This is a genomic window from Shewanella sp. KCT, assembly GCF_007636505.1.
Lineage (GTDB): Bacteria > Pseudomonadota > Gammaproteobacteria > Enterobacterales > Shewanellaceae > Shewanella > Shewanella halotolerans.
Genome location: NZ_LVDJ01000005.1, coordinates 171,198 through 346,222 on the forward strand (window position 1 = coordinate 171,198; position 175,025 = coordinate 346,222).

155 protein-coding genes and 1 pseudogene (1 of these 156 only partly in view) are annotated in these 175,025 nt (G+C 54.8%); 77 read left to right on the plus strand and 79 right to left on the minus strand.

Annotated elements, in window-relative coordinates:
* On the minus strand, positions 1–48 hold the 5' end (the start) of the coding sequence (gene trmL, locus AYI87_RS09350) for a tRNA (uridine(34)/cytosine(34)/5-carboxymethylaminomethyluridine(34)-2'-O)-methyltransferase TrmL (RefSeq protein ID WP_144201498.1). It extends 417 nt beyond the left edge of the window; the window shows 48 of its 465 coding nt (coding positions 1–48); the start codon lies at positions 46–48; its stop codon lies off the left edge, out of view.
* 290 nt (positions 49–338) lie between these two features.
* Here trmL and AYI87_RS09355 point away from each other — a divergent pair, with 290 nt between their 5' ends.
* From AYI87_RS09355 to AYI87_RS09380, 6 genes and pseudogenes are all read left to right on the plus strand, one after another.
* On the plus strand, positions 339–890 hold the full coding sequence (locus tag AYI87_RS09355) for a GNAT family N-acetyltransferase (protein ID WP_144201500.1): 552 nt from the start codon (positions 339–341) through the stop codon (positions 888–890).
* A gap of 421 nt (positions 891–1,311) precedes the next feature.
* Entirely contained in the window at positions 1,312–1,905 is a 594-nt protein-coding gene (locus AYI87_RS09360) for a cysteine dioxygenase (protein WP_144201501.1), read from the plus strand.
* Positions 1,906–2,068: 163 nt separating this feature from the next.
* Positions 2,069–2,497, plus strand: a complete 429-nt coding sequence (locus tag AYI87_RS09365) for a hypothetical protein (protein ID WP_144201503.1) — start codon at positions 2,069–2,071, stop codon at positions 2,495–2,497.
* A 559-nt stretch (positions 2,498–3,056) separates the two neighbouring features.
* Positions 3,057–4,130, plus strand: a pseudogene (locus AYI87_RS21430) (PIN domain-containing protein).
* Between the two features lie 117 nt (positions 4,131–4,247).
* Complete coding sequence (locus AYI87_RS21325; protein ID WP_222116773.1) at positions 4,248–4,538, plus strand: hypothetical protein; 291 nt, start codon at positions 4,248–4,250, stop codon at positions 4,536–4,538.
* A 93-nt stretch (positions 4,539–4,631) separates the two neighbouring features.
* The gene (locus AYI87_RS09380; protein ID WP_144201509.1) at positions 4,632–4,826 is read left to right on the plus strand and encodes a hypothetical protein; all 195 of its coding nucleotides are present in this window, start codon (positions 4,632–4,634) and stop codon (positions 4,824–4,826) included.
* 954 nt (positions 4,827–5,780) lie between these two features.
* Here AYI87_RS09380 and AYI87_RS09390 read toward each other — a convergent pair.
* Complete coding sequence (locus AYI87_RS09390; protein ID WP_144201511.1) at positions 5,781–7,301, minus strand: aldehyde dehydrogenase family protein; 1,521 nt, start codon at positions 7,299–7,301, stop codon at positions 5,781–5,783.
* A 326-nt stretch (positions 7,302–7,627) separates the two neighbouring features.
* Here AYI87_RS09390 and AYI87_RS09395 point away from each other — a divergent pair, with 326 nt between their 5' ends.
* Complete coding sequence (locus AYI87_RS09395; RefSeq protein WP_144201513.1) at positions 7,628–9,403, plus strand: sigma-54-dependent Fis family transcriptional regulator; 1,776 nt, start codon at positions 7,628–7,630, stop codon at positions 9,401–9,403.
* A gap of 103 nt (positions 9,404–9,506) precedes the next feature.
* Positions 9,507–10,487 carry an MDR family oxidoreductase gene (locus AYI87_RS09400; RefSeq protein WP_144201515.1) on the plus strand — a complete coding sequence of 327 codons (981 nt, stop codon included), beginning with the start codon at positions 9,507–9,509 and terminating at the stop codon, positions 10,485–10,487.
* A gap of 97 nt (positions 10,488–10,584) precedes the next feature.
* On the opposite strand, the gene AYI87_RS09405 is transcribed toward AYI87_RS09400, so the two are convergent.
* Positions 10,585–11,514: a LysR family transcriptional regulator gene (locus AYI87_RS09405; protein ID WP_144201517.1), complete on the minus strand. Its 930-nt coding sequence runs from the start codon at positions 11,512–11,514 to the stop codon at positions 10,585–10,587.
* Positions 11,515–11,817: 303 nt separating this feature from the next.
* Here AYI87_RS09405 and AYI87_RS09410 point away from each other — a divergent pair, with 303 nt between their 5' ends.
* The 4 genes from AYI87_RS09410 to AYI87_RS09425 all read left to right on the plus strand — a co-directional run bounded on the left by AYI87_RS09410 (position 11,818) and on the right by AYI87_RS09425 (position 16,573).
* Positions 11,818–13,338, plus strand: coding sequence for a flavocytochrome c (locus AYI87_RS09410; RefSeq protein ID WP_144201519.1), 1,521 nt, complete (start codon positions 11,818–11,820; stop codon positions 13,336–13,338).
* A gap of 26 nt (positions 13,339–13,364) precedes the next feature.
* Positions 13,365–13,718 (plus strand): cytochrome c3 family protein, encoded by a 354-nt coding sequence (locus AYI87_RS09415; RefSeq protein ID WP_144201521.1) that lies wholly within the window; start codon positions 13,365–13,367, stop codon positions 13,716–13,718.
* Between the two features lie 396 nt (positions 13,719–14,114).
* Positions 14,115–15,359, plus strand: coding sequence for a hypothetical protein (locus AYI87_RS09420; RefSeq protein WP_144201522.1), 1,245 nt, complete (start codon positions 14,115–14,117; stop codon positions 15,357–15,359).
* A gap of 86 nt (positions 15,360–15,445) precedes the next feature.
* Entirely contained in the window at positions 15,446–16,573 is a 1,128-nt protein-coding gene (locus AYI87_RS09425) for a hypothetical protein (protein ID WP_186300598.1), read from the plus strand.
* Positions 16,574–16,646: 73 nt separating this feature from the next.
* Here the strand turns inward: AYI87_RS09425 and AYI87_RS09430 are convergent, their stop codons facing one another.
* Entirely contained in the window at positions 16,647–17,516 is an 870-nt protein-coding gene (locus tag AYI87_RS09430; RefSeq protein ID WP_144201524.1) for a LysR family transcriptional regulator, read from the minus strand.
* Positions 17,517–17,637: 121 nt separating this feature from the next.
* On the opposite strand from AYI87_RS09430, the gene AYI87_RS09435 reads away from it, so the two are divergent.
* A complete protein-coding gene (locus tag AYI87_RS09435) occupies positions 17,638–18,291 on the plus strand; it encodes a TetR/AcrR family transcriptional regulator (RefSeq protein ID WP_144201526.1) in 654 nt (217 codons plus the stop codon).
* Here the strand turns inward: AYI87_RS09435 and AYI87_RS09440 are convergent.
* A complete protein-coding gene (locus tag AYI87_RS09440) occupies positions 18,275–19,642 on the minus strand; it encodes an ATP-binding protein (protein ID WP_144201528.1) in 1,368 nt (455 codons plus the stop codon). The two genes, AYI87_RS09435 and AYI87_RS09440, sit on opposite strands and share 17 nt — an antisense overlap.
* Positions 19,642–20,325, minus strand: coding sequence for a response regulator (locus AYI87_RS09445; RefSeq protein ID WP_144201530.1), 684 nt, complete (start codon positions 20,323–20,325; stop codon positions 19,642–19,644). The genes AYI87_RS09440 and AYI87_RS09445 overlap by 1 nt, the downstream gene beginning before the upstream one ends.
* Positions 20,326–20,560: 235 nt before the next feature.
* Between AYI87_RS09445 and AYI87_RS09450 the strand changes: the two genes are divergently transcribed.
* The 5 genes from AYI87_RS09450 (at position 20,561) to AYI87_RS09470 (ending at position 27,172) form a co-directional block, all read left to right on the plus strand.
* A complete protein-coding gene (locus AYI87_RS09450) occupies positions 20,561–21,043 on the plus strand; it encodes a Spy/CpxP family protein refolding chaperone (protein WP_260865114.1) in 483 nt (160 codons plus the stop codon).
* A 65-nt stretch (positions 21,044–21,108) separates the two neighbouring features.
* Entirely contained in the window at positions 21,109–21,978 is an 870-nt protein-coding gene (locus AYI87_RS09455; protein ID WP_144201534.1) for a cation diffusion facilitator family transporter, read from the plus strand.
* A gap of 133 nt (positions 21,979–22,111) precedes the next feature.
* Positions 22,112–22,765 (plus strand): TetR/AcrR family transcriptional regulator, encoded by a 654-nt coding sequence (locus tag AYI87_RS09460; protein ID WP_144201536.1) that lies wholly within the window; start codon positions 22,112–22,114, stop codon positions 22,763–22,765.
* Positions 22,758–24,065, plus strand: a complete 1,308-nt coding sequence (locus AYI87_RS09465) for an efflux RND transporter periplasmic adaptor subunit (protein ID WP_144201538.1) — start codon at positions 22,758–22,760, stop codon at positions 24,063–24,065. The genes AYI87_RS09460 and AYI87_RS09465 overlap by 8 nt, the downstream gene beginning before the upstream one ends.
* The gene (locus AYI87_RS09470; RefSeq protein ID WP_144201540.1) at positions 24,062–27,172 is read left to right on the plus strand and encodes an efflux RND transporter permease subunit; all 3,111 of its coding nucleotides are present in this window, start codon (positions 24,062–24,064) and stop codon (positions 27,170–27,172) included. The genes AYI87_RS09465 and AYI87_RS09470 overlap by 4 nt, the downstream gene beginning before the upstream one ends.
* 70 nt (positions 27,173–27,242) lie before the next feature.
* On the opposite strand, the gene AYI87_RS09475 is transcribed toward AYI87_RS09470, so the two are convergent.
* The 7 genes from AYI87_RS09475 to AYI87_RS09505 form a co-directional block, all read right to left on the minus strand.
* Complete coding sequence (locus AYI87_RS09475; RefSeq protein WP_144201542.1) at positions 27,243–28,529, minus strand: DUF4785 domain-containing protein; 1,287 nt, start codon at positions 28,527–28,529, stop codon at positions 27,243–27,245.
* Between the two features lie 10 nt (positions 28,530–28,539).
* A complete protein-coding gene (locus AYI87_RS09480) occupies positions 28,540–29,397 on the minus strand; it encodes a hypothetical protein (protein WP_144201544.1) in 858 nt (285 codons plus the stop codon).
* A gap of 495 nt (positions 29,398–29,892) precedes the next feature.
* Entirely contained in the window at positions 29,893–30,783 is an 891-nt protein-coding gene (locus AYI87_RS09485; RefSeq protein WP_011867356.1) for a LysR family transcriptional regulator, read from the minus strand.
* A gap of 256 nt (positions 30,784–31,039) precedes the next feature.
* A complete protein-coding gene (gene glnG, locus AYI87_RS09490; RefSeq protein ID WP_011867355.1) occupies positions 31,040–32,449 on the minus strand; it encodes a nitrogen regulation protein NR(I) in 1,410 nt (469 codons plus the stop codon).
* A 41-nt stretch (positions 32,450–32,490) separates the two neighbouring features.
* Entirely contained in the window at positions 32,491–33,546 is a 1,056-nt protein-coding gene (glnL, locus tag AYI87_RS09495) for a nitrogen regulation protein NR(II) (RefSeq protein ID WP_144201546.1), read from the minus strand.
* Between the two features lie 126 nt (positions 33,547–33,672).
* Positions 33,673–34,215: a DUF4124 domain-containing protein gene (locus tag AYI87_RS09500; RefSeq protein WP_258406132.1), complete on the minus strand. Its 543-nt coding sequence runs from the start codon at positions 34,213–34,215 to the stop codon at positions 33,673–33,675.
* A 390-nt stretch (positions 34,216–34,605) separates the two neighbouring features.
* Entirely contained in the window at positions 34,606–35,067 is a 462-nt protein-coding gene (locus AYI87_RS09505) for an Lrp/AsnC family transcriptional regulator (RefSeq protein ID WP_144201550.1), read from the minus strand.
* Positions 35,068–35,254: 187 nt separating this feature from the next.
* On the opposite strand from AYI87_RS09505, the gene AYI87_RS09510 reads away from it, so the two are divergent.
* Both AYI87_RS09510 and AYI87_RS09515 read left to right on the plus strand, forming a co-directional pair.
* On the plus strand, positions 35,255–36,427 hold the full coding sequence (locus AYI87_RS09510) for a PrnB family protein (protein WP_144201552.1): 1,173 nt from the start codon (positions 35,255–35,257) through the stop codon (positions 36,425–36,427).
* A gap of 3 nt (positions 36,428–36,430) precedes the next feature.
* Complete coding sequence (locus AYI87_RS09515) at positions 36,431–37,543, plus strand: aminotransferase class V-fold PLP-dependent enzyme (RefSeq protein ID WP_144201554.1); 1,113 nt, start codon at positions 36,431–36,433, stop codon at positions 37,541–37,543.
* Positions 37,544–37,699: 156 nt separating this feature from the next.
* On the opposite strand, the gene AYI87_RS09520 is transcribed toward AYI87_RS09515, so the two are convergent.
* Both AYI87_RS09520 and glnA read right to left on the minus strand, forming a co-directional pair.
* On the minus strand, positions 37,700–38,524 hold the full coding sequence (locus tag AYI87_RS09520) for a M14 family metallocarboxypeptidase (protein ID WP_144201556.1): 825 nt from the start codon (positions 38,522–38,524) through the stop codon (positions 37,700–37,702).
* A gap of 183 nt (positions 38,525–38,707) precedes the next feature.
* Entirely contained in the window at positions 38,708–40,117 is a 1,410-nt protein-coding gene (glnA, locus tag AYI87_RS09525) for a glutamate--ammonia ligase (RefSeq protein WP_011867348.1), read from the minus strand.
* Positions 40,118–40,485: 368 nt separating this feature from the next.
* Between glnA and typA the strand changes: the two genes are divergently transcribed.
* From typA to AYI87_RS09540, 3 genes are all read left to right on the plus strand, one after another.
* Positions 40,486–42,309 (plus strand): translational GTPase TypA, encoded by a 1,824-nt coding sequence (gene typA, locus AYI87_RS09530; protein WP_144201558.1) that lies wholly within the window; start codon positions 40,486–40,488, stop codon positions 42,307–42,309.
* Between the two features lie 1,102 nt (positions 42,310–43,411).
* Positions 43,412–44,581, plus strand: coding sequence for a patatin-like phospholipase family protein (locus AYI87_RS09535; protein ID WP_144201560.1), 1,170 nt, complete (start codon positions 43,412–43,414; stop codon positions 44,579–44,581).
* A 34-nt stretch (positions 44,582–44,615) separates the two neighbouring features.
* Positions 44,616–45,044: a hypothetical protein gene (locus tag AYI87_RS09540; protein ID WP_144201562.1), complete on the plus strand. Its 429-nt coding sequence runs from the start codon at positions 44,616–44,618 to the stop codon at positions 45,042–45,044.
* 944 nt (positions 45,045–45,988) lie between these two features.
* On the opposite strand, the gene AYI87_RS09545 is transcribed toward AYI87_RS09540, so the two are convergent.
* The 5 genes from AYI87_RS09545 to AYI87_RS09565 form a co-directional block, all read right to left on the minus strand.
* On the minus strand, positions 45,989–47,464 hold the full coding sequence (locus tag AYI87_RS09545) for a phospholipase D-like domain-containing protein (RefSeq protein WP_144201564.1): 1,476 nt from the start codon (positions 47,462–47,464) through the stop codon (positions 45,989–45,991).
* 117 nt (positions 47,465–47,581) lie between these two features.
* Positions 47,582–49,273, minus strand: coding sequence for a hypothetical protein (locus tag AYI87_RS09550; protein WP_144201566.1), 1,692 nt, complete (start codon positions 49,271–49,273; stop codon positions 47,582–47,584).
* 519 nt (positions 49,274–49,792) lie between these two features.
* Positions 49,793–51,322 carry an FUSC family protein gene (locus tag AYI87_RS09555; protein ID WP_144201568.1) on the minus strand — a complete coding sequence of 510 codons (1,530 nt, stop codon included), beginning with the start codon at positions 51,320–51,322 and terminating at the stop codon, positions 49,793–49,795.
* A 16-nt stretch (positions 51,323–51,338) separates the two neighbouring features.
* Positions 51,339–52,202, minus strand: a complete 864-nt coding sequence (locus AYI87_RS09560) for an HlyD family secretion protein (protein WP_144201570.1) — start codon at positions 52,200–52,202, stop codon at positions 51,339–51,341.
* Positions 52,203–52,215: 13 nt separating this feature from the next.
* Entirely contained in the window at positions 52,216–52,428 is a 213-nt protein-coding gene (locus tag AYI87_RS09565; RefSeq protein ID WP_144201572.1) for a DUF1656 domain-containing protein, read from the minus strand.
* A gap of 237 nt (positions 52,429–52,665) precedes the next feature.
* Here AYI87_RS09565 and AYI87_RS09570 point away from each other — a divergent pair, with 237 nt between their 5' ends.
* From AYI87_RS09570 to AYI87_RS09580, 3 genes are all read left to right on the plus strand, one after another.
* On the plus strand, positions 52,666–53,574 hold the full coding sequence (locus tag AYI87_RS09570) for a LysR family transcriptional regulator (RefSeq protein ID WP_144201574.1): 909 nt from the start codon (positions 52,666–52,668) through the stop codon (positions 53,572–53,574).
* Between the two features lie 230 nt (positions 53,575–53,804).
* Complete coding sequence (locus AYI87_RS09575; protein WP_144201577.1) at positions 53,805–55,448, plus strand: TrkA C-terminal domain-containing protein; 1,644 nt, start codon at positions 53,805–53,807, stop codon at positions 55,446–55,448.
* Positions 55,449–55,600: 152 nt separating this feature from the next.
* Entirely contained in the window at positions 55,601–56,770 is a 1,170-nt protein-coding gene (locus tag AYI87_RS09580; RefSeq protein WP_144201579.1) for a BamA/TamA family outer membrane protein, read from the plus strand.
* Here AYI87_RS09580 and AYI87_RS09585 read toward each other — a convergent pair.
* Positions 56,748–57,890 carry a multidrug effflux MFS transporter gene (locus AYI87_RS09585; protein ID WP_144201581.1) on the minus strand — a complete coding sequence of 381 codons (1,143 nt, stop codon included), beginning with the start codon at positions 57,888–57,890 and terminating at the stop codon, positions 56,748–56,750. The genes AYI87_RS09580 and AYI87_RS09585 overlap by 23 nt on opposite strands.
* A 99-nt stretch (positions 57,891–57,989) precedes the next feature.
* Here AYI87_RS09585 and AYI87_RS09590 point away from each other — a divergent pair, with 99 nt between their 5' ends.
* Together AYI87_RS09590 and AYI87_RS09595 are read left to right on the plus strand one after the other, a co-directional pair.
* Positions 57,990–58,766 (plus strand): AraC family transcriptional regulator, encoded by a 777-nt coding sequence (locus AYI87_RS09590; protein ID WP_144201583.1) that lies wholly within the window; start codon positions 57,990–57,992, stop codon positions 58,764–58,766.
* 542 nt (positions 58,767–59,308) lie between these two features.
* Positions 59,309–60,913 (plus strand): RNA-directed DNA polymerase, encoded by a 1,605-nt coding sequence (locus AYI87_RS09595; RefSeq protein ID WP_144201585.1) that lies wholly within the window; start codon positions 59,309–59,311, stop codon positions 60,911–60,913.
* A gap of 492 nt (positions 60,914–61,405) precedes the next feature.
* On the opposite strand, the gene AYI87_RS09600 is transcribed toward AYI87_RS09595, so the two are convergent.
* From AYI87_RS09600 to AYI87_RS09615, 4 genes are all read right to left on the minus strand, one after another.
* The gene (locus tag AYI87_RS09600) at positions 61,406–62,620 is read right to left on the minus strand and encodes a 4Fe-4S binding protein (protein ID WP_144201587.1); all 1,215 of its coding nucleotides are present in this window, start codon (positions 62,618–62,620) and stop codon (positions 61,406–61,408) included.
* A 193-nt stretch (positions 62,621–62,813) separates the two neighbouring features.
* Positions 62,814–63,431: a DUF4136 domain-containing protein gene (locus AYI87_RS09605; RefSeq protein ID WP_144201589.1), complete on the minus strand. Its 618-nt coding sequence runs from the start codon at positions 63,429–63,431 to the stop codon at positions 62,814–62,816.
* A 306-nt stretch (positions 63,432–63,737) separates the two neighbouring features.
* Positions 63,738–64,388: a DUF2959 domain-containing protein gene (locus AYI87_RS09610; protein ID WP_144201590.1), complete on the minus strand. Its 651-nt coding sequence runs from the start codon at positions 64,386–64,388 to the stop codon at positions 63,738–63,740.
* A gap of 24 nt (positions 64,389–64,412) precedes the next feature.
* Entirely contained in the window at positions 64,413–64,634 is a 222-nt protein-coding gene (locus tag AYI87_RS09615) for a hypothetical protein (RefSeq protein WP_011867341.1), read from the minus strand.
* Positions 64,635–64,768: 134 nt separating this feature from the next.
* Here AYI87_RS09615 and AYI87_RS09620 point away from each other — a divergent pair, with 134 nt between their 5' ends.
* The 5 genes from AYI87_RS09620 to AYI87_RS09640 all read left to right on the plus strand — a co-directional run bounded on the left by AYI87_RS09620 (position 64,769) and on the right by AYI87_RS09640 (position 68,225).
* A complete protein-coding gene (locus tag AYI87_RS09620; protein WP_083764388.1) occupies positions 64,769–65,647 on the plus strand; it encodes a virulence factor BrkB family protein in 879 nt (292 codons plus the stop codon).
* Positions 65,644–66,594: an alpha/beta fold hydrolase gene (locus AYI87_RS09625; protein WP_144201592.1), complete on the plus strand. Its 951-nt coding sequence runs from the start codon at positions 65,644–65,646 to the stop codon at positions 66,592–66,594. Before AYI87_RS09620 ends, AYI87_RS09625 begins: the two co-directional genes overlap by 4 nt.
* Before the next feature lie 127 nt (positions 66,595–66,721).
* Positions 66,722–67,285 (plus strand): hypothetical protein, encoded by a 564-nt coding sequence (locus AYI87_RS09630; protein WP_144201594.1) that lies wholly within the window; start codon positions 66,722–66,724, stop codon positions 67,283–67,285.
* Between the two features lie 29 nt (positions 67,286–67,314).
* Positions 67,315–67,752, plus strand: coding sequence for a D-aminoacyl-tRNA deacylase (dtd, locus tag AYI87_RS09635; RefSeq protein ID WP_144201596.1), 438 nt, complete (start codon positions 67,315–67,317; stop codon positions 67,750–67,752).
* A gap of 2 nt (positions 67,753–67,754) precedes the next feature.
* On the plus strand, positions 67,755–68,225 hold the full coding sequence (locus AYI87_RS09640) for a thioesterase domain-containing protein (protein WP_144201598.1): 471 nt from the start codon (positions 67,755–67,757) through the stop codon (positions 68,223–68,225).
* Positions 68,226–68,435: 210 nt separating this feature from the next.
* Here AYI87_RS09640 and AYI87_RS09645 read toward each other — a convergent pair whose 3' ends face one another.
* Entirely contained in the window at positions 68,436–68,999 is a 564-nt protein-coding gene (locus AYI87_RS09645) for a NapC/NirT family cytochrome c (RefSeq protein ID WP_144201600.1), read from the minus strand.
* A 394-nt stretch (positions 69,000–69,393) separates the two neighbouring features.
* Here AYI87_RS09645 and AYI87_RS09650 point away from each other — a divergent pair, with 394 nt between their 5' ends.
* From AYI87_RS09650 to AYI87_RS09675, 6 genes are all read left to right on the plus strand, one after another.
* Entirely contained in the window at positions 69,394–69,885 is a 492-nt protein-coding gene (locus AYI87_RS09650; protein ID WP_144201602.1) for a hypothetical protein, read from the plus strand.
* Positions 69,886–70,004: 119 nt separating this feature from the next.
* Complete coding sequence (locus AYI87_RS09655) at positions 70,005–70,442, plus strand: DUF2057 family protein (protein ID WP_144201604.1); 438 nt, start codon at positions 70,005–70,007, stop codon at positions 70,440–70,442.
* Between the two features lie 105 nt (positions 70,443–70,547).
* A complete protein-coding gene (locus AYI87_RS09660; RefSeq protein WP_011867332.1) occupies positions 70,548–70,955 on the plus strand; it encodes a hypothetical protein in 408 nt (135 codons plus the stop codon).
* A 271-nt stretch (positions 70,956–71,226) separates the two neighbouring features.
* Complete coding sequence (locus tag AYI87_RS09665; protein ID WP_144201606.1) at positions 71,227–71,760, plus strand: heavy metal-binding domain-containing protein; 534 nt, start codon at positions 71,227–71,229, stop codon at positions 71,758–71,760.
* Positions 71,761–71,951: 191 nt separating this feature from the next.
* The gene (locus AYI87_RS09670) at positions 71,952–73,373 is read left to right on the plus strand and encodes an efflux RND transporter periplasmic adaptor subunit (RefSeq protein WP_409928970.1); all 1,422 of its coding nucleotides are present in this window, start codon (positions 71,952–71,954) and stop codon (positions 73,371–73,373) included.
* An 8-nt stretch (positions 73,374–73,381) separates the two neighbouring features.
* Positions 73,382–76,525 (plus strand): efflux RND transporter permease subunit, encoded by a 3,144-nt coding sequence (locus AYI87_RS09675; protein ID WP_144201610.1) that lies wholly within the window; start codon positions 73,382–73,384, stop codon positions 76,523–76,525.
* 68 nt (positions 76,526–76,593) lie between these two features.
* Here the strand turns inward: AYI87_RS09675 and AYI87_RS21210 are convergent, their stop codons facing one another.
* Both AYI87_RS21210 and AYI87_RS09680 read right to left on the minus strand, forming a co-directional pair.
* Positions 76,594–76,746, minus strand: a complete 153-nt coding sequence (locus AYI87_RS21210) for a hypothetical protein (protein WP_186300602.1) — start codon at positions 76,744–76,746, stop codon at positions 76,594–76,596.
* Positions 76,747–76,905: 159 nt separating this feature from the next.
* Positions 76,906–77,685 (minus strand): VOC family protein, encoded by a 780-nt coding sequence (locus tag AYI87_RS09680; RefSeq protein ID WP_144201612.1) that lies wholly within the window; start codon positions 77,683–77,685, stop codon positions 76,906–76,908.
* A gap of 126 nt (positions 77,686–77,811) precedes the next feature.
* On the opposite strand from AYI87_RS09680, the gene AYI87_RS09685 reads away from it, so the two are divergent.
* Positions 77,812–78,225 carry a globin family protein gene (locus AYI87_RS09685; protein ID WP_144201614.1) on the plus strand — a complete coding sequence of 138 codons (414 nt, stop codon included), beginning with the start codon at positions 77,812–77,814 and terminating at the stop codon, positions 78,223–78,225.
* 70 nt (positions 78,226–78,295) lie between these two features.
* On the opposite strand, the gene mtr is transcribed toward AYI87_RS09685, so the two are convergent.
* From mtr to AYI87_RS09700, 3 genes are all read right to left on the minus strand, one after another.
* Positions 78,296–79,552: a tryptophan permease gene (gene mtr / locus AYI87_RS09690; protein ID WP_144201616.1), complete on the minus strand. Its 1,257-nt coding sequence runs from the start codon at positions 79,550–79,552 to the stop codon at positions 78,296–78,298.
* The gene (plsB, locus tag AYI87_RS09695) at positions 79,552–81,975 is read right to left on the minus strand and encodes a glycerol-3-phosphate 1-O-acyltransferase PlsB (RefSeq protein ID WP_144201618.1); all 2,424 of its coding nucleotides are present in this window, start codon (positions 81,973–81,975) and stop codon (positions 79,552–79,554) included. Before plsB ends, mtr begins: the two co-directional genes overlap by 1 nt.
* A gap of 186 nt (positions 81,976–82,161) precedes the next feature.
* Complete coding sequence (locus AYI87_RS09700; protein ID WP_144201620.1) at positions 82,162–83,535, minus strand: DUF4397 domain-containing protein; 1,374 nt, start codon at positions 83,533–83,535, stop codon at positions 82,162–82,164.
* A 305-nt stretch (positions 83,536–83,840) separates the two neighbouring features.
* Between AYI87_RS09700 and AYI87_RS09705 the strand changes: the two genes are divergently transcribed.
* Positions 83,841–84,434 carry an FMN-dependent NADH-azoreductase gene (locus AYI87_RS09705; protein ID WP_144201622.1) on the plus strand — a complete coding sequence of 198 codons (594 nt, stop codon included), beginning with the start codon at positions 83,841–83,843 and terminating at the stop codon, positions 84,432–84,434.
* 96 nt (positions 84,435–84,530) lie between these two features.
* Here AYI87_RS09705 and AYI87_RS09710 read toward each other — a convergent pair whose 3' ends face one another.
* The 33 genes from AYI87_RS09710 to gmk all read right to left on the minus strand — a co-directional run bounded on the left by AYI87_RS09710 (position 84,531) and on the right by gmk (position 116,006).
* Complete coding sequence (locus AYI87_RS09710; protein ID WP_144201623.1) at positions 84,531–84,716, minus strand: hypothetical protein; 186 nt, start codon at positions 84,714–84,716, stop codon at positions 84,531–84,533.
* Positions 84,709–85,047, minus strand: coding sequence for a rhodanese-like domain-containing protein (locus tag AYI87_RS09715; protein WP_144201625.1), 339 nt, complete (start codon positions 85,045–85,047; stop codon positions 84,709–84,711). The genes AYI87_RS09710 and AYI87_RS09715 overlap by 8 nt, the downstream gene beginning before the upstream one ends.
* Before the next feature lie 132 nt (positions 85,048–85,179).
* A complete protein-coding gene (locus tag AYI87_RS09720; RefSeq protein ID WP_144201627.1) occupies positions 85,180–85,635 on the minus strand; it encodes a GNAT family N-acetyltransferase in 456 nt (151 codons plus the stop codon).
* 116 nt (positions 85,636–85,751) lie between these two features.
* Positions 85,752–86,993, minus strand: a complete 1,242-nt coding sequence (locus AYI87_RS09725) for a beta-ketoacyl-ACP synthase (RefSeq protein WP_144201629.1) — start codon at positions 86,991–86,993, stop codon at positions 85,752–85,754.
* A complete protein-coding gene (locus tag AYI87_RS09730; protein WP_144201631.1) occupies positions 86,993–87,718 on the minus strand; it encodes a 3-ketoacyl-ACP reductase FabG2 in 726 nt (241 codons plus the stop codon). The genes AYI87_RS09725 and AYI87_RS09730 overlap by 1 nt, the downstream gene beginning before the upstream one ends.
* A complete protein-coding gene (locus tag AYI87_RS09735) occupies positions 87,715–88,254 on the minus strand; it encodes a thioester dehydrase (protein WP_409928968.1) in 540 nt (179 codons plus the stop codon). Before AYI87_RS09735 ends, AYI87_RS09730 begins: the two co-directional genes overlap by 4 nt.
* Positions 88,254–89,459, minus strand: a complete 1,206-nt coding sequence (locus tag AYI87_RS09740; protein ID WP_144201633.1) for a beta-ketoacyl-[acyl-carrier-protein] synthase family protein — start codon at positions 89,457–89,459, stop codon at positions 88,254–88,256. Before AYI87_RS09740 ends, AYI87_RS09735 begins: the two co-directional genes overlap by 1 nt.
* A 21-nt stretch (positions 89,460–89,480) precedes the next feature.
* Positions 89,481–90,053, minus strand: coding sequence for a DUF3261 domain-containing protein (locus AYI87_RS09745; RefSeq protein WP_144201635.1), 573 nt, complete (start codon positions 90,051–90,053; stop codon positions 89,481–89,483).
* Positions 90,044–91,303 carry an NAD(P)/FAD-dependent oxidoreductase gene (locus AYI87_RS09750; RefSeq protein WP_144201637.1) on the minus strand — a complete coding sequence of 420 codons (1,260 nt, stop codon included), beginning with the start codon at positions 91,301–91,303 and terminating at the stop codon, positions 90,044–90,046. The genes AYI87_RS09745 and AYI87_RS09750 overlap by 10 nt, the downstream gene beginning before the upstream one ends.
* The gene (locus tag AYI87_RS09755; protein WP_144201639.1) at positions 91,300–93,798 is read right to left on the minus strand and encodes an MMPL family transporter; all 2,499 of its coding nucleotides are present in this window, start codon (positions 93,796–93,798) and stop codon (positions 91,300–91,302) included. The genes AYI87_RS09750 and AYI87_RS09755 overlap by 4 nt, the downstream gene beginning before the upstream one ends.
* A complete protein-coding gene (locus tag AYI87_RS09760; RefSeq protein ID WP_144201641.1) occupies positions 93,795–94,550 on the minus strand; it encodes an outer membrane lipoprotein carrier protein LolA in 756 nt (251 codons plus the stop codon). The genes AYI87_RS09755 and AYI87_RS09760 overlap by 4 nt, the downstream gene beginning before the upstream one ends.
* Positions 94,547–94,981: an acyl-CoA thioesterase gene (locus AYI87_RS09765; protein ID WP_144201644.1), complete on the minus strand. Its 435-nt coding sequence runs from the start codon at positions 94,979–94,981 to the stop codon at positions 94,547–94,549. Before AYI87_RS09765 ends, AYI87_RS09760 begins: the two co-directional genes overlap by 4 nt.
* Positions 94,982–94,991: 10 nt before the next feature.
* On the minus strand, positions 94,992–96,554 hold the full coding sequence (hutH, locus tag AYI87_RS09770) for a histidine ammonia-lyase (protein WP_144201646.1): 1,563 nt from the start codon (positions 96,552–96,554) through the stop codon (positions 94,992–94,994).
* Positions 96,555–98,273, minus strand: a complete 1,719-nt coding sequence (locus AYI87_RS09775) for a glycosyltransferase family 2 protein (protein WP_144201648.1) — start codon at positions 98,271–98,273, stop codon at positions 96,555–96,557.
* Complete coding sequence (locus AYI87_RS09780; protein ID WP_144201650.1) at positions 98,273–98,644, minus strand: thioester dehydrase; 372 nt, start codon at positions 98,642–98,644, stop codon at positions 98,273–98,275. Before AYI87_RS09780 ends, AYI87_RS09775 begins: the two co-directional genes overlap by 1 nt.
* Positions 98,637–99,998, minus strand: coding sequence for an AMP-binding protein (locus tag AYI87_RS09785; protein WP_144201652.1), 1,362 nt, complete (start codon positions 99,996–99,998; stop codon positions 98,637–98,639). The genes AYI87_RS09780 and AYI87_RS09785 overlap by 8 nt, the downstream gene beginning before the upstream one ends.
* Complete coding sequence (locus tag AYI87_RS09790) at positions 99,995–100,543, minus strand: hypothetical protein (RefSeq protein ID WP_011867308.1); 549 nt, start codon at positions 100,541–100,543, stop codon at positions 99,995–99,997. Before AYI87_RS09790 ends, AYI87_RS09785 begins: the two co-directional genes overlap by 4 nt.
* Complete coding sequence (locus tag AYI87_RS09795; RefSeq protein ID WP_011867307.1) at positions 100,543–100,791, minus strand: acyl carrier protein; 249 nt, start codon at positions 100,789–100,791, stop codon at positions 100,543–100,545. Before AYI87_RS09795 ends, AYI87_RS09790 begins: the two co-directional genes overlap by 1 nt.
* 8 nt (positions 100,792–100,799) lie before the next feature.
* Positions 100,800–101,054 carry a phosphopantetheine-binding protein gene (locus AYI87_RS09800; protein WP_144201654.1) on the minus strand — a complete coding sequence of 85 codons (255 nt, stop codon included), beginning with the start codon at positions 101,052–101,054 and terminating at the stop codon, positions 100,800–100,802.
* Positions 101,032–101,853 carry a lysophospholipid acyltransferase family protein gene (locus AYI87_RS09805; RefSeq protein WP_144201656.1) on the minus strand — a complete coding sequence of 274 codons (822 nt, stop codon included), beginning with the start codon at positions 101,851–101,853 and terminating at the stop codon, positions 101,032–101,034. Before AYI87_RS09805 ends, AYI87_RS09800 begins: the two co-directional genes overlap by 23 nt.
* On the minus strand, positions 101,846–102,580 hold the full coding sequence (locus AYI87_RS09810) for a beta-ketoacyl synthase chain length factor (protein WP_144201658.1): 735 nt from the start codon (positions 102,578–102,580) through the stop codon (positions 101,846–101,848). The genes AYI87_RS09805 and AYI87_RS09810 overlap by 8 nt, the downstream gene beginning before the upstream one ends.
* A gap of 192 nt (positions 102,581–102,772) precedes the next feature.
* Positions 102,773–103,645, minus strand: a complete 873-nt coding sequence (locus AYI87_RS09815; protein ID WP_144201660.1) for a DUF3014 domain-containing protein — start codon at positions 103,643–103,645, stop codon at positions 102,773–102,775.
* 126 nt (positions 103,646–103,771) lie between these two features.
* Positions 103,772–105,847 carry an ATP-dependent DNA helicase RecG gene (recG, locus tag AYI87_RS09820; protein ID WP_144201662.1) on the minus strand — a complete coding sequence of 692 codons (2,076 nt, stop codon included), beginning with the start codon at positions 105,845–105,847 and terminating at the stop codon, positions 103,772–103,774.
* A 157-nt stretch (positions 105,848–106,004) separates the two neighbouring features.
* The gene (locus AYI87_RS09825; protein WP_144201664.1) at positions 106,005–106,601 is read right to left on the minus strand and encodes a response regulator transcription factor; all 597 of its coding nucleotides are present in this window, start codon (positions 106,599–106,601) and stop codon (positions 106,005–106,007) included.
* Positions 106,602–106,608: 7 nt separating this feature from the next.
* Entirely contained in the window at positions 106,609–107,700 is a 1,092-nt protein-coding gene (locus AYI87_RS09830; RefSeq protein WP_144201666.1) for a sensor histidine kinase, read from the minus strand.
* A 100-nt stretch (positions 107,701–107,800) separates the two neighbouring features.
* On the minus strand, positions 107,801–108,466 hold the full coding sequence (locus AYI87_RS09835) for a hypothetical protein (RefSeq protein WP_144201668.1): 666 nt from the start codon (positions 108,464–108,466) through the stop codon (positions 107,801–107,803).
* A gap of 171 nt (positions 108,467–108,637) precedes the next feature.
* On the minus strand, positions 108,638–109,570 hold the full coding sequence (locus AYI87_RS09840; RefSeq protein WP_144201670.1) for a calcium/sodium antiporter: 933 nt from the start codon (positions 109,568–109,570) through the stop codon (positions 108,638–108,640).
* A gap of 176 nt (positions 109,571–109,746) precedes the next feature.
* Positions 109,747–111,402, minus strand: a complete 1,656-nt coding sequence (locus tag AYI87_RS09845; protein WP_144201672.1) for an AMP-binding protein — start codon at positions 111,400–111,402, stop codon at positions 109,747–109,749.
* 329 nt (positions 111,403–111,731) lie between these two features.
* The gene (trmH, locus tag AYI87_RS09850) at positions 111,732–112,436 is read right to left on the minus strand and encodes a tRNA (guanosine(18)-2'-O)-methyltransferase TrmH (protein WP_144201674.1); all 705 of its coding nucleotides are present in this window, start codon (positions 112,434–112,436) and stop codon (positions 111,732–111,734) included.
* A 68-nt stretch (positions 112,437–112,504) separates the two neighbouring features.
* Positions 112,505–112,888: a RidA family protein gene (locus tag AYI87_RS09855; RefSeq protein WP_011867295.1), complete on the minus strand. Its 384-nt coding sequence runs from the start codon at positions 112,886–112,888 to the stop codon at positions 112,505–112,507.
* 34 nt (positions 112,889–112,922) lie between these two features.
* On the minus strand, positions 112,923–115,028 hold the full coding sequence (gene spoT / locus AYI87_RS09860) for a bifunctional GTP diphosphokinase/guanosine-3',5'-bis pyrophosphate 3'-pyrophosphohydrolase (RefSeq protein WP_011867294.1): 2,106 nt from the start codon (positions 115,026–115,028) through the stop codon (positions 112,923–112,925).
* Positions 115,029–115,041: 13 nt separating this feature from the next.
* A complete protein-coding gene (gene rpoZ / locus AYI87_RS09865; protein WP_011867293.1) occupies positions 115,042–115,323 on the minus strand; it encodes a DNA-directed RNA polymerase subunit omega in 282 nt (93 codons plus the stop codon).
* 59 nt (positions 115,324–115,382) lie between these two features.
* Positions 115,383–116,006 (minus strand): guanylate kinase, encoded by a 624-nt coding sequence (gmk, locus tag AYI87_RS09870; RefSeq protein ID WP_144201676.1) that lies wholly within the window; start codon positions 116,004–116,006, stop codon positions 115,383–115,385.
* Positions 116,007–116,245: 239 nt separating this feature from the next.
* Here gmk and AYI87_RS09875 point away from each other — a divergent pair, with 239 nt between their 5' ends.
* From AYI87_RS09875 to AYI87_RS09890, 4 genes are all read left to right on the plus strand, one after another.
* The gene (locus AYI87_RS09875) at positions 116,246–117,445 is read left to right on the plus strand and encodes a MerC domain-containing protein (protein ID WP_144201678.1); all 1,200 of its coding nucleotides are present in this window, start codon (positions 116,246–116,248) and stop codon (positions 117,443–117,445) included.
* A gap of 87 nt (positions 117,446–117,532) precedes the next feature.
* Entirely contained in the window at positions 117,533–118,477 is a 945-nt protein-coding gene (locus AYI87_RS09880; protein WP_144201680.1) for an NTP transferase domain-containing protein, read from the plus strand.
* Complete coding sequence (locus AYI87_RS09885; RefSeq protein WP_144201682.1) at positions 118,470–119,534, plus strand: phosphotransferase enzyme family protein; 1,065 nt, start codon at positions 118,470–118,472, stop codon at positions 119,532–119,534. The genes AYI87_RS09880 and AYI87_RS09885 overlap by 8 nt, the downstream gene beginning before the upstream one ends.
* A 178-nt stretch (positions 119,535–119,712) precedes the next feature.
* Positions 119,713–120,999: an acetyl-CoA hydrolase/transferase family protein gene (locus tag AYI87_RS09890; RefSeq protein ID WP_144201684.1), complete on the plus strand. Its 1,287-nt coding sequence runs from the start codon at positions 119,713–119,715 to the stop codon at positions 120,997–120,999.
* 203 nt (positions 121,000–121,202) lie between these two features.
* Here AYI87_RS09890 and AYI87_RS09895 read toward each other — a convergent pair whose 3' ends face one another.
* From AYI87_RS09895 to AYI87_RS09905, 3 genes are all read right to left on the minus strand, one after another.
* Positions 121,203–122,954 carry an amidohydrolase gene (locus AYI87_RS09895; RefSeq protein ID WP_144201686.1) on the minus strand — a complete coding sequence of 584 codons (1,752 nt, stop codon included), beginning with the start codon at positions 122,952–122,954 and terminating at the stop codon, positions 121,203–121,205.
* A gap of 449 nt (positions 122,955–123,403) precedes the next feature.
* Complete coding sequence (locus tag AYI87_RS09900) at positions 123,404–124,015, minus strand: paraquat-inducible protein A (protein WP_144201688.1); 612 nt, start codon at positions 124,013–124,015, stop codon at positions 123,404–123,406.
* A 312-nt stretch (positions 124,016–124,327) separates the two neighbouring features.
* The gene (locus tag AYI87_RS09905) at positions 124,328–125,191 is read right to left on the minus strand and encodes a YicC/YloC family endoribonuclease (RefSeq protein WP_144201690.1); all 864 of its coding nucleotides are present in this window, start codon (positions 125,189–125,191) and stop codon (positions 124,328–124,330) included.
* Positions 125,192–125,372: 181 nt separating this feature from the next.
* On the opposite strand from AYI87_RS09905, the gene rph reads away from it, so the two are divergent.
* Complete coding sequence (gene rph, locus AYI87_RS09910; protein ID WP_011867283.1) at positions 125,373–126,086, plus strand: ribonuclease PH; 714 nt, start codon at positions 125,373–125,375, stop codon at positions 126,084–126,086.
* A gap of 84 nt (positions 126,087–126,170) precedes the next feature.
* Positions 126,171–126,812 (plus strand): orotate phosphoribosyltransferase, encoded by a 642-nt coding sequence (pyrE, locus tag AYI87_RS09915; protein ID WP_011867282.1) that lies wholly within the window; start codon positions 126,171–126,173, stop codon positions 126,810–126,812.
* Between the two features lie 81 nt (positions 126,813–126,893).
* Here pyrE and folE read toward each other — a convergent pair whose 3' ends face one another.
* From folE to coaBC, 5 genes are all read right to left on the minus strand, one after another.
* On the minus strand, positions 126,894–127,538 hold the full coding sequence (gene folE / locus AYI87_RS09920; protein ID WP_041508989.1) for a GTP cyclohydrolase I FolE: 645 nt from the start codon (positions 127,536–127,538) through the stop codon (positions 126,894–126,896).
* Positions 127,539–127,763: 225 nt separating this feature from the next.
* Positions 127,764–129,728, minus strand: a complete 1,965-nt coding sequence (locus AYI87_RS09925) for an alpha/beta hydrolase family protein (RefSeq protein WP_144201692.1) — start codon at positions 129,726–129,728, stop codon at positions 127,764–127,766.
* Between the two features lie 149 nt (positions 129,729–129,877).
* Positions 129,878–130,471, minus strand: coding sequence for a nucleoid occlusion factor SlmA (gene slmA, locus AYI87_RS09930; RefSeq protein ID WP_144201694.1), 594 nt, complete (start codon positions 130,469–130,471; stop codon positions 129,878–129,880).
* Between the two features lie 129 nt (positions 130,472–130,600).
* A complete protein-coding gene (gene dut, locus AYI87_RS09935) occupies positions 130,601–131,059 on the minus strand; it encodes a dUTP diphosphatase (protein ID WP_144201696.1) in 459 nt (152 codons plus the stop codon).
* Positions 131,056–132,252: a bifunctional phosphopantothenoylcysteine decarboxylase/phosphopantothenate--cysteine ligase CoaBC gene (gene coaBC / locus AYI87_RS09940; RefSeq protein ID WP_144201698.1), complete on the minus strand. Its 1,197-nt coding sequence runs from the start codon at positions 132,250–132,252 to the stop codon at positions 131,056–131,058. The genes dut and coaBC overlap by 4 nt, the downstream gene beginning before the upstream one ends.
* Before the next feature lie 135 nt (positions 132,253–132,387).
* On the opposite strand from coaBC, the gene radC reads away from it, so the two are divergent.
* From radC to AYI87_RS09965, 5 genes are all read left to right on the plus strand, one after another.
* Positions 132,388–133,065 carry a RadC family protein gene (gene radC / locus AYI87_RS09945; RefSeq protein WP_144201700.1) on the plus strand — a complete coding sequence of 226 codons (678 nt, stop codon included), beginning with the start codon at positions 132,388–132,390 and terminating at the stop codon, positions 133,063–133,065.
* Between the two features lie 123 nt (positions 133,066–133,188).
* Positions 133,189–133,425, plus strand: a complete 237-nt coding sequence (gene rpmB, locus AYI87_RS09950; RefSeq protein ID WP_011867275.1) for a 50S ribosomal protein L28 — start codon at positions 133,189–133,191, stop codon at positions 133,423–133,425.
* A 6-nt stretch (positions 133,426–133,431) separates the two neighbouring features.
* The gene (rpmG, locus tag AYI87_RS09955; RefSeq protein ID WP_007651290.1) at positions 133,432–133,605 is read left to right on the plus strand and encodes a 50S ribosomal protein L33; all 174 of its coding nucleotides are present in this window, start codon (positions 133,432–133,434) and stop codon (positions 133,603–133,605) included.
* 327 nt (positions 133,606–133,932) lie between these two features.
* Positions 133,933–135,255 (plus strand): amino-acid N-acetyltransferase, encoded by a 1,323-nt coding sequence (gene argA / locus AYI87_RS09960; RefSeq protein ID WP_144201702.1) that lies wholly within the window; start codon positions 133,933–133,935, stop codon positions 135,253–135,255.
* Positions 135,256–135,441: 186 nt separating this feature from the next.
* Positions 135,442–135,981, plus strand: coding sequence for a hypothetical protein (locus AYI87_RS09965; protein ID WP_144201704.1), 540 nt, complete (start codon positions 135,442–135,444; stop codon positions 135,979–135,981).
* Here AYI87_RS09965 and rarD read toward each other — a convergent pair.
* Positions 135,952–136,839 (minus strand): EamA family transporter RarD, encoded by an 888-nt coding sequence (gene rarD, locus AYI87_RS09970; RefSeq protein ID WP_144201706.1) that lies wholly within the window; start codon positions 136,837–136,839, stop codon positions 135,952–135,954. The two genes, AYI87_RS09965 and rarD, sit on opposite strands and share 30 nt — an antisense overlap.
* A 156-nt stretch (positions 136,840–136,995) precedes the next feature.
* The gene (locus tag AYI87_RS09975; RefSeq protein WP_144201708.1) at positions 136,996–137,460 is read right to left on the minus strand and encodes a thioesterase family protein; all 465 of its coding nucleotides are present in this window, start codon (positions 137,458–137,460) and stop codon (positions 136,996–136,998) included.
* A 238-nt stretch (positions 137,461–137,698) separates the two neighbouring features.
* Here AYI87_RS09975 and recQ point away from each other — a divergent pair, with 238 nt between their 5' ends.
* Entirely contained in the window at positions 137,699–139,531 is a 1,833-nt protein-coding gene (recQ, locus tag AYI87_RS09980) for a DNA helicase RecQ (RefSeq protein WP_144201710.1), read from the plus strand.
* Positions 139,532–139,642: 111 nt separating this feature from the next.
* On the opposite strand, the gene AYI87_RS09985 is transcribed toward recQ, so the two are convergent.
* Positions 139,643–141,328, minus strand: a complete 1,686-nt coding sequence (locus AYI87_RS09985) for a tetratricopeptide repeat protein (protein WP_144201712.1) — start codon at positions 141,326–141,328, stop codon at positions 139,643–139,645.
* A 581-nt stretch (positions 141,329–141,909) separates the two neighbouring features.
* On the opposite strand from AYI87_RS09985, the gene leuA reads away from it, so the two are divergent.
* The 7 genes from leuA to glpK all read left to right on the plus strand — a co-directional run bounded on the left by leuA (position 141,910) and on the right by glpK (position 150,772).
* Positions 141,910–143,481 carry a 2-isopropylmalate synthase gene (leuA, locus tag AYI87_RS09990; RefSeq protein WP_144201714.1) on the plus strand — a complete coding sequence of 524 codons (1,572 nt, stop codon included), beginning with the start codon at positions 141,910–141,912 and terminating at the stop codon, positions 143,479–143,481.
* Positions 143,482–143,536: 55 nt separating this feature from the next.
* Positions 143,537–144,631: a 3-isopropylmalate dehydrogenase gene (leuB, locus tag AYI87_RS09995; RefSeq protein WP_144201716.1), complete on the plus strand. Its 1,095-nt coding sequence runs from the start codon at positions 143,537–143,539 to the stop codon at positions 144,629–144,631.
* Entirely contained in the window at positions 144,631–146,031 is a 1,401-nt protein-coding gene (leuC, locus tag AYI87_RS10000; RefSeq protein WP_144201718.1) for a 3-isopropylmalate dehydratase large subunit, read from the plus strand. The genes leuB and leuC overlap by 1 nt, the downstream gene beginning before the upstream one ends.
* 9 nt (positions 146,032–146,040) lie before the next feature.
* Positions 146,041–146,646 (plus strand): 3-isopropylmalate dehydratase small subunit, encoded by a 606-nt coding sequence (leuD, locus tag AYI87_RS10005; protein ID WP_144201720.1) that lies wholly within the window; start codon positions 146,041–146,043, stop codon positions 146,644–146,646.
* Positions 146,647–147,212: 566 nt separating this feature from the next.
* A complete protein-coding gene (locus AYI87_RS10010) occupies positions 147,213–148,565 on the plus strand; it encodes an outer membrane protein transport protein (protein ID WP_144201766.1) in 1,353 nt (450 codons plus the stop codon).
* A gap of 201 nt (positions 148,566–148,766) precedes the next feature.
* On the plus strand, positions 148,767–149,264 hold the full coding sequence (locus AYI87_RS10015; RefSeq protein WP_144201722.1) for a nuclear transport factor 2 family protein: 498 nt from the start codon (positions 148,767–148,769) through the stop codon (positions 149,262–149,264).
* 11 nt (positions 149,265–149,275) lie between these two features.
* Positions 149,276–150,772, plus strand: coding sequence for a glycerol kinase GlpK (glpK, locus tag AYI87_RS10020; protein ID WP_144201724.1), 1,497 nt, complete (start codon positions 149,276–149,278; stop codon positions 150,770–150,772).
* Positions 150,773–150,814: 42 nt separating this feature from the next.
* On the opposite strand, the gene AYI87_RS10025 is transcribed toward glpK, so the two are convergent.
* The 3 genes from AYI87_RS10025 to AYI87_RS10035 form a co-directional block, all read right to left on the minus strand.
* Positions 150,815–151,123 (minus strand): hypothetical protein, encoded by a 309-nt coding sequence (locus AYI87_RS10025; RefSeq protein WP_144201726.1) that lies wholly within the window; start codon positions 151,121–151,123, stop codon positions 150,815–150,817.
* Between the two features lie 146 nt (positions 151,124–151,269).
* Positions 151,270–152,385 carry a PepSY domain-containing protein gene (locus AYI87_RS10030; protein ID WP_144201727.1) on the minus strand — a complete coding sequence of 372 codons (1,116 nt, stop codon included), beginning with the start codon at positions 152,383–152,385 and terminating at the stop codon, positions 151,270–151,272.
* The gene (locus AYI87_RS10035) at positions 152,382–153,092 is read right to left on the minus strand and encodes a peptidase (RefSeq protein ID WP_144201729.1); all 711 of its coding nucleotides are present in this window, start codon (positions 153,090–153,092) and stop codon (positions 152,382–152,384) included. The genes AYI87_RS10030 and AYI87_RS10035 overlap by 4 nt, the downstream gene beginning before the upstream one ends.
* A gap of 414 nt (positions 153,093–153,506) precedes the next feature.
* On the opposite strand from AYI87_RS10035, the gene mraZ reads away from it, so the two are divergent.
* The 15 genes from mraZ to lpxC all read left to right on the plus strand — a co-directional run bounded on the left by mraZ (position 153,507) and on the right by lpxC (position 170,483).
* Entirely contained in the window at positions 153,507–153,965 is a 459-nt protein-coding gene (gene mraZ, locus AYI87_RS10040) for a division/cell wall cluster transcriptional repressor MraZ (RefSeq protein ID WP_011867258.1), read from the plus strand.
* Positions 153,966–153,998: 33 nt separating this feature from the next.
* Positions 153,999–154,940: a 16S rRNA (cytosine(1402)-N(4))-methyltransferase RsmH gene (rsmH, locus tag AYI87_RS10045; RefSeq protein WP_144201731.1), complete on the plus strand. Its 942-nt coding sequence runs from the start codon at positions 153,999–154,001 to the stop codon at positions 154,938–154,940.
* A gap of 37 nt (positions 154,941–154,977) precedes the next feature.
* Entirely contained in the window at positions 154,978–155,292 is a 315-nt protein-coding gene (gene ftsL / locus AYI87_RS10050) for a cell division protein FtsL (RefSeq protein ID WP_011867256.1), read from the plus strand.
* Positions 155,289–157,025 carry a peptidoglycan D,D-transpeptidase FtsI family protein gene (locus AYI87_RS10055; RefSeq protein WP_144201733.1) on the plus strand — a complete coding sequence of 579 codons (1,737 nt, stop codon included), beginning with the start codon at positions 155,289–155,291 and terminating at the stop codon, positions 157,023–157,025. The genes ftsL and AYI87_RS10055 overlap by 4 nt, the downstream gene beginning before the upstream one ends.
* The gene (murE, locus tag AYI87_RS10060) at positions 157,022–158,491 is read left to right on the plus strand and encodes a UDP-N-acetylmuramoyl-L-alanyl-D-glutamate--2,6-diaminopimelate ligase (protein WP_144201735.1); all 1,470 of its coding nucleotides are present in this window, start codon (positions 157,022–157,024) and stop codon (positions 158,489–158,491) included. Before AYI87_RS10055 ends, murE begins: the two co-directional genes overlap by 4 nt.
* Positions 158,488–159,858 carry a UDP-N-acetylmuramoyl-tripeptide--D-alanyl-D-alanine ligase gene (gene murF / locus AYI87_RS10065; protein ID WP_144201737.1) on the plus strand — a complete coding sequence of 457 codons (1,371 nt, stop codon included), beginning with the start codon at positions 158,488–158,490 and terminating at the stop codon, positions 159,856–159,858. The genes murE and murF overlap by 4 nt, the downstream gene beginning before the upstream one ends.
* The gene (gene mraY, locus AYI87_RS10070) at positions 159,858–160,940 is read left to right on the plus strand and encodes a phospho-N-acetylmuramoyl-pentapeptide-transferase (protein WP_011867252.1); all 1,083 of its coding nucleotides are present in this window, start codon (positions 159,858–159,860) and stop codon (positions 160,938–160,940) included. The genes murF and mraY overlap by 1 nt, the downstream gene beginning before the upstream one ends.
* 6 nt (positions 160,941–160,946) lie before the next feature.
* On the plus strand, positions 160,947–162,278 hold the full coding sequence (murD, locus tag AYI87_RS10075) for a UDP-N-acetylmuramoyl-L-alanine--D-glutamate ligase (protein WP_144201739.1): 1,332 nt from the start codon (positions 160,947–160,949) through the stop codon (positions 162,276–162,278).
* Positions 162,271–163,485 (plus strand): cell division protein FtsW, encoded by a 1,215-nt coding sequence (gene ftsW, locus AYI87_RS10080; RefSeq protein WP_011867250.1) that lies wholly within the window; start codon positions 162,271–162,273, stop codon positions 163,483–163,485. Before murD ends, ftsW begins: the two co-directional genes overlap by 8 nt.
* Positions 163,486–164,580: an undecaprenyldiphospho-muramoylpentapeptide beta-N-acetylglucosaminyltransferase gene (gene murG / locus AYI87_RS10085; RefSeq protein ID WP_144201741.1), complete on the plus strand. Its 1,095-nt coding sequence runs from the start codon at positions 163,486–163,488 to the stop codon at positions 164,578–164,580.
* A complete protein-coding gene (gene murC / locus AYI87_RS10090; RefSeq protein WP_144201743.1) occupies positions 164,573–166,027 on the plus strand; it encodes a UDP-N-acetylmuramate--L-alanine ligase in 1,455 nt (484 codons plus the stop codon). The genes murG and murC overlap by 8 nt, the downstream gene beginning before the upstream one ends.
* A gap of 143 nt (positions 166,028–166,170) precedes the next feature.
* Positions 166,171–166,935: a cell division protein FtsQ/DivIB gene (locus tag AYI87_RS10095; protein WP_144201745.1), complete on the plus strand. Its 765-nt coding sequence runs from the start codon at positions 166,171–166,173 to the stop codon at positions 166,933–166,935.
* 3 nt (positions 166,936–166,938) lie between these two features.
* Positions 166,939–168,174: a cell division protein FtsA gene (gene ftsA, locus AYI87_RS10100; protein ID WP_011867246.1), complete on the plus strand. Its 1,236-nt coding sequence runs from the start codon at positions 166,939–166,941 to the stop codon at positions 168,172–168,174.
* 34 nt (positions 168,175–168,208) lie between these two features.
* Positions 168,209–169,384 (plus strand): cell division protein FtsZ, encoded by a 1,176-nt coding sequence (gene ftsZ, locus AYI87_RS10105; RefSeq protein WP_011867245.1) that lies wholly within the window; start codon positions 168,209–168,211, stop codon positions 169,382–169,384.
* 178 nt (positions 169,385–169,562) lie between these two features.
* On the plus strand, positions 169,563–170,483 hold the full coding sequence (lpxC, locus tag AYI87_RS10110) for a UDP-3-O-acyl-N-acetylglucosamine deacetylase (RefSeq protein ID WP_011867244.1): 921 nt from the start codon (positions 169,563–169,565) through the stop codon (positions 170,481–170,483).
* A 3-nt stretch (positions 170,484–170,486) separates the two neighbouring features.
* Here the strand turns inward: lpxC and AYI87_RS10115 are convergent, their stop codons facing one another.
* Positions 170,487–170,942, minus strand: a complete 456-nt coding sequence (locus tag AYI87_RS10115) for a DUF721 domain-containing protein (RefSeq protein WP_144201747.1) — start codon at positions 170,940–170,942, stop codon at positions 170,487–170,489.
* 27 nt (positions 170,943–170,969) lie between these two features.
* On the opposite strand from AYI87_RS10115, the gene AYI87_RS10120 reads away from it, so the two are divergent.
* Both AYI87_RS10120 and secA read left to right on the plus strand, forming a co-directional pair.
* On the plus strand, positions 170,970–171,869 hold the full coding sequence (locus AYI87_RS10120; RefSeq protein WP_011867242.1) for a M23 family metallopeptidase: 900 nt from the start codon (positions 170,970–170,972) through the stop codon (positions 171,867–171,869).
* Between the two features lie 58 nt (positions 171,870–171,927).
* Positions 171,928–174,651 (plus strand): preprotein translocase subunit SecA, encoded by a 2,724-nt coding sequence (gene secA / locus AYI87_RS10125; protein ID WP_144201749.1) that lies wholly within the window; start codon positions 171,928–171,930, stop codon positions 174,649–174,651.
* The last annotated feature ends 374 nt before the right edge of the window (positions 174,652–175,025 follow it).

Sequence of the window (175,025 nt, forward strand, 5' to 3'; positions counted from 1 at the left end):
GCCGGTATTGGGGGCAATCTCTGGCTCATAGAGGGCGATATGGAACATCTTGGCTTACCTTTGAACGGATGAGCGGCGATTATAAGGGAAATGACTATGGGGGGAAACCTCACGGTTTTAGTGGGATTTTTGCCTGGTATCCATGTCCGCAGATGCATCTGTACCAGCTTATTCTATCTCTTCGATTTAGCGACATCTGCTGCTGGCAGGTTTTTCCAGTTGGTTTGTTTTAGTGAATGCTGATAAGTTCTATGAATTACAGAGAGTTAAGACTTGGCGTTTTTCTCGGCTCGCAGAGAAAGGTACATGGGCACTATATAAGGTTAGGTGTACTAGATATGAGCATCAATTTCCGGCCGTTTAATAAGAGTGACGGTAATTACTCGAAAGTGATCGATCTTTATAAAGAGGCATTTCCCGGTGCGCAGCGCATACCGACATTTCTGCTTCGTTTTAAACTGAGAAAGGGTAAGAAGGGCTTTAGCGTACTTTATGATGGAGGAAAGTGGATTGGTCTTATCTATCTCACTCAATACAGGGATATTGTATTTGTACAATTCTTGGCAGTAACGGCATCAATCCGTTCTAAGGGCTATGGAAGTAAGGTCATGGATGCCTTAGGTGATCTGTACCCAGAAAAAAGGATGGTATTGAACATTGAAGAAGTTAATGAGCAGGCAAGAAATTATCAGCAACGAATAAAGCGCAAAGCCTTCTATGAAAAAAATGGTTTTATTTCTACCGGTTATCTCGTTAAAGAGCCAGACCAAATGCAAGAGATGCTCATACGTGGGGGAATCATAAGTAAGAAAGAAATAGAGCTAATGTACAAGGAGTTGCTTGGTAATATTATTGGTTCTCTCATTCGCCCGAGAGTAATCAAGGCCTGATCAATATTCTTGCCTATGGCGAGACTTCAACAATCGGCATGGCAGGCATTTTAGGGCGATACATGGAAGAGCCCAATCTCGTGATCAAAGGGTCGGTGACCTTCCCGGCATCAAGCGGACATTTTCCATAGCCCTATGGGTTAGATGTGAAGGAACGACGCATCTGTAAGCACTCTTTTGGCACGCCACAAGCACACCCATGTGGGCTCCGCGAAAGCCTCCTTGATTTCGAGGACCAAAAGTGTGCTTGCTCTGAGTTGTTCCCCTCCATTGATTTGGCGGCGTTTGGCGTCACACACTTACTCACTCCCTGTTACTCTTCCATAGGTTGGCTTTTATCTGCTATCGACCTATTGCCTATTTATTGCCTAAGGCGGATCGCCTAGCCTTGATTGATGACATTCAGGACAGAGAGAGTGTGATGGAAAACATTGGCAGATTGCGGGATTTTATGCAGTCCTTTACCCGGCTGGTTGAGCAGGTCGGCAGCGAAGAGGTGCGTATATTTACCGAGGGTAAGGCGCTGCTATCTGAGCTTATTGCTCATGATGACTGGCTACCTCATGCTTTTGCTCAGCCGAGTACTGAGAGCTATCGGCAGTATCTGCTCTACTGCGATCCAATGGAGCGTTTCTCTGTGGTGAGTTTCGTTTGGGCGCCCGGGCAGACCACGCCTGTTCATGACCATACCGTATGGGGCATGGTGGGCGTGCTGCGCGGCGCCGAGCGCTGCGAGGAATATGAGCTGGATGAGGCTGCCAGCTGTCTGCGGGCCTGCGGCAGTCATGAGTTGCCCGTCGGCGGTGTCGATCTGGTCTCGCCCGATATCGGCGATATCCATAGGGTTTCTAATGCTCTATCGGAGGGGGTATCTATCAGCATTCATGTCTATGGTGGCAACATAGGTGCGGTGCAGCGGCATGTTTATGACCCCGATACCGGGGGTAAGAAGCCATTTATATCTGGGTATTCGAATAGTGTAGTGCCGAATATATGGGATCGCTCCGGCGAGTAGGCCGATTGAGATAGTTGGGTTACTAGCGCCTAGATTGAATATCCTTTACTGTGGCCATGCATCAGGAGTTAGCCAATTGGTGCAATTAGCTTAGAATGATGCATTGGCTAAGTAATAGATTAAGTAATAGATTAAGTAACGGACTAAGTAATGGATTGAAGTCATGGAAGAAAATGTTGTAAAGCAAGAAGGCTGTTACCTTTCTACTCTAGAGCATATGCAAACCTTTGTCGGCCGATGGTTTTATATCTATAACGATAGGGGCGAGCTAACGCTGACAGCTGAATCGATAACATTTAAGAGTCAGAAAAACGCATTTGTTATCCCCTTGAATTCAATCTCTAATATTGAATCTGGGATTTACCCACGCACGGCTAAACCTTTTCCTCTCAAGTACATAAAGATCACCTACATTGATGAGGGAATAAGCCACGCTTTAATGTTAACGCCCTGTAAGTCAGGGTTCTCGTCTGTCTGGACAACGAATAAGTCGGTAGAAAATTGGTTGTCGGTATTGGATGGCGTTTTGAAGGTCGAACCTTCGCGGCAACCTAGCGCCTGCCCGGCGAGGGATGTGCAGATACGCCTGTGAGACGCCGTGAATAAGTCCCTTTAGGCTCTGCCGAAACATCCATGTTTCGGAAGCTCACCGGCGTATCTACACTCAGTATCAAACGTCTCTTCGATTTGGCGGTGTTGGGGAGAGAAGGGAGGTAAAGCGCTAACTTATTTATGCCCCAAATTGAGTTAGTATGTTGTCGGTGGATCATTCACGAGCAGACTTTCAGGCTTAGTAATGATCATCGGTACGCCCCTGTGCTGTAATTCACTACTCTCGATCAAAAACTGGATAAGGATACAGTTGTATTAAAATCATAAGGATTTTGAACGATTTTCATCCTGTATTCGTGCGCGTTTTCTCATTTCGCCTTAAATAAATTCATTTAAAATTAATGGCTTATGCCATTCGTTAAGTGGGTAATAGGTTTGGAAAACGCGCATGCGCGTTTTTCCAGATGGTGTATTTTAAGCAAAGGTGATAACTTCTTTGTAATACAATCAGTTAACAATGCGTGTTTTCACTGGTCTAATGAGGTAAACGCGCATGCGCACTAATAAAATGTTAAATTTTAAATTGACATAGGTGTAAAATGTTAGAAACAAGAATATTGTTTATTGATACGCAATACTTTGTGAAGAGTAACTTTAATTTTTCTTCACGCCCTTTCTTAACATTAAAAGAGCTATGCCAAGAAGGGGAGCTACGATACTTATTGACAAGTGTTGTAGAACAGGAGGTCGATGGAAAAATAGAAGACTCTATTCGAGAAGCTTTAAACTCTCTGCAATCATTCAAAAAGAAAGCTGGTGTCTTGTCGACGATTGAAGATGAACACCTCTCATCACTATTCTCTGACGTTAATGAGCCCGAGGTATATCAGAAAGCAAGTCAGGTTTTTCAGCAATACAATGCAGATTGCAATTACGAGTATGTCGAAGCTGACGCTATAGATCCGGAGCATTTGCTATAATTGTACTTTCAGCAAAAACCGCCTTTTGGGGTTGGTAAGAAGAAAGCAGAATTTCCAGATGCAATCTCTCTCCTCTCATTAGAGAGTTATCTTGAAGATAATGAAAAAATTTATATTATCTCGGATGACAAAGACTTGAAGACATACTGTGAAGGCAATGACCGTTTAATCACATTAGACAGTTTGGAAAAGCTTCTCGATGTTTATAACCAACATACAAACGCTCGAACTGAAAAAGTAAAAGAATACATCGTGGCAGAAAGTGAGCAGATCCAACGCATGTTCAGGGATTATGTCGAAGATTGTGATATCTACAATAGTTCAACTTGGGAAGATGCAGAAGTCGAAGAGTATGAGGTCAAAAATGTTAGTGATTTTGAAATTAACGTTATTGACATTGATGATGAAGAGAGTCAAGTAACCGTTGAAGCTAGTGTTGATCTTTTTGTTGAAGTGGTGGGCCCTGACTTTGCTAATGGCACTTACGACAAAGAGGAGGGCTTCATTTATACGTTTGGTTCAACGAAAAGAGAAGAAACATTCACGTTAACACTTACAGCTGAATTAGATTTGCAATATACGTTTGAAAATGGCGAACTTCATGAACCTCATATCTCAATGTTTACAATTCCTTCATTACGTGGAAGTGTTGAAGTTAGTGTAGAAGAGCACCCTGAACCAGACTGGTACTAATTGAAATTTAACAAAGCATTTAAGAGTGATTCGCAACGCTTGGCAGTTTCGCTTCGCTCAAGTATAGCCAAGCGCCGCTCACACCTTAATGCGGCGTTATGTGGCTAAGGACAGTCAATGAATGTGTCCGTAAAAGTTACTTTTCTAGTTATTGAACGACCTCCTCATAGGTTTAGGTATATAGGTAGTATTTGGCCAAGAGTCCACTATCTAGATGGTGTTGATACTAGCTGCAGACTGATGTTTCCTGAAGATGTGGAAGCGTGTGATGGAGATACAGTCGAACTCAAAATGAGTTTTCTAGATGATGAAATTCATCAATCTAAAATGTATGAGGGTATGCCGTTTGAGCTTTACATATGTAGTGTCAAAATCGCAGAGGGGCAGGTACTCAGACTTGAAATGTAGCTACATAACCAGTCGCTCAAGATTACTCCGTCAGCTACGGCTGGTTCCGTGAGACTGGCGCGTAGCAAGGCGTTAGTTGATTATGGAGTATAAATGGGTAATTGGAACAATAATGGTAGCTCTAATAATAATCCAATAGCATTTGGAATAGGTATAGGAATAGCTATTGGCTCTGGACTTGGAGTTGCTCTTGGGAATTTAGCTTTAGGTATTGGAGTTGGAATTGCAATTGGTGTAGCTATAGGCCTGGAACAAAAGAAAAAACAAGAAAAAAGTGACGATGAGTAGGCTAGTAATCAGCAACTAACAAGCGCATTCAACTGGCCAAATACTGGTTGGCTCCTACGCCGTGCTTCGGATATTAGCCAAGCAGCATTTGCCCGTTAACGCGGGTGTTATGTAGAAATTTCACAAAGGAAGTTTATGATGAATTTAAACGCAACTCTCTGGGGGCAAATCCTCTTCGTCTTAGCGCTAATAGTCATTTTTTTCACAGTAAGGTTTGCACAGGGTAAAGCGAGCAATGTTCCTTTGGTTGGCTTTTATGCATTTCTACTAAACTTCTTAATTCCGCCTGGTGGCTGGATTTATTGCGGCTATTGGTATTTTAAAAAGTCCTAACTGAGAGCGGTTAGTTTCAATGTAGGCTTTCGAGCGCCAACTCGTTTTTGTCCAATTGAATTTTATTGTCAGGCTATCCATTAACGTTTAATCGAAGAGACGATAGATACAAGTGTAAGCACGCTTTTGGCTCTCGGCGGCAAGGACGCCGCCGTGAAGCCTCCAGGGACGGAATATCGGCGTGCCAAAAGAGTGCTTGCACATAAGCCTGCCGCAGGCAATTTATACACCATGAAGCTATGGCTCAAACTAACGTTTCAAATATCAAAGTTGATTTGATATCCAGTAAATAAGGCCTTTGCTTAAAGGCCATTCAGGTATCCATGCGCTGCACCTGCCGCAGGCAATTAATACACAATGAAGTCATGGTTCAAGGAAACTCTTTAAACAGCAAGGTAGTGTGATGCTCACATACTAAGACCTTAGCTGAAAGGCCATTCAGATCCCCTCGCGCTGCACCTGCCGCAGGCAATCGATACACCATGAAGCCATGATCCAAAGCTCCCCTTCCAAGTCTCAAATAGATTTGATGTAGCTACTTAGATAGCTGTCCCTTCATGAGGGGATAGCGCCAGCTGAGACAGGGTCTCAGCTGACATTGGGTTGAGCTAGTTTGCTAGGTTAGAAGAAACCCAGCGGGTTGACGTCGTAGCTGACGAGCAGGTTCTTGGTGTTTTGGTAATGGCTGAGCATCATCTTGTGGGTCTCGCGACCTATGCCTGACTTCTTGTAGCCACCGAAGGCGGCGTGGGCAGGGTAGGCGTGGTAGCAGTTGATCCATACGCGTCCGGCCTGAATGCCGCGGCCCATGCGCTGGGCGCGGTTCATGTCGCGGGTCCATACGCCGGCACCCAGGCCATATTCGGTGTCGTTGGCGATGGCCAAAGCCTCGGCCTCATCTTTGAAGGTGGTGACCGAAATGACCGGGCCGAAGATCTCCTCCTGGAAGACGCGCATCTTGTTGTGGCCCTTGAGTATGGTAGGTTCGATATAGAAGCCGCTGCTCTGATCGCCAGATAGCTGACAGCTGGTACCACCAATTAGCACCTCGGCGCCCTCGTTGCGGCCTATCTCCAGGTAACTCAGGATCTTATCGAATTGCTCCTGGGAGGCCTGGGCACCTACCTGGGTGTCGGTATCCAGCGGGTTGCCCTGCTTGATTGTCTTGGCGCGGGCGATCACCTTGTCGATAAACTTGTCGTAGATGGACTCGGCGATCAGTACCCGTGACGGACAGGTACAGACCTCGCCCTGGTTGAAGAAGGCCAGCAGCATGCCTTCAACCGCCTTATCCAGATATTCATCTTCCTGATCCATCACGTCGGCAAAGTAGATGTTGGGTGACTTGCCGCCCAGCTCTACGGTTGAGGGGATCAGCGACTCGGCGGCGCACTTGAGGATATGGTGGCCAATCTGAGTCGAGCCGGTGAAGGCCAGCTTGGCGATGCGCTTGCTGACCGCCAGTGCCTGACCCGCCTCGGTGCCGAAACCGTTGACGATATTGAGCACGCCGGCTGGCAGCAGGTCTTGGATCAGTTCGACCATCACCAGGATGGAGACGGGTGTCTGCTCGGCGGGCTTGAGCACTATGCAGTTACCGGCGGCCAGCGCCGGGGCGATTTTCCAGGCGGCCATCAGCAGCGGGAAGTTCCAGGGGATGATCTGGCCGACGACGCCCAGCGGCTCGGGAAAGTGGTAGCTGACGGTGTTGTTGTCGATATCGGCGGCGCTGCCTTCCTGGGCGCGGATACAACTGGCGAAGTAGCGGAAGTGATCCACAAACAGCGGCAGATCGGCGTTCAGGGTTTCGCGTACTGCTTTACCGTTCTCCCAGGTCTCGGCCACGGCCAGAAATTCCAGATTTTGCTCGACGCGATCGGCTATCTTCAGCAGTAAGTTAGCGCGTTCGGTCACCGAGGTTTTGCCCCAGGCATCTTTGGCGGCGTGGGCGGCGTCCAGTGCCAGCTCGATATCGCGCTCGTCCGAGCGGGCCACCTGACAAAACACCTGGCCATCGACGGGTGAGCGGTTATCGAAATATTCCCCGCCCACAGGCGCGACCCACTGCCCCCCAATGAAGTTGTCGTAACGGCTGTTGAAGTTAACTATGGCATCTGTCGTACCTGGCTTGCTGTAGATCATCTTGAGCTTCCTTGTATGGTTTTGTCTTGTCGAAAGACGCCTCTGCCGGGCGCCCTATTTTTATGTTTAAAAAACAACAGGTTTAAATTTTTTATCTGTGCCCCATTTGAGTGTCACGCTTGTGTTCATTAGGGCGCAGACTCAGGTTAGCTAACGCAAAGCCTAGGCCAAACTGGCAGGAGTTGTGATGTGGCTGGAGTAACAGTATGATGAAAAACTAATTTTTGATGTCCGAATGTGCGTGGTCCAGGATGGTGTAGCACTGGCAGTTGGCATGCACTGTGACATAAGTGCGCATCTCGGGTGTGCCAAAATGGAACACTGTTATGACGATAGCTCCACAGACACAGGCTTGGTTGTCTGACTCATGGTCTCGTAGTCAGGGCGCAGGGTTAAGCGAAGCCAAGTTACCGCAAGAATTACGACTCAACGCCGACGCGCTCGCCGAGCGGCATCACGCCAACAAGCAACTCATCAATCTCACCAAACAGCATGCATTGCCCCTGTTTAATCAGATGATGGCCCACAGCCAGAGCCGGCTGATCCTCTCGGATCGCGACGGCTATGTGCTCTGCCATTGGGGCGTCAGCCGCTACTCGGACAAGCTGGCCAACGTCGCCCTGGATGTGGGGGTCAATTGGCGCGAGGAGCATAAGGGCACCAACGCCATAGGCACGGCCCTGACCGCCAGGCAGACGGTGTCTGTGATCGGCGAGCAGCACTTCATCCGTCACCACAGATTTATGAGCTGCACCGCCAGCCCTATCTTTTCCCCCGACGGAGAGTTGCTCGGCGCCATCGACATCACCAGCGAGCAGCAGCGTCATACCCAGCAGACCCTGGTGCTTATCGCCAGCCTGGTGCAACAGATAGAGACTGCGCTGCTGTGTCATCTACCCGGTAGTCACTACCGCATCGATCTCGCCGAGCAGCCGTCGCTGATCACCTCAGGCTGGCAGGGGATAGTGGTGGCCAATGTCGACGGCAAGATCTTAGGATGCAACGCCATGGCCAAGCGTCTGCTACACAGGCCGCGCATCGGCGACGATATCGACCGTCACCTGGGTGCAAGCTGGAACAGCGGTGAGCAGGTGTGTCAGGACCAACGCCTGCACCTCAAGACCCAGCAGCTGGTCGAAACCCGGCCCAGCCAGCTGGTGAGCCAGCAGATAGGCGTGCGTTTTCGCGATCCTAAGCTAGAGCGCGCTTGGCAGCAGGCTAACAAGGTGGTGGGGCGTAACATTCCTCTGCTGATCTGCGGCGAGACTGGGGTGGGCAAGGAGCAATTTGTGAAGAAGCTCCATGGCCAGAGTGCCCGCGCTCAGGCGGCCCTGGTGGCGGTTAACTGCGCCGCGCTGCCCGCCGATCTGGTGGAGTCAGAGCTGTTTGGCTATCAGGCTGGGGCTTTCACCGGCGCCTCCCGTCAGGGATTCGAGGGCAAGATACGTCAGGCGGACGGCGGCTTTCTGTTTCTCGACGAGATAGGCGAGATGCCGCTAGCGACCCAGAGCCGCCTACTTAGGGTGCTGCAGGAGCGCGAGGTGGTGCCTGTGGGCGGCAATCGCAGCTACAAGGTGGATATTCAGGTGGTGGCCGCGACCCACGCGGATCTGCGCCAGCTAGTGAATGAGGGGGCGTTTAGGGAGGATCTCTACTATCGTCTCAACGGCCTGCAGGTCTCACTGCCGCCCCTGCGTCAGCGCGCGGATATCGAACGCATCATTCACAAGCTGCATAGGCGCTATCGTCAAGCGCCGCAGCAGCTCTGCCCTCAGCTACTGAGGCGACTGCTGGCCCATGACTGGCCGGGCAACCTGAGGGAGTTGGATAACCTGATGCAGGTGGCCTGCCTGATGGCCGATGGCGATCCCGAACTTAACTGGCAGCATCTGCCCGACACCCTGCAGGCCCAGCTGCAGGGGCCTGAGCAGGCGGACAAGCAGATGGCGGCCTGCGAGAGTGAGCTTAGCCTGATGGTCAACGCCAATATCGTCTCCAGCTTCCACAGATTTGAGGGCAACGTCAGCCGCTGTGCCAAACACTTAGGGATCAGCCGCAATACCTTGTATCGAAAACTCAAGGCATTGGGGCTCAAACCCTGATCTAGCTATGCGCAAGCTGCATGCAGTTCATGCAAAATGTGCAGTGTATTCATGATGGAAGATGCACTAATCTGTCAGTCCATTTTGTTGTTAAGGAGGCCCCATGTTCAAGGCACTCGTATTGACCCAGCTAGATAGACAGACCCAAGCCGATGTGAAACTGCTGCCTGAGAGCGATCTGCCCGAGGGTGAGGTGCTGGTGGAAGTGAGTTACTCATCCCTCAACTATAAGGATGGCCTGGCGATCACCGGCCTTGGTAAGATCATTCGCGAGTTCCCCATGGTGCCGGGCATAGACTTCGCCGGTGTGGTGAGCGAGTCGGCCGACTCTAGGTTTCAGCCCGGTGATGAGGTGATCCTGACCGGCTGGGGCGTGGGTGAGAACCATTGGGGCGGCATGGCCGAGAAGGCGCGGGTGAAGGCCGACTGGCTGGTACCCATGCCTAAGGGCTGCGACGGCGCCAAGGCGATGATGATAGGCACGGCTGGCCTGACCGCCATGCTGTGTGTGCAGGCGCTGCAACAGGCGGGCGTCACCCCAGAGCAGGGCGATATCTTAGTGACAGGTGCCAGCGGCGGCGTAGGCTCGGTGGCCGTGACCTTGCTGGCTCAGCTTGGCTATCGCGTGGTGGCCAGTTCGGGCCGGGTCGAGGTCAACGGCGACTGGCTAAAAGCCCTGGGCGCCAGCGAGGTGATCGATCGCAGCGAGCTCGAACAAGACAGCCGTCCGCTGGAGAAACAGCGCTGGGCGGGTGTGGTCGATACCGTAGGCAACAAGGTGCTGGCTACGGCACTGGCGCAGATGCAATATGGTGGCAGCGCCGCCATCTGCGGCCTGGCGGGCGGTTTTGCCCTGCCAACGACTGTGATGCCCTTCATTTTGCGCGGCGTGAACCTCTTGGGTATCGACTCTGTGGCCTGCCCTATCGACAAGCGCGTTAAGGCATGGGAGAAGGTGCTTGAACTCCTACCCGAAAGCTACTATCAGCAGGCCTGCCAGACCATCAGCCTTGAGCAGCTGGGCGAGTACGCCGACAAGATAGTCAAAGGCAAGGTCACCGGCCGGGTATTGGTTAAGGTGTAGTTTTTAGTCTCAGATATAGAAGTGGCCACTTGGCCACTTTTTTTTGCCTGCTCATCGGCTAATAGTATCTCTAACGCTAAGGCGTGGCTCGCCGCGCCTAGGGCTTCCCTTGCTGGCCAAGTAGCGGCCGAATGAGTTCGGTGATTTTGCCCCGCAACCAAGCCTGGGCCTTATCCAGCTCGCAGCGCGAATGCCAAAACAGACTGTAGTTGAGCGCGGCGATCTCAAAGGGCAGGGGCTTGACCCTGAGTCGGTGGCGGGCGGCGGCCATCTCGGCCAGTCCCTCGGGCAGGGTGATAATGAGGGGATGAATCGACAGTAGGGCCAGGGCGCTGTCTAGATGTGCGGTACGTAAGCACTCGTGCCGGGGTGGATGCTGAGCGATGGCTGCATCGACTATCGCCTTCACGCCGTCGCTGATGGCGATGGTGGCGTGGGGATAGTGCAGGTAATCCGTGAGAGTTAATGGGCGATCCGCCACAGGGTGATAGCTGGAGACCAGGCAGCTAACACCAACACGACCCAGTGGCGTGCTGGCAAGTGGCGACACCTGACCCAAGGCGCGGCAGATTGCCATATCGACCCCTTGCAGGCTGAGCTGCGAGGCGAGCGTCTGGTGCTGTACCGGTAGGATATTCAGCCTGATGTTTGGCGCCTGTTGATAGATCTCCGGCAGGATGAAGGGCAAGAGACCCTGAATGGCAAAGTCGGTGGCCGCCAGGGTAAAGGTTTGCCTGCATTGGCTGGGCACGAAAGCATTGGGCGTCAAGAGTGTGAGCAGTTCGCTGGTCGGCCCCTGAAGCTGCCGGTAGCAGTCCAAGGCGTACTGGGTGGGTACCAGTTGCTGACCCACCCGAGAAAACAGCGGGTCATCCAGCATTTGCCTTAGCCGTGCCAAGATACGGCTGGTGGCTGATTGGCTCAGGTGTAACCGTTTAGCGGCGCGGGTGACGCTGCACTCCTCGACCAAGACTTGCAGGGCGATTAATAGGCTTAAGTCCTGTCGATAGATATCTTCGAGTTCCATAGGTCGGCTGAGGTAGGTCTACATAGGGCCTAACTTACCAGTGCGGGCCAGCTCTTGCCTGACTTTTTATCTTGCCGTCGAGCCATATCTCACTCCTCTCGGGGGTTATGGACTGAGGTGTCATGCTTTGGAATGGTTTCCAAAATACTCACAAGGTAGTGTTTCTGGGTGATTTTTGAGCTGGCTACAAGTTTGGTTATGTTAGCAAGTTGTTTTAAAAACAAGTGTTGATTCACTCCCGTTTTGGAACCCATTCCAGCCCTAAGATGGCGCTGTCGAATAAAACCAAAAGGGTGATAACAGATGAGCAATGTAGATCTGCTAGGACGCCGTAATTTCATCAAGGGTATGGGAGCCGCTGCGGGTGTCGCAATGGCCGCGCCTGCGATGGCAGTTTCCGAGAAAGCTGACGGTGTGAAATGGGACAAAGAAGTTGAAGTATTGATTATCGGCTCAGGTTTCGCCGGCTTGGCGGCCGCGATTGAAGCCACGCGCAAGGGCGCGAAAGATGTCCATATCTTCGAGAAAATGGCCTACTTCGGTGGTAACTCTGCCATTAATGGTGGCCTGTTTGCGGCGCCGGGTACGCCGATGCAGAAGAAAGAAGGGGTAGAAGACTCGGTCGATCGTATGGTGGCGGACCAGCTTAAGTCTGGCCGTGGTATTGCCGATGAAGCCCTGCTGCGCCATGTAGCTTCGCACGCCGTCGAGGCATTGCAGATGACGATAGATGCGGGCGCCGAGTTCCATCCTTACCTGCAACAGCTTGGTGGTCACTCTGTGGCTCGTACTTACCAGACGACCGTTAGTTGTGGCGCCGGTATTACTCAGCCCCTCTATAAAGAGTGTAAGAAGCTGGGGGTTCACACCCATAACCGTTCTAAGTTTGAAGGCTTCCTGGTGGGCGACAAGGGCGAAGTGCTCGGCGTGAAAATGCGTGAGAACTACCACTTCGGCGAAGACCAGCCCGGCAAAGTGCTGAAGATCCGTGCCAAGCGCGGGGTGATCATGGCAACCGGCGGTTTCGCGCAAAACGTGGATCTGCGTATGGCGCAGGACCCGACACTGACCTCTGAGGTGGGTTGTACCAATGCACCAGGTGCCACCGGTGAAGGCATGTATGAGATGTTCCGCCTGGGCGCGATTCCAGTGCATCTGGCACACATTCAGTCTGGCCCTTGGGCATCGCCTGATGAAGGGGGCTTTGGCTATGTGTCTAACTACTCTATCTACAACTTCCCGCACTCTATGGCGATCAACCGCCTGACGGGCAAGCGTTTCATGAATGAGATTGCCGACCGTAAGACCCGCGCCGATGCCGAGCTGGCGTGTCGCGACGAGCAGGGCAATCCGCTGCCGCCAATTTTGATCACCAGCTACAAGGATTCTAAGAAGCATCCGAACACCAAGAAGGTGATCAAGTACAACGTAGGCTGGAAGTTCGACACCATCGAAGAACTGGCGAAGCACTTCGAGGTACCTCTCAAGCCGCTGAAAGCGCAGATTGAAGAGTACAACGGCTACGTGAAGAGCGGTGAAGATAAGCAGTTCGGCAAGAACATGACCAAGGCGAAAGATAAGTATATCGAGGCGCCATTTACCGTGGTTCGCCTATGGCCAAAAGTGCACTACTGCCAGGGCGGTGTTCAGGTGAATACCAAGGCCGAGGTGAAAGACAGTTTCACAGGCAAGTCGATTCCTGGTCTGTACGCCGCGGGCGAGGTGTGTGGTGGTATCCACGGCGTCAGCCGCCTGGGTAGCTGCTCAATTCCCGAGTGTATGGTGATGGGCATGACGGCTGCGCGCAGCGTCATGAAAGCTTAACGACCGGTTATTAAGAGGAATCAATAATGAAAAAGGTAAATATTGTACTCGCGCTGGTCTTAGCTGGCTTAGTGAGTCTGTCGGCCCAGGCGGTAGAGCAACGTGCCTGGCACAAAGAGGTGATCGGCAAAGACTGTAAGGTGTGCCATGACAATGGCATCAAGCAGTTCCCATCGGATCAGGCGTGTCTGCAGTGCCACGATATCGATGACCTGGCTGCACAGACGGCCCGTAGCGAAGAGGATAAGTGGCAGAATCCACACAACAATCTTCACTATGGTAAAGATCTGCCTTGTCAGGAATGTCATGGCGAACATAAGTCGAAGAAACCTTTATGCAGTAACTGTCATACCTTCAAGTTTGACAAGCATAAAGAGTAACTTCCTCTAAGAGAGGCCCATGAGCTTCATGGGCTTCTCTTATCTTGCATCTCCCCCGCTGTAAAGCGGGCGTCACGAGCCCTGACAGCTTCCCCTCAGGCTTGTGCAACATCTTCGAGCGACAGAGACAGTTAATTATCCCTGCAAAGACAATTTACCGTTAGCCGTTTCGCTTTATATGCCCCTTTGTTAGACATGGCTTAGGGGCTTTTTTTATGTCTCGATAATCAAATAATTTCTTTATAAACATAAAGTTATTAAATTTGTGAGCTGGGTTGTTATTTCCCCATTCAGATTGTTGCAAATAGGTGCTGATTACATTTTTGGAACGGATTCCAAGCATATTATGCCGCTCAGTAAGTGGTGAAAAATAATATGTAAATAAGGATGAGATGAATGAAAAAGACCATTATTGCTTTGTCTTTGTTATCGGCCAATGGTGCGATGGCGGCGAGCCTCCCGGACTTTGTTGATCAGCGCGATATCGACAATGCCGAGTTCAAATGTCTGGGAGCGCCAGTCGAGTATAGCGCGGCGGATCAACAGTATGTCGACATGCTGTGGGATGAGACGCTGACTTACCTCAAGGCCTATGCCGTGGCCTTAACCAATGGTGAGAACAGTCACTGTCTGAACTCAGATGAAGCCTTGTTCGATACGACTCAAGGTGGCCAGAAGATCTGCATCATGGATCGCCGTGATATGAAGCTGATGGTGAAGAACATCTATCAGGTGATCAATAACCCTGACAAGGCCAAACAGTGTTTCGGTGTCCGTGAAGAGGTCAACTGGATCTACAATCCGGGTGGCGAGCTCACCAAGCATTCTCCCGTGGCACAACATTTTAAGCGCACCACCTTCGAAGAGTTCTTCAAGACCAAGGTGACCAACAAGGAGGTGCAGAAACTGGGGAAAACCTTTACCAAAAACTTCGCCAAGATGGTTACCGGTGATGAAGTGAAGATGCCGTCGGCCTTCCCCTATGACATCAGCGCCAATGCCCTGCCAAACCTCTGGGCGGCGGCGGGCTGGTTCCCTATGTACGCCGAAGAGAGCAAGCGTAACGACAAGAACTTTAACAATATTCGTGGTGGCTATGCCTACGCCGAGATCTTCGGTCATTGGGGCCTGCTGCGTATCGATGAGATCAATGGTGAGAAGGTGGGCGCCGAAGTAGGGATGACGGTGCAGTCGGTCGATACGCTTTACCCCTACCATAACCATGCCATCTCTGAGATCTACTACAACATGCGCGTCCCCGCGTGTGCCAATCAGTTTAAGAGCTTTGCCGTACGTGCAGACTCGCCTCTGCTTACCACAGTCAAAGAAGATGACAAGATGCGCAGGGTGCAATTCGATGCCGCCCAGCACAACGGCCATACCCAGTGGCTTGCAGGCAGCTCCCAACAAGATTCACTGCTCTACTTCCACCAAAACACCATACACGCCTTCGATGTGGACGGCAGCTGCGAGGCCAAGCCTGAGGAGCGGGCCATAGTCTCTGTCTGGGCCAGAAGTAATGCCCACGACAAGCGTAACGATTACGGCACCACGCTTCTGTGCGAATCGGCTAAGCATCCCGGTACACCGGCCAATAAGGATGAGGTTATTCAGTGCGACCTGACTCATCTGAAGTGGTAACGGCACAAACAATAAGGCCAAGCATATGGCCAATTTAAGGTTCGCCGTGCGCCTTTGTTGCACGGCAATTAACAATAAAGGGTGAAATGATGAAGAAGTTTAATGTGTCTTTCGTTGTGGCGCTGTTGCCCCTGGCTTTGGCGGGAGTGGCCCAGGCGCAAGAACAAGAAGATGGCATCGATGTGACGGGCACAGTGAGAGTGAACTACGCCTACAAGGATTACAGCGAGAGCTCAAAAGACAAAGGCGGTGACCTTGCCTTCGACATGGCGGCGGTCAAATTTAACGGCAAACTCGGCGACTGGGGGCTGGCGAGTGAGTATCGCTTCTATGATGGTTGGCAGGCGCTGCGTTATGGCTATGGATTTTACGACCTCAATCCCGAGTGGCAGCTGCAGTTCGGGGTGAATCAGGTGCCTTTCGGTAATCCAGGCTTTATCTCTAACAGCTTCTGGTTTGGCGTGCCTTATTACCTGGGCTTCGAAGATGACTATGACCTGGGTGTCAAAGGCGTTTACAAGCAAGGTGCCTGGGGCACGGAAATGGCCTTCTACAAGAATGCCGAATATGGTGCCAGCCGCGCCGATCGCTACTCTACCGATCTCTATAGCGGTGTCGTCAATGGCACCGAATATCACAACGAAGAGACTAACCAGTTAAACCTACGTCAAACCTATGAGGTGAGTTACGAGGAAGGCCGGATGTTACTCGGAGCCTCGGTCGAATATGGCCAGATCTACAACAATAAGACGGGCAACAATGGCGACCGTTATGCCGTTGCACTGCACATGGATAGCAGCTACAAAGGCTGGAACCTACAACTGCAGGCGATGCAGTATGAATATGATGCGGCAGACGCGCTAGATAGCAATAAGATCGCCGTAGCGGCTTACAACTGGCAGTACGAGATCGCCGCTAAGGCCCAGGCCTATAGCGTTAACCTTGCCAAGACGTTAGCCACCGACTGGGGCAGCCTGAAGTTCTATAATGACTTTGGCATGGTCACCCCGGATGTGGCCGATGACAGCTACGATACCAGCTATCAAAACGTCACCGGTTGCGCCATCGCGGCAGGTGCCACCTATACCATGGTCGACTTCATAGTAGGCAAGAATATGTACGCTTCTACCCGGGACAATGGCCATGTGGGCCTGCCCGAAATTGGCGACAGCTGGGATAAGCGGATTAACATCAACTTCGGCTACTACTTCTAGCCAGCAGCGAGTTGAAGCTGATTGAATCAAGCCAACCTTAGGGTTGGCTTTCTCTTGTCAATTTATGATGGCGTTAGTCTTCAGCAACTTCAGCCAGATTGTGCACATTCGCCTTGATCAGGGTGATCAGCTGCAGTGTGGCATCTGTTTGGGTATCTGGGTTGAGGTAGAGGGACTCGTTAAACACAGGCAGTACAGGTAGCTGGTGCTTCAGAGGATCCAGGATCTGCATCTTGTCGTTGACCCTGAACTCGGCGATGGGGGCTATGGTGAGATCGTTCTCGACCGCCATACACAGCGCCTGTGGCGAGGGGGTCGACAATAGCACGTTGATCGGCCTCATCGTCAGCTGGTGATTGGCAAATACCTGGGCCCGTATCGGGCAGTTTTCCGGATAGAGCGCCATGGGTATGGTCTCGCGTTTATGGGCGTTACCGCCCTTGGCCGCAACCCAGTGGAACTTGCGCTCGAATAGGAGCTCGCCATTGACCGGCGGCTGCCAGTGGGTGGCGACGATAAGGTCGAACTCCCCCTGTTGCAAACGCTTGTAGAGGTTGCCGCTGACATCTGTGTCGATCACCAGCTCGATACAGGTAAATTCGCGAATGAACTCCAGCAGGCAGCTGCCGAGGTAGCGCTTGATATAGTCGGTCGGCACGCCCAGGCGGATGATCTCGCGGTTCTGACACTCCTTGAGGTCATCCAACGCCTGGGAGTTGAGCTGCATCATCTTATAGGCGTAGTTCAGCAGTGTCTCACCCGATTCGGTGAGGGTGACCCCCTTGTTGTCTCTCAATAGCAGAGGCTGACCGACACTCTCTTCGAGCTTCTTGATTTGCAGGCTGAGGGTCGATTGCGTGCGACAGATCTTATCGGCGGCTCTCGACAGGTTGCCCGCCTCGGCTACCGCTATAAAACTCTCGAGTAATTCGATTTTTAACATGTGCTATTGAGATTGTTCATAGTGGTATCAGTATTACTCAATATCCGCTGGCGCAGAACACTGTTATCGTTTGATTGTGAAGTTGCAACTAAGATGTTTCGGAAAGTGTGATGGGGTCGATATGAGTAGCTGGGAGCAAAGAGAAGTCTATCTGGTTGAGGTGGCGCAGCGCTGTCTGAGAGGGCATCAGAGTTTTGAACTGTGCCGCTCTCATCTTGTTGCGGCCAGCCAGATCTCCAAGGGTACCATCTACAATCATTTCACCACAGAGGCCGATTTGGTGGTGGCCGTAGCCTGTGCGCAATACCAAGGTTGGCTCAGGGTTGCCGAGAGTGAACAGCAACGCTATACAGACCCCTTTGAATGTTATCTGTTTCATCACTGTCAGCGCCTCTATGATGTCTTAGCGCAAAAGCGCTTTGTGATAGAGCGTCTCATGCCTAATCAAGAGTTGTTGCAGCAAGCCTCTGAAGAGTATCGCGATAGATTTAATGAGTTACTTGCACAATATTGTAAGTGGAATCAAAACATCATCTCAGCTGTGGGCGAGCGTCCTGGGTTTGATCGCTACGAACTTCTTAAGAACTATATTCGCGGTACTATGATCAACAGCGATGATGGTCTCAAGCGGTGTGATGACGTGCAAACCTATTATCAATTTAGTTATGCGATGGCCCAGTTAATGGGCCATTCAGATAGACGTATTCCCAGTAAGCAAACTTTCACACTCTGGCTGCAGCAAATAGAACAGCAGCACACTAACGCGGCAGCCTGATGGTGATCTCTAGCCCGTGGGGCTTGGCGTTGCTGGCGACTATTTGGCCCTGATGGGCCTGTATCGCCGCCTTGGCGATGGCCAGCCCCAGGCCCCAGCCGCCGGATTTGCGCTCTCGCGCCGATTGTGGGCGATAGAAGGGCTCGAAGATCGCCTGCAGATCCGCCTCATCCTCTATGCCCGGGCCGTCGTCCTTGATGGTGAGGATCACCTGATTCGGCTCGGCAGTGGCGCTGATGCTGATTTCTTGCTCGGCGTAGCGGATGGCGTTACGCAGTAGATTCTCAATCGCCCTGGCCAGGGGGCGCGGGTTGAGCATCAGCATCAGGCTATCGTCTATGTCGATCACCAGGGATTTCTGTTGCTGCTCCGCCTCGAACTCGGCATCGTCTAGCACCTGGCCCAGGGTCTCGGACAGCGACAGCCGATGTTTGTTTTCATGGATATCCAGCTTCACCCGCGACAGCTCCAACAGTTCGGCGATCATCGCCTCCAGTTGCTCCGCCTCATAGCCGATGCGGTCTATCTCGGTCGAGGCCTGCCCCTTCTTGCGGGTGAGGGCGAGGGCCAGCTGCAGCCGAGTCAATGGCGTCCTGAGTTCGTGGGAGATATCGCTGATCAGTCGCTGCTGGCTGTTGACCATGGACTCGATGGCGTCGGCCATGGCGTTAAAGGACTGCGCCAGCTGGCCTATCTCGTCCTTGCGCGCCGTGGTGCTGGCATCGGCCCTGTGGCTGAGATCGCCGCTGGCCACCGCCTCGGCGCTCTGTTTAAGCGCGCGCAGGGGCTTACCCAAGTGCCAGGCCAGCAGGCCACACAAGAGGCCCGAGAGCAAGATCGCCAGGGTCAGTGTGAGGGCGATATTCTCGGCGAAGAAGAAGAACCAGGGTCTTGGATGCATCTCGGCGAGGCGCCCATAGAGGGTGTAGCGTTTGCCCTCTATCTCGAAGGGCATGGGGCCAAACAGCAACTCGCTCTTAAATTGGTGGCTGATGGGGTGGCCCGCCTCATCGGCCATTAGCATGAAGCGCCGGATGCCGCGGGAGACACGTTGGTTGTTGATCAGCTGGCCCTGCTCGTCGGCCACATAGAAGCGCACCGGCTTGTTACCCATCTCCTTGAGTCTGTGCCAATGTCTGTCGCGCTTCATGGTCAGCAGCTCGGGGCTTTCCTGAATGCGCTCGACCACGCGTTCCAGCAGTCCCTGCAGATGGGGTGGAATAGGGGCCTGATCGTGATTCTGCTGCAGCAGCGGCAGCAGGCCGACGATGGCGATGATCAGGCTGCTACAGAGCCAGAAGCTCAGCAGCAGCTTGATAAAGATGCGGTTGGGGAGACTACTAATTTTCATCAGGTTAGCCAGATGTAGCCCTTGCCTCTGAGGGTCTTGACTCTGGGGCGGCCGTCGGCGCGTTCGGGCAGTTTCTTACGCAGATTAGACAGGTGCATATCCAGGCTGCGATCGAAGGGCATCAGCTTCTTGCCCAGGACATTCTCGCTGAGGTTGTCTTTGCTCAGCACCTCGCCGCTGTGTTGGATCATATGATACAGCAGGCTAAATTCGGTGCCGGTGAGGATCAACAGCTGATCCTGACAGACCACCTCTTGACGGCTGGGGTCGAGCTTAATATCGGCAAATTCCAGTATGCTGGGCTGCTGTTCGTCCACCTGATGGCTGGTGCGGCGGATGATTGCCTTGATGCGCGCCACTAGCTCGCGATCGTTGAAGGGCTTGGGCAGGTAGTCGTCGGCGCCAATCTCTAGGCCAACGACCCTGTCTATCTCGTCGCCGCGGGCGGTGAGCATGAGTACCGGGGTCTGTTTCTTGGCCCGCAATGCCTTAAGCACCTCGAAGCCGTTGAGCTTGGGTAGCATGACATCGAGCAGGATGAGATCGAACTGCTGTTCCAGCGCCAGGGCAAGTCCTGCCTCGCCATCGTGGGCGAGCGTGAGGTTAAACCCTTCAAGTTCAAGCAGTTGTGCTAGCAGTTCCGCTAGCCCTAGATCGTCATCGATTAACAGAATTTGGCTCATTGTACGTCTCTCTACACCTATAACAGCTTGAGTATACCCTTTTAGATGTCAATTGCAGTCTAAGAATGTAAGTCTAGGTAAAGGCGTGACGGGCAGCAGATTGTCAGTCTTTGCGCAAACTTTACAGAGGTTTACCTAAGGAAAACCCTGCATTACATAGGGGGGCGTAAACTGTTAGTGTCGAAGCTCTTCCCAGAGCGAACTAACTATCCGCGATAAGCGTAAGAGGCAGATTATGAATAAGATGACCCTAAAATCAGGATTATTTGCGTTAATGACCAGCGCCGCCCTGTTGGCACCCGCTGTGTATGCGGCTGGCCCGGATGACGGCGGTTGTCGCCATGAGATGCGTGGTGATCACAGAGGCTACCACGGCGAGATGCACAAGATGTTTCGCGGCCTGGATCTCACCGATGCCCAGCGCACTCAGATGAGGGAACTGATGCAGTCGCACCGTGAGGCGATGCAGGCCAAGCGTCCATCGGACGAGGTGCGTGCGGCCCACAAACAGCAGATGCTGGATATGATCACCTCAGACAGTTTTAACGAGGCCGATCTTAAGGCAATGACGGCCCAGCGCAGCGAGCTCAGAGCGCAGGCCGCGGTGGAGCGCATGAAGATGCAACGCGAAATCTATCAACTGCTTACCCCTGAGCAGCAGGCTAAATTTAAAGAGAATTTTGCCAAGCGTGGCGGACGTAAAGGAGATCGCCCATAGGGGATAACTGAGTTACAATTGGGTCATATTCTTCCCCTGCTAATTGTTAGCTGTAATATGACCCTATGACCGACACTTCCCAATACGATTTTTGGGTGAAACTGGCTAGCCGCGCCGCCGTGGCGACCGCGCTCACCCTGATAGTCATCAAGCTGGCGGCCTGGCTCTATTCAGGTTCCGCCAGCATGCTGGCTTCGCTCACCGACTCCTTCGCCGATGCCCTGGCTTCCATAGTCAACTTCATCGCCATTCGCTATGCCATAGTGCCCGCAGACCAAGACCACAGGTATGGTCACGGTAAGGCCGAGCCCCTGGCGGCCCTGGCCCAGTCGGCTTTCATCCTGGGCTCGGCGCTGCTGCTCTTGCTACATGGCAGCGACAGGCTGATCAATCCAACACCTATCAGCCATGCCATGGTGGGGGTGGTGGTGTCGGTGATCGCCATAGTGCTGACCCTAGCCCTGGTGCTGCTGCAACGCCGCGCCCTGGCCAAGACCTCCAGCACCATAGTGGAGGCCGATGCCCTGCACTATAAGTCGGACCTGTTTCTCAACAGCGCCGTGCTACTGGCCCTGGTTTTGTCGCAGTTTGGCTGGTGGTGGGCCGATGGCCTGTTCGCCATACTGATCGCCCTGTTTATCGGTCAGCAGGCGGTGGATCTGGGTTACCGCTCGGCGCAGTCGCTGCTGGACCGGGAGCTGGATGCCGATACCAAGCTCAAGATAGTCCAGGCGATAGAGAAAGACCCGCGCATCAACGGCTTCCATGATCTGCGTACCCGCACTTCGGGCAAGACCACCTTCGTGCAGTGCCACCTGGAGCTCGACGGCAGGCTGCCACTGGTGGAGGCCCATGCCATCGCCGATGCCGCCGAGGCAAGGGTGAGAAGCCTGTTCGAGCATGTGGAAGTGCTGATCCACCAAGACCCCATCTAAGCTGCCCCAGGCGGCGAGGCCGAGCCAGGTTTCGTCGCCGAAAATTCTACACAACCCCGATTTTAGGGGAATTATTTCCCTGCCAATTCAAATCCAGTTCTTCTAGTATTAATTCCTCTACTGAGGAATTTTTATGGCAGAAGCTAAAAGTCGTGTCGGCCGTCCCAGCGGCGACACCCAAAATCGCGATAAGCTGATCCTGGCGGCGAGAAATCTGTTTATCGAACGTCCCTATGCTCAGGTGTCGATCCGCGAGATCGCCAGCCAGGCGGGCACAGACCCCGGCCTGATCCGCTACTACTTCGGCTCCAAGGAGAAGTTGTTCTCCACCATGATCCATGAGACGGCGATGCCCGTGCTGGCCCAGCTGCATAAGGCGAGAAGAGAGACGCGCCAGGAGAGCCCGGCGGCCTTGCTACAGACCTACTACAGCGTCATGAGCAAGCATCCGCACTTTCCCAGACTCATGCTGCGTATCGCCGGACTGGATCAGAGCCTGCCGGAAAACGCCGAGGTGACCAAGGCCTTCTATGAGGTGGTTAACTTCGAGAATATCGCCATATTTCAACGATTAAAGGATAAGAGTCTGCTGAAGGATGATGTGGACGCCCACTGCGCCCAGCTGAGTTTCTTCGCCATGATGGTGTTTCCCTTTATCGTGCCGGAAAACTTACTCGAAAAGGTCGGCATAGAGATCACGCCGAGCTTTCTACAACTACTTGCCGAGCAAAATACCCGTCTACTGCAGCGTGGGCTGATGGATGTGAAGGATGAGAGAGATGAATAACAAGAAACGCTATCTATTAGTCGGTGTGGGCGTCGGCGTACTGGCCATCTTGCTGGCGGCGCTGCTTAAACCTTCACCCTCACTGGTGGCCGGATACGATAAGGCCAGGGCGGTCGAGGTGGTGCCGCTAGCTCAGCAGCCCATCGCCCCCAGAGTCATCGGCTTCGGCCGGGTCGAGCCCAAGCATGTGTGGCAGGCGGTGGCCGAGGTAGGCGGCAAGGTGTTGTATCGCCATCCCCAGCTGGAAACCGGCCGCATGCTGCCAAAGGGCACACTGGTGCTCGAGATAGATCCGCTGGAATACCAGCTCAAGGTCGCCCAGGCACAGGCCAGTATGCATGCCACCCAGGCACAGCTGACCCGTCTGGATCAACAGGAGAAAAACCTCAATACCAGCCTGAAGATCGAGGAGCAGAAGCTGGTGCTGGCCGAACAGGAGTATCAACGCAAGCTGACCCTGAAGAAGCGCAACCTGGTATCGAGCTCTGAGCTGGAGAATCAGAAGCAGTCGTTGCTGGCACAGACCAAGATGGTGGAAGATCTACAGAGTTCCCTCAAGCTGCTCCCCGACGATCGCAAGGTGAGCGAGGCGCAGCTGAGCGTCGACAAGGCCTCCTTGCAGGACGCCGAGCGCCGCCTTAACCAAACCAAGGTGGTGTTGCCCTTCGATGCGCGGGTTTCGGACATCAATATCGAGCAAGATCAGGTGGTGGCTGCCGGCGCCGTGATGCTGGTGGCCCACAGGCTAGGCACAGCCGAGATCAAGGCGGAGTTATCCTTGCAGGATATGCGCGCCCTGGTCAGCAGCCTGGTGCAGGCATCACAGCCCAGAAGCATGCCCTCTATCGACGAGTTTGAGTTGCAGGCGGAGGTAAGTTTTCAGGCGGGCAATCATAGCTTTAGCTGGCCGGCGCGGGTAACCCGGGTCGCCGAGACGGTCAATCCCAACCAGGCCACCATAGGCGTCTATCTGGAGGTGGAGCAGGATTTTAGCCAGATGGATCTGCTGCTGCGTCCGCCGCTGACCAAGGGGATGTTTGTCAGTGCGGTGATCAGCGGCAAGCCGAGGGAACATTTCGTTATTCCCGAGCGGGCGCTGCGGGGCGATCAGATCTATCTGATGGATGCCCAGCAGAAGCTGGTGATCAAACCGGTCGAGGTGCTATTCCGCCACGAACAGCAGGTGGCCGTCGAGGGTGAGTTGAAGGCGGGTGATGCCCTGGTGCTCAACGACCTGATCCCGGCCATCCCCGGCATGTCGCTCAAGCCTGTTGCCAATGAGGGAGGGGCGCCGCTGTGATCGCCTACATCACAAGACATCCCACCCTGGCAAACCTCTTGATGTTGGCCTTCCTGCTGCTGGGTCTGCTCAACATGAGCAGTATCAAGCGCGAGACCTTTCCCGAGTTTGCCCCGCCCTATGTGATGGCGACCGTGGTTTACCCGGGCGCCTCGCCGGTCGAGGTGGAGGAGAGCATCTGCCTGCGGATGGAGGATGCGGTCGACGGCCTGGCCAACATCGAGGAGGTTAAGTGTGACGCCCAGGAGGGGATAGCCTCCATGCGCCTCAAGCTAGAGCCCAAGGCCGACCTGGGTCGCATGCTGGTGGATGTGCAGACTCAGATCAACGCGATTCAGAACTTCCCGGCGCAGATCGAACCGCCCATCGTCAAGGAGCTGGATTGGGCGGAGCCCGTGGTGGATATCGCCATCGTCGCCGACACCAGTTGGCCACACCTGAAGAGCTATGCCGAGGATGTGAAGCGTCGTCTCAAGATAGACGCCGGCGTGAGCCTGGTCTCCATCGCGGGCTTCTCGGATCATCAGCTGCGCATCGAGCTCAATCAGGCGGATATGCGCAGGCTGGGGCTGACCGCCGCCGAGATCGGCGACAAGGTCGGCAGGCAGAACGTGAAGATGCCGGCGGGGAATATCGAGCTCAAGGATAAGAATATCCTGCTGAGGTTCGACGAGCGTAAGGTCACCCCTGCCTCGCTGGCCAAGATCATCGTCGCCTCCAATCCCGATGGCAGCGTGGTGCGCCTTGGCAATATCGCCACCATCAGCGACAGATTCGAGCTGGATGAGGAGCATATTCAGTTTAACGGCAGCAACGCGGCGCTGATTAAGGTGCAGAAGAACAAGGCCGACGATGCGCTGCGGATCAAGGCCAAGGTGAGCGAGTTTATCGAGCAAGAACAGGCCCGCGCGCCGGACGGGGTGCGCCTGACCATGACCAACGATCTCTCTTCCGTGCTGCAAGACAGGCTGAAGATGATGATCACCAACGGCTGGCAGGGGATCATCCTGGTCTTCCTCAGCATGTGGCTGTTTTTCTCCCTGCGCTACTCCTTCTGGGTGTCGGCCGGCCTGCCGGTCGCCTTCCTCGGTGGACTCTACCTGATGAGCCTGTTCGGTGTGTCCATCAACCTCATGAGTCTGGTGGGGCTGCTGATGGCTATCGGTATCATGATGGATGACGCCATTGTGATCGCCGAGTCGATCGCTTCCCATATCGACAGAGGCATGGCGCCCCATGAGGCCGTGGTGAAGGGGGTACAGAAGGTCGCCCCGGGTGTGGTCTCCTCCTTCCTGACCACTGTGCTGATCTTCAGCGCACTGCTGGGGCTGGATGGCCAGATGGGGGCGGTACTGTCGGCCATTCCGACCGTGCTGATCATGGTACTGACCATCAGTCTGTTCGAGGCCTTCCTGATCTTGCCCAATCATTTGAATCACTCCTTGTCACACGCCAAGGCGGAGACCAAGCCTAACCGCATCGGCCAGCTCAAGGCAAAGTTTCTCACCCGCTTCGAGGCGTTTCGTAATACTAGATTGGTGACTCTGGTGAGCTTCATGGTGCGCTGGCGCTATGTCAGCGTCGGCGCCACCATAGGCCTGCTGCTTGTCTCTGTCTCTTTGGTGGTGGGCGGTGCGCTCAAGTTTGTGCCATTCCCCGATCTGGATGGCGATATTGCCGAGGCGCGTATCATACTGCCGCCGGGCAGCTCCCTGAGTCAGACCCAGAAGGTGGTCGAGACACTGATCGCCAGCGCTAAGCGTGTGGGCGATAGATACACCCATGAGGTGGAGGATGAGCATGAGCTGATCCGCGACATCACGGCACAATATAACTTTAACGCCGACGCCGGCGAGAGCGGCCCCCATGTGGCGACCGTCAGGCTGGATCTGTTGTCGGCAGAGACCCGCAACACCCTGATCGAGGCGTTTATCCGCGACTGGCGTATCGAGACGGGGGAGCTGGCGATGCCGCTATCTCTGGTGTTCAAGCAGCCGACCATGGGCCCGGCGGGGCGGGATATCGAGATCCGCCTGCAGGGCGACGATCTGGACATGCTGAAACAGGCGTCCGTGTCGCTGCAGAGCTATCTGGGGCAGTTTGATGGCATCAGCGGCATACTCGACGACATGCGTCCGGGCAAGGAGGAGATCAAGGTGAGCCTGCGCCCCGGCGCCGAGAGCTTCGGCATCGACGGCCAACTGGTGGCGGCCCAGCTGCGCAGCGCCTACTTCGGTCAGCTGGCCGACGAGGTGCAAGTAGGGCCGGAAAATATCGAGATCGAGGTGCGGCTCAACAAACTACAGGCTGGGGATCTACAGGCCCTGGCCAACTTCCCCATCATGCTGAGTGATGGCAGTCAGCTGCCGCTCTCCTCCATCGCCCTGCTGCAGGATCAGCGCTCCTATGTGCGTATCCAGCGCATCAATGGCCTGCGCAGCGTGACCGTGATGGCCGATGTGGACAATCAGCGCGCCAATGCCAACGAGACCATAGCCGCGATAAAGCGCGAGTGGCTGGCCCAGGTGCAGCAGAGCTATCCTCAGCTGAGGGTGGACTTCGAAGGCTCGGCCAAGGAGACGGCCAAGACCGGCAGCTCCATGGGTAAAGGCTTCCTCATCGGCCTGTTTGGCCTGTTCGCCATCCTGAGTTTTCAGTTCAGGAGCTATCTGGAACCCGCCGTGGTGATGCTGGCGATCCCGCTGGCGCTGATCGGCGTGCTCTGGGGTCATCTGCTGCTGGGCTATAACCTCTCCATGCCCTCTATCATGGGCTTCATCTCGCTGGCGGGAATCGTAGTGAACGACTCCATCCTGTTGGTGCAGTACATACGCCACCATGTGGATGAGGGAGATAGTGTGCATCAGGCGGTGGTGAGCGCCAGTCGCGAGCGTTTTAGGGCAGTGTTTCTCACCTCGCTGACCACGGCGGCGGGCCTCTTGCCCCTGCTGTTGGAAACCAGCCTGCAGGCCCAGGTGGTGCAGCCCCTGGTGGTGTCGATCGTCTTCGGTATCTTCGCCTCGACCCTGCTGGTGCTGTTTATCATCCCCTGTGCCTACGCCATCCTGGCTGATTTCGACAAGGTGAAGCCTCATATCGAGCTGTAAGGCGTTAAATAGAAAATAAAAAAGCGCCCGCCATGTGACCATAGCGGGCGCTTTGGCTTTTAGCATATAGCTAGAGTGAGGCGGCCTCGCCCAGATAACTCAGACGCGCCATCTGGCTCTGATCTTTTAGCTCCAGCGCCTTGATGGCGTAGGGAGCGCCCAGACCCGAGGACTTGAGCTGCTCGGCGTCGAAGCTCAGGCTCATCTGGCCATCGGCGTCCAGCCACTGGGCCGTTTCGGCGCGCAGGATATTGGCCTGCTTACCCTGAGCATCGGTACCCACCAACACGGCTGACACTTGATAGCGTCCCGGGCTGGCCACCTGCAGCTCGAACACCGCCTGGGTCGGCCTGGCGTTCTGCCAATGTATGCTGGCCTGATCCGCCAGCTTGGCCGCCGGCACATATTGTTTGAAGGCGGTCTTGACGGTGCGAATAAGCGGCAGGCCGTTGACCCGGGTCTCGACGTCGACCTGGATCTCGCTCAGGCCCAGGTTGCTGCTGGGCATCGCCAGCTCATCCGGTAGCTGAGCCTGCCAGTTATCGCCCTGCTTAACCACGGCCAGCCTGTGGTAGCGACCATCGCTCTGCTTGAGCGTCGCGGTTGGACTAAGAGCGATATCGCTGTTGCTCAGCTTAAGCTCGAACGCCAGCTTAGGGGCCTGACTGCTCAAACGGTTAGGCGCCGATAGGGCCAGATGATAGGGGCTGCCCTTCTCCTTGACGTTAACCAGATAGCTGTCGTTGGCCCCAAGGGGCTGGACCACCTGTAGCTGATACACACCGGGCGTCGCCTGCTTGGAGAGCCTCAGGGCGCTGGAATCATCGATTATGCCGGCAGTTGCCATTGCCTGTGGGTCGCTCATGGATTGGATCATAGATGCCGATTTATCCACGCTCTGTTTGTCGACCTTGTAGAGGCGCAGCTGATCCGGCGCGATAGCCGGGCTGTGTTGCAGCGCCCCCGAGCTGGCATCGCCGCGCGGCGCCACCCGGATCACGCTATCGTTCTGGCTGACCGCAAGCATGATCCCCTTGTTCAGCTCGGCGCCCGACACGGTACGCCAATACTGGTCGCTGCTGCTCTGCTCCAGCTGGCTTGGGGTCTGGATCTGGACCGTGGCACCCATGGGCGCGCTAAAACTCACGCCGCCACGATTACCGTTAACAGCTGGCAGCTCAGTGGTGGCCAGGGTATCTATGGTGAGATCCCCTGAGGTGGGTGCTAGCAGGGTCACCTGGGTGACTGTCATTGCGCTGGCTTCTGGGGCATTGTCTGCAAGGGTCTCATCGTTTTGACAGGCACTCAGCAGGGCGGAAAGGGCGAACACACTCGCCATTTTGATTGATGATTTCATCTTATGGCTCCTAGATATGGTCGCGGATCAGGGTATCGAGATTAAAGCAGGCGCGACGGCTCTGCTGATGGCTTAGAGGTTCCTTACCGGCGGTGCGCTGGATATCTTTAAACCAGACAGTGCCCGCCGCCGATTGCGACTGGCACTCCAGGAAGCCGTCCGAGCAGTCGTCGAGCCAGTTCTGAGTGGTCTCCAGTGCGACCTGATACTGATAGCCGGCGCAGTAGCTGTCGCTGTCCCAGAAGGCTGAGTCGACATCTGAACCTACCACGACCTCGAAGGGCGAGGGCAGCGCAGGGCGACCCGAGGTGCCATAGAGCCAGCTGTTGTTATAGCTGCTCATCCAGCTGACCTGCTGCTGTTTCACCGCATCGCTGCCGTAGCCCAGCAGCCAACCCAATGAGGTCTCAAATACATTGCCCTGGGTGACGGCATCGGCCAGTGGCGTGCCGCCGCTGGAAGGTGCCAGGGCGATCACCCTGGAGGTGGCGTTGATGATCTTGGGATAGCGACTGTCCCAGGTGGGGTTGGAGAGGAGCCAGCGCACCACGTTGCCGCCGTTGGAGTGGGTCAGCAGGGTGAGATCGTTAATATTCTTACTCTCGATAAACTGGGTGAGTTGCCCGGCCAGGCAGCCTGCGGCGGCGTCATCCCACATGTATTGGTCGAAATCACAGTTGATCACCAGGTAGTTATCGGGCGAGGCAGCCCCCTGGCGGACGGAGTCGACAAACTCCCGTGTCCAATAGTCCGACAGCGCATCTGTCTGATGCCCGGTACCATGGATAAACACGAGTCCGGAGGCGGCATAAGTCAATGGGCTGACAGCAAACAGACCCAGCATCATGAGCTTTTTATAGATCTTCATTGGCTTATTTCTCTTATTTGATGTTGTTTTAGGTTTTGTTACCTGGTTTCAATCACCAGTTTCAGTACCTAGGTGTTAGCTACTCAGGTGTTAGTTACTCAGGTTTTAGTAACTAGAACCTAGTTACTCAGGCTTTAGCTACTCAGGGTTTTAAATATTGAGATGCAGAGGTCAGACGTCGGACGTCAGACCTCTTAAGGGAAACTAACGGCAGGAAAGTGAGGCGGCAAGGCTTTTTAACGGTACTTTAGTACCAGTTAAACTAAGCTTAGGTGGTTGATTGTTTTAAACAAAAAGGCGCGCACCTAACTATGGTGCGTCAGCGGCCATGGCCCGCGTTTGAATAACGAGCGAAAAAAATTGCACCTTTGTTGTGCAAGCGGGCGCCGCCTGACTCATGGCCAGTGATTTTATCTGTCGGCGACCCGCTTCGCAGTTTTAGATAACTGCTTACCCAGTTTTGCTGGCTGAAAATCCGGTAGATTTTAACCCTTATCAAGGGTGCAGATGGGCCTGCTCACTGAGATCCAAAAGCGCCTGGGCCGCCGGTGTCAGGGGCAGGTCTTTGCGCCAGATCAGCGCCAGATCCCAGGTGAGATTGGGGCGAATAGGCTTGAACACCAGCTCGCTGCCCTGCAACTTGTGGCAGATAGGCTCGGGCAGAATGGCGACCCCCATCTGGGCCTCTACCATGGTCGCCAGAAAGTCCCACTGGCCGCTGCGAAAGGCGATGTTGAGCTGCACACCCGCCTTGTGACTCAGGCGGGTGATCAGCTTGGCCAAGGAGAAGTCCTCGTTGTAGAGGATGAAGGGGTAGGCCTCGAAGTCCTGCCAGGTCACCGCTTCCTGTTGGGCCAGGGCATGGTCCTTGGGCAGGCAGGCCAGCAGCGGATAGCGGGTGAGGGCGCGGTTGGCCAGCTCGATATCATGGGTGGTAGGCAGGGCGGTGAAGGCGATATCCAGGCTGTTATTGAGCAGTGCCTGCTCGCAGCCGAAGCCGCCATATTCGTACATCTGCAGCTCTATGCCCGGGTATTGCTGGCGAAAGGCGGTGAGTAGGTCGATGATCAGGCTGCTCATCATGGGGCAGACACCAAGGCGCAGGTGTCCAGACTTGAGGCCGCTCAGGTTAGTAAGATCTTCCTGCAGCCTGTGCCACTGGCCCAAGATCTCCCGGGCGCTGTTTTCCAGCAGTATGCCGGCCTGGGTCAGCTCTATCTTCTGATTATTCCTGTGCAGCAGCTGCTGGCCGAGATTTTCCTCCAGTCGCTGGATGATCTTGCTCAGGGTTGGCTGGGTGATGAAGGATTTTTCCGCCGCCCGGGTAAAATTTCCCGTTTCAACCAGGGTGAGAAAATAATGTAAAGTTTTGATTGGTATGTTCATTCTAATTTGGCATTCACGGGATACTATTTATTCATTTTACTAATAGTCGCCTTAAGATTACTTTGATCCAGTTGGCAAAATGAGGGCAAGGTTAATGAAAGCGAATCAAAGTTTATGGGTGGGGGCTTTATGGCAGGCGGCAATGCCACGTGAAGTCATCGAATCCGAGTGTCAGTCTGAGAGTGTTGTTGTTAGCGCAAACAATGCGCCTGCGGAAGAGGCGCCAAAGCACCCAGCTTAGGCTGGGTGCTTTCACTCAATCCATCTCGAGTTCTTTCAGCTTACGCGTCAGGGTATTACGACCCCAGCCCAGGCGCTTAGCTGCTTCCTGTTTGTGTCCCTTGGTGTGTTTCAGCGCCGTCTCTAGCAATATCTTTTCAAACGCAGGCTGTATCTGCGTCAGCAGATCGCTCTCGCCTTCGCTCAGGCGTTGATCTATCCACTGGGTCAGGGCCTCCTGCCAGCCACCGCTGCCCGCCTGGGGCGAGCTGTCGTGGCTGTTGCTGGGTGTCAGCAGTTCAGGCGGCAGATCCTGAGGCAAGATCTCCTGGCCCGAGGCCATCACCATCAGCCAGCGACAGGTGTTTTCCAGCTGACGCACGTTACCGGGCCAGGGCAGACTGGCCAGAGTGTCGGCGGTCGCCTTGGTGAGTATCTTGGGTTCGACGCTGATCTCCTTGGCGGCGGTGGCCAGGAAGTGGCGTGCCAGCTGAGGAATATCCTCCCGGCGCTGTGACAGCGGCGGCAGGTGCACCCGGATCACGTTGAGGCGGTGGAAGAGATCCTCACGAAAATCCCCCTTGGCTACCAGAGACTCCAGGTTCTGGTGGGTCGCGGCTATGATGCGTACATCCACCTGCACCGGCGAGTGACCACCGATACGATAGAACTGACCGTCTGCCAATACCCGCAGCAAACGGGTCTGCACATCCAGCGGCATGTCGCCAATCTCGTCGAGAAACAGTGTGCCGCCATCGGCCTGCTCGAAGCGGCCCTGACGCACGTTGGCGGCGCCGGTGAAGGCGCCCTTCTCGTGGCCGAACAGCTCAGATTCAATCAGCTCCTTGGGGATCGCCGCCATGTTGAGGGCGATGAAGGGCTTGTCCTTGCGCGGACTGTGTTTATGCAGGGCGCCGGCGACCAGCTCCTTACCCGTGCCCGACTGACCGTTGATCAACACGCTGATGGAGGAGCGTGACAGGCGGCCGATGGCGCGAAATACCTCCTGCATGGCCGGTGCCTCGCCGATGATCTCCGGCGCCTTGACCTCGGGCTGGCTAATGACCTTGGGTGACTGCTCCTTGGCATGGCTCAGGGCGCGCTCCACCAGGCCGATCGCCTCGTCGATATCGAATGGCTTGGGCAGATACTCGAAGGCTCCGGCCTGATAGGCGCTGACGGCGCTGTCGAGGTCGGAATGGGCCGTCATGATGATCACTGGAATGTGGGGATAGTGTAGCTGTAGGCGATCCAGCAGGGTCAGGCCATCGGTACCCGGCATGCGGATATCCGAGATGATCACCTGGGGTTGGGTCTGTTCCAATGCCTGCCACAGGGATTCAGCGGCGGCGAAGCTGGCGCAGCTTATCTTGGCGCCCTTGAGCGCCCGTTCGACTACCCAACGTATCGAACTATCATCATCGAGAACCCAAACTTTTTCTGTCATACACCTACTCTCTTAAGTTGAATGCTCTAAGGTCACCTACGCTAGCTCTTGAGCGGCAGCAGTATGGTAAATTCTGTCTTGCCCGGCACAGAGGTGCAGTCGATGCGTCCGCCGTGGAGTCTGGCAAAGTTATGGGCGATGGAGAGCCCAAGTCCGGATCCCTGCTCTCTGCCCGTGACCATAGGGTAGAAGAGGGTATCCATCAGCTCGGGTGGGATCCCCGGACCATCGTCTATGATGGAGAGCGCCAGCACCAGCTTGTGGCGTGTAGTGCCTATGGTGACCTGGTGCTGGGTGCGGGTCTTGATGCGGATCTCGCCACCGCCCTCCACCGTCTCCAGCGCCTGGATGGCGTTCTGCACTATATTGAGTACCGCCTGCTGCAGCTGCTCCTGATCCATCTCGATATCCGGGATCGAGGGGTCATAGTCTTGGATCAGGTGGATATTACCCGGCAGGGTGACGCTCACCAGCTTGAGCACCTTCTGGATCACCGCATGGATGTTGTGCAGGCTGTGCTCGGTGGGTTTCTGCGGGCCAAGCAGCCGGTCTACCAAGTTTCGCAGCCGATCGGCCTGCTCTATGATGAGGTCGGTAAACTCGCGCTGCTCGGCGTCTTCCAGCTCGCGGGACAGCAGCTGGGCCGCGCCTCTGAGGCCGCCCAGAGGGTTCTTGATCTCATGGGCCAGGTTACGTACCAGGTACTGGGCCGCCTGCTGCTGGGCATCCAGGGTCAGCTGCTGATGTATCCGTCTTTGCTGATCCACCTGGCGCAGCTCAAGCACCCCTTGCTCTGGCTGATCCGGCTGGACTTCCAGCGGGGTGAGTGTCATGTCGACCGTGTGACCCTGACCGTCCAGGGTCACCAGGTTGGCGGTGTTGACCGTCAGGCCTTGGTGTTCGCGAATGGCGGTGCGCAGCAGCTGATGATCTATGCTCAGCAGCTGGCAGCAGTCTAATAGGTTGTGTTCCGTGAGGCGGTGACTGCCTAACCCAAGCAGTTGCTCGGCCGCGCTATTGGCATAGCACAGCTTGAGATCATCTGAGATGACGAGTACGGCCGTCACCAGATGATTGAGCAGAGGGTCTGTGTTCATTTACGACTCCCGGGAAGTAGGTTGCACCATAATGGTGCACCAATTTGGTGCACGCTGCAAGCTATCTTCACCGGGATTGTTTTGAGATGTGATTTTCTAAGTTGTTAAAAATTAAGATATAATTTTTTAACCGCCCCCGAGAGGGGTCGCCCTAGGAATCGCATTTATGGTCGCCCGGTGAAGAAATACGGTTCTAGGGGGGGTCGATGCAAGTTGTTTGCCGTTTTGTGCCAAGGCCTTGATTTCAAACTTGTGCTCGCCGCGATCCACATTTTCCAGCGTAAATACCGGGCTCGCCTGAGGCGTGCTGACCACCTTGCCATCCATCAGGAGCACCAGTACATGACCGGCGGCGAGATCTGGGGTGATGGAGCCGATCACTGTGATATTGCCGTTATTGTCCCTTAGGGTTTCCTCTTCGCTGGGGCTGGAGATGGTCAGCTTGTAGAGCTCCTTGGGCTCCTCCTTGGCGGGAGTCAGTGGCTCGCGTACCACAGGGGGCGGCAGCTTGATCTGGTTTTCGGTATTTTCCTTAAACTCGACCTGGGTGGAGTTTTCTACCGGGGTATCCGAGTAGTGAACCTTGCCATCCTTGTCGACCCATTTATAGATGGCTGCCTGAGCCCCAAGGGTCATTAACAGAAGGGTAAACAGCAATATCGGGCGCATATGCATTCCTTTTATACCTTGTCTTTGCTACAGATTAGTCGCTTTCGCGGTAAAAAGCATCAGGGCTAGGGTCTGTTGACCTTTCCTGTTTGTTTTTGCTGCCGTTTGTAGGTGATTGATACAAGGCAGAGCCTGTGTCGTGTAGTTACGCTACACAAGCTGGCGATAACGCAGTAGAAATTGCCTACAAGCGCAGCCCAAGGGGTTCATCTCAACGCGTCTATCTCATTATGAAAGGCTTCCTGCCTTTCACCACAAGCTGTTAGAAATCATTCCAAGTGATTTCTTGGTTGTTTGCCATTCCCATAGTGCAACCATGCGTCATGGTACAGGCCTTGAGCACAACGCGTTGAGATTGAACAAAAATTAAACCTGAAAGATAAACAGGCCCTAAGTGATTGGCAGTTGATGACGGGAGAAGGTCTGTTTCAGCACCACGGTCGACTCTATGCTGGCGATACATTTGAGGCCGCCCAGTGAGTGTTTGACGAAGCCTTCATATTCCAGCAGATCGTGGGCGACTATCTTGAGTAGGTAGTCGTGAGCACCGGTGATCACCGAGCATTCCTGCACCTGAGGCAGACGGCTCATCTCCTGCTCGAACTGTTCGCCATAGGCGGCAGAGTTCTCGGTGAGGCGCACGAAGGCGTAGACAATCACATCGAGTGCCAGCGACTTAGGGTCGAGCCTGGCGCTGTAGCCCTGAATAAAACCCGCCTGCTCCAGCTTCTTGATGCGCCGCAGGCATGGGGTGTCGGAGAGGTTGAGCCGATTGGCCAACTCGGCCACGGGCAGGCGTCCCTCCTCCTGCAGTATGCTTAAGATCTGCTTGTCTTTGCTGTCCAGTTTCATCGCTTAGGTCTCTTGTCCCTCGATTGGGCTCTAGGGCTGGTTTGTTGGATAAGGTTATTAAAGTGGTTATTTTTATCGGAATCCACTAAAAAATCTCTGTTTACCGGATTGATATTGCAGGTTTGCGCTAATGGCTTAGTGGTAGCTTATTGAGTCATTATTAAAATAACCAAGAGATACCTACCCTATGAGTCAAGATGTCGCGGCCTTCGATCACTGGATCAGGCAGGAGTTTGTCGAGATTAACTCGGCGCTGGAGCGCCTCTACATGCAGCAGAGCGATCCCGCTAACGTGGTGGGCATAGGCGACGAGCTTAAGGCGCGGCTGGAGGCCGAGGGCCGGACGCTCATCAAGGCGCTGCTGGATGAGGGCAATACCGACGAGGGGTTCGATGCCGCCTTCGATCTGCTGGGTAACGTGGGCCTCTACATGGCGGCCTGCCGCCGCCACGAGATCACCGAGCCGAGCCGCGAAACCAGCTCGCCATTGTTGGAGGCCTCGGCGCTTGCCATGCATATAGGCGCCTCCATCGGGGTGACGCCGCGCTTTGCCACCGCCCATCTGACTACTCACAATCGCGCCGTCAACGGCCTCTATAAGCGCTTTACCGATCTCGACGACGAGAAGCTGTTCGTCGACTACAACACCAAGGGGATCCTCGCCTACAAGCGGGCGGCCGATGCCCTGTTGAAGATCCAACCCCTGGGGATCTCCCACCCCATGACCGCCGAGTTGCTAGAGGTCGCCCTGGTGGCGCTTCAGCAGGTGATCGCCTCCAATCAGACGCTATTCGACCGCCTCGATACCCAGGCGTTTTTCAACAGCGTGCGTCCCTATTACAAGCCCTATCGCGTCGGTCAGCAGGTGTATCGCGGCGCCAATGCCGGTGACTTTGCCGGCATCAATGTGATCGATCTGCAGCTGGGGCTCTGCTTCGCCAACGAGTCGGCCTATTCTCAACTGCTGGTGGATAAGTTCCTCTACATGATGCCGGAAGATCAACGTATCTTGCGTGACTGCATGCGCCGCACCAGCCTGATGGACGATTTCCTCGCCGCCATAGAGATGCGTGACCAGCCCTGGTACCAGGAGAATCTGGCGCAGTTCCTGCGGGTGTGTGAGGCACATGGCCAGGGGGCGATACAACACCATGATCAACTGGTGGAGAAGTATATCGCCCAGCCCGCCAAGCAGATGGAGAGCCAGCATATCGACAAGGTTACCGCCAGTGGCCCGCCGCTGCCTGTGCTGCTGGGGGCGCTGGAGAAACTCAGAGACAGACGCGCCGCCGCCAAGCGCGATGACATACGCACCCGTTTCGACGACATCGCCAGGCTGCGCGCCAGCCTAGAGGGGTAAGCCATGTACCAGAATGATTTTGTGATGCCCAAGTCGGTCTACCTGCTCAACCACTCGGTGGGCAGGCCGCTGCAGAGTCTGCGCCAGGCGTTCGACGAGCGTTTCTTCCTGCCCTGGCAGGGCTCGGGGCGAGAGCCCTGGGGAGACTGGCTGTCTGTGGTGGAGGATTTTCGCGTTCAGCTCGCTAGGCTGTTCAACAGCGAGACCCGGCTGTTTTGCCCTCAGGTTAACCTTTCCAGCGGTCTCACCAAATTGGTGCAGTCCCATTCAAGGCTGCGCCGCCCCGGCGCCGTGATCTTGATGAGCGAGAACGATTTTCCCAGCATGGGCTTTGCCTTACGTCAGGCGCTGCCTGAGGCTGAGATACGTTTCATCCCCGCTAACCTGGATGTGAGTCTGCCGGAGGTGTGGCAGGCACACCTGACCGACGATATCGATCTGGTGTTTATCAGCCACGCCTATTCCAACACGGGTCAGCAGGCGCCGTTGGATTCTCTCATACCTAAGGTGCGCGAGCTGGGGGCGCTCTCTCTGGTGGATGTGGCCCAGGCCGCCGGGGTATTGCCCCTGGATCTTAATGCCCTCAAGCCAGATTTCATGTTGGGCTCCAGCGTCAAGTGGCTCTGCGGTGGGCCGGGGGCGGCCTACCTCTGGGTGAGCGCCGATCAGCTGGTGCATTGCTCACCCCAGGATGTGGGTTGGTTCAGCCATGAGAACCCGTTCGAGTTCGACATTCACGATTTTCGCTACCATGACTCGGCGCTTAAGTTCTGGGGCGGCACTCCATCTGTGGCGCCTTTCGCTCTCGCGGCCCACAGCATTGGCTATTTTGCCGAGCTGGGTAGCGGCAAGGTGCGCCAGCACAACCTGATGCAGCTGGAACGCATCTGGCGTCAGGCGGGTGATGCCCTGGTCTCACCCTCGGATCCGGCCCGCTGTAGCGGCACTGCCATCTTAGACTTTGGCGAAGACCAGCAAGCTGTGGTCGAAGCGTTGACCCAGGCCGATATTAGCCTGGATGTGCGCAAGCAGGGGATGCGGATCTCGCCCCACATCTACAACGGTGAGCAGGATATGCAGCGACTGCTGGAGGCCCTGGCGCCTTTCTGTCGCTAGCCTAATTGCCGTTAGTCCCGCAGTAGTGAGTGATTTGCCATCATACAGATAGCAAAAAGCCAGGCCGAGAGCCTGGCTTTTTATCTAAGGGGGAGCTTATCGCTTAGCTTATGCCTTTAGCGCTTTGCTCATTCCTCTAACGCTTTGCTTATGCCCTTATCGCTTCGCTAATGTGAGCTCGACGAAACGCTTGATGATGGCGGCGTTAGCCAGGATACGCTGATCGAAGCTTTGCTGGCCCGGAGTCTCGCTACAGACGCCGACGCTGGCGCCTAGTCGCACCAGGAAGGCCTCGAAGGAGAGGTCGAAATGGTTGAAGATGATGCCATCATTCACTGGGCAGTCGTCGATCAGTCCGTCCTGGGCGATGGGGAAATAGTGCCCCAGGGCGTCGCGCAGCTCGCGGCTGAATTGGCCTGGGTGCTGGTTGGCCTCGAAGGAGTAGATGTAGGTGTCTGTGAGCAATACATCTTCATGGCAGGTGAGGATGCCATCTTTACTGGCGGCGGCCAGCAGCTGGGAGTGAGCCAGCAGGATCTCGCCCTCGCTAGAGGTGTCCTGATTGCTACGGCCACGGCCGTTTTCTAACACGAAGCCGCGATTCGGGTTTTGTCCCAATTTGTTGAATCTATGGCCGCGCTTGAAACCAGTGGGGTTCACCAGTGGCAGCAGGCTAAGGTTGATCTGGCCGAAGAGCTCGGGTTCCAGTTCGTTGAGGAAGTAGAGCAGCCCCCAGGGGCCGGCGGCCTCTTCTCCATGAAAGCCGGCGCTGATCAATATCGAGGGCTGATCTGCCTTCTGCGCCGGTGACTGATACAGTTCCAGCGGATGCGGACCGGCATCGCCCAGCTTGCGCGCCTGTAGCCCGAGGCGACTAGCCTGCTCTTCTAAGCGGGCATAGAAGCTGCTGATATCATTGCTCTGACAGCTAAAAATATCGCTGTGCCAGGTGAAAGACTGGAAGGGATCGCGGCTAGACATAATGGGATTCTAAAGTAAGTGATTCGGCGTGATCATGATAGCAGTTTGGCCATAAAGTTAAATCAATTTTATGCCCGCCATCAGGCGCTTAAGCCAAGTTTACCTGCCGGTAAAAGGGCATAAAAAAGCCGCCTTACGCGGCGGCTTCTTCGAGCAATGAACCTCCTAGCTTAGTAGCAAGGATTACAGACTGTAGTACAGTTCGAACTCGGCTGGGTGAGTGGTGCGAGCCACTTTCTCAGCTTCTGCTGTCTTCAGCGCGATGTAAGAATCGATGAAGTCATCAGAGAATACGCCGCCTTTGGTAAGGAACTCACGGTCTGCATCCAGGTTCTCAAGTGCGTTCTCAAGAGAGGTTGCAACCTGTGGGATCTCAGCCGCTTCTTCCGCTGGCAGATCGTATAGATCTTTGTCCATGGCTTCGCCTGGGTGGATCTTGTTCTGGATACCATCAAGACCAGCCATCAGCAGTGCAGCGAACGCCAGGTATGGGTTAGCCGTTGGATCTGGGAAGCGAGTCTCGATACGACGTGCCTTAGGGCTTGGCACTACTGGGATACGGATAGACGCAGAGCGGTTACGTGCCGAGTAGGCCAGCATGACTGGTGCTTCGAAGTGAGGCACAAGACGCTTGTACGAGTTGGTGCTTGGGTTAGTGAAGGCGTTCAGCGCGCGAGCGTGCTTGATGATACCGCCGATGTAGTACAGAGCAGTCTCACTCAGACCCGCATACTTGTCACCAGAGAAGAGGTTTACACCATCTTTAGCCAGTGATTGGTGAACGTGCATACCGCTGCCGTTGTCGCCAACGATTGGCTTAGGCATGAAGGTCGCCGTCTTGCCGTAAGCGTGGGCCATGTTGTGAACCACGTACTTAAGGATCTGGATTTCGTCAGCCTTTTCAGTCAGCTTGTTGAAGCGAGTCGCGATCTCGTTCTGACCGGCAGTCGCCACTTCGTGGTGGTGCGCTTCAACTACTTGACCCATCTCTTCCAGAACCAGACACATGGCGCTACGAAGATCTTGTGAAGAGTCAACCGGTGCTACTGGGAAGTAACCGCCTTTCACGAATGGACGGTGACCTGTGTTGCCGTCTTCGTAGTGAGTGCCTGAGTTCCAAGCCGCTTCTTTAGCGTCTAGCTTAACGAAACAGCCTGACATGTCGGTGCCGAACTTAACGTCGTCAAACAGGAAGAACTCTGGCTCAGGACCAATGAGTACGGTATCGGCGATGCCGGTAGAAACCATGTACTCTTCGGCTTTCTTAGCGATAGAGCGTGGGTCGCGGTCGTAACCAGTCATAGTGCCTGGCTCGAGAATGTCACAGCGGATCAGGGCAGTGGTTTCTTCGGTGAACGGGTCAAGAACGAAGGTAGTTGGGTCTGGCATCAGTACCATGTCTGACTCGTTAATGCCTTTCCAACCAGCAATAGATGAACCGTCGAACATTTTACCGTCTTCAAAGAAATCGGCATCAACCTGGTGAGCAGGAATAGATACGTGCTGCTCTTTACCTTTAGTATCGGTAAAACGCAAATCAACAAACTTAACTTCAAGTTCTTCTAGTTGTTGTAAAACTGATTCAACTGACATTCTAAAGTCTCCGAGTAGAGTAGAGGGGATGCCCTTCTTATATCATTCAGCGTTGCGACCAACGCGGTTCTGGCATGAGTAAAGCTAGACTCGTGCCAAAAGTTTAACGTATTGATTTTTATGGGAACAATAAAGAAGGTAGGTGGCGGGAATCTCGTTATTGCACCACAAAGGTGCAACTGATGCCTCTTGATGGTGCGTTCACCAATATGGTGCGCACCAATATAAACATGACTATTCATAGCTGACTAAAAAATAATCCTGTGCGAGAGCCCCTCGCTAGAGTAGAATGGCACGTTTTTTATTGCAACAGCTATTATTAGGGCTGTTATCAATACCCTATTTTTTCGATGGTAAGAGGTTTATCCGTGTTAGAGAATTTACGTAACATCGCCATTATTGCACACGTTGACCATGGTAAAACGACCCTGGTTGATAAGCTGCTGGCACAGTCTGGAACCCTTGAGACTCGAGGAGAGGCCGCTGAGCGGGTGATGGATTCCAACGATCTTGAAAAGGAACGTGGAATCACGATTCTGGCGAAGAATACTGCCATCAAGTGGAACGATTACCGTATCAACATCGTTGATACCCCTGGCCACGCCGACTTCGGTGGCGAGGTAGAACGTGTACTTTCTATGGTTGACTGTGTGCTACTGCTAGTTGATGCGGTCGATGGTCCAATGCCACAGACACGTTTCGTGACTAAGAAAGCCTTCGCTCAAGGCCTTAAGCCTATCGTAGTGATCAACAAGATCGACCGTCCGGGTGCGCGCCCTGATTGGGTTATCGATCAAGTATTCGACCTGTTCGACAACCTGGGTGCTACCGACGAGCAACTAGACTTCCCAATCGTTTATGCTTCTGCACTGAACGGTTTCGCGACTCTGGATCCTGAAGAGACTGGCACAGACATGACGCCACTGTTCGAGACCATCGTCGAGAAAGTGTCTTCACCTGACGCCGATGCCGAAGGTGCCTTCCAGATGCAGATCTCTCAGCTGGACTACAACTCATACGTGGGCGTTATCGGCGTTGGCCGTATCAAGCGCGGTAGCGTTAAGGTGAACCAGCAGGTTACCGTTGTGGGTGCCGATGGTACCACACGTAACGGTAAGATCGGCCAGGTACTCGGCTACATGGGTCTGGATCGTCACGAAGTGACTGAAGCCAATGCCGGCGACATCGTAGCGATCACAGGTCTTGGCGAGCTGAAGATCTCTGACACTGTATGTGCCGTGGGCAGCGCCGAAGCCTTGCCTCCTCTGTCTGTTGACGAGCCAACACTGACCATGACCTTCCAGGTAAACACCTCGCCATTCGCTGGTAAAGAAGGTAAGTACGTGACTTCACGTAACATCCTTGAGCGTCTGCAACAGGAACTGGTACACAACGTGGCACTGCGCGTCGAAGAGACTGACAGCCCAGACCGTTTCCGCGTATCGGGCCGTGGTGAGCTTCACCTGTCTATCCTTATCGAAAACATGCGTCGTGAAGGCTACGAGCTGGCCGTATCACGTCCTGAAGTTATCGTTAAAGAGATCGACGGCGAGAAGTGCGAGCCATACGAGACGCTGACCGTTGACGTTGAAGAAGAGCACCAAGGTGCGGTGATCGAGAAGCTAGGTACCCGTAAGGCCGACATGCGCGACATGCAGCCAGACGGTAAAGGCCGTGTGCGTATCGACTTCATCATTCCTAGCCGTGGCCTGATCGGTTTCCAAACCGAGTTCATGACAGCCACTTCAGGTACAGGTCTTATCTACCACTCATTCGACCATTATGGTCCAGTGAAGGGTGGCGATATCGGTCAACGTCAGAACGGTGTGTTGATCTCTAACGCTACCGGTAAAGCGCTGACCTTCGCCCTGTTCGGCCTGCAAGACCGTGGTCGTCTGATGATCGGTCACGCCGCCGAAGTTTACGAAGGCCAGGTAGTGGGTATCCACTCTCGCGCCAACGACCTGACAGTTAACTGTCTGAAGGGTAAGCAGTTGACCAACATGCGTGCCTCTGGTACCGACGAAGCTCAGGTACTGACCCCGCACATCCAGATGACCCTTGAGCAGGCGCTCGAGTTCATCGATGACGACGAATTGGTAGAAGTGACCCCGCTAAGCATCCGCGTGCGTAAGCGTCACCTGACCGAAAACGATCGTAAGCGTGCGAGCCGCGCCTCGAAAGACGCTTAATTTGACCCGCACCTTTTAGGTGCAGTCGATTAGCCCAAAGCCCCGACCATGCAGATGGCCGGGGTTTTTTGTATCTGGCGTTAGCTGGCCAGATATTTAGCCCTGGCTTCAAGGTGGATTCCTTAGAGCCTTAGATGATATGGGGGTTTAGCTGAGTTATTTGACACCATGGCCGCATGGTTAACCTATCGCCTGTCCGGCGAGGGATGTGCAAGCACTCTTTTGGCACGGTGAGTGAAGCGCAGCTTCAGGCTCACGAACGAGAGGCATGGATGCCGAACTGGCTGTTAAACAGGGATGTTGTTTGAGCAAATCCATGTGGGCTTCACGGCGGTACTGACCTACATGGATGTAGGGAATGCCAATAAATGTAGGGAACATTTTTGGCCATGCCGCCGAGAGCCAAAAGCGTGCTTACACCCTCATCTAAACGTCTCTTCGACTAAGCATTATTTGTTGTCGTTCGAGGTGATGAATTTAAGCAATTAAGCTTCTGGCTCATACGGTTGTCTAGCTGAGTTATTTGACATCATGGCTTGGTGGTTAATCTATTACCTGCGGCAGGTGTAACCGGGAACCATAGGCGTTTCGATTCTTAGCGTCGACCTGAACTGGTGTTTAGTGGGATTGTTTGCTTCCATGGCCGCTTGGTTAACCTAGCGCCTGTCCGGCGGGGGAATGTGCATGGAAGTACCAATGTCGTGATCACATGGTCGGTGATGTCCCCTATGTCACGTCGGCATTTCCCAAATCCTATGGCTGAGATGTGGAGGTTAGACCTCAAGCGCGCCTGATAAACTCGATTAAAAGCCAAAAGCCAAAAGCCAAAAGCCAAAACCCAAGCCTTTTCCTCAATATCATTTCCCCTGAAACAGGTAGAGACAGGCGGCAAAGATTCCGCCTCGCCTCCCATCTCGCTTTGTAGGGCGAAGTCCTTCAAATGCGATTAATAGCTTCCCCATTCACTGATTAAACTATGACCAATCGACAATGCCCTTGTCTGCAAAAGCATTGCGATGGGGCAATCAACTTACCTGGCGAATAGGAACTGCCTGTTCGTCGTTACTGAATAAACCACATAGTGTGTGGAGAGGAGAGCGTCATGGGCCGTCTACCCATTACCGTATTTTTGGCGATATTTCTCGCGGCGTGCAGTTCGACGCATACGCTGGAAACCCGTGTTACCAAAGAAAACTACAGAGCAGTGACCCTGGCGGCTGACATTCAGCAGCAGACGGACGAACCTTTTAGAGTCTGGGCCGATGAGACCTCAGATTTTCTCTACGATGCTAAGGACGGTTCGACCCCACTTAAGGTCAAGGGCGACAGATTGAATATTCTGGCCCTGTCGGGTGGGGGTGCCAATGGGGCATTTGGCGCCGGCATTATTAACGGTCTGTACGACAGTCAGCAGCTGCAAGAGTACACCATCATTACGGGGATCAGCGCAGGGTCACTCATTGCGCCCTTCGTGTTTGTCGGTGGAGACGAGATCCCGCGTCTTAAAGAGGTCATGCTGGGGATCAACGACAAGATGATCTTAGGCAAACATAACTTGCTGAATACCCTCATCAAAGATGCCTTTACCAATGGTGAGCAGATGTTTGAGTTTATCGAACAGGTCTATACCCCGGAGATGATAGAGCAGATAGCCCTGCAACATAAGGCTGGTCGTCGCCTGTTTATCGGGACCACCCATTTCGACTCGGAAGAGCTGGTGGTTTGGAACCTTGGCCGTATCGCCGAGAGTCATCTACCGAACAAGGTGCATCTGATCCATCAGATCCTAGCAGCCAGTTCGTCAATTCCCGGGGTCTTTCCACCTCAGTTTATCGCTGTGGATCATGACAATCAGCGCCTCGAGGAGCTGCATGTCGACGGTGGCCTCACAGTGCAGATGTTTTTCGAGGTGGTCAATATTGACTATCACAAGGTAAATCAGGCGCTCGGTCTGTCTAGCGCACCTCAGGTGCATGTTATCCGCAATGGCATGCTGAAGGTGCCTTACTCGGCCACCGAAGATAAAGGCGTGCAATTGCTACGCAGAAGCATTGCCAGCATGACGATTCAGCAGGCTAAAGGCGATCTCTACCGCATGCTTTATTTCAGCGAGATGACCGGCTTAGACCTCAGCTTCGCCTATGTTGACGATGAGTTTGATGCCCCTAAAGCCACTAAAGATATGTTCGATTTAGAGTACATGAAGGCCTTGTACCAATATGGCTACGACAAGGTGAACAGCGACGAACTCTGGTCGACAGAAGTCCCCTAGACGAGATTTGATTAACCATGAAGAAGGTAAATATATGAAGAAAACACTCCTATCGCTGGCCTTGGTTGTTCTGAGTACAGGTGCATTGGCTCAGGATATAGATGGTCTCGAGAACGAACAGCTTGCCGAGGAGATGGCGCAGCTAGTGACACTCACGAAGGAGACCGAACTCTTTATTACTATTGATGAGGAGACCAGCTTCGAATCGGTCGAATATCAGGGTTTCATCACAGAGAAGTTCAGTGAAATCTATGTCACGCGTCAGCAGGCGGAAGCGTATAAGCTTGAGAAAACGGGCAAGTTTTATGTGTATGGTGAGAAAGATATCGACAGCCTGGGCCATAAGATTGCCGAGCGGATCGAGCAAGATAGGCCGCTATTCTTCTCGGTAGATCTGTTTCGCGACTATCACGGTGATTCTGGTGACTTCAGTTATGTCGCCCGTGTCATCGCCTATCGATAATCGCCTCCCAATTTAAGCCCGTCTCTGTGCGGGCTTTCTTACTTTTTTGCTACCCAATACGTTCGCCTCTTCCTCACCGGATTTCATGTCTGGTTTCATTCCGGTGCTAGGTGCTAGGTGCTAGGTGCTAGGTGCTAGGTGCTAGGTGCTAGGTGTCTGGCGTAGGAACTTAGCTGCTCGTTTAGACCATTCATATACCTTCCACTCTGTATGCTTCCTATGCGTCTTTCCTATACCCTCAGCTTGAATAGTGAGGCGCACATCGCCAAGGTGTGGCTCTCTCTATCTCTATCTCTATCTCTATCTCTATCTCTATCTCTATCTCTATCTCTATCTCTATCTCTTTCCTTGTGAGCTAACGCTTGCGATGCTGAGCTTCTCGCATAAGTGACTAAGACTCGATATCCTTCGCGTCACGGCTTAGCTTGGCAACACCTTTCCCTTTAACCCTTGTCCGTTTGGATGACTCGAACACAGCCTTGTTCTCTGTGTCCTCTTCTCAATTCTACCCACTGTGCTAGTTCATAGCGCTAGCTCATAGTGCTGATTCACTATACAAAGTCATTCGGTCTTGTCATCTTGTTCCCTCATCTGGTTCTGCCGTTAGGTATTATCAGCCGAGCCTGTTGGGTTCGTTTGGTTAAGCCGGATAGTAGCCCGAGCCGTAAAGCCTGGTATCGAGCGATTAGACCTATGGAAACAATGAGGGCAAATGGACTGATGTAACCGAATGCAATGTAAGTTTCTCGTGCCTCTAACCGTGGGTGGTTAATCGCCAAGCTTAGATAGAGGTATCTGGCGGCGCGACTGGAGAGGTCAGGGGCGAAAGTCATGTATTAAGGATAGAGAGGGCTGAAAATGAGGGGCAAGATGTTTGCCGGGGGAAGACCTTTTTCGAGAGATAAAGGCCATTCCCCGGTGTCTGTCGCGGAGAAGTAAGTGGGCTAGAGCTCAAATTCGCTGTCGAGCTGTCTGATAAACCAGTCTGGCAGCTTGTGCCAGCCACCATAGTTGGGTGAGGCGTCATGGGTTTCCTCACCGGAATGCCAGCTTATGCTGCCGTCGGGTGCTAGGGTAACATGCCAATAGAGATCCGCTTTCCTCGCTAACAGATAGTGGGTCAATGCTTCGGCAAAGGCCGGGCTATCTATGACGACGCCAAATTCTATGTTGAGAAAGTTCGAGCGTGGGTCGAAGTTTGATGAACCTACATAAGCAAGCTTGTCATCAAAGATGAAGGTCTTGTTGTGATAATAGGTTGCCACATGGTAGAGGTGATCGGTGTTAATCGCGTCATCCCTAAATTCATACAGGTCGACCCCCATGGCGAGCAGCTCTGGACGATACTGCTCAAAGTAGGCTGGGATGAAGGCTGAATCATTGGATGCCGAGGAGTTGGTGATCAGTGTCACTTGCGTATTTTGCTTGGTCAGCGTCTCTATGATGTCATACCTATGTTGAGTCGGTATGAGGTAAGGCGTCGAGATAACGGCTTTCTTGGCATTGGCTATTGCATCGTTCATCAGGTGTTCTACCCGGCTTCTGAAGTAAGGTTTGTTGTCTTTCACCTTGTTTAGCGAGTCGAATACTGGGGTGACCTGGGCGCGGATAAAGTGCATGGTCGGCAAGTCCGCGAGCGAAGCGGATATCGCCGCTAGCACCTGGGGCTGCTCGTCTTGGTGGCGCTGCCATGCCCGGTCAAAGTGACGATAATGACTATTTCCCTTGGTGTGGATAAGCTGCTCGATGGGACTTAAGAGATCACTGTTCCAAAGCTGTCGATAGTTCATCATAAATGGCTGAAGAATATCGCCTTTAAACACAACATCGAGATCGAAGAAGTTCGCCTCTTGGCTGTAACCAAAATAGTTATCACCTATGTTGCGTCCACCTAAGATCATCACCTGGCCGTCGACGTTGAAGTATTTTTCATGTAGACGATTATCCAGTTGCGCTTTATGACGTTCGAAGTCCAGGCTGCGGCCTAACCAGCCCGTCTTACGAGAGTGAAACGGGTTGAAAATGCGTAGGGCAATATTTTGGTGTTGTGCCAGCTCGGCCAACCAAGTTTCGTTGAACACTAGCAGATCATCTAGGATGATGCGCACCTGCACGCCCCTGTCTGCTGCCAGTTTTAACTCGTTGAGCAGCATCAGACCGGAAAGATCCTGATTCCATGAAAAATAGGTGATGTCGATACTCTGCTGGGCGTGGCGAATCGCGTCTATGCGACGGGCTAGCGCCTCGCTCGCGCTGGGGATCAAATAGACCTGAGCCTCATGGGGTTGAGCCTGCCAATCCGACTCGAAACCAGGCTCGATTTCCGGATAGGAACTGGCACAGCCTGAAAGTATCAAGCTGCAAAGGGGTAACAAGATCGCCATAATCAGGCGAATGAGAAAGGGTTTACTCATCGACATAGTGTTTCTCATTGGCATAAGAAGCCGGCTGGCGTGAAGCCAACCGACATTGTGGAGAGGGTTTTGCTGTGGTGCTGCTTAGTCCAACTAGGGGATGAACTGAGTCACAGGTCTGATTTAGAAGCGGTAACCCAGGTTGAGGGTGATGGCGCTTCGGGTTTCACCCTTGTTATACAGGGCGGTAAAGTTGAGGTTTTTACCTATCTGCTTGTTAAAGCCCACCAGGTAGGCCCACTTGTTCAACTCGACCCCAACATTGTAGGTAAAGTCGTGTCCCAGGGCGTCGATGTAGCCTAAGTTGCCTTCCATCGTCGGCTTGAGGCCCTGATACTCAGCACCGATAAATACCTGTGCACGATAGTCGAGGAACTGATACCCCAGCATAGGTTGAATGGTGAGAATACCATCGCCCCAGTTGTCGTTACCCTCGAGGCGGGTCACGCTGTAACTCGCGGTTACCGATGCAAAGAACTCTTTGTAGCCGATTGACAGGGTAGTCCCCACTCCAACCAGGTCATAATCCAGGTGTAGCGGCACGTTAACATCGCCGGGTGAACAGAGGTCAACGCCCTGGCTCGCTACCGCACTACAGGCTAGCTTGCCGCCGATCACGCCTAGTTTTTCTTCGAACACATCTTTCATCTTACCCGTGTAGTGGGCGTCTACCACGGCATCCACATTGACCTTGCCTATGTAGCCGAACACGTTCCAGAAGGGCAGTATGTTGATGTCGGCGCGCAATGAGTAACTTTCGGCGTTAACGGTACCGATTGAACTCTCTGGGTCGAAGAACTCGTCTAAGTTCAGCCCCATGATGTCAAAACTATTAAAGCCGACATTCATATCCTGGTTGCGATAGGCCACCGAGAAGCCGAAGGGCAGTGGCACATCAATCCCGCGTTGGCGGACGAAGTCACCCAGGATTGGGAAGATTCTGTCGAGATCAACCTTCTCTTCACGAATGCGGGGATCTGACACTGTCGTCAGTAATTCTTGATCCATGACCATCACACCCAGCATGTCGTCGTAGAAGGCGACAGGTTGCAATTTGGCCTGGTAGTTCACGGGTTTCTTACCTTTCTGACCCTTGGCCTGGATGCTCTTCTCTTTAACAACCGTCTTGCCATTGACCAGGTTATCGAAGGTGATTTCCTGTACATATTCACTCACGCGATAGTCATCATATTCAAATGGCTTACCATTGTTGGTGATCTGCATGGTGCTCGCCTTGCCGTCGATCAGGGTCAATTTGACCTGCATGAAGCGGAAGTAGGCGATATCTTGTGGCAAACCATACTTAGAGTAGTTGAAGCTTATCTCGACATGATTTGGGTTGATTTCATTAATGACGACGGACGACTTGTCATAGCTGTCCATGTAATCTTTGAGACGGTATTCGATCTTAGTGATCGCCTCTATCTTGGCAATCACATCTTCCTCAGCATCCAGTTTCGCCTGATCATACTTGATACGCAGATCTATGTTGCCTCGGTTGTCTGTGCTCTGTACCAGAAAGACCTCTGACTCATGCTTTTCGCCATCGATCTCGATTGAACGTTGAACGTGCTCAACTTGCTGATCGCCATAGGTAAGCGAGCTGAGTCCCAGCTTGAGTAACTCATCTGTGACGCCATAACGCTCCAGCATAGATTCAGCCGCACTGGTTTCCATGGTTTGGATTGTTTGTGCAGGTTCGGCATCGGCATAGGCCAGGTTGCCAAAAGAGAGGGCGAGAGCCAAAGGAACAGCCTTCAGCATGGCCGCTTTGCCCGATGTCATCTTGATGGTGCGAAATTGAAGCTTTTGCATTCTGGTAACCCTTGTCGTTTGTCCAGTCTTTGTGTCACTGGCCGAATCCAGATAGAGGACTCATTGTTAGTTGTTGAAGAGGTTCGGCGCAGGGATTAACCGGGGAAGTAACGCTTAATCCAGAGCCTGCTTCTTCATTCGATGAGGGTATTTTATGAGCAGATGTGACATTAAAGTAATCACGTTTGAAGGATGAAATCCTTCAAACATCGAGAAAGGAATTAGCACGGGGTACTTATTTAATTGTATGTTTTTAATGGGGTTTCATGTGTGTTTTAACGAGTGTTTACCAAGCGTAGCTCCGGCTTGGCGATGATCTTTCTCCTAATGAGGGGAAAGATTTTTTAAAAAAGTGAAAATTTTTTTGTGGTCAATTAGCGGCCGACATTCATCGGGAAATGCCATTGGAAACTGTCATCGGCGGCGACCGTCCCCTGACAGTCACCACAGAGAACCGTTAACCGTGATTTAAGGCGGCGCCTATCTGCGAGTCACTTTTGAGGGGGGCGATTAACCATTTCATTTCTTAAACAGGCGAAGGTAGAACCTGACCACAGTTAAACAGATCAGCATGATCACCAGCATCAACAGCGGCGTGATAATTTCATACTGAGGCGTGCCATGCAGCGCGTTCATCGTCATGATCAGCAGCAGGTTACCACCCAACAGGCGAATGACGACCTGAGATGGCTTGTTGAAATAGCCGTAGACCAACAGTGTGTTAATGCCATAGAAGGCGACGAGTTGCCAAAGTTCGGTCAGCGTGGTCAAGATGAAACAATACTCGGCCAGAAACAGTGCGCCCCAGGCGAGGCAGGCCAGCTTAGCTTGCCGAATGATGCTGCCAAGCATATGTACTGCGACGTTGGCCAGCGCGGCGCCTATCAGTGGAAAGATGGGGCCACCCGGAATCGCGAAGTAGATCCACAGGCTGAAACAGGTGAGCGAGATGGCAATAGCGGTCAGGGCATTGGTGAGCCGTTGCTGCAACAACTTGCTCTGAGCAGCCTTGTTTGCCGCCTTGGCCTCAGCATTGGCTTCAACCTGGGCATTAAGCTCGGCATTGGATTGGCTTTGCCCCGCCCAGTATCGGGCCAGCTCTCGACTCTGGGGCTGCTCCTTGTCTATGCAGGCCGCAAGCAGATCCAGTTCCTGGCTTAACTTATCGAGCCCCTGCCTTATTAAGCCGGTTTCATCCAGATCTGTTTCAGCCAGATCTGGCTGTGCAAGGCTTGGCTGTTCAAGGGCTAGCATTTCAAGGTCTGGCTGTTGGTGATTAGCCTCGTGCGGTTGACGCTGCTGACTCGCTATCGCTTCGGCTAGCTGAGTGATATGTCCTTGTATGCCATCACAGGCCTGCACCACGCTTTGCCATTTGGCCTTTTCATGGCGCAGTTGATAGTGGCTAGCGGCCGACAGGGCCAATAGCTCGCGGAGTCTATCGATATTGCCCTGGTTAGCCAATAGCTCAGCGTCATCATCCAGAGTCTGCCCATCGCTGAAGGCCTGGGTTAAGCGCGTTCTTGCCAGCGCAAACTGCTGGGTTAGCGTCTCCAGAGTGTCGAAAAACAGCGACTCTGTTGTTGTCGGCCAGAGAAAACGAAAGACGCCGGAGTAGACCAGCACCCCCAGCAGGGTTTCCTGAATTCTTAAGATGGCGACATCAAATGAGGCGGTGCCATTGGTCCCGCCCATCATGGCTACTATGGCAAACACTGTGAATGCCATGGTAAAGGCGTAGCCATAGCGTTTGTTGTCGCTAAAGAAGACACAAAAGCCTAAGAAAAGGTGGAAAAAGGCAATGAACATCAGCCGTTCTTGGGAAAACAAGGCGATCATCACAAGCGCGTAGAGGACACCCATAAGGGTACCCAGTAAGCGCATTTTGCCCTGGCGTATGCCATGACCGAAAGATTCGTTGGCCGATATCGCAATTACGGTAACGGCAGCCCAATAGGGTTTATCCCATTGAAAAAACAGTGCCAATGCGATGGAAACAGCGACCGCGGTCGCGACCTTAATTGCCTCTTTGATGGATCTGCTGAGCATATGGTCTCACCCCATTTTAGTGCTTGTGGATCTTAACCGATGCCGTCATGCCGACCCTGAGTTGCAGGTCTTGGGGGAGGCGATCGAGTTTAATCTTGACCGGAATGCGCTGAGCCAGACGGATCCATTGAAAGCTCGGGTTGACGTTGGGCAGCAGGGCGTTGCCTGTACTGCCATCGGCCTTGGCAATGCCATAGCCTATGCTTTGTACTTCTCCCTGCAGCATGTCGCTGTCGTGCATTAGCAGGGTCACCTGCGCCTTATCATGGATGTCGACATCCTTGAGATCGGTTTCCTTGAAGAAACCCTCGATCCAGAAGCTGGAGGCATCGATCAGGGCCACCACTGGGTTGTTGGCGATCACCTGGGAGCCGACGCGATAGTTGAGATTGGTAATATAGCCGTCAGCGGGAGCTGTCACCTTGGTGTATTGCAGGTTCAATTTGGCCTCTTCAACCTGAGCCTTGGCCATCAGTAGATTGGCCTTGGCCGTCTCTATGGCATTTTGTAGATTGTTGAGGGTGAGTTCCGATTGCGCACCTGGGGTGAGTTTTTCCAGATTCACTGCGCGGTGGGCCTCGTTTTTCGCCTTATCTAAAAGTGTTGCCGCCTGTTTCTCGTTGGCGATAGCCTTGTTGAGGCTGGCCTGGTAAAGACTCGGGTCGATTTCAAATAGGAGATCGCCGCGTTTAACCTGGCTATTGTCCTGGGCCTGCATTGTGATGATCTGTCCCGTGACTCTCGGGGTGATCTGAATGACATGGGCGCGCACCTGACCATCTCTGGTCCAAGGGTTTTCCAGATAGGTCTGATACTGGCTGTATAGGGTCGCGCCGGCTGCAGTAGCGATCAGCAGTGTGAGCAAATATTTTTTAAACATAGTGATACCTACTTTAGAAAATTGAAATGAACTGACTGATCACACCCACCAAGATGATGGTGATGGAGAGTTCAGCAATGGCGGGCAACGCCAGGTACTTGTGCCAACCCAGTTTGGTCCCGAGTGTGGTCAATAGGCTGCCGAGTAGGTAAGCCAGAATGCCCACCAGTAATAAGGGGGGAAAATAGACATCACCGATCGCGATCTCATGGGGCATGATGTTCATGTGCGTGTAACCTTGTCTGGATGAAAGAGTCGCTCTGAGATGATTTGCAGCTACTCTTGTTTCGTTAGGCTGGTGATGTTAATTGAGCAGAGCTCCATTCAATAATCACATATGACGGATCAAACCCATCAAAATAGGTAAACAAACCCGATGGGATATGCTAGCTTTGACTCATAAAAAGACCTTGCCTGTGGCCCAGCGTTAGGCCGAGATAGAGACGTTTAAGGGAGTAGATTGATGAACTTCAGCTTAGAACAACTTCTTGCTTTTGTTACCGTTTATGAGCTTAAGTCTTTCAGTAAGGCGGCGGTGAAACTGGATAAACACCGTACCACCATTGGCCAGGTGATCACTAACTTAGAGGATCAGCTGGCCATCACGCTGTTCGAGCGAATCGGCCGTACGGTTGAGCCTACTCAAGATGCCACCTTGCTCTATCATTATGCCAAACAAGCCATAGAACAGACTCGCACCTTCGACCGCATGGCCTTAAGCCTATCTTATGGGGGGCTGGAGTCTGTGACCATCGCCTATGCGAGTTTCATTCCTCAGCAGGTGCTAACAGCCATTCGCAAGGCCTTGGCAGAAGATTTTCCTTCCATGGGGGTGAATCTTTGGGTGCGCTCTAAGGCAGATATCAAGAAAGGGATTCAAGATGGTTCGATTCATTTTGGCCTGGTGAATGTGTTTGAGGGGAAGGTTATCAACAGCATAGATTCTATGTTGATGCGTAGCATGACCTTCGTGCCTTTTACCAGCGCAGACAGTGAACTGGCAAAGTTACCGCCGAGTGAAACCATCACGGCAATGAAGTCGACCCGGCAATTCGTGCTTAAGTCTATGCTCGACGATGATATGGCCAGTAGGGTGATTTTCTCGTCACAATATGAGGTGGTCGATCAACAGACCTTGATTATCAGATTGGTACAAGAGGGACTCGGCTGGGCGTTACTGCCTCGAACCATAGTTCTGTCAGAGTATTATTCCGATGATATCGTCGAGATCAAAGCCGATCAGATTAAAGAGGCCATACATGTTCCCGTGTCACTCTGGAGTCAACACTCAAAGCAGGTGTTGATAGTGAAACAGACGATCTCCAAGTGCATCGAGGATTACCTGAAATCTATCGACAGTGGTCACAGATAGTTTGCTGCCTGGTTATTCGAAGGCCTGAATTTTACTTCCTTTATCTTCTCCATCGCCGACACTCGCCGCCGCTTCGAATCGGTGGCTTGGGTCGTCTTTCGTCATTTATGAAGGATTTCATCCTTCATCGGTGATTATCGGTCTTCATTCGCCGCGCATAAAATCAATCAGGAATCGGGATGTGACTCTTTAAGCATCTCACCCCTTATTGATTTAGAAGTGATCAGGCGATGGAAACACTACACGACATTTTGCATTTATCTCCCTACTTGCCCATTTTGATCGCTTTGGTCTCAGGGTTATTGGTTGGCAAGATTGGCTTTGGGCGATTTCGTCTGGGCAGCATAGTCGGCACCCTAGCGATGGGGATACTCATAGGGCAGATGGGCGCCGAGATCACGCCCTCCATTCGATGGCTATTTTTCGCCATCTTCATGTATCTGGTGGGGTACCAGGGAGGTTATCACCTCATCAAAACCCTCAAGCTGCGCGGAAAAGCGATTCTCCTGGCGAGTGTGGCGATCAGTATGATCGCCATAATCACCCTGGCTATCGCCAGCTGGCTGTTTGACTTGAATATCTTCCTCGTCATAGGCATGACGGCGGGTAGCTTTGTGCACCCGGAAATCATCTCCGAGGCCAGCGAGCTGATAGATCTGCTACCCGGCTTGGATGAGGCGGCCAAGCAGGTCGCCCAGAACCAAGTTAATTTAGGCTATATGCTCACTGTCATCTTAGGTGTCTTGGTGCCAGTGGTGTTGTTGACCTGGCTACTACCAGCGGCGATGCCACGAGCCATGGCCTATGCCGGAATACACAAAGCTATCGATACCCGAACTAGCATAGTCAGACGCGTCTTTAAGGTGAACGTGGACAGCACTGTGGTGGGCAAAACCTTGGCGCAACTCAATGCCCCCTCTGTGGACATCATCTTTGAGCTGTCGCGCGCCGCTACCAGCGGGCAGCCCCCTAAGGATGAGCCGATTGTGGCCGGCGATATCATCACAGTGACGGGTTGTCACAATGCCCTGTTTTACTTTGACGACAACCTGCTTGGCACAGAGCTTCCGAGCTCTGCCTCGGCAGAGCTCGGCGAAGAGAACTGCCTCATAGTGATCCATGCCCCGGCGTTAGTGGGCCGATCGCTGCAACAGGTGAAGATGGCGCTCAACGAGCGCACCCATAGAGAAGTGTGCATCACTGCGGTTTCTAGAGACGAGCTGACGCTGGAAGTGACTCCAGAGCTGGAGCTCAAGTCCGGCGACATCTTGCAGCTGACGGGTAGCAGCCGTGACATACAGACAGTCACACAGGGGTTGAAGTCGGGATTGCCTCGCCAAGGGGGAAACCAGGCCTTGTTTGGGCTTGGCCTGGTGGCGGCCTATCTCGTCAGCCTCTGGCATCTGGAGCTCGGCGGCCTGTATCTCTATTTCGGAACGGGGCTGACGAGCCTGCTCTCGGGGATTGCCGTGGGCTGGGCTTGCCACAAGAACAACCCACTGGAGCGCTTGCCTCAGCATACCAGCAAGTATCTGCGCAATCTGTCGCTGCTGGCGTTTACGGCGGTGACAGGCCTCTATTTTGGGCCGCATATGATTGAGGCCATGCAGGCGGGTGGCAGCAGAGTCGTCGTGATAGGCGGCGCCCTGGTGTTGTTCTCTCAGCTGCTCTCATTTGCGCTCGCCTATCGGATCTTCAACATCAAGCAACCGGCCGAATTCACGAGAGCTGATAGCCAGCATCCAGGCCTGGAGATCGCTGCGCTTTATCGACAGCAAGCCCGCGACGGCACCCTCTACGCGCTGCTGATTTCTTACGTTACCTCGAGTGCGCTGATGTTGATGCTGGTGTATGCGGTGCTGCACCTGCTGTGACCTAAGTGCGATTGGTCAAGTGCCATCAACTAAGTGCTAGCAACTAAGTGCTATCAGCTAAGTGCTATCAGCTAGGCGCCCTCTAATCGGCGCTAGACCCTGAAGGCCGATGCTTAACCAAATTCCTTTAAAAATTTTAATGAGTCGACACAATGAATAAGAAAATACTCCTCTGCGCCATGCTGCTGGCATCGACGCAAGCCGTTGCCGATGGCAGCTATTTTTTCGATGAGAAGGATGGCCAGCTGGATCTCGGCCATCATCTAGCCGAGAACGCCTATGGCTTTCTGCCTATTCCTATGGTGATCACCGAACCCGCCCTTGGCGTGGGTGGCGGATTGGTTGGCCTGTTTCTGCATGAAACAGAAGCGGAGAAGGCGCTGCGCATGCAAAAGGCCCGTGAATCTATCGACGGTGGTGCCCAGCTGATGCCCGCCGCCATGACATTGGTCGGCGCCGCAGGTACCGAAAATGGTACCTGGCTGGCGTTTGCCGGTCATCGCCACTCCTGGCTGAAGGACAGCATTCGCTATACCGTCGTTGGCGGGGTGGCCAATGCCAACTTAGATATCTATACCCGTCTGGGGGGCCTGCTGCCTCCAGAGCACGCCATTCAGTTCGACACCCAGACCAAGGCGGTATTCGCCTTGCAGAAGGCGCAATTTAGGGTTGCCGATACGCCCTTGATGTTGGGGGTTAAGCAGATCTGGAGCGAGTCTAGCGTCTCATCATCAGACCCTGTGGTGGATTGGATCTTTCAACATCGCCTGGGCGACAGTAGTACCACTTCAGGCTTGGGACTGGTCGCCGAATACGATACCCGGGATAATATGTTTTTCCCCAAGCAGGGGTATCAGCTCACGGCCGATTATATGGTGTTCGATGAACATCTTGGCTCCGACACTAATTATCAGACCCTCAATGTCAGTGGCGAGGTCTATGTGCCTATGTCCGAGCACTGGACCTTTGCGGCGGCGGCGAGCTTTGACGCCCTCTATGGCGATGACAGCGAACTGAGCCCGACCGCCAAGCCTTTTGTTAACCTGCGCGGCGTGTCGGCGTTTCGCTATCAGGGTGACAGGGTGGCTACCGTGCAGTCTCAGTTGATGTATCACTTCGACCACAGATGGACCGTTTCTGCCTTCTATGGCTATGGACAGACTGCTAACGACAGCAGCCATGAGAACCAAGATTCGGTCAATGCTTACGGTGTGGGCTTTCGCTATCAGATCGCTCGTCGCTACGGCATCCACATGGGGGTAGACTTGGCCAGAAGCGGAGACGACAACGCCATCTATTTCAAGGTTGGATCTGGGTTCTAAGGCCTCTCCTCCCTATCACCAGACTGAGTAGCAGGCTGGTGATGAGTAGCGGCCCGCCCAGCTGCTCGGCCAGGCTAACCATGGCCAGCCCCAGTGCGATAAGCAAGTAGTAGAGTAGGCCGAACAGGGCGCCGGCCGCCCCGGCCTGATCGCGATACTCCACTAAGGCTTGGCTGAGAATGTTGGGAATAGCGATGCCAAAGGCGGCGACGATCAATGCCATGGGTAACAGGAAGCCAAGATGGGTCTCGCTAAGATACACCCCAACAGCGCCGATTAAGGCCAGCAGGCTGGCTAGTCTTAACAATCGAGGCTGCGAAACACCCCGCTGCAGTAAAGTTTTGTTGATCGCGCTGCCGACCAGGGTGCCGATTGCCAGTGCGATGCCACTATAGCCAAAGGCCTGTGTGCTCAATCCCAGACGTTGAAATACAAATGGACCCTGTAGATAGTAGCTAAACAGCAACACATTGAAACCCGCGACCAGCAAGGCGTTGTGCCAAATATTGCCATCTGTCGCCAGGCGCCTCATGAGTGCCCAAAGAGGAAGAGGCTGACTGGTGGCCGGGCGTGTCTCGGGCAGGCGCAGCAGACAGACGGTGTAGAGTAGCGCTGCCATCAGAGACAGGGTGAGGAATACCGCCGGGTAGCCGCCCAGACTTGCCAGTAGTCCGCCAGAGAGCATACCGACGACGGGGCTGATGGCGATCCCCATGCCCATATAAGCGAACACCTTGGCCAGCGCAGTGCCGTCGAAGCTGTCCCTCAACATGGTTTGGGTGACCACAGAACCCACGGCGGCACCGAAGGCACTGAGGGCTCGCATTGTCAGTAGCCATTGGAAACTGGGCACCCAAAGGGCGGCAAAGGCCGCGATGCCATAGAGCCCCAGCCCCAACAGCATGGTACGGCGCCTGCCCAGTTGGTCGCATAGAATTCCCCAGCACACCACGCCTAGGGCGAAGGCCAGGAAATAGATGGATAGCGTTTGGCCCGCCAGGGCCAAAGGTACGTCAAAGCCTGCGGCAATGTGGGGCAGTGCCGGGCTGTAGAGGGTTTCCACTATCTGGGGAAACATCATCAGGATCACCATCAAGGGGATCGAGGGAGTAGTTTTCATGGTGCTAGACTCATGGTCATCGAAAGGATGTGCAGTCTAACGGCCTCTGCTATAGTCCCAATAATATGATTAAGACAATAAATGTTGGAATGAGGACAGATGGCGTTTATTGACGAGTCCTGTAAATTTGATCCCGACGCCTTAGAGGCCGAGGTGGTGGGGATCGCTGCCCGCCTGGGACAACACGATTCGGGCATGCATAGTCATGCCAAGGCGCAGCTGCTCTATGCCCCTCAGGGTTGCATGACCATCACACTGGACGGATTGCACTGTGTGTTGCCGCCCACCCGTGCCGCCTGGATCCCGCCGGCTTGCCGTCACAACGTGGTGATGAATCGGGTGGTGGATTACCGCTCCCTCTATTTTGCGCCGCAGTTGACGGGGAGTATTACCAATCGCATTCAGATCCTAGAAGTGAATCCCCTGTTGCAGTCGCTGGTGGAGCGTATGGCCTTCTGGCCCTGGGACAAACCGGCGACGGCTATGGTGAACACCTATCAGCTGTTCTTCGAGGAGCTTTCCCAGGCCAAGGAGAGTTACCAGGCGTTACCTTTGCCAAGCGATAGACGCCTGCAAACCTGGCTCGCCGAGCTTCAGCATGCCCCATGGCATGTTCCGACCCTCAAGCAGCTAGGGCAGCAACTGGGCGCCAGTAGTAAGACCATTAGCCGTATCTTTACCCGACAGACGGGAATGCCCTATCAAAACTGGCGTCAGCAGTGGCGGCTGCAACAGGCGATCGCCCTGCTCGCCACCGGCCATCAGGTGAACGACGTCGCCTACCGTTTGGCCTTCTCCAGCGATAGCGCCTTCATCGCTTTCTTTAAGCAACACACCGGCAGCACGCCGCTGCAGTATTTGCAGCCAAAATACTGAGGGGGTTGGCCACTATAAATTACCATATTTCAATATGTTATATTTTAGTTTCTGGTTGAGACGGTTGTTTAGCGGAACGAATTAATACCATGGCTGTATGGTTAACCTATCGCCTGCCCGGCGGTGACGTGCTGGATTTTAGCTATTGAGCTTCTGGCTCATACAGTTGTTTAGCTGAGTTATTTGACACCATGGCCGCATGGTTAACCTAGCGCCTGCCCGGCGGGGGATGTGCAAGCACTCTTTTGGCACGCCACAAGCACATCCATGTGGGCTTCACGGCGGCGTCCATGCCGCCGAGAGCCAAAAGCGCGCTTACACCCGTATCCAAACGTCTCTTCGATTGAACATTATTTTTGTAGTCAAAGAAGCTTGCTATTTCCGTATTTGAAATACGTGACATGTGTGTTGAAAAACTAGTCATGAATTGATGTAAAATTCAACTAATTACAGTGCTTTTAAAGCTGAATGTTGGTGCTTATGATATACACAGTCGGCTTATTGCTAATAAGCGTTAGGTGTCAATAACATTTAAGGTGTTTATGAAAACTCCAGAGGCTATCAACTTAGCTGTTGAAAATATCAAGAAGGAAGGAACAACTGATGTTGAGGTCTTTCTTCGGCCGTTTGAATTAGGAATGATAAAGGGCAAGGTTGAAGAGCAAGTAAAGCAAAACATTTCGGCATCCTTCAAAGAAAACAACCTTAAATCTCTAAGGGTTTCGCCTATTTCGTATGTGTTGGTACCTAAGAAGGAGCTGTTTGACTTCAGAAAATGTGCTCACATACAGCCTCTAGATGAAATGAAGTACCTTGCTTTAGTGCTACAGATGGCAAGCAAGATCGAGAAGGCAAGAGTTAGTAAAAGTAAGAATAGGGTTTTTTCTTACAGGTTTTCACCTCAAAAAGGATATCTCTTTGACCCTAGATACAATTACACATCCTTTCGTGAGCATGTATCAAAATGCTCTAAGAAAAAAAATATCAATGTTGTTGTTTCTTGTGATATTTCAAACTTCTATGATCGCCTAAACCTTCACAGGTTAGAATGTATTCTCGCTTCAATTAAAGGCTGTGAAAAGAAGGTCGTTCATCAAATTAACGAGCTCCTCCTGTTTTGGTCTAACAGAGATTCATATGGTTTACCTGTAGGATCAAATGCAAGTCGAATACTTGCTGAAGCTTCCTTAATCGAGGTAGACAATTATCTGTTGTCGCAGAACGTGGATTTTTGCCGGTTTGTTGATGATTACCGGATTTTCGCGAAAGATGCTGCTACGGCACACCATTGGTTGTCTTTATTGGTCAATCGGTTGAGCAAGGAAGGATTGTTTATAAATACAAGTAAAACCGAGATAAAGGATGTCGCTGGTTTCGGAGGGGAAGAATCGGAATCTTCAGACGTTGTTCCTGAGGAAGCGCCATCTCTTGACGAAACTACATTAAATACAAAATTTAATATCCCAAAGATCATACGTGGCTATTCCGGTCTAATTCCTACAAAATTCAGGAAGCTTACTGAAGGTGAAGGGTTAAAGCTTCGTGAGCTAAACACATTGCAGCTTATTGAAGATATTCAAAATTCTATAGTGATTGAGCCAAAAAAATTCGTACAGATGATAAAGTTTGGTGTGTCACAATCAGATCCGATAGTTTTGATTGAAAGTGTTAGGTTGCTAAGTAAGTTCCCACAGTTCATCCCATATACTTTAGATGCTATATCGAAGAGAGAAGACGTTTTTTCTAGAGAACAGATAGATGAAATTTCTTTGTTATTAAACGAGTGGCTCGATGCTGGCAAAGCTCCAGAGTTCATTTTGGTTTATATCGTCCGCTTTTTTGGTTCCGGCCGATTCGAAAATAAGGAGCTTCTTTTTGATTACTTCAGAAAGCTTCGTAGGAATGAAGGCAGCTATATTGGGCGGGCTGTCTTGGAACAGTTAGAGGGGCTTGTTAGTCGGGGAGAAGTTTTAGAGATAAGAGACTACTACTCAAGAGCCGATATGTGGGAAAAAAGGCAAATAGCCAGGATGGTTGATTTACATATAACAGAAGGTGAGAAAAGGCCCTTTTTCAAGAATATCTTGTCTGTTGAAGATGATGTATTTTTGAACAATATTCAAAATGCTTTTAGTAAAAGAGCCTGATAAGTCTAATGGCGAAAACTTGGTAAAGTTACACTTTATCGCTCGTGTTAAAAATCACTAAGTTTCACCAAGTCAGTGTTTCAGGTGTTAATTCATGTGAGTTTGAATTGTGTAGATAGGGACATGAGTTTCATATAACTCTCGTCCAGAAGTTCCTTTTGAACTCATATTAATACCGAAAGCTGCCAAATCGAAGAGACGTTAGATACCTAGTGTAAACACGATTTTGGCCCTCGGCGGCAGGGAAGCCGCCGTGGAGCGTATAGGGATATATCCACAGCGTGCCAAAATTGTGTTTGCACATAAGCCCACCGCAGGTGATAGGTTGCGTTGAAGGTGAGGGCTTCAAACTGACTCAATAAGCACCAATTACCTAAACTTTAACCCCACAGCAGGCGATAAGTAGCAATGAAGGTGCGACCTTCTACTTCCCTGTTAACCACCACCACGCCAGACGCTAAGTCAAAAATACCCCACCTTTATTCCAAGGCCCTAATGCCCAATTGCCCCCAAATGTTGTATCAAATACATCCTAATCTCGGTCGGCGTCTGGCTGACCCAGAATCCCCCGACATAGGCGATCAGCGGGATCATAAACAGCAGCAGTAACAGCATGATGGTGAGGCCACGGGCGGAGAGCTTGATGCCGTTGCGGGTGCTGAAGTGCAGCGCCTCCTGCTTAGGGCAGGCGGAGACGCAGCGCATGCAGGCCTGGCATTCGTCCGAGCGTACCGTGCCTTGTTGATGCACCTTGATGTTGGCCGGGCAGGCGCGGGTACACTTGTCGCAGTTCATCCCCTTGGTTTCGATGAGGCAGTGCTGGGTGCTACGGCGGATCTTAAACGGACTCAAGAAGCTGGTGAGGCCAAGCAGGGCGCCATAGGGACAGATGTAACGGCAGAAGCCCTGGCGGCGCCAGGCGGCCAGCAGCAGTATGACGGCGAAGCAGGCCAGGGTGATGAGGCCAGGGGTGACGAAGAAGAGCGCCATCTTAAGGTCGGCTATCTTATGGTAGTTGCCCTCGAGATAGTGAGGAATACTCGCCGAAGGCATGCCGAGCACTATGTAGAGCAGACCGGCCAGTAGCAGGTATTTGAGCATGCGCAGTGGCCAGTCGAGCCAGGTGGGCGGCAGCAGTTCACGCTTGATGAAGCGCTTTCTCAGCTTATACAGGTATTCGCCGGCGAGCCCCAGGGGGCAGGCCCAGCCGCAGAAGGCGCGCTTACACAGCAAACCCGTGAGGATCACTACGGTCAGCATCACGGCGGCGGCCGGATGGTTCTGATCCCAGATGCCTAGGGTGAGGATCGCCTTAAGTTCTATGGCGCCGGCGATGGGCAGGAAGGCGTCACCCACGTCGGGCCGCATCAGGTAGGGGGTGATGCCCAGCTTGAGCATGACGGCGTTGGCCGCGTACTGGATGCCAACCAGCAAGATGGAGAGCGCCAGCAGGTGCTGTATCCCCTCCCTGAGCGTGTTAGCGCGCACCTCCCCCTTGACGAAATCGCCTTGGTATCTGTGGGCGAGGGCCAGCACGCCGGCGGCGAGCAGCAAGGCGATAAACAGTGGCCAGTAGAGGGTGACCAGTGCCGCGCCCAGTAGGGAGGCAGCGCTTACCACGGCGCCCCAGCGTTTGCCGCTCCAATAGAGCAGGCTGCAGCTGTAGAGCAGGGCCAGTGTCAGGGTCAGGGATTCGATAAAACTCATTGCCAATAACCAGTTAGGAGGCGGATATAGGTGAGAGTCAAGGGCCGGGGAAGAGTTCTGACAGGGTTTCGCTTGTGTGCGCTGGCTCGCTAAAAAGCCTGATTGGCTGTGAATTTAGGTGATCTTGGTCCAAATGGCGTTAAAAAAGAGGGGATAAAAAAGGCTGACACTTAGTGCCAGCCAAAGGGAGAGGTTACTGGATGATGGCGCGGGCCTGCATCTGGTCGACGATGAAGCGGGTCAGTGCCTGAATGTTCTGTACCTCTGAGCCGCTATCTTTTGCATCTATATCGGCCTGCCAGACGGTCTGCTTGGCCTGCTTGTCGTAGACCTGTACATGCAGTTTATGTTGGCCTGAACCCGCCCAGGAGATGAGTGAGCCAAGTTGAGTCCCGGCCCCCGGCTCGCCGCCGAGCATGTAGACCCAGCCGCGGGTCTCCAGATAGTCGTCGTAGCCGTAGTCGTAGCCCGCGTCGGTGACGCTGATGATCAGCAGCGCTTCGTTGGCCTGGCTGTCTGCGTAGGCCTTTAGCGCCGTCTCATCGGTGATCTTGGCGGTATCTGGCAGGCTCTCGAAGCTTGGAGTTGCGCTGATCTGATGGTGACCCAGGTCGTCGGCTAACTGTCTTTCTACTATCTTGCGTGAGTCGGGATCCGTCTGAGCCGCCATCACCGTCAGGCTCTGATACTGCTTGTTGAGCTGATCGCTCAGTTGCTCGGAGGCGATCTCGTGGGGTAGGCTGCTGCAGCCCGTCATCATGGCGATGCCGATACCGGCGGCGGTTAACATCTTGAATAGTTTGGCTGACATTGGTGTGTCCTCATCTAGCTGACTGTAGGCTGACTGACCGGTTTAATCGCGGCCTGTTATTTCGATGAGCTCATTGTATGTCGGTGCCGAAAACGTAGGATGGTAGAACCTTTAACCTAAACTATAAGCTTTGGCGGCAGCTTCTTGTGCTTGTGGCAGCTTCTTGTCGTAACGAGTACTGGCTGAAATAGGTGACACGTTTCGGGAGTGGCCGTTGTGAGCCAGGGGAAAGGCTAAACGGGAAGCGATGTAACTGACGCGATGCGGTAAAAGAAAAGCCCTAACCTGGGTTAGGGCTTTAGGGCGTTACTTGTTGCCTTCCATCGACTCGATGAAGCGGTTGGACTCGGCAATCGATTTGTTCATTTCTTTGATCAGGCTTGAGATATCCGTCTGCAGGCTGGCAAACTCGCCCTTGATGGCGCCTATGGCCTGGGCGTTGAGATTATGCTTGAGGTAGAGCATGTTGTCTTTCATGGCGGTCAGGATGGGCGGCATCTTGCTCTCGGCGCGGCGCATGGTGCGTACCAGCTGCTCGTAGGAGCGACGGGTCTCGCGCAGCTTGGTCTCGCTGTTGCGGCGCAGGCTGGCCTTGCTGATCTCGCCAATCTCTGCTTGCCACTCGTCAAACAGCGCCTCGGCCACATCTTCTACCTTGTCGATACGGCTGCTCACCTCGTCGGCGGCCTCCTGTGAGGACTCATATTCATCTCTAGCCTTCTCGTAGGCGCTCTGCAGATCACCACCATCGTGGTTGAGCAGGGCCTGCATCTCTTCCAATGCCGAGCTAAATTGGGCCTGGGCCTCCTCCTGGGATTCCTTGGCGGCGTTGACGCGATCCACCATGATGTCGCGCTTATGGTAGCCCACCTTCTCCATGGCACCATAGTAGGCGCTCTGACAGCCGCTGAGCATGACGACGGCACCCAGGGCCGCTGCGGTGATGAGTTTTTTCATCCTGACGATTTCCTTGTTAGACGGTTAGTCGGCCTTGAATTTAGCGGCGTCTATGATGCTCCACAGGTGAGCGATACCGCCTATGATGGCGGGGACGATCAACCACCACAGGGCGTAGCCGACTATGGTGACGACACAGAAGAGGAGTGCCGCGAGTATGCGTCCTTGTACTAATTGGCCCAGGCCAGGGAAAAAGAAACTTGCGATGGCGGCAATCACGTTGCCGGCCGAACCTTGTTGGGACATCAATTTATTCCTTACACTTGTATCTAGTGTCTTTAAACTTGTAATCTTAATGTACCAAGATACGCAGTTAACCCTACTTGAATCAAGAGAATAACGTGATAAATAAAATAGATGTGAGCCTGCTTCGTTCGATCATGCTGGGTATCTGGCAATTCATGATACATCTAAAACAGCGTATCACGGAAGATCAGATAAATATGCGGGCGGGTCACCTGGCTTACGTTACCTTACTCTCTCTGGTGCCTATGGTGGCAGTGACCATGTCTATGCTGTCGGCCTTCCCCGTGTTTAAGGGGATACGCAGCCATATCGAGACCTTCATCTACGAGAATTTTATCCCCTCTGCTGGCGACAGCGTGCAGATGTATATCAACGAGTTTGTCGCCAACGCCTCCAAAGGCACGGCCGTGGGTATCGGCGCCCTGGTGGTGGTGGCTATTCTGCTGATCTCCAATATCGACAAGTCCCTCAACGGCATCTGGCGCACCACGGAGAAGCGCCCCATGGTGGTCTCCTTCTCCATGTACTGGATGGTACTGACCCTGGGCCCTGTGTTGATGGGCGCCAGCCTGGTGGCCACCTCTTATGTGGTGTCGCTCAAGCTGTTTAGCGGCACAGATCTTAGCGGCGTGGTGCCCCTCTTGGTTGAGCGCCTGCCCATGTTCTTCTCTGTGGCCACCTTCCTGCTGATCTATATGGTGGTGCCCAATACCAAGGTGAAGTTTTTCCACGCCCTGCTGGGCGCCATCGTGGCGGCTCTGCTGTTTGAGCTGGGTAAGAAGGGCTTTGCGCTTTATCTCACCGAGTTCCCCGCTTATGAGGCTATCTATGGCGCGCTGGCGACCATCCCTATCCTGTTTATGTGGGTGTATCTCTCCTGGATTATCGTGCTGATCGGCGCCGAGATCACCGCCGCCATGCCAGAATACCTCGACAAGCGTCTGATGGACTTGGTGAACAAGGAGCTGGCGGACGATGAGTCGGAGATCCACTTAGATGAGCATAAAAGGTGAGTCCCGCTAAGTCGCATCCGCTGATCCGTCAGGATTGGATCGATGTCGGCGAGGGGCACCAGCTGTTTCTGGCGCAATATGGTGATCCCCAGGGGATCCCTGTGCTCTATCTTCATGGCGGGCCCGGGGCGGGTTGTAACCCTCAGGAGTTGAGGCTGTTTATCGACCGCAGCTTTCATATCTATCTGCTGGATCAGCGCGCGGCGGGTCGCTCTAAGCCCTGCGGCGAGGTGGCCAACAACGACTTTCCCAGCCTGGTGAAGGATATCGAACGGGTGCGTCACTGGGCGGGCATAGATGCCTGGTGTCTGCTGGGGGGCTCCTTCGGCGCGACCCTGGGCTACCTCTATAGCTGTATCTATCCCGAGCGGGTGTTGTCGCAGATCTATTGGGGCATGTTTATTCCCTCTGTCGAGGGAATGGAGTGGCTCTATGGTCGTGGCGGCGCGGCGCAGATCTTCTCCAGCCAGTATCGCCAGTTTGCCGCTGGCCATGGCGATACCCTCGATAGCCTGTTTAGTCATTTCAGCGATGGCTTTAATCATAGAGACGCCGAGGTGCGCCGCAACTGCGTGATGCGCTGGCTCAGTTGGGAGCTGGCACTGGCGGTGCCCGGTTTCGAGCTGAGTGAGGCCCTGGCCGAGCAGGGGGGCGCGTTGGCTAGGTTGGAGCTGCATTATGCCCGCAACGATTATTTCGGTGGTTATCAGCTGATGAAGCGGGTGGGCGGGGATCTCACCTGCCCGACCATCATATTGCAGGGAGAGCTAGACTGGGTCTGCCCCCAAAGGCTGGTGGATGAGTTTCTCGACAACCACGGCCCCAGGCTATTAAGGTCACGTCTAGTTAAGGGGGGCTATCATACCCTCGCCGACAACAAGATGTGCCGGGCGGTCGCCGAGGCGGTGACTCAGATGGGGCGTTATCTGGCCGCTGGCCGTTCCTAATCTATTGATGTCGTTGCGCCTAGCGTGGCGAGTAGTAATAAGCCTTAAAGAATAAGCAGTAAGAAATAAATAGTGAGTAAACAGTGAGTCGCGTAAGCCAAGCTAATAGCTAAAAGGAAGCTGAATCATGAAGAAGAGATTAACCGCCGTGTTGGCGCTACTGGTGTGCAACCAAGTGTTGGTGACTGAAGTGTTAGCGACAGAGCGCACGCCTCAGCCTGCGCCCGAGCGAGTCTATTTTAGCGGCATGAGCGACGAGCTGGCCGCCGATGCCCTGCTGGTGTCGCTGATCAACAAGAACTATCTGGCTAAGAAGGTGGGGCCTAACAAGGTGGGCGTACAGCTGGGGGATCATCAGTTTGTGTTGCAGCCGAGCCTGAACCCAGAAGGGATAGATCGCATCCTGGCCAGCCGTTTCTACGCGGTGAGCCCTAAGCTGGTGGGTACTCAGGAGCTAATGGTGCTCATCGGCACCCTTAACCATAAGCTCAACTTCGCCAAGTTCACCCTGAGGGAGGAGGGCAAGGTGGTTCAGGTACAGGGCGCGGCGACCTTCGTCGATACTCTGGAGCTGGAGGAGCTGCGCCGCTTCCTGATCTGGATCGACGATGCCTTGCTGCGTGTGGGTCAGGCGCTGCCTAACACCGCCGAGCAGCTGATCAAACCCATTCCCGTGATGCCGATGAATTAATTGAGAAAAGCATAGGAGTCGAGAGGCCAGTGATAGCCTTAATACAGAGAGTTAAACAGGCCAAGGTGGATGTGTATGGCCAAACCATAGGCGCCATCGACAAAGGCCTGCTGGTATTGCTAGGCGTGGAGCGTGAAGACGACCAGGCCAAGATGGAGAAGCTCGCCACTAAGGTGATGAGCTATCGCGTATTTAGCGATGAAGACGGCAAGATGAACCTTAACCTCAAGCAGGTGGGCGGCAGCCTCTTGGTGGTGTCTCAGTTTACCCTGGCCGCCGATACTGGCCGTGGCCTGCGCCCGAGTTTTTCTGGCGCCGGTACCCCGGAGCAGGCGAAGCAGCTCTATCAGGCATTTGTAGATTACTGCGCCGCCCAGGGAGTGCCTGTGCAGACCGGCGAGTTTGCCGCCGACATGCAGGTCAGCCTGATCAACGATGGCCCGGTCACCTTTAATCTGCAGGTGTGATCATGATGTCTAAGGCAGAAGAGCCAGAGCAGATACAGGCACTACTCGGGGAGCTGCAGCGCACCTGGCATCAGACTATCCCCGTCAGTGCCTTCATGCAGATAGCGCCCGAAGCCTATCAGGCGCAGACGCTGAGGGTAAGCGCGCCGCTGGCGCCCAACATCAACCTGCATCACACCATGTTTGCTGGCAGCATCTATACCCTGATGACGCTCACCGGCTGGGGCATGGTGTGGCTGCAGCAGCGCTTAGCCGGTGTCGAGGGCGATATCGTCCTTGGGCAGGCGGACATTCGTTATTTGGCGCCTGTGGGAGAGTCGCCCCAGGCGCGAGTTAGTTGGCCGGAAACAGACTTAAGTGTGCTGGGTCGGGGGAAGCGTGCCAAGGTGAAGCTGGAGGTGGCCCTCTATTGCGGCGAGCAGTGCTGCGCCCAGTTCCAAGGCACCTATGTGAGTCTGCCGAAAGTAGATTAATCCTGAGCAGGCCTGCTAATCATTCTGCCGCGTAAGAGACTGTTGCGTAAGAGACACTCTTACGTGAGGGGGTGAATACAAAGCCCCTTTCAGGCCACCTTAGATTTGCGGGCTAGGCCTCCGGGATAAATACGCTGACCGCCATATACAAAAAAAGCCTCACAGTGTGAGGCTTTTTATTTCGCGAATCACCCTAGGGTGCGCAGAGTCTTATCCCTTAGGATAAACGTGTGCAACGCCTTTGTGACAGTCTACACAGGTCTTACGCTTGTCAGCTTCTTTCTTGAAGTTGTTGGCGTGCATTCTCTTCGCCATCTTCTTCATGGTTTCAGGCTGGTTCTCGTAGATACGAGTGTGACAGTGCTGACAGTTAGCGCTGTCGTTAGCGCGGAAGTATTTCAGCGCCAGGTCAGCTTGCTCTTTACGGTTTTCATCCAACCACTCTTGAGTGTTGAAGCCGTCGATAGTAAGGAAGCCGTATAGATCTTTAGATACGATGATCTTCTTGATCAGGTAGTCAACTGGGCCGTGTGGCAAGTGACAGTCTTGACATTGTACAGTCACACCTGCACGTCCGCCGCCGTGAGCAGACGCCATCACTTCATCTCTCAGAGAGTGATTGCTGTGGCAAGACATACAGAAGGCATCTGTACTGGTTGCATGTAAAGTTTGTTGTGTCGCAAAGTAGCCCACAACACCGACTACAATACCCACCACGAGTAGGGCAAATATTGAGTATTTCGCGCTAGGTTTGAATAGTGCACGCCAGTTCATCACTCTATCTCCAAAATAATATGTTTATTATATCTATTATATTTAATGCATCTCTGTAGCTGAGAGTATAACCAGAAGACGCCGCTTGATCTGGCTTTAAAACCGTAAAATGAGAGCTAGCTCTAACTCTATCTTACCTAAGCAAGATTTTATGAAATTGCTCATAATATATGCGCATTTACTAAAGTTATAGCAAAGACCATGACATGACAAGTTTGTCGGGAATTTTACTATTTCGTAATGATTTTGTTGGATTTTCGAGGGTAATTATCTATCGCTAATATGACGATTGTTCGCGAAGCCGGAAAATAATTTAATTGGCGGTGAACCTTTTTATGAGACGTCTGTCTATCAAGGTAATCCCGGTTCAATTTACGAGAATTTTATCTCTTATATGGCAGCTATCCTTGGCAAGTTTGTACTGATCATCGCCCTCCTGGGTCAGTTTATTCTGACACCAGCTATGGCTATGCCCAGCGCGCTCATGTCACTGATGCATGGTGGTCTTATGGAGATGGCTCTCGACCAGGGCGATATGCGCGATATGCGCTTAGCTCAGAAGATGAACCCTGAGATGGCGCCGTCAACTCACGCCGTAACTCAAGCCTTAACCCAAGCCTCAGCTAAGCATGAGACTGGGATGCAGATGTCCCACCAGGGGAAGCCCTGCAAGATGTCTGGCGATGGCTCGCTGGTGGACTGCGAGGCCCTGTGCGCCGCCATGGGCCCTGGTGATTGCATGACCCACTGCGCATCGACCTTAGGTAACCTGAGCGCAGCCGTACCATCTTTGACCATTCAGCCTCTGTCTGGTCCTATCGTCATCTCTGGCTGGTCGCTGCAGACCGCCGATCTCACTCCCCTATCTCCCCCTCCCATTGGTTAATGGTTCGTCTTAAACCTGCGTAACGCACACGAACAATGAATCTGCCGCGCCGTTAACTCAAGTTGGCGTGGCCAAAGAATTAGCCAATTTGTCAGGCCTGTGCCTGATGGGAGTCGATTATGAAAACACGTCATTTCTTTAGCAGCCTATTTGCCGCCTTCGTTGCCCTGACTTTAGTTAACACCGCCAGCGCCGCCAGTCTGACCCTACCCGATGAACTCCAGGTACAAGGCGCCGATGTGCAACTGGGTCATGAGCAGAGCGTGCTCAGCCTGGATGCGGGTAAACAACTGGTCGAGCTGGTATATCGCGATATCTTTGCCGATAACGCCGACGATTCAGGCGTCTGGGTGACCTCAGAGCCCCTCTATCTTGCCCTAGATGTCAAAGGCGACGATGCCTATCGTCTGGTGCTTCCCGAGATAGTGACTCAGCAGGACGCCCAGGCCTTTGTCAATGCGCCTAAGGCCCGCCTGGTGTCACAAACAGGTCAACAGCAGGAATTAACCCTGATGAATCATCAACAACTGATGGAAAAGATCTGGTTAGCACAATAAGAATGCCTGAGGCGAAGGGCCTTGACTTGCTGGAAATGTGAGTTTTATCAAGGCCCAATCTTTATATCGTGATAGACTTGGATCATCTCATTATAGGGGTACACCATGCGTCGTACGCTTAGACACCACACATTAGTCATCTTTACACTGCTCGCGCTGTTGGGCCAGGTGTTGATGGCTAATGGCATGGCAATGGTCTCTTATGCGCAGGCGGATGAGCAGCCCATGATGCAGATGAATAATGGCGACGACTGTCATGATGACGACGCTATGATGCAATCTCACTGCTGCGATGATGAGCAAAATGTGCTTCCCGCTGCTCAGCATTGCTGTGAAGGCAAAGGATTTTGCAAGGGAGATTGTAACCACTGCGTGGTGATCTCTGTGACAGGCACGCTGTTTACCGTTACGCCCTGGCCTGGCGTAGCCGGTTCCGAGTCTATCCTGGCCACTCAAATGCCTCATTTCCACTCTATCTCTTTAGGCTCAGCCTTCCGGCCGCCGATCGCCTGATCTTCCGTGGCATCGTGCTGACGAGTGCCCGAGCTTAAATCGATAACCCCTTTTGTTTTATAAAGCGTTTTGCTAGGTGTATTGGCGTAATAAATCCCTCTGCCTTGGAGTCTTTCCATCTGCCGGGTACGCCTCAATATTTACTTCACTGATGTTTAACGAAAAATGAATTATATTAGCCGCATATTAATTAGCTTAATTTAACTGTTTTAGGCTTAAGTCGCGTAAGCGTTGCGCGTGTTATGCGGTCATCCTTTGATGGAGTCCATAGATGAAAACCCTGATCAGTCTGATTTTAACTGCGTTTATCTTTGTGAGTACGGCCCCAATGGCCTTCGCCGAGCAGCATCACGCTGCGGCGGCCGAACAAGGTTATGACTGCCCCATGCATCCCGAAGTGAAAGGCGCCAAGGGCGATACCTGTCCTAAGTGCGGCATGAACCTTGAGCCAGCGGCGCACCACGCCATGGCCAAACACCATGGCAAGGACTGCGACAAGTGTCCTCACCATCAGCATGCCAAGGCCGATAAGGCAGGCGGTTATGAGTGTCCTATGCACCCTGAGGTAAAAGGCGCAAAGGGCGATACCTGCCCTAAGTGTGGCATGAACCTGGAGCAGGCCAAGTCGGCTAAGGCAGGCAAGTCGTGCGACAACTGTCCTAAACATCAGCATCAGATGGCCAAGCAAGGCTATCACTGCCCCATGCATCCCGAAGTGAAGGGGGCGAAAGGGGATTCATGTCCTAAGTGTGGCATGTTCCTCGAGCCTGTGGCGAGCGCCGAAAGCGGCCACAAGCATCACTAGTACATGAGTGGAGATGAGGCATTATGAGTCAGGTAAATTCGAAAAACAGAGGCCAAAAGCTCGCTTATCTTTTGAGTCTATTTATGGTGGCGACCCCGCAGTTGGGTTATACCCAGGCGCTTGAGGCCAAGGCAAGCCAGGGCCATGAAGCCCATGTGCATCAGGCCGGGGAGAAGACCTATGCCTGCCCCATGCACCCTGAGGAGACCAGCCATGAGCCGGGCAGTCGTTGCCCCAAGTGCAACATGTTCCTGGTCGAGCAGGAAACCGATGCAAGCGAGACAAGTTTAACGGCAGGCCATGAGGTGACCTACGTCTGCCCAATGCACCCTGAGGTGACCAGCCATGAGCCCGGCAGCCGTTGCCCTGAGTGCAACATGTTCCTGGTGGCCGAAGAGGAAGAGGAGTCGACCAGTACTAAGGTTGAACCCGAGATGGATCACAGCCAACACGATCCCCTGGCCCAGGCCAAGCCCGCGCCGCTCACCGGCGAGCCGTCGATCAAATATGTCTGCCCCATGCACGCCCACATCGTCAGCGATGTGCCCGGTACTTGTCCTATCTGCGGCATGAACCTGGAAAAGGTGGAGATGTCGGCAGATACCCAACAGATAGAGATAGATGTCTCTGGCAGCATGCAGCAGGCCCTGGCACTTAAGGTCGCCAAGGCGGAGAAAGATACCCTATGGAAGTTTGTCCAGACCGTGGGCCAGATAGGTTATGACGAGAGCCAGATCAATCACGTGCACGCCAGGGTCAACGGCTGGATAGAGAAGCTGGCCATCACCTCAGTGGGTGACAAGATCTCCAAGGGGCAGCTCTTGTATGAGATCTACTCGCCGGATCTGATCAACGCCCAGGACGATTACCTGCTGGCGCTGAGCAGCCTGCAGAGCTCTAAGGATAGCCGTAACTACCAGGATCTGGTGCGCAAGGCGGGGCTACGCCTCGAGCTACTGGGGATGAACCAGGCCCAGATCAAACAGCTGGCCAAGAGCAAGCAGACCCAGTACCGGGTGCCTTTCTATGCCAAGGCCGATGGTATCGTTAAGGCGTTGTCGGTGCGTGACGGCATGTATATTCAACCCGCCACAGAGGTGATGTCTGTGGTGGATCTCTCTAAGGTGTGGGTGATCGCCGACGTGTTCGAGAATGAACAGAGCTGGCTGGCGATAGGCCAACCCACAGAAGTTTCAGTGCCCGCCATGGACCTTAAGGGGATCGAGGGTAAGATCGATTACATCTATCCCGAGCTGGATCCCGTGACCCGTAGCCTGAGGGTGCGTATCGTGCTGGCCAACAATGAGGTGGCACTGCGCCCCAATACCCTGGCCAAGATAGAGATCTACGGCGGCCCGAATGAGGATGTGCTGGTGATCCCGCAGGAAGCCCTGATCCAGACGGGTAAAGAGAACCGTGTCATCGTCAAGCAGGGTGACGGCAGCTTCCTGGCCCGCAAGGTCACCGTCGGCATGATGTCTCAGGGCAAGGCGGAGATCTTAAGCGGCATCGAGGAAGGTGAACAGGTGGTGACCTCGGGTCAGTTCCTACTCGATTCAGAGGCGAGCTTGAAGGGCAGCCTGATGCGTCTTAGCAGCGGTCATCAGCACTAGGGGGCGCTATGTTAAAGAAAATTATCGAGGCCTCCATCGCCCAGCGATTGATGGTGTTGATCATCGCACTGATGATCACTGTCTGGGGCGTGCAGGAGCTGAGAAAGACTCCCCTGGATGCGCTGCCGGATTTGTCGGACGTGCAGGTGATCATCAAGACGCCTTACCCGGGTCAGGCACCTAAGTTGGTGGAAGAGCAGGTGACCTACCCTCTGTCGACCGCCATGTTGGCGGTACCCGGTGCCAAGACGGTGCGGGGTTACTCTTTCTTCGGTGACTCCTATGTCTATGTGATCTTTGAAGATGGCACAGATATCTACTGGGCGCGGTCGCGGGTGCTGGAATACCTGAGCCAGGTTAGCAGCCGCTTGCCCCAGGGGCTTCAGCCATCGCTGGGGCCAGATGCCTCGGGTGTCGGCTGGATCTATGAATATGCCCTGGTTGATCGCTCAGGTAACCTGGATCTTTCACAGCTCAAGAGCCTGCAGGACTGGTATCTCAAGCTAGAGCTACAGAGCGTGGCCGGGGTGTCCGAGGTGGCGACCGTCGGCGGCATGGAGCAGACCTACCAGATAGTGATCGAGCCCGACAAGCTGGCCATCTACAAGCTGGATATTGCCGCAGTGAAGAACGCCATCAACAAGTCCAATACCGAGGCGGGTGGCTCAGTGATCGAGATGGCCGAGGCCGAGTATATGGTGCGCGCCAAGGGCTATCGTCAGACGCTGGATGATTTCAGGGAGATCCCTCTGGGGGTCACCAGTCCGTCTGGTACCGCTTTGCTACTCAAAGATGTGGCGACCGTGCGCAAGGGGCCTGCCTCACGGCGCGGCATTGCCGAACTCGATGGTGAAGGCGAGGTGGTCGGCGGCATTATCGTGATGCGCTACGGCGAAAACGCCCTGGCCACCATAGACGCGGTCAAGGCTAAGCTGGAGCAGCTCAAGGCGGGTCTGCCACAAGGAGTGGAGATCATTCCCACCTATGACAGATCTGAGCTGATCAACAAGTCGGTGGACAACCTGTTCCACAAGGTGATCGAAGAGATGCTGGTGGTGGGCCTGGTGTGTCTGCTGTTCCTGCTCCATGCTCGCTCGACCCTGGTTGCGGTGATCACCCTGCCGCTGTCGATTCTGATCGCCTTCATCGTGATGAATAAGATGGGGGTGAACGCCAACATCATGAGTCTGGGCGGTATCGCCATCGCCATCGGCGCCGTGGTCGATGGCGCCATCGTGATGATTGAGAACATGCATAAGCATCTGGAGCACTTTAAGGACGAGTATCGCAGGGATCCGGACAACAAGGAGCACTGGCATATCGTCGCCAAGGCCTCCATCGAGGTGGGCCCGGCGCTGTTCTTCTCGCTGCTGATCATCACCCTGAGCTTTGTGCCCGTGTTTGCCTTGGAGGCTCAGGAGGGGCGCCTGTTTAGTCCGCTGGCCTATACCAAGACCTTTGCCATGGCCGCAGCGGCGATTCTGTCGATCACTTTAGTGCCTATCCTGATGGGCTACTTTATTCGCGGCAAGATCCCCAAGGAGACCAGCAACCCCATCAGCCGGGTATTGATTGCCCTCTATAAGCCTGCGCTCAATCTGGTGCTGCGCTTCCCCAAGATCACCCTGATGCTGGCGGTGATTGCCCTGGGCAGCGCCTGGTATCCTGTGACCAAGATGGGTAGCGAGTTCATGCCTGAGCTGGAGGAGGGGGATCTGCTCTACATGCCGACGGCCCTGCCTGGCATCAGCGCTAGCAAGGCGGCCGAGGTGCTGCAACAGACAGACAGGCTGATCAAGACGGTGCCCGAGGTGAAGCGCGTGTTCGGTAAGGTGGGACGCGCCGAGACGGCGACCGACCCTGCGCCGCTCACCATGCTGGAGACTACCATCATGCTCAAGCCCAGAGAGGAGTGGCGGGAAGGTGTGGATCTCCAAGGGGTGATCGACCAGCTGCAGAAGACGGTCAAGGTGCCTGGCTTGACGAATGCCTGGGTGCAGCCGATCAAGACGCGTATCGACATGCTCTCTACCGGTATCAAGACCCCAGTGGGGATCAAGATCACCGGCGCCGACGTCAACGAGCTGCAGAAGGTGGGGGCCGATATCGAGGCGATCCTCAGCCAGCTACCCAATACCAAGTCGGCTTATGCCGAGCGGGTGGGCGGTGGCCGTTACGTGGATATCACGCCCAAGCTGGATGTGGCCTCACGCTACGGCATGACACTGACCGACATTCAGGACGTGGTGCGTTACGCCATCGGCGGCATGGATATCGGCGAGTCGATTCAAGGGGCCGAGCGTTACCCGATCAATCTGCGTTATCCGCGGGCGCTGAGGGATAATATCGAGAAGCTCAGGGAGCTGCCGGTGATCACTAAGTCGGGTCACTATCTGCCGCTGCGCAACCTGGCCGATATCGAGATCACCGACGGCGCGCCTATGCTCAAGAGTGAGAACGGCCGCCTGATCTCCTGGGTGTTTGTGGATATTCAAAACACCTCCATCGGCGAGTATATCGAGGAGGCCAAGTCGGCGCTGGATAAGCAGCTCAAGGTACCACCCAGATACAGCTACAGTTTCGCCGGCCAGTATGAGTATATGCAGCGGGTCGATGCTAAGCTGAAGAAGGTGATCCCTATGGCCCTTGGGGTGATCTTCATCCTGCTGATGATGACCTTTGGCTCGCCGCTTCAGGCCTCTATCATCATGTTGAGTCTGCCTTTCGCCTTGGTAGGCAGCACCTGGTTGCTGTTCGCGCTGGATTTCAACATGTCGGTGGCCGTGGCGGTGGGGATGATCGCGCTGGCCGGGGTGGCGGCGGAATTTGGGGTGGTGATGTTGGTCTATCTCAACAATGCCATCAAGCACCGTAAAGACACCGGCGGCTACGAGTATGTGGCGGATCTCAAGGAGGCCCTGATAGAAGGTGCCGTGATGCGTATTCGTCCCAAGGCGATGACGGTTGCGACCATCTTCTTCGGACTCTTGCCCATCATGTGGGGCGCAGGCTCGGGTAACGATGTGATGCAGAAGATCGCCGCGCCTATGGTGGGCGGCATGATCACAGCGCCGTTGCTGTCGTTGTTCGTGCTGCCGGCCCTCTACCTGCTGATCTATGGCCGTCGCCTCAAGCACTCTGCCGAGGCTTGATTCCGTTAAGGTGAGTCTGGACACAAAAAAGCACTGCAATCGCAGTGCTTTTTTCTATCTGGTAGTCGTTATTTCTGACAGCGGCCGATGTTGGAGCCGGTTGAGCGTACTTTCTTACACTGCTGGCTAGCCTTGGTGCTGCCGTTGTCGGCGGTGGTTTCTGTATCTGACTCTTGGGTTGATGCACAACCGCTAAGGCCAATAACGAGAGTCGTCGCCATGATAGGCATCCATTTTTTAAGCATGGTTTACATCCCTGATTAGTAGTTAACAACATTGCCAAAATAAATTCGCAATGTTACGAACCTAACCAAAACAAAGGGTTAAAACAATGCCTGAGCCCTATCCCGACTCAAGATTAGCGCTTTACTACTAGAGATCTAGGTCATGTTGAGTCTTATGACTGACAGAGTGCCACCCTGGGGGTCGTTGATCACAGAGAAGCGTCCTACCTCGGGAATGTCCGTCGGCGGCACACACACCTGGCCGCCTATCTCTGTAGCCTTGGCGACCGTGGCATCGCAGTTATCCACCATGATGTAGGGCATCCAGTGTGGTGGCATATCGCCCCACTCCTCGGTCATGGCCATCATGCCACCGACGGCGCGCTCCCCCTGGAGCCATTCATAATAAGTGAAGTCTTCCATCCGCGACTCACGCACCTGCCAGCCCATAACCTTAGTGTAGAAGGCCTGGGCCTTGGCGGTATCACGACAGCAGAGCTCGGCCCAGCAGAGGGTATTTGCCTCGCCCATGCGCATAGAGCCGATATGGGCGCCGGCCTGCCAGAGGGAGAAGCTGGCGCCTTCGGGATCCAGGCATTGGGCCATCTTGCCCGCATCGCCCACGCTGTGGGGACCTAGGATCACCTGGCCACCGTTAGCTATAACTGTCTCTAGGCTGGCCTCGAGATCATCGACAGCGAAGTAGATGCTCCAGTGGGTCGGCACCTTGTCGTCGATCATATTTTGCGGCAGCTGATACATGGCCCCTATGTCGTCATCTTCGATGGCAAACATGGTGTAGACACCGTCGGGGATCGGCATATCCTTAAGCTGCCAGTCAAACAGCGCGCTGTAGAAATGTTTACCCGAGGCGGCCTCGTGACTGGCCAGTTCGATCCAACAGGGGTCGCCATGTTGATAGCTAGTAATCTTCATCTTTGAGTCCCTCCCTAATGAAAAATCTGTCGTGATATCAATTTAGTTAAGCCTGTTTTGCCATTTATGTCTATGCTGTGGGGAGAGTTATTGCGAAGAGATAGTTATTGCGAAGAGGGAGTTTCGATGAGCCTGACGTCCACCCAGATAGATCTTGTACAAACTTCATTTAAACAGGTTGAGCCGATCAGCGAGCAGGCGGCGGCAATTTTTTACGATGCCCTGTTTCAGATAGACCCCAATCTACGGCCACTGTTTAAACAGGACATTCGTGCTCAGGGACGTAAGTTGATGGCCATGTTGAAGGCGGCGGTGGAGGGACTGACAGATCTCGACGCCTTGGTGCCTCAGCTGCATGAGCTGGCACGTCGCCACCAAGCCTATGGCGTTAAACAGTCCCACTTTACCCCTGTGGGTAACGCCCTGCTTTATACCCTGAAGACAGGCTTGGGAGAGGCTTACACCCGTGAGGTGCGCGAGGCCTGGGTGGCGGTAATTCATCTGGTGGCCGATACCATGAAGCCGCTGCTGGACAGGTAATTTGTGACTCTTTTAAATAAAAAAGGCGCTCATCGAGCGCCTTTTTCTGCTTAGGAGATAGTCCCTTGAGCTAGCCGTACATGGGCAGCAGGTCTGCCATGGCAAGCAGGTGGCAGGCTGCGGTCAACAGGCCGTAGAAGATCACTATGGCGATAACTACAGTGCCGCCTGGCACCCTGAAACTCTGGCTGTCTGGGAACATCTGTCTGGCGCGATAGGCCATCAGGGCCGGCACTATGGCGGCCCACACTGTGGCGGCCAGGGCGGCAAAGCCGATGGCAATCAAAAAGCCGTTGGGGAATAGCAGACCTAACACAGTCGGTGGCAGGAAGGTTACTGCCGCCGTCTTGAGGCGTCCGGTGCGCGACTCATCGAAGCCAAACAGGTCGGCGAGATAGTCGAACAACCCAAGGGTCACCCCCAGGAAGGAGGAGGCTACCGCCAGGTTGGCAAACAGGGTCAGCATTGTGGTCAGCCAGTCGCTGGCCATCACATCCGAGAGTGCCGCGACCAGCACGCCCATGTTACCGCCCTGGGCAATCACCTCGACAAAGCCGCTGCGAGTGATGTTCCCCATGGTGGCGACCAGCCAGCACAGGTAGATCACGAAGGCGATGAGGGTACCTAAGGTAATCGCCTTGACGATAGTGCCTGGGTCCTTGCCATAGTATTTCACCAGGCTGGGGACGTTGCCGTGATAGCCGAAACTCACCAGACCGAAGGGGATGGCGGCCAGCATGTAGGGCAGATAATTGGCCTCACCGTCGGGCACAAACAGCTTGGCGGGTTCCACCTCGATCAGCAGATTACCTATGGCGAGGAAGAAGGTGATGATCATCCCGCCCAGCATTATGGTGGTGATGCGATCCACCGCCTTGGTGCTGATAAAGACGATAATTGCCAGCCCCACCGCAAACACCAGGCCGGCAAAGCTCTGAGGCAGCTCTAGCCCTAAGCTACTCAGGCTGTGGTTGACGATAGAACCGCCGCCACTGATATAGGCATAGGCCAGAATATAGAGCACGAAGGCGATCGAGAGGCCGTTGACGATACGCCAGAAGTTACCCAGGGTATCCCGGGTGAGGGTATCGAAACTGGCACCCGGCTCATAGTGCAGGTTGGTCTCCAGTAGCAGCAGGCCAGAGACCAGCATGCAGAACCAGACGCCCAGCATCATGAGCACTGAGTTGCTAAACCACATGCCGGCACCGACCACAGGCAGGGAGAACATACCCGCGCCCACAGCCGTCCCTGCGATGATCATGGCGCCGCCCAGCAGCGATTTACCCGAGGCCTTATGCTTGGCCGCATTCATATGATTGGCCATTAGGCTTGATGCTCCGCGGCGACGCTGTCGACTATGGTTTGTCTAACTGAGCTCCGCAGCAGTCTGTTGGCCCGGGTGCGGATACGCTGAACATCTTCGCTGTGGCTGTCATCGGCCAGGTAACCCAGTTCCTTGAGCTTAACGCTCAGGGTGCCGTAGAGCTTCTTGTCATAGAATTCAGGAGCCGTGATGCCATGGAGTGCGCCCAGACGCTGTGCCAGTTGGTGGCTGTCGCTCTCGAGCTCTGAGCGCTCAATCTTAGGCGAAGCCGCCAGCAGGTTGAAGATGATGGCGTAGCGCTGCATGGTTTCGCTGATGGTACCGGCCAGCAGCAACAGCTGGTTGAGACCGTCTGGCTTGACGCTGAAATGCTTATCTTCGTCGATTAAGCCTTCGGCCAGCAGCTGATCCAGCAGCTGGTTCACATAGGTCTCGAGGTTATCGATCCCCATGAATAGCTCAGCCTGCAGCAGCGGGTAGAAATCTTTCACCGTGGCGATGATCTCGTCGCGGCTACATTCATCCTGGCGGGTCAGGCAGCTGGCGATCAAGGATGGGATCACCAACAGGTGGATGATGTTGTTGCGATAATAGGTCATGGCAATCGCCAGGCTCTCATCGATGGAGATGATGTCACCCAGGGGGTCGCTGTCCAGCTTGAGCTTCTTCAGCTCCAGCCCCTGGGCGATCAGCTTGGCGCCATCGCCTTCGACCACAGAGGTGTAGCCTGTGTAAGGCACGCTCTTGAGCAGCGACAGATAGAGATCCAGTTGCTTCTCAAGCTGGCTGCGCTGTAGGGCATTCTGCTCAGAGGCCAACAGCACCAGGCTGGTCAGGGTAATAGAGCTGACGGCGGCGGCATCGTTGATGCGGGTCATAACGCGATTGGCCAGAGTGTTGACCACTGGGGTCAGCCAGCTCGGCTTCTGCTCGGGATCCTGGGCCAGTTCTTCGCGCCACTCGGGTACCTGCTCGTTGAGGTAGGTATGCAGGGTAATAGGCTCACCGAAGTTAACATAGCCCTGGCCGAAGTTGCCCAGCTTACGTATGGCACCGAACACCTGCCATACAGACTCTTTCTGCTTCTTCTTACCGCTCAGCTCCTTGTGATAGGTAGCCACCTCCATCACATGGTCGTAGCCTAGATAGACGGGGACCAGGGTGACGGGGCGCTCGACGCCACGCAGCACGCTGTTGAGTGTCATGGCGATCATGCCCGTCTTAGGTGCTAGCAGACGACCGGTACGTGAGCGGCCGCCCTCGGTGAAGTACTCCACCGAATACCCCTTGGCAAAGAGCTGATCCAGGTATTCGCGGAATACTGCGGTGTAGAGCTTGTTGCCGCGGAAACTGCGACGAATAAAGAAGGCGCCACCGCGGCGGAACATGGGGCCGGCGGGCCAGAAGTTGAGGTTGATACCGGCGGCGATATGGGGCGGTACCATGCCCTGATAGTAGAGGATATAAGAGAGCAGCAGGTAGTCCATGTGGCTACGATGACAAGGCACGTAGACGATCTCGTGGCCGTCGTGGTGCAGCTGACGGATCTGCTCAGCGCCCTTGATGTTGATCCCCTTGTAGAGCTTGTTCCACAGCCAGGTGAGGAAACGCTCGGCGATACGCACCAGGCTGTCAGAGTAGTCGGCGGCGATCTCGTCTAAGTATTCCATGGCGGTCTCACGGGCCTTGGCCTCGGAGATCTTCTTGCTCTGAGCCTCTTCCAGAATCGCCTTCTTCATCGACTCAGATTTCAGCAGGGCGTGAAACAGGTTCTGGCGGTTAGGCAGTACGGGGCCTGTCATCACCTTACGTTGACGGCTGAAATGCACCCTGGCCACGCGCGCCAGCTTCTGGGCGATGCGTTTGTCGGTGCCATGCTCGTCGGCCATGTAGCGCAGCGACATGGCATTGGAAAACTGCACGAAGTTGTGGCGGCCGAGGAAGAGGATCATCAGACACTTTCGCAGCCAGGTGGGGTTCTCTCGCTCCAGCACCGCGGCCTTCATGGTGTCATCTTCCTTGCCTGGAGTGCGGCCCCAGTAGAGGCTGACGGGCACCAGCTGAATATCGAGATCAGGATGTTTCTTGTGGGCGCTCAGCAGACGCGAGAAGCTGTCGAGGTAAAACTCGTTGCCTTCGCGCTCGCCAAATAGCGGCTTGGCTCCTTCGACACAGACGACTCGCGGCGCCTGTTCACCCTCGACATCCAGCGGCTGATAGGGGCTGGGCAGGCCGAGTCGGTCGGTCACCTCGCTCAGTGCGGCGATGTCACTGATCGATTCTGTCTTCATCACATAGACCAGGGGTCTGTCTGAATCCAGGTTGAGATCGGCAAAGGGATCCTGAGGCACCACTATGGTGTGCACGAGTTTCTTCTGGATCCAACGTAAGGATTTAAACCAAAGAGAGTCTTGTTTGGACATTATTCTTTATGCATAGGAGTCATGTTTAATAACGCCATAGAATACCAGAAAATGAACACTAATCCCTAATTTGTCTGCTTTGATGCGACAGAGGTGGTAGGGGATCACTCTTGGTTGACTAAGCAGTAAAAAGCGCCCACAAAAAGGGGCGCTTGGCTTGGTATTGCTAATGGGGGAGGGGGCTTCCTACATCTCGGTGACAAAATCATCCAAGAGGATCACACCCAGTGGCGCGCCGCCGCCCATAGCATCAACAGCGACCGCACCATAGCGTCCGCCCGCGGCCAGGCTAATATCCAGAGGACCGATTGCGACTGTCTTGCTACCCGTTGGGGTGACGCTGACAACATAGTTTCCGGGGGCTACCGACAAACTGCCTGACGCCGCTAAGAAGGGAATATCGCTCAACACTGGGGTTGCCGACGAGATATCGCTATCTGGGGTGAGGTAGATATCCACATTGCCAGCGGAATAACTTGCGTGAGCAATATTAATCTTAGCCTCAGTGGCGACACGTCGAGCCTCTTCCATCACTACCCAAGGCTTGATATCCATGTCGCCTAGGGAGCCTGTTGCCAATACGCTGTAGCTTTGACCCTTTTCCAGGGAAAGGGCGGCTTCATCGATAACCACCACGCTGTTATCTGCGTCTGCTGCAACTGTGACTGTGTGTGCGCCATCTGCGACATTGATATAGTCGGTCACGGATCCGAAGCTAAACATGTCGACTGCGGGCGTCGTGGCTCCATCGACAAATATATCGACCGCCGGAGCGTCTGCTACCGCATGAATTACCCGCAGATCGCTGCCGCTCATCTCATCGAGGAGTAACGCCTGCTGATCAGCCAGGGCGACTAGCAAGGCAACGGGTGAGTCGCCGCTCCAGGCATTGGCAATCGCGGTAATGAAATAATCAGTATCTGCCATCAGGGGGACGGTTCCGGAATCGAACACCGGTGTCTTCTGTCCCGATGCTGTGATACGGATCTGATAGTCACTGGCGGGTACTTCTATCTGGGTGCTGGCATCGAGGAAGTTAGCCGATAGCGTGGGCGCAGTATCGCTAATGTCAGCCCCTGGTGCGGTGACGTATACATCGACCAGACCGACGTCAGAGGCGCCGTGCAACACCTGAACTCGCGCATACCCAGCGGCGATATCTGCACTGGCATTAGCTACGAGTTTGAGTTGCAAGGTGTCGTCGCTCACCTTACCCAGCGCGATGGCCGTGTATTCCATGTCGTCAGACAGATCCAGGTCGGCGCCGAACACCTCGAGTAAAGAACCGTCGGCTATCTGTGCATCGACATCTATGTCATACAGGCCGACGGGCACAGTGAGGAAGCCACTCGATATGCCGTAGTCAACATCGGCAACCAGTTGGGCGTCGTTGGCTGTCACATTTACCTTGGGGGCATCTATGCCTGCATGGATGACGCGCACCTTGGCTTCGGCGATCGGCGTGGGAACTACAATGATCTCATCATCCGAGTCATCATCGTTACAGGCGGTGATACCGAGCAGAGCACTTAGCATAAGTGCCGGATATATCCTCTTCATCAGCTTCTCCTTAACAAGGGTTGAGTTCCTAGTGCGTTACGACCCGAGTTGCCCAAGGGATCATTATGACTGCGCAACACTTAATGATTATTTTTCGCACGAAAAATAACCCGATATTAATTAGTCAGTTGTTCATGGCTTTGTCTGAGACTGAATGCTGTTGCAGCAGGCTGTTTGTTATTGCCTTTCTTTGTCTTTCGTTTTTTTAGAACGTTTTGTCGCATTTAATGTGCTTATCTTTCGTTTAAATGGTGGATAAACTGGCCTCAATTGGTTGTAACAGAGATTTTGAATTGGAGCAGATTATGGCAAAAGTACTGGTATTGAAATCAAGCATCTTAGGGGACTATTCACAATCGGCTAAGCTGATCGACCACCTGCAGCAACACTGGCAGGGTCAGGGCGCCGAGGTAACGGTCAGGGACCTGGCGGCGCAGCCGCTGCCTGTACTCGATGGCGAGATCGCCATGGGGCTGCGTGGCGGTGACGAGCTGAGCCCGCGTCAACAAGAGGTGTTGGCGCTGTCAGACGAGCTGGTGGCCGAGTTGAAGGCGCACGACACACTGGTGATCGCCGCCCCTATGTATAACTTCAGCATTCCGACTCAGCTGAAAAATTGGATCGATCTGGTGGCCCGTGCCGGCGTGACCTTCACCTACACAGAGACAGGCCCTAAAGGCTTGGTAGAAGGTAAGCGTGCGGTCTTGGTAACCACTCGCGGCGGCGTACACAAGAATGGTGCCAGCGATCACGTAGTGCCTTACCTCAAGACAGTGCTCGGCTTCATTGGTATCGACGAGGTGGAAACCGTTTACGGCGAAGCCCTCAACATGGGACCTGAAGCAAGCGAGCAGGGGATCAGTCAGGCCAAGCAGAGCATAGAGCAGCTGGTAGCTTAAAGTACTGTCAAATAACAGTTTTCATCGTCAACCACATTTAACCCATCTCTAGGTTAGGGCGCTCAGTTTGAGCGCCTTTTTTTATTTAGCAAACGACTATTGCGCTAGCTCGCACAGGGTGCACTCGTCACTCTGCTGACTGGTTTCCACATAGCGCACCCTGTGGCGCCCTTGATTGCGATTGGCGCTGAACTGGTATCTTGGCCTGGGCGTTTCTGGAGCCGAGTGTTTGGCCTGAGGAATCGGCAGCTCGGTTTCAGGTCGAGTTTTGGTGTCAGCCATTGGCGGCGCTTTGTGGCTGGTAGCAGAGCAGATCTTTGAGCGCGCCGCCGTTGATGGCACAGCTAAAGCCGTTGGCCCTTAAGATGTCGCAGCCTTTCTGGGCACGGATCCCCGCACCGCAGTAGAGCACGAAGGGAGTTTGCTTATCGCTGTGTTGGGTCAGCCACTGGGCCAGTTGATCCAGGGGGACATTAAGTGCGTTTGGCAGGTGGCCGCCGGCATATTCCTGGGGAGAGCGAACATCGATAACCTGTACGCCCTGTTCGATCAGTTGCCAGCATTGCTCGGCGGGATGGCTGCCAGATAGCTTGGCTAAGAGAGATTGAAACATGGTCTGCCCCTACAATTAGAATCGAATCCATAAGATTTACTTCAATAAGGTTATTCTAATTGATGGCCGAGTGCAAGCTAAGCGCAAACCAGTTGCCAGTTAAGGGCAAGCCAAGTGCAAACCAATGTTATGTCAGAGCCGCTTGGTCATGAAGACGCTGTTGGGATCATCCTGGTAGCGGCCGAAGGGGGCGCATTCGACGAAACCAAATTTCTGGTATAGGCGCCGGGCTGGAAGGAAGAAGCCCATGCTGCCTGTCTCCAGGCTGAGACGCGTCATCCCATTTTGGGCGGCATCTGCCTGAAGATGGTGCAAGATCCGCTCGCCTATGCCACGTTGGCGATAGTAGTTGGCGACCCGCATCGACTTGAGTTCGCCATGCTCTGGCGAGAGGCGCTTGATGGCGCCGCAGCCGCAGAGTCGGTCGGCCTCCCATAGGGTCCAGAATCTAATATCTTCTTGTTTTAATTCGCTTAAATCTAAAGCGTGCACACTCTCTGGCGGCGAGGTGGCATACATATCTTCCAGGTGTTGTTCTAGCATCTTGACGACGCTGGCGTGGCTGACGACTCCGAGCACAAATTGCATCTTAAGCTCCATCTTGTAATTAAGGACCCTGAGCCTCAGCAAAGCCTGTGCCAGCCGCCGATGACCGCCTGAGTCTTGAGACTCGTTTGCGATCATTCGTGGCGGTTGTCTCGATATTAGTCTTGCCAGCGCTTGAAGATTAGCGAGGTGTTGATGCCGCCGAAGGCGAAGTTGTTGCTCATCACATAGTCGGTGTCGAGCTTACGAACCTCATCTTTTATGTAGTCCAGTTGACCACAGGCGGGATCGATATGCTTGAGGTTGAGGGTGGGGGCAAACCAGCCGGCATTCATCATCTCGACGCTGAGCCAGGCCTCCAGTGCGCCGCACGCGCCCAAGGTGTGGCCCGTGTAGCTCTTGAGGGAGGAGATGGGCATGCGCTCGCCAAATACCGCCTGAGTGGCCTGGGTCTCGGCGATATCGCCGCGATCCGTGGCTGTGCCATGGGCATTGACATAGCCTATCTTGTCGGCGTCCAGGTCGGCATCCTTCAGGGCCAGGCGGATAGCTACTTCCATGGTCTCGGCGTTAGGCTGAGTGACATGCAGGCCATCAGAGTTGGTGCCGAAACCCACTAATTCGGCGTAGATCTTAGCGCCGCGGGCCTTGGCGTGTTCCAGCTCTTCCAGTACCAAGGTACAGGCACCTTCGCCGATCACCAGGCCATCTCTGTCACGATCGAAGGGGCTCGGCGTCTCGCTTGGGGCGTCATTCTTGGTGCTGGTGGCAAACAGGGTATCGAACACCACGGCCTCGGTGGGGCAGAGCTCCTCGGCGCCGCCGGCTAACATGAGATCCTGCTGACCATATTTGATCGCCTCATAGGCGTAGCCTATGCCCTGGCTGCCCGAGGTACAGGCGCTGCTGGTGGTGTGCACCCGACCCTTGAGACCGAAGAAGACACCGACGTTGACCGCAGTGGTATGGGCCATCATGCGGATATAGCTGGTGGCCGTGACCCCAGACATGTCGCCCTCTTTAAGCATGTCGCCGAAGGCGATGATGGGATCCGTACTGCCGGTGGAGGAGCCATAGGCGATGCCCATGGCACCTGAGGTCACTATGGGATCGTCCAGCAGGCCGGCATCCATCAGCGCCTTCTCGCTGGCCCAGGCCGCCATGACAGAGACTCGTCCCATGGAGCGGATCTTCTTGCGCGAATAGTGGCTCGGGCGTTCAAAGTCTGTGACCGGTGCGGCCAGACGTGTGTTGAGTCCGTCGAACCTGTCCCACTCGTCTATGCGCTGGACGCTATTTTGCTTGGCCTGCAGGCGCTGGGCGATGCTTGGCCAGTCGTGGCCCAGGGCGGTGACGCCGCCGGCGCCAGTGATCACTACGCGTCGAGTCTTGTTATTCATCAGATCATGCCACCATTTACCGAGATCACCTGGCGGGTGATGTAGGCCGCGTCATCAGACATGAGGAAGTTGGCCAGGCCGGCGATCTCCGAGGCCTTGCCCATGCGGCGCATAGGTACCAGCTCCTTGACCATCTCCTGGGGGAACGACTCCACCATGTCTGTCTCTATCAGCCCGGGGGCGATGCAGTTGACCGTGATCTTACGTTTGGCCAGCTCCAGGCTCAGCGCCTTGGTAGCGCCTATGATGCCCGCCTTGGAGGCGCTGTAGTTGACCTGGCCACGGTTACCCGCGATGCCGGAGACAGACGCCATGGTGATGATGCGACCACCCTGGCGAGACTGGATCATCGGCATGGTGCAGGGGTGGATTACGTTGTAGAAGCCGTCCAGGTTGGTGTGGATCACCCCGTCCCACTCTTCGTCGCTCATGGCAGGAAAGGCGGTGTCCCGGGTGATCCCTGCGTTGAGCACCACGCCATAGTAGGCGCCGTGCTGGTCGATATCGGCCTCTATGGCCGCCTTGACGCCGGCGCGGTCCGCCACGTCGAACTGTAGGCGGCTCACCTTGGCCCCTAATGCCTCGAGCTCTGCCTGGGTTGCGTCGGCCGCCGCCTGATTGCTGTGGAAATGCAGGGCGATATCATAGCCTGTCTCGGCCAGCTTGAGGGCGATGGCCTTGCCTATGCCGCGACTGGCACCTGTGATCAATACACGTTTATTCATCTTGCTTTCTCTTCTTCTGTACCCGCCTGGCTCTCCAAGATATAGGCCTGGGTGTCTTGAGGCTGGAATACATTGACATTAGCCTCTGCCACAAGTTGATTGTTGTGGAATATTTTACAATCAAACACCGCCAGACCGTTATCTTCCTGATAGAGGCGGCTGACTCGGGTCTGATAACGCTCGCCGAGTCGGTAGGCGGGGATCGCGAATGTTAACTTGCGCGTGCCGAGCAGGAAGCCGACACGAATGGGTTCGCCTCGGGCGCTGGCCTCCAGACCTGCGAGGGCGGCGATGCTCTGAGCCATATATTCTATGCCCACATAGTTAGGCACAGACTGGCTGGCAGCGTCGAAATAGGCGCTGTTTGTGCTTATGCTCACCTCGGTAAGCAGTGTGTCTGGAGCCTGCTCGAGCAGCTTGTCGATTAAGATCATAGGTGCGCGGTGGGGCAGCACCTGTTCAAGCGGTATCTCGGTAAGCGCTGTGTTTGGCTGTGACATAGCTTGTGATTCAGATTGTAATTCTTGCGTTGACATTATCGCTTGGCTCCCCGGCAGAAGATGACGCTGGCATTGCTGCCGCCAAAGGCAAAGGAGTTGCTCATGACATATTCGAGCCTGGCATTCTCAGGCCGAGTGCTGTGCCCTTGTGATACGAAGGGCAGTGCCGGGTTGTCGCCATCCCACTCTTGATCGCCCACCTGAGGCGGCAGCCCATGCTCTCGATTAAGATCTGAGAGGAGCAGCAGGCAGAAGGCCGCCTCCAAGGCACCGGCGGCGCCCAAGGCATGGCCAGTGAGCGGTTTAGTAGAACTCACTGGTGGCAGCTGCTCGCCGAACACCTTGAGCAGGGCGCGACTCTCCATGGCATCATTCTTTATGGTCGCCGTGCCGTGTAGATTGATGTAGCCAACCCGTGACGGGGCGATCGCTGCATCCTTGAGCGCCATCTCGATGGCGACCACGGCGCCATCGCCCTCTGGATGGGGTGAAGAGATATGGTGGGCGTCGCTGGACTCCCCCACACCCGCGAGCATCAGCTCGGCCTTGCCTAGGGTTAAGGTAAATAGCGCCGCACCCTCGCCGATGTTGATGCCGTCGCGGTTGCGGCTAAAGGGTTGGCAATGGGCCTTGGAAACAGATTCCAGCGAGTGGAAGCCGTTCAGGGTCAGCTTGCACAGGCTGTCGGCGCCGCCGACGATCACCATGTCGCAGACGCCAGCTAGTAGCAGGCGCTTGGCGCTGGCGAATACCTTGGCGCTGGATGAGCAGGCGGTCGATACCGTGTAGCAGGGGCCTGCGAGGTCGAAATAGTGCTGCAGAAAGTCACAGCTGTTACCTAGCTCCTGCTTGGAGTAGAGGTAATCGGCGGGCAATACACCATGCTCGGCGCGGTAGGCCAGTGCCTTCTCGCCCCTGGCGATCCCCGAGGTACTGGTGCCTAGCACTATACCTATGCGATCCGCTCCGTATTGGGTCTTAGCCGCCTCGACCGCCGGGGCAATCTGCTCGGCGGCGCGCTGGAGTAACTGATTGTTGCGACAGTCGAATCTTTGTAATTCTGGCGCTATGCTCGGCAACTCTGTGGTGACCATTCCCACCAACACCTGGCTGTCAGGGATTAGGTCGTCACGCCACCTCATGCCCTGGGTATCGCCATCGAGCAGGCGGCGTAAGACGGTCTGGGGATCGTCGCCCAATGGGGTGCATAATCCTAGGTGGGTGATAGCTATCTGTGTCATCGTGTCCGTTCTTGTTTACGTTTACTCTAGCGGCTGGATGTTCAGCGTCAGCTGAGCCTGGTGAAAATCTAGCGTCACCTCGGCTGTCCAGGGGCTATTCCGGCTATAGCGGATATCCATGATTGTCTCGCCATCGCTAGCATATAATCTTCTGCAATAGGCTGCATCACAGGCGTAGGCGGCCAGTGTCGCGCCTTGTAAATGGTGATTTACATCTTCTGGGTGCCAGTATATCAATTGCAGCAGCCCAAGGAGATACTCGGCCTTAAATTGATCTCCCAATAGGACGCTCTGCTCGCTGATCAGCCGCTGGCCGTCATAGCTGAGGGTAAACAGCGGCTGTCCGAGAGGGGCCAGGCCTACCAGGGTGAGCGACTCGGGCGTCAGATCCAGCTGACTCAGCAGCTGATGCCTGGCCTGTTTCACCTTGAGTTTGACCAGCTGGCTTTGACTGACGGGCGCCGAGTCGGGCAGAGGCGCCAGGCAGTAGTCGACTCCCTGAGCCAGGGCCATACAGGTTTGCCTGTCTAGCTTGTGGGCGCAGGCGCTCAGTAACAGCGCCATGCAGATGAGGAGACTCGCCCTTAACGGCATAACTCGACCACCATGTTGAGACGACGCTCAGACTCGGCGACAAACGGGTTGCTCTCGTCCCAGGCGTAGCCCGCCAGGATAGAGCAGATCATCTGCTTAATCTTAGGGTTAGGGTTTTGATAGAAGATCACATCCTGGAAGCGGCCATCGTACCAGGCCTGCACATAGGTTCTGAAGGTATCGACGCCGCGCATCAGCGGCTGGGCATACTCTGTCTGCCAGTCGACCGATTCACCATTGAGCTGTTTCACGACACATTTAGCCGCAATTGAGGCTGATTGCATCGCGATAGTGACGCCAGAGGAGAACACGGGATCGAGAAACTCACCGGCATTACCCAGCAGGGCAAATTTATCGCTAGCCAGGGTGCTGACGTTGGCCGAGTAACCTGCCAGCTTGGCGGGCTTGCGTATTATCTCGGCGCGGCTGAGTAGCTGCTTGAGGCGCGGCTCTTCCCGCACCAGGCGCATCAATGTGGCCTCGAGATCGGCATCTTCGCCCAGCAGGTGAGGCTCGCCCACCACACCCAGCGAGCAGCGACCGTTGCTGAAGGGGATCAGCCAATACCAGATGTCACGATTATCCGGGTGGACGCTGATCAGTATCTTGTTGCGATCGAAGTGGTAGTCGCCCATGTCGACGCTGTCGATATTGTCCTGGATATGGGTAAATATCGCCGTGCGGCTGGGTAGATTGGAGGGGCGCTCCAGATCCAGCAATCTAGGCAGCACGCGGCCGAAGCCACTGGCATCCAGCAGGTAATCGGCGCTCTGCTCATAGCTCTCTCCCTGCTCGTCGCTGACGGTGAGCCTGGGCTGTTGGCTCAGATCCACGGCATCGACACGCTGGCCATAGCGGATCTCGACCCCTTGGCTGGCGGCAGTGTCGGCGAGTAGCTTATCGAAGTCGCCACGCTCGACCTGAAAGGTGGTGCCCGGCCCCGGGGTGAACTTGTCGGTAAAGTCGAAGTAGGTCGAGCGGCCATTGGCGTTGAAGGCCGCGCCATTCTTGAATTGATACCCCGCCTGATTGACTGCATCGAGCATATTGGCCTCGGCAATCACCTGCATGCAGCAGGGCAGTAGGCTCTCGCCGATGGAGAAGCGGGGGAAGTGCTGCTTCTCCAAGACTAAGACACGCTTACCCTGTTGATGCAGCAGGCTGGCGGCAACGCTGCCCGAGGGGCCCGCACCTATCACTATCACATCATAATGGTCCGTCTGAGCGGCTGTTTGCGCGAAAGGGGTCACTTATCAATCCTTGTTAATGTGTGAATAAAGGGGGAGAGCACGAAGGTAAGGCCTATCCCTAGGAGTAATGTCAGGCCGAAATAGTGGATGGCCGGTGTCTGGCTGAAGGCCAGCAGACCGAAGGCCATCAGGGTCGAACAGGCGGACATGAATACCGCCATCATCACGCCTTCGCCTCTATGGCTCTCGGCGAAAAACAGGCTGTAGTCGACGCCTATGCCAAAGACCAAGATCAGCGCCAGTGCATGAAACAGGGTGAGTGGTGAGCCGGCTAATCCCAGGCCTGCCAGGGTGAGCAGCGCTGCGAGGGCGGGCACGGCTGTGATCCACAGGGCCATCTTGAGGCCGAAGCGCAGCGAGAAGATAAGCCCAGCGACCACAAGCGCCAGGCCTAGCAGGCTTAGGGTTAGGCTGCGATACTTGGCCATCACATCCGAGATATCCTGCACCTTATCCACCAAGGATACGCCACTTAATGGGCTGATCGCCTGGGTTAAGGCGTGAAGATCTGTGATGCCGCCCAGCAGGACAATTGCGCCGTAGGTGGCGCCGTCACTGTCCGAGGTTTTATCGCTCGGCTGTGTTTTAGCTTGAGTTTGGGCATGAGCTTGAGCCCCATCGGGCGTGAGCCATAGGGGGGCGAACAGTTCACCGGCCCGGGAGGCGAAGAAATTATCTGGGGTGATGGTCTCATTGGCGCTGGCCTCGAAGTTCGCCATCAGGGAAGGTGCCAAGTCGCCATCTAATCCTAGACGCGCTAACACCTCAGGCAGCTTGTGATAGATCTGCCCCTGTAGGCGATAGGCTTCCTGCTGGCTTGCCAGACTGGGCAGGTAGCGGGGCAGATTAACCGAGTTACCTAGCACACCCTGATGCTGCAGTGAGCCGAGCGTCGGCGAAAGCGCCTCCAGCCTTGTCAGCAGTTTCTCAGCGGTCTCTGCCCGAACCAGGATAAACTGGTTATCTGTGCCGCCGCTCATCACCTGGCGCAGTCGTTGCTCTCCCTGGGTGACGCTCAGAGGACTCTGCTGCAGGGCGCGAATATCATCGTTCACCCCGAGTCTATTCAGGCCGAATATAGCCACGAGCAGCAGGCCGAAAATAAGCGCTACGCCCCTGAACCTACTGATGGGGCGCGCGATGACCTTCATGAAGGAGAGGTAACGCGCCGCCAGGCCGAGCGCGCGGTCGCCGGGTTTCATGGCGCTGCTCGCTAGCTTGGGATAGGCGAAGATCAGTGTCAGATAGGCGCCGAGGAGTCCCGCGGCGCAGAATACGGCCACCTGTTGCATGCCGGGGAATGGCGTCAGGCCGATGGCCAGGTAGGCGATGACAGTGGTGAGCAGTGCCAGACTGGCGGCGGGAAACACGCGGGCTACGGCATTAGTCGCGGTTATCCCTGAATCTGCTTTCTGGCTTTGCAGCCGCTCACAGTAGAAGTGGAAGCTGTAGTCGATGGCGATCCCTATCAGGCTGGTACCGAATACCAGGGTGAGCAGGTGAACCTGGGTGAAGATCCACAGGGTCGCGCTCAGGGCAAATAACAGGCTGGTGGCTATGGTCAGGGCAGCTATGGTGAGCGGCATCATGGAGCGAAACGCTAGCCATACCAGCAGGATCACGCCGATCAGCGAGGCGAGCCCAAGGCTGGAGACCTCTCTCTTCGCCTGTGTTGTTGCCGCCGCGGCATGAAACAGGGCGCCACCTTTTAGCACACTTACTCTCTGCTCAGGCCCAAGGCTCTGTTGCATCTGGCTTATCGCCTTTTCGAGCCTGACTAACTGCAGCTCCTGCGCCTTAGGGTTGAAGGCACTGCCGACTCCCTGGGCCATGACGATGGCGACGCTGTTTCCCTGTCTGTCTTTGTTTAAGGAGGTTCTATCGGTAGCATCCTGGGTTAATTCCTGGCCGACCAGAATGCCGTCGACCACCTTGAGGCGGCGTTGGGGCGAGAGCTGTTTCAGTAGCTCGGGGTAGAGCAATAGAGGGTCTTGGCTCAATAGCTGGCTTTTGGCGTAGCCGAAGGCATTGTAGAGCTGGGCGAGCGCATTAGCCTCCAACTTGGCTAATTGTCCACTTGCGAGCAGATCTTTCTGCTGCGCGGTGAGCAGGTGAAAGCGATAGGGAAAATAGAAGCGATTGAGTGCCTGGGCGCCTTGCATGTCGGCGCTCTGCACTTGGCTAAAGGCCTCGGGTGCCCCCTGGAGTGCACTCAGCAGTTGCTTGGCGCCTTTGACGGCAGTGGCCTGGTCCGGGCTGACGACCCCTAGGTAGATACGATTGGCCAGTTGCTGCTCGACCCTGTCTATCGCCCTCTGGGTGAGGGGATCTTCCTGGATCTTGGGGAGCATGGCCAGGATGTCACTCTGCACCCCGGCGCCGCGGCTCAGCGCCTGGGCGGCCAGCAGCGCCATGGCGGCCAGCAGCACCAGCCAGATAATCAGGCGGGTATTGGCAGAGAGGCGACCCAGGCGGTCGCTGAGGTTGAGGATCATCTCGCCTCTGTCGCGGGGCGAGGGTCGGCGTCGAGTTTAAAATAGGCCTGCTCATCCGCCGTCAACGGACGCTGCGCCAGGGCGTTAAATTCGATCACGCTGAGATCGCCGCGGTTATCCAGGAGGCTGAGAGATTCAAGTTGTTCGCTTCCCTTTAGCACTATGCGTGGCATCGCCTGCTTGATGAGGGGATCTATCGGCTCCAGGCCCAGTTGCCAGCACTCTGCTTGTTGCTGCAGGTGCAGGGTAAACTGTGCCTCCAGGGGGGCGAGATCGCCACCTAGCAGCGCGCTCAATAGGTTTGGCATCATCTGCGCCATGGCACCTGCCTGTGGATTGTCATCGGCGTGGCTTATCTGACGATTGCCGTCGGCATCTATCTGCACCAGGGTGTTTTGTGTCAGCACCAGGCCAGAGGGGAAGGGCGCTGTCTGTAGCCAGGCGATCCCCAGTTTGTCCTGAAACAGGAACTCGCCGCGGCTCACCAGCGGCTTCTTCAGCACCTTGAGGTAGCGGGACTGGGTAAACTCGCCCCTTGCCGACTCACCGCCGCCCAGGCGGGTTACCAGCTTGGATAGGGCCGCATTGTCTGCTGAAGCTTTAAAAAGTGCCTCATAGTCGGTTAATTGTTCTGCATGAGTTACGAAGCTAACGAGGCTCAGGCAGAACATAGGACAAAACAGCAGGCAAAACAGGCCGGCCTTAGCTAAGCGGTGAAGGCTAGCGATGCGGTGAAGCAAAGAGGTCATCATGCCAGCGCCTCGCTGGGCAGCAGGTGGGCTATCTTGTTTCTGAAGCAGTCAGGGGTGACTAGGCAGAGCTCCTTACTTTCCATCTCGACCGCCGCCTGTACGGTATAACCCTTGGTCAGGCGCTGGTTGGTCTCGGCGTCGCGTACCTGATAGGTGATCTTGAGACGGTTCTCCCACTCCACTAGGTTGGCGATCACTTTGACCCTCTGCTCGAAGGTGCTGGCCTGCACATATTTTATCTGCAGATCGATAATGGGCCAGGCATAGCCTGAGGCCTGCATCTTGCGGTAGCCATAGTCTATTTCGTCCAGTAGCTGACAGCGGGCGATCTCGAAATACCTCAGATAGTTACCGTGCCAGGTGATCCCCATGGAGTCGACGTCGTGGAAGGGGATGACCATCTCCATCTCTGTGGTGAGCAGTGCCTTCATCTTGCGCCTCCTAGTGACACACTTCCCACAGTCCCTGCTGGATCTTGTCTACCGTCTGCCTAAGCACGGTTTCCAGGGGTCTGTCTTCGGTGAGCAGTTCAAAGTCGGCGCTGACCTGATCTAGGGTCTTGGCGACAGAGGTGGTGAGCGAGGCATGACACAGCTCGCCCTGGGCGATACGCAGGTGAATGCCCTGGGTCATGGCCAACAACGCAGCCGCGGCCACCTGTTCGGTGAGCTGCAACACGCGCATACAGTCGCGGGCGGCGATAGTGCCCATGCTCACCTTGTCTTGGTTATGACACTCGGTGGAGCGCGAGAAGACACTGGCAGGCATGGTGTTCTTCAGTGCCTCGGCGGTCCAGGCCGATACGCCTATCTGCACCGCCTTGAAGCCGTGGTTGATCGCCTTACGGCTGCCTTGGGCGCCAGATAGGTTGGCGGGCAGGCCATTGTTAAATTTAGGGTCCATCACCAGCGCCATCTGGCGGTCGATCAGGTCGGCAATATTGGCGATGGCGTTCTTCATCGAGTCCATCACGAAGCCGATATGGCCGCCGTAGAAGTGGCCGCCGTGGAGCACGTGCTCACCCTCGCCATCGACGATAGGGTTGTCGTTGGCGCTATTGAGTTCGGTCTCGATAAACTGACGCATGAAGGGCAGGGCGTCTTGCAGCACGCCTATGATGTGCGGCGCGCAGCGGATCGAGTATCTGTCCTGTAGGCGATCTGAGTTGCGTGGATGCTCATGGTGGTTGAGGTCTTCGCGAATCCAGGCGGCGATCTGGTTTTGGCCCGGATGGGGCTTGGCCGCAAATAGTATGTCGTCGAAATGGTTGGAGTTACCCTTGAGCGTCAGCGAGGCCATGGCTGTGATACGGCTGGCCAGACGGTTCAGGTATTGAGCCCTGTCGTAGGCAAGACAGGCCAGCGCCGTCATGACGGCGGTGCCGTTCATCAGGGCCAGACCCTCCTTGGGACGCAGGGTTAGCGGGGTAATGTCGAGTTCACTGTACACATCGGCAGTAGAACGGCGCTCGCCTTGGTAGATCACCTCGCGCTCACCCACTAGTACGGCGGCCAGGTAGGAGAGGGGAGTGAGATCGCCGCTGGCGCCCACAGAGCCCTCTTCGGGGATAACCGGGGTGATGCCAAGATTCAGCAGAGTCTCGATGCGTTTCAGCAGTTCGTAACTGACGCCAGATTTACCCACGGCCAGCGAGCTTAGGCGGCATGCCATCACGGCCCTGGCCTGCATGACGGAGAGAATACTACCCATGCCGCAGCCGTGGAAGCGCGACAGATGCAGCGGCAGTTCGTGCACCAGATCCAGGCCGACCGTGACTGTGCAGGAGTCGCCGTAGCCCGTGGTGACGCCATAGACCACGCCCTCTTCGGCCAGCAGGCTGTCGATAAAGCGGGCACCTTTCTGGATATATTCCTGATAGTCGGCGCTCTCCTTGAGCTGGGCCTTAGCGCCCTTGGCGATGGCAACGACCTCCTCGAGATTGAGATTACGCTGGCCAAATTCGACCAAGGTGGTGGAGGTGGGGAATTGAGTCGTCTGTGTCATCTATTTCTCTGTCCTGTTAGGCGTTTGAGGCTTGGCCTCGCGTAGGAGTTCATCGTCCTTGCGCCAAAAATCGAAAAAATTAAACCATTGCAGCGGTGCACGGCGGGCGTAGTGTTCCAGACGCTCGGCGTAACGGTTCACCGCTGCTTGTAGTCGTTCCATGCGGCCGGCACGCGGCCCCTTGAGGGTGTCGGCAAAGTGCTCTACGTGCACCCGGTAGCGACCGTTTTCCCTGAGGCAGAACATCAGGTACACGGGGCAGTCCAGCAGGCTGGCCAGAATAAACGGACCTTGTGGGAAAGGCGCCTCCTTACCCATGAAGGGGGCGTAAAGTACCCGGCCTTCACTGCTGGTGGAGGTGCGATCGCCGGCGATCACCACGAGTTCTCCCTGCTCTATCTTCTCTTGCAACAGCATAGAGGTGCTGGGGCCCAGTTCGGTCACCTGGATCAGGTTGAGGGCACTGTCTGGATTGAGCTGTTTTAGTACCCGGTTGAAGTTCTCCGCGTTCTGGGTCAGCACCATGACGTTGACCTTCACCTTGCGCTGGTGAATCGAGATGGCGCGGCAAAGCTCCAGGTTACCCAGGTGGGAGACCAGCAGCACGGCACCTTGTCCCTGGGCCAGCGGTTTGGCGAGTACCTCGCGGTCGGGAAAGTCGACCTGGCTGAGTTTGATGCGGTCGCACCAGGCATCGATGCGATCCAGTGCCGCATTGCCGAAGGCGATGAAGTGCTTGAGGCTGTGGCGCCAGTTTATCTCGCCCTGGAGATCCGGATGCTTGGGTTCGAGTTGCTGCACCTGACGCAGGAAAGTCTGGCTGGCGTGCCGCGCCGTGCGGCCCGTGGCGAAGAAGTAGCAGATCACCGGATACATGATGGCGCGGCATAGCCAGTGGCCGCCCAGCTTATAACTGGTGGCCAACAGCTTGATGCCCCAGTAGCTGCCGCGCTCGCCCATGCGAGACCAGTGTTTCACCGACTTGGGGCGACTACGCTTGTGGCGCAGCAGCTGTGGCATGCGTCTTAACATGCCGAAGAAGAGCTTGCTGTGCATGGCGGAGATGCGCACATTGTCTTTGAAGCCCTGGAAGTGGCTGGTGCCATCTTCTGGGTAGATCACCCTTGTCGGCAGGTGTTTTACCTCGACGCCCTGCCAGTAGAGCTTGACCAGCACCTCGATATCGAAGTCCATGCGCTCGCCCAGTGCCTCGTTGAGAAACAGCTGCTCGGTGGCGGCCAGAGGGTAGACGCGAAAACCGCACATGGAGTCTCGAATATCCAGGCTCAGGGTCTCGACCCAGACCCAGAAGTGGGTGAGGTAGCGGCCATAGAGGCGCCCCTTGGGCACGGACTCGTCGTATTGCGGCAGGCCTGAGATCAGCGCCTGGGGCTGAGCCTTAGCCGTCTCTATCATCTTTGGAATATCGTCAAGATCGTGCTGACCGTCGGCGTCCACCTGTAGCGCATGGCTAAAACCATCGGCATAGGCAGCCCTGAGGCCAGTCATCACCGCCGCGCCCTTGCCCCGGTTGAAGGGATGATGCAGCAGTCGCACCCAGTCGTGCTGCGCCGCCAGCTGGCAGAGCAGGTGACGGGTCTCGTCATCGCTGCCATCGTTGACCAGATAACAGGTGAGTCCCAAGGGCTCCAGGCGTGCAAGGGTAGCCTTGATCGCCTGGCGATGGTTGTAGTTGGGGATGACTAATGCCAGCTGCATCAGCCTCTCTCCTCGTTGTCGTGTGGCGTCAGGCAGATACGGCCCGAGCCGAAGCGCTGCTCGCCCTGATAGTAGGCGAAGGTGAGCTTATGTTTGGCGCGATTGAGGCTGATCTTCAGTTGCACCTCGCTGCCGGGCAGGATCAACTGTTGAAACTTGAGTACCTCTAGACCCTGCACCTGGGGCGCATAGCCAAATTCGCTGGCGCCCAGCTGCACCGCCCAATCCAATTGAGTTACGCCGGGAAGCACCGCCTGCTCGGGGAAATGTCCCCCGAAATAGGGCAGGTCGGCATCGATGCGCAGCTGCCATTCGACGCCATCTTCCAGGCAACGTTTGGCCATGATAGGTGGCAGGTTAGATTTAATCATGAAGAAACAACTCCAACAGCTCCTTGTGGATACGCTTGCCCTGGGTGTTGAGCGGTAGTTCGGCGGGATAACGCCAGCGTCTTGGCAGGGTAACGCGCTCAAACTGACTCAGCAGATGCTGCTTGAGGGCGTTGTTGACCGCCAGTTTACCTTCCTGCTCCAGCAAGGCGTTGCCTTCGGTAGACAGCCTGATGGCGGCGCCCAGCTGTACCCTGGGTTGCTTCAGCACCACGAGCGCGGCCTGATCCACCAAGGGGTGGCTCTCCAGCAGGGCTTCCATCTGCACCAGTGACAGGCGCTTCTCCTCTATCTTGACGATGCGATCCAGTCGTCCCTGCAACACGAACTCGCCGGGGGCGATTAGTTGTATCTTGTCGTCACACCTGAGCCAGTTGTTGTTTTCCAGATAAGGGGACTTGAGCCAGAGGGCACCGTCGTCTGGATCTTGCTTGATCTCATGGGTGGCAAAGGCGCGCCAGCTCTGCTGGTTGTCCTGCTGACGACGATAGGCGATGCCGCCGGTTTCCGTGCTGCCGAAGACCTCGATGGGCGGCTTGCCATAGCAGTGGGCGATGGCATTGGCGGCCTCCAGGCTCAGCGGGCCGCCCGAGCTGAAGATCAGGCTGGGCGCGCGCAGCTGCGGCTGATGCTCCAGGGCTTCTGGCAGGCGAGAGAGCTGCGCCGGGCTGCTGATCAGGCAGAGATTAGGGAACAGGTTGGCGTAATAGGTCAGGGTCTCTGGGTATTCCACCAGATCGCTCAAGAAGGGGCGACTGGCGGCCAGGGGCCAGAGCACCTTAAACAACAGACCATAGATATGCTGATGGGAGACGGTGGCGATCACGCTGCATTGGGGCAGATGATTGGCAAAGGTCTGTTCCAGCACCGTCACCTCGGCATCGAGCTGATCCAGCGTCTTAGTGATCGCCTTGGGCTGACCGCTTGAGCCAGAGGTAAAGAGGATCAACTCGCCAAATGTTTCGCTGGTGGGCCAGGGGCCAGGATGTTTGAGATCCTTATGCAGGGCGACATAGTCTTTGGCCTCGCATAGTGGACTGTCTGCCAGCACTGCATCGAACTCATGGGTGAGTTCGCTCAGGGTACCGCACTGGGTGTTGGCGGGCAGAATAAGCTGCTTACCCGCCAGCAGACCGGCGCACAGGCCGACCGCGAACAGGTCGCTGCTGTCGCAGGCCAACAGCCAGCGCTTGGCCTTGTGTTGGCTCAGGGCCTCGAAGATGGCGGCCACCTGGGCGGTAAAGGCCTCACCCGTCAGAATATCGTGGTGATTGAAGCTGATAAGCTGCTGGCTCGCCGGCCCATGCCTGAGCCAATGTTTGAGTAGGGCTGTCATGACTTTTTCAACCAGAAGGTGCGATATAACCATTCTCCGCCGAGCAGCGTACCGATCAGCAGATAGGCGATAAATCCATTATAGAGGGTCCAGGTCGCCAGGCTAGTGGCGCTGGCGGTGTAGAGGGCCATGGCGCCATTGAAGACAAACAGACCACACCAGATCTGGGTGACCTTACGCAGGTAGGGGATCGCCTCGTCGGGCAGATCCGGCTCCTTCAGCCTGGCGAGACGCTCAATCATGGTGGGACCATGTTTGAGGGAGTAGGCAAACAGCGCCAACATGCTCAGGTTGATCACCACGGGATAGTAGAGCAGCCAGGCAGTTTGCTTCGCCAGGTAGCTGCCCGCGGTCAGGAATATACCCACGACGATTGGCAGCATCATGGCCCTGACCTGTTGCCTCTGCAATGCGAGCCTGAGCAGCAGCAGAGAGCAGAGCAGGAGGGCGATCACACCCGGCGGCAAATAGTTCAGGCCGAAGTAGACGGCCAGGGGGTACCCCAGCACGACCAGGCCGGTGACTAGTTGCAGAAACAGGCGCATTACTGCTTCACTAGCCCTTCGATAGCCGTAACTACGTCATCGACGGTACGCACGGCCTTAAACTCGTCGGGCTGGATCTTCTTGCCCGTGAGTTGTTGTAGTTTAATCACCAGATCCACAGCGTCTATGCTGTCCAGATCCAGCTCTTGATACAGAGACGCCTCTGGGGTGATGTCGTCGGCATCGATTTCAAACTCATCCACCAGGATCTGAGTCAGCATCTGTAGAATTTGCTCACGATTTTGCATGCTGCCTCCTAACCGCGTTGAGATTCGATAAAGCTTGCCAGGCTGGCAACACTGTAGAAATGGGCCTTGGTGGCTTCCGAGTTGGCTTCGATTTTGACATCGAACTGCTTCTTGATGGCCAGTCCCAGCTCAAGTGCATCGATAGAGTCCAGTCCCAGACCGTCGCCAAAGAGCGGCGCATTCGTGTCGATGTCGTCGATGCTGACATCTTCGAGATCCAGGCAATCTATGATGAGTCGTTTAATTTCGTTTTGTAAGCTCATAATTTTTATCAAGTTGTTGTTTATAATATTCTTCGAGATCCCGCGTCAACTGACGGGCCATCTTGGCGTCTCCACCCGTTTGAGCATGATACCTGATATGCTCGATAGTTTCGCCTACTTCGACATTCATGCCTATGGTTTGGCGAGGTATCTCATACCAGGGTTCCTGCTTGGTCAGGCCGACGGCATTGGTTCTTAATACCACGGGGATCAGGTCTGTGTTTGTGCGCAGGGCGATATTGGCTGCGCCCCTTGCAAATTCGTTAACTATCTCGCCCTTAACGGTACGTGTGCCCTCGGGAAAGATGATCATGTTAGTGCCTTGGGCCAGCACCTCGCTGCAATCCTTGAGCAGGAGATCGGCGCCGCGGTTGGGAATATAACCGGCGCAGGAGACTACGCCCCGCAGGAAGGGGTTACGCCATAGTCCCTGCTTGACGATACAGCCGACATTGGGCATCAGGCTGATTAGCACCACCACGTCGACCAGGGTCGGATGGTTGGCGATGATCACCTTGCCCTTGGCACTTTCCAGCCGTTGCAGATCTTGGGTGGTCACCCGAATCACTCCGGCCCAGGTGAGCATACGCACGAAGCCGCGAAACATCAGGTGCACAGCGCGCTGCACCCGGGCGATACGCACCTGCTGGCTGCCGGGCCAGAACCTCAGCACGGGCAATATGGTGAGTGAGCTGAGCAGGCCCCCTAAACCGAAGGCGATATAGCAGCTCACCCCGCCGAGCCAGCGAGGAATATAGGCGATGCCGGTCAGGCGTTTGGCGACGACCTGACTAGTCATGACAGATCCGCACCAGGTATTGATTCAGACGCCCCTCGAGCGGTTGCTGGGCGGCGATGGCGTGGATCACTTGGCCAAAGCTCAGCGGCTGCGCCGCCGCTAATTCGGAGGCATCTGGCTTGGTTTCAATGACTAGCTGAGTGCCTGAAACCTGCTCCTTGCTCAATGACATCTGCAGTGCGATGGCGAGCGGCAGCTCGGGTTCCTGGGTAAATTCTTTATAGATATCTGACACGGGCTCGTCGCCAAACACCAGCAGCAGCGGCGAGTTGTCCTCCGCCAGTTGACCATAGGCCTCGACAAGGGCCTGGGTGAGGGTGGCCTCACCGGCGGCGATCGAGGTCGAAGGCGCGCGGTTATCCGTCAATATGCTGAAGATGCCGCTGGCGGTGTTATGCACCGACTGGCTAAAACCTATGGGCGAAATGGGCTGCTGGCGCACTATGTCCTGCAGCAGATCCACTGTGCGATTAAGCTCGCCGTGGCGAGAGGCGAAGATGGTGCGGCATTGGGCGGGCGCATTGCACTGAAAGGCGACATCCAGCAACATCTTGGTGAGCTTGCTAAAGCGTCGCCTTTGCATGGCGGGCACTTGCTTCAGCGCCGGGGCGGCCTGAGCGAGCTGCTCGGCATCTGCCGGCGGCGTTGGCCATGTTTGCCAATCGCTTAAGCACTGGTATAGGGGAGACCAGGCGCCCGCAGAATGAATGTGAAAGTGTAACCGCACTACTTTGCCTCTAAATACAGCGTCTTGCTGATGTTTTCCATAACCAGAAACTGAGCCACAAGGTGTATTTGTGGGGCGGCTATTGTACACCCTTTGACGGGTGACATAAATATGTGATTGATCTGTTGCTAGATAGTGTGAACTGAGGAGGTAGGAGGGAGCTCGCCCACGGGGAGGTGGGCGAGCTGGGGGTTATGACTGTTTGAGCTGCTTCTTGAGCTTACGCAGGGCGGCCTTGACCTTCTTGCTGTTTTCCGGACCCATGCGGATCATCAGCTTCTGGGCGTTGGGAAGGCTCTCGAGCTGAGGGTCGACAAACTTATAGTTTACGCTGACGCTGTCCAGCTCAATCGGCGCGTCGATGACGGGGGCGGATAGCATGACGTCGATCGCCTCTACCATACGGTCATCGAAATTCATGTCGGGATAACCCAGCTCGGCAAAGGCCTCACCCAGCAGCGGCTTCACCTTGTTATAGGTGCTAAGCAGCTGCTCCTCGTCCAGGTTATCGACGAAGTTCGCATAGAGATCATACCTATGGTAGCTGTCGGGATTGAGGTAGGTCTTGTTGGTCACCTCGGAGACGGTAAACTTGCTGTTGGGCGCCTTGAGTGGGCTCACCTTGCGGGCCAGCTCGCCCTGGGCCAGGTTGTCGACGAACACCACGAAGTGTCTGACGATATCTTTCTCGACCAGTAGCGGGTCTATCTTCATGCCATTGGCGACTTCGACCGTCTTGTCATGAACATATTGATCGCTTTCGCCCAGTGTCGGCAGGGTCTCAACCGCCTCGGCAGGGGCTTCTTCTACCTGGGTTTCAGGCTCCGGCGCCAGGTTTTCTGGCTCAGGCAAGGCCGCATCGGTTGGCAAGGGCTGCTCGGGCTCTGGCTCAGGCAGGGTAATAGGGGCTGGCAATTCAGGCTCGGGCGCGGGTTCGTCACTGCCCAGGAAATAGTAGGCGCCGGCGGCGAGCAACACTAATATGATCACCACGGCAATGCTGAGCGCATTGATCCCGCTGCGCGCTGTCTGTGGGGCAATTCTATCTTCTTGACTGACTTGCATGAGATTTCCTTGAATTGTGGCTGGAATAAGCCCTGTGACCACAGAGGCCTCTTTCCATTCTGCAAAATTCACCGGGCTTGTCTAGGGGCGGCCAGTGAAATAAAAAATATTTAATTGTTAGCTGAGTTAGGCCTGCACGTATTGCTGGCGCTCGCCTAACCAACGCAGCACTATGGCGTCAACGTTTTCCGGCGCCTCTTGCATCACATGCTGCGCCAGTTTCTGTATGTGGGGAATGAGGGCCTGATCCCGCACTAAGTCCGCTATCTTCATGTCGGCGATACCCGTCTGCTTGGTGCCTAAGACCTCGCCAGGTCCGCGGATCTCCAGATCTTTCTGGGCGATCACGAAGCCGTCGTTGCTGTCTCTAAGCACCCCTAAGCGCTGGGTGGCGGTATGGGAAAGCGGCGCCTTGTAGAGCAGCACGCAGTGGCTGGCCACGGCACCACGGCCGACACGCCCCCGCAGCTGATGCAGTTGGGCGAGCCCCAGGCGCTCGGGGTTTTCGATGATCATCAGGCTGGCGTTGGGCACATCGACCCCTACCTCGATCACTGTGGTGGCCACCAGTAGCTGTATGGTGCCGGCCTTGAAGGCGTCCATGATCGCCTGTTTCTCAGTGGGTTTCATGCGGCCATGTACCAGGCCGATGGACAGCTCGGGCAGTAGCTGTTTAAGCTCCTCGGCTGTGTCTTCGGCGGCCTGACATTCCAGCACCTCAGATTCTTCGATCAGGGTACAGACCCAGTAGGCCTGACGCCCATCTTGCAGCGCGGCCCGGCGCACGCGATCGATCACCTCACCGCGGCGATTGTCTGAGATGGCAACCGTGGTCACCGGCGTGCGGCCCGGCGGCAGCTCGTCGATGATGGAGGTATCGAGATCCGCATAGGCGGTCATCGCCAGGGTGCGGGGAATAGGCGTTGCCGTCATGATCAGCTGGTGGGGATGGAAGCCCTGGCTGATCCCTTTCTCTCTCAGCCCCAAGCGTTGATGTACCCCGAACCTGTGCTGCTCATCTATGATGATCAACGACAGACGGTTGAACTCGACCTGCTCCTGAAAGATGGCGTGGGTGCCGATGACGATATGGGCTTCGCCGCTCTTAATCTGCTGCAGCGACTGTGCCCGCGCCTTGCCCTTGAGCTTACCCGCCAGCCAGCCAACGGTGAGGCCCAGAGGCTCAAACCAGGCGGCGAAGTTGTTGGCGTGCTGCTCGGCGAGCAGTTCCGTCGGTGCCATCATGGCGACCTGATAGCCGCTCTCTATGGCCTGCAGCGCCGCCAGCGCCGCCACTAGGGTCTTGCCCGAGCCCACATCGCCCTGCACCAGACGCATCATGGGATGTGCCTTGCCGAGATCTTGGGTGATATCGGCTACCACTCGCTGCTGGGCGCCAGTGGGCTTGAAGGGTAAAGAGGCCAGGAAGGGATTGAGTAGCTGCCCGGTGGGCTGCATCGCGATAGCCTTATCATGATTGCTGCGGGCCCTGAGCTGTAACATGCTCAGGTTGTGGGCCAGCAGCTCCTCCTGGATCAGCCTCTGCTGCGCCGGATGCGTGCCCTGCTCCAGGGCAAAGGGGCTGACCTCGCTCGGGGGCCTGTGCAGCAGTTGCAACGCGTCGACCAATGAGAGCTGATTGGGCCTCAGCTGAGGCGGCAATAGTTCGGTCAGTGCGCCATGGGCCAGCAGGGCCAAGGCCTGATCCGTCAAACGGATCCAGCTGGCCTGCTTGAGTCCCTCTGTGGTTGGGTAGATAGGGGTCAGGGTATCGCTGAGGCTAAAGTCGCTCTCGCCGTGGAGCATCTTGTATTCCGGGTGGATGATCTCCCGATGAAGCTTGCCCCGACGCACCTCGCCGTAGGCTCGAATGCGCTCGCCCTCTTCGAGGCCGTTACGCATGGCGGCGGAGAAGTTGAAGAAGCGCAGGGTTATGGTGCCCGAGTCGTCGCGTACCGTACAGGTGAGCATACGCTTGCGCCCCTGGACGATCTGGGTCGATTGTATGATCCCCTCTATGGTGCCGTAGCTACCGGGATAGAGGGCGGCGATGGGATAGATCTGGGTGCGGTCTTCGTAGCGTAGTGGCAGGTGAAACAGCAGATCCTGGACTGTGTTGATGCCGAGTTTCTCCAGCCGCTGCGCCATCTTGGCGGCAACGCCCTTTAACTCTGTCACAGCCATGAGATCGAGTCTATCCACGCTTTGTACCCATTTGATTTAGCGTTCTATTTAACCAGAACCTGAGTCTATTACTGTAAATATATACATATACTATCAGAGTTCGGCATGAACGCAATCTCGCGTTAGCTATGACAGGTTAAAGCTTGGGGGTAAAGCCTGAGGTCATAGTCTGAGGTTACAGCCAGCCCTTTTGCTTGGCGATGCGAGCGGCGTCGATGCGATTGCTGGCATTGAGTTTGGCGATGGCCTCGGAGAGATAGTTACGCACAGTGCCTTCGGCGATGAACAGGGTGGCGGCGATCTCCGCGCTGGAGCGTCCCTCGCTGGCGAGCCTGAGCGCCCGACGTTCCTTATCGTTCAGCGGGTCTTGTTCGCCGACGGCCATGATGGCCAGTTCGGGATCTATGATGCGCTTGCCGCGGCTGACGGCGTTAATTGCCTGGATCAGTGTCTCGGAAGGTGCGTCCTTAAGTAAGAAGCCACCCACGCCCGCCTCGATGGCACGCTTGATATAGCCTGCACGGCCAAAGGTGGTCAGGATGATGACCTTAATGGGCGCCGCTTGGTTTTGACACCATTGAGCCAACTCCAGACCGCTGAGGCCTGGCATCTCTATGTCGGTCAGTAGCAGGTCGAACTCCTGTTGCTTGAGCAGACTCAGGGCCTGGTCGCCGTCACAGGCCTGGATCACCTCAAAGTCGCCTTCTAGGGTGAGGAGCGCGGCCAGTGCACCCCTGACCATGGCTTGATCTTCGGCGAGTAATATCTTCATCCTGTCTCTATCCCTGATTTGGTAACTCGATGATAAATTGCGGGTTTGGCTCGAGCTCAATACTGAGTGTACCACCTAAGGGGCGCAGTCGCTCGCGTATGCCTGTGAGGCCATTGCCTTCGCTGAGCTGCCTCAGCTTACCATTGTCTGTGACCGAGATCCGCAGCCCCTGAGGTGTTGCCGACAGGTCGATATTACAGCTATCGCCTTGGCTATGGCGCACAACATTGTTGCACAGCTCGGTCAGGCTGAGGATCAACTGGGTCTCTACTTCCTGTGGCTGTGATGGCAGCTCACCAGAGAGGATGACGGCCATGCCCTTGTCTCTCAGCATCTGGCACAGGTGTGTCAGGGCGGCGTCTAACCCTTTGTGTTTGTAGCCTGAGACCGTTTGGCGGATTTGGCTGAGGCTTTCGCGGGCGATGGTTTCCAGTTCTGCCAGCTCGGCGCTGGCCTGGTCGGCTTGCCCCTTGGCCAATAGCTTACGCGCCAGCTCGGCCTTGAGTGAGATAGAGGAGAGAGAGTGCCCCATGATGTCGTGCAGATCCCGGGCGATACGTTCGCGCTCTAACATGGTGGCGAGCTGGCGTATCTCCTGCTGACTCTGCCGCTGGGCGCGTTTGGCTTCGACCCGCTTACGCTCGGCCACGCCAAAGAAACCCACGCCGGTGATCAGGGCGACGCCATAGACTGCAAAGTAGTAGTGAATACCTAGGGTTAGGCTTAGCAGCGTTAGGATGACGGCTAAGCCGATAAGGCTGGCGAAGGCCCTGGGCAGGGAGTAGTTAAAGCCGATAAAGAAACCGGCAAAGGTAAACAGGGACAGCGAGCCGATATTAACCGGCGTGATGAGACAGGCCAGGGCGATGATCAGCAAGATAGGCTGGTAGGCGGTTTTACTCGGGCTGCGGTGGGCCCAAAAATAGCAGTAGATAAAGGGCACCAGCACTACCAAGCTAAGGACTATGTGCCAGGTGGGCATAGTCTGCAAGAACAGCGGGATGAAATAGAAGCCCAGGTTGATTAGATAGACCCAGGCGAGCTTATCTTCGGTCGCCCGCTCGATATCTAGGGTGTGTGGAATAGGGTATTTGTCCATCTTCTTTATCCTAGGCGCCACTAAGTTCATGATGTTGCGCTATGAGCGCTCTAACGCTTAGCCATCTGGCTTAGTGGCAACCGATATTGAGCCGATTACCTTAGTGGTTCTGTTTTAGCAGGAAACTTGCCCAGGCGTAATCGGCCTGTACCTGCAGGGCGGCCTGCCAATCGGCAATGGCTCCCGCCTTGTCACCGAGATTCTGCTTGGCCAAGCCGCGCCAGGTGTAGGCCTCTGCCTCTCCCCAACAGATGTTATCGCAAGGTTCTCGATACAGATCAATGGCTTTTGAGCTAAAAGCGATGGCATTTTTCATGCTGCCGCCATGGTCTTTAGGGCTGGAATAGGCGGCGATCGCCTTAACCAGTGCCAGTCGGGGGCTCTGGGGGACCAAGGTTTCGGCGTCATTGAGGGCGCCGGCCATCTTAGTGCCATACTTGGCGGCCTGACTCATGTCTAAGCCTATCTGCATGCCGTAGACTGAGGCCAGAAGGGTGGCGGCCTCTCCTTGGTCGGCAATGGGCGACAGCGCCTTCTCGGCGCGGGTCAATGCCGCCTGGGCCTGATCCTTCTGGCTAAGAATGTTGGCACTGATGGCCATGCGATAGAGGGCGTAGGCCTGCTCGTAACCTTGGCTTTGTTCGCTCAATTGGCTCAGGCGATCGATATCCATCCGATTGGCGGCGCTGTCTATCTCGGTAATGTCATTGGCCTGGCTCAGTGGGCTGAGTAGGGCTAGGCTGGTGGCGATGATAAGTGTTTTCATTGGCTTCTCCTTAAGAACCTGTGTTGCGTAATGCCCCGTCGCGGGGTTAAGGAGAGTATCTGCCTGATGGCAATTTTTGTGCAGGCACAGATGTCACCGATAAGGGATGACATTTGTCATTCCTTATCGGCGGGAAAGCTAAATTGGTAGCGCTAAAAAGGCGGCGCTAACTCATAGGGATTGGGCGGAGAGGATCAAATAGCCCAGGTAGACGAGGTAACAGAGCAGCAGCAAGGCACCTTCACGCCGTCCCACGCGCAGGCCGCTCCAGGCCAGAGGCAGAAGCAGCAGTGCCAGCGAGACCATCACCAGCATGTCCAGCTTGGGCACACTGGCGGTGATGGGGTGAATCAGGGCGGTTATCCCCAAGATCCCCAATATATTAAACAGGTTAGAGCCCACCAGGTTGCCGATGGCGATATCGCTCTCGCCGCGTCTGGCGGCCACCAGGGAGGTGATAAGCTCTGGCATGCTGGTACCGATGGCGATGATGGTCAGGCCGATAAGCAGCTCGCTCATGCCCAGCTGTCTGGCGAGGGCCACGGCGCCGTCGACAAAGAGTATGCCGCCGCCGACCAACATGGCGATGCCAACGAGGAGTAGCACCACGGCCAACAGAGGTGCGAGCGGCTTGAGCTCCATCGACTCGGTATCGGCCTGCTGCTTATCGAACAGGTAGTTCATCCCCAGATAGGCGATCAGCATGGAGCAGAGCAGGGCGCCGTCTAGTTGGCTGAGGCTGCCGTCGCTGATCAGCCCCCAGAAGAGCAGGCTGGCAAACAGCATCAGCGGTATGTCGCGCTTGACCATCATAGATTGCACGCCTATGGGGCGCACCAGGGCGGTCAAGCCGAGGATCAGACCTATGTTGGCGATGTTGGAGCCGACGACATTGCCCAGGGCGATGCCTGAGTTGCCGGCCAGGGCCGACTTGAGGCTCACCGCCAGCTCGGGGGCGCTGGTGCCGAAGGCGACTATGGTGAGGCCGATGATCAGCGGGGTGACGCCGAGTTTTAGGGCCAGCGCGCTGGCGCCACGCACCAGGGATTCGGCGCCAAGAATAAGGATGAGCAGACCAGCGATAAGGGCTAGCGGGGTGAACATGATTGACTCTCTACAGTAGCGGGGCGCCAAGCATAGAGGCTGCACAATTTTAGGCAACAAAAATTTAGGGGGGAGCTATTAAACTTTGTTTATCTCGTCACAGATTGCCCCATAAAAAACACGCCAGATGGCGTGTTTTTAGATCATTGTCTTAGCGACTGGGTTTACAAGCTAGCTTAGAGCTCATCTTCCCAGCGCACCACGCCGCCGCGCTGGCCTTCGACCTTGGCACTGAATCTCTGCTCCAGCACATGGCGCTTGATCTTCAGGGTCGGTGTCAACACGTCGTTGTCCACATCCCAAGGCTCGCTCACCACTATGATGGCATCGACGGTTTCGTGCGATTCCAGGTTAGGGTTAATGCTGTCCAGGGTCGCCTTGAGCGAGGCGCGCACCTCTTCCTTGGGTTGCAAGGCCGCGCCCTCGGAGAGTTGTACCAGGGCAACCGGGTGAGGCAGGCCAGAGCCTATGATGCAGATCAGCTCTACGTGAGGATCTTGGGCCAGCTTACGCTCGATAGGCACTGGGGCGACATACTTGCCCTTGGCGGTCTTGAAGTTGTCTTTGACCCGGCCCGTGATGGTGACGCAGCCATCGGCGTCGATTGAGCAGAGATCGCCGGTGCGGAAATAACCATCTTCGTCGAAGCTGGCCTGGGTGACTTCCGGCTGCTTGTAGTAGCCGCTCATCAGGCCCGGGCTCTTGACCAGCAGCTCGCCGTTGTCGCCCTGCTTGACGCTACAGCCCTCGACTGCACGCCCGACCGTGCCTATCTTGCTGGCATCGAAGGGGTGGTTGATGATGGAGTAGGCGCTGTTTTCCGTCATGCCCCAGGCTTCACAGATGTTCAGGCCAATCTTGTGATACCAGGCGATCAGCGAAGGCGGGATAGGTGCCGAGCCCGAACCGAGAAGGTGACAATGCTCAAGCCCCAGTCCCTGATGGATCTTCTTCTTCACCAGTGAGCTGACGAAGGGGATCTTCAGCAGTATGTTGAGCTTGGTGTAGCCAATCTTGTCGATGATATTCTTCTGGAACAGGCTCCACAGGCGAGGCACAGAGAAGAAGACGGTCGGTCTTGCTCGCTGCACGTCGGCAACGAAGCTGTCGAGACTCTCTACGAAGGCGACGCTGCTGCCGGAATAGAAGGAGGAGCCCTCAATGGCGACACGCTCGGTAATATGGGCCAGCGGCAGGTAGGAGAGCAGCCTGTCTTCCACATCTGTCTTGAGGTCGCGCACCACGGCGCGGCAGGTCCACTCGTAGCTGGCGAAGGTCTGAATCGCTCCCTTAGGCTTACCGGTCGAGCCCGAGGTGTAGATGATGGTCATGATCTGCTCGGGTGTCGGCGATTCCACCTCGACCAAGGGGTGGCCTAGCTTGAGTAGTGTGTCCCACTGGTATTGTGCCGGCATGGTGTCGTAGGGCATGGCCAGTCGCAGTATGTCGCCACCTACCCCGGCCTCCTGATCGGCCCAGTAGTCCAGCTTACCGATAAAGATGGCCTTCGACTCGCTGTGCTCCAGCACGTAGCGAATGGTGTCGGCGTTGGCGGTAGGATAGATGGGCACGCTGATATAGCCGCCATGCATCAGCGCCAGATCGGTAATGAACCATTCGGCGCAGTTCTTCGATAACACAGCCACCTTGTCGCCCGGCTCCAGGCCGAGGTGACGCAGGGCGCCGGCGATCTGCTGCATCTTCTGCTGCACTTCGCGCCAGCTGTAATTAACGTATTGACCGTTTATGGGTTGTTTCAGGTAGGTGCTGTCGCCATATTGCTCGACCCAGTGGTGCAACATGTCGACCGGTGATTTGAATAGTGAGTCCATCTTGCCATTCCATCGTTATTCTTGTTAAAGGAGACGCAACTAGGTTCGCTCGGCCAATGCCGGAGCGAGACTCAACAACCCCCATTATTGAGTGGGCCCTTCTCTGCGATGAGAGCGCCTGGCCACTTTTTATGCGCGTCTTTGAGTATGGCGAAGAATGTGATCTATGACAATTGTTTTGCCGGAATAAAAGGCCAATTGTCATAGTCTTAGCTGGAAGGATCTGGTAGGCATGCTCTGGTAAGAAAGCTCTGAAAGGAATCCTTTGCCAGGCGAGCATCGGGGCGGTGTGGGGAAAGCGAGGCGTTTCGCTTTCCCGCAAAACGAACTTAGGCTTCTGGCTCGGCGTCCGGGTCCGGGGCGCGCATCCGTTGCCACCAGGTCTCGTCGGCGACAATTTGCCCCTGGTTGTCGATGGCGGGATAGGGGATCTTCTTGCGTCGACAGGCCTTGGCGTAGACGGGGTGGCCCTGCTCGAACAGCATGGTCTGGCAGTAGGCGTCGTCTAGGGTGCGCTGGCCATACATGCCGGCCTGGGCGCGTTGACGCTGTGCTTCATACATCACCAGGGCAGAGGCCACAGACACGTTGAGGGACTGCACCATGCCTATCATGGGAATGATGATCTGCTGATCGGCAATGGCAAGGCCTTCCTCGCTGACGCCGTCGCGCTCGTTGCCCATGATCACTACTGTCGGCTTGGTATAGTCGATGTCGCGAAAATCCACGGCGGTTTCCGAGAAGTTGGTGGCCAGAATCTGCATGCCCGCCGCCTTGAACTGGGCCGCGGCCTCATCCATATGGTAGTGCTTGATGGTCTTGACCCACTGCTGGCTGCCCGAGGCGGTATTGCCCGAGACGCGCATCTCGATATCGGGCCAGACGGCGTGAATTTGATGTATGCCCACGGCATCTGCGGTGCGGATCACCGCGGCGATATTGTTGGTCTTGTGTACCTTGTCCAAACACAGGGTGAGGTCGGTCTGGCGGTTGTCTAGCATCTGGTTGATGCGTTTGAAGCGTTCTGGACTCATGATGTTTCGTTTGTAATGTTTATCAAGAACAAAGGGCGCCGCAGCGCCCTTTGGTGTCAACTTAGAGCTTACAGCTCCATCACGCCATCCATCTCGACCAGCGAGTCTTTCGGCAGCTGCTTAACACCTATGGCGGCGCGGGCAGGATATGGCTGCTCGAAGTAGCGACCCATGATCTCGTTTACCGTGGCGAAGTTGGCCAGATCTGTCATGAAGATGTTCAGCTTAACGATATCCTTCAGGCTGCCACCGGCGGCTTCACACACGGCAGTCAGGTTGTCGAACACCTGTACGACCTGGGCTTCAAACTCGTCGCTGACCATCTGCATGGTTTCTGGGTTCAGCGGGATTTGGCCAGACAGATAGACTGTGCTGCCAACTTTAACAGCTTGAGAATAGGTGCCGATCGCCTGTGGGGCCTTGTCGGTTGCAATGATGATCTTCTCTGCCATAACGCTCTCTCTACTTAGGTTAATAGTGGTGGAACTAACGATTACGCGATGTGCGCAGCACTTCCGGCAGTACCCTGATACGGCGCATCACGTTGGCTAAGTGGACCCGGTCGGTGACCGAGATCCGTAAGTTAATCAAGAATACCCGGCCGTCACGCTCTTCGGTGCTCAGGTTATGGATATTCGAACCTTCGGCGGCCACGATAGAGGTGATCTTGGCCAGCGCGCCCTGGTGGTTGACGATCTCGATGCGCAGGTTGGCCTGGAACTCAACGCCCTCGGCGTTATCCCAGTGCACAGGAATATACTTGTCCGGCTCGCCCTGATAGCCGCGGATGTTGGCACAGCTCTCCATGTGCACCACCAGGCCCTTACCCGGGCTCACGTGGGCGATCACCGCATCACCCGGGATGGGGCGACAACAGTTGGCGAAGGAGACCAGCATGCCTTCGGCGCCGCGGATCGGCATCATGTTGGATTCTTTATGTTCGTGCTGCTCGACGCGATCGCCCTTGAGACGCTGGGCGATCACTATGCTCATGGCGTTGCCCAGGCCAATGTCGGCCAGCAGGGAATCTAGGGTGGCGTGTTTGGTCTCGCTCACCACCTTATCGATCTGCTCCTGAGGGATATCCTTGAGCTTGATGTCGCCCAAGGCATGGTTGAGCAGACGCTTGCCGAGGAGTACGGCGTCATCTTCTTTGAGGCTCTTGAGCAGCTGTCTGATCTTAGCGCGTGCCTTACCGGTCACCACGAAGTTGAGCCAGGCGGCATTGGGCCGCGCGCCCTTGGCGGTGATGATCTCGATAGTCTGGCCGGAAATCAGCGGCTGACTCAGGGGGTAGGCCTGACGATTTACCCGTGCGCCGACACAGGTGTTGCCCACGTCGGTATGTACCTCGTAGGCGAAGTCCACCGCGGTGGCGCCCACAGGCAGCTCGAGAATGCGTCCCTCTGGAGTGAAGACATAGATCTCTTCTGGAAACAACTCTGTCTTGAAGTTTTCGACGAATTCGAAGGAGGTGCTGGCGCTCTGCTGTAGCTCCAGCAGGCTCTGCATCCACTTGCGGGCACGCACCTGAGTCGTGGTGCCTTGCTGGGCCGAACCGGCACCCTTGTAGAGCCAGTGGGCTGCAACCCCCTTGTCGGCCATCTGATCCATATCCTCGGTACGAATCTGGATCTCCACTGGCACGCCGTGTGGACCAAATAGCGAGGTATGCAGCGACTGATAGCCGTTGGCCTTGGGGATGGCAATATAATCTTTGAAGCGACCGGGGCGCGGCTTATACAGGCCGTGCATGGCGCCCATGACGCGATAACAGGTGTCGATGGAGTCGACGATCACCCTAAACGCATAGATATCCATCACCTCTTGGAACTGGAGTTCCTTGTTACACATCTTGTTGTAGATGGAATAGAGGTTCTTCTCGCGACCCTTGACCGTGCCCTTGAGGCCTGTGTCTTCGAGGCGAGTCTTGATGGCGCCTTCGATATTCTGAATAAGCTCTTTTCGGTTGCCACGGGCAGACTTGACCACCTCTTTAAGTACCCGATAGCGCATGGGGTAGTAGGCCTGAAAGCCCAGGTCTTCCAGCTCTGTCTTGATATTGTGAATACCCAGACGGTTGGCGATGGGGGCGTAAATTTCCAGGGTTTCCCGGGCGATGCGGCGACGCTTGTCGGGACGCAGGGCGCCTAGGGTGCGCATGTTGTGGGTGCGGTCGGCCAGCTTGATGAGGATCACCCGGATATCCTGGGTCATGGCCATCATCATCTTGCGGAAGTTTTCCGCCTGGGCTTCTTTCTTGTCTCTGAACTTAAGCTTGTCCAGCTTAGAGACGCCTTCGACCAGCTCGCCCACAGATTCACCAAACAGCTCTGAGAGCTCTTCCTTGGTGACAGGGGTATCTTCGATGGTGTCGTGCAGCAGGGCGGCCATGAGCGTCTCATGATCGAGACGCATATCGGCCAGGATGCGGGCAACCGCAACCGGATGGGTAATGTAGGGTTCGCCACTCGTGCGCATCTGCCCTTCATGAGCATCGCGCGCTACCTGATAGGCCTGCTTGAGTAATTCTACCTGCGTCGCTTCTAAGTAACTTGACGCAGACTCCTTGAGACCTTCAAACAGATACAAGTGGCTTCACTCCTTAGATAGTGTTGCGGCCTTCGGCGATGGCGGCAACGGCAGCGATTTCGGCTGCTTCACGTTCGCGGACGGTCTGACGCTCATCGGCGTCTAGTGTGTCGGCGGTAACCAGGCCAAGTTCGATTTCGCGTAGGGCGATAACCGTTGGCTTGTCGTTCTCTTCTTCAACCATAGGGTCTTTGCCCTGCACAGCGATTTGGCGAGCACGACGCGCTGCAACCAGGATCATATCAAAACGGTTGCCGATTTGGTTTACGGCGTCTTCTACAGTTACGCGAGCCATGTATTGAAACTCCAGTGTTTATGGGTGAAAAAATGACGCAAAATTGTACACGATGACAGTTAGTCTGCCAACAGATCATTAAGCATATCATTTTGAGCATGAATTTGACTAGCACGAGTGAGGCGTTGGCTGCGAATAATTGCCTTTAAATCCACCTGTGCCTGCTCGAAGTCATCGTTCACTATGATGAAGTCATACTCACCATAGTGGGAGATCTCCGAGGTTGCCTGGGCCATACGCCCGGCAATGACCTCTGCACTGTCCTGACCACGGCCGGTGAGGCGACGCTCAAGCTCCGCCTTAGAGGGGGGCAGAATGAAGACGCCAATCGCTTCTGGCATCATCTGTTTGACCTGCTGGGCGCCTTGCCAGTCGATGTCGAGAAACACGTCTATGCCTTTATTCAACATGACCTCGATCGCCTCTCTCGAGGTGCCATAATAGTTACCGAACACCTCGGCCCATTCGAAGAAGGCCTGCTTGTCGATCAGCGCCTTGAACTCGTCGACGTTGACGAAATGATAGTGCTCGCCGTTGACTTCGCCGACTCTGGGTTGGCGTGTCGTGTGTGACACAGAGACCTTCATATCGGCGGGTTTATCCTGCAAAATAGCGCTAAGAAGTGAAGACTTGCCGGCGCCACTAGGCGCTGAAATGATAAAGAGGTTTCCGCGAGCGGTCATGTAATTGCTATCCAAAGGCTGTATCGTTTTAGGTAGCCAGACATTATACAGCCTAGTAGTAAATTTAGGCTAGGGTCTGTTTATCTTTCCTGCTGATTTCTGACTGGATGGAGATTGCTTTGGACGGGTCATTGTTTGGTAGGCATTAGGCGGGCCGGGAAAATTAACCAAAATTAAGCGTCATCCGGGGCGAGATCCAGTAGACTCTTTGCAGAGATAGCCGTGAAGTGGGATTTTTTATGTCGTTAAACACCTTTTTCTGTAGCCAGGGCGTGGATACCAACCTGCGTTTTCTTGTCATTAGTGGCGCCTCGCTCTGCCTTATCTATCTCTTCTCCTTACTGTTTGCCGGTCATGGCATCTTGTTACTGGTGGCTCTGCCATTAATCGCCGTCTCGCTGCTCAGCGCCAGCCGTCGTCTGATAGCCGCTCAGCGTCTGCTGGCATTGATGGCGATCCCTGGGCCACTGCTGCTGGCAGTGAGCCTGGTATTTGCCGAGCAGGCCTGGCCGAACTGGGTCGCCCTCATCTTAAGTATTTTGGCGGTGGGCTTCATCGTCTCTCGTCCTCAGCCTAAGCCATCTGCCCCCTTCGATAGCCTGGGCTACAGTGGCCCCTTGATGGTGAGTAACGAGCGCCGCACCCGGGTTGAGCCCACCCTGGCGGGCGATTCGCCTGCGTTTGCTCATGCTCCAGCTCAGGAGCACGCAATAGGGCAAGAGTATGCGCGAGAGGATGAGCCAGGGTTTGAGCAGGCATCTGCCATGACGTCTGATCTTGATTCGCAGCAGGGCTATCGAAGTGATGCTACAAAAGACAAATATTTCCAAGCTAGCCAGTCCCAAGCTAGCCAACCCCAAGACAGGTTGGCACAAGGAGTTAATACGCTCGGGGCGCAGCTGGCTAAGCTGTTTGGTATAACCTTAACCGCCATCAAGGGTCATCCTCGCGGCGCCCTGCTAGGCTTCGGTTGCCTGTCGCTGTTGCTTGGCAGCCTGTTCTGGCTTGGGGGCGATGACGCTACCGAACAAGTCGCAGCAGAGTCAGAGCCCGAGAAGCAGATTGCTCAGGCGCCCGGGACAAATATCAAGCAGGTGGCGATGCCAGACGGCTTTAAGGTGCAACTCGAGGGTAAGGTATTGATGCTCAGCTGGCTGGGTGAGCGGGGCGAACCTGGCACCATCTGGTCCCTTGCCAGCGCCGAGGGTGACAGCAGTTGTAAGAACCTGACCTTCAATAATGGCGTGAGCTATCGGCCGATGACGGTGAGTCTGCTGGCCGACACCTCGACCCAGGCGCGTTTCTCGCCGCTTGATACGCCCGCCATCATCAATGATATTGCCATGCGCGGCAGCCTGACCCTGTGCGGCTACGAGTTTAGCCTTAAGGGCAGTCAGGCGGCGCTGGCCAAGGAGCCGGCCTTCAGGCCTTATCTCTGATTCCCTAATTCCATGAGTATGTTATGGGTGGTTGCACAGCCGCCCTTATCTCCATTTTTAAGACGAGCATAGGTCTCGTGTGGTTTGATGTCGATGAAGTTAACAGATGCAGTGTCCAATGGGGATGGTGATAATCCATCCCTGACCCTAGTGATCATGGCGGCGGGCCTGGGGAGCCGTTTCGGCGGCGACAAGCAGCTCGCCGAGCTTGGGCCCAAGGGCGAGACCATGTTGCAGCTATCGATCGCCAGCGCCATCGAGGCGGGCTTCTCGGCGGCCGTGATAGTGACCCGCGCCGAGCTGATCCCGAGTATTAAGGCGCGCCTGGCTGGCTTGCCGCCTCATTTTGCGCTGCATTTCTGTGTGCAGCAGCTGACAGATTTGCCTGAGCTCAGTGGGGAGTCTACGCGCGGTGTTAATCTCGAAGTGCTGGCAAGCAATAGAACTAAGCCCTGGGGCACGGCTCATGCGCTCTGGAGTGCTCGTAATTTTGTATCCGGTCCCATGGCGGTGATCAATGCCGACGATTACTATGGCGATCAGGCCTTCGCCTTGCTGGCTCAAGGCTTTAAGCTGCGGCCGAATCGGTGGCAAATGGTGGCCTATCCCCTCAAGGAGACGCTGTCGGAGCATGGCGGCGTCAATCGCGGCATCTGTGTGACCCAGGATAATCTGCTGATTTCTGTCGAAGAGTGGCTGAATATTGCCTGGCAAGGTGATAATCTGGTGGGCTCGCATCAGGGACGACAGGGCAATTTGGCGCCCGAGGCGATGGCCTCTATGACCTGTTGGGGCTTTACCCCGGACATCTTCGATCTTCTGGGCGAGGCATTGGTGGAATTTGTGACCCAGCAGGGGCATAAGCCGGACAGCGAATGTTATCTTCCCGCCGTGGTGCAAGCCGCCTTAACCGATGAGGCGAAGGCTAAACAGGTATTCGTGAGTCAAACCCCGGACACCTGGTTAGGGGTGACCTATCCGCAAGATATTGATTGGGTAAAACAAAAATTAATGGAGTTACTGGGTGATTGATTTTATAAGGCAGCAGGTGCTGCCGCACTTTGGCGTAACCGCTTCGGCCAAAGTGAGTCCCCTTGGGAACGGTCATATCAATGATACTTTTCTCGTGCGCTGGCCAGAGGGCGAGTTTGTGCTGCAGCGCCTCAACACGGAAGTCTTTACTCAACCCCACGCCCTGGTGAGCAACGCCAAGAAGGTGGCAGAGCATCTGCTCGCCAAACATGAGGCTGGCGAGTATCGCCTGAGTGTGGTGCAGCCGGTGACAGATTCACAGGGCGAGCTGGCGCTGGACTTAGGCGATCAAGGTTTTTGGCGCGCCATCACCTATCTGCCCTTTAGCCATAGCATAGAGGTGGTCGCCGATGCGGCCCAGGCAGAGTCTGCGGCCAAGGCCTTCGGTCACTTCTCCCGTGCCCTGAGCGATCTCGATGCCAGTCAGCTTCAGGATGTGATTGCCAAGTTTCATCATCTGCCCGGACGTATCGCTCAGCTGCAAGCGGCGGTCGCTAAAGACAGCCTGGGGCGTCTCAAAGACTGTCAGGAATGGGTAGACTTTGCCTTGTCACAAGATGAGCTTTTGAGCGAGCTTAACGAAGTCGAGGCGCAGCTGCCGCCACGTGTCTGTCATAACGACACTAAGATCAATAACATGCTGTTTGATAAGCGCGATATGAGCAGCATGGCGATCATCGATCTCGATACCTGCATGCAGGGACACCTGATGTATGACTTCGGCGACATGGTGCGTACTTTTACCTCGCCAGAGGCCGAGGACTCCACCAATCTCGCCAGGGTCGAGGTGCGCGAGCCTATCTTTGCCGCCATCTGCCGCGGTTACCTGGGCGAGCTTGGCGAGGTGCTGAGCGATGTCGAGCGCAAGAGTCTTTGGCTGGGCGCCAGGGTGATCTGCCTGATGATCGGGGTACGTTTCTTAACGGATCACCTCAATGGCGATGTCTATTTTCATATCCACCATGAGAACCATAATCTCGAGCGTGCGGCCAACCAGTTTACCCTCTATAAGAGTCTGTTGACCCAAGGGGATAGCCTCAAGGCTTATCTAAAATAGTGCGTGATAAAGGGGGCCGAACGGCCCCTTTTTTGTGGCCACCGGCGTATTTATCTTATGCCGGATAGACACTCTCTTGCTCGAGATCAACTTAAGGTGAACTCATTGATAAGTTTGCTATCAAAGCGTTAAGTTAGTTCGTACACTGCACTCAGTTTTCCGACTACAGGTGAGATAGATGCCACCCATTATCTGTAATACTGCGCGAGAAGCCGTCGCCCTGATCCAGAGCGGCGAGACCCTCTGGACCCATTCCATGGGCGCCACCCCTAAGCTTTTACTCGATGCCTTGGCCGAGCATGCCTTGACCCGGCAAGACCTGACTCTGTTGCAGCTGCATACCGAGTGTGCCGAGTCCCTCAGCGATCCCCGCTTAAAAGGTCATCTGCGTCATCGCTGCTTCTTCGGTGGCCTGCCGACCCGCCTGCTGTTGCAGCAGGGGGACGCCGATTATGTGCCCATCTTTCTCTCCGAGGTGCCTAAGCTGTTCCGCTCCGGCGAGCAGCCCATAGACACGGCGATCGTTCAGGTATCGCCGCCGGATAAGCATGGTATCTGCTCGCTCGGGATCTCGGTGGAGGCAACGCTGGCGGTCTGTCAGGTGGCGGGCAAGATCATCGCCCATATCAACCCCTGTATGCCACGTACCCATGGTGATGGCTTCATCCATTACGACAAGTTTGCCGCCGTGTTCGAGCAGAGCATGCCGCTGCCGCAACATCCGCTGGCGGCCAGCGACGAGACCAGTTTGGCCATAGGCCGGCACGTCGCCAAGTTGGTGCGCGACGGCGACTGCCTGCAGATGGGGATTGGTGCCATCCCAGATGCCGTGCTCTCCTGTCTCACGGAGCATAAAGATCTTGGGGTGCATACCGAGCTGTTTTCCGATGGGGTGTTGAATCTGGTCGAGCAGGGGGTGATCAACAACAGTCGCAAGAAGGTGCATCCAGGCAAGCTGGTCACAGGTTTCGCCCTGGGCAGTCAGCGACTGTATGACTATGTGGACGATAACCCCTCTGTGATCTTCATGGATATCGAACAGGTCAACGACACCTCGATCATTCGTAAGAACCCTAATGTGATGGCGATTAACTCGGCGCTGCAGGTGGATATCTCGGGGCAGATCTGTGCCGACTCTCTCGGTACCCGCATCTATTCCGGCGTCGGTGGCCAGATGGATTTTATCCGCGGCGCCGGTCTCTCGGAAGGGGGGCGCTCGGTGATTGCCCTGCCGAGCACGGCGGCGGGCGGTAAGGTGTCGCGCATCGCCAGCGTGTTATCCCCTGGCGCAGGCGTGGTCACCACCCGTGCCCATGTACACTACATAGTCACTGAATATGGCGCGGCTAATCTGCGCGGAAAGTCGCTACGTGAGCGAGCCAGGGCGCTGATCGATATCGCTCATCCTGATTTTAGGGAGCAGCTTTGTAAGGAGACCTTCGACATGTGGGGGTTAAGGGTTTAACCTGTTTTTACATTCCATAAAAGCCCCTTGATGTTAAGGGGCTGATTATTAGCATTGGGAAGAATGAAGCGAGAGTCGTAGTGATTTTCATATCCTATGTCTACTCCTTTTGCACATTAGATATAAATTGACTCGTATTGGTTAGACGTGAACCAGCCATAGGAAAGTTCACGTTTCCCGGTTTGACAAGAGTGATTAGCGAATCATTCAGAACGCTCGTAGGTGAAGTTGCCATCCATCATGGTGCGTTCAACCTTGATATCTTGCAGCTTCATGGGGGCGGTTTCGAAGGGGTTCGCATCCAGTACGACAATATCCGCTAGTTTGCCGACCTCCAGGCTGCCAATCTTGTCTTCCATACGAAGTTGCCAGGCAGCATCTATGGTTATCGCCCGAAGTGCCTGTTCTATTGTCATAGGTTTCACCGTGGGTGGGAAGGCCTTGGCATTTGGGTTGGCGGGATCTTTCATAGTGACGGCACCTTGGAGACAAAATAGCGGGCCTTGCATAGTAGGTGGTGTGCTGGGGAGATCGGCACTAATACTCACTTTGACCCCGGCTCTGGCAAAATTAGGATAGAGACCGAAGTAGTTCATGGTGCGTTTTTCACCTAGCAAGCGCAGGGCATCTTTGTCGGTATCACTCCAGTCATTGGTGAAGTTAGGGGTCGAGTTAATTGGAATCTTGTTGTCGATCACGCGTTTTGCGTCTTCCGGGATTAACCAAGTGGCATGATGTAATGCGCTACGGTTATCAGGATCGACTTTTCGGGCGGCGAGGATCCCTTCGATACCGGCATGAGAGGTCCCAGTGCTGTCGGTATGTATCATGCTGTCGAACCCATGTTTGGCTGCTGTAACCATTATCTCTTTAATTTTATTTGGAGAAATACCATAGGCCCCTAATTTGCCTGATTCATAGGGCTTTAGCATGGGGGCTAATTCGACGTTCCAGTTTGCTTCAGGGTGGATCTTGATCTGACGGGCAAAGAGTTTAGGCCCATTGTATTCCTTACGCATCTCTTCCATAAAGCTCATTAATTGATCTAAATCCGCCTTAGGATTCTTGACGAAAGGTAACACAAAGGTGCGAAGTTTCAGGGTACCAGCTTGCTCTCGCTCTCTTAGGTTCTTCATGGCGGCAATCATGTCATCTTGCATACCACCGTTGGTATCTTTCATGTTCGGCGTAACTATGCCTGGATTGAGATAGGTCGTAGTGCCATTACTTGCAGCGAGATTGTGTAGTTTGTCTATGGTTTCGTTAATGACCTTTTCGGCATCCCAAGCGCCGATGGCGACATAGGCTTCCATCCATTGACCTTCTACTCCTGTTCCTGTGGGATTACCCGATTCATCGCGCTCCCAGTAGATGACATTCTCCTGATCATCGGGTGAGTCTTTGGTGACGCCAGCTATATCCATGGCTTTGGAATTAAGCCAGGCATCATGGGCTGTGAAGTCTAAGATCAGAGCCGGGCGATTGGGCACCGCTTGGTCGAGTTCTTTGGCTGTGGGTCGGCCGCCATACACTCCTGTGGACCAACCTATGCCAATGATATATTTGAGATCTGGATTTTCATCGGCATATTTTTTTACCATTTTGATGTAATCTTCTTTGCTTTTACCATCGAAGAGATGCACCCCTTTACTTGTCCAGCCTGAGCTTATGAGGTGGTCATGGGCATCGACAAAGCCTGGCATGACGGTTTTACCCTTTGTATCTATGATTTTTGTGTTTTCACCAGTCAGCTTGCGTGCACCCACGGCGTCACCAACATAGATAATTTTGTTGCCCTTGACGGCAACGGCTTCAGCCCAAGGTTGCTTTTCGTTAACGGTATAGACTTTACCGCCAGTGAATACATAGTCTGCCGATTCGTTAGACCATGATATAGGTGTCATTGCGACACTCATCAGCACTGCAACGACGAAGAGGGAAAGCGATTTTTTCATGTTGACTTCCTTAAGAAACACCCGAGGATTTCAGATTTCTTGCTATATAAAATGATGGCTCATTTTTGCCATAAACATATATCGTTTTTATCTTAAGACTACCTAAAAAGTTATAATTGTAATTGGAGTGAGATTTTATCAATGTTGCAGAGGTTGGCTATGTTACCCGCACAGTGTGCTCACACCCTTGTATATGACGGGAAGGTCTTGCTGTATAGGCTGAACTATGAAAGATGAGGACTTATTGAGTCTAGTTGTCACTCTCGAATTGGTGTGAGGTAACCTGGAATAGGAGGCCTACCAGCTGCGTTAGGCCAGTCATTGGTTGGTTTAACTGTGTCGGTTTGTTTGGACTCCAAGATGGAGGGTACTGGCAGCTTAGTAGTTTCAATCCAGCTTATTTTGGCTTTAAAAACATAGTCACAATAGCAACACCTAAACAGTGGGCGTTAGAGATGTACATGTCTAGGTTTGCTCATCATGATGCTGGATGCTATGGCAAACAGGCAGTAACCGGTGAAAAACCAGAAGCCGCTCTCTAATTGGGCGTGCATTATGATCAGCTCGCCCATCTGATCCTCGGCGTTGCCGGCGAGGTAGCTGACAATGATGGCCACGACAAATACATCGGCCATGCTCCATTTACCTATGGCATCGATAAGGCGTGTGAGCAGAGTAGCCGTGCTGCCCTGTGCGAAAACCAGTACCGCCTGCGCCAGTAGCTTGAGGGTAGGAATGATCACCGAAAAGGTGGCTATCAAGATGCCGACCAGCAGGTTACCGCTCTGCATCAGATCTTCTACCGTCCCCAGTATGCTGCGGTGCTTACGATAAATTTCCACCTGACCCTCAAGCTCGTTAAAGCCGAGGAAGGCGGATACTGACCCCAGCAGGCCGCGCACTTCGCTGTCTTCCGTCATCAGCTCTATGCTGGTCTGGGCAAACTTAGATTTGTCCGCCTGGCCATCTAGGCTCAGCATAGGGAGGCTGAGTCCAGGGATAAGCAGGGCCAGGGCGATCAGAATCACCAGTAATTGAGGCCATTTACTCCGTTGTGACATGGGTCTCCATCTTTCCTGTGTCGCCTAGGTTTCGGCGTTGGGACTTGGTTATATATTTATTGGAATGAACGCTGGCTGAATGTCACCGCTCACCCGAGAGACACCTTTTACCATGCCTTGTCTCGGCTTTGAAGTCCGGGCACTTTGCCGGAGCAATACTCTTTGCACGAGTGAAGCGGCATGTCCTGTAGTGTCTTATATTCTGATTTCAGCGAGTTGCTTGGCTCAAATCTTAGGGGATGAGCTGTTAACCAGCTTGATTCGGAAATGAAAAAAGCCTCAATAATGAGGCTTTTAGTAAGGCTGAAGCGCTTATTCCACGTTCTGAATTTGCTCTCGCATCTGTTCGATAAGTACTTTTAGTTCGACTGCAGCGGCGGTGACCTCTGAGCTGATGGACTTGGAGGCCAGGGTGTTGGACTCGCGGTTGAACTCCTGCATCATGAAGTCGAGGCGTCGGCCTTGGGCGCCGCCTTTCTTGAGGATGCGGCGGGTCTCGGCGACGTGGGCGTTGAGTCTGTCCATCTCTTCGGCGACGTCCATCTTCTGCGCCAGCAGAACCATCTCCTGCTCCAGGCGGGCGGGATCCAGTTCGCCCTGAATCTCGGCTAAACGGTTGGTGAGCTTGTCGCGCTGCCACTGCATCACGGTAGGCATGTGTTCGCGGACAATGGCGACCTGGCCCTCTATGGCCTCGAGACGCGTCTCTAGCATGGTCTTGATGGCGTCGCCTTCGCGGCCACGGGCCTCGATAAACTGATCGACCGCGCTGTCGAAGGCGGTGAGTAGCTCCTTGCCGATGGCATCCATGTCCTGCTCGCTACCTGACATCACGCCTGGCCAGCGCAGCACGTCGACAATGTTGATCTCGCCTTGACCGGCTTCCTGCTTGACCCAGTTGGCCGCCTGAATGATCTGACTGGCCAAGGCTTGGTTAAGCTGTAGGTCGCTATTTTTATCTTCACCGAGATCGTAGCGTAGGTTGACCTCAATCTTGCCGCGATTTAAACGTTTACGCAGACGGTCTCTGAGGACAGGCTCTAGGCTGCGCAGCTGTTCTGGCAGTCGCAGGTAGGTTTCCAGGTAACGTTGATTGACCGAACGGATCTCCCAGGAGGCGGTGCCCCATTGTGCTTTGTGCTCGATGCGAGCATAGGCTGTCATGCTTTGGATCATGGGTAATTCCAATAGTTTAAATCGATTTAGTGACCTTGGATTATAGTCCGATGAGTTGCAGGGTTAAAGCAAACTCTCCTCCCTTTAAGCTTTCGGTCATGATTAACATGGCATCGAAGCGCGCAAGCCCCTATAATATGCAGCCAAATCTGCTTATCTCTATTTCAAACAGGAAATGCCAATGCGCCCAAGTGACAGAACCCCAGCTCAATCTCGTCCGGTAACCATTACGCGACAGTTCACAGCCCATGCAGAAGGTTCTGTATTAATTGAATTTGGCGAGACTAAGGTGCTGTGCACCGCGAGCTTCACCGAAGGGGTGCCGCGTTTCCTGAAAGGTCAGGGCCAAGGTTGGGTAACCGCCGAATATGGCATGCTGCCACGCTCGACCCACAGCCGTATGGATCGCGAGGCTGCCCGTGGTAAGCAGTCTGGTCGTACCCAGGAGATCCAGCGTCTTATCGGTCGTGCTCTGCGCGCTGCGGTAGACATGAAGGCACTGGGTGAAAACACTATCGTGATCGACTGTGATGTGATCCAGGCCGATGGTGGCACCCGCACTGCAGCCATTACCGGTGCCTGTGTGGCGCTGGTTGACGCGCTTAACTGGGCCCGTGGTAAGGGACTGATCAAGACCAACCCACTTAAGTTTTTGATTGCCGCTGTGAGTGTAGGCATCTACAAGGGCGAGCCTATCTGCGATCTCGAGTATGTGGAAGATAGCGCCGCAGAGACCGATATGAACGTGGTGATGACAGAGACAGGTAAAATCATCGAGATTCAGGGTACAGCCGAGGGCGAACCTTTTAGCCATGAAGAGCTGCTGAGTCTGCTGGATCTGGCCAAGCACGGCATTCGCGAGATCGTCGATGTGCAGAAGGCGGCATTGAGTTAATCATTATTTTGTTGATCAGGACCCTACGGGGTCCTTTTTTTAAATCGAATTGAGCGTACCCCTACATTTTAAAAAGGAGAGATTGTGAAAGCCTATCAACGTGAGTTTATTGAGTTTGCCCTTGAGCGTCAGGTATTACGTTTTGGCGAATTTACGTTAAAGTCAGGCCGCACTAGCCCTTACTTCTTTAATGCTGGCCTGTTTAATACCGGGCGTGATCTGGCGCGTCTGGGTCGCTTCTATGCGGCGGCGCTGGTGGATTCGGGTATCGAATATGACCTGCTGTTTGGCCCTGCCTACAAGGGTATCCCTATTGCGACCACCACGGCGGTGGCTCTGTGCGATCACCATGATATCGACATGCCTTACTGCTTTAACCGTAAGGAGAAGAAAGATCACGGCGAGGGTGGCAGTCTGGTGGGCAGCGAGCTTAAGGGCCGTGTGATGCTGGTGGACGATGTGATCACCGCTGGTACCGCGATTCGCGAATCTATGGAGATTATCGAGGCCCACAATGCTGAGCTGGCGGGTGTGTTGATTGCGCTGGATCGTCAGGAGAAAGGCAAGGGCGAGCTGTCGGCAATCCAGGAAGTCGAGCGCGATTTCGGCTGCAACATCGTCTCTATCATCAAGCTGGAAGATCTGATCAACTATCTGTCGGAAAAACCTGGCATGGAAGATCAGTTGGCGTCGGTAAGTGCCTATCGCGACCAATACGGTATCTAATCGGTATCAATTGTTGTGATACAAAAAAACGCTGCCTAGGCAACGTTTTTTATTGAGTGGAGTTCGCTTAAAGCCATTGGCTTAATTGCTTAGGAACTCGGCGCGGGTGGCCGGATTTGACTTGAAGATGCCGCCCAGGGCCGTGGTGGTTGTGGTGCTGGTAGAGTCCATCACGCCGCGGGATTTAACGCAGTAATGCACCGCATCCATCTTAACCGCCACATCTTTTGTCTCAAGTAGCGTCTGCAGCGCCACCAGAACCTGTTGCGTCAGGCGTTCCTGCACCTGTGGGCGCTGGGCAAAGAAGCGCACGATACGGTTGATCTTAGACAGGCCTATGATGTTTTTGCGCGGTAGGTAGGCCACGGTCGCCACACCGTCTATGGTCACCAGGTGGTGCTCACAGGTGCTGGTGAGGCTGATGTCGTTGACCTTGACCATCTCATCGAAGCCCATCTTGTTTTCAATAACTGTGATCTTGGGGAAGTTCTCGTAGTCCAGGCCCGAGAAGATCTCATCGACATACATCTTGGCGATGCGCTTAGGGGTCTCGACCAGGCTGTCGTCGCGCAGATCCAGTGACATTAAGGTTAAGATCTCGCGCATATGGTGCTCAATCTTTTCCTTGCGCGCCTCGCTGCTCAGTCCGCACGGGACCATGGGCGTCTCGAGACCGCGCTCTAATAATGCAGTTTGCACCTGCTGTGCTGCTTCACTTAATGCCATCGTGTCCTCCACCATCAGATAGTGGTCTATTCAGTAAGGTTAATTTACTAATTTTTTTAACAAATTAACCTTTAAGATATTCATTATAGCCTGTCCGGCGCCAGTAAACATAGGGCGGCGGGTCAGGGAGGATACCCTGAATTGCGGGTAATTTATACCCAGAATTACTAGGGGATTAACAAAAAAGCCGATTGTGGCAATCGGCTTTTAGGGTTTTTAAGAGGTTTAGAGCTTAAGGTTGTCTTTGAGGAAGCTCATCATCTGACGATAGTATTTCGCCCTATGTTCATCGTTATAGAAGCCGTGGCCCTCATCGTCCATGACCAGTTTCTGATAAGGGTAGTTGTGTTTCTTGAGCCCCTCTTCAAGCGCTTCGAGCTGTTCGATTGGCGCTCGCTCATCTTCACCGCCGTGCACCAGCAGCAAGTTGACCTTAAGCTTATCGACGTTCTTGCTGGGTGACATCTGCTCAAGCATGGCTTCGTTTTCACCCAGTACCTGCTTCAGGTAACGTTCACCCGCGCGGCGGCCCTGTACGTCCCCTTCGCTGAACATCAGCTCGAGATCATAGACACCGGCGAAGCCTATGGCGCACTTAAAGAGATCCGGTGCCAGGATTGGACTCTGTAGCGCCGAGTAGCCACCGAAACTGCCGCCGACAATACAGATCCTCTCTTTGTCGACTATGCCTTGTTCTATGACATATTTGGTGGCATCGATAATATCGTACTGGATCTCTGTGCCCCATTTCTGGTGGCCAGCATGTTCAAATGCAGAGCCGTAACCACCCGAACCGCGGAAGTTTACCTGCAGCACGGCGGCGCCTTGACTGGCGATCAACTGGTTCTGATCATCAAAGCCCCACCAGTCTCTTGGACCGTGAGGACCGCCGTGAGGATTGACCACGAGCGGCAGATTCTTGGCCTCTTTCCCATAGGGCAGTGTGAGGTATCCGCTGATCACCTTACCGTCTCTGGCGGTGAAGCTTATTGGCTTCATCTCGGCCATCTTATCGGGATCTAACCATTTCTTTTGTGAGACTAGATATTCAAGTTTCTTGCTGGTGGCATCGAATATGTAGTAGTCGCCAGGATTTCTATCGTTGAAAGCCTTGATGATCAGTTTGCTCATGTCGTTGGTCTGGCTGACGAGATGAACTTGATGGCCAGGCAGTGCGGTGAGTAGCTGTTTCAGTGTGGTGGCCAGTTTTTCATCATTATCGACAAACTCATAGGTAGGATAGCCATTTTCATATTCTACGGCGTAGAGTTGCTTGTTGACGCGGTTGATCCAAACATTGCTAGGATCGACCACCTTGTCCTGGCTAATAAGCTGCTTCTTACCGTTCTTGATATCGACTAAATAGACCCCTTTAGGTTTACCGTTTTCGCTGCCGAGTACATAGACACTGTTCTCATCATCACCGAAGGCGATAGGAGTAATATCATCGAGATTTAAATTCAGCTTATCTGTGTCTACCCATTCATCGTCTTTGCGGTAATAGAGCTGGGAACTGACGTAGTCGCGGGTACCACTGACAAAGCGAACTTCGCCATCATGATCCGGCAGAAATCGAGCGTAGGAGATAGGTGAGGTCGCAATTTTTCTACGTGTTCCCTTGTAGACATCGACTCTATAAACCTGCTGAAGATTCTCCATTGTGTTTGCGCTGCCGGAACCCCAAGGGAGCGCTTGGATGAGCATGTAGCGATCATCTTCAGGCATAGGATCGAGAATATAGGCTGTGGCTTGTATCGCTGTATTTTTCTTGATGCGAGAACCCGTTTGTTGCTCACCGCCTTTATAACCGAAAAGATAGGTTGGCTTGGAACCATCGGCATTGACAGCCATCAGCTCACCATAATAGATGGGATGGTCGCTCCAGCCTTTTAGGTATTCCTTAGCCAGCACGACACGCTCATTGTTAACCCAAACGTATTGCCCTACCTGGGCGTTGTCCGGAAAGCGAACCACATTGGTCGGTTTCTTGGTTTTGGCGTCCAGAATCATCAGCATATGCTTACCTTCGTGGGAGGTGATGGCGCTGAGGTAGTCTCCGTCGGGGGAGATCTGCACGTTAGAAAATTCGGCTGAGCGGCTAAAAAGCTCGGTAATATCTTTGTTTGAAGCCGTGGCTTGGCTACTGATAAGGCAGAGGCAGGCTAAACTAAACGACTGAATTAGTTTCATATAACATCCTTGTACGCACAATTGTTATAGAGTTTTTGTGGGTTTGTTGCGCTAAGGAGGGTAAAACAACGGATTTACGAGTGCAATACTTTTGTCTAGAAAAACACGGCGACCCGTGTATTACAGGTCGCTGTTTTTATTGATATTAGTCAACTCTGAAGTAGCTGCTGCTGAATAAACTGCCACTGCTCGGCGAAGTGTTCGGTGGGCTTGTTTTTGAAGTCGCTGCGCACGAATTGGGCGATGCGGCCTTCGGCCACGGCCAGCAGCAGGTTAGCCAGGATTGCCTCGTCCAGGTTAAAGCCTTTGCCTTCTCTCAGGGTCTTCTCTCTGAGGATCTGTTTCAGGTGAGTCTCAACCTTGGAGAAGATCTGGCTGGTACGGTTACGCAGTCGCTCATTCTCTCCCAATAGGGCGTCACCGTTGAGGACGCGGGAGATCCCTGGGTTGCGCTCGGCAAATACCAGCAAGAGTTGCAGCAGCAACTGACAGCGTCTCATGGTGTCCTTCTCTTCATCCATGATGAGATTGATGCGCGACAACAGCGATTCTTCGATAAAGTCGATCAGCCCCTCGAACATTCTCGCCTTGCTGGGAAAGTGGCGATAGAGCGCCGCCTCAGATACGCCCACCTCGGCGGCAAGTTTTGCCGTGGTGATTCGTTGACCGGGACTGGTTTCTAGCATGGTGGCCAGACATTGAAGAATATGTTCGCGTCGGTTGATTTTAGGGCTTGCAGCCATCTAAGTATCCTTTACTTAATTACTACAGGAGCCGATGGGCAGGCGCTGCCCATGACTCTCTAATTATTCTTTGCGGCGTGTCGATGTGTGAGTGCCGTGTTATCGAGAATTTGGCTAATAGGTACCTAATTATCGAGTACCCGAGTGGCCGAAACCGCCTTCGCCTCGATCTGAGGTGTCGAATTCGTCGACCAATTTAAATTCGGCTTGTACCACAGGCACAAACACGAGTTGCGCCAGGCGATCGCCAATCTCCAAGGTGAAGGGTTCGCTGCTGCGGTTCCAGCAAGAGACCATCAGGGGGCCCTGATAGTCAGAGTCGATAAGACCGACCAGATTGCCGAGCACTATGCCATGTTTGTGGCCCATGCCGGAGCGCGGCAGGATGACGGCCGCCAGGCTGGGATCGGCAACATGCACGGCGATCCCGGTTGGGATCAGTTGGGTTTCGCCCGGCTGAATCACCATGGTGGTCTCTATCATGGCACGCAGATCCATGCCTGCACTGCCCGGTGTCGCGTAGGCGGGAAGCGGAAACTGCGAGCCGATGCGAGAATCGAGGATCTTGAGTTCTATGGGCGTCTTCATGCTGTCTTCATCTGCTGTGCGATTAAGGTGAGTAGTTGTTTCGCCAGGGTGTATTTATCTGTGGCGGGCAGGGCGTGCTCGCCTCCTTGCCAGAAGACCTTCAAGGCATTGCTATCGCTGTTAAAGCCGATGGCCGGGTCGGATACGTCATTGGCGGCGATCATATTCAGTTTCTTGCGGGTCAACTTGTCTTTGGCGTAATGGTCTACATCCTGGGTCTCGGCGGCAAATCCTACCGTGAATGGACGTACCTCATGGGTCGCGACCGTGGCTAAGATATCAGGATTGCGTACAAGCGCAAGTGACATCTCTGTGGCAGATTTCTTAATTTTCTCGTCGGCAATATCCGCGGTGCGATAGTCGCAGACCGCGGCGCAGCCGATAAAGATATCGCTGTGGTGTACCTGCTGCATCACGGCGTCGAGCATCTCCTGGGTCGAGGCGACGTTGAGGCGATTGACATTCATCGGCGTCTCGAGATTAACCGGCCCGGAGACCAGGGTCACCTTGGCGCCCATCTCGGCCGCCGCGCGTGCCAGGGCAAAGCCCATCTTGCCCGAGCTGTGATTAGAGATGTAACGCACGGGGTCGATTGCTTCGCGGGTTGGGCCCGCCGTCAGCAGTATCGATATTCCCTGAAGCAGCTTTGGCGCAAAGAAGTGTTCGACGCGCTCGGCGATCACCAGAGGCTCCTCCATTCGGCCTGGGCCAACTTCGCCACAGGCCTGACTACCCGAAGCCGGTCCCCAGATGGTGAGGCCGCGTTTTCTCAGGTTATCCAGATTGTCCTGGGTGGCGACGTTGCGATACATCTGCTGATTCATCGCCGGGCAGAGCACTACAGGCGCTTCTGTGGCCAGGCAGGTGGTGGTGATCAACTCATCGGCCATGCCGGCATTGATGCGGGCGATCAGGTTGGCGGTTGCCGGGGCGATCAACACTAAGTCGGCCCAGCGGGCGAGTTCGATATGGCCCATGGCGGCTTCGGCCGCCGGGTCTAACAGGTCGGTGGCAATGGGATGGCCCGATAGCGCCTGCAGGGTCAGCGGCGTGATAAATTCCTGCGCGCTTTGGCTCATGACGACACGCACATCTGCGCCGCGTTCTTTCAGGCGGCGGACCAGATCGGCAGACTTATAGGCAGCAATGCCGCCGCCAATTCCCAGCAATATCTTTTTATTGGTTAGACTCATGTTGATCACTAATCGCGTTTAATTTTGCCCGCTAACCATACCACAATCCTGCTGAGGTTGAGGATACAAGTTTTTAAAAACTAGACCATACTCTAAAGCCTAGGTGTGCAGATGGCGCCGAGACAAGGAGTGTTTATGGCAATCAAAGATTGGCCTCAGGGAGAGGGGCCCAGAGAAAAACTGCTGCGCAGTGGTGTCGCGCAGCTCTCCGATGCCGAGTTGCTGGCGGTGCTGCTCAGAAACGGCCTTAAGGGTCAAAGCGCCGTGTCTCTGGCCAGAGTCATGTTAACCCACTTCGGTGGCCTCAGAGCGCTCTTTAGCGCCTCCTTGAGTGAGCTGTGTTATATTCAGGGGATCGGTCCGGTAAAGTATGCCCAACTGCAGGCTGCCATCGAGTTAAGCAAGCGGATCGCGCAAGAAAATCTACAAAGAGGAAAGATTTTGTCAGATCCTGATTTAACTCGGGACTATTTAATGAGACAATTGGCGGATCGTGCCTACGAAGTGTTTGCCATCTTATTGCTCGATAGTCAGCATAGGGTGATTCAGTTCGTCGAATTGTTCCGTGGCACCATAGATTCAGCCTCGGTTTATCCGCGAGAAGTGGTAAGCCTAGTGCTTGAGAAAAAAGCCGCAGCGGTAATTGTGTGCCACAACCATCCCTCGGGGGTGGCTGAGCCCAGTCATGCTGATCGGCGAATTACTGAGCGATTGAAATACGCGTTGGCGACTATAGATGTTTCGCTGCTAGACCATATGGTTGTGGGCGATCGTGAGATAGTTTCGTTTGCAGAGAGGGGATGGATAGATTGAATATCCCTTGATCTTTGATTTTAGATCCTGTATAAAATGCGCCCTCTTTGTGTGCCTCGGGCGACGGCCATATTCGAGGTACATTAATGCTCGAGCGTTAAATTGTTTTTGGAGAAGATTGACATGTCAAGAGTATGCCAAGTTACTGGCAAGAAGCCGATGGTTGGTAACAACCGTTCGCACGCTAAGAACGCGACTCGTCGTCGTTTTTTACCTAACCTACAGAACCATCGTTTCTGGTTAGAAGACGAAAAGCGTTTCGTACAGCTACGTGTATCTACTAAAGGTATGCGTATTATCGATAAGAAAGGTATCGAAGTTGTTGTTGCTGAACTTCGTGCCCGCGGCGAGAAGGTGTAATAAACCATGGCTAAAGCTAAAGGTAACCGTGAGAAGATCAAGCTAGTTTCTAGCGCTAAAACAGGTCACTTCTACACGACTGAGAAAAACAAGCGTAACATGCCTGAAAAGATGGAGATCAAGAAATTTGATCCCGTTATCCGTCAGCACGTTATCTACAAAGAAGCGAAAATCAAGTAATTCTTGATTCACGTTTTTTTGGAAAAAGCCCCTCATTGCAGGGGCTTTTTTTTGCCCTAAATATATCCCCATGGCGTTGGCCAGCTCTCTCCAATTCTTTAGATAAATTCCCAGGCGATAGCCCTGCGGGTCTACGGATTCCGATCTCTACCTAAGCCTCTGATCTTAATCTATTCTGCTATGCTTAATCAGATTGTCTCGTTGTGATGAAAAAATATCACTTCCGATGACAACAAATGCTTTTAATGTGAATTTAAATGCAATAAAATTGGCTTGTTATTCGTCTGGTGACAATATTGTCACATATTTATTGTTGAGGTTACGCGGGTGCGCACTACTGAGTTAGTCGAGGGGTTTCGTCATTCTGCTTCCTATGTGAATGCACACAGGGGCAAGACATTTGTGGTCATGTTGGGCGGTGAGGCGCTGGCGCAGAGTCAGTTTCGCTCCATCATCAACGATATCGCCCTGCTTCACAGCCTGGGGATCAAGATAGTTCTGGTGCATGGTGCCAGGCCGCAAATCGATGAGGCCCTGGCCGCGCATAATCTCTCCCCTGAGTATTACAACGGGGTGCGCATTAGCGATGAAGAGTCCTTCCGAGTGATCAAGCAGGTGGTGGGCGGTCTGCAGCTGGACATCACCGCGCGCCTGTCGATGAGCCTGAGCAATACCCCGATGCAAGGGGCGCAGATCAACGTGGTTAGCGGTAACTTCGTGATAGCCCAGCCCTTAGGGGTCGACAACGGCGTTGACTACTGCCTGAGTGGCAAGGTGAGACGCATAGATGTGGCGGGCCTCAGACGTCAGCTGGACAATCATGGCATAGTGCTCCTGGGGCCGGTGGCGGCCTCTGTGACCGGCGAGTGTTTTAATCTGACCGCCGAAGAGGTCGCGACTCAGATCGCGGTGAAGCTCAAGGCCGACAAGATGATAGGTTTCAGCGCCAAGGAGGGGATACTCGACAGTAACGGCGAGGTGATCGCCGAGCTGATGCCGACCGATGCCCAGCGCATCTTGTCTGAGCTGACCGATGAAGACAACTGGTGTGTGGGCACTCGGGCCTTCTTGCAGGCCAGTATAGACGCCTGTCGTAACGGTGTGGCTCGCTGCCACTTCGTCAGCTATCTCGATGATGGCGCCCTTTTGCAAGAGCTGTTCTCCCGTGATGGTATTGGTACCCAGATAGTCACCGAGAGCGCCGAGCGCCTGCGCAGAGCCACCATTGCCGATATCGGTGGTGTTTTGGATCTCATCCGCCCGCTGGAGCAAGCTGGGGTCTTGGTGCGCCGCTCACGTGAGCAGCTGGAGATGGAGATAGAGCAGTTTATGCTGATCGAGCGTGATGGTTTGGTGATCGGCTGTGCCGCCCTCTATCCCTTCGAGGAGGACAATGCCGGAGAGTTTGCCTGCCTGGTAGTGCATCCCGATTATCGTGATGCCGACCGCGGTAGCATCTTGCTGAAGAACATCATAGGTCAGGCCAAGGTGCGTGGTTATGCCCGCCTGTTTGCGCTGACGACCCGCAGCATTCACTGGTTCCTCGAGCATGGCTTTCAGATCGTCGAGGTCGATGCCCTGCCAAACAAGAAGAAGCAGCTGTATAACTATCAGCGCAAATCGAAGATTCTCGCCTTAGATCTGCAATAAGGCTAAACCCGTCCGATGAAAGAGGCCACCCTTGGGGTGGTCTTTTTGTGTGTCCAAGTTAACTCACAGTAACGACTCTTGACATAATATGTCGATAGCACCACACTCAAGTTATCGGTTCATGTTAGGGTTGGGCTCAGGGATGATCTGCCTGTATGCCCAAATGTTTCAAGAGGATATTTAGAGATGGATACTCAAGTCTTTCAACTCACAACCTTAGATTCGGCAACCAGTGGGATCTTCCTGTCTATGCTGCTGGGGGTCGCCTTGGTGCTAGTGCTACTGATGGTGAAGCCCTTACCTAAGAAGGCAAAATATGCCTCTGCTGGGATGGTGATCGCCGTATTGGGCCTGCTCTCCTGGATGTTTTACAAGGCTCATGATACCAGCGTTCGCCTTACTTCAAGCACTATGCTGGTGGATATTCCCCTCTACCGGGTCGAGTTACCGCGTCAAAGCCTGGTGCCGGCTGAGGCTAAAATCGTCAGCTTGGGAGGAGATGACGCGCTTAAACTGAGCTATCGCAGCAACGGCGTGGGCATGCCGGGTTATTCGCTGGGGTGGTTTAAGCTGGCAGATGCCAGCGACAGGACAGATAAGGCCCTACTGTCGGTCACCGGCGACGGCCAGGTATTGGTTTTGCCGACGACCGAGGGCTATCTGTTGATCTTGAGTCTGGAGCAGCCGGAGGCTTTGTTAGCTAGCCTGCTTACGCCGACTCTTTAACGCCAGGTCCAGGGTAAAGATCACCAGGGCGCTCCAGATGAAGGCGAAGGTGATCCCCTTCTCGAGATCGAAGGGCTCGTTAAACAGGCTGACGGCCATGATAAACATGATGCTGGGGCCGATATATTGGAAGAAGCCTAGCATGGACAATGGGATACGCGTAGCGGCGCCGGCAAAGCAGAGCAGGGGAATCGAGGTGACTATCCCAGCCGCCATCAGCAGCAGGTTCATCTGCCAGCTGTTTTCCAGGATGCTGGTGCCATCGAGATTCATCGCCAGATAGAGCAGTGCCACAGGCACTAAGATGGCCGTCTCGACCAGCAGTCCCGTCTTGGCGTCGACATTGACCTTCTTGCGCAGCAAACCATAGATGCCGAACGAGGCGGCGAGCCCCAGGGACACCACAGGAATCGAGCCGAAAGAGATCAATTGGATAAGTACGCCGGCACAGGCCAAAGAGACGGCGGCCCACTGCAGTTTACGCAGGCGTTCCTGCAGGAACACCATGCCCAGCAGCACATTGACCAAAGGGTTGATAAAGTAGCCCAGGCTGGCATCAAGCATATGATCATTGTTGATCGCCCAGATGAACAACAGCCAGTTACCGGCGATCAGAACCGATGTAATAGCTAACACGCCAAGCTGTTTGGGCTGCCGGAACAGGGCGCGCAGCTTGGCGAAACCACCGATAAATTGCATCAAGATCAGCATGAAGACGAAGGACCAGATCACGCGATGCAGCAGGATCTCGGTCGCCGACACATGGTTTAGCAGCTTAAAATAGAGGGGAGCAAAGCCCCAGAGGCAGTAGGCGCAGATGGCGAGCGCTACCCCTTTACGATACTCAATATCGGCCATAGCTTAGGATTTAGAAAAAGTGCGGGAGTGGCATTGTAGGCGTCTAAGCCGCGTGACTCAAGCGGCCATAAGCATTCTTTTCGCGCCTCGCGCTGGAGCAGTCTCTTGTCAGCGCGTCTCACTAAATTGGCGGTAATTTATAGGGGGATTAGCTGGCTAGCCCACCATGTAGGTGCCAGTACCGAAGGCAATATGCGAGCCCTTCTCGTTGTGTAGCTCCATGCGGCAGACTGAGACCCGGTTACCCGCCCTGATCACTGTGCCTGTGCCGGTAAAGATCTCACCGCGCCCCGGCCTGAGATAATCGATACGCAGATCTATGGTGCCTAAGGTTTTTAGGCGCTGCTGCAGATCTTCTAAACACCAGTCGTCCCGGCTAGCCACCAGGCCTGAGAAGGCCGTCAGGCCGCCCACCACATCCAGCACGGTAGCGGTCACGCCGCCGTGGAGGATCTGCTGATGAATGTTGCCTATGAGGTCTTTCTTCATCTTCACCTCGACCTCGACGCCCTGCAGGTCGTAACGCTTGATATCCATCCCCAAGAGGTTATGAAAGGGCACCTTGGTATCGAAGATCTCGGCTACGCTGGCCAGGGTCTGCGCTTGTATGGGCGTCGTCATAGGGGCACTCCTTGTTTTGTCCTACGCTGCTTGCTGGGTACAAGCGGGTTAAGTTTGAGCATTAGTCAACCTAATGGTTAGAGCATTTAATCTATCGCTAATGCACGGCGCGAGGCAAGCCTTCGGATAAAATTTCATCAGTCGATGGGGGGCGAGGGGTAATTAATACTCGGATAGATGAGACAAGCCGAGCCGGCTTGATTAGAATAAGCGGCCAAATTAATGATTACCGAGTGCCATGGACTTAGCCTTAACTTCTCCCGACGTGACCGATAGCGATCCGCTCGCCGCCTGCCTGCAGACGGTGTTTGGTTATCGCACCTTCAGGACGGGTCAGCGTGAGGTGATAGAGCAGGTCTGTGGCGGCCAGGATGCCCTGGTTATCATGCCTACCGGCGGCGGTAAGAGCCTGTGTTATCAGCTGCCGGCACTCGTCTTGCCCGGGCTGACCCTGGTGGTGTCGCCGTTGATCTCCCTGATGAAAGATCAGGTCGATAGTTTGAAGCAGATGGGCGTCGCCGCAGCTTACCTCAACTCGTCGCAGTCGCGGGAAGAGGCGATGACCATCTATCGCCAGCTGCATAACGGCGAGCTCAAGCTGTTGTATGTATCACCCGAGCGCCTGCTGACCGACAGCTTCATCGAGCGCCTGCACAACCTGCCGCTCTCCCTGTTTGCCATCGACGAGGCACACTGTATCTCCCAGTGGGGGCACGACTTCCGCCCCGAATATGCGGCCCTGGGCCAGCTGAAGCAGCTGTTTCCTCGGGTACCCATGATGGCGTTGACGGCCACCGCCGACAAGGCGACGCGGGAGGATATCTGCCAGCGACTGGGCATAGCGCCCTTTGAGCTACTCACCAGCTTCGATCGCCCCAATATTCGATATACCGTGGCGGAGAAGCTCAACGCCGCCAATCAGCTCAGGCAGTTTATCCAGGCGCAGAACGGCAACAGTGGCATCATCTACTGTAGCAGTCGTCGCCGGGTGGATGAGGTGGCCGAGCGTCTACGTATGCAGGGCTATCATGCCGATGCTTATCACGCGGGCAAGACCCAGGAGGAGCGCGCCGATATTCAGGAGCGTTTCCTAAAAGATCAACTAGATATCGTGGTGGCCACCGTGGCCTTTGGCATGGGGATCAACAAGTCCAACGTGCGCTTCGTGGTGCATTACGATATTCCCAAGAGCCTCGAGGCCTATTACCAGGAGACAGGCCGTGCCGGCCGTGATGGACTGGATGCCGAGGCCTTTATGCTGTTCGATCCCGCCGATATCGGACGGGTGCGCCATCTCATCGAGCAGCAGGAGCCGGGTCCGCAGCAACAGGTGGAATACCATAAGCTCAATACCATGGCGGCCTTTGCCGAGGCGCAAACCTGTCGCCGTCAGGTGCTGCTGCATTACTTCGACGAGAGTGCGTCCGAGCCCTGCGGTAACTGTGATATTTGCCTGGACCCTCCTAAGCGGTACGACGGCGTCGAGGATGCCCAGAAGGTGCTCTCCTGCATCTTCCGCCTGCAGCAAAAGTTTGGTGTAAATCATCTTATCGAGGTGCTGCGCGGCTCCAAGGCGGCCTCTGTGGTCGACCGTGGCCATGACAAGTTGTCGACCTGGGGCATAGGCAAGGAGAAGAGCCATGAGTTCTGGCTCAGTATCATACGTCAGATTATTCACCTGGGTTTCGCCAGTCAGGATATCACCAGAGGCTCGGCCATCAAGCTCAATCCCCAGGCGCGGGCCGTGCTCAAGGGGGAGGTGCCGTTGCAGCTCGCCGAGCCGCGTATCAGCATCACCACACATGTGAAGCGTCGCAGCAGTAGCCGGGCGCCAATTAACTATGACAGGAAGTTGTTTGCCCGTCTGAAGCAGCTGCGTCGCAGCCTGGCAGAAGAGTTGGATGTGCCGCCCTATCTGGTGTTTAACGACGCCACGCTGGCGGAGATGGCGGCCATGCTGCCGACCAGCCCCGGCGAGATGCTGGCGGTTAACGGCGTGGGTGAGACCAAGCTGAATCGTTTCGGCGGTGAGTTTCTCGACGAGATCAACGACTACCTCACCCGTAGCTAGTCAATATTCCGCTAATTAAGGCTCGGCTTACAATGACTCTGTATATTCAGGCGCTGCTTGCTATCAGGCTTATTGTACTTGCTACCAGACTTAGTGTACTTGCTACCAGACTTAGTGTGCCTGCTGACCGCTGTATTTACTCAGCTGATCGACACTGGCCCTTTTAACCAGGGAGGAGAGGGTGTCGTGATGCTGCATCACCGCCATCCCCATGTTAACCCGGGCGCCGTTTTGTAGCGGCTCTATGATGGCGCTCAGCTGGCGGGCGATAAGCTGGGCGCCCGCCAGCGAGGTGAAGGGCAGCATGATCAATATCTGATCGGCGCTGGTGCTCAGCAAGATATCCTGCTGGCGGATCTTCTGTGACAAACGGGTCAGTAGCCTGTCGACATCGGCCTTGGCCAGATGGCTGGGATTGATCAGCAAGATGGTGATAGGAAAACCTATCTGCTTGGCGCTGGTCAGCAGGGCCTCCATCTTCTCCTGGGTGCTCATCGGCTCATCTCTCTGGCTCACCGATAACGGCGTCTTAGGCATTCTGATACGGTTGAGCAGAATAAACAGCGTCAGCAGCAGGAAGAGCACCAGGATGCCGATAAGACCATAGCTGTCGCTGATGTGGGCATCGAGCTTGATGGGCTTAGGCTGATTGTCCTGTGCCAGCTGCTGGTATCGTCCCAGCTGGGCCTTGATCTGCAGCAGTCGAGTGTCTTTAAGAAACTCATAGCTGCGCTGGGCCATCTCGAAGCGTTTCAGCTGATACTGATAGGCGTCCTTGTATTGGCCTATGTCGGCAAAGTAGCGGCTCAGGATTCCGTAGCAATAGACGAGCTCGTCAAACTGATTGGTGCGCTCGCCGATGGCGATCGCCTTCTGCATCAGCTCTGTCCCCAGGGCCTGCTCGCCATTCGCCAATTGAATATTGGCCAGTAGACGATTGGCCCTCAGGCTGTCGTTGATCTTCTTCTGCTTGTCGAAGGTGTTGAGGGCGATATTGAGCAGCTGGATGGCGCTCTTATCATTGCCCCGTAAAAATTCAATTTCCGCCAGCTGGGTATAACTCTCGGCCAGCTCGGTCGCCGTAGCAAGTTCGGGTAGCAGGATCTTAGCCTCGAGTACCATATCGTCCCTGAACTTCACCTCTTGGTTGTAGTGGGCGATCTTGGCCAGGGTGAGCAGCACAGTTAGCCTCACCTTTCCCGTGGTCTGCTCGCTATCCAGCGCGCCCTTGGCATTGTTGAACGCCTGGTTGTAGAGGCCCTTGGTTCTCAGCAGTTCGGCCATGGCCAGTTGCACATAGGGCCTCGGCGGGGTGAGCCATTGAGGTCTCTGCTTCTCGGTGTCCGGGTAGATATCTTGGGCCAGGCGTAGATCTTCCAGCGCGCTGCTCTGGCTCTCAATATGGGTATCTATCTTGCCGCGCAGCATCAGGCCGTTGACTAAGGACTGGGGCTGTTGCTGCTCGCGAGAGAGGTAGATGGCCGAGTCGAGCAGGGTCAGCGCCTGTCTGAGGTCGCCATAATCGATATAGGCTGCGGCCATACAGTTGAGAAAATAGGGGCTGAGCTGATTGAGCTTGAGCGACTTGGCCTTGGCCTCACTCATGCGGCCCAGGTTGATGGCGGCCTCGTTTTCGCCCAGCTGCACAAAGGCCTCGCACTTGAGCAGCGAGAGGCGCAGACGATTTTCTTCAGACGTGGCTTCCTGATCCAGGCGTTGTTCCAGTGCCGAGATCTGTGTCAGTGTCTTGTTGGGATATTGGTAGATGGTTTGGGCCAACTCATCTAACTCTGTCATAGTGTCCCCATAAGCTGGGATCAGCCAGAGGCCGAGACTTAACACTATGAGACGAAAATCCATTTTTAAAAGCTCCGGAACGAGTGTGCTGTTTCTGTTTCCTTTGGCGGCATTATACTGATTTTTCATCAGCAATTGCATAAAAAATAGCGCTCGCGATTGGAATCAGAGGGATTGCTCGGCAAATGACCTAGTATGCTGAATTTAATCACTTAGTCACTCTTGTGAGCAAATAAATGGTTAGATTTGCGCAGTTAATCAAGATTTTTATCTGGTCTAATGTGGCAAACATGAAAAATATGGGGTTGACTATTGAACAGACACACGTTAAATATTAATCAATCTTTCGAAGCGAAACGAATAATTAATTACTTTTACTGAATACAATGACGACTATTAACCGTGCACTCCTCAGCCTCCTTATTCTCATTCTCGCAGGTCCTGCGCGGAGAATGTAGTGTTGCACGCTTAATAACACATTCAGCATTCATAAACCCCGCGCCCAACAACGCGGGGTTTTTTTGTTTATGGATTCGACGAACACCCAAAATTAGAGCCTAGACGTACCATGGAGAAACCAGATGTCTAACCGAGTGATAATATTTGATACGACCTTACGAGATGGTGAGCAAGCATTAGCGGCGAGTTTAACGGTTAAGGAAAAGCTACAGATAGCATTGTCACTCGAGCGTCTGGGAGTGGACGTCATGGAGGTGGGGTTTCCCGTCTCGTCACCGGGGGATTTCGAATCGGTGCAGACCATTGCCCGTACCATCAAGAATAGCCGGGTCTGTGCGCTTGCCAGGGCGCTTGAGAAAGATATCGACGCCGCGGCCCAGTCCTTGTCTGTGGCGGATCAGTTCCGTATCCATACCTTTATCTCGACCTCGACCATACATGTGGAGAGCAAGCTTAAGCGCTCCTTCGATCAGGTGTTGGACATGGCGGTCGGCGCGGTGAAATATGCCCGCCGCTTCACCGACGATGTGGAGTTCTCCTGTGAAGACGCCGGTCGTACCCCAATAGATAACCTGTGCCGCATGGTCGAGGCCGCCATCAAGGCGGGCGCCAAGACCATTAACATTCCCGACACCGTTGGCTACACAGTGCCGAGCGAATTTGGCGGCATCATTCAAAACCTGTTCGACAGGGTACCGAATATCGATCAGGCGGTGATCTCAGTGCACTGTCACGACGATTTGGGCTTGTCTGTGGCGAACTCTATCACTGCGGTGCAGCACGGGGCACGTCAGATCGAGTGTACCGTCAACGGTATCGGCGAGCGCGCCGGTAACTGCTCCCTGGAAGAGATCGCCATGATCATCGCCACTCGCAAGGCCAGCCTGGGGCTAGAGACGGGGATCAATGCCAAAGAGATCCATCGCACCTCTAATCTGGTGAGCCAGCTGTGTAACATGCCGGTACAGGCCAACAAGGCGATCGTCGGCGCCAACGCCTTTACCCACTCCTCTGGTATCCATCAGGATGGCGTGCTGAAGTCGCAAAACACTTATGAAATCATGACGCCAGAGAGTATCGGTCTTAACCGCAACAACCTGAACATGACCTCCCGCTCCGGCCGCCACGTGATCAAACATCGCATGGAAGAGATGGGATATGGCGAGCAAGACTACGACATGGACACCCTGTATGAGGCCTTCCTGAAGCTGGCGGACAAGAAGGGGCAGGTGTTCGACTATGACCTGGAGGCCTTGGTATATGTAGAGGCTCAGGCAGAAGATGAAAACCACTATGGCTTGCAGCAGCTGGTGGTGCACTCAGATTCGACCCAGGGGCAGGCTACCGCCACAGTGACCCTAAGCATAGACGGCAAGGCAGTGACCGAGGCGGCAACCGGTAACGGCCCGGTCGATGCGGCCTACAAGGCGATTGCCCGCGCCAGCGGCTGTGAGATCAACATCAGCAGCTATCAGCTTAGCGCCAAGGGGCAGGGGCAAGATGCCCTGGGACAGGTGGATATTACCGCCAAGTATCATGATCAGAGCTTCCATGGTGTGGGCCTGGCGACCGATGTGGTCGAGGCCTCGGCAGCGGCGCTGATCCACGTGATGAATCTGACCTGGCGCGCCGACAAGGTGGCCGAGAACAAGCATAAGTTAAAACAGGCGCGCACCGAGTTGGGCGGCGTATAACCAATTTCGAATTAAACAGCATAAAGACAATTAATTGCAGGGAGTCACTTGAGGTATGAGTTATCAAGTCGCGGTATTGGCCGGTGATGGGATCGGCCCCGAGGTTATGGTCGAGGCACGCAAGGTGCTTAAAGCGGTGGAAGAGCGTTTCTCGTTGGATATCGAGTATAGCGAATATGATGTGGGCGGCGCGGCCATCGATAATCATGGTTGTCCGTTACCCGAGTCGACCCTGAAGGGCTGCGAGGCGGCCGACGCTATCCTATTCGGCTCGGTAGGTGGCCCTAAGTGGGAGCATCTACCCCCAAATGATCAGCCCGAGCGCGGCGCCCTACTGCCGCTACGGGGACACTTCGAGCTGTTTTGTAATATGCGTCCGGCGAAGCTACACGTCGGCCTGGAGCATATGTCGCCGCTGCGTAGCGACATCTCGGCCCAGGGCTTTGACGTGCTGTGCGTGCGCGAGCTGACCGGTGGCATCTACTTCGGTAAGCCCAAGGGGCGACAGGGTGAGGGCGAGCAGGAAGAGGCCTTCGACACCATGCGCTATAGCCGCCGCGAGGTGCGCCGTATTGCCAAGATCGCCTTCGAGGCGGCCCGAGGCCGTCGCAAGAAGGTGACCTCGGTGGATAAGGCCAACGTCCTGGCCTGCTCTGTGTTGTGGCGTGAAGTGGTCGAAGAGGTGGCCAAGGAGTTCCCGGATGTGGAGCTGGAACATATCTATATCGACAACGCCACCATGCAGCTGCTGCGTCGCCCCTTCGATTTCGATGTGATGCTCTGCTCTAACCTGTTTGGCGACATCATCTCCGATGAGATCGCTATGCTGACCGGCTCCATGGGCTTGCTCTCTTCGGTGAGTCTCAACAGCGATGGCTTCGGTCTGTATGAACCCGCAGGTGGCAGCGCACCGGATATCGCGGGCCAGGGCATCGCCAACCCGATTGCGCAGATTCTGTCTGCAGCGCTGCTACTGCGTCATAGCCTCAAGGAAGAAGCGGCGGCCAAGGCGATTGAAGATGCGGTCGCCAAAGCATTGAGCGATGGCTATTTAACTGGAGAACTCTTGAGCGCGGATCAGCGTGACAAGGCAAAATCAACCCGCGAGATGGGCGACTATATTGCCCAAGCAGTCAGAGAGGCAAACTAATGGCGAAGACACTGTATGAAAAGGTATGGGATAGCCATATCGTAGCCGCCCCCGAAGGAGAGGCGCCGCTTATCTATGTGGATCGCCATCTGGTGCATGAGGTGACCTCACCCCAGGCCTTCAGCGGCCTGAAAGTCGCCGGCCGTAAATTGAGGGCGCCAGAGAAAACCTTCGCCACCATGGATCACAACACCTCGACCAAGAGTGCCAGCCTAGATGCACTCAGCCCCATGGCGCGCACTCAGGTGGAGACGCTGGCACAAAACTGTAAAGAGTTTGGTGTGCGTTTATACGATATTCATCATAAGAATCAGGGGATTGTTCACGTGATGGGCCCCGAGCTTGGCATTACCCTGCCGGGCACTGTAATTGTGTGCGGCGACTCGCACACGGCGACCCATGGTGCCTTTGGTGCCTTGGCCTTCGGCATTGGCACTTCTGAGGTGGAGCATGTGATGGCCACCCAAACCTTGCGTCAGCTAAAAGCCAAGACAATGAAGATCGAGGTGCGCGGCCAGGTGGCCGATGGGATCACCGCCAAAGATATCGTGCTGGCCATCATAGGCAAGATAGGCATGGATGGCGGCACGGGTTATGTGGTGGAGTTCTGCGGCGAGGCGATTGCCGCCTTGTCGATGGAAGGACGCATGACAGTCTGTAACATGGCGATCGAGATGGGCGCCAAGGCGGGCATGATAGCGCCGGATCAGACCACCATTGATTACCTAGAAGGCCGTGAATTTGCGCCTAAGGGCGAAGCTTGGCAGCAGGCGGTTGCCGCCTGGCAGGCGCTGAAGTCGGACGAGGATGCCGTGTTCGATGCCCATGTGGTGCTAGAGGCGAGCGATATCGCGCCTCAGCTGACTTGGGGCACTAACCCAGGCCAGGTGGTGGCGATCGATCAGTGTGTGCCTAACCCTGAGGATGAGACAAACCCGACGGTGAAGGCGAGTATCGAGAAGGCGCTCGACTATGTGGCACTCACCCCTGGCACTCAGATGACAGATGTGAGCATCAACAAGGTGTTTATCGGCTCTTGTACCAACTCGCGCATCGAAGATCTGCGCTCGGCGGCCCAGCAGGCCAAGGGGCGTAAGGTGGCAGAGGGCGTTACGGCTATCGTGGTGCCGGGCTCAGGCCTGGTGAAGGAGCAGGCGGAGGCGGAAGGCCTAGATAAGATCTTCATCGACGCCGGGTTTGAATGGCGTCTGCCGGGCTGCTCCATGTGTCTGGCGATGAACGATGACAGGCTGGAGGCGGGTGATCGCTGCGCCTCGACCAGTAACCGTAACTTTGAGGGTCGTCAGGGACGCGGTAGCCGCACTCACCTGGTGAGCCCTGCCATGGCCGCCGCCGCGGCGATTGCCGGTCATTTCGTCGATATTCGCAAGCCATACTAGGAGGGAGAGATGCAACCATTTACCACACATACAGGGCTTGCGGTGATCATCGACAGTGCCAATATCGATACGGATCAGATCATCCCTAAGCAGTTTCTCTCTAAGGTCACTCGTGACGGCTTTGGGGTTCACCTGTTCCACGATTGGCGTTATCTGGACGATGCCGGCGATCAGCCTAATCCAGAGTTCAGCCTGAATCGGCCCCGCTATCGGGGAGCCTCTATCTTGCTGGCTAAGGAGAACTTTGGCTGTGGCTCGAGTCGTGAACATGCGCCCTGGGCCCTGGCCGATTTTGGCCTCAAGGTGATCATAGCGCCAAGTTTTGCCGATATCTTCTATGGCAACGCCATCAACAACGGCCTGTTGCCGGTTCGCCTCACCGAGGCGGAGGTGGTGCAGTTGATGCGAGAGGTTGAAGCCGAAGAGGGCGCTCAGGTGAGCGTGGATCTGCAGGCACAGACGGTGACCTCACCTTCGGGGGCAAGTTTTAGCTTCGAGATTGCCCCGTCGGCACGTCATAACCTGCTCAACGGCCTGGATGCCATAGGCATCAGCCTGGGTTACGGCGAGGCGATAGCGGCTTATGAAGCCGAGATCCCCAGCTGGCGCACCTAATGCTAAGAAGGCCTAACTCATTGCGCCCGATACATGTTTTAGGGATTAGGCGCTTTAGGAGTTTGGCGCACTAGAAATTAGGCGTACATCTGTACCTTAGGGTTATCGAATAGAGCCGATCGCAGTTTGCTGTGGTCGGCTTTTTGTTTACATTAGCGGCGCTGAATCTTGTTAAGTCTATATTTTTCAGTTGTTTATTGTGGTTTCTAGCCGTTGGCTAGCCAGATGTGCAACGAGCTAGTGATTTATGCTGGTGGTTTTGTGGTTTTCAGGCGTACAGGTGTTAATTGAATGTTTTCAGTTTAATTGTTTGATATTGTGGTGATTTGTCTGTGTCTGCTGATTTTTATAAATCTCATTAAGTGAACGTGGATCACATTTTTGTACTTTAGTTGACGTTTAAAAGTCGGTTTTAGCTGGTTTTTGTATGCTATTTAGGCGCTATGGCCAGCATTATTCGCTTAAATTCATAATTTGCTTGTAAAGATATTCTGCATCAGTAGACTGCGGCTCACTCAATATCTGGAGCCTTTGCTCTAGGTTGTCATAATAACAAGAGAGCCATGATGAAGAAGCATATTTTATCTTTAGCTGTAGTTGCTGCCATCGCCACGCCGCTATCTCAAGTTCAGGCCGCTGGATTTCAACTTGCCGAATATTCTGCCACGGGTCTAGGCCGTGCCTTTGCGGGTGAGGCGGCCATGGCCGACAATGCTGCCGCTCAGGCGCGCAACCCTGCTATGTTGACCTACCTCGAGGGACGTCAGCTGTCGCTGGGTGGTATCTATGTGATGCCAAATGTCGACGTAGAGGGCGACGTGACGCTGGCTTCACCTGTATTGGGGCCTCAGGGGGTGACCATGAACGCCGATGCCCTGGATGTGGCTGACGACGCCCTGGTGCCTAACTTCTACTACTCTAACCAGCTTAACGACCAGTGGACCTGGGGTTTAGCGGTTAACTCTAACTATGGTCTGGCGACTGAAGTGCCGAGCACCCATCCTACCGCTATCTTTGGAAAAGAAACCTCGGTGACCACTGTGGAGTTCAATCCAAACCTGGCTTACAAGGTGTCTGAGGCCGTTTCTGTCGGTGCGGGTCTGCGTATCGTCTATGGCGAAGGTAAGATTGGCGCCTCGACGCCGGCTTGGGTAGACGGTATCAAGGCGATTCCTACCCTGCCTGCCGAAGTCGCAGCAGCACTGCCACCGGGCGGCACCAGCCTGAAATCGATGGAAGGGGATGATATTGGCTATGGTTGGCAGCTGGGTGCCAGCTGGCAGATCAACCCGGCGCACCGTATCGGTCTGGCCTATCACAGTGGCGTCGAGCTGGAACTCGACGGTCATGCCTCTGGCCTGATCTACAACGGTGGTCAGGATGTGGAGATCGAGGGTTATATGCCGCTCGAACTGCCAGCCTTCGCCGAACTGGCCTCTTACCATCAGCTCACCGACAACTGGGCAATGCATGCCAGCGTCAACTGGACCCAGTGGAGCGTGTTCGATCAACTGGTGGCATACTTCCCTGGTGAGCAGAAGCCTGTTGGCGGCCTGGAGTCAGACCTGGTGAAGGTTGAGAACTTTAAAGACAACTGGCGTTTCGCCTTGGGCACCAGCTATCAGCTAAGCGATAAGTGGTTGGTACGTGGCGGTGTGGCGCTGGATAAGACGGCGGTAGAAGATGAGTATCGCACCATCACTATCCCTGATTCAGACCGTCTGTGGTTCAGCGCGGGCGCTGGCTATCAAGCCTCTAAGAACCTGACCCTGGACTTTGCCGTGACTTACATCAAGGCCCATGGTGATGCGCCGATCAACGAGACCATGAACCTGATGAACCTGGCTCAGGTGAGCTTTAACGGTGAAGCGGGCGGCGATGTCTGGTTGCTGGGCGCTCAGTTAAGCTACAAGATGTAACTTAATGGCTAGTTAAGCTAAACGAAAATGCCTCACCTATGTGGGGCATTTTTTTATCTGAATATTTGTTGGCTATCTGAACTTCATCGGATTATATTCGTCTAATTATCAACATATTTTTAGCGCTAATCGATCCACTATTGCCCCACAGCCAACAGAGCGGGGCGATAGGCGCGATGAACCAACAATAAGAGGTGTCCCATGAAACCCTATCTTCTGGCTGCAAGCATAGCATTACTGCCGATATCGGCCTTCGCCGACCCGAGTGCGACGCAAGTGGTGAAAGGGTTTATCGACGCCTATAACCAGCACAGTGTCGAGAAGATGCTGACTCATGTGTCGGACGATGTGCGCTGGATGCATATCTCCGGCAGCAAGATAGAAGTAGAAACCTCGGATAAGGCGCAATTTGGCGCCGCCATGACAGACTATTTCGAGACCCTCACCGGCGCCCAGGCCACCATACTCGAGTTGATCGACTCCTCCCACTATGTCAGCACGGTAGAGCGTGTGACCTGGGAGAACGATGGTGAGCAACTCAGCCAGTGCAGCATAGGTAATTTCCGCGTGCAGGACGGTAAGATCGCCGAGTTTTGGTATCTGCCCGCCCACGCCTGTGACGAGCAGTTAGAGGCCGCCGAGCAAGTCGAGTCTGAGCCAGAGCCTGAGCTGGATCCGAACCAGCCTAACCAGCAGTAGCGGAGGCGTTCGTGCAGCAGAAGTATGTCATCGCGCTCGATCAGGGCACGACCAGTTCGCGTACCATCATCTTCGATCACGACGCCAATGTCGTCGCCATCTCCCAGCGAGAGTTTTCCCAGATCTACCCTAAGGCGGGTTGGGTGGAGCACGATCCCATGGAGATCTGGGCCTCCCAGAGCTCTACTCTGATCGAGGCGCTCGCCAGAGCGGGGATCCACAGCGACGAGGTCGCTAGTATCGGCATCACCAATCAGCGTGAAACCACTGTTCTGTGGGACAAAAGCACGGGTAAACCCATCTATAACGCCATCGTCTGGCAGTGTCGCCGCAGCCAACCCCTGTGTGAATCCCTGAAGGAGGCGGGCTATGAGGAGTACATACGGCAGAATACAGGCTTGGTGTTAGACCCCTATTTCTCGGCCACCAAGATCCGTTGGATCCTCGATAATGTCGAGGGTGCCAGAGAGAAGGCCGAGGCCGGTGACCTGCTGTTTGGTACCATAGATACCTGGCTGGTGTGGAAACTTACCGAGGGTAAGGTGCATGTGACCGACCCTACCAATGCTTCACGCACCATGCTGTACAACATTCACCAACAGGCCTGGGATCCCGTGCTGCTCGAGGCGCTGGATATTCCCGCGAGTATCCTGCCCGAGGTGAAGCCCTCCTGCGCCGTGTATGGCAAGACCCGCATCGCCGGGGAGGGGGGCGAAATCCCCGTGGCCGGCATGGCGGGAGATCAGCAATCGGCCCTCTTCGGTCAGCTGTGTATCGACGAGGGGATGGCAAAGAACACCTATGGCACAGGCTGTTTCCTGTTGATGAACACAGGTCTGCAGGCGGTGCAATCTAACCATGGCCTGTTGACCACCATAGCCGTGGGACCAAAGGGCGAAGTTAACTATGCCCTGGAGGGCTCGGTATTCATGGGCGGCGCCACCATTCAGTGGCTGCGCGATGAGCTGGGGCTGATCCGCGATGCTCAGGACACGGAATATTTTGCCCTTAAGGTCAGCGACAACAACGGCGTGTATCTGGTGCCGGCCTTCGTGGGGCTCGGGGCGCCTTACTGGGATGCCAGTGCTCGCGGCGCCTTGGTCGGCCTATCCAGGGGAGCGAATCGCAACCATATCATCCGCGCCGCCCTCGAGGCGATTGCTTATCAAAGCCGGGATCTGCTCGATGCCATGACCAAAGACAGTGGCGTGCAGCTGAAACAACTGAAGGTGGATGGTGGCGCGGTCGCCAACGATTTTCTGATGCAGTTCCAGGCGGATATTACCGACGTCGAGGTGCAGCGACCTAAGGTGACTGAAACCACGGCCATGGGGGCAGCCTTCCTGGCGGGACTCGCGGTAGGCTTCTGGCAATCGACGGCCGAATTGAAACACAAGGCGGGCGTGGAGCGCTGCTTTAAGCCAGCCATAGCCGACGACGAACGTGAAGTCTTGTATCTTGGGTGGAAGCGCGCGGTTGCTCAGGTGACCAGCGAATCTGTGGGCTAATCGCCAGACACTGATATTAGGCGTTAATATTAGCAGTCGATGTTAGACGTCGATATCGATACGGGGCAGTGGTGAGTCCAATGCTTCTTTTTCTGCCTCTTCTTCGGCCTGTTTCTGCGCCTGTTGGCGTCTCGCCTGGCCGCGTCGATCGTCGCGCCCGGGTCTGGGGTTGATGCGCCTGTCGGTCTGGCGACGACGTTCCAGATGGGGCGGCAGCTGCGACTGGGGCGCCTCATGACTGTCGGCGTGGATGGCATCTATGTGCTCAGTCTGATCCACCACGCGCTTACGTGTTACCACGCGTTGTACCGGTCTGGCTAACATGGCGTACAGGCTATCTAGGGCAACCATCTCTCCTCCTTTTTAGGTTGGGTATAACTCCTCTAACCTATTTATCGGCTGCTTCTGCTTAAAATTTAGACATCCTGTTCGCTATATTCGTTCAAAGTGGCGGTTTCGTTCAGGAGGGCAGCTTTCGATCAAGAGGCTGCCTTCGCTTACGAGGAGGCCTTAGCCGGAATCACTGCCTGCTCGGCATCACTTTGTGCCTTCTGCCAGAACCTTAGCTGCGCGCGGCTGGTGAGCGCGATATTGCCCTGGTGGCAATTATGCTGACAGCTGAGGCGAATGCCCTGGGCCAAATGTTCCTGCTTGAGGCGGGCTTGCTCTTCGACGGTCGCCTGCGGCGCCTGCTCTAGGAATCGGACACGGCACATGCCGCACTGACCGCCACCGCCACACTGGCTGGGGACGCGGGTTCTGTCGTGGTTAAGATTGTCCAGCAGATTGCCCGGCGCCAGAATGAGGCTTTCGAGCGGTTCGCCGTCCGGTGAGAGCAAGGTTAGCTGCCGCTCTCCCTTTTCTGTGCTTTTACTTGTCTGCCAGCTGAAATAGTCACCGGCGGCCAGTTTGCGCATTAGCACCCAGGTGCCGCTTAGGCCGAGTAGCAGGGCGGCGAAGGCAATCAGCTGGGTCGCCAGGTGGTTGAAGCTCACGCCATTATTCGGGAAATAGTCGATAAAGTGCAGCATGAAGAGCAGCTGCTTGAATCGCGAGCCCTGGTTTTCGTGGCCCTTGACCTGACCGCTCTGGCCATCGATGAAGATCTGTGTGTCATGCTCATCCTGGATATCGAAGCGGTAGAAGGCCGGGTTGCCGCCATAGCGCTGCGCTGCTTCTTTATCGACAATGGGCGAGGAGAGCCTAGCTTCCCCTAAATAACTCTGCCGGGCGAGCCGTATCAGCTGCTCGTTATTCAAGTTCACCGCCTCGCCGGTATCGCCCCAAAAGGCGAGGGTGCCGGCGCTCGTCCTCAGGCGATAGACAGGGCGCTCCAGTAGCGTGGCGAGCTCGACACGCTGAAGGCTTAATTGCTCAGCATTATTGCTTGTCAGTTGGTTTGTAATTTCTGCTAGCGTCACCGTCGGCTGAAGTAACCTGACGCTGTTTTGCGCTTGGTTACCAGGCTTGGCGCGCATGGAATTGGCATCTAACAGCTGGTCATCGATCAGGTTAAATGCCAGGCCGGTCAGGGTCCAGATGATCAGCTGTATGCCGACTATGAGTCCCAGGATGCGATGTAAACTTCTTGCGCTAATCATACTAAGTCTCATGCTGGCTCCTCCTCGCCCCGTTTAAAGGCGATGAGTAGTAGCAGGGCGCCGGAAAGCGCCGTCAGTAGCGCGAGCAGACTAAAGCCGGTCAGTAGCGGATTGTGCACATCTTCCCTAGTGTCATAGTCCATGATGTGCAGCATCCACATGAAATCGAACAGGCGCCAGAAGTCATGGCGCTTGGCCACCAACTCGCCGCTGCTGGCCGAGATGTAGAGGCGCGAGTCGAAGGCATCGTTAAGGTTTATCTGCCACAGGGGCAGGCGACGCCCATCGATCTCGGCCGGTGCCGACTCGGTTAACAACTCACTGCTGGCGTTTGATAGGTCGCCGGGATGGAGCAGGCGGGCAACCTGCATCGCATCCTGCTGGCTTAGCGACTCGAGCGGCTTGCCATCTCGACCCGAGAGATAGAGAGGTTTTCCGTCTAGCCTGAGTTTATAGACAGGGCCTAGGGCTGTAGGGAGTAGCTCTAGTCTATTGGCCTCGGGATAGCGTGAGAGGATCGTCTCGGGCGATATGGTTAGCTGACTAGCGTCAAGCGTGAGCCTGGACTCGTCAACGAGATGATCGCCATGGATATAGTCAATATCCATGATCACCATATAAAGGCCGGACATTAACCAGATGAGGAGTTGTGCCCCCAGAAACAGGGTCAACCATTTGTGTGATTTTCGAAGCCAGCGGCTCTGTTTGGGTGTTAGCATGATTTTGTGTTTTTATTGGCCATCATAGGGATCAAGCTGCCTTTGAGCAAGGCATAATGGGCGTGACTCCAACTGCTTAGGGCCGAACAGACGGGTCGGTTCCATCTGCTCGCGTCGATCCCACAGATCATGGCCTCAATTTGGGACGGCGATCCACTTTTCGATCCACCAAAGCCTGTAGGCCCTCCACTTCTGTTTGTTTTTTCAACATATTTGACCCTGAAATCCCCACAAATTGTCCCTGGTTTGACTGTAGTTACAAATTTACAAACTGGCTGCGAACCCGCTTGAATACTGGCTTTATAAATGGTGGCATCCCTTGACAATGCTTGCACACTATCTCTAAACTTAGCATTTGTGGGAAATTGTGGATATTTGTGGATCTATTAACCAGAAAAACAAGGACGAGCTAACGTGTTTCGTGGAGCGAGTGCTATTAATCTTGACGCCAAAGGCCGGATCGCGATCCCAAAGCGATACCGCGAGCGCCTGCACGTCGATTTTAACAGCCAGCTGGTGATCACGGTCGATTTCGATGCCGCCTGTTTGCTCATCTATCCACTCGAGGCTTGGAAAGCGATAGAAGCCAAGCTGTTACTGCTGTCAGATACCCAGGGCCCGGAACGCGCCATGAAGCGTTTGTTACTCGGTTATGCCCATGAGTGCGAGTTAGACAGCAATGGTCGCCTGCTACTGCCCCCACCGCTACGCCAATATGCCAATCTGGACAAGCATGCCATGCTGGTGGGGCAATTGAACAAGTTTGAGCTGTGGGATGAGGCGGCCTGGCAGCAACAGATTGAACTTAGCCGTGAAACGATTCAAAGCGATGCCTTTGCCAATAGTGAGCGTTTGGCGGACTTCTCTTTGTGATAAGAGAATAACCATAAGTTAAAGAAGAGAGCGATGACTCAAGAATTTGCGCATTTATCCGTGCTGCTGACGGAAACGGTAGCCGGACTCAACATCAAGCCAGAGGGCATCTATATCGATGGCACCTTCGGCCGCGGCGGACACTCTCGCGAAGTGCTCAAGCAATTGGGCCCTAATGGTCGCCTGGTTGCCATCGACCGCGATCCTCAGGCGATCGCCGCCGCAGAGCAATTTGCCGATGATGCGCGTTTCTCAATTGTTCATGGTGGTTTTGGCCAGCTGGCCCAATATGTCGATGATCTCGGCCTCAGAGGCAAGATCGACGGCATTCTGTTCGATTTTGGCGTCTCCTCCCCTCAGCTAGACGATGCCGAGCGCGGCTTTAGCTTCCTGCGTGACGGTCCGCTGGACATGCGCATGGACAACTCCCAGGGGGAGACCGCTGCCGAGTGGCTGGCTCGCGCCGAGATAGAAGATATGGCCTGGGTATTTAAGACCTATGGCGAGGAGAAGAACGCCCGCCATATCGCCCGTTGTATCGCCGCCGACCGAGACAAGGCGCCTTTCTTGCGAACCAAGGAGCTGGCGGATCTGATCGCTCGGGTGAGCAAGAGCAAGGAGCGCAATAAGCATCCGGCGACACGCGTGTTTCAGGCGATCCGTATCTATATCAACAGCGAGCTGGAGCAGATCGATCAGGCGCTGGAAGGGGCGGTTACCGTTTTGGCGCCCCAGGGACGTCTGTCGGTGATCAGCTTCCATTCGCTGGAAGACCGTATGGTGAAGCGTTTTATTCGCCGCCATAGCCAAGGTGAGTCTGTGCCCCACGGGTTACCGCTGACCGAAGCCGAAATAAATAAGACACGATTACTCAAGGCCGTGGGTAAGGCGATTAAGCCGTCGGCCGAGGAAATTGACCGCAATGCCAGGGCGCGTAGCTCAGTGTTGCGGGTTGCCGAGCGATTAGACTACTAATCCTGTCGAGCAGACGTAAGAGACTAGGGGAACGCTAGTGAGTAAGTCACAACTTAACCTGACTCGTATCGTATTACTCGATCTTTGGCACCATAAGTGGGTGCTATTGATGGCTTTTATTGTGATTGCGAATGCCATTTTGGTGGTTTACACCAGCCATTCCAGTCGCAAGTACACCAGCCAGTGGGATCAGTTGCTGCAGGAGCGTGACCGCTTGGATATCGAATGGCGCAACCTGTTGCTGGAAGAGCAGTCGCAGTCGGAACATAGCAGGGTGACACGGATTGCCACGAAAGAGCTGGAGATGAAGCGGCCGTTACCCAACGAAGAAGTGGTGGTGAGAGTACCATGAGCAAGCAGGCGAAACGTAAACAGAAACCACAGCTGATCCACTGGCGTCTCTACGTCGTGGTCGGTTTCGTGTGTCTGCTGTTTACCAGCCTGGTGGGCCGCGCCGCCTATATTCAGATCATCGAGCCGGAAAAACTGCGTCACGAGAGTGACATGCGCACCCTGCGTACCACGAGTAACGAGGTGCACCGTGGCATGATCACCGATCGCAACGGTGAGATGCTGGCGGTGAGCGTGCCGGTCAAGGCGGTCTACGCCGATCCTAAGGTGGTGCACGATCGTAACGGCTTCGCCGATATGCGTCGCTGGCAGGCGCTGGCCGACGTACTGCACGAGCCCAAGGAGGAGATCCTGGCGCGGGTGCAGACTAACCCCAAGAAACGATTTACCTACTTAAAGCGTCAGGTTACACCTGCGGTGGCCGAGTATATCAAGCAGCTTAAGCTACCCGGCGTCTACCTTAAGGCAGAGTCGCGCCGCTACTATCCCACCAGTGAGATCAGCGCCCAGCTGGTGGGCCTGACCAATATCGATGACGTGGGTATCGAAGGGATCGAGAGTACCTATAACGACTGGCTCACGGGTACGCCCACCAAGCACAAGGTGCGTAAGTCCCGCGACGGCCACGTGGTGGAGCGTCTGGACACGGTGCAGACCGGCGAGAGCTCTAACGATCTGGTGCTCAGTATCGATCAGCGCATTCAGCAGCTGGCCTATCGTGAGATTAAGCGTGCGACCGAGATCAACCAGGCTACCTCGGCCTCTATCGTGGTGCTCGACGTGCACACCGGCGAGGTGCTGGCCATGGCGAATACCCCCAGCTACAACCCTAACTCCCGCGATAACCTGCAAAGCTATCGCATGCGTAACCGCGCCCTGACTGACGCCTATGAGCCGGGTTCCACCATCAAGCCCTTCGTGGTCGCCGCGGCGCTCGAGGCCGGCACCATCAAGGAAGATCAGATCTTCAAGACACATCCGGGCCGCGTGCGTATCGGCGGCAAGATAGTGCGCGACGGCCGCAACTATGGCGACATGTCACTGGCTGACGTCTTGGTGCATTCCAGTAACGTGGGGATGACACAGATTGCCTTGTCTATGCCGGTACAGGAGCTGCTGGGTTACTACCAAGCCATGGGGCTGGGCAACTATTCTGGCATCAACCTGCCGGGCGAGAGCGCCGGTCTTATCCATGACCGTCGTCGCTGGTCCGATTTTGAGCGGGCAACTCTCTCCTTCGGTTATGCCCTGACCGTAACACCACTGCAGATCGCCCGCATGTACGCGATGCTGGGTAGCGGCGGCGTGCTCTATCCTTCATCGATACTCAAGCTGAAGAAGGAGCCAGAGGGCGAGCAGGTGATCTCACCCGAGGTGGCCCGCAGCGTGATGCAGATGTTGATCGGGGTGACAGAGCCTGGCGGCACCGCCAAGAAGGCCCATATCGACGGTTACCCGGTTGCGGGTAAGACGGGTACTGCCCGTAAGGCCGTGGCCGGTGGCTATGGTGAGGATTATGTCGCCCTGTTTGCCGGGGTCGCGCCCGTACACAATCCGAGACTCGCCATGGTGGTGGTAGTCAATGAGCCCAAGGGCGATCGTTATTATGGCGGCGATGTGGCCGCTCCCGTGTTTGCCAAAGTGATGTCAGGGGCACTACAGATGTTAAATGTTGAGCCGATCAGCGCTCGAGAAAAAGTTCAATTGGCCGGTAATGTCAGGAGGGGCGAATAATGCAGCTATGCGATCTCCTAGCCCCCTGGTTTCATTATGCCGGTGGTGAGTCCCTCAGCCATCTTACGCTGGATAGCCGCGAGATAGGCCAGGGCAGCGTGTTTGTTGCCGTGCCCGGTCACAGGGTCGATGGCAGAGATTATGTCGATACCGCCCTGTCGCAAGGAGCCGTAGCGGCACTTATTCATACCGACGATCCGGCAGAGCATGGCAAGGTGAGCCAGGACAATGGCCTGCGTATCTATTTCTTTCAGCTGCAGCGTCAGCTGTCGGCGCTCGCCTCTCAGCTCTATGTGCTGGGAAGGGACAGGATCAAGCTGATCGGCGTAACCGGCACCAATGGTAAGACATCCGTGACCCAGTTGATTGCTCAGCTAAGCGACGGTCTGGGCAAGCCGGCAGCCGTCATGGGCACCCTAGGTAATGGCCTGTGGGGCCAGCTGATCGACAGCGGTAACACCACGGCGGATCCCATTACCGTGATGCGCCAGCTAGAAGATTTTGACCGCCAGGGCACGAATGTGTGCGCCATGGAGGTGTCCAGCCATGGCCTGGTACAGGGACGCGTAGACGCCGTGCCTTTCGATGTGGCCGTGTTTACCAACCTGAGTCGGGATCATCTGGATTACCACGGTTCTATGGATGCCTATGGCGCGGCCAAGCAGCGCCTGTTTAGATTTAGCTCCTTGAGCCATGGCCTGATCAACCTCGACGATCCTGTTGGGCGTCAGTGGATCCAGGATAAGCGCTGCAAGGGCTTGGTGGGCTTTAGCATTCAAGGCCAGGAAGGCGCCGCTATCTATACCAAAGAGGTGAAGCAGCATAGCCAGGGCGTCAGCGCGACCTTAGTCTGGCCCGAGGGCGAGGCGAAGATCGACTCGCCCCTGCTGGGTATCTTTAACCTGTCTAACCTGGTGGCGGCCTTGGGGGCTCTTTACCTGAGCGGCTACGCCATGGCGCAGCTGTTGACTCAGGTGTCCAGCCTCAAGCCTGTGGCGGGGCGCATGGAGCGTTTCACTACATCAGAAGGGGTTACCCTGGTGGTGGATTACGCCCATACGCCGGACGCCATAGAGCAGGCACTAAGAGCCCTGCGTGGTCACTGCCGCGGCAAGCTGTGGTGCGTCTTTGGCTGTGGTGGCGATCGTGATAAGGGCAAGCGGCCCTTGATGGCCCGCGCCGCCGAGGAGAATGCCGACTGCGTCATGGTGACCAGCGACAATGCTCGCAGCGAAGATCCCATGGCGATCATTCAAGATGTATTGGCCGGACTCAACAAGCCGCAGATCGCCCTGACCCAGGTCGATAGACAACAGGCGATCCGCGAGGTGGTGACCCTGGCCTCCAGTGGCGACCTCATTTTGCTGGCCGGTAAGGGCCATGAGACCTATCAGGAGATCGCCGGCAAGCGCCTGGATTATGATGAACGCGCCCTGGCGGCTGCAATTGCGAGGGGCGGCAAATGATCCCACTTAAACTGTCAGAGCTCGCCAAGGTTTTGAATGCCAAGCATATCGGCGATGATTTAAGCGTCAGCAAGGTATCGAGCGATAGCCGGGTGGTGGATGCACAGACCCTGTTTGTCGCCTTAAAAGGTGAACGTTTCGATGCCCACGATTTTGCCGCCAAGGCGGTGATGGATGGCGCCAGTGCTCTGTTGGTGGAGCGTGAACTGCCGATTGCCGCGCCGCAACTCATAGTGGCTAACAGCCAGAAAGCCATGGGCCAGATTGGTGCCCATGTGAAGCAGTGCGTCGCGCCCAAGAGCGTGGCCCTGACCGGCTCTAACGGCAAGACCAGCGTCAAGGAGATGGTGGCGACCATATTGTCGACCCAGCATCAGGTGCTCTATACCGCGGGCAACTTCAACAACGAAGTGGGTGTGCCGTTGACCCTGCTGCGCCTCGAGCCGCAACACGAATATGGCGTGTTCGAACTGGGTGCCAATCATCTCGGCGAGATTAATTACACTTCATCTTTAGTGCAACCCGATGTGGCGATGGTTAATAATGTCGCCTCGGCGCATTTAGAGGGTTTTGGCTCGCTCGAAGGCGTGGCTAAGGCCAAGTCTGAGATCTTCCTCCACCTGGCTAAGGATGGCGTCGCCGTGATCAATGCCGACGACGCATTTGCCGATGTGATGCGCCGCGCGGCCGCTAGTCATACCCAGTTGAGTTTTTCATCCCAGGGGAATCCTGCAGATGTCAGCGCCGATGAGCTCAGCGCCGACGCTTTGGGCTGTTATCGCTTTCGAATCGCGTATCGGGATGAGCAGCGTACCGTCAGCCTGCCGTTGTCGGGCCGTCATCAGGTAAGTAACGCCCTGGCGGCGACCAGCATCTGTCTGGCGCTGGGATTGTCGCTGGATGAGATAGTTCAAGGCCTTATGCGGTTACAACCCGTGAAGGGGCGTATGCAGCCGACACGTCTGGGGCGTTTCTTGCTGATAGACGACACCTATAACGCCAATCCGGCCTCGGTGGGGGCGGCAATCGACTGGCTTCAAGAAATTGAAGGAAATCGCTGTTTAGTGCTGGGCGATTTAGGCGAATTAGGTGACAATGCGTCCCTTTTACATCGGCAGCTGGGCGAGAAGGCCAAGCAGCAGGGGATCGATGCCTTGTATTCACTGGGAGAGTTGAGTCGGGCGAGTAGCGAGGCTTTCGCCGGCAAGCATTTTACCGACTTAGATGCATTGGTTGTTGATTTAGTTAGTTATTTTAACCAGTTAGCCGGCAAGGTGACTGTGTTAGTTAAGGGGTCTCGAAGCGCCAGAATGGAGCGGGTTGTCGAGGCCCTCATTGCCGCCTTTGAGCGCAAGGAGTTGTTTTAATGCTGGTTTATCTGGCTGAGTATCTAACCCAGTTTTATACCGGGTTTAACGTTTTCTCATATGTGACCTTCAGGGCGATCCTGGGGCTGTTGACCGCCATGGTGTTTAGCCTGTGGTGGGGACCTAAGATGATCGAGCGTCTGCAACTGCTGCAGATAGGTCAGGTGGTCCGTAACGAAGGACCCGAGTCGCATTTTGCCAAGCGCGGCACACCGACCATGGGTGGCCTGTTGATCTTGGCCGGCGTCTTCATCAGCGTATTGCTATGGGGCGATCTGGGTAGCCGCTACGTGTGGGTCATGCTCTTCGTGCTGGGCGCCTTTGGCCTGATCGGCTTCATCGACGATTATCGCAAGGTGGTGCGCAAGGACACCAAGGGACTTATCGCGCGCTGGAAGTATATCTTGCAGTCCCTGGCAGCCTTGGCCATCGCCTTCTATCTGTATGCCTCGGCGGGCAGTGAAGGCGAAACCCAATTGGTCCTGCCCTTCTTTAAGGATGTGATGCCACAGCTGGGCGCCTTCTTCATCCTGCTGGCCTACTTCACCATAGTGGGCTCGAGCAATGCGGTGAACCTGACCGATGGTCTGGATGGTCTGGCGATTATGCCGACCGTGATGGTGGCGGCTGCTTTTGCGCTGATCGCCTATCTGTCTGGTCACGTGCAGTTTGCCAACTACCTGCATATCCCCTATCTGCCTGGCTCGGGCGAGCTGGTGATTGTCTGCACCGCCATCGTCGGTGCGGGATTGGGCTTTTTGTGGTTCAACACCTATCCGGCCCAGGTCTTCATGGGTGACGTGGGCTCGCTCTCTCTGGGCGCGGCACTGGGCACCATCGCCGTGTTGGTGCGTCAGGAGATCCTCTTGGTGATCATGGGTGGCGTATTCGTGATGGAGACGGTTTCTGTGATCCTGCAGGTCGGCTCCTATAAGCTGCGCGGTCAACGTATCTTCAGGATGGCACCTATCCATCACCACTACGAGCTCAAAGGTTGGCCCGAGCCCAGGGTGATCGTGCGTTTCTGGATCATCTCCCTCTTCCTGGTGTTGCTAGGCTTAGCAACTTTAAAGTTAAGGTAAGACGCCATGGCGAGTCAGTACACGCACATAGTATTAGGATTGGGGGCCACAGGGCTCTCTGTGGTGCGTTATCTCATTAAGCAGGGGATCACGCCACTGGTGATGGATAGCCGCGAGAATCCGCCGGGTCGTGAGACCCTGAGTCAGGAGTTTCCCGAGGTGCTACTGCTCACAGGCGGTTTTGATTGCCGCTACCTGGTACAGGCTAGCCAGATCGTCGTCAGCCCCGGGATCCCGCTGGATACCGCCGAGGTGCGCGCCGCGGTGGATATGGGCATAGATATCGTCGGCGATGTCGAGCTGTTTGCCAGAGCGCTGGCAGATCGCCCCGCCTGCGTCATCGGCATCACGGGCTCTAACGGTAAGTCGACCGTGACCACGCTGGTGGGTGAGATGGCCGCCAAGGCGGGCCTCAAGGTGGCAGTGGGCGGCAATATCGGCGTGCCCGTGCTTGACCTACTCGATGGTGACCATGAGCTGTTTGTGCTGGAGTTATCTAGCTTCCAGCTGGAGACCACATCCAGCCTCAACTGCATCAGCGCCACCTGCCTCAACATCAGTGAAGATCACATGGACAGGTATTCGGATCTCGAGAGTTATCGTCAGGCTAAGCTGCGTTTGTATGACCAGACCAAGCTGGCAATCTACAACCGAGACGATCTGCTGACCCGCCCGAATGAGCCTATGAACCAGAATAGCTTTGGCCTCTCGCTGCCCGAGGGGGATGAGTGGGGCGTTAACCACGGTGTCCTAGTGCATGGCACGACAGAATATGTTGCCGGCGATCAGGTTTCACTGGTGGGCAGTCACAACCTGGCCAACTTGCTGGTTGCTATGGCTCTGGGCGATAGCGCCGGTGTCGATAAGGCAGCCATGGTCGAGGTGGCGAAACAGTTCAAGGGGCTGGCCCATAGATGTGAGCTCGTGGGTAAGCATCAGGGCGTGAGCTATGTGAACGATTCCAAGGCGACCAATGTGGGCGCCACCATAGCGGCCCTGCAGGGGCTGAGCGACCATGAGGGTCAGATTATTTTAATCGCCGGTGGTGACGGCAAGGGCGCCGATTTCTCGGCGCTACGCGGCGCACTGCTGGGCGTCGGTCAGGTGATCACCCTGGGGCAGGATGGCGACAAAATTGCCGAGCAGTTCGACGGTGCTATTCGCGTCGAGTCGATGCAAGAGGCGGTCGCTCAGGCGGCTCAGCTGGCTAAGCCGGGCGATCTGGTCCTGCTCTCGCCTGCCTGTGCCAGTTTGGATATGTACGCCAACTTCATGGCCAGGGGCGATGATTTTCGTGCCCAGGTGAATACCTTGGCCCAAGAGGTGATGCATGCGTAGCGACGAGCGTCAACTAAGCCTGTTTGGTAGCTCCCTTAGCTGGTCGCTGCCGAACCTGTTTAGTCAACGCGAAGCGCCGGGCATGCAGCTCTATGACAGAGCCTTGCTGTTTGCGATCATCTCCCTGATAAGCTTCGGCTTCATCATGGTGATGTCGGCCTCTATGCCGGAGGCCACGAGTTTGACGGGCAACCCCTACCACTTCGTGTGGCGCCATGTGGCCTACCTGATGGGGTGCGCCCTGATCGCCGCCGTGGTGTTGCAGATAGAGATGCACAGCTGGCAGCAGCTGAGTCCTATCTTGCTGCTGGTCGTCGGCATCATGTTGGTAGCAGTGCCGATCGTGGGCACCACGGTAAACGGGGCGACCCGTTGGTTATCGGTGGGGCCGATTCGTATTCAGGTGGCCGAGATCGCCAAGTTTGCCTTTGCCATCTATATGGCGGGTTATCTGGTGCGGCGACATCAGGAGGTGCGGGAAAACGCCAAGGGCTTCTATAAGCCGATTGCCGTATTTGCCGTGTATGCCTTTCTGATTTTGCTACAGCCGGATCTCGGTACCGTGGTGGTGCTGTTTGTCGGCACCGTCGGTTTATTGTTTTTAGCCGGTGCAAGATTACTCGATTTCTTCGCGCTGATCTTGACCGGAGCCATGGCCTTCGTCGGCCTGGTATTGCTGGAACCTTACCGTATGCGACGGGTGACCTCGTTTCTGGATCCTTGGCAGGATCCCTTCGGTAGCGGTTATCAGCTGACCCAATCCTTGATGGCCTATGGCCGCGGCGATTGGCTGGGACAGGGCTTGGGCAACAGCATTCAGAAGCTGGAGTACCTGCCCGAGGCCCACACGGATTTTATCTTTGCCGTGATCGGCGAAGAGCTAGGATTTCTCGGCATCATCGCCGTGTTGTCGGTACTGCTGTTTGTCGCCCTGAGAGCGATAAAGCTGGGTAACCTGTGTCTGCTTGGCGATCGGGCCTTCGAGGGCTATCTGGCCTATGGCATCGGCATCTGGATCTGTTTCCAGACTGTGGTCAACGTGGGCGCCAGCATAGGCATGTTGCCCACCAAGGGGCTGACATTGCCCTTTATCAGTTATGGCGGCAGTAGCCTGTGGGTGATGACGGCAGCGGCAATGATATTGATCCGTATCGATCATGAGAGAAGATTAAGCCTGATCCAGGCAGTACAAGGCAAGGTGAAGTAGATGGCGCTAGAGAAACGTATTTTGATCATGGCAGGTGGCACGGGCGGACACGTGTTCCCGGCGCTAGCCGTGGCCAAAGCGTTAGCCAAACAGGGCTGGCAGGTACGCTGGCTGGGCACCGCCGATCGTATGGAGGCGCGTCTGGTGCCTCAACATGGTTTCGATATCGATTTCATCGACATCAAGGGGGTGCGTGGCAACGGCCTTATACGTAAGCTCGCGGCGCCCTTTAAGATTTTGCGTTCCATCATGCAGGCGCGTGAGGTGATCAAAGAGTTTAAACCCGATGTGGTGCTGGGCATGGGCGGTTTTGCCAGTGGCCCGGGTGGGGTTGCCGCCAAGCTAAGTGGTATTCCCTTGGTGCTTCATGAGCAAAACGCCATCCCAGGCATGACCAATAAGCTGTTGTCGCGTATCGCCAGCCGTGTGCTATGCGCCTTCGAGAATACCTTCGAGGGCAATGCCGAGGTGGTGGGTAACCCGATTCGTAGCGAGCTGATTGCTCTGGGGCGCAGCGAGCAGCCAATCGTTCCGGACGATGCCCTTAGGGTGTTGGTGGTCGGCGGCAGCTTGGGTGCCAAGGTGTTCAACGACCTGATGCCGAGCGTGACGGCGGCGGTGGCCCAGCACCATTCGATGACGGTATGGCATCAGGTGGGCAAGGGCAATCAGGCGCAGGTGGAGGCGGAATACCTGCAGCTGGGGCAATCCGGCAGCGTCAAGGTGGCCGAGTTTATCGATGATATGGAAGCGGCCTATCGCTGGGCCGATGTGATTCTGTGCCGTGCGGGCGCCCTGACGGTGTCAGAGGTAGCGGCGGTGGGCCTACCGAGTCTCTTGGTGCCTTACCCCCATGCGGTAGACGATCACCAGACCAAGAACGCCCAGGTCTTGGTGGAAGCGGGCGGCGCATTTTTGCTGCCGCAGACAGTATTAGATAGTGAGAAGTTGATCAGCAAGTTGCAGATCTTGGCGTCAGACCGTAAGGCCCTCATCGAGATGGGGCAGCTGGCCAAGAGTGTTGCCGTATTAGATGCCACAGAGCGGGTCGCCGCCGTGTGTATCGCGCTGGCAAGTAAGGAAAAAGATGATTAAAACCGAAGAGAAGTACGCCCAATTAAGAACCATTATTCCAGAGATGCGTCGCGTTAAGCGGATCCACTTTGTGGGGATTGGCGGCGCGGGTATGGGCGGTATTGCTGAGGTCTTGGTAAACGAAGGTTATCGTCTTAGCGGTTCCGACATCGCCGAGAATGCCGTGACGGCGCGCCTTAAGCGCCTCGGTGCGGCGATCTTCATCGGTCACAGCGCCGATCAGGTCGAGGGCGCCGATGTGGTGGTGGTCTCTACGGCCATCGATGCCAGTAACCCAGAGATTTTAGCGGCACAGGAGCGACGCATTCCCATCGTTCGCCGGGCAGAGATGCTGGCCGAGCTGATGCGTTATCGCCACGGTGTGGCGGTGGCCGGTACCCATGGCAAGACGACCACTACCAGTCTGATCGCCAGCGTCTATGGTCAGGCCGAGCGGGACCCGACCTTCGTGATCGGCGGCCTGCTTAACAGTGCCGGCACCAATGCCCGCTTGGGTAAGAGCCGTTACTTGATTGCCGAGGCCGACGAGAGCGATGCCAGCTTCCTGCATCTGCAGCCCATGGTGAGTGTGGTTACTAACATCGAAGCCGACCATATGGATACCTATGAGGGGGATTTCGAGAAGCTGAAATCCACCTTCGTCGATTTCCTGCATAACCTGCCGTTCTACGGCGTGGCCGTGGCCTGTATCGACGACCCTGTGGTGAGAGAGATACTGCCCCGCATCGGCCGCAAGGTGGTGACCTATGGGTTCAGCGAAGATGCCGACGTGCAGGCGCTTAACTTCGAGCAGCAGGGGTATAGCTCACGCTTTACGGTGCGCCGTGAAGGGATGGCTGATCTCGACCTGCGGGTTAATCTGCCGGGTCGTCACAATGTGCTCAATGCCTTGGCGGCTATAGCCGTGGCGACGGAAGATGAGATTGAAGATGAGGCGATCATCCGTGCATTGGATGAGTTCCAGGGCATAGGTCGTCGCTTCCAGCAGCTGGGTGAGTTCACCACCACTGCTGGCGAGGTGATGCTGGTCGATGACTATGGTCATCACCCCAGCGAGGTGGCGGCAACCATCAAGGCGGCGCGTTCCGGCTGGCCGGATAAGCGTCTGGTGATGATCTATCAGCCACACAGATACAGCCGCACCCGGGATCTCTATGACGATTTCGTCGAGGTGCTGGCCCAGGTGGACTGCCTGTTACTGCTCGATGTTTATAGCGCCGGAGAGGCGCCGGTACCCGGTGCAGACAGCCGCGCCCTGTGCCGCTCGATTCGTCAGCGAGGCCAGTTAGATCCTATCTTCGTGGCAGAGCCCGAGCAGCTACAGACGATACTGCCAGGGGTGTTGCAAGGGGGCGATCTGCTGTTGACCCAAGGGGCGGGCAATATCGGCACCCTGAGTCGTCAGCTGGCCGACACCGGTTTGCAGTTTGAGTCGGAAAACCAATGAGGTTGAGGGCATCTTGCCCTGGCCTCGATGAAGCTTTTGACGCTAGAGGTGAGGTAGTTATAATGGCCGGTTCCTTAGGACTGCCCTCTGGTAATGAATTGATTGATTTTTATACATTTAATGATGCATTAGGGCGATAAGCAGTGTCCTTAAGAGAGCTAGGTAGCGGTTGGAAAAGCAGGTTGGGACAGGTCGATTGGTACCTGTGTTTCGGCTTGATTTTTCTGTTCCTAGTGATCTGTGGTTTATCCATGGGAGGCTGGAAGCTTCACCTGGTACTGAACGACGCCGATGCCCTGCCAATTGAGGCGGTGGCGATCAAGGGTGACAGGCAGTTTACCAGTGACGCCGAGATACGCAGTGCGCTGCAGGATCTGATGCAGAGAAGCTTCTTCTCGGCGGACGTGAACCAGGTACAGCAGGCGCTGGAAAATCTGCCCTGGGTCTACCACGCCTCGGTGAGGCGCGAGTGGCCGGCAAAGTTAAAGGTCTATCTGGTGGAGCAGACGCCGGTCGCCCACTGGAACGAGACAGATTGGCTTAACGAGCAGGGGCAGGTGTTTAAGGCGCCCCATCGTGAGGGCATAGGCCAACTGCCTAATCTGGTTGGCCCGGAAGATCAGGCGAAGTCTGTGTTGACTAACTATCGCCAGGTGAGTGAGTTATTGAAGATCAACGGGTTCGATTTGGCCCGTTTAGAGTTAAGCCCCAGACATGCCTGGCTAGCCGTGCTGGCCAACGGCATAGAGTTGAAGTTGGGAAGGGAAGATAAGATGGCAAGGGTGCAGCGCTTTATCCATGTGTATCCCACATTGGTGAAACAGGATAAGCCCGTTGCCCGAGTCGATTTGCGCTACGATACCGGATTGGCCGTAGGTTGGGATGAAGCACAAGATGAGAGCCGTTAATTAATGACCAAGAATCAAGATAGAAATCTGATCGTTGGATTAGACATAGGAACGTCCAAAGTTGCTGTGATCATCGGTGAGGTATTACCCGATGGTGAGATCAGTGTGGTCGGTCTCGGCAGTCACCCCTCCCGCGGCATGGATAAGGGCGGGGTAAACGATCTCGACTCTATCGTGCGTAGTGTGCAACGCGCGCTGGATCAGGCCGAGTTGATGGCCGACTGCCAGGTTGCCTCGGTATACCTGGGGATCTCGGGCAAGCATATCCAGTGTCAGAATGAAAACGGCATGGTGTCGATTAACGACGAAGAGGTGACTCAGGAAGACGTAGACAACGTCATCCACACCGCGCGTTCGGTGAAGATCCCGACCGAGCGACGTATTCTGCACGTCTTGCCGCAAGAGTATGCGATCGACGTACAAGATGGTATCCGCAGCCCAATCGGCATGTCGGGTATGCGTATGGAGGCCAAGGTGCATATCGTCACCTGCGCCAACGACATGGCCAAGAATATTACCAAGAGCGTCGAGCGTTGTGGCCTGAAGGTAGATGACCTGGTGTTCTCGGCCATCGCCTCGGCTGATGCTGTGCTTACCGACGATGAGAAAGATCTCGGCGTCTGCCTAGTGGATATGGGCGGTGGCACCACAGATATCACCATCTACACCAATGGCGCCCTGCGTCACTGCGCCGTGGTGCCTGTTGCCGGTAACCAGGTGACCAGCGATATTGCCAAGATCTTCCGTACGCCGCTGTCACATGCTGAGCAGATTAAAGTGCAGTACGCCAGCGCCAGAAGTGCCATGGTGAGCCGCGAAGACAGTATAGAGGTGCCATCTGTGGGTGGACGTCCGTCGCGTACCATGTCGCGCCATACCTTGGCCGAGGTAGTCGAGCCAAGATATCAGGAGCTGTTTGAGCTGGTGCGTAAAGAGTTGCGTGACTGCGGCCTGGAAGATCAGGTTGCCGCCGGTATCGTACTCACGGGCGGTACCGCATCGATTGAAGGAGCGGTAGATGTCGCCGAGGCGACCTTCGGCATGCCAGTTAGGGTAGCCGAGCCGTTGCCGGTGAAAGGATTATTTGAATATGTGAACCAGCCCATCTACTCCACGGGTGTTGGGTTGTTACATTATGGTGCAAGACGAGTGCTTGAGCGACAGTTCGAGCGCCCCGAGCGCCAAGGGGTGACCAGTCTTTGGAATCGGGTCCAGAGCTGGTTTAAGGGTGAGTTTTAAGGTTAATAACGCAGACTAAAACGGAGAAAAGACCATGTTTGAGATCATGGATAGTCATTCCGATGAGGCGGTGATCAAGGTCATCGGCGTCGGTGGCGGTGGTGGTAACGCCGTCGAGCATATGGTGAAACACAATATCGAGGGTGTTGAGTTCGTTGCAACCAATACCGATGCCCAGGCGCTACGTAAGTCGGCGGCGGGTACGACCATTCAGTTGGGTCGCGATGTCACCAAGGGTCTTGGCGCGGGCGCCAACCCAGAGATCGGCCGTCTGGCGGCCGAAGAAGACAGAGAGAACATTCGCAGCGCAATCAAGGGCTCGGACATGATCTTTATCGCCGCCGGTATGGGTGGTGGTACGGGTACAGGTGCCGCTCCAGTCGTTGCCGAGATCGCCCGTGAAGAGGGGATCCTGACTGTTGCCGTGGTGACCAAGCCGTTCCCATTCGAAGGCAAGAAGCGTATGGCTTATGCCGACCAGGGTATCGAGATGCTGGCCAAGCATGTGGACTCGCTGATCACTATTCCTAACGAGAAGCTGCTCAAGGTCCTGGGCCGTGGCACTTCACTGTTAGATGCGTTTGCGGCGGCTAACAACGTGCTACTCGGCGCGGTACAAGGTATTGCCGAGCTGATCACCCGTCCGGGTCTGATTAACGTCGACTTTGCCGACGTTAAGACTGTGATGTCTGAGATGGGTAATGCCATGATGGGTACAGGCGTCGCCAGCGGTGAAGATCGCGCCGAAGAAGCGGCCGAAGCTGCAGTGGCCAGTCCGCTGCTGGAAGATATCGATCTGGCTGGTGCCCGTGGCGTATTGGTGAACATCACCGCCGGTATGGACATGAGCATCGAAGAGTTCGAGACAGTGGGTAACCATGTTAAGGCTTATGCGTCAGATAACGCGACTGTGGTTGTGGGTGCGGTTATCGATCCAGAGATGAGCGACGAGCTGCGTGTAACCGTCGTGGCAACCGGTATTGGCGCCGAGAAGAAGCCTGATATTCAACTGGTTTCTAAGCCTGCGCCGCGCCCAGAGCCAATGCCAGCACCTGAGGTCAAGATTGAACTTCCAGTGGAAGAAGCTGTCCCACAGGCAATGGGGGCGGGTAATGTTGTGCAGGTAGCACAACCAGCCGCGGCCGCCGCGCCTAAGAGTGACCTTGATTACTTAGATATACCGGCATTTTTGCGTAAGCAAGCTGACTAGTTTCAGGACGGAGCCTGCTAGTCGGCGCCATATACCTGAATGTGGTACGACGATTTTCGTCGGTAAATTTTGGTGAATTGGCAAAGATATGCTAGCATGTCCGACCTGCTGCGCCTTTGTGCGCCGCTTTGCTGTGCAGAAATAAACGCTTTTTGGTTGTGATATAACGGGTAACTAAATGATTTTTCAAAGAACTGTTAAAGAAATGGTTAAGACCACCGGTGTCGGATTGCATTCCGGTAACAAGGTGACTTTGACGATCAAACCCGCGCCAGTTAATACAGGGATCGTGTTGGTTCGTACCGACTTGACGCCAAGCGTGGCCATTGCCGCCAAGGCGGATCAAGTGCGTGAGACGACCATGTGTACGGCGCTTGTGAATGACGAAGGTGTTCGTATCTCAACGATTGAGCATCTGTTTGCCGCCCTGGCAGGTTTAGGCATAGACAACGCGACAATCGAAGTCGATGCCCCTGAGATCCCCATTATGGATGGCAGCGCCAGCCCATGGGTCTTCCTGTTGCAATCTGTCGGCATTCAGGAGCAAAGCGCAGCAAAGAAATATCTAAGAATTAAGCGCCCGGTGCGTGTTGAAGATGGTGATAAGTGGGCCGAACTGCGTCCATTCAAGGGTTTCAGAGTCGATTTCGCGATCGATTTCAATCACCCTGAGATCGCCAGAAGTCAGCAGCATATGGTGATGGATTTTTCCTCCTCTGCCTTCGTTCGCGATATCAGCCGCGCCAGAACCTTTGGGTTTATGCGCGACATCGAATATCTGCGTGCCAATAACCTGGCATTAGGTGGCAGCATGGAAAATGCCGTTGTGCTTGATGAATACCGCGTCCTCAACCCCGATGGTCTGCGTTATGAGGACGAGTTTGTTAAGCACAAAATTCTCGATGCGTTCGGTGATCTCTATGTCGCCGGTCACGCTATCGTCGGTGAATTCCGTGCGTTCAAGACAGGCCACGCGCTGAACAATCAGCTGGTTCGTGCCCTGTTAGCCGAGCAAGATGCTTGGGAATTGGTAAGCTTCGAGAAAGAAGAAGAGGTACCAGTCAGTTTCGCCGTGCCAGCCGGTGCGGTATTGGCGTAACACCTATTTGGATTGCCTTGAACGGCTGGCTAAAGCAGCCAGCCGTTTTAGTTTTTGGCCTAGGGAACCTTCTATATGCTCGGCCAAGGCGTCGATATGCGCCGCAGCGGTTTCGCTTATCTGGTTGTGAGCCTGCTTTGATTTTGTCTCATACATTTTCAGGCTTGGGTTGACTTTAACCTCGATAGCGGACAGCATGGGGAGCGTTTCGGCTTGTAACTGCTGTAAAAGTTTGGGTTTTTGGAAGTTTATTCTCGCGGCCCATGCAGCGGTACTGGTTTCGATAACGAGCACACCTTGACGGAAGTTGGCAACTTTTAGTTGTTCCGAGACAGGACCGGTGATCACCTGTTTAACATAGTGATCCAGGTGAAGCAGTAGTTCTGCTTTTTCGGCGATAGAGGGCAATTGACCCTGCTGAAGCAGTAATTGACTGAGGTCCTGCGGGGGCTTTTTCATAACATAATAAAATGGCTTAATGAGGCTATGAGTGTAACAGTTTTTATTCAAGGTCGGAATGGTGCGACGCGCTGGCAGCCGGGTAAGCGTTGGCTATTATTACCGGTTTTGCTTATTGCCGCAGGCACTGGCTTATATCAGCATAACGCCAAACAAATTCAGCAACAGCAGGCCAGCGTCGATAACGAACGTGTTGCTCGTGAAGAGCAGAAAAACGAGCTTATCGAACTTAAAGGTGCGACCGAATCGCAATTGGCGATCTTGGTTACCCATGTGGCTAAGATGCAGGCCAAGCTTGCACGTCTCGAGGCCCTGGGCCAGCAAGTTGCAAAAGACTACAAACTCGAAGATCAATTCGATTTCTCTTCTGAAGTCGGTGTTGGCGGCCTGAGCGAGCTGGGCAGCAACATCGAACTCGATCAGCTTATCCAGGACATGGATAGGCTAGTGTCACGAATAGATAACAATAATGTTCAATTATCACTACTTGAAACGGTGACATCTAATCTCCATATAGATGAAGAACGTTATATCTCAGGGCGTCCCATCCAGAAAGGTTGGTTGTCTTCGCCCTACGGTTTACGCAATGATCCCTTTAACGGCCGCAGAACCATGCACAAAGGCATAGACTTTGCTGGCAAAGAGGGAGCCGATGTTGTCGCCACCGCGGGCGGCGTCGTAACATGGGCAGGCAATATGTTTGGTTATGGTGAGTTGGTCGAGATTGATCATGGCAATGGTCTGCGAACTCGCTATGGACACAATAAGTCTTTGTCAGTAGCTGTAGGTGATGTGGTCGCAAAAGGCGAAAGTATTGCCAAAATGGGGAGTACGGGTCGTTCGACCGGTCCCCATGTGCATTATGAAGTGTTGCGTGGTGGACAGCAGATAGATCCTAAGAAGTATGTCTACCGCAAGGCAGGTTAAACTAAAATAGGCTTTTAGACTCGACAGGGACTTAGCCAACAACATAAAAGTGGTTCAGATGTTTGGTAAATTACTGACAAAAATATTTGGTAGTCGTAACGATCGCACCCTAAAAACTCTCGGTAAGATTGTCACAAAGATTAATGCCCTCGAAGCGGATTTTGAGAAGTTGTCCGACGAGGAACTCAAGGCCAAGACGGCCGAGTTTAAGGAGCGATTGGAATCGGGCCAGACGCTGGACGATGTCATGCCGGAAGCCTTTGCCGTGGTACGCGAAGCTTCTAAGCGTGTGTTTGAGATGCGCCACTTCGACGTGCAGCTGCTTGGTGGTATGGTGCTCGATAGTAACCGTATCGCCGAGATGCGTACCGGTGAAGGTAAGACGCTGACTGCGACACTTCCTGCCTATCTAAATGCCCTGACCGGCAAAGGGGTTCACGTGATCACAGTGAACGACTACCTTGCCCGTCGCGACGCGGAAAACAACCGCCCACTATTTGAATTCCTGGGTATGACCGTCGGCGTGAACATCGCCGGTATGGGTCAGGCCGAGAAGAAGATGGCCTACGCGTCTGACATTACCTATGGTACCAACAACGAGTTTGGTTTCGATTACCTGCGCGACAACATGGCATTCTCGCCTAACGAGCGCGTGCAGCGTCCACTGCATTATGCGCTGATCGATGAGGTCGACTCGATTCTGATCGATGAGGCACGTACGCCACTGATCATCTCGGGCGCCGCAGAAGACAGTTCTGAGCTTTATATCAAGATCAACACCCTGATCCCTCACCTTATCCGTCAGGACAAGGAAGATACCGAGGAAGAGATCGGCGATGGCGATTACTCTATCGATGAGAAGGCCAAGCAGGTTCATATGACGGAGCGTGGTCAGGAGAAGGTAGAAGTCCTGCTGACCGAACGTGGCATGTTGGCCGAAGGCGATTCGCTATACTCTGCGGCCAATATCTCGCTGTTGCATCATGTCAACGCGGCGCTACGCGCCCATACCCTGTTTGAAAAAGATGTCGACTACATAGTACAAGACAACGAAGTGATCATCGTCGATGAGCACACGGGTCGTACCATGCCGGGTCGTCGCTGGTCGGAAGGTCTGCACCAGGCAGTAGAAGCCAAAGAAGGGGTTCATATTCAAAATGAAAACCAGACGCTGGCGTCTATCACCTTCCAGAACTTCTTCCGTCAGTATGAAAAACTGGCCGGTATGACGGGTACTGCCGATACCGAAGCGTTCGAATTCCAACACATCTATGGCCTGGATACCGTAGTTATCCCGACCAACCGTCCTATGGTGCGTAAGGACCATGCGGATCTTGTCTACCTGACGGCGGAAGAGAAGTACGATGCCATCATCAAAGACATCATAGATTGTCGTGATCGAGGCCAACCTGTATTGGTGGGTACTGTCTCTATCGAACAATCTGAGCTGCTCCATAGCATGCTCAAGAAGGCTAAGATCCCTCACGAGGTACTTAACGCTAAGTTCCACGAGCGTGAAGCCGAGATCGTTGCCCAGGCGGGTCGTAGTGGTGCGGTGACCATCGCAACCAACATGGCCGGTCGTGGTACCGATATCGTGTTAGGCGGTAACTGGAACATGGAGATCGATGCCCTCGAGAACCCAACTGCCGAGCAGAAAGCCAAAATCAAGGCCGATTGGCAGGTGCGCCACGACGAAGTGGTTGCCGCCGGTGGTCTGCATATTCTCGGTACCGAGCGTCATGAGTCGCGTCGTATCGATAATCAGCTACGTGGCCGTTCGGGTCGTCAGGGTGATGCAGGTTCATCACGCTTCTATCTGTCGATGGAAGACAGTCTGATGCGTATCTTCGCCTCTGAGCGTGTCTCATCTATGATGAAGAAGCTTGGCATGGAGAAAGGTGAAGCGATTGAGCATCCATGGGTATCCCGCGCGATTGAAAACGCCCAGCGTAAGGTTGAGGCACGTAACTTCGATATTCGTAAGCAACTGCTTGAGTTCGATGACGTGGCCAACGACCAACGTCAGGTAGTCTATGCTCAGCGTAACGAGTTGATGGATGCCGAGAGCATTCAAGACACTATCGTTAACATCCAGGCCGATGTGGTTAATGGACTTATCGATCAGTACATTCCACCACAATCGGTTGAAGAGCTGTGGGACATTGCCGGCCTGGAGACGCGTCTCGAGCAAGAATACGCGTTAAGAATGCCAGTTCAGGAGTGGTTGGATAAGGAAGACGACCTGCACGAAGAGACGCTGCGTGAGCGTATCGTCGAGATTTGGGTGAAGGCTTATAAGGCTAAAGAAGAGATGGTAGGTGCCCAGGTGCTACGTCAATTCGAGAAGGCCGTGATGCTGCAGACACTGGATGGTCTGTGGAAGGAGCATCTGGCGGCGATGGATCATCTGCGTCAGGGTATCCATCTTCGTGGCTATGCGCAGAAGAATCCTAAGCAAGAGTATAAGCGAGAGTCTTTCGAGCTATTCCAGCAGATGTTGGAATCTTTAAAGCATGACGTGATCAGCATTCTCTCTAAGGTACAGGTTCAGGCTCAGTCTGATGTCGAAGAGATGGAAGAGCGTCGTCGCCAGGAAGAAGCTAAGGTGCGTCGCGATTATCAGCACGCCGAGGCCGAAGCCCTCGTGGGTGCAGAAGAAGCACAAGCCTTGGCCGCGACTCAGCCTGTGGTGCGTGAAGGTGAGAAGGTTGGTCGTAACGATCCTTGCCCTTGTGGTTCAGGACGCAAGTATAAGCAGTGCCACGGCAAACTAAGTTAATCATTTAGTTTAGCTATAATAGAAAAAGCCATCCTAAGGATGGCTTTTTTGATCTTGACGTCAGGCTCAAATCTCCTCCAAAGCCCCTATTTGTGGATAACTTTGGGGGTAAATGGTGCGTATGATGTGACTATCTAAAAAGATCGAAAAAAGTCCGATTTTTCTTAAAAAACCACTTGCGCCTAAATCATAACTGCCTATAATGCGCATCCACTGACACGGCAAAGCAGACAACGCAGCGTCGAAACACTTGGTAGCTAAGGCAATAAGGTGGTCAGTCACTGAAAAGTGAAGCCTCAAAAAGTTTGCAAAAACTGCTTGACGCGAACAAGGGATTGCGTAGAATACGCAGCCCTAGCCACTCGGGAATCACC

Coding starts and splice junctions, on each gene's coding strand:
- AYI87_RS09355 (WP_144201500.1), top strand. CDS start 339: ATGAGCATCAATTTCCGGCCGTTTAATAAGAGTGACGGTAATTACTCG.
- AYI87_RS09360 (WP_144201501.1), top strand. CDS start 1,312: ATGGAAAACATTGGCAGATTGCGGGATTTTATGCAGTCCTTTACCCGG.
- AYI87_RS09365 (WP_144201503.1), top strand. CDS start 2,069: ATGGAAGAAAATGTTGTAAAGCAAGAAGGCTGTTACCTTTCTACTCTA.
- AYI87_RS21325 (WP_222116773.1), top strand. CDS start 4,248: ATGAATGTGTCCGTAAAAGTTACTTTTCTAGTTATTGAACGACCTCCT.
- AYI87_RS09380 (WP_144201509.1), top strand. CDS start 4,632: ATGGGTAATTGGAACAATAATGGTAGCTCTAATAATAATCCAATAGCA.
- AYI87_RS09390 (WP_144201511.1), bottom strand. CDS start 7,301: ATGATCTACAGCAAGCCAGGTACGACAGATGCCATAGTTAACTTCAAC.
- AYI87_RS09395 (WP_144201513.1), top strand. CDS start 7,628: ATGACGATAGCTCCACAGACACAGGCTTGGTTGTCTGACTCATGGTCT.
- AYI87_RS09400 (WP_144201515.1), top strand. CDS start 9,507: ATGTTCAAGGCACTCGTATTGACCCAGCTAGATAGACAGACCCAAGCC.
- AYI87_RS09405 (WP_144201517.1), bottom strand. CDS start 11,514: ATGGAACTCGAAGATATCTATCGACAGGACTTAAGCCTATTAATCGCC.
- AYI87_RS09410 (WP_144201519.1), top strand. CDS start 11,818: ATGAGCAATGTAGATCTGCTAGGACGCCGTAATTTCATCAAGGGTATG.
- AYI87_RS09415 (WP_144201521.1), top strand. CDS start 13,365: ATGAAAAAGGTAAATATTGTACTCGCGCTGGTCTTAGCTGGCTTAGTG.
- AYI87_RS09420 (WP_144201522.1), top strand. CDS start 14,115: ATGAAAAAGACCATTATTGCTTTGTCTTTGTTATCGGCCAATGGTGCG.
- AYI87_RS09425 (WP_186300598.1), top strand. CDS start 15,446: ATGATGAAGAAGTTTAATGTGTCTTTCGTTGTGGCGCTGTTGCCCCTG.
- AYI87_RS09430 (WP_144201524.1), bottom strand. CDS start 17,516: ATGTTAAAAATCGAATTACTCGAGAGTTTTATAGCGGTAGCCGAGGCG.
- AYI87_RS09435 (WP_144201526.1), top strand. CDS start 17,638: ATGAGTAGCTGGGAGCAAAGAGAAGTCTATCTGGTTGAGGTGGCGCAG.
- AYI87_RS09440 (WP_144201528.1), bottom strand. CDS start 19,642: ATGAAAATTAGTAGTCTCCCCAACCGCATCTTTATCAAGCTGCTGCTG.
- AYI87_RS09445 (WP_144201530.1), bottom strand. CDS start 20,325: ATGAGCCAAATTCTGTTAATCGATGACGATCTAGGGCTAGCGGAACTG.
- AYI87_RS09450 (WP_260865114.1), top strand. CDS start 20,561: ATGAATAAGATGACCCTAAAATCAGGATTATTTGCGTTAATGACCAGC.
- AYI87_RS09455 (WP_144201534.1), top strand. CDS start 21,109: ATGACCGACACTTCCCAATACGATTTTTGGGTGAAACTGGCTAGCCGC.
- AYI87_RS09460 (WP_144201536.1), top strand. CDS start 22,112: ATGGCAGAAGCTAAAAGTCGTGTCGGCCGTCCCAGCGGCGACACCCAA.
- AYI87_RS09465 (WP_144201538.1), top strand. CDS start 22,758: ATGAATAACAAGAAACGCTATCTATTAGTCGGTGTGGGCGTCGGCGTA.
- AYI87_RS09475 (WP_144201542.1), bottom strand. CDS start 28,529: ATGAAATCATCAATCAAAATGGCGAGTGTGTTCGCCCTTTCCGCCCTG.
- AYI87_RS09480 (WP_144201544.1), bottom strand. CDS start 29,397: ATGAAGATCTATAAAAAGCTCATGATGCTGGGTCTGTTTGCTGTCAGC.
- AYI87_RS09485 (WP_011867356.1), bottom strand. CDS start 30,783: ATGAACATACCAATCAAAACTTTACATTATTTTCTCACCCTGGTTGAA.
- glnG (WP_011867355.1), bottom strand. CDS start 32,449: ATGACAGAAAAAGTTTGGGTTCTCGATGATGATAGTTCGATACGTTGG.
- glnL (WP_144201546.1), bottom strand. CDS start 33,546: ATGAACACAGACCCTCTGCTCAATCATCTGGTGACGGCCGTACTCGTC.
- AYI87_RS09500 (WP_258406132.1), bottom strand. CDS start 34,215: ATGCGCCCGATATTGCTGTTTACCCTTCTGTTAATGACCCTTGGGGCT.
- AYI87_RS09505 (WP_144201550.1), bottom strand. CDS start 35,067: ATGAAACTGGACAGCAAAGACAAGCAGATCTTAAGCATACTGCAGGAG.
- AYI87_RS09510 (WP_144201552.1), top strand. CDS start 35,255: ATGAGTCAAGATGTCGCGGCCTTCGATCACTGGATCAGGCAGGAGTTT.
- AYI87_RS09515 (WP_144201554.1), top strand. CDS start 36,431: ATGTACCAGAATGATTTTGTGATGCCCAAGTCGGTCTACCTGCTCAAC.
- AYI87_RS09520 (WP_144201556.1), bottom strand. CDS start 38,524: ATGTCTAGCCGCGATCCCTTCCAGTCTTTCACCTGGCACAGCGATATT.
- glnA (WP_011867348.1), bottom strand. CDS start 40,117: ATGTCAGTTGAATCAGTTTTACAACAACTAGAAGAACTTGAAGTTAAG.
- AYI87_RS09535 (WP_144201560.1), top strand. CDS start 43,412: ATGGGCCGTCTACCCATTACCGTATTTTTGGCGATATTTCTCGCGGCG.
- AYI87_RS09540 (WP_144201562.1), top strand. CDS start 44,616: ATGAAGAAAACACTCCTATCGCTGGCCTTGGTTGTTCTGAGTACAGGT.
- AYI87_RS09545 (WP_144201564.1), bottom strand. CDS start 47,464: ATGTCGATGAGTAAACCCTTTCTCATTCGCCTGATTATGGCGATCTTG.
- AYI87_RS09550 (WP_144201566.1), bottom strand. CDS start 49,273: ATGCAAAAGCTTCAATTTCGCACCATCAAGATGACATCGGGCAAAGCG.
- AYI87_RS09555 (WP_144201568.1), bottom strand. CDS start 51,322: ATGCTCAGCAGATCCATCAAAGAGGCAATTAAGGTCGCGACCGCGGTC.
- AYI87_RS09560 (WP_144201570.1), bottom strand. CDS start 52,202: ATGTTTAAAAAATATTTGCTCACACTGCTGATCGCTACTGCAGCCGGC.
- AYI87_RS09565 (WP_144201572.1), bottom strand. CDS start 52,428: ATGAACATCATGCCCCATGAGATCGCGATCGGTGATGTCTATTTTCCC.
- AYI87_RS09570 (WP_144201574.1), top strand. CDS start 52,666: ATGAACTTCAGCTTAGAACAACTTCTTGCTTTTGTTACCGTTTATGAG.
- AYI87_RS09575 (WP_144201577.1), top strand. CDS start 53,805: ATGGAAACACTACACGACATTTTGCATTTATCTCCCTACTTGCCCATT.
- AYI87_RS09580 (WP_144201579.1), top strand. CDS start 55,601: ATGAATAAGAAAATACTCCTCTGCGCCATGCTGCTGGCATCGACGCAA.
- AYI87_RS09585 (WP_144201581.1), bottom strand. CDS start 57,890: ATGAAAACTACTCCCTCGATCCCCTTGATGGTGATCCTGATGATGTTT.
- AYI87_RS09590 (WP_144201583.1), top strand. CDS start 57,990: ATGGCGTTTATTGACGAGTCCTGTAAATTTGATCCCGACGCCTTAGAG.
- AYI87_RS09595 (WP_144201585.1), top strand. CDS start 59,309: ATGAAAACTCCAGAGGCTATCAACTTAGCTGTTGAAAATATCAAGAAG.
- AYI87_RS09600 (WP_144201587.1), bottom strand. CDS start 62,620: ATGAGTTTTATCGAATCCCTGACCCTGACACTGGCCCTGCTCTACAGC.
- AYI87_RS09605 (WP_144201589.1), bottom strand. CDS start 63,431: ATGTCAGCCAAACTATTCAAGATGTTAACCGCCGCCGGTATCGGCATC.
- AYI87_RS09610 (WP_144201590.1), bottom strand. CDS start 64,388: ATGAAAAAACTCATCACCGCAGCGGCCCTGGGTGCCGTCGTCATGCTC.
- AYI87_RS09615 (WP_011867341.1), bottom strand. CDS start 64,634: ATGTCCCAACAAGGTTCGGCCGGCAACGTGATTGCCGCCATCGCAAGT.
- AYI87_RS09620 (WP_083764388.1), top strand. CDS start 64,769: ATGCTGGGTATCTGGCAATTCATGATACATCTAAAACAGCGTATCACG.
- AYI87_RS09630 (WP_144201594.1), top strand. CDS start 66,722: ATGAAGAAGAGATTAACCGCCGTGTTGGCGCTACTGGTGTGCAACCAA.
- AYI87_RS09640 (WP_144201598.1), top strand. CDS start 67,755: ATGATGTCTAAGGCAGAAGAGCCAGAGCAGATACAGGCACTACTCGGG.
- AYI87_RS09645 (WP_144201600.1), bottom strand. CDS start 68,999: ATGAACTGGCGTGCACTATTCAAACCTAGCGCGAAATACTCAATATTT.
- AYI87_RS09650 (WP_144201602.1), top strand. CDS start 69,394: ATGGCAGCTATCCTTGGCAAGTTTGTACTGATCATCGCCCTCCTGGGT.
- AYI87_RS09655 (WP_144201604.1), top strand. CDS start 70,005: ATGAAAACACGTCATTTCTTTAGCAGCCTATTTGCCGCCTTCGTTGCC.
- AYI87_RS09660 (WP_011867332.1), top strand. CDS start 70,548: ATGCGTCGTACGCTTAGACACCACACATTAGTCATCTTTACACTGCTC.
- AYI87_RS09665 (WP_144201606.1), top strand. CDS start 71,227: ATGAAAACCCTGATCAGTCTGATTTTAACTGCGTTTATCTTTGTGAGT.
- AYI87_RS09670 (WP_409928970.1), top strand. CDS start 71,952: ATGCACCCTGAGGAGACCAGCCATGAGCCGGGCAGTCGTTGCCCCAAG.
- AYI87_RS09675 (WP_144201610.1), top strand. CDS start 73,382: ATGTTAAAGAAAATTATCGAGGCCTCCATCGCCCAGCGATTGATGGTG.
- AYI87_RS21210 (WP_186300602.1), bottom strand. CDS start 76,746: ATGGCGACGACTCTCGTTATTGGCCTTAGCGGTTGTGCATCAACCCAA.
- AYI87_RS09680 (WP_144201612.1), bottom strand. CDS start 77,685: ATGAAGATTACTAGCTATCAACATGGCGACCCCTGTTGGATCGAACTG.
- AYI87_RS09685 (WP_144201614.1), top strand. CDS start 77,812: ATGAGCCTGACGTCCACCCAGATAGATCTTGTACAAACTTCATTTAAA.
- mtr (WP_144201616.1), bottom strand. CDS start 79,552: ATGGCCAATCATATGAATGCGGCCAAGCATAAGGCCTCGGGTAAATCG.
- plsB (WP_144201618.1), bottom strand. CDS start 81,975: ATGTCCAAACAAGACTCTCTTTGGTTTAAATCCTTACGTTGGATCCAG.
- AYI87_RS09700 (WP_144201620.1), bottom strand. CDS start 83,535: ATGAAGAGGATATATCCGGCACTTATGCTAAGTGCTCTGCTCGGTATC.
- AYI87_RS09705 (WP_144201622.1), top strand. CDS start 83,841: ATGGCAAAAGTACTGGTATTGAAATCAAGCATCTTAGGGGACTATTCA.
- AYI87_RS09710 (WP_144201623.1), bottom strand. CDS start 84,716: ATGGCTGACACCAAAACTCGACCTGAAACCGAGCTGCCGATTCCTCAG.
- AYI87_RS09715 (WP_144201625.1), bottom strand. CDS start 85,047: ATGTTTCAATCTCTCTTAGCCAAGCTATCTGGCAGCCATCCCGCCGAG.
- AYI87_RS09720 (WP_144201627.1), bottom strand. CDS start 85,635: ATGCAATTTGTGCTCGGAGTCGTCAGCCACGCCAGCGTCGTCAAGATG.
- AYI87_RS09725 (WP_144201629.1), bottom strand. CDS start 86,993: ATGAATAACAAGACTCGACGCGTAGTGATCACTGGCGCCGGCGGCGTC.
- AYI87_RS09730 (WP_144201631.1), bottom strand. CDS start 87,718: ATGAATAAACGTGTATTGATCACAGGTGCCAGTCGCGGCATAGGCAAG.
- AYI87_RS09735 (WP_409928968.1), bottom strand. CDS start 88,254: ATGTCAACGCAAGAATTACAATCTGAATCACAAGCTATGTCACAGCCA.
- AYI87_RS09740 (WP_144201633.1), bottom strand. CDS start 89,459: ATGACACAGATAGCTATCACCCACCTAGGATTATGCACCCCATTGGGC.
- AYI87_RS09745 (WP_144201635.1), bottom strand. CDS start 90,053: ATGCCGTTAAGGGCGAGTCTCCTCATCTGCATGGCGCTGTTACTGAGC.
- AYI87_RS09755 (WP_144201639.1), bottom strand. CDS start 93,798: ATGATCCTCAACCTCAGCGACCGCCTGGGTCGCCTCTCTGCCAATACC.
- AYI87_RS09760 (WP_144201641.1), bottom strand. CDS start 94,550: ATGATGACCTCTTTGCTTCACCGCATCGCTAGCCTTCACCGCTTAGCT.
- AYI87_RS09765 (WP_144201644.1), bottom strand. CDS start 94,981: ATGAAGGCACTGCTCACCACAGAGATGGAGATGGTCATCCCCTTCCAC.
- hutH (WP_144201646.1), bottom strand. CDS start 96,554: ATGACACAGACGACTCAATTCCCCACCTCCACCACCTTGGTCGAATTT.
- AYI87_RS09775 (WP_144201648.1), bottom strand. CDS start 98,273: ATGCAGCTGGCATTAGTCATCCCCAACTACAACCATCGCCAGGCGATC.
- AYI87_RS09780 (WP_144201650.1), bottom strand. CDS start 98,644: ATGATTAAATCTAACCTGCCACCTATCATGGCCAAACGTTGCCTGGAA.
- AYI87_RS09785 (WP_144201652.1), bottom strand. CDS start 99,998: ATGACAGCCCTACTCAAACATTGGCTCAGGCATGGGCCGGCGAGCCAG.
- AYI87_RS09790 (WP_011867308.1), bottom strand. CDS start 100,543: ATGCGCCTGTTTCTGCAACTAGTCACCGGCCTGGTCGTGCTGGGGTAC.
- AYI87_RS09795 (WP_011867307.1), bottom strand. CDS start 100,791: ATGCAAAATCGTGAGCAAATTCTACAGATGCTGACTCAGATCCTGGTG.
- AYI87_RS09800 (WP_144201654.1), bottom strand. CDS start 101,054: ATGAGCTTACAAAACGAAATTAAACGACTCATCATAGATTGCCTGGAT.
- AYI87_RS09805 (WP_144201656.1), bottom strand. CDS start 101,853: ATGACTAGTCAGGTCGTCGCCAAACGCCTGACCGGCATCGCCTATATT.
- AYI87_RS09815 (WP_144201660.1), bottom strand. CDS start 103,645: ATGCAAGTCAGTCAAGAAGATAGAATTGCCCCACAGACAGCGCGCAGC.
- AYI87_RS09825 (WP_144201664.1), bottom strand. CDS start 106,601: ATGAAGATATTACTCGCCGAAGATCAAGCCATGGTCAGGGGTGCACTG.
- AYI87_RS09830 (WP_144201666.1), bottom strand. CDS start 107,700: ATGGACAAATACCCTATTCCACACACCCTAGATATCGAGCGGGCGACC.
- AYI87_RS09835 (WP_144201668.1), bottom strand. CDS start 108,466: ATGAAAACACTTATCATCGCCACCAGCCTAGCCCTACTCAGCCCACTG.
- AYI87_RS09840 (WP_144201670.1), bottom strand. CDS start 109,570: ATGTTCACCCCGCTAGCCCTTATCGCTGGTCTGCTCATCCTTATTCTT.
- AYI87_RS09845 (WP_144201672.1), bottom strand. CDS start 111,402: ATGGACTCACTATTCAAATCACCGGTCGACATGTTGCACCACTGGGTC.
- trmH (WP_144201674.1), bottom strand. CDS start 112,436: ATGAGTCCAGAACGCTTCAAACGCATCAACCAGATGCTAGACAACCGC.
- AYI87_RS09855 (WP_011867295.1), bottom strand. CDS start 112,888: ATGGCAGAGAAGATCATCATTGCAACCGACAAGGCCCCACAGGCGATC.
- rpoZ (WP_011867293.1), bottom strand. CDS start 115,323: ATGGCTCGCGTAACTGTAGAAGACGCCGTAAACCAAATCGGCAACCGT.
- gmk (WP_144201676.1), bottom strand. CDS start 116,006: ATGACCGCTCGCGGAAACCTCTTTATCATTTCAGCGCCTAGTGGCGCC.
- AYI87_RS09875 (WP_144201678.1), top strand. CDS start 116,246: ATGTCGTTAAACACCTTTTTCTGTAGCCAGGGCGTGGATACCAACCTG.
- AYI87_RS09880 (WP_144201680.1), top strand. CDS start 117,533: ATGTCGATGAAGTTAACAGATGCAGTGTCCAATGGGGATGGTGATAAT.
- AYI87_RS09890 (WP_144201684.1), top strand. CDS start 119,713: ATGCCACCCATTATCTGTAATACTGCGCGAGAAGCCGTCGCCCTGATC.
- AYI87_RS09895 (WP_144201686.1), bottom strand. CDS start 122,954: ATGAAAAAATCGCTTTCCCTCTTCGTCGTTGCAGTGCTGATGAGTGTC.
- AYI87_RS09900 (WP_144201688.1), bottom strand. CDS start 124,015: ATGTCACAACGGAGTAAATGGCCTCAATTACTGGTGATTCTGATCGCC.
- AYI87_RS09905 (WP_144201690.1), bottom strand. CDS start 125,191: ATGATCCAAAGCATGACAGCCTATGCTCGCATCGAGCACAAAGCACAA.
- rph (WP_011867283.1), top strand. CDS start 125,373: ATGCGCCCAAGTGACAGAACCCCAGCTCAATCTCGTCCGGTAACCATT.
- folE (WP_041508989.1), bottom strand. CDS start 127,538: ATGGCATTAAGTGAAGCAGCACAGCAGGTGCAAACTGCATTATTAGAG.
- AYI87_RS09925 (WP_144201692.1), bottom strand. CDS start 129,728: ATGAAACTAATTCAGTCGTTTAGTTTAGCCTGCCTCTGCCTTATCAGT.
- slmA (WP_144201694.1), bottom strand. CDS start 130,471: ATGGCTGCAAGCCCTAAAATCAACCGACGCGAACATATTCTTCAATGT.
- dut (WP_144201696.1), bottom strand. CDS start 131,059: ATGAAGACGCCCATAGAACTCAAGATCCTCGATTCTCGCATCGGCTCG.
- coaBC (WP_144201698.1), bottom strand. CDS start 132,252: ATGAGTCTAACCAATAAAAAGATATTGCTGGGAATTGGCGGCGGCATT.
- radC (WP_144201700.1), top strand. CDS start 132,388: ATGGCAATCAAAGATTGGCCTCAGGGAGAGGGGCCCAGAGAAAAACTG.
- rpmB (WP_011867275.1), top strand. CDS start 133,189: ATGTCAAGAGTATGCCAAGTTACTGGCAAGAAGCCGATGGTTGGTAAC.
- rpmG (WP_007651290.1), top strand. CDS start 133,432: ATGGCTAAAGCTAAAGGTAACCGTGAGAAGATCAAGCTAGTTTCTAGC.
- AYI87_RS09965 (WP_144201704.1), top strand. CDS start 135,442: ATGGATACTCAAGTCTTTCAACTCACAACCTTAGATTCGGCAACCAGT.
- rarD (WP_144201706.1), bottom strand. CDS start 136,839: ATGGCCGATATTGAGTATCGTAAAGGGGTAGCGCTCGCCATCTGCGCC.
- AYI87_RS09975 (WP_144201708.1), bottom strand. CDS start 137,460: ATGACGACGCCCATACAAGCGCAGACCCTGGCCAGCGTAGCCGAGATC.
- recQ (WP_144201710.1), top strand. CDS start 137,699: ATGGACTTAGCCTTAACTTCTCCCGACGTGACCGATAGCGATCCGCTC.
- AYI87_RS09985 (WP_144201712.1), bottom strand. CDS start 141,328: ATGACAGAGTTAGATGAGTTGGCCCAAACCATCTACCAATATCCCAAC.
- leuA (WP_144201714.1), top strand. CDS start 141,910: ATGTCTAACCGAGTGATAATATTTGATACGACCTTACGAGATGGTGAG.
- leuB (WP_144201716.1), top strand. CDS start 143,537: ATGAGTTATCAAGTCGCGGTATTGGCCGGTGATGGGATCGGCCCCGAG.
- leuC (WP_144201718.1), top strand. CDS start 144,631: ATGGCGAAGACACTGTATGAAAAGGTATGGGATAGCCATATCGTAGCC.
- leuD (WP_144201720.1), top strand. CDS start 146,041: ATGCAACCATTTACCACACATACAGGGCTTGCGGTGATCATCGACAGT.
- AYI87_RS10010 (WP_144201766.1), top strand. CDS start 147,213: ATGAAGAAGCATATTTTATCTTTAGCTGTAGTTGCTGCCATCGCCACG.
- AYI87_RS10015 (WP_144201722.1), top strand. CDS start 148,767: ATGAAACCCTATCTTCTGGCTGCAAGCATAGCATTACTGCCGATATCG.
- AYI87_RS10025 (WP_144201726.1), bottom strand. CDS start 151,123: ATGGTTGCCCTAGATAGCCTGTACGCCATGTTAGCCAGACCGGTACAA.
- AYI87_RS10030 (WP_144201727.1), bottom strand. CDS start 152,385: ATGAGACTTAGTATGATTAGCGCAAGAAGTTTACATCGCATCCTGGGA.
- AYI87_RS10035 (WP_144201729.1), bottom strand. CDS start 153,092: ATGCTAACACCCAAACAGAGCCGCTGGCTTCGAAAATCACACAAATGG.
- rsmH (WP_144201731.1), top strand. CDS start 153,999: ATGACTCAAGAATTTGCGCATTTATCCGTGCTGCTGACGGAAACGGTA.
- AYI87_RS10055 (WP_144201733.1), top strand. CDS start 155,289: ATGAGCAAGCAGGCGAAACGTAAACAGAAACCACAGCTGATCCACTGG.
- murF (WP_144201737.1), top strand. CDS start 158,488: ATGATCCCACTTAAACTGTCAGAGCTCGCCAAGGTTTTGAATGCCAAG.
- mraY (WP_011867252.1), top strand. CDS start 159,858: ATGCTGGTTTATCTGGCTGAGTATCTAACCCAGTTTTATACCGGGTTT.
- murD (WP_144201739.1), top strand. CDS start 160,947: ATGGCGAGTCAGTACACGCACATAGTATTAGGATTGGGGGCCACAGGG.
- ftsW (WP_011867250.1), top strand. CDS start 162,271: ATGCGTAGCGACGAGCGTCAACTAAGCCTGTTTGGTAGCTCCCTTAGC.
- murG (WP_144201741.1), top strand. CDS start 163,486: ATGGCGCTAGAGAAACGTATTTTGATCATGGCAGGTGGCACGGGCGGA.
- murC (WP_144201743.1), top strand. CDS start 164,573: ATGATTAAAACCGAAGAGAAGTACGCCCAATTAAGAACCATTATTCCA.
- ftsA (WP_011867246.1), top strand. CDS start 166,939: ATGACCAAGAATCAAGATAGAAATCTGATCGTTGGATTAGACATAGGA.
- ftsZ (WP_011867245.1), top strand. CDS start 168,209: ATGTTTGAGATCATGGATAGTCATTCCGATGAGGCGGTGATCAAGGTC.
- lpxC (WP_011867244.1), top strand. CDS start 169,563: ATGATTTTTCAAAGAACTGTTAAAGAAATGGTTAAGACCACCGGTGTC.
- AYI87_RS10115 (WP_144201747.1), bottom strand. CDS start 170,942: ATGAAAAAGCCCCCGCAGGACCTCAGTCAATTACTGCTTCAGCAGGGT.
- AYI87_RS10120 (WP_011867242.1), top strand. CDS start 170,970: ATGAGTGTAACAGTTTTTATTCAAGGTCGGAATGGTGCGACGCGCTGG.
- secA (WP_144201749.1), top strand. CDS start 171,928: ATGTTTGGTAAATTACTGACAAAAATATTTGGTAGTCGTAACGATCGC.